This is a genomic window from Paenibacillus soyae, from assembly GCF_024623455.1.
GTDB lineage: Bacteria > Bacillota > Bacilli > Paenibacillales > Paenibacillaceae > Pristimantibacillus > Pristimantibacillus soyae.
This window is the reverse complement of sequence record NZ_JANIPJ010000002.1, coordinates 338,832-520,822: the sequence shown is the minus strand read 5'-3', so window position 1 is coordinate 520,822 and position 181,991 is coordinate 338,832. Positions and strand designations below refer to the sequence as shown.

Below are 181,991 nucleotides of genomic sequence, written 5' to 3'. Positions count from 1 at the left end.
TAGCGAGTTTGGAAAGCACGCGTGTAGTGGCCGTTACGGCTGTTACGCTCTTGAGGTTGTTCTACAGCCATGTAGTTTTTAAGTTCTTCACGGAGTAGCAGTTCCAGCTTTTCCTTCAACAGCTTCGTAACAGTATTTTCAAGTAGATCATTAAACAGATTTTCGGGTATAGTAGTCATTGAGTAGGGTCCTCCTCTTGGTGATCTCAGCAATCCCGAGGATACCCTACTTTTTTTTGTTTTGGAAAGGACCAAAACTTGGTACACAACTTACTGTACATCATCCTGATGGGTGCAGTCTGAAGTAAATAAGCGTGCCAGAAACGTCTAAATGTGCTGATGGGTGCAGTCTGAAGTAAATAAGCGTGCAAGAAACGTCTAAATGTGCTAATGGGGGCGGTCTGAAGTAAATAAGCGTGCTAGAAACGTCTAAATGTGCTGATGGGGGCTGTCGAAATAAATAGGCGTGCCAGAAACGTCTAAATGTGCTCGACGCTCCAATCCGAAGAGAAAAGGCGCCCATGGCGCCCCACTCACTTGCTAGCCCTGCTGAAGAAGTACAGCAGGAAGCCGATCGCCGCGGCAACGGCTACGCCGGTCGCGGCGTGGTAGAACATGACGCGTCCGAGCTGCTCGTAGACGAGGCCGCCGAACACGCCGCTGATCAGACCGGCGAGTCCGGTCCAGATGACGGTGTAAACCGCTTGGCCGGAGGAGCGGTATTCGTCCGGGATGAGATGCGAGATGTATCGCAGCGCGGTAGAGAAATAGATGCCGAAGGAGACGCTGTGCATGGCCTGCGTGGCGAGAAACCAACGGGGATCCTCGATTTCGCCCATGAGCCACAAGCGAAGGGCATACATCAGCGATGCGATAACGAGCAGCGGCAGCTCCTTGAACTTGTGGCCGTATTTGCCAAGCAGGAACAAAATCGGGATTTCGCTGGATGCCGACACAAGCAGCGACAGGCCAACCAGCGAATCGCTGGCTCCGAGCTGGCGCATCGTGACGGCAAGGAAGCTCTCGTACATGCGATGAGAGATGGATACCATGAGTATTAGCAGGAAGAACAGCAGCACTTGACGTTGGCGGAGCAGCTTGAAAAACCCGGAAAACTCGATTTTGCGAGATTGCCCCTGATAATCTTTAATAAAAATAGTAAGCAGCAGCGAAATACCCACCGTGCAGAGCGCCACAAAAATCGTCCACTCGGAGCCGATGCCCTTGAGCAGGAGGCCGAGTCCGTACGCGCTGAGCGCAAAACCAAGCGACCCGAATATGCGAATTAGCGCGTAAGGCGTGCCCGTGTATTGGCTGGACAACAGAATTAAGCTGTCGCTGAGCGGGATGATCGGCGTTTGGAACAAATAAAACGCGGTCATAACGATGCAGACCATAACGAAATTTTCGAGCGGGAACAACAGCGACAGCGTAGCTAATTGTCCCAAAAGAATGACAATCAATATTATGCGGATCGTTCTATATTTGTCGCTGGCGAGGCCGGCGATAATGTTCGCAAAGATGGATACGAACAACCCCGACGAATACAAGATGCCGATCTGGCTCTCCGTGAAGCCCCGCGTCATAAAATATAAAGGAATAAAGGACACGACAAGCGCCTGCGTGGCGAATGTCGAAAAGTTGAACGCCCGTAGCGCGAGCGTCTCCTGCTTGGCTGTTGATGATATCGAAATCGATCCCCGTACGGTTTCCGTCTCTCTCATGTTCTTCTTTCCACTCCGTCCTATTAACGGCTTGCAGACCATGAAGTCCGCAGCCAGGTTTCTGTCTCTATTACGAGTCGCCCATGTCCGATGTTATTCAGTATATCACGGCGCGTTGTCGATTTGTGGCTGGATTATTGCCCTGCGAAATGGTACATTTATGTGTGGAGGTTTACGATGGCGGATTATGGTTTTGTGTGGAATGAAAGACTCCTCATCCATTTGCCTTCGCTGGAGCGGGATTGGGAAGAGCACACCCGCGCGGAGCAAGCCGAGCTGATCGAGAGATGGGAGCTTATTCGCGGTCGCATTCCGGACCTTATACTGCATTTCGAGCAGGTTATCAATACGAAGCAAGCGGAGCTGTACGAAGAAGACAGCTTCGAGCGTTCGTGCGTCTTAAACTACGAAATAGCGGAATTCGCCAGCCGGATCAACGATTTGCAGATCTGGTATCGCATGAATCAGGACCTGGAATCGCGCCGGCATTCATGACAAGATTTACGCAAGAAGGAGGTGCGTTCGTGAGATTGACGACGTTATCCGGCGGACGCGCGCCGCAAGGCCCGATCAAGCTGATGCATCGTGTTTACAAATATGTATTGCCCGGGGTAGAAGCGGAATTAAACAAGCTCCGCCAGATCGCGGAGGCCATTCCCGATCCAGAATTGCGGACGCAGGCGCTAAGCAGCATGCACGACAAGAAGTTTCACTGCCAGGGCGGGGGCGTATACGCCGCGGCCAATCTGGGATATCGCGATACGTTGATCCCTCTAATCGTAGCTCTTCAGACGATCAGCGATTATTTGGATAATTTATGCGATCGAAGCACTTCGCTGGATCCGGACGATTTCCGGCTTCTTCATCAATCCATGTTGGACGCGGTGAATCCGGAGGCGGAGCTGCTCGATTATTACGCGCTTCGGAAGGAAAGGGATGACGGGGGGTATTTGCACCATCTCGTGCGAACCTGCCAGACGCAGGTGTCGAAGCTTCCTTCTTACGCGAGCGTGCAGGAGCATGTATCGGAGCTGGTCGGTCTTTACGGCGACCTGCAGGTGTACAAGCATATCCGGAAGGATCTTCGCGAGCCGGAGCTGCTCGCCTGGTGGGACCGCCATCAGCACAAATATCCGCATCTCCGCTGGAACGAGTTCGCGGCGGCGACGGGCTCTACGCTCGGCATGTTCATGCTGTTCCTTGCGGCGAGCGAGGATCGCTTATCCAAGCAGGATGCGGAGCACATACGCCGGTTGTATTTTCCCCATGTATGCGGTCTGCACATCATGCTCGATTATTTGATCGATCAAGAGGAAGACCGTCATGGCGGAGATTTGAATTTCTGCAATTACTACGAAGACAAAGCTCTTCTTGTCGAACGAATCGGGGTCATTGTAGGCAGGGCGAGAGAAGACATCAAGTCTCTGCCGGGCTGGCGCTTTCATCGGCTGATCATTGAGGGTCTGCTGGCGCTTTATTTATCCGACCCGAAGGTTCGGCATCAGAAGGAAGTGAAGGAAGTATCGAAGCAGCTGATGAAGAACAGTCCGCTTACGCGCATTTTCTTCCTTATCAACAGCAATTGGATTCGCAGTCAATATACTTAACATAACTTAAGGTGGAGGCGTTAATCATGTCTGCAGTAAAATCAATCGCAGTTTTGACAAGCGGAGGGGATTCCCAAGGGATGAACGCGGCCGTCAGGGCAGTCGTGCGCAGCGCGCTGTTTCATGGCCTGGAGGTATACGGCGTACAACGGGGCTACCAAGGCCTTCTTAACGACGACTTGCGTCCGATGGATCTTCGCAGCGTCGGCGATATTATTCAACGCGGAGGCACCATTCTTCAGACCGCGCGCTGCAAGGAGTTTCTGACGCCGGAAGGCCAGCAGCGCGGCGCGGACATTCTTCGCGCGCGCGGCATCGACGGCTTGGTCGTTATCGGCGGCGACGGTTCGTACCAAGGCGCGAACAAGCTGAGCAAGCTCGGCATCAAGACGATGGGGTTGCCGGGCACGATCGATAACGATATTCCGTTTACGGATTTCACGATCGGCTTCGACACCGCGGTCAGCATCGTCGTGGATGCCATCAACAAAATCCGCGACACGATGTCCTCGCACGAACGTTCTTCGATCGTTGAAGTCATGGGTCGTCATTGCGGCGATATCGCATTGTATGCGGGATTGGCAAGCGGCGCGGAGACGATTCTTGTTCCTGAGGTGCCTTTCGATCTGGCCGAGGTGGCTGAACGTATGAAAAACAACTTCGCCAAAGGCAAACGCCACAGTATTATCGTCGTTGCGGAAGGCGCGGCCAAAGGCGAAGACGTGCAGCAGAAGATTTCGGAGCTAAGCGGCATCGAAGCGCGGGTAACGGTGCTTGGCCATATCCAGCGCGGCGGCACGCCGACGGCGGTTGACCGCGTACTCGCGAGCCGATTGGGCGATTTCGCCGTCAGACAGCTGATGGCCGGCGATTCCGGCAAATCCTGCGGCGTCATCAAAGGCGAGCTCGTCACGACGGATATCGATACGGTTGTTCATTCGAAGAAGCCGTTCGACATGGAGATGTACGAGCTGGCAAGCCGTCTTTCGCAATAATAAACAAACTAAAAAACCTGGTGAGGCATTATGCCACACCAGGTTTTTTGATGGCTGTTATTTGTACGTCACGCCCGGCGAATACTTATTGCCGGCGTTCCAAAGCAAATATTCGGTAACCCCTTCGTCGTGGAGCGCCTTAATCTGCGCTTCGACCTCGGCCTTGCCGTATTTCAGATAGTTGCCCTTCCCAAGCCAGCTTGCCGTGAAATCTTGGATCCAAGGACGAATGATCGGTTTTAACGGTCCCGTATCGGCCAGCTTCTCGTGCGTATCCTCAATCGCGCCTTTGATGGTCTCGTAAGGACTTCGGTCCGGCGTTTTCTGATTAAACCACCCGGTGCTGTAATGGCTCGGATAGATCATCGGCGAGATCACGTGCACATCATTCGATATTTTGACAAAGTCCTGACCGATGCCTTCCGCAGCGGGGACGGACGCCGCATAACCGAATATATCGACGGAGACACGTACGCCTAGCGGCTCAAGCTGCTCGCGCGCGTATTTGACGAAGCCGGCGACCGCATCAACGCGCGAAACCTCCGTTTTGTTGAAGGTCAAGGTATCCGCCCTGTTCTCGAACCCTTCGGGAAACCGGACGTAGTCGAACTGGATCTCTTTGAAGCCAAGCTTGGCGGCTTCCTTGGCGAGCGCGATATTATAATCCCATACTTCTTGGCGGTATGGATTGACGAAGCTTTCGCCGCGCCCGTTCTTCCATATCGTGCCGTCGGACTGCCGGAAGCTCAGCTCCGGCTTTTTGACGGATAAGACGGTATCCTTAAACACGACGATGCGGGCGATAGGGTAGATGTCATGCTCCTTCAGCGTGGTCATCAATTTCTCGATATCGCCGATAAACTTCTTCGGCGTGCCGATCTCGAGCAGCTCCGGCGTCGTGGTGGGGTACGTAATATATCCGTTGTCATCCTTGATGTCGATGACCATGCTGTTCAAATCGGTTTCATCCACCAGCTTGAGCAGCGAATCCATCCGGGCGCCGCCCGCGCTGTGCGCGGTTACGTATATGCCTTTGATCGGAGGCGTATCGGGCTGGGGGTCCTTTTTGGCGGGGGCTGCTTGTTCTCCGCCGTCCGGCTGCTGCGGAGTGCCGGGGTCTCCCGGCGCAACGGGACCTACGATCGTTTCGCCTGAGGCGGCGTTCAGATAAGCGATGGCAATCTTCTTGGCGTTTTCACTGTCTTCTCCGGAGCCGGTAAGCAGGTTGTACAACAACATGAAGGTCGTAATAATGATGTCCATTATGCTCTCTCCTCGCAGGCTGAATCTTATGATGCTTCATCATGTTCTTCCAAAATTATAAGTCACGCCGGTTGTCCCGGTCATCTGTTTTTTTGAGGCGAAAAAAAACAAAAGGCCAGTCGATAGGTCGACTGGCACTTCCAATTAAACCGATACTCCCGACAAAAGCCTTGTCATTGCAATAAAGCTTGTTTCTGACCGTTGCAGATGCTGTGCTGTACGATCTCCATGGCGTCGGCCGGCTCGAGCACCTCTAAGCCGTCGCGAAGCACAATGTTCAGGTCCATCTCGCGCGAGGTGAGAAACGGACCGAGCTCTGGGGCAAGTCTTTCTACAATCAGCGACAATTTGACTGTTTCCATATCCATCTTAGCCTCACCCTTTCGTCCTAATTGTGAAAAACTAGAAAGCAGCAGGGGATACCTATGGCATGAAACGGTACAACTTTTTGAAACTGCGGGATACCGTCATTATAACAGGAACGTTTTCAAAAACATAGAGATTGCATGAAAATTCCATATTTGCGTATGCTCACGGATTCTCCTGCCTGCGGAAGTCGCCGACGACGCCAACCGTTTCCACAATATTAATGAAGGCTTTCGGGTCGATCGTCATGATGGTTTTGGTCAATTCCGCCAGTTCGAACTTGGTTCGGACGGTCATCAGCATATCCCTTTCCGCCGAGGAGAACGCTCCTCTTGTTTTGACGATCGTGATTCCGCGCGGATGGGTCAAGAGTTTGCTCAAAATTTCATCGGTTTTGGTCGTAATGATAAACGCTGTTACTTTCAAATGACGGATATGGACGATGTCGACAAGCTTGCCGGCAGCGAATATGGAAAAGAGCGAGTATAGGGCAAGGTCCCAATTTTTCGTGAAAAAGATAAGGATCGCGATGACGCCGCCGTTAAGCAGGAAGATGATCATGCCGACGGGAAGGTCGCGTTTTCTAGTGACGATGGAGGCGACGATGTCGAACCCTCCAGAGGATCCTCCGTACCTTAAGGTGAGTCCGCTCCCGAAGCCGACGATGATTCCTCCGAATACGGCGCCGAGCAGAATGTCATGGGCGATATTCCGCACGGGAATAAGCTGGAGGAACAACGTGGACATGAGAACGTTATAGGTGCTCCAAAGCACGAATCTCCTGCCTAGAGAGAACCAGCCCCAGATCAGCACGGGAATGTTCAGGATCAGAAACAGCCAACCGATATTGCCGCCCGTAATATAGCCGATCATCATCGATACGCCGGACAAGCCGCCGCTGAGCACCTGATGGGGGATGAGAAATAAATTAAAGCCGACGGCGACTAACAAAGATCCGATCGTCATCATGGGAAAGGTCAGCAGATAACGTCGTTTGTATGGGTTCATGTAATCGCTCCAAACCGTTGTTGTCGTCGGTTTAGTATGGATTTGCTCCTTAACTGGTATTCATTATCTCTTATGTGCTATAATGATTTGGATATTCTATAAGCAGGCTTTAGATAGAAGGAGTATGAGAAAAGTTTGAAAACATTTGCTGAATTTGGCTTGGAACCAAAAGTGTTGCAAGCAATAACCGAGCTTGGCTTCGAGGAATCCACCCCGATCCAAGACAAGTCCATTCCAGTGGCATTGACAGGCCGCGATTTAATCGGCCAAGCCCAGACAGGTACGGGCAAGACGGCGGCATTCGGAATCCCGCTGATTAACAAGATTCCAACAAGCGAGGATCGTATCGTTGCACTAATTATGACGCCAACCCGTGAACTCGCTATCCAGGTGGCGGATGAGATCGGGAAGCTTACTCGATACAAAGGCCTTCGTTCGCTGCCAATCTACGGCGGACAAGAGATCGGCCGTCAGATTCGCGCTCTTAAGAAGAAGCCGCAAATTATTATCGGAACGCCGGGCAGGCTGCTCGACCACATCAACCGGAAGACGATCCGCCTCGAAGACGTGCAGACCGTCGTGCTGGACGAAGCGGACGAGATGCTGGACATGGGCTTCATGGAGGACATCCAGTCGATCCTGAAGATGGTTCCGGAAGAACGCCAAACGATGCTGTTCTCGGCGACGATGCCGGCCAACATCCAGAAGCTGGCGCAGCAGTTCCTGAAGGATCCGGAGCATGTTTCGGTCATTCCGAAGCAAGTAACGGCGCCGTCCATCGAGCAATCATACATTGAGGTGCATGAACGTCAAAAGTTCGAAGCGCTGAGCCGGTTGCTTGATATGGAATCGCCAGAGCTTGCCATTATTTTCGGACGCACGAAACGTCGTGTAGACGAGCTGAGCGAAGCGCTCCAGAAGCGCGGTTATTCCGCCGACGGACTGCATGGCGATTTGTCCCAGAATCAGCGCGACAACGTAATGCGCAAGTTCCGCGACGGCAGCATCGACGTGCTTGTCGCAACGGACGTCGCCGCGCGCGGCTTGGACGTATCCGGGGTAACGCACGTTATTAACTTCGACTTGCCGCAGGATCCGGAGAGCTATGTACATCGTATCGGCCGTACGGGCCGCGCGGGCAAAGAAGGAACGGCGTGGAGCTTCGTAACTCCGCGCGAAATCGACCATTTGCACTTTATCGAGCGCATTACGCGCCAGCGCATGAACCGCAAGCCTTTGCCGAGCATCGCGGAAGCGATCGAGGGCAAGCAACGCGTTACGGCAGAGCGTCTGCTCGAAATCGTGCAGAACGAAGAGTTCTCCGAATTCAAAGCAATCGCGATCCAACTGTTGGAGCAGTACGATTCCGTTCATCTACTTGCGGCAGCCATGAAGCTGATCACGGGCGAGAAGAAGAACGTAGACATCGAATTGACGCCGGAAGAACCGCTTCGCGCGAAAAAACGCAGACCGGATATTCGTTCGAACGGGCGTCCGTTCAATCGCAGCGGCAGCGGCTCGTCCTATGGCGGAAACCGCGGCGGCAGCGGCGGCGGCGGATACCGCGGTCGCGACGACAGACGCGGCAGCTACAGCGGCGGCGGCAGCTCCCGCGGCGGTTACGAGAACCGTGGAAGCGGCAGCTATGAGAACCGCGGCGGCAGCGGCGGCGGCTACAAACGCAGCAGCGAAGGCCGCAGCGACACTCGCCGTCCGAAGAGCCCTTCCGAGGACTTCGCGAACAACTAACACACACAGCAAAAAACCGGGGAAGTCCGTGATGCCTTGCGGGCATCCGGACCACTCCGGTTTCTTTTTTGGTCGCACATCGCGAGAGACCTTAAGGATTGCTTTTATCTACTAGTAAGAGCAAATTGTTTTCGCAATGATGACCAGAAGGATAAACAGTACGAGGATAGCACCAACCGAGTTATAACCGTAACCAACGTTGCCCATAGTAGCAACCTCCTTTTAATCATCTTAGTGGGTGTTCACAATACATCCTATGCAGAAAGGCGATTGACGCTTAGACTCAGGCCTACTCTGCGATAATTGGGCGGTCTGTTATCCCTGTGGCGGACTAGCCGGTTCATGGAAAATACTTATTTTTGGAGGCTTAAGCGTATGGAACCTAGAGGACTTATGGGGGGATTCTATCGAATCTCCGAGTGGATCATGAGGTTTTCGGTTATTAATTTGTTGTGGATTATTTGTTCGCTCCCGGTCGTTTTGGTCGTCATCATGGGACTGGCCAGTCTGACGACTGCCAATGTCGAGCAATACGGCGCGCTTCAAATGCTGATGCTGCCGCTTATTATTCTGGTCGTTCTGATGCCGTTTACGTTTTTCCCGGCGACGGCGGCCATGTTTACGATCGCGCGCAAGTGGGTAACGGGGGAAACGGATGCGGCATTATTCAAAACCTTCTTCCGGGGCTACAAGGAAAACTACAAACAAAGCATGATCGGCGGCATTCTGTATACGGTGCTGTTCGCCGTGCTGGTCGTGAACTTCTTCTTCTACAGAGAACAGTTCAGCGTCGTATCGTACATTTTCTTGGCCTTCCTGGCGTTGCTCGGAGCCTCCTTGTTCAACTATTTCTCGATGCTCGTGCATTACCATATGAAAACGTTTCAATTGCTTAAGAATGCCTTGTTGATCACGATCGGCAAGCCGTTCCGTTCCTTATCGACGGTCATCATGTGCGGCTTGGTCATTTACATCAGCTTCTTCCAATTCACGTTCCTGATTCCGTTTTTCATGGGCAGCATATGCGCGTTCCTGGCGTTCTGGAACTTCAATATCATCTATATCAAGCTGCAAGAACAGGCGGAGAAGATGAGGCAGGCCGAAGAAGAAGCGGCAGAAGAAGCGGCGGAGATGGATCGCGAGGACCTGCTCAAGGACGATTACAAGGAATCCAACAAATAACACGGCGCCGAAGTTTACTTTTGCCGTCATTCAGTCTATAATAGCAATACATCCTGCGATGTTCGTAACGGCTCTTCGTTGTTTTGAACCAATGGCTGTTTCACGGGAGACCTACATTGCCATGCGGCTGACACGCCCTCGAAAAGGGATCTCAAAAGCATCGCTGCGGACACCCACCTGCGAGAGCGGGTTCAGAAACATGTGAGTCGGACGGCATAGGCGGGTTTTCTTTTGAACATGAAAGAGCTTTTGCCGGTATCAACCCGGTGAAAGCTCTTTTTTCGTATATGAAAACATGGTATGATAAGAAGTAATGCAGATAGCGATAGAGGGGGAGATTGTTGTTGTTGAAGCGGACCTTGATCGGGCTGCTGCGCAGTCATGAACAGACAGGCGACAGAGCCAAAGATCCAGTGTTGAAATCGCACTTCTACAAACTTTCGAAGGAGAAGGCTTGGGAAGAAGTGGTATCCACTCTGAAGAAGATGCAAGGCTACAAAGTATTGCATGAAGTTCAATCCGTTGGAGAGATCGTCCTCGAGAAACGCACGATGACGGGGAGGACGATGGATATTACGGTATCCGTCATCAGCGTGAATCCCGTAACGGCGGCGGTCGACATCTATTCCGCTTCGCGAGGCTCCCTGGGGGATCTCGGCTCTAATTATCGCGTTATTATCGATATTTACCGTACTTTGGATAAGAAGCTGGCAGCAGTCAAAGTCAATAGCTAATACATAACAAAGCGAGTGAAGGCTGGCCTTCACTCGCTTTGTTTGCAGTCGATACCCTTGAACGGTTAGACCAGCGCTTTTGCTGCTTCGATAGCCTGTTCGTAATTCGGGTGCTCGGTCATCTCCGGCAGGTACTCGACGTATGTAATCTTGTTGTTGCCGTCTACGACGAAGATCGAGCGCATATCGAGCGCTAGTTCCTTGATCAGCACGCCATAGGCTTCGCCGAAGCTGTTGTTTTTATAGTCGGACAGCATGACGACCTTATCGACGCCGGCTGCGCCGCACCAGCGAGCTTGCGCGAACGGCGTGTCCACGCTGACGGTCAACACAACGACATTGTCGCCGAGACCTGCTGCCGCTTCGTTGAAACGGCGAGTCTGCGCGTCGCATACGCCTGTGTCAATGGATGGGACGACGCTGATCAGCTTCACCTTGCCGGCGAAATCTTGAAGCGTGACGGCTTCGGTCAATGATTTGTTCAACGTGAAGTCAGGGGCTTGATCTCCCGCCTTCAGTTCCGGTCCGATCAGCGTGATCGGATTTCCTTTAAGCGTTGCAACGCCTGTACGTTCTTGAGCCATAATTTACGGTTCCTCCTCGGAATAAATAGTTAAGGTACGAGAACATTATAATCGTTACAAAAGACCGTTGTCCAATAGATGGTACACGATTTGCAATAATAAAAAGAATGGGTTACGGGAGAGAGACCGGTACGTATGGAACTTCGACAGCTTTATTATTTCGTAAAAGTCGCAAGGAAAGAGCATGTCACGCAAGCTGCGGAAGAGCTCCACGTCGCGCAATCTGCCGTCAGCCGGCAAATTCATCAATTAGAAGAAGAGCTGGGCGTGAAGCTGTTCGTCCAGAAAGGGCGGAATTTGCAATTAACGCCAGTAGGCGCGCTGTTCCTGAAACGGGCGGAAGTGATATTGGCCGACCTGGAACGCGCCGTCATCGAGATTCACGAGTTCCTGGATCCCGAGAAAGGCGAAATTCGACTAGGCTTCCCGCATAGTCTGGGTATTTCGTTAATCCCACAGGTTGTGGCTTCCTTCCGCAAGCTGCATCCTAACGTCAAGTTCCGGTTTAAGCAGGGGATGTATCCATCCCTCATCAGGGACTTAATCAAAGGGGATATCGATCTCGCCTTCATCTCTCCGTTCCCCAAAGAGCACGAGCAGGTTTGCGGGAAGATCCTGCTGACCGAGGAGCTGTACGCGATTCTGCCGCCCGGCCATCCGCTCTCGGAAGAGAAAGCCATCGAGCTCCATCAGCTGCAAGAAGAGACGTTCGTGTTGTTCAGCGAGGGATATTCGCTGCGGCCAATCGTATGGGAGGCCTGTTTGCAGGCGGGATTTGAACCGAAAATCGGCTTCGAAGGAGAAGAGACGGACACGATTAGAGGATTGGTTGCGGCGGGAATGGGCGTAAGTCTGCTTCCCGAGCTTGCGCTGCACCATACGGGTCCGCTTCAGCCGGCCAAGGTTCGGATCAGCGAGCCGTCCGTTACGCGCACGATCGGCCTTATCCATCGCAGCAACGAGAAGCTGCCGCTGGTCGCGAAAGTGTTCCACAGCTTCCTTCTCCGTTATTTCCACCACGAAGACAAGGAAGTATAAAGAAGAACCCCATGAATGATTTGATCATTCATGGGGTTCTTCTTTATACGGCTATATTATTCTTCCCGGCTTTGCGTAAATATCAAAATGTAGCGGATAAGCTCCAGTAAGGAGAGGAGCGCTGCTGCTACATACGTCAATGCTGCGGCGTTCAATACCTTGGCTACTCCGCGTTCTTCGTCCGGCGTAATCATTCCGCCGGAGACCATGAGGGCACGAGCGCGGTTGCTCGCGTTGAACTCGACCGGCAGCGTGATCAGCTGGAACAAGACTGCCACCGAAAAGAAAATAATGCCGATGCCGATCAAATTGAACTGATTCATCAAGAAACCGGCGAGCAGCAGAAACGGCGCAATCCCGGAAGCGATGTTGACGAGCGGGAAGATGCGATGGCGGGCGACGAGAAACGGGTACGATACCGAATGCTGAATCGCGTGTCCGACCTCGTGACAGGCGACGGAGACGGCCGATATCGAGCGCTCGTAATAGACCGGCTCGGACAGCCTGACGACGCGATGAATCGGGTCATAATGGTCTGTAAGCGATCCTCGTACCGCTTCGATCGGCACATCGTGCAAGCCGTTGCTGTCGAGCATCCTTCTGGCGGCTTGATATCCGGTAAGCCCGCTGCTTGCCGCGACATGCGTCCATTTCTTGAAGGTTCCTTTCACGCGGAATTGAGCCCAAATCGTAAGCAGGAAAGCTGCGATAATCAAGATGTACATCTGTCATTCCTCCAACTGGTTGTGTAAGGACGCTAGTTACATGAGAGAGCTCTTGTTCATTAATAGCATGAGAGCTTCAATGCACGCCGCTGTCTGAGGTGTCAGGCTTGTATACAATCGGTTGGCTTGGCGGGGCTTCAACTGCTTGATTACAGGCTCCAGCTCTTTCACTTCCCGTTCGAGCTGGGTCAGGTGCTGCTGAATTTCCGTCAGCTTCAGGGAGATTTGTTCCTCCGGCGTGATCTTGCTCCATGTATCCAAGCTTGCTTTTATCTCATCTAACGTATATTTGTCCTTTTTCATTTCCTCAATACGCTGCAGGCGCAGCAAAGTTTCATGGGAATAAAGTCTATAATTTTTGTCGGAGCGCTTGGCAGGCTCGACCAGTCCCAGAGAAGTATAATAGTCGATGGTTCTCGCACTGATCTTGGCCAGCTTCGACAATTCGCCGATTCGATATAATGGGGCTGCCTCCATCCGATCACCGCCTTATAATAGTAGGATTCAATCTTCTATATTCATGATAATAGGTAGAAACCGTACAGTCAAACGTGTGACATCGCTGTTCTGTATAGGTCGAAAGGATATCTTCTATTACTAAACCTAGCCGAAATGATAGGTTCCCCTACGCAAATGCGAAAGTTCGCCCCTGCTTGACGCTGGAAATTGGGCTTATATAGCAAAAATCTTAACGTTCGTGTCAGATTTAATGCCGAACGTTAGATTTTTTTTCTAAAATGTGAAAATGTATATTGTCAAAATAAGCACTTCTGACTATAATGACATTAAGTCTTTCGCCATGTGTTAGGAAACATAACATTAAAGGAGTGGTCGTATTGATTAAGAAGACTTTTCTCGCGTTAGGATTAATGACAATCCTATTCCCGGTAGTGGCATTCGCCGAAGACCCGTCCGGCGCAACGCTGAACATGGGGTTAAACTCCCTTTGGGTCATGCTGGCATTCATTCTAGTTCTTCTGATGCAGGGCGGGTTCATCCTTCTTGAAGCGGGCTCGACACGTATGAAAAACGCGGGTCACGTAGCCGGCAAAACCATCTTTACGGTTGGTCTGGCTGCACTTATTTATTGGGCATTCGGTTATGGCATCGCGTTCGGCGGCGAAAGCAGCATCGCGAGTTTCATCGGTTGGGGCGATTTCTTCTTTGATCCGCAGCTAGCTGGCGACGCGGCAGCCGGCGATAATTATCCTAACGGCGTATTCTTCCTGTTCCAGCTCGCTTTCGCGGCGATCTCCCTCTCGATCGCGTGGGGCGGCTTCGCGGAACGCGCGAAATTGTCATCATACATCGTATTTACCTTGTTCTTCGTAGGTCTGATCTATCCGATCGTCGCTCATTGGATTTGGGGCGGCGGCTGGCTGGCCGAGGACGGCGCGCAAGACTTCGCGGGCTCCACGGTTGTTCACTTGACCGGCGCTCTCGCGGCATTCGCGGCAACCGTATTGCTCAAGCCGCGTATCGGCAAGTTCAACAAAGACGGCTCCGCCAACGAAATTCTGGGACATAACCAAGTGTTCACGGCTCTGTCCGTATTGCTTCTGTGGGTTGGCTGGTTCGGCTTCAACGCAGGTTCGACGGTTGCGATCGGCGACGGCTTCTTCACTTACGTCGCGTTCACGACGATGCTCGGCGCCGGCGGCGGCGGCGTGGCGGCGCTCTTGATCTCTTGGGCGGTTACAGGCAAAGCCGATATTACGACAATGCTGAACGGCACGCTTGCCGGTCTGGTTGCCATTACGGCTTCCTGCGCATTCGTTGAGCCATGGGCAGCGGTAGTCATCGGTCTGGTTGCTGGCGTTCTCGTATTCTACAGCGTGAAGATGTTCGAGAAATTCAAAGTGGACGATCCGATCTATGCGTTGTCCGTTCACGGTATGGCCGGTATCTGGGGTACGCTTGCGAACGGTATCTTCGCGACGCAAGAGCTTGCGGATAAAGTAGGCATCGGTACTGGCGGCTTGATCGACACGGGCAGCTGGAAGCAATTGTGGGTGCAATTCGAATCGGTTGTCGTTGTCGGCGCGTTCGTGCTAGCCGCTTCCTTCCTCGTGCTTGGCGTTATGAAGATGATTATGGGCTTCCGCGTTACGGAAGAGCAAGAAATCATTGGTCTCGACCTTAGCGAGCACGGCGCTTATGGCTATCCGGAGCAGCTGAAGAAGCCTGGCCAAGGCTTCCAAGGTTAATCATTATTCATTAGCGGACGGACCGAAGGGAGAGGGCGGGGCATGAACGATCCGATGCGCTCGCAGATGGCCAAGAAGATCGGCTCGGCTGATCATATTGACGGACTGCGCTGCTTACGCGATCACATACACGAGCAGATGGAAGCTCTCCTCCCCACGCGGCCGGTTGAACAATTGAATGAACAATTAAACGAGACGCATGACGCCATTATCATTAGGGCGATCCAGCTCTCGGAAGCGGAAATGGCACGGATGGGGAAAGGGTCTCCCCCCGTGCCTTACGCGTATCTATTGTTCGGCAGCGGCGGACGGAAGGAGCAGACATTGTCCAGCGATCAGGATAGCGGATTGGTTTATTCGGATCCGGAGAGCGGCAATGAGGAAGAGACGAAGCAATATTTTCACGAATTATGCAGCCTGATTGTCAAAAACTTGATCACGACCGGTTATCCGCCATGCGAAGGGAACGTCATGAGCGACAATCCAGCTTGGTGCCATTCGGTCGACGAGTGGGGCGGTATCTTAAACGAGTGGTTTCGGGAGCCGGCTTGGGAAACGGTTCGCACGCTCCTCATTATCGCGGATGGGCGTTGCGTCTACGGCGATAGGGGCTTGGTCGATCGGCTCAAGGATATGTTCTATTCGGACACGCTGAATCATCCGCTCATTATCCGGCGAATGATCGAAAATACGATGAGACATAAGGTGCTGGTCGGCATATTCGGTCAGCTGCTGAAGGAACGGTACGGCGAGGACGCAGGCAGTCTGGATATTAAATACGGCGCTTATATCCCAATGGTGAATTCCATCCGTATGCTTGCGATTCAAGCTAGCGTTCGCGAAACTTCTACATTAGATAGAATCGAGAGATTAGTAGAAGCGGGAAAGCTGACCAAGGAAGACGGCGCCGTGTACGCGCAAGCGTTCCGGTTCATCTTAAGGCTCAGGCTTATGACGACCGAGCAGATAGAGAACGGCGTCTACGCCAATAACGGCAAGCTGCACAGCAGCAAGCTGACCAAAGAGATGACGGATGAGCTCAAGAGCAGCTTAAAGCAAGGCAAGCGGCTGCAGAGGTTTGTGTACCGGCAAACCGTAGGCAGGCTGATGTAAGAGTAAGGCGGTGGAGCGAAAATGAAAGAGCAAAAAGGCGTTGGCCGAATGTGGAGTCTGTACAAAATGGGAGGAGTAACGCCTGCCATCGCGTCCATGCTTGGCTCGCAGAACGCCCAGCAGATGGCTTTTATCCGCAACGCGAACAGGGAGCAGCGCAAGCAATCTCTTATGGATTCCCCTCTTATGGATCTAGAGATGGTCGTTTTCGATTTGGAGACGACGGGCTTTAACCCGAACAACGGCGACGAAATTATTTCTTTCGGCGCTGTTGTCGTTCGCGGGGGAGAGCGGGTGGAAGGCGAATCCTTCTACAGCCTTGTGAATCCGAAGCGCGTCATCCCGAGGTCGATCGAGGAGCTGACGGGTATTACGAACGAGATGGTGCAGGATGCTCCGGACCTCATGACCGTCCTGCACGATTTTATGAAATTCATCGGGAGACGGCTGCTGGTCGCGCACGCGGCCGGCCATGACAAGCAGTTTCTGAACGTAGCCTTATGGAGGACGTCGAAGGTTTATTTGAACCACCGCGTTCTCGACACGATGATGATCGCCAAATGGCTGGAGCCTGGGAGAGAAAGCTATGGCCTTGACGAGCTCTTGATCGGCTCGGGCATTCCGATAACGGTAAGACATCACGCGCTGGAGGATTCGATCATGACCGCCGAGCTGCTCGGCAAATATTTAAAGCGAATCCAGGAGCGCAATATTACGACGTTAGGGGACTTATACGCCTATTTAAGCAAGCACTAATGGGAGAGGGGCGAATGGACGACCTTCAGACCTCAAGTAAGGCTGGACGATCGGATGGTTCCAATCGAGGAGCGATACGATCCAATAGGAGAGCTCCGACTGCGGAAGGAAGCCATCGGTGTCGCGTAGCGACGGATGGGGCTCCGAAGCGGGGTGCGAATGAAAGAAGCCGACAAGCTGATGTCGGTTTTTTTGCATGGAAAAAAAGGCGGCCGTCCACTGCTCGGGATCGAACGAAAACGAGCGAATAGGATTGGCGTGCCCATTGGCGATCGGGATGACGATATCAATAGCTTGCGAGCCTTCGCTTCTCGCCAGGACGCCGCAGGCTTCTTGTGGATATCGTTGTCTGCAAATGTCGATCAGATTCGTATATGCCATTTGGTTAATGGTCGAAAAAACGTTTCCGGATGTCATGTTCCTTTGCCTCCCGTTATCCAGTATAGCAGATCTATGACGACGAGGTATGAACGGGCCAGTCCTTACCGAAAATAAGAACAAGGTCGTGAAAGTTGACGGTTTTATGGCTAAACCGCCCGTTGTATTGAGCTTCCATACCACGCGTGTTACGATGAGTCTGACGATAACGGATATTCGATTCAGGAAAGAGGATGTGACGAGCACCTATCATGAGAAAAGTAGCCGCATTACTGATCATCGCCTTGTTCTTCGCCGGCCTCGCCGTCTATCAATATAACCAAGAGGATGCGGATCCTGCGGAAACGGCCTCCGCGAGCGCGTTCAAGCCCAAAGCCGGCTTCGAAGCGGCCGCCTTCGAGCTGCCGGACCTCAAGGATGAAGCGCATAAGATCGGCGGCAAAGGCGAGAAGCTGATCTTCGTGAACTTCTGGGCGTCTTGGTGCGGACCTTGCGAGCTGGAAGCCCCGGATCTGCAGAAGCTGCATGAAAATTACGGCGATCAAATAAGCATGTACGGAGTCAATTCCACGAAATTCGATAAAGAGAGGGCGGCAAGGGAGTTTGTGGAGGACCATGGCTTCACATTCCCGATTCTGATGGACCGCCCGGGAGAAGTGACGAGTCTGTACAAAGTGAATACGTTCCCGACGAGCTTCTTGATCGATAGCGAGGGCGTCATACGGGAGCGCGTCAACGGCGTCATTACGTATGAAGAGTGGGAGCGTCTGATCGAAAAGTGGTTATAGCACCCGGTATAAAAAAAGCTGCGAGTCGCAAAGCGGTAAATCCGCCTGCGGTTCGCAGCTTTTTTACTTAATGGTTGATGAGGCCGAGACGCTCTTGCGTGTCGATTACGCCGCTTTCGACCTTATCCATGCTGAGCAGAGCATAACGGATGCTGCCGAGCAGCGCTTCCCAGCTCGCCTCGATCACGTTGCTGGATACGCCGACCGTGCTCCACGTGTTGTCCAGTCCGGTCGATTCCACGAGCACGCGCACCTTGGCGGCCGTCGCGTCCTTCTCGTCGATGACCCGGACTTTGTAGTCGGAGAGGTGGAATTGCTCGATCTTCGGATAGAATTGAACGAGCGCCTTGCGGAGCGCGTTATCGAGCGCGTTGACGGGTCCGTTGCCTTCGGCTGCCGTATACACCTGCTGGCCGTCCACGTTGATCTTCACGATGGCTTCGGAAATCATGCCCGCGTTCGTCTTCTCCACATGCATCTTGAACGATTCGACGGTGAAAATTTCCTTCATGTCGGTGAAAGCTTCGCGAAGGAGCAGCTCCAGAGAAGCGTCGGCGCCTTCGAATTGGTAGCCTTGATGCTCCAGCTCTTTGATCTGGTCGATGATCTGCTTCGTCTTCTCGTTATTCGCGTTCACGTCCAGACCCAGCTCGACCGCTTTGGAAATAATGTTGCTCTGCCCCGCCAGCTCCGATACGAGAATCCGCTGCTTGTTGCCGACGAGCTCGGGCTGGATATGCTCGTACGTTTTGGAATCCTTCATGATGGCCGACACGTGGATGCCGCCTTTGTGCGCGAACGCCGCGTTGCCGACGTATGCTTGGCCGACCGGCATGTGCACGTTCGCGATCTCGCTAATATAACGGGCCGTATTCGTAAGCGTGCGGAGCCGCTCTTCCGGCAGGCAATCATAGCCCAACTTAAGCTGCAGGTTCGGGATGATGGAGCACAGATTGGCGTTGCCGCAGCGTTCGCCGTAGCCGTTGATCGTGCCCTGGACTTGTCTTGCCCCGGCTTGCACGGCGGCCAGCGTGTTGGCGACGGCCAGCTCGCAATCGTTGTGCGTATGGATGCCGATCTCCGCCGTCAGCTCCGAGCGGACGCGCGAGACGATCTCGTGAATTTCGCCCGGCAGCGTGCCGCCGTTCGTATCGCAGAGCACGAGCCAATCGGCTCCTGCGTCCTGCGCCTTGCGGAGCGCGGCCAGCGCGTATTCCGGATTGTTCTTGTACCCGTCGAAGAAATGCTCCGCGTCGTACATCGCTTCCATGCCGCTTCTCTTGAGAAAGGCGAATGAATCATAGATCATGGCCAAGTTCTCCTCCAGCGTCGTCTGGAGCGCGGTGTGGACATGGAAATCCCATGCCTTGCCGACTAGAGTGGCTGCGGGCACGCCCGATTCGACGATGCGCAGAAGACTGGCGTCATGCTCGGCGGCCGAGTTTTTGCGTCTCGTGCTGCCGAAAGCGGTAATGCGGGCGCTGAGGTTCAGCGATTTCACGCGCTGGAAAAACTCGATGTCCTTGCTGTTGCTGCCGGGATTGCCGCCTTCAATATAATGAACGCCTAAAGCGTCGAGCTTCTGGGCAATTTTGAGTTTGTCGTCGGCCGACAAGCTGATTCCTTCGCCTTGCGTTCCGTCGCGCAGCGTCGTGTCAAAGATTGAGATGTTTGCGGACATTTCGGATGACGCCTCCTTCACTGATGGCCAATTCAAATCATAATTTACTATTATAACACTTTATTCGTTTAAAGTAGAGGGGGAATGCGGATTTTTTCGCGAATCATTCCAATTGACTTGGCCAGCCCATCAGGATATGCTGATAGAAATGGGAACGGATATACGCATTTCCGGGCGAAAGGAGACGAGACGTCGGCGCTATGAGCAACGTGAAGGATCATTATCCGGCGAAAGGAAGAGTCATCATCCATCTGGATATGAACGCTTTTTATTGTTCCGTGCATGAAGCCGAGCAGCCGGAATATTATAAGGATAAGCCTACCGCCGTGTCCGGAAGCGTAGAGCAGCGCAAAGGCATCATCGTCACATGCTCCTACGCGGCAAGGAGGCGGGGCGTGAAGACCGGGATGGCGGTGAACCAAGCGGTCAAGCGGTGTCCGGAGCTGCTGCTCATCAAGCCGGATTTCAATCTCTACCGGAAATATTCGCATGGATTCATGGCCATAGCCCGCCAGTTCACGCCGCTTGTCGAGCCCGTGTCCATCGACGAATGTTATATGGACATTACGGGCTCCAAGCTGCTTGGCACGCCCCTCGAGATCGCCGAGTCGCTGCAGCGGCGGATTCTGTCGGAGTGGCAGTTGCCGTGCTCGATCGGCCTCGCCCCGAATAAGCTGCTAGCGAAGATGGCTTCCGACATGAAGAAGCCGATGGGGCTGACCGTGCTTCGTCTGAGGGACGTGCCGCAGCTGCTATGGGATAAACCTTGCGGCACGCTGTTCGGAATCGGCGGCAAGACGGCGGAGAAGCTCGAGAAGCTGAACATTCATACGATAGGCCAGCTTGCGGCCGCGGATGAATCGATGCTGATCAAGCAATTCGGGGTGACCGGAGCCTGGATGAAGTCGGCCGCGCACGGCATCGACCATTCGCCCGTCAATCCGAATCGCGAACGCAGCAAGTCGATCGGTCATACGACGACGCTTCCGAGCGACGTGACGGAGCAGGAAGAGGTATTCCGCGTGCTGCTGAATTTGTCGGATCAGACGGGCAGAAGACTGAGACGCCAGAAGCTGGTGGCCAAGGCGGTACAGATTACGATCCGAAGACCGGATATGACAACGATTACACGCTCCCACACGCTTGGTACGGCGACGCAATCGACCGAGGAGATCAACAGGGAAGCGCGCAAGCTGTTTTTGAAGCATTGGAAGCTCGGAGACCCGATCCGGCTCCTTGGCGTGACGCTGCAGAACTTGGCGCCGCTCGAGGAATCGGCGCTCCAGCTCGATCTGTTCAGCTATGAACAGCAGCCTAAGAAAGAGGCGCTCACGAAGGCGATGGACCGGCTGCGCGACCGGTTCGGGGAAGACGCCGTATTAACGGCGGGGATGCTCGGAGACGATCCGTCGACGTTGATTCGCAACAAACGAATTCGGGGGACATCCTTGCAAAAAGACGACAGTTTGTTATATATTGATGAGTGAGGGATCAAGCTGTACCTCGTCTTTTAGATGAAGCGAACGGAATTATTCCGTCTATAATAAGGGAGGGAAATGAGCCATGGCTAAGTACACATGGGTAGAGAAAGATACTTGCATCGCTTGCGGCGCTTGCGGCGCGACGGCTCCGGATATTTACGATTACGACGACGAGGGTTTGGCCGAAGTGATTTATGAAGGCGACGGCAATAAAGGCAACACCGAAATTCCCGAAGACATGTACGACGACTTGCAGGATGCCTGCGACGGTTGTCCGACGGACTCCATCAAGATTGCCGACGAGCCGTTCAACGCTGCCGGCTAATTCATATCCGCATAGAAACTCTCTCCGCCGGTTAACGGCTGGAGAGAGTTTTTTTTGTTGCCGCGGCGCTGGAAGAAAAGATTGCCAATGCCGATATAAACGTTAGGAAGGAACGAGCAGAGGGGGGCTGGCGATGGATAAGCCGGAAGACATTAATTATTTGAAGCAATTCGTGACCAAGCATCCTGACAACAAGATGGGCTGGTATTTGCTTGGCAAACATTATTTGGAGAGCGGCAAGGAAGCCAAAGCGAATTATTGTTTTATTCAAGCGGGCGATATTTACGAGGCGTTCGAGCAGGAGGTCCATCCTCTGGCGGATAGCGGGCTGGAAGGACTGAAGGAGTGGGAGAAGCGGCAAATAAAGAGAAAGCTGCTCCGCAAGGTCGCGATTTTGGCGGTTCCGCTGCTGCTAGCCGCTCTCGCGCTGCCTCTTAACGGTTATTTGCAGAAGAAATATTCGGCGCCGACGGCCGCGACCGATACGAACCAAGGAGTAGGCGTCGTTATTGTGCCGGGTAAGGAAGCCGAGCCGATCGGATACGCGATGGGCAAAATCATGGCGGCCGGAGGCGAAGGCCCTGGCCGCGTTATGGCGGTGAAGCTCGAGGAAGAGAACGGCTGGCTCCAATGGAATTCCCAAGCCACCCTGTTGATGAACGCCCTGCTGAACGGAGAAGGAAGCGAGCTGAACGCAACGATGCTGGATGCCGCCGCATGTTTATGCGAGCCGGGGGATCCGGGCGATTCCCGCAGCCTGCTGGCGGAATGGCGGAATGAGCAGGAGATGCATTGGACGCTCGCCAGCGCCATTCAGCAGTATAAAGAAATAAACGGCAAATGGCCGCAGAGGCTCGATGATCTGGTTCGTCCGTATCCGGACAACCTATTGGCGGGCGAAGGGGCAGGTATGGCAGACGCCTTCCCGCTCGTGCTCCGCAAGCTTAAAGAAAAGGCGGTAAGCAAGACGGCGGAGACCGCAGCAGCCAAAGGCGGCAAGGATGAAGCCGGATCGAATCAATCGGCACCAGACGGGGACGCCGCTTTGATCGGATCAAACGGTTTGTTCGACGAGGATTGGAGCAAGCCGCTCGAGATCGCGGTGGACGTATCGAAGCATCAGCTGGCCGTCGTGCAGGGGAGCGCCATTGTTAGGAGCTATCCGGTAGGGCTTGGAGGGGATCGAACTCCGGAGGGCACATTCCGCATAAGCGAGAAGGTAAGGAATCCGAACGGCAGGGATGACGGCATCTTCGGAAGCCGGGGCATGACGCTCTCCGATACGCTGTACGCCATTCACGGCACGGACGAGCCGGACAGCATCGGGAAGGACGAGTCGCTTGGATGCATCCGGATGCGCAAATCCGATGTGGAGGAGCTGTATGACATGGTTCCCTTAGGGACGAAAGTCACGATAAAAAGCGGGATCCTGCCGTCCAACCTTGCGCCGTCCGCCGAACGATTCCGGCTTCAGCCCAAGGCGAACGAAACGAATCCCGCCAAAGAGTATCAATGGTTGACGTAAGCAAGCCATGGCTGCTCTTTAGGAAGTGAATATAAGAAGCGCCGCAATCGCGATGAAGATGACGCCAACGACGGAGCCGATCCATACAATCGCTTTTCTGTTGACCTCTTCCTTCGGTTTCACCTTCATTGTAGCTGGCTTTCTTTTGGGTGCGCCCATCGTTCCATCAACCTTTCCGTTTTTCGTTTTATAACGTATTCATCAGGCAAGCCTATGCTCATATTGTAATCGTTTTCTCATCTTGCCGCAATATATCGAGGCAAACCGGGGGCTTGCGCGGCACGCTGCGAGCTCTTTTCTTTTTGCTTCAAAAGGGATAAACTGTTCGATAGAGCATACATGTCGGAACGGAGTGAATTCATTGCTTTATACTTCCATATTAAAACCTTATTTTTTCAAAATGGATGCCGAAAAGGCTCATCATCTGGTCATCGACGGTCTTGCGGCCGGCAGCCGCGTCCCGGGGATGACCGGCATTATGAAAGCCATGTACGGCGTTCCCGAATCGCCGGAGCTTCGCACGGAGCTGCTGGGGCTTACCTTCCCTCATCCGGTCGGGCTGGCTGCGGGGCTCGATAAGAACGGTGTCGCGGCCGACGGTTTCTCCAGCGTCGGGTTCGGGTTCGCGGAGGTTGGAACCGTTACGCCGAAGGGACAAGCAGGCAACGAGCAGCCGAGGCTGTTCAGGCTTCCTCCGGATGAAGCGCTAATTAATCGGATGGGCTTCAACAACGAAGGGGCGGAGGCGATGGCGGCTTCGCTGTCCCGGCGCAAAATACATAGCATTCCGATCGCCGTCAATATCGGGAAGAATAAGGTAACGCCGAATGAGCTGGCGCATGAAGATTACCAAGCTTGCATTCGCATCCTCTACGATTACGGTGATTTCTTCGTCGTCAATATTAGTTCTCCGAACACGCAGGGACTGCGGGACTTGCAGCATGGAGACGAGCTGCGCAAGCTGCTGGGCGCCGTCATGGAAGAAGTGAAGAATCAAGCGGCGGCGCGGAAAGCCAAGCCGAAACACGTGCTCGTGAAAATCGCGCCCGATATGTCGGATGATCAGCTTCAGCATACGGTGGCTACCATTATGGACAGCGAGATATCCGGGATTATCGCGACGAACACGACCCTATCGAGGGAGGGACTCACCCATTCGAATGCCGGCGAATCGGGAGGCCTCAGCGGGAAGCCGCTGCGCGACCGTTCGACCGAGGTGATCCGGGCGGTTTATCGCCAGACGGGCGGACAGCTGCCTATTATCGGCTCGGGCGGCATTTTTACCGCGCAAGACGCATACGATAAAATTCGCGCGGGAGCATCGCTCGTCGAAATTTATACCGCGCTCATCTATAAAGGCCCTGAACTGCTTAGAGAGCTGACAAGCGGACTGAAAGAATGTATGCGCAAGGACGGCTACCGACATATCGCTGAAGCAGTGGGTGCAGATCATCGTTAGAAACAGGAGGCGGCCGGATGGACGGACGAGACTGGGGACTTTTTTTGCAGCCGTATGAACAAGCGGTTGAAGAACTGAAAGTAAAATTCAAAACGATGCGGGCGGAGCTGAAGCTGAGGGAATCTTATGCGCCCATCGAATTCGTGACGGGCCGGGTCAAAAGGATATCCAGCATTCTGGAGAAGGCGAAGCGGCTTGGCGTCGCGTCGGACCAGCTGGACGCGGGCATCGAGGATATAGCGGGCATCCGGATCATGTGCCAATTCGTCGACGATATCCATCGGGTAGCCTCGCTTATCCGGAACCGCAAGGATCTGACGCTGGTCTACGAAAAGGATTATATAACAAATTACAAGGAAAGCGGCTATCGTAGCTTCCATATGATCGTCAAGTACCCGGTGCAGACGGCGCTTGGCTATACGGAAGTGCTCGCGGAGATTCAAATCCGCACGCTCGCGATGAATTTCTGGGCGACGATCGAGCATTCGCTTCATTATAAATTCAAGGAAAGCCTGCCGGATGAAGTCAGACAACGGCTGAAGAAGGCGGCGGAAGCGGCCTTCCTGCTCGATAACGAGATGACGAGCATCCGGAAGGAAATTTTGGACGCGCAGACGGATTTCGAGGAGCAGTCGAATGTCGTCTCCCGCGTGCTGAACGGCATACAAGACTTGTATTTCTATCATCGGGTCCGGGAGGCCGCGCAGTTCCAGATGAAGTTCAACGAGCTGTTCGAGCTGGGGGATTACCCGGGCTTGCACGCCCTGGCTGGGGATATCAGTGCTGCGATCGGCAAAGCGAAGAAGGGCTCGCCTGGCGAGTAGAATACTTCGAACATAATAAACCTCCGGCTTCCGCGATTCCGCGGAAATACCGGAGGTTTTGTCGTCGGTGTATAAATTGGAAGACGCGTTCGTCAGCTGGCCGGCAAATTCGGCTTGTAGTTCTCGTTAATGTAAGCGAGGATCTCTTCCTGCGTCTTCCCTTGCTTGCTTAAGGCGATAACTTCCTCCATCTCTTTCTTGCAGATCCCGCAGCCCGTGCTATGGTCGGTCCACGTCACGCTGCCGTCATCCGCGGGGTGCTCCGCCCAATAGCAGCGCAGCAGGGAATCATGGGGCTCGTCGACTTCCGTTCCCTCCATGCAGCCGCAATAGCAAGGCATGCCGCTAAGCAGGTGCATATGGCTATGAACCTCCGAATACAAGTCGTTCGTCAGCTGGGTATGGTTCTTGAGGAAGGACGGCATGGTCGTAACCGATGCCGTCTCTTCCCATGTCTCCGAGCCATGGAGATGGCCGCCGGAATCGTCATTGTCCGCCATGCCGCATGCCGCCAAGAACGTGATGAAAGCGAAAGCGAGCAGGAAGGCGTACATGATCGTTTTGGCGCGCGAGGCGCTCGTCTTGTTGGTTGGTTCTCCGCTAGAGGCCGCGCTTGAAGGCTGGTTGCTTGTCACTCGGCATCAGCTCCCGCGTGTTTTTCGAAGAAGGTGCGGAAATCTTCAATCGTGTTGCCTTGGGTCGTACCTTGCTGAATGCCGCCGACGAGACGGTCTGTCTCGACGCCGTCCTGGAAATAAACGAGAGTAGGCGTAGAGTCGATGTTCATCTTCAAATTGTACTCCGGGAACTCGAGCAGGTTGAACATCGGCAGATCCACGTTCAGCTCGTTCGCGAGCGGTACTAGATGAGGAGTCGTATCTTTGCAGTATTGGCAGCTGGCGGAGAACATGTAAGCGAAGAAATCGTCTTTGTCCGCGATTCGCTTGTCCAATTCGTCCGGCAATATGATATTCTGGTAGTTAGGGTCGTCGAGCAGCACGCGCGTTGCGGGATTCAGCTCCGACGTAGGCACGCCGTACAATTCGTTTACGTTCATTTTGCCAAGGGCAAAGATGGCGCCGAATACGACGACGATGATCCCGATGTACACGTAAATCATGTAAGGCTTTTTCTTCTTCCGGACCGTGGTTTGTCTTTTGTTTTTCATGAATACCTAACCTCCGCATTGGAATGAATGAGATGATATGAGTTGCAAGTAGAGTCACTTACTTTTTATTATATACCAAAGAGGAGTAGGTTTGTACACGCGATGGTGACAAGACAAAGGCAATTTGCAGGAGGATCGCATGAATCAGTTACCGGTTAAATTTTTGGAAAAAATGGAGGCCATGCTGCAGTCGGAATACGACGCGTTCATGAAGTCGTACGAGGCGCCGCGAGTCTATGGACTTAGGGTTAATCCGCTTAAAATTAACGTGGAGGACTGGCTCCGCCTATCTCCTATGAGAGACAGGGTTAAACCGATTCCATGGGCCAAGGAAGGCTTATATTATAGCGAAGAGGACCGTCCGGGCAAACACCCGCATCACAATGCCGGCCTATATTACATACAGGAACCAAGCGCAATGCTCCCCGTGGAGCTGCTGGACGTGAGACCCGGACATCGCGTGCTCGATCTATGCGCTGCTCCGGGCGGCAAGTCGACGCAAATCGCGGGCAAGCTGCAGGGTAAAGGGATCTTGGTCAGCAACGACATCGCGTCAGAGAGGACGAAGGCGCTGGCCAAAAACATCGAGCTGCTGGGCGTGCGCAATGCGGTTATTCTGAACGAAGATCCCTCTTCGATCGCCAGATCGTTCCCCGGGTGGTTCGACCGGATCTTGGTGGATGCTCCATGCTCGGGCGAGGGGATGTTCCGAAAGGACGAAAGCATGGCCGCTAGCTGGGAAAGCTACTCCATCACGCGGTGCGTGAACATGCAGAGGGATATTTTGGCGCAGGTCGCGACCATGCTGAAGCCCGGCGGATTGATGGTCTATTCGACATGTACGTTCAGTCCCGAAGAGAACGAGACGCAAATGGCGGACTTCCTTGCGAAGCATCCCGACTTTTACATAGAAGCGGCTCCCAAGACAGGCGGCGTAAGCTCGGGCCGTCCGGACTTGGTTGATGAGGAGACGGCCGCGCGGGTCGGTCCGGAAGTGATGGAAAGCTTGGCGGGCACGGCGCGCTTATGGCCTCATCTGCTCGAGGGAGAAGGACATTTCGTCGCCGTGCTTAGGCGGAGCGGAGAGGCTCGCGCAGAGACGTTGGCCGCAAACGCTCGTCCTGCAGCGGAGCCCGCGAGAATGGCGAAGGGAAAGCAAGGGAAGGGCCGCGCCCCGGAGAAGCAGCCGCGCGGCGGAAAACAAGCGGCGGCGGCCGCGGCGGATCCGCGCGAGATTTGGTTGGGATTCAAGGAGAAGGAGCTGCTGTTCGTTCTGGATGATGACTTTGTTCCGGTAACCTTCGGGAACGCCGTTTATTTGCAGCATCGCGATTTGCCGCCGCTGGATGGACTAAAGGTCGTTCGGGCAGGCTGGCTGGCAGGAGAAGCCAAAAACGGCCGATTCCATCCCGCCCAGTCGCTCGCGATGGGGCTCACTCGGGATGAAGCTGTCAGAAGCATCAGCTGGAGTGCGGAGGCCGAGGAGACGGGACGCTATTTAAGAGGCGAGACGTTGTTCGTCCCGGAAGAGGACCTGCGCTGCGCGGACGGAGCGGGCAGCAAAGGCTACGTTCTCGTGTGCGTGGACGGGTATCCGGCGGGCTGGAGCAAATATTCGGACGGCATGCTCAAGAACGAGCTGACGCCCGGCTGGAGGCGGTTATAAGATGGCGAAGAAACTTAGAATCGACAAGCTGCTCGCCCATATGGGACTCGGCACGCGCAGCGAAATCAAAAAGGCCGTCAAGCAAGGCAAGGTAACGGTAGACGGGAAGGTGGCGAAGGACAGCGGCTTGATCGTCGACCCTGCCGTTCAAGCCGTTGCCTATGAAGGGGAGCCGGTTGTTTATCGCGATGTCGTCTACCTGATGCTGAACAAGCCGCAGGGCGTCATCTCGGCGACGGAGGATGGACGCGAGAGGACCGTCATCGATCTGCTTGAGCCGGATGACCGGCTCCTGCAGCCGTTCCCGGTAGGCCGTCTGGATAAAGACACGGTCGGCTTGCTGCTGCTGACGAATGACGGCCAGCTGGCTCATGAGCTGCTGTCGCCGCGCAAGCATGTCGACAAGACCTACGAGGCATGGGTGCTTGGCGACGTCGGCAGTGACGATGCGGACGCTTTCGCGAGCGGAGTCGAGCTCGACGACGGGTACGTCACTATGCCGGCCGAGCTGACGATTCTAGAGAAAGCGGAAGCGACGGACATGGACAGAGAGCAGGCGGGCGACGAGAAGTTCGCGAGTCCGATCCGGTCGCTCATTCGTCTGACGATCCGGGAAGGCAAGTTCCATCAGGTGAAGCGTATGTTCGAATCGGTAGGCAAGAAGGTGCTGACGCTCAAGCGGATCTCGATGGGGCCGCTCCTGCTCGACGAGGGGCTGGAGCAAGGACAATACCGGGAGCTGACGGAGGATGAGGTGGAACTGCTGAGAGCCCACCGGGGAATCGTTAAAACCAAATAAAGAGAGAACTCACGGGATAGGACGGTGTCAGAAATGAAGCTGAAATATGAATTGATCGCGCTTGATGTGGACGGAACGCTGCTGACGGACGAGCATAAGCTGCCGGCGTCGGTGAAGGAAGCTGTGCGGGAGGCGTCCGAAGCGGGCGCCCGTATCGTGCTCTGCACGGGACGCGGACCGATGGGGGCTTTCCCCGTCCTGGAGGAGCTAGAGCTTAGCGGGGTGCTCATTACGCATAACGGCGCCGCAACCGTTCGATCAGAGAACAGGGAGATTCTGTTCCAATATGATATTAATAAGGACGATCTTGGCGAATTTATTGCCTATTGCCGGGAGCACGGCATCCACTACGACGTGAATACCGCATACGAGATGATGGTCGAGCGGGTGACGGAAGAAGCGAAAGCGATGTACGCCCACCACAAGGTTGTCCCTCTGGAGGCGAATTTCGACACGGATTTGCCGGACGGGCTCGTGAAATTTACGTTGTTCGGCTCCAAGGAGCAGATGGATTTCGTTCAATCCCATTGGGAGAAGCGCCCCGCGCAGCTGCAGCTGATCCGAAGCGGCGATTTCTTCATCGACGTGCAGCATCCTGAAGCCAGCAAAGGCACGGCGCTCAGACAGCTCGCGGCCGAGCTTGGCGTAAGAAGAGAAGACATCCTGGCGATCGGCAACTATTACAACGACATCTCCATGCTGGAGTTCGCCGGTCTCGGCATCGCGATGAGCAACTCGCCCGATGCCGTCAAGCGCGCCGCCGATCTAGTCGCGGGCTCGAACAACGAAGGCGGCGTGGCGGACGCTCTGCGGAAGTTTGCTTGGACGGAATAGGATAAGGGCTGGTCATTCGGTCCATGCAAAATAGGACAGCTCGGGCTTAAAGCCCGAGCTGTCCTATTCGTCACGCTGTGACATAAGGGAGAACCGGCCGGAGCAAGAGAGCTTGCTGCGGCCTTCTCCTTAACGTTATAGGTGTAAGAAAGGTTTGTTTATTACAGGAAAGTCCTCAGAACGATGACCAAAAGAATAAACAGAACCAGGATTACACCTGTCGTCGTGTAGCCTCCATGTACACCGGACATGCCAATTCCTCCTAGACTGTATTTTGCCGAAGCGGGCCTGCAGGCTGTTAAGGGCTCCCCCGCAATCGGTATACATTATCATATGTCAGCTGCCCCAATCCGTATGGACACCTGCCTTCGGCAAGCCGGAATTAGGCGTAAAAAGACCCGGAAAGCCTTGATGCCGCTTCCCGGGCCGTGTTGTGAAGCGCAGCTTGCCGCGCGTTAGGATGAACTTAGCCATGCGAGAGGGCCCGCCAGGCTAACCGAATGCTATCTTCCGCGGCCTTTGGATCGGGTGGCCGAGCCGCCTCGCCCGCCGCCGCTTCCCGGCTTGCCGCCGGTTCTCGCTGCTGGGCCGCCATTCGGCCTGCCGGATTTCCTGGCGTCGCCCGAGCGTCCCCGCGCTCCTCCTTGGCTCGCCGTACGCGATTTCCCGGGGCTCGCGTCGTTCCGCTTGCCGCCGCGGTCCGATGGGCGCCCGCCGCCGCCCGTATATTTGCTGGCGAACATCAAATCTTCTTCGCTGATCTCCCACGGGTTCGCCGATTTCTTCTTCGGTGCCTGCTCGGATTTCTTGAAGCTCCCGGCTGAAGCGTCCTTAGCCGTCGCCCGCCCGCCGGCAGGCTTGCCGCCCTTGCCATCGGCTGCCCCTCGGCCGCCGCGGGAAGCTCCGCCTCTATTGCCTGCAGCGTCCCGGCCTTTGGCTTCGGAGGAGCCGCCTCGGCGGCCGCCGGAGGAAAGACCGCCCTCGCGGTCGATCGCGCGGTGCTCCAACCTGGCGTTAATGCTCCGTTCGATCGAAGCGAGCTTGGATGTATCGTACGGCGTGGCCAGCGTAACTGCCATCCCCGACTGTCCGGCGCGGCCCGTTCTGCCGATGCGGTGGATATAGCTCTCGCCGTCTAGCGGCATATCGTAGTTGTACACGTGCGTCACGCCTTCGACGTCGAGCCCGCGCGCCGCAACGTCCGTCGCCACCAGCACTTGAAGCTTCGCTTCGCGGAACCGCTTCATTACTTGCTCGCGCTTCGCTTGCGTCAGATCGCCGTGCAGCTCATCGGATTCGAAGCCGGCGTCCTGAAGCGCTTCGTTCAGCTTCTTCGCGCGCACCTTGGTCCGGCAGAAAACAACGGCAAGATACGGACTATGCTGCTCAAGCAGTTGAATGAGCGCGCGCTGCTTGCCGCGGTCCGTCGTGTCGATGACCAGCTGCGTAATGCTGTCGAGCGTCACGTTCGCGCTGCGGATCTGCACGTCCTCCGGTTCGTTCATATAGGCGGAAGCAAGTCTGCGAATGGCGTCCGGCATCGTCGCGGAGAACAGCATCGTCTGGCGAGCCTTCGGCGTCTGGGTAATGATGCTTTCCACCTCGGGCAGGAAGCCCATGTGCAGCATCTGATCCGCCTCGTCGAGGACGAGCATCGACAGCTTGCCGAGGCTGACCGTGCCGCGGCTCATATGATCGATGAGGCGCCCCGGCGTCGCCACCACGATATGAGGGGCGCGCTGCAGCTTCCGGATTTGCGCTTCGACGTCTTGGCCGCCGTACGCGGCAAGCACGTTCGCTTCGAACGCGGGAGCCAGCTTCTTGAGCTCCGTCGTTATTTGGATCGCAAGCTCGCGGGTCGGCGTCAGGATGAGCGCCTGCACCTGCTCTTTTTGCGGATTGATCCTCTCGAGAATAGGAAGGGCGAAAGCCAGCGTCTTGCCCGTGCCGGTCTGGGCTTGCGCGATGACGTCGTTCCCTTTCATTAATATAGGGATCGTCTGGCGCTGCACCGGCGTCGGTTCGCTGATGCCGTTCTGTTTCAATAAGTCGTTAAGCTGCTCGGAGATTCCGAGAGCGCGGAATGCGTTAGACATGCTCGAATTTCCTCTTTTCCTCTATACGTATGAGAGTAAGTATAACAGTTGTTGGCACTATGTGCATCTCCTAGATGCATATGCTATGCTTAAATCCAACATCTAGGAGAAGAGGGATCAGACATGAGCGGCAACGGAATGAACAGGGCCGATGTAGCGCCGGGAAAAGAGGTGCATATCGTGCTGAAAGCGGACCAAAAAACGGGCAAGCTGACGCGCGGCATCGTCAAAGATATATTGACCAATTCGCCAAGGCATCCGCATGGCATAAAAGTGCGGCTGCAGGACGGCCAGGTGGGGCGAGTCAAAGAAATTTTGACGTGACCAGCCAGGAGGCCCCTTTAAGTAACAACAATGGAGGCGGATAGAGTTGGCATTCGGCATTACCCGCAACGAGCTAAAAGAATGGAAGGCCGCTGTCGCTGGAGGGGAAATCGCTTTTTTGACGCACTATTGGCTGGATCCCCGGTTCCCGGGCATGCGTACGGTGACGAAGGTAGGCTGCTCGAACCTCGACAAGCTGGCGGATTGGTGCAGGGCAAACGGCTTGAACCCGAGGTACATTCACGCAAGGGACGAATATCCCCACTTCGACCTTCTGGGCCGTAAACAGGCCGAAATTTTAAAGCAAGAAAAGCTGTATCGCCACATGGAACGCTTCGGCATTCAATAACGCATGGGAGAGCGGGACGGGAGAAGAGAGCATATGGATTTAGCCAAAAGACTGGAAGAAATCAGCTTAAACGGATGGCCGGCGCTGCAAACCGTGTTGTACGACGGATGGCTGCTGCGGTTCTCGAACGGGTACACGAAAAGATCGAATTCGGTCAATCCGATTTACGGGCATACGCTCGGGCTGGATGAAAAAATCAAATATTGCGAAGCCTTGTACGCCTCGCAAGGACAAGCCTGCGTATTTAAAGTGACGCCGTTCGCCGAGCCTGCCGGCCTGGACGAGAAGCTGAACGAGCTGGGCTACGAGCTCGTGGATCATACGCTAGTCAAGACGGCATCGCTCGAAAATCTCCGGGCATCGGACTACGAGGACATGACGCTTGCGACCGAGGCGACGCCCGAGTGGCTGGATGCCCTCGCCGGCATGCAAGGATTAAACGACAGCCAGAAGGAAACGACCCGCCGCATGATGGAGGTTCTGCCGCTTCGGAAAGCTTTCGTCATGCTCCGGCAAGAAGGGATCCCCGTCGCTTGCGGAATAGTCGTTCTGGAGCAAGAGTACGCGGGACTGTACGATATCGTGACGGATGCCCGTTTCCGTGGCCGCGGATACGGCGAGGAACTGACTCGCCATCTGTTGTGGTGGGCTAGGGAGCAAGGCGCGAAGACGGGGTATTTGCTCGTCGTCAAAAGGAACGAAGCCGCAAACCGGCTTTACGATAAATTCGGCTTCGAGCACTTATATGATTACTGGTACAGAGTTAGAAAGAGCTGAAGGGTGGAACAAAAAAGAAAATGAACAGCTATAGTCAGTCATCGGACAAGCGCGGGCAGGCCGACTCGATGCCGATAGCCTCGGGCGCCAAAGGCGGCGCCACTCTGCTCGTGCTTGGCATTGTCCTGGTTTCTTTGATTCTGCGGGCGCCGATCACCGCGGTGGGGCCGATCATCGATCAAATCAAGCAAACGCTCGGACTAACCGCCGCGATGACAGGATTGCTCACGACGCTCCCGCTACTCGCGTTTGCGGCGGTGTCGCCGATCGCGCCGCGTCTGGCGCGCCGCATGGGCATGGAATTTTCTTTGCTTGGATCGTCGGTGCTTCTAGCGGCGGCGATTGTCGTACGATCTCTGCCCTCCACAGCGGCCTTGTTTATAGGCACCGCTTTGATGGGGGCGGCGATCGCGGTCGGGAACGTCCTGCTGCCGAGCCTCGTGAAGCGGGATTTCCCGAACAAAGTCGGTCTAATGACTGGCGTCTACACGGTCGCCATGAATTTGGGAGCCGCAATCGGATCCGGTATCAGCGTTCCGCTTACGGAAGGGATGGGCTTTAGCTGGCAAGCGACCCTCGCGGCTACGGCCGCGATCGCCTTCATCGCGGCGGTCGCATGGCTGCCGCTCGTACGTCAGGCAAGCTTCTCCGCGAATCGCGTTGAAGTCAGCGGAGCAAAAGGAAACGCGGCAGGCAAGCTTTGGCGTTCGCCGCTCGCATGGATCGTTTCCTTGTTTCTCGCGCTGCAGTCGTTCTGCTTCTATGTCAACGTGACCTGGATCCCTCTTATTCTGACGGATAAAGGACTGAGTCACGCCGACGCGGGCTGGATGCTGTCGTTAATGCAGCTGATCGGCATGCCCGCTACGTTCGTCATTCCGATCCTGGCCGGCAAACGAAGAAGTCAAAGGGGACTTGCCCTGCTGACCTCCTCATTGATCGCGGTAGGTTATCTGATTCTTCTCGTCGGCGGCAAGGAGCTTGCCGCGCTAAGCATGGTCGTACTCGGCCTTGGGGTGGGAGGCGGCTTCGGGCTGGCGCTCATGTTATTCGCGCTCCGAACGGAGGGCAGCGGACAAGCGGCCGAGTTATCGGGCATGGCCCAAGCGGTTGGTTACTTGGTGGCGGCCAGCGGGCCGCTTCTAGTCGGCTGGATCCATGATTGGACGGGCGGCTGGAGCTTGCCGCTTGGGGTGGTACTGGCGGTTTCGGCCGTTTACGGACTGCTCGGTTGGACGGCGGGGGCGGACCGGAAGGTTTGAGGGATTAGGGCGGACCTGCAACCAAACTTTTAAGGAATGCGTTTTTTATACGAAAAGAGTCGCTGCCTTCAAGCAAAGCGAATCGTGCTGCCGGATAATGAGTAACGTACACTCATGGCTTAAGGGGAGGTGCCTGGTATCCCAAACATCCGAATTGTCATTGCAAGCATAGGTATTCTTTCCGTCGCGGCGGGGATTGCATATTACTTGGACGTGATGTTCTCGTTTGGCTTCTTAGGTTCGGAAGTCGGGTCAGAGAGGGAGACGGTGAGATTCTGGGGCGGCTGCTCGATAGCGCTCGGCATCGCGCTGCTCGGGGCGCTGGCTGTCAGGAGCAGGAGCCGGGAAAGCGTAAACGACATGCTGCTGGTGTCGTTTCTTGCCTTGATTTTCTTGATTCAGATCCCTGCGTTCGGATTATGGATGCTCATGCTGCTGGTCACCGGGTCCGCCGGCACATGGGCTGGCGCCATCATTCATGGCGTCGTCATGGCCGGGGTTTGTCTGGCGTTTGTTGCCGCTAGAAAGGATTTGGCGAAGAGGCCGGCCTAATGCCGGCCGAAAGGGACGGAATACGGTCTCCGCTTGACATGCGCCTTCGTAAGCTACTATAATCGTTAGTAAATGTTTTTCCATATATTAAGCATGGAAGAGGAACAGTACTTGCGTTGCGAAGGCTTAGAGAGCCGGCGGTTGGTGGAAGCCGGACCTTGCGCGCGGGGAAGCTCGCCTTGGAGCTGTGCGTGCACCGAATGATTCGGGAAGCGCAACGTCTCGTCCGCGTTACGGACGTCAAGTGAGCGAAGGGCGAAGCATGCCCGCCGCTAACTAGGGTGGTACCACGGGAGAATAACCTCTCGTCCCTAGCGTTAATCCGCTGGGGGCGGGAGGTTTATTGTTTGTTCAGACGATTAGGAGGAGACCGACATGAGTCAGGAGCAGCAGCGCCACGGCTACAACCCGCTGGCGATCGAGCCGAAATGGCAGCAATATTGGGACGCGAACAAGACGTTCCAGACGAAAGAGGAAGCGAATAAACCGAAATTTTACGCGCTGGATATGTTCCCGTACCCTTCGGGAGCGGGCCTGCACGTAGGCCATCCGGAGGGCTACACGGCTACGGATATCGTATCCCGCTATAAGCGGATGAAAGGATTCAACGTGCTTCATCCGATGGGCTGGGACGCATTCGGCTTGCCGGCGGAGCAGCACGCGCTCGATACGGGGCAGCATCCGAGAGACATCACGTTCAAAAATATCGACAACTTCCGCCGCCAGATCAAGTCGCTCGGCTTCTCGTACGACTGGGATCGCGAGTTCAGCACGACGGATCCGGATTATTACAAATGGACGCAGTGGATCTTCATCCAGCTGTATAAGCGCGGTCTCGCCTACGTGGCGGAGGTACCGGTGAACTGGTGTCCGGCGCTCGGCACGGTTCTCGCGAACGAAGAAGTCATCGACGGCAAGAGCGAGCGGGGCGGCCATCCGGTCATCCGCAAGCCGATGCGCCAATGGATTCTGAAAATTACGGAATACGCGGACCGCTTGCTGGACGATCTGGAGGAGCTGGATTGGTCCGAGAGCATCAAGGATATGCAGCGCAATTGGATCGGCAAATCGACCGGCGCGGAAGTGACCTTCGACATCGACGGCCATAACGATTCGCTTGTCGTCTTCACGACGCGTCCCGACACGCTGTTCGGCGCGACGTATTGCGTGCTGGCGCCTGAGCATGAGCTCGTCGCGCGCATCACGACGGCCGATCAGAAGGCTGCCGTGGAAGCTTATCAAGACGCGGCCGCGCGCAAGAGCGACCTCGAGCGGACGGATCTCGCGAAAGAGAAAACGGGCGTGTTCACGGGCGCTTACGCGATCAATCCGGTAAACGGCGCGAAAACGCCGATCTGGATCGCCGATTACGTGCTTGCGGGCTACGGCACGGGCGCGATTATGGCCGTTCCGGGACATGATACGAGAGACTACGAGTTCGCGAAGCAGTTCGACCTGCCGATTATCGAAGTCGTCGAGGGCGGGGACTTGTCCAAAGAGGCTTACGCGGGCGACGGGCCTCACGTAAACTCCGATTTCCTGAACGGTTTGAATAACGAAGCCGCGATCAAAGCGATGATCGAGCGACTTGAGGAAACCGGGAAAGGCAAGGCCAAGGTGACCTACCGTCTGCGCGACTGGCTGTTCAGCCGTCAGCGGTATTGGGGCGAGCCGATTCCGATTCTGCACCTCGAGGACGGCACGATGAAGCCTGTTCCGGAGGATCAGCTGCCGCTGCTGCTGCCTGACGTGGACGCCATCAAGCCGTCCGGCACGGGAGAGTCGCCGCTGGCGAACGTAACGGATTGGGTGAATACGGTTGATCCCGAGACGGGCATGAAAGCTCGCCGCGAGACGAACACGATGCCGCAATGGGCGGGAAGCTGCTGGTATTACCTGCGCTTCATCGATCCGAAGAACGACAAGGAAATTTGTTCGCCGGAGAAGCAGAAGGAATGGCTGCCGGTCGACCTGTATATCGGCGGCGCGGAGCATGCGGTTCTTCACTTGCTGTACGCCCGCTTCTGGCATAAAGTGCTGTACGATATCGGCGTCGTGCATACGAAAGAGCCGTTCCATAAGCTGGTCAACCAAGGCATGATCCTTGGCACCAACAACGAGAAGATGTCCAAATCGCGCGGCAACGTCATCAATCCGGACGATATCGTGAACGAATTCGGCGCGGATACGCTCCGCATGTACGAGATGTTCATGGGGCCTCTGGAGGCGACGAAGCCATGGAACACGAACGGCGTGGAAGGCACGTACCGCTTCTTGTCCCGCGTATGGAGATTGTTCGTGAACGAGGACGGCACGCTCAGCGCCAAGATCGGCGACGGCGAGACGACGGACGCGTTCAAGCGAGTATGGCATCGTTCGATCAAAAAAATTACGGACGATTACGAAAATCTCCGCTTCAACACCGTTATCAGCCAGCTGATGATTTTCGTAAACGAAGCTTACAAGACGGAGTCGCTGCCGCGCGAAGCGATGGCGCAGTTCCTGCAAATGCTGTCGCCGATCGCGCCGCACATCACGGAAGAGCTGTGGGAGAAGCTGGGCAGGACGGAGACGATCACGTATTCGGAATGGCCGGCATACGAGGAAGCTTGGACAGTCGACCAAGAGGTCGAAATCGTCGTGCAAGTGAACGGCAAAATCGTGGAGCGGGCGTCCATCGCGGCAGACACGAACGAAGCCGATATGGAAGCCCTCGCTAAAGAGCTCGAGAAAGTGCAAGAGCTTATCGCGGGCAAAACGATTCGCAAGGTTGTCGCGGTCAAAGGCAAGCTCGTCAATATCGTTGCCAACTAAATCAAACGCATCCGAAGAGGTGGGCGGACATTAGCTGAAGAACAGCTATTGACCGTTCACCTCTTCGCCGTAAAACGCGGTCGTCACCTTGATAAGGTCTTCTCTGTACTTGTCGTGCGTCGTCCGAATCAGATCGTTGAAGACGCCTTCCGTTTCCCGGCTGAGCAGCTGCAGCGCTTTGGCCGTAATGCCCCCGGGCACCGCCACGCGGGCTTGGATCTCCTCGGGCGTCATCCGACCTTCCGTCAGCAAGAGGCCTGTGCCAAGCAGCATATTGCTTGCGACCTTTACCGCTTCGCTGCGCGGAATGCCGGTCTCTTCCACGGCGGCGTCAATGAACTTCTGAAGCAGGAACGCCATAAAGGCGGGACCGCAGCTGGACAGGTCGGAGACGACCCTCGTGTAGCTCTCCGCGATGCGAAGAGGCTCGCTGATGTGGGTAAACAACGATTCCAGCCGTTTTTTGTCCTTCTCCTCCATCGTATCGCCGTAGATGCAGAGAGAGGCGCCGCTCCACACTTTATTCGTGATGCTGGGAATGATCTTGGCGATTTTGCAATCCAGCTCGCCTTCCAGGTGGGAGACAAGAACGGGACTCGTAATCGATACGACGATTTGCTCCGGCCGGATGACAGGCTTAATGTCCTCGACGACGTGAATGAACTCATGCGGCTTCACGCACAGAAAGACGATATCGCTGCCGCAGGCCGTTTCCGCGTTTTTGAATTCGGCTCTCATGCCGGGATACCGGTCGGCTAACGCCTGCGCCTTGGCGTAAGTACGGTTGCTGACGGCAACCTCCGCGGGCGACAGTGCGCCGGATGCGATGAACGCTTCGATTAATAACGTCCCCATCGAGCCTGTGCCGATAAATCCTACATTCATGATAAGCCCTCCCATACCCGCTTGCTCGAATGTCATACTCTTTCATCCTATTCCGCGTGACTTGTTCCATATGTCACGAATTACCAATCTTTTTGTTGAAAAGGGGAAATCAGCTTGCGTGTTAAAAACGGCAGAATTGCGATCGGGAATCTACGTTTTGCGATGGTGACAGCGTGCTTGGCCGGGGCCGTGCTTCTGTTTGCGCTCGCAATCGCGGGGGAAAACAAAAAAAACGAAAGCGAAGGCGGCTGGATTCCGTTAAATGAGGCGGTGCAAGAGAAAATTACGGAGCTTCAAAAGGAAGCGGCGGACCCGGGGAAGGATGGGCCGAAGAAGGGCACGCCGTTAACGGCTCAGGCCCAAACGGGCGAGCGGCCGACTGAACCGGCGGGAACAGGAGCGGAGCCGGCGGATCAAGCGGTCGAAGAAACGGGAGGACCGGACGATACTAAGCCTTCCTTACCGGGAACCGGGGAATCCGCACCGGCTGGCGGCGTTGGGACGACGGGAGAAGCGGCAGGGGAGGATACGGGCAAGCTCGACATTAACCGGGCAACGGTCGAGCAGCTGGACGGCCTTAAGGGCATTGGTCCGTCGAAAGCTCAGGCAATCGTCGAAGACCGCGAACGCCTCGGTTATTTTGCCAGTGTTGACGATTTGCTGCGGGTAAAGGGCATTGGCGAGAAGCTGCTGGAGGGCTTAAAAGAAAGCGTTGTCGCCAATCCATAAATGTGAGAGAATGGCAGGGAGCATACATATATTGCTAGAGTAATAGGCGAGGCCGACACTTACGAAGCAGGTTTTGCTGAAGACCCGTATGCTTGCGAGAGAACATCAACCGTTCTGAGGAGGAAGGAAACATGTCCGAACAAAAAAGATTTTCGCTCGAAACGCTATCCGTCCACGGAGGCCAATCCATTGATCCTGCAACGATGTCCCGCGCCGTTCCGATCTATCAAACGACATCCTATGGGTTCCGGGATACCGACCATGCGGCTAACCTGTTTTCGCTGCAGGAATTCGGCAATATCTATACACGCATTATGAATCCGACGACGGACGTATTCGAGAAGCGGGTTGCCGAGCTTGAGGGCGCGCCCGCCGCGCTTGCCGTCGCGTCCGGACAAGCCGCCATCACGTATTCGATCTTGAATATCGCCGGCGCTGGCGACGAGATCGTCTCCGCCGCGAGCCTCTACGGCGGAACGTACAACTTGTTCTCGACGACGCTGCCCAAGCTGGGCATCACGGTGAAGTTCGTCGATCCGTCGAACCCGGACAACTTCCGGGCGGCGATCACGGACCGAACGAAAGCGGTCTTCGCCGAGACCATCGGCAATCCGAGAGGAGACGTCATCGATTTGGAGGCGGTCGCGGCGATCGCCCATGAGAACGGCATTCCGTTGATCGTCGACAATACGTTCCCAAGCCCCTATCTTTGCCGCCCGATCGAGCACGGCGCGGACATTGTCGTTCACTCCGCGACGAAATTCATCGGCGGGCACGGCACGTCGATCGGCGGCGTCATCGTGGACGGCGGCACGTTTAATTGGAAGGAAAGCGGCAAGTTCCCCGGATTGACGGAGCCGGACCCAAGCTATCACGGCGTCGTCTATACGGATGCGGTCGGTCCGATCGCTTACATTATCAAGGCGCGCGTTCAACTGCTCCGCGACATGGGCGCCGCGCTGTCTCCTTTCAATTCATTCCTGCTGCTGCAAGGTCTCGAGACGCTGCATCTGCGGATGGAGAGACACAGCTCGAACGCGCTGGCGGTGGCTGAATGGCTGGAGAAGCATGAGGCCGTCGAATGGGTCAACTACCCGGGACTGAAGAGCCATCCTTCTTATGAGCTGGCGCAGAAGTATTTGCCTGCGGGCAGCGGCGCGATCTTGACCTTTGGGATCAAAGGCGGGCTTGAGGCGGGCAAAAAAATCATTAACGCCGTCCAGCTGTTCTCCCATCTGGCGAACGTCGGCGATTCCAAGTCGCTGATCATCCATCCGGCCAGCACGACCCATCAGCAGCTGTCCGCGGATGAGCAGGCCGCAGCCGGAGTGACGCCGGGCATGATTCGGTTGTCGATCGGAACGGAAGGGATCGGCGATATTTTGGCGGACTTGGAGCAAGCCATCGAACAAAGCCAGGCCGTCGCTTACAGCCAGCAAGCTTAATCCGTATTCGCGCTGGCAATATGAATCTATTATCGTTACAATAGGAACTAATCATTTTTGATAGAATAAGGCTGACGCAGCAAGCCCGGGTTAACCCGAGACTGGAGGAGACGATGACTGCCGCGAACAACGACGCCATTCGCAAGGATTGGGACACTTATTTTATGGATATCGCCTATATGGTTTCGACTCGTTCGAGATGCCCGCGACGTCATGTCGGAGCCGTTCTCGTGCAGGGCAAGAAGCTTCTCGGCACGGCGTACAACGGAGCGCCCATGGGGGCTCACGATTGCCTGGAAGCCGGCTGCATGATCGCGGAGGAAGCGGAAGTGATGCAGGTGGACGGCCGGGAGCAAGTGATCCGCAAGCAGCGCTGCATCCGTACGATCCATGCGGAGCAGAACCTGCTGCTGTTCACGGACCGGACGGACCGGGAAGGCTCCGTCGTCTATGTGACCGACCAGCCGTGCTGGACATGCGCGAACATGCTGGCGAACAGCGGGGTGCAGGAAATCGTATTCCACCGGGCTTACCCGAAGGACAGCGAGAAAGTATTCGCGCTAATGGCGCAGCAGGGCATCGCGTTCCGGCAGGTCGAGCATTATTCGCCGCCCGCGCAAGCCCAGATGGAAGTGTCGCTGTAACGGAACGGCCGGCTGGCTCTGTCAGGGCAAGGTGAAAGAAAGCGACTTACTAACCATAGCAGGATACCGCGAGGGAGAACCTCCGGACGCAATCGCAGGATGCGCCGGAGGTTCTTCTTTTTTTTGCGCGGCTGCAGATTTATACGAAGGAGTGTGCGCAGATGCGTTTGATGGATAGGAGGCCGCTTGTTTGGTTCGCGACCTGCTTCGTGGCCGGGAGCGCCGCGGCGGCCGGGCTGGGCGCGCGCGGAGCGATGCTGTTGGCGGGAGCGGCGGCGCTGCTGGCCGCCGCCGCCGTGCTTGGCAAGCAGGCGAGCCGGGGCGTGGCGATCGCCTGCTTGATCGGGCTATGCCTGGCGGCGGGAACCCGGCTATGGGCGGATGCGCGGAACGTCACCGCGCTGCAGGAGCTGGCCGCCGCCGCCGAGGCGGACGGGCCGAGAGCGGCCTATGCCGCGGACGCTCTCGGCACGATCGTCAGCGCGGTCGAGATCGACGGCGACCGCGTGACGTTCCGCATGGAGGCGCATGCCATCCAGGCGGAGGGGGTAGAGCCGCTCGAGCGCGCCGAGCGGCTGCAGGTGCAGCTCCGGCTCAGCGAAGCGCCGGAGCTCGAGGTCGCCGCGGCGTGGCAGCGCGGCGACGAAGTGCGCGTCGCCGGCGAGCTGTCGCGGCCGGCGGAAGCCACCAACAGCGGCGGGTTCGACTACCGCCGCTATCTGCGCAGCCAGGGGATCCACTGGCTGCTCAAAGCCGAAGGCGCCGCCGCGCTCGACGTCGCGTCACCGGCGGCGAAGCAATGGTCCGCGGCCGCCATGCTCGGCCGCGTGGACGCCGCGCGCGCATGGCTGGGCACGCGGCTTGGCGCCCTGTATCCGGCCGAGCAGTCCGGCTACATGCAGGGCTTGATTCTCGGGATTCGCGAGGATCTCGATCCCGAGCAGTTTAACGCCTTCGCGAGGCTCGGCCTGACGCATATACTTGCTATATCCGGCCTTCATGTCGCCGTGTTCATGTACGCGTTCGGCGGACTCATGAAGCTCGCGAGGCAGCCCCGCGAACGAATTCTGACGGCGCTTATGTTCGCCGTTCCGCTCTACGTGCTGCTGGCGGGAGCTTCGCCTTCCGTGCTCCGCGCGGGCGTCATGGCGGTGCTCGGCCTGATCGCCGCCAGACTAGGCAAGCTGAAGGACGGCTTGCATCTGCTTGCGGCGGCTGCCGTCCTTCTCCTGCTATATAACCCGTATTATCTCGACAGCGTAAGCTTCCAGCTCTCGTTTCTGGTAACGCTCGGATTAATAGTAGGCGTTCCGCCCGTCAGGAGGGCTCTTCCGCGGCCGCGCCGCGGAGGGTGGCTGCTCGATCTGGCAGCCGTCACGCTGGTTGCGCAGCTGGTGTCGTTCCCCGTTACGCTCTACTATTTCAACCAATTCCACCTTCTCTCTCTGCTCGCCAATTTCATCCTCGTTCCCTTCATTAGCTTTATCGTCATGCCGGCCGGGACGGCGGCCATGCTGCTCGGATTCGTCTGGGAGGATGGCGCCGGATGGCTGGCGGGGTTGTCGGTCCGCGCCAACGAGTGGTCGTTCGCGTTAGTAGACGCTTTGTCCAAGCCGGACGGCTTGCGCATCATATGGGCGACTCCTCCTCTATGGTGGGTTATGGTCTGGCTGCTGCTCATGGCGGCGCTATTCCGTTTCGTAGATCGATGGAACGCCGTAAGACGATGGAGAGAAGAAGAAGCTGCAGCCTGCGAGGAAGCGACCGCTCCGCTAAGCGCCGGTTCGGATGGCGGTGACGATCAATATAGGAGGGACCGATCCTCTCATTCTCCATACGGCCGTCACATGCGTGCCGCGGTCGGCTATGCCGCCGCTTTGATAATCCTGCTGCTGTATGCGGCGAATCCTTATCGATTCGATCGTTCAGGCACGGTGAGCTTTCTGGACGTCGGCCAAGGAGACGCCGCCCTCATCCGAACGCCGGCAGGCAAGCATATTCTGATTGACGGCGGCGGGGCAATCTCTTTCGCGAAGCCCGGAGAAGAATGGCGGGCCCGGAAGGATCCGTTCGATGTCGGGGCGAAGGTCGTCGTTCCCTTGCTGATGCGAAGAGGCGTCAGCGAGCTGGATTTGCTCGTCGTCTCCCATCTGGACAGCGATCATATTAAAGGCTTGCATGCCGTGCTCGAGCAAATTCCGGTCAAGGCGATATGGTGGAACGGGTCGATGAAAGACTCCGAAGACGCGGTCCGGCTGATGGAGCTCGCGCTAGATTCGGGCATACCGCTCTACGCTCCGGCAGATGACGATGAAGTCGAGCTCGATTACGCAACAAGGCTTAAGGTGCTCTGGCCGGTTCGGCGGAATGGCGAGGAGGCTGTTCCTTCCGAAGAGGATCAGAACGAGCATAGCTTGGTCGTCTCGTTGTCGATGTACGGCTATACCATTCTGTTCCCTGGAGACATCTCGAGCGAGACGGAGAGGCTGATTGTGGAGAGAGAACAAAGCGCCGGAGGAGAAGCATCGCCCATAACGATCCTCAAGGTTGCCCACCACGGCAGCCGATATTCCACAAGCGAAGAATGGCTAGCCTACTTACGGCCGCTCAGCGCCGTGGCGTCAGTGTCCGCGACCAATACGTATGGTCATCCCCACCCGGATGTCATCTCGCGGCTCGGGCATGCGGGGGCGGCGCTGTGGCGGACGGATCTGGAGGGGGAGGCGCGATTCCGCCTCACAAGCTCGGGCGTGTTCGCTTGGAAAGAATGAGCGTCTATACGGATTTCTAAAATTTTGGTATTCTTGAGTTTGGAGTTCCTAGAGTCGCGGAGTTCGGTATAAAGCGATTTTTGATAGATTCTCAAGATACTTACAAAAAAAAAAAAGTTCAACCCCAAAAACTGCAACATTCAGAGCAACCGGTCCGTCAGTAAGGTTGCAAGAGAGGAGGATCCTTCGTGGTGGAGCCCGGTCTGATCAAAGCGGCCCAAGCGGGAGATCGCGATGCTTTAATCACTCTGTTGCGTGAGATTGAAACCCATGTATATCGGACAGCCTATTATATATTGAATAATGAGCAGGACGCGATGGACGCGGCACAGGAAGCGCTCATTCGGATTTATACAAAGATAGGCTCGTACGAGGAGAAAGCTCAATTCAAGACATGGATTCAACGCATCGTTACGAATATTTGCATAGACAAATTCAGAAGGAATAAACCGACGGTTTCGATAGACGAGCACGAGCTCGTATTCCGGGAGAAGCAGAACGTGGAGGAGGAAGTGCTGTCCGCGTACGCTCTCCAGGATATCCGGAGCGCGATCGACAAGCTGCCGGAGCATCACCGGACGGTCGTCGTTTTGCGTTACTTGCAGGATTTCTCCTATAACGAGATCGCGGATTCGCTGGATTTGCCGCTTAACACGGTCAAATCATATTTATTCAGGGCCAGGCAGCAGCTGCAAACTTTACTTCAAGATTATCAGAAAGGTGGTGTCCGGGGATGAATTGTCAAGAGGTGATGGAACTGATGCAGAGACAGCTGGACGACGACCTCGGCGACGAGGAATTCGTCGTCCTGAACGATCATATCAGACAATGTCCGGACTGCGCGGCGGCGTTCGAACGGCTAAAGCGTCTGTCGTCCGATCTCGCCAGCCTGCCTAAGGTGACGCCCCGGTACAGCTTGGTGGATGCCATCCTGCCCGAGCTCGAGCGGATTGACCTGGAGGCGCGGCAAGCGGAGCACGTCATCGCCACGGCGCCGGCATCCGATCCTGCTGAGGAGAAGCTAGGCGAATCGCGCAGGCTGAAACGCAGCCGAAAGTGGCCGTCTTGGAGCGCTGTCGGCAGCGTAGTGGCGGCAGGCGTCGTAGCCGGATTATTCCTGCTGAACGCCCCCGGGTTTGGCGGCGGAGCGAATGACAAAGCGGATTTTTCGGCGGACTTGGACCACGGCGGCGCGGCCAACTCGTCAGCTGCGGAGATGTATAATGTTGAGGGGGCTGCTAACGGAGACCAAGCCGGCGGCGATATCTCGACTGACGTACTTAGAAAATTCGCAACGGATAATCCCGATTCCCAAGGCGAAGAAGCTAGCGGAGCCTCCAGCGGCGGGTCGTCGGAACCCGCGGAGAGGGATACGCGGTTCGTCGCATCAGAGACAACGAATGAGGACCTTGGCGATGAGCCCGTCTCTCCTAATGTTGCAATTGAAGATGTGCCGGAAGCTCCTTCCATTACGGATGGAGCCGGCACGCAAGGTTTCGAAGGCACTCCCGCTGGCGGAGAGGGCGAAGCGTCGGGAGAGCCGGTCGAACCGATCGAACCATCCGAAGATCAGGCCGGAGACAACAAGGCCGGTCCTGATATGGGCATCGCGGCGGCGGTGTTCCTATCGCCAGACGGATTGTACAGCGCGGCAGTCGACGAGTACAGCGTTATTATCGCCTCAACCGAAAGCGGCGAGGTTGTGCATCAGACCGACAGGAAGAACGGCCATCATTCCGGGCTCGTCTGGTCCGAGGATGGGGCGCAGCTCACCTACGAGGTTCAGCTCGACCATGGAGCGGCCGAGAAATACGTGATCTCTACGTCCGATTGGACCGAGAAAAAAGCTTCGCATTAATTTGGCGGGTATTCGCACAAGTTGAACGCGAGCGGAGTATGATAAAGCATGAGAACAGTCTGCGACGTGCCTGGGACGTCGTAAGACCATCCGCCAAGGCGGCGCCATGGAGCCGCCGGCGGGTGTTAATATAAAGGCAAAGGGATGTGCCGTAAGCGGCCATCCCTTTGTTGACATTCATAAGCAAATGCAGAATCGGAGAGGGAATCGGATGGAGATCAAGGATGCGTTGAAGGAAATAAAAGCGGGAAAATTCAGGCCGGTTTATGTGCTGTTCGGCAAGGACCGGTACCGCATGGAGCAATTCATCGACACGCTGGCGAGCGCGATGTTCGGACCGGACGAGCGCGAGATGGGGGTCATGAAATTCGATACGGGCGAAACGCCGCTCGAGGAGGCGGTGATGGAGGCGGAATCTCCGCCGTTCTTCCTGGAACGGAAGCTTGTCCTTGTGCGGGATGCGACGGTGTTCGCCGCAGGCGGCAAAGAAAACGCAAAGCTTGAGCATCGTCCGGAGACGATGCTGAACTATCTGGAGCTCCCGCTCGAGACATCCGTTATCGTCTTTGCGGTTCAGGCCGACAAGCTCGACGAACGACGGAAGCTTGTGAAGACGCTCAAGGACCGGAATTCGCTGATCGCTTTCCCGGAGCTCGATACGCCGGAGCTGAAGCGATGGATGCTGCGGAGAGCGGAATCGCAGAACCGAACGATGACGGAGGCGGCCGCTGAGCTGCTCTTCTCCCGCGTCGGCGTTAATATGGGGCAGCTGGCTCAGGAAGTGGACAAGCTTTGTCTGCATGCCGGGGAGGGCGGCGTCATCGATGCGGAGCAGGCGGCCATGCTGACGGCCGCGACCGTGGAGGAGGACGTATTCGCTTTGGTGGACGCGATCGCGGAGCTCCGGGTCGACAAGGCGCTGGAGCTGTACCGCCAGCTGCTCGTCCGCAAGGAAGAGCCGATTAAGATCGCGGCGCTGATCGCCAGGCAGCTGCGTATTATGCTGCAGATCAAGGAGCTGGAACAGCAATATTCGCCGCAGCAGATGGCCGGCCAGCTTGGTCTGCATCCCTATGCGGTCAAGCTGGCCGCCGAGAAAAGCAGGAAATTCAAGACGGCGCGTCTTGGCAGGCTTCTGTCTTCCCTTGCGGATTTGGACTACGGCATGAAGACGGGCATCATCGACAAGACGTTTGGGCTTGAGATGTATCTGCTGTCGCTTGCACAAGATAAAGGCGCCTGACCAAAACAAAAGGCTTCGTTCTCCAAGTGGAGAACGAAGCCTTTTGCGTTTACCTGATCCTGAATCTTACGCTTGCGCAGACAATGCATTCAGACGTTTTGCAAGACGAGATTTTTTGCGGGCAGCCGCATTTTTATGAATCAGGCCTTTCGTAACTGCTTTGTCCAATTTTTTCGTTGCAGTGATCAAAGCGGCTTTAGCAGCAGCTACATCAGTGCCGGCGATCGCTTGGTCAGCAGTTTTAACGGCCGAACGAAGAGCGGATTTTTGGGAAGCGTTCAAAGCGCGGCGCTTCTCGCTAGTTTTAACGCGTTTGATGGCGGATTTAATGTTTGGCATGGAATTCACCTCCTACAAATAATCAGCAGACAACACAACTTAAAATATATTAGCATGCGCCCGCCCAAAAAGCAATAGTAACCAAAAGGCAAGCGGGTTATCCGCGGTATGAAAACGAAATTGCTGCGAACAATAACAGAAGATTAACAGATGAAGGGAGTTCGGACGTTCGATGAAGGATCTGGATTTGAAGAAATTCGACGTGAGGACAGATTTGGCGCTGGAAGCCAAGGAGCTGGCCGAGAAGCCGGGTACGGGCCCGATCCCGGGCATTCAGTCGAATACGGAAGAAGAGGACGGCATTACGGTTACGATGCTGCATGTACAGAATGAACAAGGCTCGCAGGCGATTGGTAGAATGGTCGGCCATTACGTCACGATCGAAGTGCCGGGCTTGCGGGATGGGGATACGAAGCTGCAGGACCGCGTGACGACGAAATTCGCCCAGCATTTCGAAGCTTTCCTGCAGAGGCTGCAAATTCCGAAGACGGCGCGCGTTCTCATCGTGGGTCTCGGCAACTGGAACGTGACGCCTGACGCGCTTGGACCGCTGGTCGTGGAAAACATTATGGTGACCCGTCATTTCTTCGAGCTGATGCCGGATCAGGTTGCGCCTGGATATCGCCCGGTCAGCGCGGTCGCCCCGGGGGTGCTCGGCATAACGGGAATCGAATCGAGCGAGATCGTGCAAGGCATCGTCGACCGTTCCAAGCCGGATCTCATCATCGCGATCGACGCCCTCGCGTCCAAAGCGCTCGAGCGGGTGAACACGACGATTCAAATCGCGGACACCGGCATCCATCCAGGCTCGGGTATCGGGAACAAACGCAAAGGACTGACGAAGGAAATACTCGGCGTGCCGGTTATCGCGATCGGAGTGCCGACCGTTGTATACGCGTCAACGATCGTGAACAACACCTTCGAGCTTATGCGCAATCATCTCGAGGCCCAGAAGGGCGATACGAACCAAATCTTCGGTCTGCTGAATCAGATGGAGGACAACGAACGGCTGCAGCTGGTCCGAGAGGTGCTCAGTCCGATCGGCCATGATCTTCTCGTCACTCCTAAGGAAGTGGACGAATTCATCGAGGATATCGCGAACATTATCGCGAGCGGGCTGAACGCTTCCTTGCATGAGGCCGTGGACTCGAGCAACGTGGCGGCCTATACACACTAATAGAAAAAGTCTAAGGGGCGAAGTCATGATGCTTAAAGGCATCTGTCTTCGCTTTTTTTGCGGTCTAAATTCCACAGCGCGGCTGTTCCCGGCGCAAATCTTCAAATCTCTTTCTCTCAATCGGTTCTATGAACCTCTCTGCTCTCATAGTTTGATAGTAGCTTAGGATGGATGAGCTTAACTATCGCTTTGCGGATTACGGGAGGGTACATAACGATGATGAAACGTAAGCCTTTGCGGTGGAATGAAGCAAGAGACGGACAACATCTTCGGCAGCTGCTGGTGACGGGTAAAGCCTTTTCTCTTCTGTCGTTCAGCTCCATGCTGTTTTTTATAATGCTCGGCTTAGCGGGGATGCTTCACCAACAGTCGTCGGAGTCGCCGATTCATTCGATGAAAGGATTCGCGGCTGCCGTTCCGGGCGGCTTCTTCGGGGACATGCTTGAGATGGAGATGCCGTCGTTCCAGAGCGGCATGCAATCGGACTCGTTCACCTCGCGGGAGATCAGCTCCTTCATGATGCGTACGCTGACCAGCATCAACCCGAGCACGCCGGGCGGGCTGCTGGCGGCCGAGCTGCCGGGGATGGCGAGCGACGCCTTCCTGATCCGCAAAGGGATCGGAACGGACGCGAACGTGGGGCCGAAGGATCACCTGCCGATCGAAGGTCCGCAGGAGGAAAAGGATAACGGCCAAGGAACGGAGGCACCGGAGGGCGATACAGGGGCCGTCGAGCAGCCCGGCGCGGACCCGGATGATTCGGGAAGCGGCGGCGAACAGCCGGCGACGCCAATCTCCCCGCCCGCGGAAGAGCCGTCTACGGGGGATTCCAAAATCGCGTTTATCTACCACTCGCATAACCGGGAGTCCTGGTATCCGGAGGTGGAGAACAAGGACGCGAATTCGACGACCAAAAACATTACGCTGGTGGGCAAGCGGCTGGCAGAGAAGCTCGAGGAGGAAGGCGTGGGGGCCATGCATTCCGACACCGACTATCCGACCGCCATCAAAGGCTACAGATGGGAGCTCAGCTACAAATATTCGAAAAAAACGGTGCAGGAAGCGCTCGCGAGCAGCGACGACCTGAAGTTCTTCTTCGATATTCACCGCGATTCGCAAAAAAGAAAATACACGACGGTCGATATTAACGGCGTCAGCTACGCCCAGGTTTATTTCATCATCGGCCATAAAAATCCGAACTGGAAAGAAAACGAAGAATTCGCCACCAAAATCCACGAAGAGCTCGAGAAGAAGTACCCCGGTATTTCTAGAGGAATATGGGGCAAAACTGCTGCTACGGGCAATGCCGAATATAATCAATCGTTAGCTTCCGAAAGCGTCCTGCTCGAAATCGGCGGGGTCGAAAATACGCTTGAAGAATCGTACCGCACGGCCGACGCGCTGGGCGAAATCATAGCGGAGATTTATTGGGAAGCGGAGAAGGTATCAGGAGAGGAGCAGTAAACGATGAAAGGAAACGCATGGAAGTGGCTCGCCATCGGCGGAGCGCTTGCGATAGTCGTCCTGTTCGGGATCGAGATGACCTCGTCCGGCATCGAACGCATTTACGGTCCTATCGAAGGCGAGGCTTCTTACGGGACAGGCACAGGGCTTGCGTCGCAAGAGGAGCGCGGCTCTTACGAATCCGAGACGGATAAGCGGATCGCGCAGCTCGAGAAGGAGCTCGAGGAAATCCGGCGGGCTTACGGCTACAACGGGGAACGTCTCCCCGGCATGCCGAACGAAGACGAGGCGCCGGCCGTCAACAAGCTGGCGGACTCCACATCGGGCATGCTGCAATCCGCGTCGAGCAAAGGCATCCGGTTCGTCGTCGACCTGTTCGACGGGCTGATACACTAATTGCTGTCATCCCTCCAAGCTGATATAATAGGAGGAATGATTGGAATTATTGGAATGTGTGGGGGCTTAGTGCATGACTGACGTTCGCGACCGACAGAAGAAGATAAGAAATTTTTCCATTATCGCTCATATCGACCATGGCAAGTCGACGCTTGCCGACCGTATCTTGGAATATACGGGAGCGCTCAGCTCCAGGGAAATGCAGGCGCAAGTGCTGGACCAGATGGATCTGGAGCGCGAGCGGGGGATTACGATCAAGCTGCAGGCGGTGAGACTTTCTTACCGCGCGGACGATGGCGAAGAGTATTTGCTGAACTTGATCGATACGCCAGGGCACGTCGACTTTACGTACGAGGTGTCCCGAAGCATGGCCGCCTGCGAGGGCGCTCTCCTCGTCGTGGACGCCGCCCAGGGCATCGAGGCGCAGACGCTGGCCAACGTGTACTTGGCGCTGGACAACAACCTCGAGGTGCTGCCGGTCATTAACAAAATCGATTTGCCGAGCGCGGAGCCGGAGCGGGTGAAGCAGGAGATCGAGGACGTGATCGGGCTGGACGCCAGCGAAGCGGTCCATGCTTCCGCCAAAGCCGGCATCGGCATCAAGGAAATTTTGGAGCAGGTCGTCACGAAGGTGCCGGCTCCGAGCGGCGATCCTGACCAGCCTTTGAAGGCGCTGATCTTCGACTCGCATTACGACGCCTACAAAGGCGTTATCGTGTACGTCCGGGTCATCGACGGCAATATCCGCGCCGGCAAGAAAATCCGGTTCATGGCGACGGGAGCCGAGTTCGAGGTCATCGAGGTCGGAGCGTTCAAACCGCGCATGTCGATCGTGGACGAGTTGTCCGTGGGCGACGTAGGCTTTGTCGTTGCGGGCATCAAGAACGTGAAGGATACGCGCGTCGGCGATACCGTTACCGACGCCAAGAAGCCCGCGCCCGAGCCGCTGCCGGGTTACCGCCGGATTAATCCGATGGTCTATTGCGGCCTGTATCCGATCGAGACGCAGGATTACAACGATCTTCGCGAAGCGCTCGAGAAGCTGGAGCTGAACGACGCGTCGCTGCGTTACGAGCCGGAGTCGTCCACGGCGCTTGGCTTCGGTTTCCGCTGCGGCTTCCTTGGACTGCTCCACATGGAGATCATTCAGGAGCGGATCGAGCGGGAATTCAACATTCCGCTCATCACGACCGCGCCGAGCGTTATCTACAAGGTAACCCTCACGAACGGCGAGCAGATGGATATCGACAATCCGTCCAATTACCCGGAGTCGGGACGTCTGGATTATGTCGAGGAGCCTTACGTGAAAGCGGGCATTATCGTGCCTAACGATTTTGTCGGCACGATCATGGAGCTGTGCCAAGGCAAACGCGGCGAATTCATCAACATGGAGTATTTGGATACGAACCGCGTTACGTTATCGTACGACATGCCTCTGTCCGAGATCGTCTACGATTTCTTCGATCAATTGAAATCGCGGACCAAAGGTTACGCTTCCTTCGATTACGAGTTATCGGGGTATCGCAAATCCAATCTCGTGAAGATGGACATCATGCTGAACGGCGAGCAGGTCGACGCGTTGTCCGTCATCGTCCACCGCGACAGAGCGTACAACCGCGGCCGCCTCATCTGCGAGAAGATGAAAGAGCTGATTCCGCGCCAGATGTTCGAGGTGCCGGTTCAGGCTTCCATCGGCACGAAGGTTATCGCGCGCGAGACGGTCAAGGCGATGCGGAAGAACGTTCTCGCCAAGTGCTACGGCGGCGACATCAGCCGGAAGCGGAAGCTTCTCGAGAAGCAGAAGGAAGGCAAGAAGCGGATGAAGCAGGTCGGCAGCGTCGAGGTGCCGCAGGAAGCGTTCATGGCCGTGCTGAAAATCGACGAAGATTAACCATTTGACATGGAGGAGAGCGACGCTCTCCTTCGTTTTTTGTATAGGGAAGGAGCAACGAAGATGAATCCATTAACAGCGTCTCCTAAGGCGCTTTATATACACATCCCGTTCTGCACGAACAAATGCCATTATTGCGACTTTACTTCGTACGTGTTGAAAGGGCAGCCGGTCGATCAATACTTGGACGCGTTGGAGGAGGAGATGAGAAGGACGGTTTCCGCGCTGGCGCCCGAGAGGATCGAGACGGTATTCGTCGGGGGAGGCACGCCGACCGTGCTGACGCCTCCGCAGATGGAACGGTTCTTGAAATCGGTGTTCGAGCATTTCCCGATCGCGGAAGGCGCGGAATTTACGATGGAAGCGAATCCGGGAACGACCGATCCCGAGAAGCTGGCGGCGATGAAGGAAGGCGGCGTGAACCGCATCAGCTTCGGCGTGCAGTCGTTCGATAACGGCCTGCTGGAGCGGATCGGCCGCATTCACAATGTCGACGACGTCTATCGCAGCTTGGAGAACGCGCGTAAAGCGGGCTTCGACAATTTGTCCATCGATCTGATGTTCGGGCTGCCTGGCCAGACGCTCGAGCTGCTATCCGACAGCGTCGAGCGCGCCATGGCGCTCGGACTGCCTCATTATTCACTGTATAGCTTGAAGGTAGAGGAGAACACGCTGTTCCACAAGCTGTATGAACGGAACGAGCTTCCGCTGCCTGCGGAAGAGGAGGAGCTGAGAATGTTCCTGCTCCTCATGGAGAAGCTGAAGGCCGGCGGTTACCGCCATTACGAAATCAGCAATTTCGCGAAGCCCGGCTTCGAGAGCCGCCACAATTCCACCTATTGGCGCAACGAGCCTTACTACGGGCTTGGCGCGGGGGCTCACGGCTATGCGAAGGGCGTGCGTCATGTCAACATCAAAGGCGTGCAGCCGTATATCGACGCGAACAAGGAAAGGCTGCCGCGGCTGGAATCCTACGATATTCCGGCGGACGAAGCGATGGAGGATTTTATGATGGTGGGACTCAGACTTCTGGAGGGCGTACAGTCTTCCAGATTCGCTGCGCAATTCCCGGGCCATCGCTTGGAGGAGCGTTACGGAGCCGTTATCGACAAGCAAATCCGGGACGGACTCCTAGAAAGAATCGAACAAAACGGCGACATCATTTATCGGCTGACCGACCGGGGTGTGCTGCTCGGAAACGAAGTTTTCGGAGCGTTTTTGGGCACTGGCGCATAAATAGATAAAGCGTAAAAATGTGCTTGAGTATTCATTCGTTTTGATGTATATTTATTCATATTCTTACAAACGAACGATACGGTACTCGCGGGGGTGGAGGCAGCGATGCAAGCAGTGGATGTGTTTTGCCGGACGGCAACGCCGGACGACGTGGAAACTTTGTTTCAATTAATAAAGGGTTACGCCGAGAAGGGGATTATGCTGCCGAGGTCCCGCGAAGCCCTTGCCCATATGATCGACACGTTCGTCGTGGCGGAGATTGGCGGCGTCGTCGTAGGGTGCGGCGCGTTAACGAAGCTTGGCGATAACCTGGTCGAGATCCGGTCGCTTGGCATGACCGAAGGCTATAAGAGCCTCGGCATCGGCAGCAAGCTCGTGACCAAATTGCTGGAGCAGGCGAAGGCGCAGGGGATTACCAAAGTCATGGCGCTTACGTACGCCGACAAGTTTTTTGAACGGAACGGCTTCACCGTCGTGGACAAAGACATTTTCCCCGAGAAGGTGTGGAAGGACTGCGTGAATTGTCCCAAGCAGCATGCCTGCGACGAAATCGCGGTGCTAAGGACGTTAGAGTAACGGACTCGTACGGATGGCGCGTGCGCTATGCGGCTGCAGCAACTTGTGGCCGCATGGCGTTTTTTTGTGTTTGCGAACGAAAAATTCCGAGCCGGCTGCCGAACTGACTTGACAATCGCAAAGGCGTTTTGGTATTTTTGTATTAGCGATTAGCACTCATATGAGTTGAGTGCTAACGAGCAGCCGAAGCGTTTAGTTTCTAACGAATATGGAGGGATCGAAATGCTGACAGATAGACAGCGAATGATTTTGAATGCCATCGTAGACGATTATATCCGTTCAGCTGAGCCGGTAGGCTCGCGCAGCATTTCGAAGCGGGGCGACGTCGCCTTCAGCCCGGCCACGATTCGGAACGAAATGGCGGATTTGGAGGAGCTCGGTTACCTGGAGCAGCCTCATACTTCTGCCGGTCGGGTACCCTCGACCAAAGGCTACCGGTATTATGTCGACCATCTTGTTCAGTTGAACCAGCTGAACGACGACGATGTTCACTTAGTCCGCTCGTTCGTAACCGACAAGATGAACCAAATGGAGCAAGTCATTCAGCATGCGGCGACGATATTGTCCAGCTTAACGAATTATACGTCGATTTTGCTTGGACCGGAGCTGTTCCATACCTCGCTGAAACACTTTGGTTTGGTTCCGCTTAACGCGGATTCCGCGGTTGCGATCATCGTGACCAACACGGGACATGTCGAGAATCGGACGATTACGGTTCCGCCTGACCTGAATATGGACGACATGCAGAAGGTCGTCAACATTCTCAACACGAAGCTTGTCGGCGTGCCGCTTATTCGCCTGAAGGCGAAGCTGTATTCCGAGGTCGCGCATGAGCTGGAGAGACATGTCGACCACTATGAAGGCCTGATCAGGGTGCTGGAGAACGCCCTCCAGAATGACGAAGAGCAGCGCATCTTCATGAGCGGAACGACGAACATGCTTACTCAGCCCGAGTTCAAGGATGTCGACAAAGTGAAAACGATTCTGGATCTGCTCGGCGAAGCGCCTGCGATAATGAAGATGTTGTCGACGCTTCCTTCGGGTATACAAGTCCGGATCGGAACAGAAAATGACCACAAGGCGATCAGCGATTGCAGTCTGATTACCGCCACTTATTCCATTGAAGGCGAGCCGCTCGGCACGATCGGAATACTCGGCCCGACCCGGATGGAATACGGCAAAGTGATCAGTCTCATCGATATGATATCCAAGGACATGGGCACATTGCTCAGCCGTTGGTATAAATAAGGATCGAAGCATTACGCTTAGGAGGTGAAGAGATGAGCGCGAAGGAACAACATAATGAAACAGTGGATACTGTAGAAGAAGAAACTGCGGCCGAGAACATGGACCATGTATCGGAAGGCGGCGAAGCCGCGGAACAACCTGCAGCAGACGCTCGTTACGACGAGCTGGCGAAGCAGGCGGACGAAGCCCAGCAGCGATACTTACGAGCGCAGGCGGATTTCGACAACTTTCGTCGCAGAACAATGAAGGAGAAGGAAGAGCTTGGACAATACGCTTCCATGAAGCTCCTCGGCCAGCTGCTTCCGGTCGTCGATAATTTCGAACGCGCGATAGCCGCGGCATCCAGCAACAGCGACTACGAGTCGCTTGCGAAGGGCGTGGACATGATCTTCCGCCAGCTCAGCCAGACGCTAGACGCGGAAGGACTGAAGCCGATCCAGTCTGTAGGCGAACCATTTAATCCCGAGTTCCATCAGGCGATCATGACGGTGGAATCCGATGAATATGAAGAAGGCATCGTGGTGGAGGAAGTTCAGAAAGGCTACATGCTGAAAGAGAAAGTGCTCCGCCCGGCAATGGTGAAGGTAAGCGGCTAATTGACGCTGTTATAGGAATGGATAACCATATATACTTTTAGGAGGATTAAGCCATGAGCAAAGTTATCGGTATTGACTTAGGTACTACAAACTCCTGCGTTGCCGTTATGGAAGGCGGCGAAGCCGTCGTTATTCCGAACCCGGAAGGCAACCGCACGACGCCGTCCGTCGTCGGCTTCAAGAAGGACGGAGAGCGTATCGTCGGCGAGACGGCGAAGCGCCAGGCGATTACGAACCCTGACCGCACGATTATTTCGATCAAGCGTCACATGGGTACGAACCATAAGGAAAAAATCGACGACAAAGAATATACGCCGCAAGAGATTTCGGCTATTATTCTGCAAAAGCTGAAGTCTGATGCCGAAGCTTACCTGGGTCAGCCGGTAACGCAAGCCGTTATCACGGTCCCTGCTTACTTCAACGACAGCCAGCGTCAAGCGACGAAGGACGCGGGTAAAATCGCGGGTCTCGAAGTGCTTCGCATCGTCAACGAGCCGACGGCTGCCGCTCTTGCATACGGCATGGAGAAAGCCGAAGACCAAACCATTCTCGTATATGACCTTGGCGGCGGCACATTCGACGTATCCATCCTTGAGCTGGGCGACGGCTTCTTCGAAGTAAAGGCGACGAGCGGCGACAACCAGCTCGGCGGCGACGACTTCGACCAAGTGATCATCGACTATCTCGTAGCCGAGTTCAAGAAGGAGCAAGGCGTCGACCTGTCCAAGGACAAAGCGGCCGTTCAGCGTCTGAAGGACGCTGCGGAGAAAGCGAAAAAAGAGCTTTCCGGCGTTATGACATCCACGATCTCCCTGCCGTTTATTACGATGGTAGACGGCGTGCCTCAGCACTTGGAGATGAATCTGACTCGCGCGAAATTCGAAGAGCTGTCCGCTTCTCTCGTTGAGCGCACGCTTGGACCGACTCGCCAAGCGCTTAGCGACGCGGGCATGACAGCAAATGATATCGACAAGATCGTACTGGTAGGCGGTTCGACTCGTATCCCTGCCGTTCAAGAAGCGGTTAAGAAATTGACGGGCAAGGAGCCTCACAAAGGCGTGAACCCGGACGAAGTCGTAGCCCTCGGCGCGGCGGTGCAAGCGGGCGTATTGACAGGCGACGTGAAAGACGTTGTTCTGCTTGACGTAACGCCATTGTCCCTCGGCATCGAGACGGCGGGCGGCGTGTTCACGAAGATGATCGACCGCAACACGACGATCCCGACAAGCAAGTCTCAAGTGTTCTCCACGTACGCGGATAATCAGCCGGGCGTTGAAATCCACGTTCTGCAAGGCGAGCGCTCCATGGCGGCTGGCAACAAAACGCTGGGACGCTTCACGCTGAGCGATATCCCTCCGGCTCCTCGCGGCGTTCCGCAAATCGAAGTAACCTTCGACATCGACGCGAACGGCATCGTAAACGTATCGGCGCTTGACAAAGGAACGGGCAAGAGCCAAAAAATTACGATCACGTCGTCCGGCGGCTTGAGCGAAGCGGAAATCGAGCAAATGATGAAGGACGCGGAATTGAACGCAGAGGAAGACCGCAAACGCAAAGAGCTTGTCGAAGCGAAAAACGCGGCGGACCAATTGGTTTACTCCACGGACAAAACGATTAAAGACCTTGGCGATAAAGTAGATGCATCCGAAATCGAGAAAGCGAACGCGGCAAAAGAAAAAGTAACGGCCGCAATCGCAACCGACGACGTCGCGCAAATCAATGCGGCCGTCGAAGAGCTGACGGAAATCGTGCAGCAGCTGTCCGTAAAGCTGTATGAGCAAGCTTCGCAAGCGGGAGCTGCCGGCGGCGCCGCCGAAGGCGACGCTGCGGGCGCAACGGGCAAAGATAATGTCGTGGACGCGGATTACGAGGTTGTCGACGACAAGAAGTAAGGCTTACCGGCGAGAGGTCAAAGAGGGGCTTGCCCTGTCTTTGACCTCCTTTCTTGCGTCAATACAGGGAGAGTAACGAACAGCGGGGGTGAAATCGGATGGCTAACAAACGAGATTATTATGAGGTATTGGGTGTAGGTAAGGACGCCTCCGCGGAAGATATCAAAAAATCGTACCGCAAGCTTGCCCGGCAATATCATCCGGATGTGAACAAAGCGGCGGACGCGGAAGCGAAGTTCAAAGAAGTGAAAGAAGCATACGACGTGCTCAGCGACGACGGCAAACGTTCTACTTACGACCGTTACGGCCATGTCGATCCGAACCAGGGCATGGGCGGAGCTGGCGGCCAGGATTTTGGCGGCTTCGGCGATATATTCGATATGTTCTTCGGCGGCGGCGGTTCGCGGCGGGATCCGAACGCTCCTCAGCGGGGCAACGATCTGCAATATACGATGACGGTGGAGTTCAAGGAAGCGGTCTTCGGCAAGGAAGCCGAAATTACGATTCCGCGTACGGAATCCTGCGATACCTGCCACGGCAACGGCGCAAAGCCGGGCACGAAGCCGGAAACCTGCTCGACGTGCAAAGGCTCGGGTCAGCAGGAAGTCGTGCAGAACACGCCGTTCGGCCGCATGGTCAACCGCCGCGCGTGTACGAACTGCTCGGGCACGGGACGCATTATCCGCGAGAAATGCGGAACCTGCCACGGCGCGGGCAAAGTGAAGAAGCAGCGCAGAATCAAGGTCAACATTCCGGCGGGCGTGGACGACGGCGCGCAAATCCGGATGTCGGGCGAAGGAGAAGGCGGCCTGCGCGGAGGTCCGGCTGGAGATCTGTACATTGTTCTTCGCGTGAAGCCGCATGAATTTTTCGACCGCGAAGGCGACGATATTTATTGCGAAGTGCCGCTTACGTTCGTGCAAGCCGCGCTTGGCGATGAGGTCGAAATTCCTACGTTGACCGAAAAGGTGAAGCTAAAGGTGCCTGCGGGAACTCAGACCGGCACGTACTTCCGACTGAAAGGCAAAGGCGTACCGAAGCTTCGCGGTTACGGCACGGGCGATCAGCACGTGAAAGTCACGATCGTGACGCCGACGAACTTGACCGACGAGCAGAAGGAGCTGCTGCGCCAATTCGGCGGAGTGTCCGGAGAATCGGCAAGCGAGCAGGAAGAACATCACGAGAATATCTTTAAAAAAATGAAAAAGGCGTTCCGCGGCGAATAGCGCGGGGCGTCTTTTTTTGCATAAAAACGGCGAATCCCGCGCAATCTATTCCAGTATGGAGACCACGCGAAGGAGGATTACGCTAATGGACAACAGCATGGAGAAAGTGAATTTCGGAGATCTGCCAGCGGACGATCAGGACGGCAAAGTGGAGGACGTGGAGTTCTCGGAGGAGCTGGCCGACGAAGCGGACCGCGTGGCCATGAAGCGCGCGGCCGAAGCGGACAGCCGCAACGAGCAGTCTTAAGTTAGGGCGGAGGATTGCACCTATGAGTTCGATCGAAATTCAAGCTTCGTTCAAGAGCGAGCAAGAAGCGCAGGAAGCGCTGCATAAGCTGCAGGCGCTGCGTGCTATCGAGGTTGGCGGTTATCGGGAAGGCGCCGGCATCCTGACCGCGACCGTGGACGAAGCGATTGCGGAGCGGGCGATGCATCTCATTCAACAAGTAGGCGGAAGCGTCGATACGACGCTAAGCTGAGCAGTCATAGGTAAGACATAAGGATGACGCAAGAGACGAAAGTCTTTTTTGCGTCATTTTTTTGTGCTGGGCCATGAGTCTGTTGTACAATAGAGGATAGGCATTTTTGATCTTGGGAGGCATTACATATGAAATGGTATGAGATTACGATATCAACGACGGAGGAAGCGCAGGAAATGATCTCCAACTTCCTTCACGAGATGGGAGCGGGAGGCGTTTCGATCGAAGAATCGGGATCGCTCAATAAGCCCCGCGATACTTCGCTTGGACAGTGGTACGAATTCCCGCTTAACGATATCCCGGAAGGGCAAGCCGTGATCAAAGGTTATTTTCCGGAAGGCACGGACACGGACGAGTTAATCGAAGCGTTGAAGCCTCGGATTGAAGAGCTGAAGGATTTCGATATCGATATCGGCGATGTCGCTTATTCCGCGAAAGAAGTGGACGACGAGGATTGGGCGACCGCCTGGAAGCAATATTTTAAGCCGATTCGGGTCTCCGACACGCTGACGATTAAACCGACCTGGGAGGATTACGAAGCGCGCGAAGGCGAACGAATCATCGAGCTGGATCCCGGCATGGCGTTCGGCACGGGGACGCATCCGACGACGGCTCTATGCCTGCAGACGCTGGAGTCGGTCGTGAAGGGCGGCGAAGAGATGATCGACGTCGGCACGGGCTCCGGTATTCTTGCGATTGGCGCATGCCGGCTAGGCGCAAAGAGCGTGCTCGCGCTTGACCTCGATCCCGTTGCCGTATCGAGCGCGACGGAGAATGTAAGGCTGAATGGCTTGTCCGAGCAGGTGGAAGTCAAGCTGAGCGATCTGCTGGGCGTGCTTCGGGAGGAGCAGGCAGAAGGTCAGGAAAGCCGCGCTCTCCGCGTAACGGTGCCGGTCGATTTGGTTGTGGCGAATATTTTGGCCGAGATTATCTTGCTGTTCATCGACGACGTCTACGAAGCGCTGAAGCCGGGAGGCATCTATATCGCATCGGGCGTGTACAAGAACAAGGAAGACGACGTGGAGCAAGGTCTGAAGGCGTCCGGCTTCGAAATCGTGGAGAAGCGGCGCGACCAGGATTGGATCGCGTTCGTGGCGAGAAAACCTTAGGAGGCGTAAATGGAGAATTTACTTTGGTATCCTCTTGAGCATCTACCGTTTGTTGTGATTGTTATCATGATCGTGTTTACGGTACATGAATTCGCCCATGCTTACAGCGCGTACAAATTCGGAGACGACACGGCTTATAGGGAAGGCCGCGTAAGTCTTAATCCGATGGTCCATCTGGACCTGATGGGGTCGATCCTGCTGTTGATAGCCGGCTTCGGTTGGGCGAAGCCGGTCCCCGTCAACGCGAGCCGGTTCAAACACCGGCGCGTCATGAGCATCGTCGTGTCGGCGGTAGGGCCGCTGAGTAACCTTCTGATGGCGTTTGTCGGCATGCTGCTCGTATATGTATTATTTGCTACCGGACTCATGCAGGCCGGATCGGTCGGCGTACAGGATGCCCTTTCCGTGTTCTTTTTTTATTTCATAACGATAAACCTGCTTCTGTTCGTCTTCAACTTGATACCGTTGCCGCCCCTCGACGGGTACCGGATCGTATCGGAGTTTCTGCCTTTGCGCATACGGTACAAAGTCGAACAAAATATCCAGTGGGGCATGTTGATTTTCTTGTTGTTTGTGTTCATTCCTCCGCTAAGAGCCGTAACGTTGGACCCGATTTTGGCATTGAGGGCGCCTCTGCATGCGGGAATCGATACGTTTCTTAGTTCGATATTCGGCTTCCAGGTGATCTGGAACTAGATTCAAATAGATTTTCTCAAATAAATCATGCTAAGATGAAGGATGGAAAACACGGTTATGCAGCGATATTTTGTGGCGCCGGACCAAATTCGGGACGGCGTCGTCACCATAACGGGCGAAGATGCCCATCATGCTGCCCGCGTCATGCGGATGAAGCCGGAAGACCGGCTGATCGCTTGCGACGGGCAAGGCCGAACGGTGCTCGCCTACGTGCTGGATGCGACGCCCCAGGAGGTCAGGGCCGAAGTGCTGGAGCCGCTGGAGCAGCATAGCGAACCTGCTTGGTCGGTTACGATCGCGCAGAGCTTGCCGAAGGGCGACAAGATGGAGCTCGTCATTCAGAAGGGGACGGAGATCGGCGCCGCCTCTTTCTTGCCGTTCGAATCGGAGCGCATGGTCGTTCAATATGACGGCAAGAAGGAAGCGAAGCGCCTTGAACGCTGGGGCAAAATCGCCAAGGAAGCGGCCGAGCAGGCGCATCGCCACCGCATTCCCGCGATCGAGTCTTTGCTAAGCTGGAAAGGCTTGCTTACGCGAATCGGAGAATACGATTTGGCTTTGTTCTGCTACGAGAGGGAAGGCAAAGACGCTCACGGGAGAGGCATTGCCGACGCCGTGCGGGAATGGAGGCGCAGCCCGGAAGGACAGGCTGCCGAGAGTCCGCGCGTGCTGCTGATCGTCGGCTCCGAAGGCGGCTTCACGGAACGAGAAGCGCAGGAAGCGCAGGAAGCCGGCGCCGCGCTCGTGGCATTAGGCAAACGAATTTTAAGAACCGAGACGGCAGGTTTGGTTGGTCTGACCTGTCTACTATATGAATCCGGAGAAATGGGAGGAGCGTGACCATCATGCCATCAGTCGCGTTTTACACACTAGGCTGCAAGGTGAACTTCTACGATACGGAAGCGATCTGGCAGCTATTCAAAAATGAGGGTTACGAGCAAGTCGATTTCGAAGAATCGACGGCGGACGTTTATTTGATCAACACTTGTACAGTAACCAATACAGGGGATAAGAAAAGCCGTCAAATTATTCGCCGCGCCGTCCGGCGCAATCCCGACGCGATCATTGCGGTAACGGGCTGCTACGCGCAAACGTCGCCGGCGGAGATCATGGCGATCGAAGGCGTCGATCTCGTCATCGGGACGCAGGACCGCGAGAAAATCATGTCCTTCGTCAAACAAATCCAAGATGACCGCAAGCCGGTCAACGCGGTGCGCAATATCATGAAGACGCGCAGCTTCGAGGAGCTGGATGTGCCGGATTTCGCCGAGCGCACTCGCGCGTTCCTGAAAATTCAGGAAGGCTGCAATAACTTCTGCACCTTCTGCATCATTCCTTGGTCGCGCGGACTGTCCCGCAGCCGCGATCCGCAAAGCGTGCTTGAGCAAGCCAAAGCTCTGGTTGCCGCGGGCTACAAGGAAATCGTCCTCACCGGCATTCACACCGGCGGATACGGCGACGATATGGAGAACTACAACCTGACCAGCCTTCTCTGGGATCTCGACAAAGTCGAGGGGCTGGAACGCATCCGGATCAGCTCGATCGAAGCCAGCCAAATCGACGACGCGATGATCGAGGTGCTGAATAAGTCCAGCAAAATGTGCCGTCACCTGCACATTCCGCTGCAAGCGGGCGAAAACAGCGTCTTGAAACGCATGCGCAGGAAATATACGACGGAGGAATTCGCCGCAAAAATTAAACGTCTGCATGAAGCGATGCCGGGAGTGGCAATTACGACGGACGTCATCGTCGGATTCCCCGGCGAGACGGAAGAGATGTTCGAGAGCGGCTACCGGTTCATGGAGGAGCTCGGCTTCGCAGAGATGCACGTATTCCCATATTCGAAGCGGACGGGTACGCCTGCCGCGCGCATGGAAGATCAAGTCGACGAGGAAATCAAGAACGAACGCGTTCATAAGCTGATCGACTTGTCGGAAAAAATGCAGCTGCAGTATGCCAAGAAATATGTTGGCGCCGTGCTGGACGTCATTCCGGAGCGCGACTACAAGGGAGCACCGGGACAAGGTCTGGTCATGGGCTACACCGACAATTATTTGCAGGTTGTTTTCGACGGCACGGAAGACATGATCGGCAAGCTATGCCGCGTGAAAATTACGGAAGCGGGCGTGAACGAATGCCGCGGCCAATTTATCCGCGTGCTGGAATCCCAAGTCGAGGCCGCGAAGCCTGATGCGCGGACAATCAAAGCCGTGCGTCCGGAGGCCATGCAAGCTTAAACGGGAGTACAAAGCGGGATTCCTTTTTCTTTTCGCCTCGGATGAAAAGATGAAGGAATCCTTTGCTGCATATACTAATGCGTAAATGTTGCAGGGGGGAAGGCACATGGTGGAGATTTCCGCAGGCGGTGTCGTATACCGCCACAATGAGCAAGGAGAGCTGCAAATACAGCTTATACAGGACCGCTACGGCAAAGTGTCGCTCCCGAAAGGGAAGATGGAGGCGGGCGAGACGGTGGAGCAGACTGCCCTACGCGAAATCGCGGAGGAAACCGGGCTTCAAGGCGTCATTGTCGCTCCGATCGACCAGATTAAATATCAATACGAGCACAGCGAGCACGGTACGGTGAACAAGGAAGTGCATTATTACCTCGTAGAGGCTGTAGGCGGCAAGCATCAGGCCCAGGTCGAGGAAATCCGCGGCGTAGACTGGTTCGAGCCGCTCGAAGCTTGGCGGAAACAGAGGCAATCCGGCTACGACAACAACCATCGGATCGTCTCCGGAGCGCTTCAGCTGCTCGGCATCTCGGTCAATTCGTAATGCCTGGCATCAGCTGAGCTCCACCGTATCGAGGCGGCGGAAGAAGCTCAAATAACAAATGGGCAGCGCGAGCACCGAGCAAGCGATATTGAATATCGTCTGGGCATGCGCGATCTGCGAAGCCGGGGAATGGGAAAGCCATCCCGATACGGCCGTCAGCTCGCCGATCAGCGGGACGAACAGGAGCGCTCCGATCAGATTGAGCAGCGTATGCGAATAGGCGACGTATCGGCCTGCGCGTGAGCCGCCGATAGACGCCAGCAGCGCGGTTACGCACGTTCCGATGTTAGATCCGAGAACGAGCGCGACGCCAAGCTCCGGAGTCATCGCGCCGATGCTGACGAAGCCCATGACAAGGCCGATAACCGCGGCGCTGCTATGGATGGCGGCCGTTAGAATGGCGCCGGCGGCGAGCCCCCACCAGATGCCCGTACCGGCTTTGTCGATGAACCATGTGAACATTTCGCTCTGCTGAACCGCAGGACCGATGGACTGCATCATCGTAAGGCCGAATAACAGCAGACCGAAGCCGCAAACGGCAACGGATACGGAGCGGACGATCTCCATCCAAGGCGGGAGCGTTAGCCGGGGGATAAGGCGCGCTTCCCCAAGAAGCGCGGTTATGAGCCATACGCCAATCGACGCGATGAGAAGGGGCTTCGCCAAGCCATGAATGTTAAGACCGATTAATTCGGTCGTGACCGTCGTGCCGACATTGGTTCCGAGGATGATGCCGAGCGTGCGCGGAAACGTAAGCAAGCCGGCATTGACCATGCCGATCGAAATAATCGTAACCGCGGTGCTGCTCTGAAGAAACGCGGTCGTTACCGTGCCGACAGCCAGGCCGTGAAGCGGCGTCTTGGTCGAGCGCTGAAGCACCTGAGAAAGGTAGGGACCAGCTAGACGGTGCAGGGCAAGCTCCATCAGCTTCATGCCGCACATGAACACCGCGAAGCCGAGCAGCATAGGGACCATAAGATCGTGAATCATTCGCATAATCTCCTTCTCGTTTCAAGCGATTATCTATATTTATGCGTGCGGCAAAACAAGCATGACAAGCCCGTACATAGAGAGGAAGAATCATAAGTTGAGAGAGCAAGCCCGAATCGTGTTGAACAAAGCGCGCAAAAAAAGAACCGAGCAAGGCCATCCCTGGATTTTCGCGAGCGATATCGACCGGATGGAGGGGAGCGCGGAGCCGGGCGGCCTGGTCGACGTTGTCAACCATCAAGGCCGTTATTTGGCTACGGGATATTGGAATCCCAAATCTCAAATTACCGTCCGCGTCGTATCCTATGAGAGTATACAAGAGATGGGACAAGCCTTTTTGGCGGAGCGGCTGACACGCTGCAAGGAGCATCGGAAGCGCTTCGTCGCCGACCGGGACTGCCGGCTCGTGTACGGGGAAGCGGATTTTCTGCCGGGGCTGATCGTGGATCGGTTCGGCGACGTGCTCGTCGTGCAAATTCTTACGCTCGGCATGGAAGCCGTCAAGGAACAGCTGGTGAATGCCCTCGTGGAAGTTTTCGAACCGGCCGGCATCTATGAACGCAGCGACGTAAGCGTACGCGGATTGGAAGGATTGGAAGAGAGAAAAGGTATTTTGTACGGGACATGCGAGCCGATCGTCCAAATCGAAGAGAACGGTCTCTCGATGGAAGTCGATATCGTGGAAGGTCAGAAGACAGGCTACTTCTTCGATCAGCGCGAGAACCGCGCGTCGATCGCGCCTCTTATGAAGGGCTGGGGAGCCAAAAGCGGCATTCAGCTCGCTCCGCACCCCGAAGACCCCGAGGCGGGAGAGGTGCCCGTCAACGCGAACGGCAAGGTCGTCACGTTTCCCTATTGGGACGGCGCGACGGTTCTGGAATGTTTTGCCCATACGGGAAGCTTCACGCTGCACGCCTGCCGTTACGGCGCGAAGAAAGTAACCTGCCTTGACGTCTCCCAGCATGCCATCGACACGGCGAAACGAAACGTCGATCGCAACGGTTTCTCGGATCGGGTGGAATTCGTCGTCGCGGATGCGTTCCAGTATTTGAGAGACCAAGTGAAGGGGCTGGAAGAGAGGAAAAGCAGGGCGGCGGGAAGCGCGGACACCTCGAAGAAGCTCGGTGCGGCGGGACGGACTTGGGACGTCGTCATTCTCGATCCTCCGGCTTTCGCCAAGACGCGAAACGCGGTGCAAGGAGCATGCAGAGGCTATAAAGATATTAATCTGCAGGGGCTTAAGCTGGTGAACGAAGGCGGATATCTGGTGACGGCGAGCTGCTCTTACCATATGCGTCCCGACTTGTTCCTGGAGACGATCCACGAAGCCGCGAACGACGCGGGGAAGCTGCTCCGATTGGTCGAATGGCGCGCCGCGGGCAAGGATCATCCGCAGCTGCTCGGCGTGAACGAAGGCCATTATTTGAAGTTCGCCATCTTCGAGGTTCGAAGCAAGGTTTGATTTGATATTTGTAGTTGGATAAATAGAATGTTCAAAAGGCGGTTTTCAGCACCGAGAAGTTTGGATGAAGCTGGGAATTGAGGAGCGGAGCGTAGCAGCGCTACGTGAGCACCGGAAATTCTGGCTGAATTCAAAATACGATGTCGAATATGCATGAGTGGAATACTTCGTGATCAAAAGCAGTCTTTTTGAACCTCATTATCAGCAGCATGACATCTCGGGGGAGGAGAGCCAATTATGCCGCTACGATTTATTATTGGACGGGCAGGCTCCGGGAAAACGAGCTACTGCCTGGAGGAAATTCGCGGGCTGATGCGGAGAGAGCCGGACGGCGCTCCGCTTATTATGCTTGTTCCGGAGCAGGCCACGTTCCAGACGGAATATACGCTTCTGCGCGGCGGGGACGTCCGAGGCTCGCTTCGCGCCCAGGCGCTGAGCTTCCGAAGATTGGCGTTCCGCGTCATGCAGGAGACAGGCGGCACGGCTCTCGTGCCGATCGGCGATACGGGCAAGTCCATGCTTTTATACAAAATCGTGCATAAGCTTTCAACCGAGCTGGAGCTGTTCCGGGGCGGCGCCGAGCAGGCCGGCTTTATCGAGCGGCTGTCCGAGCTGCTAACCGAATGGAAAAGGTACGGTATCGGCGCGGACGGCATGAAGCGGTTCTCGGACGAGACGAACGCCGCGGACGGTCTCCTGAAGCGCAAGCTTCATGACCTCGTTCTGATCTACGAGTCGATGGAGCGCGAGCTGGCCGGGAAATACGTGGACGCCGAGGACTATTTGGAGCGGCTGTGCGTCGGCTACGCTCATGCCGCGTCCATGAAGGACGCAAAGTATTGGGTGGACGGCTTCCATGGCTTCACGCCGACGGAATTCGAAGCACTTGGAGCGCTGCTGGCGAATGGCGCCGAGGTTAACGTCGCCTTGACGTTAAACCGGGCATATGCACCGGGCGAACGCCCCCATGAGCTCGAGCTGTTCCATCCGACCGCGGAGACGTTCGCGAAGCTGATGGAGCTCGCGGAGAAGGTCGGAGCGCAGGTAGCGGACCCTGTCGATTTGAACCAAGGACCGCTGCCGAGATTCAAGGGAAGTCCGATGCTGGCCCATCTCGAGAAGCATTACGACAAACGGGTTCCGTATCTCATTAGGGCGGCGCAAGCCGAGGAGGAAATGCCTGGAGACATCAGGCTTATCGCGGCGCCGAACCGAAGGGCGGAAGTCGAGGCCGTGGCCCGGGATATTCGGACAAAAGCTCGAGATGGCGTTCGTTTTCGCGAAATGGCCGTACTCGTTCGGAATGCTGAGGATTATGCCGATTATTTTTCGGTCATATTCAGCGACTATCAAATTCCCTATTTCGTCGATCAGAAGTCCAAGGCGCTGCATCATCCGCTCGTGGAATTTATCCGCTCCGCGCTGGAGACGGTGCTTCACGGCTGGCGATACGACGCCGTATTCCGCTGCATCAAGACGGAGATGCTGTTCCCAGCCGACGGCAGCCTCCCTCGCGAATGGTTCGACCGGCTGGAGAACTATTCGCTTGCCGCGGGGATCGACGGCTGGAAGTGGCAGGACGCCAAATGCTGGAGGCCTCTCGCCAAGGTTTCGCTTGAGGATGACGAGGAGATGGAGACTAGCGTCTCCGCAAGCGCTCAAAGAGAGTTCGATATTGTAATGGCGGCAAGAGAGGCCGTCGTCCCGCCGCTCAAGAGGTTTGGCGATTCCTTGCGCAAGGCGGGAAGCGTAAGGCAGATGTGCGAGGCGCTGTACCGGCTGCTCGAGCAGACGGACGCGGCTGACCGTTTGGAGCGTTGGAGCACGGAGGATATGGAACGCGGCGAGCCGCTGCGGAGCCGCACCCACCGTCAGCTCTGGGATAACGTGATGGCGCTGCTGGACCAGCTGGTGGAGCTCGCCGGCGATCAGGAGATTGCTCCGGAGCTGTTCGCCGGCATGGTGGAGGCCGGCCTCGACAGCTTGAATCTGGCATCCGTCCCGCCGTCGATTGACGAAGTGCTCATCGGCAGCATGGAACGGACCCGTTCGGGCAGCGTCCGCGTCTGTTATGTGCTCGGTGCGAATGACGGCGTCATGCCGATGAGGGTGAAGGAAGACGGGATATTGACCGAAGCCGAACGCGAAACGCTGGTCGACGGGGGACTCGAGATGGCGCCAAGCGTGCGAAGAAGGCTTCTCGACGAGCGATTCATGATCTATAACGCGCTTACGACGCCTGGCGAATCGCTGTGGATCAGCTGGTCCTCCGCGGACGAAGAAGGCAAGACGCTGCTTCCATCCGAGATCATTCGCGGCATTCGGGGGCTGTTCCCGGGTCTGGCCGTGCGGGAGACCTCCGCCGAGCCGGCGACGGATATGGGCGCCGAAGACCTGGCCGTATTCCTTCAGCATCCCGAACGCGCGCTGTCGCATCTGATCAAAGCTCTCCGCTCGTGGCAGCATGGCGAAGCGATCGCGCCCTTGTGGTGGGGGCTATACAATTGGTATGCGGTTCGTCCGGAATGGCAGCCTAAGCTGCAGCGGCTCGTGCGCTCCTTGACGTACCATAACCGGGAGGATGCGCTCCCTCGTCCTCTCGCGAGAGAGCTGTACGGGGACCGGTTATCCGTAAGCGTGTCCCGGATGGAAAGGTTCGTCTCCTGTCCGTTCCAGCATTTCGCCATACACGGTCTGAAGCTTCGCGAACGGAAGCTCTACCGGCTGGAGGCTCCGGATGTCGGGCAGCTGTTCCATGCGGCCCTCAGCAAGCTGGCGGGAACGCTGGATAACCGATGGGGCAGGCTCTCGCGCCAAGAAATCAAGAACGAAGCGGCGAAAACGGTGGACGAACTCGCGCCGAAGCTGCAATCCCAAATTTTGCTCAGCAGCGGAAGATTCCAATTCATCGCCCGGAAGCTGAAGGAGATCGTCGCGCAGGCCGCCGTTATTCTGGGCGAGCACGCGAGGCGCGCGCAGTTCAAGCCCGTCGCGACGGAGGTCGATTTCGGACCGGGCGGGACGATCCCCGCTTTGATTCTGCCGCTTGAGGATGGCGCGGAGCTGGAGCTCGTGGGACGCATCGACCGAGTTGACGCGGCGGAAACGGAGCAAGGCTTGCTGCTTCGGGTACTCGACTACAAGTCGAGCTCGACCTCGCTGAAGCTGGAGGAAGTCGTTCACGGCTTGTCTCTTCAAATGCTCACGTATCTGGACGTTCTGATCACGCATTCGGAAGAGTGGCTCGGCAAGCCCGCGTCACCCGCGGGAGTGCTTTATTTCCACGTCCACAATCCTTTGCTCCAGCTTCCGAACGGAATCGAGCCGCGCGAAGTATCATCGAAGCTGCTCAAGCGGTTCAAAACAAAAGGCCTGCTGACCGCCGACGCGGAAGTAGCAAGGCTCATGGACGGGGAGCTCGAAACGGGTTATTCCGATATCCTGCCGCTGGCGATCAAGAAAGACGACAGCTTCTACAGCAGCTCGTCGGTCGTGACGGAGGAGCAATGGACGAGCCTGCGGCGTTCGGTAAGAAGCATGATCGGCCGGATCGGCACCACCATTCTGGAGGGGGACGTCTCGATCGAGCCTTACCGTTTAGGCGCCAAATCGCCTTGCCAGTTTTGCGATTACAAGGCCGTATGCCAATTCGATCCACTGTTCGAGGGCAACGACTACCGGAAGCTAGGAAGAACGACCAAAGAAGACGTATGGCGGCAGCTGGAGGGGGAGTGACGACATGACGAACATCATGCCGGCGAAGCCGGAGAACAGCACCTGGACGGATGATCAGTGGGAGGCCATCGTAACCGGAGGCGAGAACGTGCTCGTAGCCGCCGCCGCGGGCTCGGGCAAGACGGCGGTGCTGGTAGAGCGCATCATTCGCAAAATCTCGTCTCATACCGATGTGGACCGTCTGCTGGTCGCCACCTTCACGAAAGCGGCCGCGGCCGAAATGAAGGACAGAATCCGACTCGCGCTCGAGAAGGAGCTGGAGCGCCACCCGGATTCCGAGCATTTGCGGAAGCAGCTGGCGCTTATGGGCAAAGCGTCGATCACGACGCTTCATTCCTTCTGTCTGGACGTTATTCGGCGTTATTATCCGCTTATCGGCCTCGACCCGGGCTTCCGGATCGCCAACGAAACGGAGAGCGAGCTGATGCGGCTTGACGTGCTTGACGAGCTGTTCGAGGAGAAATACGGCGGCGAATCCGAACCGGACGGCGCATTCCTGCTGCTGGCCGACCGATACGGCGGAGAGCGCGGGGACGAGCCTCTGTACCAATTGGTGCAGAGCTTGTACGACTTCGCCCAAAGCCATCCGTGGCCGGAGCATTGGCTGAGGGAGACGGCGGCGGCCTTCGAAGCGGCAACCGTCGACGAGCTGGAGGGCAGCACATGGGTGGCTTCTCTTCGCGCGGACATTTTGCTCGCGCTCGATGGCGCCGCGGCAAGGCTGCGCCAAGCCCTGGAGCTGACCCGCCAGCCCGCGGGTCCCGCGCCTTACGCGGAGGCGTTGTCCGCCGATCTGGCGCTCGTGGAACAGCTTCTGGAGAGCGTATGGACGACCACCTGGAGACATTGGGGCGAGGCGTTCAGGCAAGCGGCTTTCGGAAAATTGAAGGCGATGCGGGGAGACGAATACGATAAATCGCTTCAGGAGCAGGCCAAGGAGCTTCGGGAAAGCGCGAAGAAGCTGGTTTCCGGGCTGGCGGAGGAATTGTTCGGGCGGGACGCGGAGGAGTTCGCCGAGGAACTCGAGGAGCTTGCGCCCTTGATGAAGACGCTGGCCGAGCTGGTCATCGCCTTCGGCGAGCGGTACGAGGCGGCCAAAAGATCGAAGGGCTTGCTGGATTTCGGCGATTTGGAGCATTATTGCCTGCGCATTCTGCGGGCGCCCGAATCTTCGCCCGAGCGGATGCTGCCTTCGATCGCCGCGCTGGATTACCAGCAAACGTTCGACGAAATCCTGCTGGACGAATATCAGGATACGAATATGGTGCAGGAAGCCATCGTATCGCTGATCGAGCGGCCCGGCGCAGGCAACCGGTTCATGGTAGGCGATGTCAAACAAAGCATTTACCGGTTTCGCTTGGCGGAGCCAAACCTGTTCTTGGCCAAATATAAAGCGTACCGGAGCAAGACGGATGGTCAGATCGGCTCGGCAGAAACCGAGTCCACCGGCAAGCGGATCGACCTCGCGCGCAATTTCCGAAGCCGCCGGGAGGTCGTGGACGGCGTTAACGGCGTATTCCGGGGCATCATGCGGGAGAAAGTAGCCGAGATGGACTACGACAGCCGCGCGGAATTGGTATGCGGGGCGTCTTACCCGGATCCTCTGTACCCGGGAAGCTGCAACGTGCAATTCGCGGTGCTCGACCGCGGCACCGGCAAAGAAGAGGAAGAAGCAGATCCGTCTCTGGATGCGGAGCAGACAGGCGATGAAGGGGCGGAAGGCGGTTCCTCCTCCGGGGAGGAGCTTGCCGACCTGAAGGTCGCTCAGCTGGAGGCCCGGTGGATCGGGGCGCAGCTGAGAGAGCTCATCGACAGCGGGTTCCAAGTGTATGACGGCAAGAAAAAAGCTTACCGTCCCCTGCAGTGGCGTGACGTCGTGATTCTGCTTCGCGCGACCCAAAGCTGGTCGCCGGTTATAATCGAAGAGCTGCAGCAGCTGGGCGTTCCGGCATACGCGGAGCTTAGCAGCGGCTATTTCGAAGCGACGGAAGTCGAGACGATGCTGTCGCTGCTGAGGGTTATCGATAATCCGTATCAGGACATACCGCTCGCAGCCGCGCTTCGCTCTCCGATGTTCGGCATGACGGCGGAAGAGCTCGCGCGCGTCCGCATTGAAGCGCATCACGCCTCTTATTACGAAGCCGTGCTGCGCGCCGCCGGCTCCGAACGGCTAGGCGAGGAGGCGAGATTGAAGCTCGCCGGCTTCCTGGACCGGCTGGACCGCTGGCGGAACGAGGCGCGTCAAGGCTCCTTGGCGGAGCTGTTATGGCGAATTTACCGCGAGACGGGGTATTACGACTTCGTCGGCGGCTTGCCGGGAGGAGCGCAGCGCCAAGCCAATCTGCGAGCCCTTCACGACCGGGCAAGGCAGTACGAAGCGACTTCCTTCCGGGGCTTGTTCCGTTTCCTGCGATTCATTGAGCGGATGAGGGACAGCGGCGGGGATCTCGGCACGGCGGGCGCTCTGGGCGAGGGCGAGGACGTCGTCCGGATCATGTCCATTCATAAGAGCAAGGGGCTCGAGTTTCCCTTCGTATTCGTTGCCGGGCTAGGCAAGCGATTCAACGAGCAGGATACGAGAAGCGCTTTTCTGAAGCATAAAACGCTGGGCTTCGGGCCCCGCCGCGTAGACACCGAGCAGCGGATCAGCTATCCATCGCTTCCGTTTCTCGCGATACGCCGGAAGCTCCGGATGGAGATGCTCGCGGAAGAAATGCGCATCCTGTACGTGGCGCTGACGAGGCCGAAGGAGAAGATGTATCTGGTAGGCACGGTTTCCGACGCGGACAAAGCGCTGACCCGCTGGTCGCAAGCGCGGGACGGACAAGGCGGCGTCTCCGACTACAGTATCGCGACGGCGCGTTCGTTCATCGATTGGCTGGGACCTCTCGCCTCGGATCGGCTGGTGCTTGAGCAGTCTTCGCTTGCATGGGAAGCGGCGATCGCGCCCGCCGAGCTGTTCGTGAACGAAGCGGCCGCCTCGATGGAGGCTGAGCCGGACGAGAATGCGGAGATGGCACGCGAACGTCTGCAGGCGGTCGTTTCCCTGGCGCTGATCGACGATGCGGAAGCGGATCCTGAGCTGCAAGGCAGGCTGGAGTGGCAGTATCCGCACCAGGCCGCGATCGGCATGCCGGCCAAAACGTCCGTTACGGAGATGAAGCGCCTGCATGCGGAGCCGCCGGCGGACGCTGCCGAATGGGAACCGGAGCGCGCGACTTCCAGCCAGGATCCGCCAAAAGCAGGCATTCGTGGCTCCGCTCCGGTCGAGCAAAGCTTCACGCTTCGCCTGCGCAGACCTTCCTTCATGGAGGAGAAGTCGCTGACGGCGGCGGAGAGAGGCTCGGTTCACCATCTGCTTATGCAGCATGTTCCGCTCGACGGCCCGATCAGAGGCGATGGAGTCCGCGAATTAATGGACCGGATGATCGAGAAGCAGCTTCTAACGCCCGCGCAAGCGGACGCGATCGATCCATTGTCCATTACGGAGTTCTACGGCAGCGAGCTCGGCAGACGGCTGATGGGCGCCGATTGGGTGAAGCGCGAGGTGCCGTTCAGCTGCATGTTTCCTGCGGGCCGCGTCTATGCGCGGCCGGACGACCAGCTAGCCGGCGAGCCGATTTTGATCCAGGGCGTCATCGACTGTTTGTTCCAGGACGAGCGGGGACTCACGCTTCTTGATTACAAAACGGACCGAATCGTGAATGAAGGCTGGGACAAGGCGGCGGAACGCCACCGATTCCAGCTGGAGCTTTACGCGGAAGCCATCGGGATGACGTTTGGCAGGAAGGTAGACGAGTTGTATTTGTACTTCTTCGACGGCGGCCGTTTCGTCAAGCTGTAGGAGGATACGACCCATAGGAAAGGAGGAGAACCATGGAGCAGCAACCAAAAGGGAAGCGATCGATAGCGCTGCCCGTTACTTTGGTCTTGCTCGTCATGAGCTTGATGGGCAATGTTCTCTTGTATACGAAGCATATCGAGCATACCCGGGGCAATGCTTATGATACGGGAGAAGCGATCTTCACGGGCTTCAAGGACGGCCAAAGCGAGCTTGCTTATTGGGCTGAGATCGCAGAACAGGCAAGCTTGCTCGCCGATACGGACGCCGAATCGGCGAGATTGACGGCCGAGCATCTAGGCGGTGCGATGCTGCAGGCGGAGCATAGCGGCATTGCCGCCATTATGGACCACGCGGCCGTTATTGGCGGCGAGCGATTCGGAGAAGCTCCGGCCGCATACGATGCATTCGTGAACAATTGGCATGACCGCTTGCTGGCGATCGGCGAAGGAGAAGGCGCGCTGAATCCGGACGAACGGAAAGCGGTAATGGCGCTGATGGATCATCTCGCCGGCCTAACGGAACTGATTACGGCGTTCCCGTACGAGATTGAAGGAAGCCGCAACGCGATGTACCGCTTGTCCGGCGGGCACGATTGGCTGGATTTGGCCGATGAAATCCAGTCGTCTTTGAGAGCGGCGGGGACCTAACATTTTGGTCGCGACGCAGTAGCCAACTGCCTACTTCCGCATATGATGAGGTGACAGGAGGCTGATGACTATGGAAAATGTGACGAATGGAATGCAACACTTGCAATCCCTGCAACCTATGCAACCCGTGCAACCGATGCAACCCGTGAATGCGATGAATGCGATGCAAGCCGCGAATGTGACAGATACGGCGGACCTTTCGCAAGTTCCGCATAAGAAGGGCCATTGCGAGAAGCATATGCATCGCTACGTCATGGTACAGACCAGCGACGGGACGCTTCAAGACGGATTCATCGAGCACGTGGACGACGATATGGTGTACTTAGCGATTCCGTATTGCGCGGGAGAAGTCGATGATCGCGCGTTTTTCCCTTACGGCGGGTTTGGTTATCCGTTTTTCCCTCGCCGCCGTTTTTACCGCAGGGCCTTCCCTCTCGGAGCGCTGTTGGCTTTATCCTTGCTGCCTTTTTATTATTAATAGCGGAACGCACCCGAAGCCGAACCGGAGCTATATCTCCGGTTCGGCTTTCCGTATTGGACGAGCGCTCAAATTTTCGTTATGATAGGTAAAAGGACATGTGAGGAGGTAGAAGAAAAATGGACTGCATTTTCTGCAAAATCGTCGAAGGCTCCATCCCGTCCAAAAAAGTGTTCGAAAACGAACGCGTTTTGGCGTTTCAGGACATACAGCCGGCTGCGCCCGTACATATATTGATCATCCCGAAGAAGCATATTCCAACGATGAACGATGTCGCGGACGAGGATAACGGGCTGATCGGCGAGTTGTTTGCCGCCGCGCGGCAGATCGCCAAAGAGCAAGGAATCGCGGAAGCGGGATACCGTCTGATCAACAACGTGAACAGCGACGGAGGGCAGGTCGTCTACCACCTGCACATCCATTTGTTAGGCGGCCAGAAGCTGGGCGGATTATTGCCAGCCATCGGAAGTTGACACTGGGTTTCTGTTTACTCTATAATGAAATTTGATAAACCGTGTTATAGCTCTGGACGGTCTGTTTCGGAGGGAGGGAAAACTGGTGTCTGAAACTAAAGTTCGCAAAAACGAAACTATTGATGCTGCGCTTCGCCGCTTTAAACGTTCCATCGCTAAAGACGGTGTTTTGGCTGAGGTGAAAAAACGCAAGCATTACGAAAAGCCAAGTGTAAAGCGCAAGAAAAAGTCCGAGGCTGCGCGTAAGAGAAAGTTTTAGGAGGAGCCTTGCATAATGAACCTGAGCGAACGATTGAACGACGATATGAAGCAAGCCATGAAGAGTCAGGACAAGTTCAAGCTGACCACCATCCGCATGATGCGTGCGTCCGTTAAGAATATGGAGATTGAACTTAAGCGTCCCCTGGAAGATAATGAAGTGCTTGATATATTAAGTCGCGAGATCAAAATACGTAAAGATTCCCTCCAAGAGTTTCAAAAAGCCGGCCGCGATGACCTGGTAACGGGTCTTGCAGCAGAAATTGAAATTATTAGTCAATACCTTCCCGAGCAGCTGACTGAAGAAGAGATTCAAGAGATAGTAAGGCAGACCATCCAAGAACTCGGTGCTTCTTCCAAAGCCGAAATGGGGAAAGTGATGGGCGCTCTAATGCCCAAAACAAAAGGGCGCGCAGACGGTAAACTAGTAAACAAAGCTGTACAGCAATTTCTGCAATAGCATAATATCCGGACACAAAACACCCCTGTACAGGGGTGTTTTTTTTGTTATTTTTCCGTCGGATTACATAAGGGACAGGAGCTTAGCATATTTTGGTATAGCACACTTAAATATAGGTTCAAAAAGTTCGATCGGCTTTTTGAACTACCCTTTTATCGCCAAGGAGGTCAAAGCCCGTCTATGCGCCATTTGAAACGCAAATTCCACAAGCTTACGGCAGAGCTTCTCGACATGCCGCAAGATGTCGTTTATGACTTGCCTAGGCTAACCATGATTGGCGATCGCCAGCTGTATATCGAAAACCACCGGGGCGTCGTTCAGTTTTCGAGCGAACGTCTTCGTCTGGCGCTCAGCAAGGGCCAGCTGGAAGTGACGGGCAGCTCGCTGGTCATACGCACGATATGGACGGAAGAGGTTTTTATCGAAGGGATTATTACGAATATACAGCTGTTGCCATAAAAGGATTGAGGGGGAGAATAGGGTGAGGGGACAAGGGTTATTATGGTTTAAGGGCGTTGTGATCGTCGAGGCGCGGGGCGGATCGCCCGAGCAGTTCGTCAATCGGGCCTTGTCAGGAGGCCTTGCTCTGTCCGGCATTCGTTGGACAAGCAAGGGGCTTCTCCAATTCGAGGTTTCCGTCAGCGATTTTTTCCGGCTTCGCCCGTATTTGAAAGAGACAGGCTGCCGGATTCACGTAACGGATCGCAGGGGGCTGCCGTTCTGGCTGGTCAAGGCGGAGCGGAGGATTTGGTTTACGGGCGGGATCGCCCTGTTCTTCGCGATTATATTCATGTTGTCGTCGCTGGTATGGACCATTGAAGTGGATGGAAACGTGAAGCTGTCCGAGGAGCAGATCCTTCAGGCCGCGAAGCAAGAAGGATTGTATCCCATGCAATGGTCGTTCCGCCTGCAAAGCCCCGACGTGATCTCGAAGCGGCTGGTGACTGCTCTGCCGGGCACGACATGGGTCGGCGTGGAGAAGAAAGGAACCAAGGTTAGCATCCGAGTCGTGGAGATGACGATCCCGGATCTGCCGGACCTGCAAAATCCGAGGCATTTGGTCGCGTCGGCGGACGGCGTTGTCACGCAGATCATCGCGGAAACGGGCAAAGCCGTCGTGAAAAAAAATACGCGCGTCAAAAAAGGACAAACCTTGATTTCCGGCATTATCGGCTCCGAAACGAATTCCCGCGCGGTTGTCGCCAAAGGATTGGTCCGAGGGCTGGTGTGGTACGAATTTCTCGTCGAAACGCCTCTTATCCAGACAACGAAGGTTTATACGGGCGAGAAGAAAACGAAATGGTACGCCGTCATCGGCTCGCGCGCCCTTCAAATCAGCGGCTACGGCAAGGACGGCTTCGAAGCCTCCGAGACGATCGATCATCAGGAACGGTTCTCCTGGCGCAATATTACGCTGCCTTTCGGACGAATGAAGGAAACGGTGATGGAGACGGAGCTTCAGGAACGAACGCTGTCGGAGGAAGAAGCAAAAGCCGTCGGGATCATGCAGGCGAGAGCGGATGTCCTCGAAAAAGCGGGAAGCGACGCTGTCGTCAGAAGCGAATTTGTTTTGCATGAAAAGGCTGAGAATGGTAAAGTTTATATGAAAGTTCTTTTTGAAGTGGAACAATCGATTGTTCAGGAAGTGCCAATAGTCCAGATGCAGGGAGACTGAGAATTGTTGCCAATCGAAACGAAAACGATAAAAATCCCGCTAGAAAACGCAGCAGAAGGATTGGCTGTATTCGGGCCTCAGGATCGGTTTTTAAGATTAGTAGAAGAAGGCGTCGAGTCCAAAATCGCGTCCCGGGAAGCGGAAATCGTCATTACCGGACCCGAGAACGAAGCGGAGTCGCTAGAGCAGTTATACCGGGTGTTGCTGCAGCTTGTCCGGGGAGGCTACAATCCGTCGGAACGGGACGTCGCTTACGCGCTTGAGCTCGCACGCACGATGCAGGCGGAGGAGCTTCTCGACCTGTTCAAGAAGGAAGTCGCTACGACATACCGCGGCAAGAAGATTATGGTCAAGACGATCGGCCAGCGCCACTACGTCAAGACGATTCGCAAGAAGGATATCGTATTCGGCATCGGTCCCGCGGGAACGGGCAAAACCTATTTGGCGGTCGTGCTGGCGGTAACGGCTCTCAAGGAAGGCTCCGTGAAACGAATCGTATTAACCAGACCCGCGGTTGAGGCCGGCGAGAACTTGGGGTTCCTGCCAGGAGACCTGCAGGAGAAGGTGGATCCTTACCTGCGTCCTCTGTACGACGCGCTGCATGACGTGCTCGGGCCCGATCAGACGGTGAAGGCGATGGAGAGAGGCTTGATCGAGATCGCGCCGCTCGCCTACATGCGCGGCCGTACGCTGGACGATTCTTTTATTATTTTGGACGAGGCCCAGAATACGACGCCGGAGCAGATGAAGATGTTTTTAACCCGGCTCGGGTTCGGCTCCAAGATGGTCGTGACCGGAGACGTGACGCAAATCGACTTGCCAAGAGGCAAGACATCGGGGCTCATTGAAGCGCAGCGGATCCTGCGGAACATCGATGAAATCGGCTTGATCTACTTCACCGAAGGAGACGTCGTCCGCCATTCCTTGGTCCAAAAAATCATTATGGCTTATGATTGGGATACCGAAAATAAAGCCTAGAGAGGAACGAGTGCCGCATGAATCGGAACGGGACAAGCAAGCAGGGGAACGCGGGCACGGCGGTCGCGCCGGGCTGGAGGCAGAGTCCCGCCGTAAGATGGATGCTTATGGCCTTGTTCGTGCTGCTGTTCTACTTCAGCCTGGCGCCGCATGTCATTCCCGAAACCTATGATATAACGGAAGGCGCCGTCAGCGAGAAGGATATAAAGGCGCCGTTCCAAATTCGCGACGAGAAAGCGACAAGACTGGCCGAGGAAGAGGCGGCGGGTCGCATCGTAGATATGTACAGCAACGTTTCGCTGGGGAACGAGTCGCTGGTTGAACAGATTTTGTTCCGGATCGAACAGCTGAACATGGACGATCAGGTAACGAAAGAAAATAAAATTCAAATCTACCGCGATGAAATACCGGGCCGTTACGTCCAGCATATCGATAGCTTTATCCAGTCGAACAGAAAGACCGGAACGTACAGCGAGTCGCTGCTCGAAGAAATGGCAAGGGTGGCGAAGGCGCAGCAGTACACGATTCCGGAAGAAACCTTCTACAAGATGCCTCAGCTGACGCCGGAGCAGCTTCAAGAGATGCGGAGCGTGGCCCGGGACATCGTCCGCAAGCTGACGAGCGAGCAGCTCAGGGAAGCGGAAACGGCCCGCATGCAGGTGGCCGAGCTGGTGAACGCCAGCACGCTGTCCAGCCGGACCGAAAGGGAAATCGTGCAGGAGCTGGCGCGATTCTCCATCATGCCGAATAGGTTCCTCGATGAGGAAGCGACGGAAGAAGCCAAGGTTCAAGCCAAGCAGAATACGCCGCCGGTCGTGTATAACGAAGGGGATGTGATCGTGAAGCGGGGCGAGACGATTACGGCTGATATGTACAAGCTGTTGTCGGATTCCAACCTGCTGCAGGACAAGAGGCATTATTGGCCGCAGGCAGGTCTGCTTATCCTCTCCCTGATGTCTATTATCGTGATTTACGCGTATTTGCATCATTCGGGGGGACTCGGCGGCGCCAAGCCGAAATACGGCAACTCTCAGCTCCTGATGCTGTGGCTCATCTTCTTCATCAATATCATAACGATGCAGATCATCGCGTTCACGCAGACGGACACCGCGCCGTATGCCGGTTATTTGGCGCCGGCGGCGCTCGGAACGATGCTGATTACACTGCTGCTGGATCTGCATTTGGCTATCATCAGCTCATTCTTGTTCTCGATCATGGGCAGCGTCATTCTGAACACCCAGCCGAATCAGCTGTTCGATTTTAAATTCGGATTTTTTGTCATCGTCGTATCGCTGGCGGCCGTATTTTCGATCCACAGGGCGAGCCAGCGCTCGACCATTCTGAAAGCGGGCATCATGGTCAGCTTGTTCGGATCCGCATCGGTAATGGCGGTGCTCCTGCTGACGGAGCAGCTCGAACGGATGCCGTTCATTTATTCCGTGGCGTTCGCGTTCGCGAGCGGTCTTCTTACCGCCGTGCTCGTCATCGGACTCATGCCGTTCTTCGAGGTCACGTTCGGCATCTTGTCCGCGCTGAAGCTGGTGGAGCTGTCCAACCCGAATCACCCGCTGCTGCGCAAGCTTCTGACCGAGACGCCCGGCACTTATCATCACAGCGTCATGGTCGGGAATTTGTCCGAAGCCGCGGCGGAATCGATCGGGGCGGACGGGCTGCTGTGCCGCGTAGGCTCGTTCTACCATGATATCGGGAAGACGAAGCGCCCGAACTATTTTATCGAGAATCAGACGAATATCGAAAATCCGCACGACACGATCGATCCGAAGCTGAGCAAGTCGATCATCGTTGCCCATGCGCGGGACGGAGTCGAGATGCTGAAGGCGCATAACATACCGAAGCCGATCCGCGACATCGCGGAGCAGCATCACGGGACAACGTCGCTCAAGTACTTCTACCATAAAGCGCTTAAGCAGGCGGAGGAGCAGGGTATCGAGCCCGCCTTCACCGAGGACGACTTCCGTTATCCCGGGCCGAAGGCGCAGTCCAAGGAAGCAGCGGTCGTTGGGATCGCCGATTGCGTGGAGGCGGCTGTCCGCAGCTTGCGGAATCCGACCGTGGAGCAGGTTGAGGCGATGATCCAAAAAATTATCAAAAGCCGCTTGGACGACAATCAATACAACGAATGCGACCTGACCTTGAAGGAGCTGGACAAAGTCGCGCAATCGCTGAAGGAAAGCGTAATCGGCATTTTCCACTCCCGCATCGAATATCCGGACGACGCCAAAACGAAGGAGCGTACGAATTAGTATGAGCTTGCAATTGGATTACAGCAACGAACAAGACAAAGTAAACATACCCGAAGCATGGATCGAGAAGCTGAAGGAGCTGCTACAGTTCGCCGGAGAGGCCGAAGGCATGACGGAAGGCGAAGTGACCCTCACCTTCGTCGACGACGAAAGCATTCATGCTTTGAACCGCGATTACCGGGGCATCGACCGTCCTACGGACGTATTGTCCTTCGCTATGCAAGATGACGGGACGGAGGAGCTCGACATCATCTTCGAGGTCGAAAGCGAGGACGAGCTCGATCCGATATCCGGCATGCTCGGCGACATTATCATTTCCGTCGAACGGGCCGTCGCCCAAAGCGAAGAGTACGGGCATTCCTTAGAGCGCGAGATCGGGTTTCTGTTCGTTCACGGCTTTCTGCACCTGATCGGCTACGACCATCAGGACGAGCAGTCGGAAGCGGTCATGACCGGCAAGCAAGAAGCCGTGCTGCAGCAGGCGGGTCTGACCCGTTAATGAGGGCTTATTTGCGAAGCTTCACATACGCGCTTTCGGGTATCCGCTTTGCATTGAAGTCAGAACGGAACATGAGGTTTCATTGCGGGGCGGCGGTGGTTGTCATTGCGTTAGGGCTATGGCTTTCCATCACCGTTACGGAATGGTGCCTGATCTTGCTGTCAATCGCTCTGGTCATGAGTTTGGAGCTCGTGAATACGGCAATCGAACAGACGGTTAATCTGGCCAGCCCGAATCAGCATCCCGTGGCGAAAGCGGCCAAAGACGTAGCGGCCGGGGCGGTGACGTTAGCGGCGTTCTTCGCGTCGATAATCGGATTAATCGTGTTCGGACCTCCGTTATGGAGATTCGTAACGGGCTCATAGGAAGGAGTAACGTGAGTGGAATACAAAGGATTAGCTGAACCATACGTTGATTTGATGCGCGCCGCAACTGTTGCTATGCGGCGCGCATACGTGCCTTATTCGAAGTTTCAAGTAGGAGCGGCGCTGCTTGATAAGGACGGCGCCGTTCACTACGGCTGCAACATCGAGAACGCGGCGTACAGCCCAACGAACTGCGCGGAGAGAACCGCGTTGTTCCGGGCGATCGCCGACGGCCATCCGGCCGGACAATTTCAAGCGATTGCCGTTATCGGCGATACGGACGGTCCGATCGCGCCATGCGGAGTATGCAGGCAAGTGCTTGTCGAGCTATGCGCGCCGGAAATGATGGTCATAATGGGAAATCTAAAGGGCGATTGGTCGATCCGGTCAGTGGCTGAGCTGCTGCCGGGAGCCTTTACGCCGCTGTCGCTGCACAAGGAGGAGCAAGGTTAAGCATGAATCAAACGAATGAACAAGGCGGCAACAAGTTTCGCTCGGGCTTCGTCGCGATCATCGGAAGGCCGAATGTAGGGAAATCTACGCTAATGAATCATCTGATCGGCCAGAAGATCGCGATCATGTCCGACAAGCCACAAACGACGCGCAACAAAATTCACGGCGTCTATACGACGAACGATACGCAAATCGTATTCCTCGATACGCCGGGCATTCATAAGCCGCAATCGAAGCTTGGCAATTACATGATGCAGACGGCCGAGAGCGCGCTCAAAGAAGTCGAGGCCGCTCTATTCCTAGTCGATGTTTCGGAGGGGATCGGAGGCGGCGACCGTTTTATTATCGAGCAGTTGAAGAAGGTGAAGACCCCGGTTTTCCTGGTCATGAACAAGATCGATAAGATCGAGCCGGAGCAGCTTCTGCCGATGATCGCGCAATACAACGAATTGTATTCGTTCGCGGAAATCGTGCCGATCTCCGCGCTTAACGGCAATAACGTGACGACGCTGCTGGAGCAGCTTACGCGCTATTTGCCGGAAGGGCCGCAGTATTACCCGGCGGATCAAATTACGGATCATCCGGAGCAATTCGTGTGCGCGGAGCTGATCCGGGAAAAAATATTGCACATGACGCGCGAAGAAGTGCCGCATTCGATCGCCGTCGCGATCGAGGATATGCGCGTCCAGGAAAACGGCGTCGTCTACATCGGGGCCGTAATCTTCGTGGAGCGCGATTCCCAGAAGGGAATCATCATCGGCAAACGAGGAGATTTCCTGAAGGAAGTCGGCAAGCAGGCCCGGAAGGATATCGAGGCGCTGCTCGGCTCGCGGACGTTCCTCGAGCTGTGGGTGAAGGTGAAGAAGGATTGGCGCAATCAGGAAAGAGTGCTGAAGGATCTCGGTTTTCGGCATGACTGATAGGAATCCGGGCGGCGTGCGATAACAGTTTTTCTCACGGATACGCGTCCCGCAAATTTCACATCCTAATACCGTCTGGAGCAGCATTTCCGAGGCGGAAAGGGATGAATACGAATGCGAGATTTTTCGTGGAAGTATTTTACGTTGACCGGGGATGTCGAATCTTTCATGCTGTATAAGGAAATGGATCAGTACGGATCATCGGAGCATCCTGAAACCATTCCGGAATTTGACGAAGATATTGCGACGATGGACGACAGGCAGTAAGGATTGGCAAGTTTCATGGGGGAGACGCCGATATGCTTTATCGCGTGGAAGGAATCGTAATCCGAAGCATGGATTACGGCGAGAGCAATAAAATTGTGACGCTGCTCACAAAAACGAACGGCAAAGCGGGCGTATTGATCCGCGGGGCAAAAAAAGTGAAAAGCAGGCATTCATCGCTGGCCCAGCCATTTACGTACGGGGAATACCAATACTTCCGGGGAACCGGCCTCGGAACGCTCAATCATGGTGAGATTATCGAATCTCACCATGATTTGCGTATGCATCTGGATCTATCCGCCTACGCCTCTTACGCGGCGGAGCTGACCGATCGAACGCTGCAGGAGGAGGAGCCCAGCGTCTTCTATTTCGAGCAGTTGAAAGCTTGTCTCACCGCATTCAGCGAAGGCAAGGATCCGCAAATCGTGATGCATGTGTACGAAATGAGAGTGCTGGATCTGTCCGGTTACGCTCCGGAGCTGGAAGAGTGCGTTTCCTGCGGCAATCGGGTCGGACCGTTTAAGCTGTCGGCCCATGCGGGCGGCGTCTTATGCGGAAGATGCGGGGGGCGAGATCCATCCGCGGCCGCCATAAGCGAAAGCGCTCATAAGCTATTGCGCCTGTTTCGAAGATTGGACATGAGAAGACTAGGCGCGATCACGGTAAAGCCCGAAACGAAAACGGAGCTGAAACGCCATATGCGCGCGTTAATGGACGCGCAGCTTGGGCTCCATTTGAAATCCCGCAACTTTCTCGATCAGCTTGACAAATTCGTTTGACTTTTGGCATTTAGATGAATACAATATAAAATTATGAATAGTGGACGATGATGGAGAAAGTAATCGTGAAACGTCGACAAATTGCAGCGAATCGGGGGAAGTGAGAGCCCGATGGGACGAACACGACGAAGGGCGCTCCGGAGTCTATTTTGAACAAAGAGGGTTATCCGTGAAAGGATAACCAAGTAGGGTGGAACCGCGGGATACAACTCTCGTCCCTACGTCTGATGAGCAGACGTAGAGGCGGGAGTTTTTTGTTTTGCAATCGCCGATACATAGGATGCTCGTGTTTAAGCTTTACGATAACAAGGAAGAAGGAGTCGAAACGGAATGAATTTTCAAGGCATGATCTTAACGCTTCAACAGTTCTGGGCGGAACAGAACTGCATTCTGGTACAGCCCTACGACGTAGAGAAGGGCGCGGGCACGATGAATCCCATGACGTTCCTTCGCTCGATCGGCCCGGAGCCATGGAACGTGGCTTACGTTGAGCCTTCCCGCCGCCCGGCGGACGGCCGTTACGGGGAGAACCCGAACCGCTTGTACCAGCATCATCAATTTCAAGTGATTCTGAAGCCGTCGCCGGATAACATCCAAGAGCTGTATCTGGAGAGCTTGAAACGTCTTGGCATCGACGCCAAAGACCATGATATCCGCTTCGTCGAGGATAACTGGGAGTCTCCTACTCTCGGTGCCTGGGGACTTGGCTGGGAAGTATGGCTGGACGGCATGGAAATCACCCAGTTCACGTATTTCCAACAGGTAGGCGGCATCGACGCGAATCCGGTAGCGGTTGAAATTACGTACGGCATGGAGCGACTGGCTTCCTATATTCAAGAGAAAGAGAACGTATTCGACCTGGAATGGGTGGACGGCGTGACGTACGGCGATGTATTCCTGCAGCCTGAATTCGAGCATTCCAAATATACGTTCGAGACGTCGGACACGGCGATGCTGTTCTCCTTGTTCAACATGTACGAGGAAGAAGCGAAAAAAACGATGGAGCATCATCTGGTGTTCCCGGCTTACGATTACGTGCTGAAGTGCTCCCATACGTTCAACCTTCTGGACGCGCGCGGAGCGATCAGCGTGACGGAGCGTACGGGTTATATAACGAGAGTCCGGAACTTGGCGCGCCAGTGCGCGGCTACCTATCTGGAAGAACGCGAACGTCTGGGATTCCCGTTGCTGAAGAAAGGAGTGGAGTAGAATGGCTAAAGACCTATTACTGGAGATCGGCCTAGAAGAGGTGCCTGCGCGTTTCGTGCGCGGCGCGATCAATCAATTGAAAGAGAAGGCCGAGAAGTGGCTGTCCGAATCCAGGGTCGAACACGGTGTGGTTGAAGCTTTCGCAACGCCTAGAAGGCTGGCTATCCTCGTCCGCGACGTCGCGGAGAAACAAGCGGACAGCAACGAAGAAGCGAAGGGCCCGTCCCGCAAGATCGCGATGGACGAAGCGGGCAACTGGAGCAAAGCGGCGCTCGGCTTCGCGCGCAGCCAAGGCGTCGAGCCGGAGCAGCTCTACTTCCAAGAGCTGGCTGGAGTAGAATACGTCTACGCGAAGAAAAGCAGCATCGGCCTTGAAACGGCTTCTATTCTCGCCGATGGGCTTAGCAGCCTGATCACTTCGATGTCCTTTCCAAAAAATATGCGCTGGGGCAGCTACGAGCTTCGTTTCGTCCGCCCAATCCGATGGATGGTAGCGATGTTCGGACAGGAGATTATTCCTTTCGAAATCGCGGGCGTCGCGACGGGCAATGTGTCCCGCGGACACCGCTTCCTGGGCGAAGACGCCGTTATAAGCGAACCTGCCCGCTATGCGGAGGCTCTTCGCGAGCAGCACGTGATCGTGGATATCACCGAGCGCGAGGCTCTTATTCTGAAGCAGCTGGACGATCTGAAGACGGAGAAAAACTGGACGATCGCGATCAAAGAGGACTTGCTGGAGGAAGTGCTGTTCCTGGTTGAGTACCCGAACGCCCTCTATGGCACCTTCGATCCTTCGTTCTTGAACATCCCGCAGGAAGTACTGATCACGTCGATGAGAGAGCATCAGCGTTACTTCCCTGTGCTGGACGGCAACGGCAAGCTGCTGCCGTATTTCGTAACGGTGCGCAACGGCGACCGCCGCTCCATCGATCTGGTATCGAAGGGTAACGAAAAAGTATTGCGCGCTAGACTGTCCGACGCGAAGTTCTTCTACGAGGAAGATCATAAGCTGACCATCGAGCACGCGCTTTCGAAGCTGGAATCCATCGTATACCATGAAGAGCTTGGAACGGTGGCCGACAAGGTTCGCCGCATCGTGTCCGTAGCGAACGCGATTGCAGGCGCCCTGAAGGCGTCGCCGGAAGCGGCCGCCCACGTGTCCCGCGCCGCAGCGATATGCAAGTTCGATCTCGTATCGCAGATGGTATACGAATTCCCGGAGCTGCAAGGCATCATGGGCGAAGATTACGCCCGCAAGCTTGGCGAGAGCGAGCAAGTCGCCAAAGCCATCAACGAGCATTATCAGCCTAGATTCTCGGGCGACGCCGTTCCTTCCGAGCTGACGGGCGCCATTGTGAGCCTGGCCGACAAAATCGATACGATCGTCGGATGTTTTTCGATCGGCATCATTCCGACAGGCTCGCAGGATCCGTACGCGCTTCGAAGACAAGCGGCGGGTATCGTTCAAATTTTGCTTGCGTTCGACATTAAGCTCGGCTTGAACGAGCTTTATGATATTGCGCTGAGCGTACACGAAGAGAGAGGACTGAAACGTTCCGCCGACGATATTCGTAAAGAATTGGGCGAGTTCTTCTCGCTTCGGGTCAAAAATTGGCTGTCCGAGCAAGGCCATCGTTACGACGTCGTGGACGCCGCAATGGCGCCAGGCATTAACGATCTGCTTCTTACGGCTAATCGCGCTTCCGCCGTCGGCGCGCTCGCTTCGGGCGAGAGCAGGCTGGAATTCAAGCTTGTCGTGGAGCAGCTGAACCGGATATGCAATCTGGCGGGGAAAGCTACAAGCGATACCGTCGATCCGGCGTTGTTCGCGGAAGCGGCGGAAGGCCAGCTGTATCAAGCTTGGCAAAACGGGCAGGCGGCATTCCAAGCCGCGATGTCGAATCGAAGCGCTTCGGCCGCGATCGAATCGCTTGCCGCGCTTAAACCGTCGATTCAAGCTTATTTCGACAGCGTTATGGTTATGGCCGAAGACGAGAAGGTCCGGGCTAACCGTCTGGCCATGCTGAAAGTCATAGCCGCGGACATCGCCAAAATCGCGGATTTCTCGAAGCTCGTTTGGTAAAGCTGTACCTGTGTGTAAATATGAGAGCGCGCGGAAAGGATGAAGTGCATGACGCAATCCTTGGGTAAACCCGAAGTTATCGTATATGTCGTATCCGACGCGGCAGGCGATACGGGCGAGCTGGTCGTTCGCGCCGCCATTGCGCAGTTTCACCCGATCAGCGCGGAAATTCGGAGGGCGCCGTTCGTCTCGGACGAATCGGCGCTGATCCGGATTACGGAGCTCGCCAAGGTTTCGCAGGCGATCGTTCTGTACACCTTGGTTCTGCCCCAGCTGCGGGAAGCGATGAAGAGACTGGCGGAGGAGCATCAAATCGCCGCCATCGACCTGCTGGGACCGTTCATCGAAACGCTCGAGCATCAGACGGGCCGGAAATCCCGCCAAGAGCCGGGACTGAACCATGTGCTCGACGCCGATTATTTCCGCAAGGTCGAGGCGGTCGAATTCGCCGTCAAATACGACGACGCGAGAGATACATCAGGAGTGCTCAAAGCGGATATCGTCCTCGTCGGGGTGTCCCGCACATCCAAGACGCCGCTCTCCATGTACTTGGCCCATCAGAAGTTTAAGGTCGCGAACGTTCCGCTGGTGCCGGAGCTTAAGCCGCCGGACGAATTGTTCAAGCTGCCCAAAAACAAAATTATCGGGCTCACGATCAATACGGCGTATCTGAACGTCATTCGCAAAGAACGGTTAAAGGCATTAGGTCTGCCCAATACGGCATCGTACGCAACGACGGATCGGATCGAGCAGGAGCTGCGGTATGCGGACGAAGTGATGAAGAAGCTGGATTGCGTCGTCATCGACGTGTCGCACCGAGCGGTGGAAGAAACGGCAAGCCTGATCATGGAGTACGTCCGAGGACAGTAAATGCAGGATTTTTTTGACCGTTCACCGTATATAATAGTAGGGCAATCCAACATTTCGAGGGCGAGCGGTGAAACTTATTCCAATTCCAGATGCGTTGACTATCGTCGTTGACGCGGACGCGTGTCCGGTCAAATCCGAAATCGAAGAAACGGCAAAAGCGTTCGGAGCTTCCGTCTGCATGGTTGCCTCCTACGACCATCGAATGGAAGCGAGAGAAGGCGTTCGCGTCGTCCAGGTCGACCGCAGCAGCCAATCGGTCGATCTGTATATTATGAATCATATTAGGCCTAAGAATATTCTCGTGACTCAGGATTTCGGTCTCGCCTGCATGGCGCTCGGCAAAGGAGCGGTCGTGCTTTCGCCGAGAGGCGAGCAGTATACGGACGAGAACATCGATTATTTGATGGAACGCAGACATCAAGGGGCGAGATTGAGGCGCGCGGGAGGCAGAACGAAAGGGCCAAAAGCGATGACCGAGGACGACCGTAAAGCTTTTCAACAAAAGTTGACAAAAGTTTTGCAAATCGAGCAGGAGAAACCGGACGTTTAGCGAATATTATTAAAAATCTGAACTAGAATCAATTTGCTGAGATGTTGGTGATGAACGATGACAAACGGTAAGATACCGGATGAGGTCATTGACGCGGTACGCAAACGTCATGACATCGTGGAAACGGTCGGAAAGTACGTTCACCTCACGAAGCAGGGCAAATATATGAAGGGGTTATGTCCGTTTCATTCAGAGAAAACGCCTTCGTTCACCGTCACTCCGGAGCTGCAGATCTTCCATTGCTACGGCTGCGGGAAAAGCGGAAACGTCATTCGATTCATGGAGTTTAAGGAAGGGTACACGTTCCCGGAAGCTGTCCGATACCTCGCCGAAGAAGCCGGCATGCCGATTACTTGGGCGGGAGAAAGCGGCAAGGAGACGACCCAGGATCCTAACCGCCTGAAGCTGATCGAAGCGCATGAGCTGGCCATCAAATTTTATCATCACTTGCTTAATAATACGAAGCAAGGAAGCCGGGCCAAAAACTATTTGCGCGAGAGAGGGCTGTCGGATCGTTTGATCGATCATTTCATGATCGGATTTGCGCCGGACGAGTGGGACGTATTGACCCGCTTTCTGACGGGAAGAGGCTTCGATCCCGTTCTGATGGAGAAGGGCGGTCTGCTGTCCGCGAAGAGCGACGGCAGCGGTTATGTGGATCGGTTCAGAGGCAGGATCATGTTTCCTCTGTGGGATGCAAGCGGGAAAGCGTCCGCTTTCGGGGGGCGCATCATCGGCGAAGGCGGGCCGAAATATTTAAACTCGCCGGAAACGATGCTCTTCACGAAAAGCAGAACGCTGTACAACCTGCATTATGCCAAGCCCGCCATTAGGAAAAGCAAGCAAGTCGTATTGTTCGAAGGCTACATGGACGTCATTAAATCTTGGAGCGCCGGCGTTCAGAATGGCGTTGCTACGATGGGGACCGCGCTTACCGAAGAACATTGCTCCTTGCTGCGCCGGCTTGCCGAGGAAGTATTGCTCTGCTACGACGGGGATGACGCGGGGCAAGCGGCGGCTTACAAATCGATCCCGATGCTTGAAGCGGCAGGCCTTAGGGTATCGGTCGCTATGCTGCCGAAGGGTAAAGACCCGGATGAATATATAAACGAATACGGACCGGAAAATTATATGCGGGAAATTATGGACGAGCCGGTCTCCGTTACAAAATTTAAGCTTATATATTCAAGAAAAAACCATATACTGCTAAAAGAAGAAGGTCGTAAAAACTACCTGATGGAGGCCATCGATATTGTGGCCGGCCTCGATTCATCCACGGAACGCGAGGTTTATTTGAAAGAGCTGTCCAGGGAATTCGACATCTCGCTTGACGCGCTCAAGCAAGATTGTCATAACATCCGGATGGAGCTCCAAAAAAAGAAGCCTTCGGGGGATAATAACGACAATTCGTGGAATAATGGTAGGAATGAAAAGCGCCGTACGTCCAAAGCGCCGGGCATTATGCCGGCATACACGTACGCGGAGCGGAGATTGCTGCACGTTATGATGCGGGATCGCGAGATTGCCGAAGCCGTGCATCAGAGAATCGGCGATTCGTTTAACGTAGAGGATCACGCAGCGCTTGCTGCTTATTTATACGCCTATTATGCGGGCGGATATGAACCGGACGCCGCCAAGTTCATCGAAACCCTGCATGATGACCGTCTTGAAGAGATCGCGTCTTCCATCCTTCTTATGGATGGCGACTTCCCGTTCGACGAGACGATCCTCGAGGCTTATATCGGAACGATCCTGAAGGTGCCGCAGCTTCGGGAAATCGAAAGAAAAAAAGAAGAAATGGTGCGCGCCGAGCGCGCCGGCGACGCTCTAGAAGCAGCGCGCTTAGGTCTTGAGATTATTACCCTAGAGAGACAGCTGAAAGGTTAACTTCATGATGAATTCTAGGGAGGAGGGAGTCGGAAATGGCGAACGATCAACATACTGAATTAGATACCGAACAGAAGCTGGACCAGGTCAAGGATCAGCTTATCGAGCTTGGCAAGAAAAGATCCTCCTTAACGTATAAAGAAATCATGGAGAAACTTTCTCCCTTTGATCAAGATCCGGAGCAGATCGACGAGTTTTTCGAGCAGCTGGACGATCATGGAATCGAGGTACTGAACGAGAGCGACGAAGATCATCCGATGCGCGCGTCGAACGACGACGCCGAACGGGATGGAGACGATTTCAACTTTGACGACGACCTTGCTCTTCCGCCAGGCATCAAAATCAACGACCCTGTTCGGATGTACTTAAAAGAAATCGGCCGCGTGCCGCTCCTGTCGGCGGACGACGAGATCGAGCTGGCGATCCGCATCGAGAACGGGGACGAAGAAGCGAAACGGAGATTGGCAGAGGCTAACTTGCGTCTCGTTGTCAGCATCGCCAAGCGTTACGTCGGCCGCGGGATGTTGTTCTTGGACTTGATTCAAGAAGGCAACATGGGCCTGATCAAGGCGGTTGAAAAATTCGATCACCAGAAAGGCTTTAAGTTCAGCACGTACGCGACGTGGTGGATCCGGCAGGCGATTACGCGCGCGATCGCGGACCAAGCAAGAACGATCCGAATTCCGGTTCATATGGTGGAGACGATTAACAAGCTGATTCGCGTATCCCGTCAGCTCCTGCAGGAGCTTGGACGCGAACCCACGCCGGAGGAAATCGCCGTTGAGATGGAGCTTAGCACGGAGAAGGTGCGGGAGATTATGAAAATCGCACAGGAGCCGGTATCGCTGGAAACGCCAATTGGCGAGGAAGACGATTCGCATCTCGGCGATTTCATCGAGGATCAGGAAGCTTTGGCTCCTGCCGATGCCGCAGCCTATGAGCTTCTGAAGGAGCAGCTGGAAGACGTGCTCGATACGCTCACCGAGCGCGAAGAGAATGTGCTTCGTCTTCGTTTCGGCCTGGATGACGGGCGGACAAGAACGCTGGAGGAAGTAGGCAAAGTGTTCGGCGTTACGCGCGAGAGGATTAGACAGATCGAAGCGAAAGCGCTGCGGAAGCTTCGTCATCCGAGCCGCAGCAAGCGACTTAAAGATTTCCTCGAATAATGGCGATACCCATGACCTTTCTGCTTAGGCAGCGAGGTCTTTTTTCCAATGTGCGAGCGTAGACGGATGGAAAGGATGCTTGACACCATGAATCAGGAACGCAGGCAAACGATCGTAAAAGAAATCGATTATTGGCGCAGGAGCAAGCTGCTTCCGGATCAGTACTGCGACTTTTTGCTTAATTTATATGCCGATCCCGAAAGCCAAGATGCTGATCGCGCCGAGTCGCCGACGCATGCGGTCGGCAAAGCGATTGCCGCCGTGCAGAAGGCCACGGGCAAACAATGGCTGCTTACATTTGGAACTTTTACCTTAATTTCCTTCGTTGTGCTTTATTTTAGCCGTTTTCATCCCGTATTGCAAATTGGCGTCGTACTTGGCGCGGTCCTCTCTTTTATGTGGATTGGCCATAGAATGCGCCATCGGAACGAATCGCTAGGTTTATCCCTTATCAGCATGGGGATGCTGATATTGCTGGGCGGAGGCATGCATATCCTTCAGCTTCATGAGCTGACCGATTGGGGCTGGAAGACCGGGATGCTTGCGTTCTGCGCGCTTTTCTGGATCGTCTACGGCATTCTCGCGCGAATACATATTCTACATCAATGCGGCTGGTTAAGCGCGCTGCTTGTCTATGGGTGGCTTCTTTCCCGTTATGCTCCCGAACCGACATGGTACGAGGTTCAGCTCTTCTGGCTGCCGCTCGCAATCTTGTTCGGGTGGAGCAGCTGGTTCTTCCATCGTTGGAGCAAGCCGACCGCGGCGATTCTTTTTCTGACCTGCGCGATGGCTTGGCTGATACCGGAATTATACACGCTGGTCATCGTGAAAGACACGGCATGGCTGCATCTGCAGCTAATTACAAAAATCGCAATAGGCGGAGGACTTCTCTTCGCGTTGCGGAAGCAATGGATGGTGTGGGTGGCTTAATGATCAAATTATCGAAACGTCTGCAGCGAATTGCGGATTACGTATCGACGGGAGGCCGCGTGGCGGATATTGGTTCCGATCACGCTCTGCTGCCTGTTTATTTGCTGCAAAGCGGAAAATCGCGCTCTGCCATAGCTGGCGAGCTCAACGCCGGCCCGTATATGGCGGCGAAGAAACAAGCGGCGGACGCCAATTTGACCGCGCTGCTGGAGGTGCGGCAGGGCGACGGACTGGCCGTGCTGAAACCGGGAGAGACGGATACCGTTACGATTGCGGGTATGGGCGGTCTGCTCATGCGCGAAATATTGGAGACCGGGCGTCAGGCCGGCAAGCTGGAGGGCGTTACGGAGCTAGTGCTGCAACCGAATGTAGGGGAAGATGCCGTACGGCTTTGGCTTCTGGAGCAAGGCTGGTATCTTGCGAATGAGTCGATTCTCGAGGAGGACGGCAAAATTTACGAGGTGCTGCATGCCAAACGCCAGCCGGATGCGGAAGCTTTAAACGCGAAGCTATACGACGGGTCGTTTCTTCCTCTGGATTGGGATCGCTCCGCGCTCAAAGGGCTGTTAATTCGAATGGGGCCGCACTTGATCCGCGAAGGCAGCGAGACGCTCGAAGAGAAGTGGCGTCTTGAGATCGAGAAGCTGGAGAAGATAAGGAAGCAAATGAGCGCTTCGGATTTGCCCGAAGCCGCAAGCAAGAGGGAGCAATTCCAAGCGGATATCGAACGAATCGAGGAGGTGCTGAAGTGCTTACGAATGGCGCGGCATTGATTCAACTGATGGAGCGGTTGGCTCCAAAGCACTACGCGGTGGAGAACGATAAGATCGGACTGCAGCTCGGCACGCTGAACAAACCGATATCGAAAGCGCTCGTGGCGCTCGACGTAACGGATGAAGTGGTGGACGAAGCCATCGAAGCGGGCGCGAATCTGATTATCGCGCATCACGCGATCATTTTCCGTCCGATCGCCAAGCTGGATACCTCGACGCCCGCGGGGAAGCTGTACGAAAAGCTGATCAAAAACGATATCGCCGTCTATATCTCCCACACGAATCTGGATGTGACGGACGGCGGGATTAACGATTGGCTCGCGGATCAAATCGGCATCGAAGAGGAAGGACGCCAATCCCTCGAGGAGGTTCATACCGATAAGCTGTACAAGCTCGTCGTATTCGTTCCCGAGAGCCATCACAAGAGCGTCCTCGAGGCAATCTGGCGGACTGGTGCCGGAGAAATAGGCGATTATAGCTGCTGCAGCTTCAATATTCGCGGTCAAGGCACGTTTAGGCCTGGCGAAGGCACGAACCCGTTCATCGGCAAACAAGGCGAGCTGGAATATGCGGATGAAGTTCGCATCGAGACGATCGTGCCCTACAGCATTCACCGCAAAACGGTATCAGCCATGCTGAAGGCTCATCCGTACGAGGAGGTTGCATACGACCTGTATCCTGTAGATTTGACGGGCAGATCGTATGGTCTTGGAAGAGCGGGCAAGCTGAAAGCCCCATTTACTTTAGGGGAGCTGGCTCATAGGCTGAAGGGCGCGTTCGACGTCCCGATGCTGCGGGTCGTCGGACCGCTTGACAAACCGATCCGCAAAGCGGCCGTTCTCGGCGGCGCGGGGGCCAAGTATGTAAGACATGCCATGTTTGCGGGCGCCGATGTGCTCGTGACGGGAGATATCGATTATCATACGGCGCATGACGCGCTTGCGGCGGGCATGACGATTATCGACGCCGGCCATAACATCGAGAAGGTCATGAAAACGAAAGTGGCGGAATGGCTGAATGATCGTCTGGCGGAAAGCAAATCGGAGACTATCGCCGTGCCTTCCAAGCTGAATACCGAACCGTTCGTCTTCGTATAGGGCGTTAGCTGGCAGCCGCTGTCACAGCAGACAGGACTTACAGGGTTGAGCTTTCGGAGCAAACCTTGTATACTTAAGCGTGCAAACGGAAAGTTTGACAGACAATCGCTGGCAGCGCGAGCTGCGAGAGGAAAGTCCGGGCTCCATAGGGCAGGATGCTGGATAACGTCCAGTCAGCGCGAGCTGAAGGATAGTGCCACAGAAATGGACCGCCGATGGCTGCTAGCGGCCGCTAGCAGATCAGGCAAGGGTGGAACCGTGGTGTAAGAGACCACGAGGAGCGTGGGTGACTACGTTCCTGGTAAACCCCATCTGGAGCAAGACCGAGAGGACGCCGCAGCTTTCGAGGCTGCAGCCTTTGCCCGAGGCGCGTCCGGGTTGGTTGCTGGAGCCGTGCAGCAATGTACGGCCTAGATAGATGATTGTCGCTCCACAGTGGGAGGGTCGTTCCCGTTCGAACCACCAGGAGTACAGAACCCGGCTTACGGCAAGCTTTCCGAACGGTAAGATGAATTGAATACGAACGATAAGAGGGCGTCCGGCATGTACACACATGACAGGACGCCCTCTTTGCGTTCGTTTACTTCAGTCTTTCGAGCTTGCGCTTCACTTGCTGTGGATACGTCTGCAGCGCGCCGCTGTAGTTCGAAGCGGTGGACAGCGCCTGAATGACGTCGATTTCCCCGTAGCCAAAATATTTGTCTTTACCTTCGGTACCCAAATCGCGAGCGGACGAACGCATAATCTCCATCACTTCTTCATTGTTCAAATCCGGGTTCACGGACCGGATCAAGCCGGCCAGCGCCGCGACGTGCGGGCTGGCCATCGACGTGCCGGACAATGCCGCATACTGGCTTCCCGGATACGTGCTCGCGATGCTGTCGCCCGGAGCGGCGACATCAATATAGTCTCCGTAGTTCGAGAAGGACGCTTTTTCTTTGTTGTTGTTGGTTGCGGCAACGGCGAATACTTCGGGATACGCCGCCGGATAGCCGGGACGCTCGGTATTGTCGTTCCCGCTTGCGGCAATCAAGACGACGTCGCGCTCGTACGCGTATTTGATCGCGTCGTGAAGGAAGTCGGCTTCCGCATAGTTGCCAAGGCTCATATTGATAACCTTCGCTCCGTGGTCGACGGCCCAGATGATGCCCTGCGCCACCGCATAGGTGGAGCCGGCACCGCTGCTGTCAAGCACCTTGACGGGCATGATCTTATTAAACCAAGAGACGCCGGCCACGCCTTCCCCGTTGTTGACCGAAGCGCCGATAATGCCGGACACATGCGTCCCGTGGCCGACATCGTCGTTCGGCTTGGCCGCTTCGTCCACGATGTTCGTCCCCTCGACGAGCTTGCCTTGCAGATCGGGATGGTTAAGCTGGACCCCGGTGTCGAGCACGGCGATAATGACGCCCTCGTCTCCCTTGGACACCGCCCAGCCTTTCTCGGCTTCGATGGAAGGGAGATTCCATTGGTACTCGGAATATAGCGCGTCGTTCGGCACGATCGCGCTTGCGCCCGTCGCTTCGTCATTCGTCAAGTACAAATAGTTCGGCTCGGCGAAACGCGGCTTCCAGTTTTTCTTGAAATAGTCCATCAACTGCTTGGTTTCCAGCGTTTTCGAACGGAAAATGTAGTTGTCGCCGAGCTGCTGGACGGATTCCATATTAATGTCGGACTTGATTTTGTTCATTTCGTTATCCGTCAGGACGTGATCGATATGAACGACAACGTCGCGAATGTGATAATGGCTGGCGTTGCCGTTGTCTTCCCCGGTGCGGACGGTTGTGTCGACCGTCGAGTTCGGCTTCACCGATTCGATCCGGTAGTTGCCCTCCGCAGGATAGGGGATGAGACGCAGGTTTTGCTTTTGATGCTGCTCGACTCTTTTGACGATATCCTGCTTAACAAACCCGACTACGCCTGTTCCTTTGTCCGTTTGGCTGGGAACGCCAAGCACGACATAACGGCTGCCGTTGCTTGCTTCGAAGGCCGGAGATTCATAAGCTTGACCGTTTGCGATATGAGCGGATGCTTCCCTGGCATAAGATTGAGCCGCGTTATCCGGCGATTCTGGCATTTCGCCGCGGTGGCGCTGTATGCCCTCCGATTGCCAGCCGATATACCCGATATGCGAATGCTCGCCCATAAGCGCGTCGATCTCGGCCAGCGCTTTCGAATCGGAACGTCCGCTGCGCGCGAGAACGTTTCGGAAATCCTTTTTGGTTTCCGAGTTCATAAGCAGGGCCGTCGCGGTCATGTCGTTCTGCAGCGCCGTAAATTTTTGCTTCTGCTCGGACTCGGCCGAGAACGGAGCGGTTCTCGGGTATTCATCTTCGTTCCGCGCTTCACGATCCGGCGCAAGCAATCGGGTTCCGGGAATAAGAAGAGCCGCCAATGTCAACACGGTAAACGCGGTGATCCATGATTTTCGCATGCTGCAGAAACCTCCAGTTCCAATTAAACGATGATCGGCATCATGCTTAGAATTAGGTGGATCGACACAATTTATGCGGACAATTGATGAATCGCCAGTACCGTTTCGGAGCAATATGTGGTACGATGTTGATGTTTATAGTTTTTTTGTTTGCAATTAGGAAAGGGGATCTACCTTATGCCATCGACGAATGTTAAAGCGCTAGCGGAATCCACTCGTGACAAGCTAAAGGGAGCGGTAGCCCAGCTGGAGCCGTTCCTTAACCAGTATGCTGTACCCCAGCTGACCGAAGAAAACGGCGGAGAAGACGCGGTGTTGTTCTACAAAGGCTTGCTGTCTGATTTGAGACATCTTCTCGTTTACTCGGAAGTATCGGTTGAAAAACTGGGCGTTCTGCTGAGAAGGCCCAATTTCGATATGGAGTTCGGAGAGCGCGCCCTGTACGAAGCCTATCATCATTGCGTGAATGCCTTCTTCTATCCGAAGAATGAATGTTATTCCGAGGACGGAAGGTATGCCTACACCGGACAAGACGCCATCCGCTTCCGCTTTAAGCCGGTTCGCGAAGCGCGCAACGTAGTGCTTGGCGTTTCGAAGGTATTCGAGGAGCTGCGCGACGATCTGGCCTATTACGAAAGCGATTATATGACGCAGCGCCGTATGCAAGGACAAAAATAAGGCAGAATGAATCACTTCCGCTCGAGAAACAATGAGTAGCGGAGGTGATTTTTTTATGCCAAAGGGCGTATCCTGCAGCGTATCGAATTGCTCGTTCTGGAAGGAAGGCAACAATTGCGGCGCAAAAGAAATTATGATTGATATCGATCAGCACTCCCAGGTATCGTTCATGGAGGAGTTCGCCGGCGACGAATTAGGCTTGTTCCATCAGGATCAGGCGACGGAATCGGGCGCAACCTGCTGCCACACCTTTAAGCCAAAGGAGTGAACGGAATGATCGAGAACAAGGACAATGAAATCGAATACAAACGTTCCACGGAGAAGGAAACGGAGCCGAGCTACGCTCCGACGAACAGCGGTTACCCGAACCATATCCCTAACGTCAACGAGGAGATGGGCGCGGATTTTGCTTACGGCATGCCTCCGGCGCACATTGAACGCACGGCGGAACGGAATGAGCATCGGGCCTACGACGATGATCGTGAGGATACGCGTTCCAGCGGGCACGCGCTCGGTTGGGTTTCTTTGATCTTCGCTATAGCTTCGTGGTTTATTTGGCCCGTATTGCTCGGCGCTTCGGCGGCGGTCATGGGCTATATTGCTTTCCGTCAGGGAGCGAGGGGCTTGGGCGGCTGGGCAATGGCCATCGGTCTGGTTGCAGTTGCACTTAATTTGGTTATTGTACCTTTCTATTATGCCTTAACGTGATGAATTCCGATCGGCGATCGGCTCTCCTGCGGGGAGCCGATCTTTTACATGGGCGCTAATCGGATGTATGATAGAATAGATTGCCATTTGCGTGCGTGGGAGGAGAAAGCATGGTCATCGATATTTCCCATGTGTCTTGGGAACGGGAGAACGACTCGATTCTGAATGATGTAAGCTGGCGCGTCGAGAACGGCGAACACTGGTGTCTCCTCGGGCTGAACGGCTCGGGAAAAACGACGCTGCTTAATATGATTAACGGATACATATGGCCAACGAAAGGCAAAATCAGCGTGCTTGGCCACGCATTCGGGGAATATGACCTCCGGGAGCTTCGAAAGAGCATCGGGTGGGTCAGCACTTCGCTGCAGCAGCGGCTGTACGGCAGCGAGACGGCATTCCAGATCGTATTGTCGGGCAAATATTCGACAATTGGCGTGTATGACCGGATGGAGGACGCGGACCGGGAGCGGGCCCGGCAGCTGCTCTGCTCGCTCGGCTGCGAATCGCTTGCGGACAGGGCGTACCATACCTTATCGCAGGGGGAACGGCAAAGAGTGCTGATCGGCAGAGCGCTTATGAGTTCGCCAAAGCTGCTTATTCTGGACGAGCCGTGCACGGGATTGGACGTCTTCGCCAGAGAAAGTCTTCTGTCCATGGTGGAGGCCCTTGCAAACGAAGAACAAGCGCCGACGATGGTCTACGTAACGCATCACATCGAAGAAATCATGCCTTGCTTCAAGCATACGCTGCTGCTTAAGGACGGCGCGGTTTTTGCCGCCGATGCGACGGAGAAGCTAATGGATGCCGAGCGGCTAAGCGCTTTTTTTGACGTGCCGGTCCATATTGAATCGCGCGGCGGAAGGCATTGGTTGTCCGTCAAGGGGGAGACATGGAGGAGAATCTAGAAGCGAACGGAGGGCTGCCTGCGGCAAGCGAATCCCCGCCTCCGGTTAAGCGGCAAAGGCTTCGGAAGCTGGGCCGTTGGTTCCTTGTCCGGTATAGAGCTCGCCTGCAGCGGGAGAGCCGTCTTACCGCATTCGCGGCGGGGGGACTCGCGCTATTCGGCGCGGCTGCCATGGCGCTCGCGGCTCTTGGCATGCCGACGGGCCTCGGCGTGTGGCTGGATATGCTTCTGTTCCAAAGCGCGAACGGAGCATTGATGCTGATGGTTGGTTTTGTCCTTTCCTGCTTGTTTTCTTTCCTATATATACCGCTGCCGCGGAGGCTCTCCGCTTCGTTCATCTATACGGGGGTACAAGGCGTCGTCATTCTGCATTATACCGAGGTCGGCTTCGTCTATGCCATCATTCTTGGCCTGCTTTATGCCCTTATCGGCCTGATCTTCAGCCTTCTGCTGGGCGTCATTGCGACATCGGGGATTCGTCCCGTACGGAAAGTGTACATCAGCGCAGCGCTTGCCGCCACGGCGGGAATAACGGCGATCGGCATCGGCTGGCCGGCTCCCCTGGAGCCGCCTGCGCGCCAGGAGGCTGCGTCGGACAACAACGGCGTCAACGAGTCTGTTGCTGTCGTTGAACCGCTCGAGGCCGTTAACCCGGCGAGTGCCGGAGACTATTCCGTTCTCTCGTTCAGCTATGGAAGCGGCAAAGATAAATACCGCGGCCGGTTCGGAGAAGAAGTCGATCTCATAACCGAACCCGTAGACGCTTCGGATTATATTACCTATTGGCCTAAGCTTAAATCAGCGTTTTGGGGCTTTGATCAGCATGAGCTCCCTCTTAACGGCACGGTATGGATGCCCGAGGGGGATGGTCCTTTTCCCCTCGTGCTGATCGTGCACGGGAATCATCTCATGGAATATTTTTCGGACGGCGGCTACGCGTATTTGGGGGAATTGTTGGCCAGCCGAGGAATGATCGCGGTGTCGGTCGACGCTAATTTCTTGAACTATTCGGTATGGTCGAGCTTGCCGAACGACGATATGAAGATGAGAGGCTGGCTGCTGCTTAAGCACCTGCAGCAGCTTCAAACGTTGTCCGAGTCTAACGGTTCGGCTAATCCGTTCGAGGGACGCATTGATTGGGAGAAGGTTGCGCTCATTGGGCATTCAAGAGGGGGACAAGCCGTCTCCATCGCGGCGGACCGGGGAAGGTGGTTCGCGGAGGATGAGACGTTCCAGAGTCTGGAGGAGATTAATATCCGCTCCGTCATTGCGATTGCTCCGACGGACAAACGCGTAGACGATCTGTCCGCCAAATTGACGGACGTGAACTACTTAACCCTTCAAGGGGCGATGGACGGGGACGTGAACAACTTTTACGGCGAGCGCCAGTATCACCGGACGACGTTCGGGGCGCAGTCCGACTTATTCAAAGCGGCGGTCTATCTCTCGAGAGCGAATCACAGCCAATTCAACACATCCTGGGGGCATATGGACGAAAGACTGCCGGGAGGCCTTCTGCTGAACCGCAAAGGGATGATGCCGGCCGAGGATCAGCGGCTAGCCGCTAAGGTGTTCATCTCGGCCTTTCTCGAGGCGACGCTTCACGGCCGCCAAGAGTACAAAGCGTTATTCCAGGATTACCGATCGGGGGCCGATTGGCTGCCGACCGATACGACGGATTATATCGTTCGTTACGATGACGCCAACATGGCGCGTCTTGCCAGCTTCGATTCTTCGAGGCAATCGGGTATTGAACGGACGGACGCCGAAGGGATGAAAAGCGCTGCGAAACAGCAGGCTAAGGACCGCGACGGCAATCATAAAGGCACTTCCGGCATGGCGCTTCACTGGGAGAAGCCTGGCGCTTTGTTCACCTTGTCCCTTTCGAAGGATGCGCTGAGCAAGAGCGAGTCCGAAGCGGACAGGCTCGTATTCTCCCTGTCGAATTTGGAATGGGAGCTGTCGAACGGAACGTACGAGGAGCCGCTTCCGCCGCTGCCCGACCTCGAGATTGCGATTGCTACGCGAGACGGAGCTTCGTATATTCTGCCGCTTCGCTCATTCATGATGCCGGGAGAGCCGGCTTACACTTCTTTTTTGACGCTTGGTAAGCTGGAGCGCGAAGTGAAAAACAGCAAATACAAAAATCCAACGGAGGCCGTGGCCCAAACCTATATCATTCCGCTCGCCTTGTTCGAGCATAATAAAGCAAGCGCGGAAGACAAGGCCGGCAACGGGGCACAGACCGCGATAACGGCCGGCGACATCAGCAGCGTTGCGTTCCGCTTCCAGAGCGAGCGAGGTAAAGTGCTGCTGGACGATATCGGGTTCATGCCGGGAGGAGGAGCTTATGTCCATTATCGACAAGGAACGTGAACAAGAGCAAGCGCGCGTGGATCGGTTGACGTCCATGATTAAGCAAAGAATCGGCTACTTGCGGGAGAGAACAGGCGGCATCCACGGCGAAATTGTCGATATCCGCCGCGACTTCTGGGAGGACGTCACCGTCAACTTCGAGGATTCCGCCGAAACGGCCGAGACGTACGCCAGCATGAAGCAGCAGGCGGAACTGCTGTCGGAGCGGGAGCGAAGTCACCGTCACATGAAGGAGCAGCTGGCGACGCTTGAAAGACTGCAGGCATCCCCTTACTTCGGCAGAATCGATCTGGTCGAAGAAGGCGCGCCTGCCGGCTCAGAGCCGGATCAAATTTATTTGGGCGTCGGGTCGCTGCTGGATGAAAGCGGAGAGCAGTATTTGATCTACGATTGGAGAGCGCCTGTTTCCAGTCTTTATTACGATTATGGTCCCGGTCCGGTCGTCTACAAGACGCCGGAAGGCGAGGTTCGCGGAGAAATGACGTTGAAACGCCAATTCATGATCCGCGGCGGCGTCATCAAAAGCATGTTCGATACGGGTGTTACGATCGGAGACGAGCTGCTGCAGGAGGTGCTAGGCAAAGGCTCGGACGCGGCAATGAAAAGCATCGTCGCCACGATCCAGCAGGAGCAGAATCGGATCATCCGTAACGATCGGGCGAAGCTTCTAATCGTGCAGGGAGCGGCGGGAAGCGGGAAAACGTCAGCCGCGCTTCAGCGCGTCGCCTATTTGCTCTACAGATTCCGCGGCACCTTGAGCGCCGACCAAATCGTGTTGTTTTCGCCGAATCCGATGTTCAACAGCTATATTTCGACAGTGCTGCCGGAGCTTGGCGAAAAAAATATGAATCAAACGACCTATCTGCAATATTTGGAGCATCGCGTCGGACGGGACTTCGAGGTTGAGGATCCTTTCGTCCAAATGGAGTATACCCTGACGGCTACGGGTGAAGCGGGGTATGAGACAAGAATGCTGGGAATTCAGGCCAAGTCGAGCGCGGCCTATATGGATCTGATCGACGCCTATGCGTCTCGGCTTGGACACCGGGGACTTCTCTTCAAATCGATTATGTTCCGCGGCCGCCCGCTCATCACGGCGAGCGCGATAGCCGAGCAGTTCTACCAGCTGGACAGAGGCGTAACGATACCGAACCGGCTGCGGATGCTGCGTACGTGGCTGCTGAAGGAGCTGACCCGACTAAGCAAGCTGGAACGCAAAAAGAAGTGGGTCATGGACGCGATCGAGCTGCTGGACAACGAAGCCTATACCATCGCCTATCAAGAGCTTCGGCGAAAAAACAAGTTCACGGAGCAGTCGCACGACGACTACGAATCGGAGCGGGAGTTTCTGGCGGCGGGCGTCGTTCAGGAGCGGTTCAAAAAATTGCGAAGCCGCGTCAAGCGGGGCTTGTTCCTGGATATGCCCGGGATCTACAAGGCGTTATACGAGCCTGGACATGTAGAAGGAAATCCGGTCGGCGGTCCGGCCGGTTTCACGGCGGGGGAATGGGAAGCGGTGCAGGCGGACACGCTCGGCAGGCTGGAGCAAGGCTTGATGCCTTACGAGGACGCGACGCCGTATTGTTATTTGAAAGAAAAGCTGGAGGGCTTCCATACGCACACGACGGTCAAATACGTGTTCGTAGACGAGGCCCAGGATTACTCCGAGTTCCAATATCGTTATTTGCGCCGGATATTCCCGAACAGCCGGATGACGCTGCTGGGAGATTTCAATCAATCCATCTTCGCTCATTCCGGAACGGGAGAAATATTCCATACGCTGAACGAGCTGTTCGAGCCGGAGGAGACGGAGCGGATTACGCTGCTTAGGAGCTACCGCTCGACGAAACAAATCGTGGAGTTCGCCGCGCGGATTATCGATGGAGGCGAGCGGATCGAGCCGTTCAACCGAAACGGAGAGGAGCCGACGATCAATAGAGCCGAACGGCCGGGGGCGCTTCCGACTCTCATCGCGGATAAGCTCCGGGAACTAAGCGCCTCGGGCTTCGAATCCGTCGCGGTTATCTGCAAGACGGCGGAGGAGAGCAAGATTCTGTATGCGAAGCTCGCGGACCAAACGCAGGGTATTCGGCTCATCGAGAAAGAGACCGTCACGTTCGAGAAGGGCAAGGTCGTTATTCCCGCCTATTTGGCGAAGGGTGTCGAATTCGACGCGGTCGTCATAGCCGACGCGTCAGCCAGGGTTTACTCTCGAGAAAGCGAAAGGAAATTGTTTTATACGGCCTGCACAAGAGCGATGCATGAGCTTCACTTGTTCCACGAAGGAGAGCTAACTCCTTTTCTAGATACGCGTTCCGGCGATTTTTCTTAGCATTTACTTGCGCGTCGCCGGCCATATAGCAGAGGTTTCTATGCCAAGCTCCGAGGCGATCAGCTCTGCTGTAAGCCTCTGGGGCTTGTTGATTTTTCCGTTGCGAAGCTTCGAAATCGTCTGAAGGGAAATACCCGTCGCTTCGGAGAGCTGGCCGGCCGTCATATCGCGCTTGGCCATCCAAATCTTGAGCTTCATCGATGGATCGATCTCGTCTTCGCCGACCGGTCTGAAATCCCAGATGACGAACGCCATGACGTTGCATTTGCCGACGCCGTTGCGAATCGGGGAGAACGTGAGCTCCAGCTCCAGCTCAACGCCGCTAAGCTTGCTGGTGTGGATGGTAAGACTTCTCTCCTCGTAATGCTCGCAGGCTTCGTTCATGAGCTGCAGCAGGCGTTCGCGGTCATTCTCCGCTATGAACTGCAACAGGGTCTCGTCCTCCAAGGTTTGATCCGGCTCGAACATGAGCGGCGCCAAGCTGTCTCGAAGGAAACGAATATGCAGATGTTTGTCGACGACGCCGCTCATGAGCACTTTGCCGCGCTCGAGCTGCTGCTCGATCCAGCTGTACGCGGTTAAATCCTCCGCGATAATTAAAGCGCGGCGGCAGTCGTCCCCGGGCGATTCCGGTAACGGCAGCTGCTCGATGCGAAGCCGGAGCTGGACTCTCGCCTTCGTTTTGAGACGGATTTCGCTCTTCAGGATGCGTTTGGACAGATCTATGTGGAACCGTTCGGCCAGTTCTTTCCCTTCTTTGGCTTTCAGACGGGGAAGCGTGTAGCCGATCAAATCTAGGAAAGCAAAGTTGGCGTCCTCAACCGAAATCTCGCCGTTCTTTTCTTGCAGCACGACCATCGGCTGGTCGAGCATCTGGAATATTTGTTGATGAACCTTCAAATCCGTACCTCCTTCATTGCCAATCTTATTGATTATAATAGACTCGCTGTTGAAATTCCTAGGGTAAAAGTCGGATTATTCATCTATTCTTCATTTTGGTTTAATTATTTAAACTTCGTAGCAGAAAGGGGGGAGATGATTAGCTTGCCATGCCTTTTAGTCGTGTGCAATCGTTATTATGAGCGCACAGCCAACTTTATTGTGCGCCTATTTCCCGTTAATATTAAGTCTGTTATGGGAATAGGCGTGAAACGGTTTATATCGCTTTAAGAACAGGGAGGAACTTCTAATGGAACAATGCAGCATGGACAACTGTTTGAAGCCGGTTAAAGCAAAAGGCCTGTGCGCAATGCATCATCAGCGTTTGCTGCGTCATGGAGATCCCAACACGGTAAGACCCAGACGCGTCAAAAAGGTTGTGAATTGCAGCTGGATCAATTGCGACAATAACGCCGTTTCGAAGGGCTATTGCTCGAAGCATTATTATATTAACCGCGTGACGCATGGCGGATGGAGTAAACTTTCATAGGGTTTACGTCGAAATGTGAAGAATATTGACGTTTACATTTCATATACATTTCATACATGGCCATGTTCTATGAAAACTGGGTTGTTTCTTTTTCACAGAACCATGTATAATGGGCGTAAATACTCTTCCGATGAGGTGAAGCTGCGCATGCTGGCAACGACGACGCTCTTCGGTTTGTCCGAAGAGGATATTTACTTGTTCAATCAAGGTTCCTCGTATCATAGCTACCGCTTCATGGGGGCGCATCCCGTCAAATTCGAGGGCAGGCTAGGCGTGCGCTTCGCGGTATGGGCGCCGAACGCAAAGGAAGTACGCGTCATCGGCGGGTTTAACGGCTGGAACGGGATCGATCACCGTATGGTGCCGATCGGGACCACCGGCGTGCACGCGTTGTTTATCCCTAAGGTGAAGGAAGGCGAGCTGTACAAATACGAGATAGTCGCGAAGGACGGAACGGTTATCCGCAAGGCGGATCCGTACGCCTTCTACTCCGAAAGACGGCCTGGCACGGCTTCGATCGTCGCGAGGCTGACCGGCCACAGATGGCAAGACGGCAAATGGATGCGTTGGAAGAAAAAAAACGCGCCGTATCATCGTCCCCTGCTCATTTACGAGGTGCATGCCGGTTCCTGGAAAATAAAAGGGAAAGAAGATTTCTACACCTACGATGAGCTGGCGGACGACTTGATTCCGTACGCTGCCGAGATGGGCTATACCCATATCGAGCTGATGCCTCTCGCGGAGCACCCCCTTGATCAGTCTTGGGGCTATCAGATTACCGGGTTCTACAGCCCGACCAGTCGCTACGGCAAGCCTGCGGCGCTCAAACGGTTCGTGGACCGCTGCCATCAGAACGGTCTAGGCGTCATTCTGGACTGGGTGCCCGGCCATTTCTGCAAAGACGATCACGGTCTCCGCCGATTCGACGGGACGCCGCTTTACGAAGGGGCCGATCCGAATCGAGCCGAGCTGCCTTTGTGGGGCACGCTGGCCTTCGATTTCTCGCGACGGGAAATCGTCAGCTTCCTGATCTCGAACGCGATCTACTGGATGGACGTCTTCCACATCGACGGCTTCAGGGTCGACGCCGTCGCGAATATGTTGAATCTCCACATGGATAAACCCGCGCATATGCGCACGTATAACGAGCTTGGCGGCAGAGAGAATTTGGACGCTCTGCGATTCCTCAAACTACTGAACGAGACCTTATTTCGTTACTACCCCGACATCTTGATTATCGCAGAAGATTCCTCAGCCTGGCCCGCCGTAACCTCGCCTACATACCAGGGTGGCCTTGGCTTCAACTTCAAATGGAATATGGGCTGGATGAACGATATGCTTCGCTATATGAAACTTCATCCGAACGACAGACAACATCACCATCACCTGCTGACTTTCTCGCTTTGCTACGCTTTCTCTGAAAATTACGTGCTTCCTTTGTCCCATGACGAAGTCGTGCACGGCAAACGTTCCCTGCTGAACAAAATGCCGGGCAGCTACGAAGAAAAGTTCGACCAGCTGCGGCTTCTCTACGGCTACTGGATGACTCATCCCGGCAAGAAGCTGTTGTTCATGGGCGGCGAATGGGGCCAGTTCGACGAGTGGAAGGACGGCGACATGCTCGATTGGATGGTTCTCGAATACGATTCCCATAAGAGCATGCATCGCTATGTGCGCGAGCTTAATCAGGTTTATCGCGAGACGCCTTCGCTTTGGGAGAAGGACCGGGATCCCGATTGCTTTCAATGGATCGACGTACATAATGCGCAGCAATCCGTCATATCTTTTATCCGTCGCGGACGATCAAGCTTCTCCGTCATCATCGCTAACTTCTCCTGCCACGATTACCGCGACTACCGAATTGGCGTTCCCGAGCCTGGCATGTACCAACCGCTTATTCATAGCGGCGACACCCGGTTCGGTGGCTATATAGAGAATGCGACTACTGCCTGCTACACCAGTGACAACATGAAGTGGCATGGCCTAAATCAAAGCATCTCGATTCAACTCCCCCCCTACACCTTTCTGCTGCTGACCTATCTGGGGAACACACAATAACAAGGAGTGGTGTCCATGGGCCGAAAAGAAATGATCGCTATGCTGCTCGCAGGCGGCGAAGGTAAACGATTGGGCGTTTTGACGAGGGATCTGGCGAAGCCCGCCGTCTATTTCGGGGGGAAGTATCGCATTATCGACTTCACTCTCAGCAATTGCGCTCATTCCGGCATCGATACGGTCGGGGTTCTGACGCAATACCAGCCGCTCGAGCTCAACCGCTATCTCGGAATCGGAAGTCCGTGGGGACTAGACCGGAGGGACGGCGGCATGACGATTCTGCCTCCATACGTGAAACAGAAAGGCGGCGTCTGGTACAAAGGTACGGCAAATGCCATTTACCAGAACATGGCGTTTATCGAGCGATACGATCCGGAGTATGTGCTCGTTATCTCCGGCGATCACATCTACAAAATGGATTACGAGCTGATGCTGGAGCATCACAAGAAATGCGGCGCCGATCTTACGATCGCGGGCATCGAAGTGGAGTGGAAGGAAGCGAGCCGCTTCGGCGTCATGCATATCGACGACGAAGACCGGATAACCGCGTTCGAGGAGAAGCCGAAAAACCCGAAAAGCAATATCGCCTCTATGGGTGTATACATATTCACGTGGAAAGCGTTGCAGAAGTATTTGATAATCGATGAAGCCAACCGTAATTCCAGCCATGACTTCGGCAAAGACGTCATCCCGGCCATGATGCGCGATGGCTTGCGCATGCACTGCTATCCGTTCAAGGGCTATTGGAAGGATGTCGGGACGATCGAATCGCTGTGGGAGGCGAACATGGATCTTATCGCCGACGAGCCGGCGTTGTCGCTCTACGATCCGGAGTGGCGGATCTACTCCGTCAGTCCGAACAAACCGGCTCAGCTGACGACAGATACGGCGGAAGTGACGGCGTCGCTCGTGACCGAAGGCTGCATCCTGGAAGGCATCGTCGACCGGTCCGTGCTGTTCTCGGGGGTACATACGGAAATCGGAAGCCTGATTACCGAATCGGTGATTATGCCGAACGTAACGATCGGAGCGGGAGCACAAGTCCATCGCGCGATTATCGGCGAAGGGGCGGTCATTCAAGCGGGCGCCACGATCGGCGACCCGAATTCGGATGAAATTACCGTCGTCGCCGTCGATCAATTCGTCGCCGTCGATCATCAATTGCTGGAGGTGGAGCCGACATGAAGCATAACGTCCTTGGCGTCATTAATTTGATTCACGAAACCGACGAGCTGGAGAGATTGACCCAGAGCCGCTGCCTGGCGACCGTCCCGTTCGCCGCGAGGTATCGCCTGATCGATTTCGTGCTGTCGAGCCTGGTTAACTCCGGCATGGACAAAATCGCGGTGTTCGCGCATACGAAATACCGCTCGCTGATGGATCATCTGGGCTCCGGCAAGCATTGGGATCTCCAGCACCGGCAAGGAGGGCTGTTCATACTGCCTCCTGCTACGGACGATATCCAGGAGATCAGCCGCGGCGACTTGTACCATTTCTATCAGCATCGCGATTACTTCCAGCGTTCCTCGCTTGATTATGTCGTTATTACGCGAAGTCATATGGTTTGCAACGTCGATTTCGACGACGTGATCCGTTCTCATCAAGAGCAAGGGGCGGATATTACGGTCGTATGCAAGCGGGAGCCGAATCATACGTTCGGCAAAGCCCGCAAAGTGAAGATGGACGCAGACGGCCGAATTACGGCCATTCAGGATCATTATGGACGCATGATCAGCGACATTATCTCGATGGAGATGTACGTCATGCGCAAAGAGCTCCTTATGGAGCTGGTGGAGACATCGCTGGCGCAAGGACAGGATCATCTCGTCCGGCATGCCATCTTCTCGAGGCTTGGCAAGCTGAACGTGCGCGCTTATATGTACGATGGGTATCTAGGCGTCGTGAATACGATATCCAGCTATTACGAGCACAGCATGAAGCTGCTGCAGCCAGCCGTATGGAAGGAGCTGTTCTACCGGCCGGGTCCGATTTACACGAAGGTGAAGGATGAGCCGCCGGCCCGGTACTCGGCCTCGTCCAAGGTGACGAACTCGCTGATCGCGAACGGCTGCCGTATCGAAGGCACCGTCATCAACAGCGTTTTGTTCCGGGGCGTCCATGTCGAGAAAGGCGCAATCGTGAAGGACAGCATCATTATGCAGAACGGGCAGATCAGCGAGAACAGCTTTGTCTATAACAGCATCCTGGACAAAGACGTTGTGGTGGAGAGCGACCGCGATATTCGCGGAGCGGGCGGGACGCCGTTCCTGGCCGGCAAGAAGAAGATCATTTAATAGAGAGACGGCATATCGGCCGTACGAATGGATGGGAGGCTTGTAAGAGATGAATATTCTGTTTGCGACCTCGGAAGCGGTGCCTCTAGCGAAGACAGGCGGTCTCGCCGATGTGGCCGGAGCGCTGCCCAAAGCCTTGAACGCGCGGGGGGCCGACGTCAGAATCGTACTACCCAAATATGAAGAAATTCCGGATTCATACCTCCAGGAATTCCGCTTATTAGCGGAATTCCAGGTTAGCTTCGGCTGGCGCAATCAATATTGCGGCCTGCTGGCTGCGCGAATTGACGGCGTCACCTATTATCTGATCGACAACGAATATTATTTCCGTCGAAGCGGGCTGTATGGCTACGACGATGACGCGGAACGGTTCGTCTTCTTCTGCTTCGCGGTCATGGAAGCGGTCCGATATATGGGGTTCCATCCGAACATCGTGCATTGCCATGATTGGCAAACAGGACTTATCCCTTTCTTGCTGAGAACAAGGTACGCGTTCGACCCGGCGTGGGCTTATACGAAATCCGTATTTACGATTCACAATTTGAAGTACCAGGGCTTGTTCGGCATGGACTTGATGAAGGAGCTGACGGGAGCCGGGGACGACATGTTCGTCCCGGACAAGCTCGAATATCACGGCGCCGCGAGCTGCATGAAGGGCGGCTTGGTATTCGCGGACAAGCTGACGACGGTAAGCGGAACGTACGCCATGGAGATTCAATCGCCTTATTATGGCGAAGGGCTAGACGATCTGCTAAGGTACCGTTCCGGCGACCTTGTCGGCATCGTGAACGGCATCGACACCGAGTCGTTCGACCCGATGAACGATCCCGAGCTGCATACGCCTTACCGGAATTCCTTGTCCCGCAAGCGCAAAAACAAAACGGAGCTGCAGAAGGAAATGGGACTTCGGGAGTCCGCCGACACCCCATTGATCGGGATCGTATCCCGGCTCGTCGAGCAGAAGGGCTTCGATCTGATTGCCGCCACCCTCGACGAGCTGCTTCAGGAGGACGTCCAGCTTGTCGTGCTCGGCGCGGGGGAATGGCGCTACGAAGAGCTGTTCCGGAGCGCCGCGGCCAGGTATCCCGAGAAGGCGGCCTTGTGGCTGGGCTATAGCGATCGCATGGCCAGACGGATATACGCGGGCAGCGATATGTTCGCGATGCCTTCGAAGTTCGAGCCATGCGGACTAAGCCAATTGATCTCTTTGCGTTACCGTACCGTTCCGATCGTTAGAGAAACGGGAGGGCTCCGGGATACCGTCCAAGCCTATAATGAATATACGGGTGAAGGGAACGGCTTCAGCTTCTCTAACTACAACGCGCATGAATATTTGGATACGGTAAGAAAAGCGCTGGCCGCATACGGGCGGGAGGAGGTATGGAAGCGGATCGTCGAGAACGGAGCGCGGGCGGACTATAGCTGGAGCAGCTCCGCCAAAGCTTATATGGACGTATACTCGCAATTGTCGGCTGATCGAAAGGAGAGCGAACCATGGCCCGTCATCTCGTAATCGGCAACGGCAAGATGCTGCTCAATCTGGATCAGCATTGCTTCATCCGCGATATTTATTATCCGTTCGTAGGCCAGCTCAATCACGTCGGAGGCCATTATTGCCGCTTCGGCATTTGGGTGGATGGCGTGTTCTCTTGGCTGGATGAGCCGGGATGGCGGTTTGAGCTCGACTATATCGAGGATTCCCTCGTCACGAACATCACGGCCCGGCATGAGGGACTGGGCGTCGAGCTATACATGAACGACGGCATTCATCAGCGCGAATGCATTTATATTAAACGAGTCGTTGTCCGCAACAGGCGCCACGACGCCAAGGAAGTCAGGCTGTTCTTCCACCAGGATCTGATGATCGAGGGCTCCGAGGTCGGAGACACGGCGGTTTATTATCCGGACAATCATACGCTTTATCATTATAAGCGGTCGAATTATTTCATGTTCAACGGCTTCTCCGATGAAGGCGGCATGATGCAGTATTCGACCGGCATCAAGCGGTTCCAATCGGCCGAAGGGACGTGGCGAGACGCGGAAGACGGGGTGCTCATGGGCAACACGATTGCCCAGGGCTCCGTCGACAGCACGATCAGCTTCCGCTCGAAGGTCGACGGGTATTCCGAGAAAACCTTTTATTATTGGATGTCGATCGGCAAAAATCTGGAGGAAGTCAAGGAGCTCGACCAGTACGTTCAGGAAAGCCATCCAGAGAAGCTTCTCAGCCGCATGGTGGTGTACTGGAATCATTGGCTGCGCAGAGCGGAAACCGATCTCGGGGATCTGCCGCCGGGCGTCGTCAAGCTGTTCCGGCAAAGCTTGCTGCTCGTCCGGACGCAAGTCGACGAGAGAGGGGCGATTCTAGCCGCTAACGATACGGATATCCTGCAGTATAACCGGGACCATTACAGCTATATGTGGCCGAGAGACGGCGCCTTGATCGCGGAGGCGATGTCCATGGCCGGCTATCAGAGCGTCATTGCGCCGTTCTTCCACTTCTGCGCCGCGGCTCTTGCTCCGGGAGGCTATCTCTATCACAAATACAATCCGGATGGAACGGTCGGCTCCAGCTGGCATCCGTATATCGTGCAGGGCAGCAAGCGGCTGCCTATTCAAGAGGATGAGACGGCGCTCGTATTGTTCGCTCTTTGGCGGGATTACAGCCGCAATGGCGTGATTGAGCTCCCTCAGTCGTTATATAGCAATCTCATCCGCAAATCGGCTACCTTCCTAAGCGAATACGTCGAGACCGCGCTGTCGCTGCCGAAGCCGAGCTATGATCTATGGGAGGAGCGGTACGGCATCTGGACGTACACGGCGGCTTCGGTCTACGGAGGACTTATGGCTGCCGCGTTCTTCACGGACCTCTTCGGAGATTATGAGCGAAGCGATCATTACAAGGAAGTCGCAGGATCGGTCAAGCGAGGCATGCTGACTCATCTCTGGGATGAGGAAAACGGAAGATTCGCGCGCGGTCTCATCCAGAAGGATAACCGTTGGGTGAAGGATATGACGCTCGAGAGCAGCCTGTTCGGCGTGCTTGAATTCGGCGTCCTGCCGGTGGACGACTTCCGCGTCGTGAGCACGATGAACGCGATCAAGGAAGGATTAGGGGTGAAGACGGAAGTCGGGGGCGTCGCAAGGTACACGAACGATTATTATTTCCAGCAATCCGGAGATATCGACAAAGTGCCTGGAAACCCTTGGATTATATGTACCCTATGGGTCGCGAACTTCGAGATCGACTCCGCGCAATCGCTCGAGGATCTCGAGGGTCCGCGGCGAACGCTTGAATGGGTCGCGGGTCACGCGCTCCAAAGCGGCATGCTGCCGGAGCAGCTGAACCCGTACGACGGGTCGCCGTTATCCGTAGCCCCTCTGACATGGTCGCACGCGACCATGGTGCAAAGCGTTAGCAAATACGCGGCGAAGTACAGGGAGCTTTGCGGCGGCAAAGCAAGATAAGAATAAACGAAGGCTGCTTGCCTCCGCGGATGAACCGTGGAAGCAGGCAGCCTTTTTTCGTGTTATCGGCTTGCGCTACGTCTCCTTATCCTGCCCATCGGGCGACTGCCCGTCCGGCTGCTGCTTCGGATATTGCCGGATATGCTTGATTCTCGAATCGCCGCTGACCAGCTTGCCGTTGCCGATCTGCACGCTGGACGCGTTGCCCGCGGCGATGATGCGGATGCATCCGACGCGAATGCAAGGCTCCGCGTTCTCGAATCGGGTTTCAATAAGCGCTCCGGACTCGGCAACCGGATCGCGCAGAACGGGATAGGGTCTTCTGAAAAGCGGATACGATTCGAAATAAACGTTTCCGGATTCGGTGTGGTCTTCTTGGCGCTGCACGGCGAGCGCGCGCAGCTTCGCCCGAGTCTCCCCCCGGTCTCCAAGCTGCACGGCTGCCGCCGACGCCGCGCTGATGATGCATAACACGCCAACCTGGGAGGTGCGCGGCGGAAACGAGGCGCTAGTCATCTTGGACATTCGACTCGCCTATTGCGGTATCGGCGCCTTCCGGCGACGGGAACGGCGCGAGCGGACCTACGATGACCGACTCCGGGGGGGTGTCGAACATCGAATACAGCATGACGTTGTCGGTATCGCCGACTTGCAGCATGGAGGCGCTCGATACGCCAAGCACTTCGATTTGACCGACGGCGAGCGAGTGGTTCGTCACATGAAATCGGATCATGCGTTTATCCTCCGTTACTCGGATTTCCCGACTTCAGCCTTTGGAGATAGGCGCAAATGGCCGTTTCCGCGTCTCTCCTCGTTTTGGCATAGACGCGTTCGGTCATCAGATCGGGATATAGCAACGACGGGTCTTGCCCGCCTTGCTGATTCGCCTGCATGTAGAATTGAATGCGCGGCGGCAATTGCTTGCGGATATCTTCAATAATAATCCGCCGATGATGCGGATCCAGCGGCAGCTCCAATGTTTGCTCTTGGTTCAGAATAAGCTGGTTCGCTTCCGATTCCAGGAAGCGTTCAAGTCTGCCCATTACATCTTGGTATGCGGCGTCCGGCTGCGCATCGATGGGATCGGCCGCCGGGAAGACGTTGCCCTCGCCGACGGACAGCTGATCGACATTTTGCGTGGATTCCCCGTTCTCGTTTTCCCCGTTATTCGCCGCTTCGAGTTCGGGAGCGGACATCCCGATGTTGAGCGTGCCCTCCAATTTCTCGACCTTCAGCTGATCGAAGTGATACTGAATGTTCTCGATCGTATACTTCGGTTTCTCCTCCAGCTTCTTCAGACGGGCGGTCAGCTCCCGAAGCGCAGCTTCAAGCGCCGCGATCCGTTCGTCTTGCGATTTGAGCTTTTGCTGCACTTGATAGGACCAAACCTCCCAGGGCGAGAGCTGGTTATCGTCTTTCATCTTGGCACGCTCCTCTCATTCGCCGGCGGCATTGGCGGATCTACGCGGGGTTCGGCAGCGGCACGAAGGACAACGGATTGTCTCCCCCAAGCTGGGGAGCGGGCTCCGTGAATCCGCCGGTGTTGTATAGCTGGGATAACGAACGGATCGAACCGGAGCTGCCTACCTGCAGAACCGAGCTGTTCGATACGCTGTCCACGCGCAATTGCTTGATCGTAATGGTCTGATAGATCGTCAGGCTCATACGATGTTCGCTCCGTTCGGCACGTTCACGTTGTCCTGAAGATCCGGGTCGAGCGAGTTGGTGGCGCTGACGGCATTATTGGAATTCGTCAGGCTGCCGGTCAAGAAGGAGCCGGAGCCCGCATAGGTTTTGGAGTTGCTGGAAGGCGACGCTTGAAGCGTATCGCCGAATTGCACGATGGAGCCGGAACCTACACTTACGACTTTGACAAAACCGACGACGGCCGGCATAGCGTATCACTCCCAAATCATAATCGTTTCTCCTATAGTCTATGCGGCATTCGCCCAGTGGTGACTTGGCGGAATGTATCCTATTGCTAGGCATTCGCATATGCTGATTGGGGACGCTGTAGAAGGTGGTGAACGCGATATGTCTTCGAATTGGGATGATCTGGAGCGATGGATGGAGGGGCAGCAGCTGCCGAGAGGCTTCGAGGTGCTGCGGGAGCCGGATTGGGTGGAGAAGTTCGTCAGGCGAATGATGACCAAGTCGCTGCCCGAAATCGCCGGACGCATAACGGGAACCGGCGCCGCCCGCGCGACGGAATCGAAACAATATATCGGAGTCACGCTGAAGCTTCCGCCCGGAACGGATTATGGCGCCTTGCGCTTATTCGTGAGGGAGGACGCCGTTCGCGTCGAAGGGCTGCCCGGCGGCAAGCATGAGCTGATCAAGCTGCCGAAGCTGGTCAAGCCGAAGGTTTGCCGGGCGAGCGTTAAGGAAGGCACCTTGCATGTGAAGCTTCGCAAACGGGCGGGGAGCCGCGCGTTTCATGAGCATACGATACATTGGTAATGACGGCGGCTCGGCAGGGTGCAGCGATTGTTTCCTGCCCGATCGGCGTTTTGTCACGAAATCGACCGTATTTATTACGCCCTACGGCTGGATAATGGACAAGGCTTCCCTTATAATGGCTAGTGAAGTGTACCTATCGTGTCCATAAGGGGTGTCGTTTTGTGTCGTTGGTAGATGTAAGCAGCGTATCTGCTTCGTTATTTATACTCGGCGTCGTTTTTCTTTTGCTCATTTTCGGCTTGCTCAGCCTGGGCATTCTCCGGATGTTCCAGCAAAAATTTAAGTTCGGCTGGTTTTGCTTCGCGGGAGCGATCGTAAGCTTCAGCGTGTTTATGTTCATCTTGAACAAATGGTACGTATAGCGGAGGTATGGATTTGTTCTGGACAGCGGTTTGGTTTGTTGTGAATATGTTGTTTGTTGCGGCGCTTATCGTCTGCCTGTTCATGCAGAGGGCGGTTACGATCGGGAAGCTCCAGGAGGTATCCGCGGAGCGAATGGCCGTATTGACGCGCCGAAGGAACGTGCTGGCGGCGGTCTCCGTCCTTCTGTTCGCGGGGATGTGCGCGGCCTTCGTCGTGAATATGAAGTTGAACGGTTAGGGGCTCTCATTGACGAGAGCTCCTTTTTTCGGCATTATGAGAAGAGAATCTTATTTTTTTCGGAGGATCGGCCATGCATACAGTAGAAGAAATCGTCGGGCGAATGTCGAATCGGGGCCTGCGCGTGACGGATCAACGAAAGACGCTTGCCAAGCTGTTCGCCGACACGCCGGGTTACCTGTCGCCGAAGGATGTCTATGAATATATGGGAAAAACGTATTCCGGCCTCAGCTTCGATACCGTATATCGGAACCTGCGGGTCATGGAGGAGCTAGGCGTGCTAGAGCAGGTTATGTTCGAAGAGGGAGTGAAGTTTAAGCTTCACTGCCGGGAAGAGCATCACCATCATCATATGATTTGCCTGCAATGCGGGCATACGTATCCGATCACTTTCTGCCCGATGGAGCAGACGGCGGTGCCCCAGGACTTCCGCGTCGTGAAGCATAAATTCGAGGTGTTCGGCTATTGCAAGGATTGCGCCCAGGAAGAATCGGCCGCGAGCCCGTCGTGACGGAGCGATCAAGCAGCACCGTGCTGAAGAGAGTCGCGAAAGCGCCGATTCATATGTACCGGAAGGTCATTTCTCCTTTGAAGCCGCCGACCTGCCGCTTCTATCCCACCTGCTCGGCCTACGCGCTGGAGGCGATTGAACGCCATGGGGCGGGGAAGGGAGCTTGGCTAGCCGCGAGGCGGATTGCCAAATGCCATCCGTTCCATCCCGGGGGCTATGATCCCGTACCGGAGAAGCTGCCTTGACATCGGGGGAACGAATTCGTTATATTTTAGGAAATAGCAACAGCCAATGAATGGATGAGTACAGCGGAGCACCCTTCGCAGAGAGCCGGGCAGGGCGGTGAAAGCCGGCAAGGGACGAAGCTGGAAGATGGTCCGGGAGGCACCGTGTTCGAGCCGGCCGAGAGGCGGCGGTAAGGGCATGGCGTAACGTCCGCGTTAAGGACGGCTGCCGTCCTTTGGACGGCGAATGAAGCGGCTCCCGCGCGTGCGCGGACGGCCGGAAGTTGGGTGGCACCACGTGAGTTCATGCTCTCGTCCCATGTTGGACGGGAGTTTTTTGCGTTTTTTAGACAATTAAGGAGGTTATGGGAATGGCGAAGGACAAATCGTTTTATATTACGACCCCGATTTATTATCCGAGCGACAAGCTGCATATCGGCCACGCTTACACGACGGTAGCCGGCGACGCGATGGCTCGCTACAAGAGGCTCCGCGGTTATAACGTCTGGTATTTGACGGGCACGGACGAGCACGGCCAGAAGATCGAGCGCAAGGCGAAGGAGAAGGACAAGACGCCGCAGCAGTTCGTCGACGATATCGTCGTTGGCATCAAGGAGCTGTGGAGCAAGCTGGAAATTTCGAACGACGATTTCATCCGGACCACGGAGGAACGCCATAAAACCGTCGTAGAAAAAATTTTCCGGCAGCTGCTTGAGCAGGACGACATCTACAAAGGCGAATATGAAGGCTGGTACTGCACGCCTTGCGAATCGTTTTTCCTGGAGCGGCAGCTGACGGACGGCAAATGCCCGGATTGCGGGCGTCCGGTCGAGCTTGTGAAGGAGGAGAGCTATTTCTTCCGCATGAGCAAATACGCGGACCGCTTGCTTCAGCATTATGAAGAAAATCCGGAGTTTATTCAGCCCGAATCCCGCAAAAACGAAATGATCAACAATTTCATCAAGCCGGGACTCGAGGATTTGGCCGTATCGCGGACGACCTTCGATTGGGGCATCAAGGTGCCGGGAGATCCGAAGCACGTCATCTATGTCTGGATTGACGCGCTCTCGAACTATATTACGGCGCTTGGCTACGGCCAAGAAGGCGGGGACGGCAAATATAAGCAGTTCTGGCCGGCGGACGTTCATCTGGTCGGCAAGGAAATCGTGCGCTTCCATACGATTTATTGGCCGATCATGCTGATGGCGCTTGGACTGCCGCTGCCGAAGAAGGTATTCGCCCACGGTTGGCTGCTGACGAAGGAAGGGAAAATGTCCAAATCCAAAGGAACGGTCATTGACCCTGTCGTGCTGATCGACCGTTTCGGCCTGGACGCCCTTCGGTATTACCTGCTTCGCGAGGTGCCCTTCGGAGCGGACGGCGCGTTCACGCCGGAAAACTTCGTGGAGCGGATCAACTTCGATCTAGCCAACGATTTGGGCAACCTGCTTAACCGGACGATCGCGATGATCGACAAATATTTTGACGGAGCGGTGCCGGAGTATCCTGGTGCTGTGACGCCATATTGCGCACAGGTTGCGTCTCATGCTGTTGGAACTGTTACAGCGGTTGAAGACGCGCTTGAACGTATGGAATTTTCCGTTGCGCTGTCATCCTTGTGGCAGTTCGTCAGCAGAACGAATAAGTACATCGACGAGACGCAGCCTTGGGCGCTGGCGAAGGATGAGGCGAAGAAGAAGGAGCTTGCTTCCGTCATGCATCATCTGGCGGAATCGCTGCGGATGATCTCCATCATGCTGCAGCCTTTCCTGACCCATGCCCCGATCGAGATATGGAGACAGCTCGGCGTTGAGCAAGGGAAGCTGACCTCGTGGGAAAGCATGGAGACGTTCGGGCGGATCCCTGGCGGCACGAAAGTGGCCAAAGGCGATCCGATCTTCCCGAGACTCGAAATGGAAGCGGAGGCGGCCTTTATCGCTGCCTCGATGAGCGGAGGCGTGAAGCCGCAAGCCGAAGCGGCGCCAGCGGCCGAGCAAGGCGCCGAGGCGGCTCCCGCGCCTTCGGACAAAGAAGAAATCGGCATCGACGATTTCGCCAAGGTCGAGCTTCGGGTCGCGCAGGTGCTGGCCGCGGAGCCGGTGCCGAAAGCGGATAAGCTGCTTAAGCTGCAGCTCGATCTGGGCTACGAGAAACGTCAAGTCGTATCCGGCATCGCCAAGTTCTACAAGCCGGAGGAGCTTGTTGGGCGCAAGGTCATCTGCGTCACGAACCTGAAGCCCGTGAAGCTGAGAGGCGAGATGTCGCAAGGGATGATTCTTGCCGCATCCCATGGCGACCAGCTGACGCTCGCGACCGTGCCAGACGGCATGCCGAACGGCGCGATCGTGAAATAAACAATAACCTGAATAAGCCGTTCCTGTTCTGTATACAGCAGATCAGGAACGGCTTTTTTGGCGACATAAGAATGAATAGGTTTGACTATACTGAACGTATCATTCGGCTGCAGGCGAATAAAAGTTGGTTGACAGGGTAATAGAGGCGTCTTATAATACTAAACGTAATAGTAACGATTACTAAAAAGAGAGACGGAGTGTACTTAGATGAAATCTTCTGGCATGAAAAAAAGCGCGGCCGCGGCGATTACGGCCGTGATGGCGCTGGCGCTTGCAGGCTGCGGCGGAAATAACGGGAATGACGCGAATGCGGTAACCGTAACAAATACAGTGCAGGAATCAACGAATGCGCCCGACAACGAAGACGTGCAAGCTGCGGATCCGTCTTTGAAAGTGGTAACGAGCTTCTATCCGCTTTATTTTTTGGCCAAGGAAATCGGCGGAGAGCACGCAGAAGTGGTCAATTTGGTCGCCGCGGGCGTAGAGCCGCATGACTGGACGCCGAAGAGCCGCGATTTAAGCGAAGCTTCAAGCGCGCAGCTGCTTCTATACCATGGAGCGGGGCTCGAGCAATGGATCGAAACCTTCCAGAAAGGCTTGTCGGACGACAGCGGCGTCGCGGTCCAAGAAATGAGCGTCGGCATTCCGCTTCTGGACGGAGACGAAGAGGGCGAGGCACATGAGGAGCATGCGCACGAGGAGGAAGAGCACTCCCACGAGGAGGAGGGGCATTCGCATGCCATCGATCCTCATACATGGGTAAGCCCGAAATCGGCGATCATCCTGGCCGAGAACGTGAAGAACAGCCTGGTCGAAGCGGATGCCGCGCATAAGGATGATTACGAAGCGAACTTCGAGGCTTTGCTCGGCAAGCTCAAGAAGCTGGATGCCGACTACGAAGCCGCGCTGTCTGCCGTCACGCAGAAAAACTTGGTTGTCTCCCATCAGGCGTTCGGTTACTTGGCGAGGGACTACGGCTTAAATCAGGTGTCCATCATGGGACTCAGCCCTGAAGCGGAGCCGAAGGCGCAGGACCTGCTCAAGATTGCGAAATTCGTCGAGGAGAACGGCGTTCGATATATTTTCTTCGAGGAGCTCGTATCGGATCAGCTCGCAAGAACGCTGGCGAACGAAGCGGATGTGGAGACGATGGTGCTGAATCCGCTCGAGGGGCTCACGAAGGAGCAGGAGAAAGCCGGGGAGACGTATTTGTCGCTGATGGAACGAAACTTGCAAAATTTGATCCAAGCCTTACAATAATATAGACCGTTTGTTTACGGAGCTGACCTCAGCTCCATTTTTATTGCTGTGAGGAGAGAGGCAATTGTCGGTTATCAAACCAAACAACAGAGCAGCCGAAAGCTGCCATAACGAGGTCATCAGCGTTGACCGGGTCTCGTTCTCTTATCAACAGAAGCTGGTTATGCAAGATGTCAGCTTCGGGGTCAAAGAACGGGATTTTATCGGTCTGATCGGAGCGAACGGAGCAGGCAAAACGACGCTGCTGCGCATGATCGTAGGACTTCTAAAGCCGAGCGCGGGAGAAATCCGTTTGTTCGGGCAGCCTGTGCAGTCATTCAAGGATTGGGATCGTATTGGTTACGTCCCGCAGAAGAACGCCCTGAATCCGCAATTCCCGGCTACCGTGCGCGAGGTCGTCCTGTCCGGGCTGTATGGCCGAAAAAATATGTTTCGGAGGCTGTCCAAAGCGGTTCAATCGAAGGCGGACGACGCTCTAGACGCGATGGGTATTATCGATCTAAGCGACAAGAAGATCGGTCAGCTGTCCGGAGGCCAGCAGCAAAGAGTATTCCTGGCGCGGGCGCTAATTAACAATCCTTCCCTGCTCATCTTGGACGAACCGACCGTCGGGATTGACTCCGAGACGCAGGAAAACTTTTTCCACATGATCAAGCATATGCATCAGCATCATAATATGACGTTCCTAATGGTCTCCCATGACATGGAGATGATTCGCGGGTACCTGGGGCAAGAGCCTGCGGCTTCGGCCGGCAAGCTGAAATTTTATATCCGCCATTCGCACGATACCCAGGATTGCGTCGAGAGCAATCTGGCGCATAGTCTCAAAGGCTTAAGGGCGCGGATGGAGAGCGGGAGAGAGGTCGTTACGGTTGGAGATCGTTACTAGCGAATTTTTTCAAAGAGCTTTAATCGGCGGACTGCTGATCGGCATCACGGCGCCGCTTATGGGTTTTTTTCTCGTGCTGCGCCGGCTGTCCATGATCGGAGACACGCTGTCGCATGTGGCCATCGCCGGCGTGGCGCTCGGATTTATCGTCGGCGTCTATCCGATCGCGATGGGACTGCTGTTCGCGATTGCGGCTTCGTTCGCGATCGAGAAGCTTCGGAAAGCTTATAAAGCGTACGCCGAGCTGTCGCTCGCCATTATTATGGCCGGCGGAATCGGTCTTGCTTCGATTCTATTCACGGCCGGCGACAGCATGATGGATGTGAACAGCTATCTATTCGGCAGCATCTATACGCTGGACAATGTGGATCTGTATACGATCGGCGGCGTCACGGCTGTCGTATTGATCGTCATTATTTCGCAGTCGAAAGAACTGTTTCTTATCACCTTTGACGAAGAAGCGGCATCGGTGAGCGGCTTGCCCGTCCGATTCTATAATGTTATGATTAGCGTGCTTACGGCCTTAGTGATCAGCGTTGCGATCAAGATCGTCGGCGCGCTGCTCGTATCGGCTCTTCTGACGATTCCGGCTGCCTGCAGCCTGATTATCGCGCGAAGCTTCAAGCAAAGTCTCATGACGGTTATCGCAATCGGCGAATTCGCCGTCATCGCGGGCCTCCTGATCGCCGGCGTCTGGAATTTGGCTCCGGGCGGCACCATCGTCTTGCTGCTTATCGCTCTGCTGCTGATTTTGCTTCTCGTCAGAAGGGGCTTTCGGCTTGGAGGGTAGGAACTAGTAACGATCTAAAGGGGTGTAATAGGGGAATGACCGACATTAACATATGGCTGGCGTTCGGAGCAGGCTTTGCTTCCTTTGTATCGCCCTGCTGCTTGCCGCTTTATCCCTCGTATTTATCGTACATAACCGGCATTTCCGTCTCGGAGCTGAAAGATACGCAGCAGATGACAGCCAAAAAACGCATGCTCATGTTGACGCACACGTTGTTTTTCGTTCTCGGCTTTTGTACGGTTTACTATACGCTCGGCTACGGGACGAACGTATTCAGCGAGTTCTTCAGCGAATACAATCAGCTAATCCGGCAATTATCGGCGATTCTTATTATATTGATGGGATTATTCCTCATGGGCATCTTCCAGCCGAGCCTTCTGATGAAGGAACGGAGAATGGATTATGTCCCGAAAAAGGCCAGCTATGCCGGATCGTTTATATTCGGAATCGGATTTTCGGCGGGCTGGACGCCATGCATCGGCCCTGCGCTTACGGCCATTCTCGGCCTTGCGGCCTCCGAGCCTGGTACGTGGTTCAGTTTGACATCCGCCTATGCGCTTGGATTCGCGATACCGTTTTTCGTGCTCGCTTTTTTCCTCGGAACCGCAAGATGGATCCTCAAATATTCCGCGGTCGTCATGAAAATCGGAGGAGCCGTCATGATTTTGATGGGTATCCTTCTCTTCTCGGACCAAATGACGAAAATCACCATATGGCTGAACATGATGACGCCGGAATGGATGAAGTTTTAGCATTTACCACGCTAGGTAAAATATTCGATTTTCCCCTCCGGGAAATGATGGAAGACGCGCTCCGATATGAATAAGCGGAGCGCGTCTGCTTGTTCATCGGGGTATACGTATTTGCCTTGTCCCCAGCGGCCCCATTTGTATTTTCTTTTTTCGATGTCCATCTCGAGCTTCGTTTTCGGGTACCGCTTCTCGATGACGTTTTTGGCGGTACTCGTGAATCGATGCTGGATCAGCTCGAAGGTGAGATTCTCCCTGGCGTCCTTCGGCAGCGCTTTGTCGAGCTCGGCAATCAGCTCGGCATAGCCTTCCTCCCAGCCGTCGTGCCAAATAATCGGAGCGATAATAAACCCGATGGGGTACCCGGCGGCGGCGCATTTCGCTGCGGCCTCGATCCGCTGCTCGAATCTAGAGGTGGAAGGCTCAAAATGCTTGATTACGTATTTGCTGTTCACGCTGAATCGAATGCGCGTATGGCCGTTATGGTTCGCGTCCAGCAGCGAATCGACGTGATGAAACTTCGTCACGAACCGCAGACGGGCCAGAGGCTGCTTTCCCATGTATTCGATAAGCTCCCGTAGGCTGCCCGTAATGGGCTCGAGACCGACGGGATCCGAAGTGCACGCCGCTTCGAATCTCGTGATTTCGGGAGCGCGCTCGTCAATGTAGCCTTGCGCGGCGTCCAAGATATCGTCGATGTTGACGTATACGCGTATATACGGCTTGGCGCCCAGCGTCGTCTGCAAATAGCAATAATGGCAATGCGCCATGCAGCCGGTCGCGATCGGAATCGCGTATTCCGCGGAAGGCTTCGAGGTGTCGAACTTGAGCGTCTTGCGCAGCCCGACAACCAGCGTACGCTTGGCGATTTTATATTGCTCCAGCTCCGTGTCCCCAGGCAGGTTGGTGATGCGGTTGTGGGAGGTCGTCATCCGGTAAGGTATGCCTTCCTTGTTCACCCAATCATAAATTCGACGTCCTTTCGGATAATCGAGCGCCGCGGGCTCGAAATAGACGAGCTCCGGCACAAAGGATAGCGCGGACCGGTCGACGCGCGGACGTTCTACTAATTGCTGGGTCATGAAAGTACCCCCTATAATGGAATCCAGCTCGGAAAACGGTTATAAAAAATCACGTTTTAGTGTGCGTGATGCCGGCAACTCGTAGTCTGGAAAGTGGGCTTAGACCATCCGCATTCTGCCAATGAATAGCGGCGGCGGGTTGCAGTCGGGAGGAGGAACAGTGTATGATACTTAGAGTAACGCCGAGGCAACTGGGTGAAGAAGCAAGGTTAGGGGGTTCTAAGGTGCCGACTCCAAGCATGGAAGACTACTTGGAACGAATCTATAAATTAATCGACGAGAAAGGATATGCTCGCGTATCCGATATAGCGGAAGGGCTTGAGGTTCATCCGTCCTCCGTCACGAAGATGATTCAGAAGCTGGATAAGGATAACTACCTTATTTACGAGAAATACAGGGGACTTGTTCTCACCAATAAAGGAAAAAAGATGGGGAAGAGGCTTGTCGACCGCCATCATCTGCTCGAATCGTTTTTGGAAACGATCGGCGTCCAGGAAGAGAATATATACAAGGACGTGGAAGGCATCGAGCATCATCTGAGCTGGGATTCGATAACCTGCATCGAGACGCTGGTCGAATACTTCCGGAGGGACAGCTCCAGATTGGACGAGCTGAAAGCTCTTCGCTCCGTGATGGAAACGGAATAATACATAGCGTGCATGCGGCACACGGACAAAAGAAGAAGGTCAGCGGAGCGAATGGCTCCTCTGACCTTCTTCTTTTTAATGATATTTGGGGAGATCATCGTCGTCCTTGCCGCCTTCAATGACCCGGAACGGGACATTCTTGGAGCGGGGACGGCTGGATTTGGGTTTGGTTGCTGAAGGGCGGGATTGCGTGACGTGCGCATGCTTCCGGCCGCCTCGAGCGCCTCCGAGAAAGGAAGGAGGATATTTGTATAGGAGGAAGATTCCTCCAAGGATGACGATCGGCAGGAGCAACTGGAGAAGATTATCTCGCAGTCCCACAATGAGGCCGATCACGAATAGGACAAGGACGATTACTGCCGCTGCATTCCACTTGCCCGCACGCTTTCCGCGATTGAACATGTTCATCACGCCTTTCCGATCCTATCAGGAAGTTTGGGATATTTGGCGGTCGAGCTCTCGCATTCTGTTGAAGGAAGCGATGGATACGGCTACTTGGTCGTCCTTCGGTTCTTTGGTCGTGAGCAGCTGCAGCCACAGCCCCGGATAGCCGAGGTAACGCAGAACGGGCAAATCCCTCATCGCGTTCGTGATCCGCAATACTTCATAGGAGACCCCGAGCACAAGAGGCAGCAGCGCCAGACGAATGACGACCCGCTCCCATATCGTTTCCCATGTGAATACGGGAAGCGAATAAATGACGACGCCCACAATGACCGTAAATATAATGAAGCTGGAGCCGCAGCGGTAATGAAGCCGACTGTATTTCTGCACGTTGTTCACCGTCAGCTCTTCACCCGCTTCGTATGCGCTGATTACTTTATGCTCGGCTCCATGGTACTGGAACAGACGCTTAATAAGAGGCGTTAACGAGATAAAATAAAGATAAGCCAGCAGCATGATGATTTTGATGAGTCCTTCTAATAAATTATGACCGACCTTATTCTCGAATAACCCCTCGAACAGCAAAGATTCCAATATGGCCGGCACGCCGGTGAAGATCACTTTACCCGCTATAAAGGAAAGCACTCCCGCAACGGCTACGCTGACGATCATCCCTGCGCTGAAGCCGCTCTTCTTGGTTATGTCGGGCGGCGGCGGAGCGGCTGCGGTCTGGGCTTGCTCTTCTTCCGCTTCATCCTCCGCGTACTTCTCCATGGAGAAATTAAGGTGCTGGGAGCCCTTGGCGCTGGAATCGAGTATGCCGGCGACACCGCGTACGAACGGGATTTTCTTGAGCGGCTGCATCCAGCGGTAAGTTTTGCGAGGGACCTCGTAAAAGACGATTTCATCGTTCTTGCGCCTGACAGCCGTAACGTTCACGTGTTTCCCCGCGAACATGACGCCTTCGATGACGGCTTGTCCGCCATAAATATTCCGTGGATCTTGAGACAAGTTAGTGCCACCTTCCTTGATAGTTCTTCTATTCGGTTATATTGCTATTGTACTTGATCTGACCATCAAATGCACGTCACGGCCGAACGGTTAAAATCCGGCTGAATCGTCACATACTAGCGGTAGATTGCTGTTAGTGGATAGTTACAATGTAATCGCAAATCGGAAGTACAAAAGGAGAGAACGGAATGAATATCCAAGCAAGGTCCAAATTGAATGACACGGAGAAGAAGCATCGAACCAACCCATGGTTATATCCGATGGAGATCGGTTTTTTTGCGGGCTTGTTCTTCTGCGTGCTGCGCTGGATTTGTTACGAGATGAACTTTACGAAGGTGCTTCCGGGTTTTTTGGCGGATAATTTCTTCGAACAGAGCTTTCTGCGCGCGGGCTGGGGCATCGTAATCGGCATCGCAAGCTTTATCGTATTCTCGATCATAGCGGCTTTATTGTATAAGGTCGCGCTGGGCAAGCTGAGAGGTCCTTGGGCGGGGATTTTCTACGGCTTGATCTGGTGGGCTGTTATCTTTGCGGGTATTGGACCGCTGCTCGGCATTACCGGATGGCTGAACGAAATCGGCTGGAATACGATCTTTACCGAGGCTTGCATCTTCACGGTCTGGGGAGTATTTATTGGTTATTCCATTGCTTTCGAATTCAACGACGAAGCGTCCAGGGAGCCGATGACGGCGAAGAGTTGAGTTGTTACTTCTCAAGCGGAGGACATTTGTGGTAAAATGTCTAATGATCTTGGACGATAGCGCAAATGAGAGTTGCTTGGGAGGTGCTGGCATGCTCAGAATCGCAGTACTTAACGGTCCTAACCTGAACATGTTAGGCATTAGAGAGCCCGGCGTTTACGGCAGCGAAACGCTGGCCGCCATCGAGAACATGGTAATGGAGCGGGCGGACGAGCTTGGCGTCCAAGTGTCGTTCTTCCAGACGAATCACGAGGGCGAAATGATCGACCGCATACATAGCGCCTACGGCCAGGAAGACGGAATCGTCATTAATCCCGGCGCATGGACGCATTACAGCTATGCTATACGCGACGCGCTCGGTGCGGTCTCGCTGCCGGTTATCGAGGTGCATTTGTCGAACATCCACAAGAGGGAAGCGTTCAGGCATCACTCGGTGGTCGCGCCGATCGCCGTCGGGCAGATCGCGGGCTTTGGCTCGAACGGCTATCTGATGGCTTTAAGCGAGCTGGCGCGATTGCTCGGACAGAAGAGCAGCTAGGAATGAAGGAGTGAGCAGGGATGACAATCGATCGAGTGAAGAAGCTGCGTGGGCTGCTGGACGAGAAAGGATTAGAGGCTCTGTTAATCGCCAGCCCGTACAATAGGAGGTATATTACCGGATTTACGGGTTCCGCGGGATATGCGCTGATCACGTCGGCGGAGAGCTACTTTTTGACCGACTTCCGCTACCGTGTGCAGGCGGCGGAACAGTTAACCGGATTTCAAGTCATCGAGCACGGCACCAGCCCGCTCGAAGAAATTCGCGCGCTTCTGGAGAAGTCGGGCATTCGCAAGCTTGGTTTCGAGCAGGAGCATGTCAGCTACGGCGAATTCATCCAGTGGGGCGGCTTGCTTGGCGGAATCGAATTGGTACCGGCCGCGGGGCTTGTCGAGAAGCTGAGAATGATCAAGGACGAGGCGGAGCTGCAGATCATGCAGGAAGCCGCTGACTTAGCCGACCGCACATTCAAGCACATTACCGGCGTTCTCGCGACGGGCATGAGGGAAACGGATATCGCACTGGAGATGGAAGTGTTCATGCGAAGCCACGGGGCTACGAGCTCCTCCTTCGATACGATCGTCGCTTCGGGCGAACGTTCGGCGCTGCCTCACGGCGTGGCGAGCGGCCGCTTGATCGGGGTCGACGAGTTCGTGAAGCTGGACTTCGGCGCCTATTACAACGGATATTGCTCGGATTTGACGCGCACCGTCGTCATCGGCAAGCCGAGCGAGAAGCACAAGGAGATTTACAACATCGTGCTGGAAGCGCAACTTCACGCCCTGGAGCATATCCGTCCGGGTATGTCCGGTCTGGAAGCGGACGTGCTTTGCCGCGATATCATTGCCAAATACGGCTATGGCGACAACTTCGGACATGGCACGGGACATGGTCTCGGAATGGAAATTCACGAAGCGCCGCGTCTGTCCAGGCTTAGCGACACGATTTTAACCCCCGGCATGACCGTTACGGTTGAACCTGGCATCTACGTCCCCGGCTTCGGCGGCGTACGCATCGAGGATGACATCGTGATCACGGAATCCGGTATTAAAATATTGACCTCATCCCCGAAAGACCTGATCTGCCTGGGATAGGCACACCACATTCAGGAGGGAATCAGCAATGATTTCAGTAAACGATTTTAAAACAGGCTTAACCGTCCAAGTGGACAATGACATCTTCACCGTTCTGGACTTCCAGCACGTGAAGCCGGGCAAAGGCGCCGCATTCGTGCGCTCCAAGCTGAAAAACCTCCGCAACGGCAACGTCGTAGAGAAAACATTCCGCGCAGGCGAGACGATCGGCCGCGCGCAAATCGAGAACAGAGCGGTTCAATACTTGTATAACTCGGGTTCCGAATATACGTTCATGGACAACGAAACGTTTGACCAGTTCAACCTGGACAAGAGCCAGCTGGAGTGGGAGCTGAACTTCCTGAAGGAAAACATGAACGTGAACATCTCGAGCTACCAAGGCGAAATTCTCGGTATCCAAATGCCGAACAGCGTCGACTTGAAAGTTATCGAGACCGAGCCGGGCGTTAAAGGCAACACGGCTCAAGGCGCCACGAAAAGCGCGAAGGTCGAGACGGGCCTGAACGTTCAAGTGCCGCTGTTCATCAACGAAGGCGACGTGCTTCTCATCGATACGCGCGAAGGCAAATATATTTCCAGAGCGTAAGGCGAAGTTAGTCATAGAGCTGCCATGCATGTCCGTTTACGGCATGCTGGCAGCTTTATTAGTTTTCGGGCCATTTCCTCTTCATTGCGGTAACGCGGCGCGGCATCTATGTTTTTTTGGTCATATCTATACCCGATTTCGGGCGCCTGTGCTATAATATTAACTTGTATGTAGATGTCAAGGTTGGGAGTGAGGCAGCTTTGTCTTTGATCGTGATGAAGTTCGGCGGCAGCTCTGTCGGTACGCCGGAGAGAATGCAGCGCGTGGCAAGACGTATACTGGATCGGCAGCAAGAGGGCAATGACATTGTGGTCGTCGTCTCGGCGATGGGTGATACAACGGACGATTTGATTGACCAATCGAAGGGACTGAGCCTGAACCCGCCTAGCCGGGAGATGGATATGCTCCTTACCGTCGGAGAGCAGATTTCGATCGCATTGCTCTCTATGACGATTCATCATTTGGGCGGCAAAGCGATGTCGTTCACAGGGTGGCAGGCCGGCATGCAAACGGATAACGTGTTCGGCAAAGCGAAAATTACGGACATTCAGCCGCAGCGGATAACGGAAGCGCTTGGCGCGGGCAACATCGCGGTCGTAGCCGGATTCCAGGGCATGAGCCCGGACGGGGAAATCACGACGCTCGGCCGCGGCGGCTCGGATACGACGGCGGTTGCTCTGGCCGCGGCGCTTCAAGCGGATGTCTGCGAAATATACACGGATGTGGACGGCGTTTATTCCACGGATCCGCGCGTCGTCAAGAACGCGCGCAAGCTGAACGAGATTTCGTACGACGAGATGCTCGAGCTGGCGAATTTGGGTGCGGCAGTCCTGCATCCGCGCGCCGTGGAATATGCCAAGCATTATAACGTGAAGCTCGTCGTACGCTCGAGCTTTACTCAAAACGAAGGTACGAGTGTGAAGGAGGATGCGGTCATGGAACAAGGCGTGGTCGTTCGCGGTATCGCTTTTGACAAAAACGTAGCAAGAATCAGCATTATGGGCGTCGAGGATGTGCCTGGCGTTCTGGCCAACGTATTCGGCGCGCTCGCCCGGAACGGAATCGATGTCGACATGATCGTTCAGAGCGGCGTACAAGACGGCAAAGCCGACTTCTCGTTCACCGTATCGGGAGACGATCGCGACAAAGCGATCGGCGTCATCGAAGGAATCCGCGCGGTTGTGCCTTATCGCGAGACGACCTCCGAAGCGGGACTCGTGAAGGTTTCGATCGTTGGCGCGGGCATGGTCAGCAATCCTGGCGTAGCGGCAACGATGTTCTCCGCGATCTCGGATCTGGGCGTCAGCATCAAGATGGTCAGCACCTCGGAGATCAAAGTATCTTGCGTCATCACGGCGGAGCCGCTGAACGACGTCGTGCGCGCGCTGCATACGGCTTACGGCCTGGATACGGCGGAGCAGGTGTTCGTAGGCGGTCCTTCCGAACGCAGATAACGATGAAGCAATACTAGCGTTCGCGTGAACGCAAGAAGAAAGGGTGTCCCTCGGGACACCCTTTTGTGCTATTAGGCGGTCAAAGCGAGCCGCCTATCATTTTGAACAGCTTGTACAGGATAACCGTGATGCCGGCCGCCATGAGCGGACCGACGGGGATGCCCCTGAGGAATACGATGCCGATAATCGACCCGAGGACGAGACCCACCACGATTTGGGGATCGTTTTTGAGCAAATCCAGACCTTTGCTGTTGATGAAGGTTGCCAGCGCGCCTCCCGTTAAAGCCAGAATGCCAGGCCAGGATGTAAGCATCGCTGTAAAATCCTTGAGTTGGATTCTGCCGGCTGCGAAAGGAACGAGAACGCTAAGCGTCAGGAAAAGAAGGCCGAGTTCCAAGCCCCGTCGTTCGATCGCCGGCAAATAGCGTTCAAGATGAACGAGCTTTACGGCGAGCAGCAGGCAGGCTGCGGTTGCCAGAATCGGAGATCGGCCTATCACGCCAACTAATATAAGGATTACGAGAATAAGTTCACCAATCATAGCGCTGTGCTCCCGTCTTTGAGTGGAACGGCACGTCCTCTGAAGGGCGGCCTACGCTCATTATATGGACGGGCACTCCGCAATATGACTGGCTGCACTTCATCGCAGAATGATTTGCTCCCCGCTCAGGAAGGGAACGACCCCTTTCGAATTGACCAGCGCGCAGTCCTCAATGTCCTCTCTCGAGCCTAGCTTCTGAAGCCGTTTGCCGGACGCGCTGCCCAGCAGCGTCTCCAAAATGCGGGAGGATCGGTCCCGGTACATCGCATGCATGGCGTTGCCGAAATCATCGCATTCGATAGGGATCGGGCTTATCTCCTTCAAATGGTCGACGAGAAGGCCGGCGCATAATCCGTCCTCAATCGCGAAATCGTCATGGCTGCCCGCGCACAGAATGACGATGTCGCGCTTTAGGTCGAGAGCGGCGCGCGCGCAAGCCTCCGCGTTTAGCAGAGACGCCGCAAGCACGTAGTCCGCCCGCATCGATTTGTGAATGGCTCTCGTGCCGTTGGTGGTCGTCAGGATGATTCGACGGTTGCTCACCGTTCTCTCCTCATATTCTTTCGGCGAATTGCCGAGGTCGAAGCCTGCGATCTTGCGGCAGAACCGCTCGCCCCCCATCACGTCCCCCGGCCGCTGAATCGCCTTGGCATCCATGACCGTCTCCGCAGGCACGACGCTGGACGCACCTGATGCAAGAGCGGTTACAATCGTGCTCGTCGCCCGGAGTACATCGATGGCAATCGCCGTTTTTTGCGTAAATTTGGCCGAGCATGCTTCTTTTACGCTGGATATGACTTGGACCTGCATGACACGCTACCTTCCTTCTAAATCATGTAATCGGTATACTCCGCTCTTTGTCCGAATTGGAACGTATCGGACCGAAGTCCTCTCCGCATCGCTTCGAGCCCAAGCGCGTCGGCCGGCGCGATGTTGCCGAGATGAACGGAAGGGCCGAACTGCAGCAGCAAATCGGCCTGCTGGCTCTTCATCGGAGCTTCCCACATCAGCATATCGAATTTGCCGAATTTGCCTATCACCTCGTCTAGCACATCTTCCCGGCATTGCCCCTTCTCATCGAATAGTCCCACGTTAACGCCCGATTCCCTCGCTTCGATCGTCACGAGCTCGGCCCCGGCTTCCCAGTCGCATTGAGCGGTGAATGCGAGCTCCTCCGGATCGATAAGCGAGCCGGCCGCCTTCTTCCCATATTCCGTCGTCACCGTTAAGCCGCGACGCACGCAATCTTTTATCAGCTTGGTTCTCTTCATGCGATCCATCTCGATCGTACCGTCCGAAACCTCAATCCCCGTAAAGCCGAGCGCGCTTATCGTTTCCAGGAACGAATGGACGGTTCCTTGCTGAACCGCGGCTTCTAGGAGCGTTCCGCCCGGCATGGTGATAATGCCGCTGGAGGCGGCGAGCTCCAGCTTCTTGCGAAGCACCTCAGGCCTGTAGAGGACGGCCGTGCCGAAGCCTATCTTGATGATATCGACATACGGTCCGGCAACTTGAACGAAATCGGTGAACGAGTGTATGCCCATACCCTTGTCGATGACCATGGTTTTGCCCAGGCCTTGACTCCGGTCGGAGCCGCGCTTGCAGCTAGGGTCCTTCAATAGCTGATGCCAGTTGTCTAGTTCAGCAATTCTCATCTTCCCAATCTCCCCGCTTGCTTGATAAACGTACTCTCCACTATATGCAGGCACCACTGGGCAGGTGTGCGGCATGAAATGCAGACAAGCACGCATATAGTGAAAGAGACGAAGAACCGAAGGGAGGGAAAAGGGTTGCTGAACAAAATTGTCCTGAGCATGGCCATGCTTCGGCTGCTGTCGGGCAGCCTCGAAATTTGCGCGGCACTAATCATGCTCCGTTTGAACCAAATCGACAAGGCGCTCGTCGTTAATTCTTCGCTTGCGCTCGTTGGACCGCTCGTACTCATCGCGACGACGACGATCGGATTGGTAGGACTGTCCGATAAGCTTTCCGCCTCCAAATTCATATGGGTAGCCGTCGGCGTCACATGTCTGATGGTTGGCATTTTGAAAAAATAGCAGACTCCGAATCTAGCAGTTTTATTCATAAATCCATGAGACAAGCATACATATGTAACGACATCAGACAAACATCGGGGGTGAGGAAGGATGCTGTCCCATGTTTCCCATTTGCTGCCGCTGGAGCTGAAGCGATTGCTGGAAGGACTGCCGGCGGAGGTTAAGGGGTCATTGGAAGAGATACGCATACGCGAGAACCGTCCATTGGAAATCGCTTATCGAGGAGGATTTCGTTTCGTTACTCCGGACGGGACCATGAAGCTGGATGCAATTGGTGCGGTCAAGCCTTCTCCCGAGCAATGCCGCAAGCTGCTGGAACGCATCACGAATTATTCGTTATACGCAATGGAAGAAGAGCTGCGAAGAGGGTACATCACCGTGTCGGGGGGCCATCGGATCGGACTAGCCGGGCGAACGATCCTGGACGGCGGAGTGGTTCGCGGCATACGAGACATCGGGGGGTTCAACATTCGGATCGCCCGCGAAGTCATCGGCGCCGCTTCCCATCTGCTGCCGAAGCTAATGGACGCAGGCAGAGGGACGATCGGCTCTACGCTTATTCTCGCTCCGCCCCAGCAAGGGAAGACGACGCTCGTTCGCGATATCGCCAGAATGCTCAGCTATGGCAATTCCGGACCGCTAGAGCATCTGTCCTTCCCCGGCAAAAAAGTTGGAATTGTAGACGAAAGATCCGAGATCGCAGCTTGCGTCCGCGGCATCCCGACCTTCGATATCGGGCCGAGAACGGACGTGATGGACGCTTGTCCGAAGGCGGAGGGGATGATGATGCTTCTGCGATCGATGTCTCCGGAGGTGCTCGTCGTGGACGAGATCGGGCGGCCCGAAGACGCGGACGCCATACGCGAAGCAAGCCATGCGGGCGTAAGCGTCGTGGCAACGGCTCACGCCTACGACGTGCAGGACGCGAAGGGCCGGCCTGAACTCGCCAGGCTGATCGCCGAAGGCACATTCGCCCATCTTGTCGAGCTTAGACGATCGCCTGACGGCATTCTCCACCGGATCACGAATACGGGCAGCGCCGCTCAGCAGCCGAGTGCAAGAGGAAAGGATCAGACTTCGGTTTTCGGCGCGTTAGGTCTCGCAGGTGCGGGCCGGGGCCGGGCGGGCGACACATGAAGCTGCTGGGCGCGCTGCTCATTCTCATCGCGGGGACGCTGATCGGCTTCCAGCAAGCGGCACGATTCGCCGACAGGCCCAAGCAGATCAGACAGCTGTCGCATTCGCTTCAGCGGCTCGAGACGGAAATCGGGTACGGCCATACGCCTTTGCCCGAAGCGCTTCTCCGAACGGCCGAGGCTTCAAGCGAGCCGGTCGCTTCGCTCTTCGGCGGAACGGCGGAGCGATTGAGCATGGCGGACGGCCTGACCTTCCAGCAATGCTGGGAGCAGTCTATCAAGCGCGGCTGGAACGAGACGTCGATGAAGGCAAGCGAGCAAGGCGTACTTCTAAGATTGGGCTCAACGCTGGGCATAAGCGACAAGGAGGATCAGATGAAGCATCTGCGAATGGCCTTATTGCAATTACAGGCAGAAGAGGACGCGGCAAAAGACGATCAAAGGCGATATGAGAAGATGTGGAAAAGTCTCGGAGCTTTGCTCGCTGTGCTGATCATCATTTTGATGTTGTAAGAGGGTGCGCTACTTATGGATATGGATGTCAGCGCCATCTTTCAAATCGCTGGAATCGGCATCATTATCGCAATGATTCATTCCGTTCTGAAGCAGATGGGGAAGGAAGACATGGCGCATTGGGTTACACTCATCGGATTTGTGGTGGTATTGTTTATGGTCGTTCGGCTGCTAAATGATCTGTTCCAGGAAATTAAAACGATCTTTCTCTTCCAGTAGGTGAACGCGGTGGAAATTATACAAATCGTCGGTCTCGGCCTTATGGCAACCGTGCTCATACTCGTTGTCAAAGAGCAGAAGCCGATGTTCGCATTCCTTCTGGCGGCGTTTACGGGCTTATTCATATTCCTGTACGTGATCGGAAAAATCGAGGCCGTCATCACGGTGCTGGAAAACCTGGCGAACCGCGCAGGTATTCCTTCCATCTATTTGCAGACGGTGCTTAAAATTATCGGCATCGCCTATATCGCGGAATTCGGCGCCCAGATCGTAAGAGACGCCGGGCAGGAAAGCATCGCCTCGAAAATCGAGTTCGCCGGCAAAGTTTTTATTCTGGTCATGGCCATCCCGATCATTAACGTCATCGTGGAAACGGTAATCGGCATGCTGCCTTCCGGAGGAGGCGGGACATGAGATCGCTGCAGAATAGGGCGGACCGCGGTTCGAAGGCCAGGCTGTATCTGGTCCTCTGGATTTGCTTCGCGATCTACTCGCTTGCGCCGGTTCACGCTTCGGAGGCGGAGTCTCCATCCTCCGGCGCGCAGGTTGAGCGGTTAATGGAGGAGCAGGCGGAGCTGATCGAGAACGAAACCGAACCCGTCGAGGATTACTGGAACAAGCTTCGCGACGAATACGGCGGATATTTCCCCGATCAACGGATGCCTGGCTTCAAGGAGATGCTGATGCCGGGCGGCGGCTTCAAAATGTCGGATGTGCTGTCGGGGCTGCTTCGTTACTTGCTTCACGAAGTGCTCTACAACGGCAAGCTGCTGGTAACGATCGTGATGCTGACGGTGTTCAGCATGGTGCTCGAGACGCTGCAGAACGCCTTCGAGCGCAATTCCATCAGCAAGGTCGCCCACTCGATCACGTTTATGGTGCTTATCATAATCGCCGTCAACAGCTTCCATGTGGCGATCGGCTACGCGAGGGAAGCGATCGAGAATATGATGACGTTCATGCTGGCCATGGTGCCGCTCCTGCTGACGCTGCTTGCTTCGATGGGCAACCTTGTGACGGTATCGGTGCTTCACCCGCTCATCATCTTCATGATCAACGCGGTCGGAACCGCGATCTATACCGTCGTCTTCCCGCTGCTCTTCTTCTCGGCCGTGCTGCATATCGCCAGCTCGCTGACGGATAAATTCAAGGTGACGCAGCTAGCGAATTTGCTTCGGACGATTGCGGTCGGAACGCTGGGCGTGCTGCTCACGATATTCCTGGGAGTCATATCGGTCCAGGGTGCGACGGGAGCCGTGACCGATGGCGTGACGCTGAGGACGGCCAAATTCGTGACCGGCAACTTCGTTCCGGTCGTCGGGCGCATGTTCTCGGATGCGGCGGATACGGTCATATCGGCTTCGATGCTGGCGAAAAACGCGATCGGACTAGCGGGAGTCATCATTCTTCTCTTCTTATGCGCGTTCCCGGCGCTGAAAATATTGACCCTTGCGCTCATCTACAACTTGTCGGCCGCGGTCATGCAGCCGCTGGGGGATTCTCCGATCGTCGCCTGCCTGCAGACGATCGGGAAGACGATGATCTACGTGTTCGCCGCATTGGCCGCCGTCAGCCTCATGTTCTTCTTGGCGGTGACGATTATTTTGACGGCGGGCAACGCGGCGCTCATGGTTCGGTAGGGGGCTTACGAAGTGAGTTTTCCTACAGAAAACTCTTTAGGAGGTGAGCTGAATGTGATCGGTTGGTTAAGCGATTGGCTGAGGGACATCATTGCGGTGATCCTGCTCGCGGTGCTCGTGGAGCTGCTGCTTCCGAACAAAGCGATGCAGCGTTATGCGAGGCTCGTGGTCGGTCTCTTCATCCTCCTGACGATTCTCTCGCCGGTGCTTAGGCTAATACAGTCGGATTTCGGCGATAGACTGCATGCTGGAATGGAGCTATGGGACGAACGAACGATGCAAAACGAGGTCAAGATGCCAAGCTTGGAGGAAATTCAGAAGCGGGCCGAAGCGATCCAGACGCAGCGGATGGAGGAAGCGGGCAGAATGACGGCGGCCGCGCTGGAGGAATCGATGAAGCAGGCGATCGAGGAGGAGACTGGCGCGGTCATCGAATCGGTCGACGTCGGGCTTCATTGGGACGAGCGCGGCAACGGGGAGAAGCTTCCGGAGATTGATAACGTCATCGTCACGCTCGCCGCGCCGAAGACCGGTGCTGACGATGGCAAGGCGAGTCAACCGCCCGATATCGAAGCGGTCGCTCCGGTGGACATTAGGGTAGACGTCGAGGAAGACGGCAAGACAGAACCGGCCGGCGAGCGGGCGGCGGAGTCTAATGAAGGCTACGCAATGCCCAGCGAACAAGCGGCGAACGCGATCCAAGGCGTTTTGGCGCGGGGCTGGGGCGTAAAGCCGGGCCAGACGACGGTTCGCGCCATACCGGGTGGCGCAGCTGCAGGATGACTTTTGCGAGAGGGGGCGATGACGCATGGCGAAATGGCTTGACGGGCTGGAGTCGGCGGTAGGAGGCGGACCAAGCGGTCCGAAGCGGATCCGGACGCTTCGCATCTTGTTAATCGTGGGCGGCATAGGGGCGGCGCTCATGCTGATTAATTCCTTCCTGCCTTACAGGGACGTCGAGTCTCCCGCGCAGGATCCGAATCCGCCGCCGAGTGCCGAGGAAGCGTGGAGTCAGAACGCGTCAGCGGGCTCCCCTTTCGAAACGATCGAAGGCAAGCTGGAATCCAGGCTCAAGGATATATTGGAGAAGATCGTGGGGGTAGACGGCGTCAACGTGCTGGTTACCGTGGAATCGACGGAAGAAATCGTGGTCGCGCAGGAAAAAAACGAGTCGCAGTCCATTACCGACGAGAATGATCGGAACGGGGGGGTGAGGCACATCACCTCGATTAACAAGGAAGGCAAAGTCGTCTTGTACGAAGTGTCGGGCGACCAGAAGCCGATCATCACGAAGACGCTCAATCCCCGCATCCGGGGCGTCATCATCGTAGCCAAAGGAGCGGAGAACGCCACGGTCAGACAGCTCATCATTCATGCGGTGGAAAGAGGACTAAGCGTTTCGACAAACCGGATTTCGGTTATTCCGAGCAAGCAATAATGAAATGCGATTATAAACCAATTATTGGGAGGAAATAATAATGAATACAAAAAGACAAACGATTTGGCTCGTATCGATGCTCAGTCTGATGGTTGTGCTCTCCGCTTATTACTTGTTCACGCAGGATTTGGACGACGCCGACAAGCTGTCGGGCAGCAACCAGCCGAACCCGGGCGTAACGGAAGTCGTGGGCGGCAGCGGCGAGGTCGTGCCCGACGAAATCGTACAAGCGGGCGACCAAAGCGCGGAGGGACCGACGGAACAAGACATTCTCGACCAGGTTGAGGAGCAGGGCTATGTGGACAACAGCTTGTTCAGCCAGCTGATCGCGAAGCGCGATCAACAGAACGAGGAAGAGTTGAACCGCTTGTATGCGGAAGTGACGAACATGAGCAACAATCCCGAAAAATCGGCGGAGGCCATGGCGCAGGTCGATATGCTGGAAGAGAAGCATACAAAGATCATGGAGCTCGAAACGGCGCTCAAGGAGCAGTACAGCATGGCTCTCATCTCGGAAGAGAACGACCGCTACAAAGTGATCGTCACAAGCGAGAATCTGGAGAAGAAAGAGGCCGCAAGCATTATCGACCAAATCATGACCTCCATGGAAGTGGACGCCGACCAAGTTTCCGTGCAATACGTGCCTGAACCGCAATAATCGAAAGAGCATGCAGGAATAGGAAGCTCCGTCTGTCTCTGGCAACTGCCGGAGGGGCGGAGTTTTTTCTACAACGCAAGGCAGAAGCCAAGGTTCCGGACTTGTACAAAAAATGGTTCGTGTTCACGCCGCTTTATGGTATAATACAAAACGTTATGTGACGAAGAGGAGTGATTACGTTCATGTTCAAGTTGAGCGAGATTAAAGAATTGGTCAAGCTGATCGACCAAACATCCGTTCAGGAGCTCGAAATCGAAAACGAAGGCGCGCGCCTGCATATCCGTAAACCCGTTAAAACCGAAGTGGTGAATGTGCAAGCGGCTCCAACTACGCATACATATTCGCAACCCCCTGTAGCCGCTGTAGCGCAGCCGGCGGCAGCGCCGGCCGTCCAAGCCGCTGCGCCGGAAGCGGTTCCGGCGAAAGCGCCGGCAGCCGATCTTCATCAGATCGTATCGCCGATGGTCGGCACGTTCTACAGCGCGCCGTCTCCGGAAGCATCGTCGTTCGTCAAGGTAGGAGACCGCGTGCAGGAGAAGTCGGTCGTCTGTATCCTCGAAGCTATGAAACTAATGAACGAGCTGGAAGCCGAAGTGAACGGCGAAATCGTCGAAATATTGGTTTCCAACGGTCAACTGGTTGAATACGGACAGCCGCTCTTCCTCGTGAAAGCGGACTAACGCGTCAGCCCGTGCTCGGGCAATTGTCTTCGAAAGGGGTTCCTACGTGAAATTCCAAAAAATATTAATCGCCAATCGCGGAGAAATCGCGGTTCGGATCATTCGGGCATGCCGCGAGCTCGGCATCAGCACGGTCGCGGTATATTCCGAAGCGGACCGCGACTCTCTGCATGTCCGGCTGGCGGACGAGGCTTATTGCATCGGACCGACATTGTCCAAGGACAGCTATTTGAATTTGACGAATATTATGAGCGTCGCGACGATAACGGAATGCGACGCGATTCATCCCGGCTACGGCTTTCTCGCCGAGAACGCCGATTTCGCGGAAATTTGCGAATCATGCAACATTACCTTCATCGGACCGTCTCCTGAGGCGATCAGCAAAATGGGCGACAAAGCGGTTGCCAAGCTGACGATGAAATCGGCGAACGTGCCGATCATTCCAGGCTCGGACGGACTTATCGAGAGCATGGACGAAGCGGTCATGATCGCCCGGGATATCGGTTATCCGGTTATCATCAAGGCAACGGCGGGCGGCGGCGGCAAAGGCATCCGCATCGCGGAAGACGAAGAGTCGCTGATTAGCCAGATTACGACCGCCCAGCAGGAAGCTCAGAAGGCGTTCGGCAACGCCGGCGTCTATCTGGAGAAATATTTGACGGGCATGAAGCACGTCGAAATTCAAATCATGGCCGACAAGCACGGCAACGCGGTCCATCTGTTCGAACGCGACTGCTCCGTGCAGCGCCGGCGCCAGAAGCTTGTCGAGGAAGCGCCTTGCCCGGTATTGTCGCCGGAGCTTCGCGAGCAGATGGGGCAAGCGGCCGTTCGCGCGGCGCTCGCCGTCGATTACGCGGGAGCAGGCACGCTGGAATTCCTGCTGGGGCCGGACGGCAAGTTCTATTTCATGGAGATGAACACGCGCATTCAGGTCGAGCATCCGGTTACGGAGATGATCACGAGCGTCGATCTGATCAAAGAGATGATCAGCGTGGCCGAAGGCAATCCGTTGTCGTTCCGTCAGGAGGATCTGCAAATTAAGGGCTGGGCGATCGAGTGTCGGGTCAACGCGGAAGATTCCGAGCGCAATTTCATGCCGTCGGCCGGCAACATTCCGTTCTACCTGCCGCCGGGCGGCGCGGGCGTCAGAGTGGACAGCGCGGTGTATCCGGGCTACACGATCTCGCCGCACTACGATTCCATGATCGCGAAGCTTATCGTCTGGGGAGCTACCCGCGAGGAAGCGATTGCCCGGATGAAACGCGCGCTGTCGGAGTTCGCGATCGAAGGGATCCGGACGACGATTCCGTTCCATCTGAAGCTGCTGAACCATCCTAAGTTCGTGAATGGCGATTTCGACATTAAATTTCTTGAGGAGTATGACATTAACGATCCGGAAGCGGTCCGCAAAGCGGAATAAAACAAGCTTGCCAAGTTTGTCATATTTCAGGCTGAATGTTATAGTATAGAGATAAGATGCGGAACATGGCTTGGCAAGGGCCGAGCTCGCGCGAATTTAGGGAGGTGTACTGCGAACATGAGTACGATAGCTGCGGAGTACGAGAAAACAGAAATCGGTACGATTCAGATTGCACCTGAAGTCATCGAAGTGATAGCTGGTCTCGCGACCGTCGAGGTTAAAGGCGTTGCCGGGATGAGCGGCGGTTTTGCCGGCGGAATCGCAGAGCTGCTGGGCCGCAAAAACTTATCCAAAGGCGTGAAGGTCGAAGTCGGCCAACGGGAAGCGGCGGTCGATGTATCCGTTATCGTCGAATACGGCAACAAGATTCCCCAAATCGCGTCGGAGGTTCAACAGAACGTGAAGCGCTCCATAGAGATCATGACGGGGCTTCACGTTGTGGAAGTAAATGTTCATATCCATGACGTTTATTTCAAGCCAGCCGAACGAATCGATGATGAAGATGCCCAGCTGCGGGTGAAATAATAGAATAAGCAGATATGGTTTTTGTACAACCCCCTCGTGATTGGGCATGCCGCTCGGCGCAAGGGGGTTTTATTCGGCCCAACGGGAGGTTGGCATGCGTTGATGAAGGTTTTGGACAAGCTTCTGCTATTCCTGTACAGCATTGCGATAGGCGTAGTCTCCGTCATTTTGATAGGCGTAGGCTTTAATTGGTTGAAAAACGATTTGGCCGAAGACATCCTTTACGAAGTCTACCGATCAGATGCTATTTCCATCGCGGTTGGCGTGACCGGCATCGTTTTATTTTTGATCAGCCTGCGCTTTTTCTTCGTGTCTCTCTTGAGAGGCGGGGCGAATACCCATTCTATCGATCAGCGCACGGAATTCGGCGATATCCGCATTTCGATGGAGACGATCGAGAACTTGGCCCTGAAGGCAGCCTCCAAACAAAAAGGCGTGAAGGACCTGCGCGCGCGCGTTCGCGCATCGAACGACGGACTCGAGATTATTCTTCGCGCCGTTATTGACGGCGAGCATGCGATTCCTTCCTTGACGGAGGACATCCAACGCGCGGTCAAATCCCATATCGAAGACATTACCGGTATACCGGTCGTGAACGTAGCCGTATTTATCGCAAACGTAATCCAGACGAATACGATCAAGAGCCGCGTGGAATAGAGGTGGTGGGCTAGATGTGGAGGGAGATCTGGAACACGTATTGGAAACGGTTGGTCGGCGTTGCCGCGGGACTGCTGGCCGGGATCGTTTATTTGGCCTTTGGATTCTGGGATATGCTATTCGTGGCACTGCTCGTTTTCATCGGCTATTGGATTGGCAAGCAGAAAGAGCATTCGGATGGACCGGTGTTTCCTTGGCAGCGGATTTGGTACGAGCTGCTGGAGCGATTCAGGCCATTTCGATAACGCTGTGGTCTCCTCCGTACTCCGGATTTCGGACAGCCGCTTATTCGGGGCAGGGAGGAGATCATAGTTTTTTTCAAATATAAGAAAGCAAGAGAACGGATGTGGAGGACGCATGAAACGGAGATTGGCAAGGGAAATAGCGGTATCGAGTCTATACCAAATGGAAATGAACGAGGTCACGGCAGCCGAAGCGGTGGACATGCTGATGGACGAGCTTCGCCAGGATAACGAAATCGGCGCGGATCCCAAGGAAATCGGAAGCACGGATGAATTCGCGCGCGAGCTGGTATTCGGCGTGCTGGAGAGAAAACAAGCAATCGACGGCATGCTGCAGCAGTTTCTGACGGGGTGGCAGGTCGATCGCCTGTCGCGGGTAGACCGGCAAGTGCTAAGACTCGCTTGTTACGAGATTGTATTCCGCGACGACGTGCCGCCGAAAGCCGCAATCAATGAAGCTATCGAGCTGGCCAAGCACTTCGGCACCGAAGAGTCCGGTAAATTCGTTAACGGCGTGCTGGGAAAGCTGCTGCAGGAAGTGGACGAGCTGAAATCTTAACGTGCCGCTCAGGCATGGACAAGCCATAAACAGAGGAGACGAGAAACGGATGAGCGCTTACATAATCGAAGGGAAAAAGATATCGGATCAAATTCGCGTGGAAATGAAGGAGGAAGTTGCCGGTCTTCAAGGACGGGGCGTCGTTCCGGGATTGGCGGTTGTTCTTGTGGGGGACGATCCGGCTTCCAAGGTGTACGTAGGGTCGAAGGAGAAAGCCTGCCAGCAGCTGGGCATTTATTCAGAGGTGCATCGTTTGCCGGGGGATGCTTCCGAGGAGTCGCTCCTCGCCCTTATACAGAAACTGAACGAACAATCGAGCATCAACGGAATTTTGGTCCAGCTTCCGCTGCCCAAGCATATTAACGAAAAAGCGGTTATCGACGCGATCAGCGTGGAGAAGGACGTTGACGGATTCCATCCCGAAAGCGTCGGCAACTTAACGATCGGCGACGACAGTCTTCTGCCTTGTACTCCGGCGGGCGTCATTGAATTGATCAAACGAAGCGGCGTCGACATTGCCGGCAAGCACGCCGTCGTGATCGGCAGAAGCAACATTGTCGGCAAGCCTGTCGCGATGCTGCTCCTGCGCGAGAACGCCACGGTCACGATTTGCCATTCCCGTACGGCGAATATGGAGGAGCTTGCCAAACAGGCGGACATTCTGGTCGTGGCGATCGGCAAGCCCGAGGCCATCGACAGCAAATACGTGAAGCCGGGCGCGGTCGTTATCGACGTAGGCATTAACCGCTTGCCGAGCGGCAAGCTTGTAGGCGACGTGCATTACGAGGATTGCCTGGAGACGGCCGGCTACATTACGCCCGTACCTGGCGGGGTTGGACCGATGACGATTACGATGCTGATGAAAAACACGATTACCGCTGCGAAGAGGGCTAACGGAATCGAGGTGTAGGTTCGGCATGGGGAATCAGCCCAAAATCTTTTCCATAAAAGAACTTAACAAATATATCAGGATGAAGCTGGAAAACGACGTTGTTCTTGGAGACGTATGGCTGCGCGGCGAAATTTCGAACTTTACGCACCATTCGAGCGGGCATATGTATTTTACGCTGAAGGACAGTGATTCCCGGTTGAAATGCGTGATGTTCGCCTCCCATAACGCCCGCCTGCCCTTCATTCCGAAGGAAGGCGCCAAGGTGATCGCCCGCGGCAACATTTCCGTGTTCGAGCGCGACGGCAACTATCAGTTCTACGTCATGGCCATGCAGCCCGACGGGATAGGCAGCCTCTATCTGGCGTTCGAGCAGCTCAAGAAGAAGCTGGACGAGGAAGGCCTGTTCGCGTCTTCCCGGAAACGAGCGCTCCCGGCGTTCCCGAAAGGGATCGGGGTTATCACTTCTCCGACGGGCGCTGCCGTTCGGGATATTATGACGACGCTGCAGCGGAGGTATCCGCTTATACCGGTATATGTCTATCCGGTGCTCGTCCAAGGCAAAGGAGCCGCGTCGTCAATCGTCGCCGCGATCGAAGCCATGAACCGCTTCGGGGAGTGCGACGTCTTGATCGTCGGCCGGGGCGGCGGTTCGCTGGAGGAGCTATGGGCGTTCAACGAAGAAGCGGTCGCTCGAGCGATCGTTTCCTCGCAAGTTCCAATCATCAGCGCTGTCGGCCATGAGACGGACTTCACGATCGCTGATTTCGCGGCTGATCTTCGAGCAGCGACTCCGACGGCGGCGGCCGAGCTCGCCGTTCCCCATATTGCGGAATTGAAGCAGCAAACGGAACGATTGAAGCAGAGGCTTCTCGCCGCGGCGAGAATGAAGGTGAATCACGAAAGCGAACGGCTTAACCGCCTGAAGAGGTCCCCGTTCTTCCTGCACCCGAAGCGCTACATGCTGGATCAGGCGCAGCGCTTGGACCGGTTGACGGAGCAGCTAGCGGCCCGGCTCGGAATAACGACGGCCCGCGAGGGCGCCCGGTTGTCAAATTTGCAAACGAAGCTGTCCGCCCATCATCCGGGAGAAGCGCTGCAGTATGCGGCCAAGCGCCTGGGAGGCGCAACCCGCGGACTCGAGATTGCAGCGGGCGCGCTCGTGAAGGAGCATAAGCTGCAGCTGCGCGGCGTAATCGGCCGCCTTGACGCGTTAAGTCCGCTTAAGGTAATGGCCAGGGGTTACGGCCTCGTGTACGATCAATCGGAAGGGCACTTGATCAAATCCGTCCGTTCGGCGGCCGTCGGTCAAGAAGTGAAGGTGAAGCTGGCCGATGGCGGAATAAATTGTATCGTTCATTCAATTGAAGGAGGGAATAACGATGAAGACGGAACAGCTCGATGAGCTTAGCTTCGAAGAAGCGATGTTAAGGCTTGAGAATATCGTGGCCAAGCTGGAGAGCGGAGACGTGCCGCTGGAAACCGCTATCGATCTTTTCCAGGAAGGGATGAAGCTATCCCGGCTGTGCGGGGGCAAGCTGGAGCAGGTCGAAAGTAAAATCGAGCTGCTAATGGTATCCGAGAACGGCTTTCAGAAAAAACCGTTTGTTGCAGCAAACGAGGATAAAGGGGAATAAGCTTGAACGCAGGCGTTGACATTCGTGAATATTTGAAAGCATGCGCCGAGACAACCGAAGCGGCGCTCAGATTTTCTTTGCCAGCGGAATGGGATATTCCGGCCCCGCTTCGAGAAGCGATGCATTATTCGCTCGAAGCGGGCGGCAAACGTATTCGTCCCGCTTTCGTGCTGAGCGCGGCCAAAGCCGTACGCGGATCGGAAAGCGCCTGGGAAGCGTCGCTGCCCGTCGCATGCGCGGTAGAATTTATCCATACTTACTCGTTGATTCACGACGACTTGCCTGCTATGGACGATGACGATTATCGCCGGGGGAAGCTTACGAATCACAAGGTTTTCGGAGAAGCGATGGCGATACTTGCAGGCGACGCGCTGCTCACGCACGCGTTTCGGCTCATTCCGCAGGCGGCGCGCCGCAATGGCGTACCGGTCGAAACCGCGCTTGCGATCGTCGAAGACTTGGCGACGTATGCCGGCGCCTCCGGCATGGTCGGAGGACAAGCGGCGGATATGCTCGGCGAGCAGGGCATAACGACGGCGGAGCAGCTTGAATACATCCATCTGCACAAAACAAGCGATTTAATCGTTTTCTCCGTCAAGGCGGGAGCGAGAATCGGCGGAGCAACGGAGAAACAGCTCGAGCTGCTCTCGAAATACGCGCGAAACATCGGGCTGGCGTTCCAAATTCAAGACGATATCCTCGATTTGATCGGGGATGAAGGCAAGCTTGGAAAGAGGATCAACAGCGATGTGGCTCAGCAGAAGGTGACTTACCCGTACTTGGTCGGCCTGGACGAAAGCAAAGCAACGGTAAACCGTCTGACGGACGAGGCTAAAGCCGCCATTCTGGAAGCCGAGCTTGCGGAGCCGGAAAGATTGCTGCAGATTGCCGATTATTTAGTGCAACGCGATCATTGACACCGGCGTATTAAGAGAGGCGGTTATTTGGGTTTTGCCCCCGCCCTTATGCTATAATAGGTAAAATGTAGACGTTTCAAGGACGACTTCATCGGTTGTTCTCGACAGCGGAAAGCGAGGATTGCAACGTGCTGCTGAATCAAATTAACGGACCTCTCGACTTAAAAGGGTTGACGGTAGCCCAACTGGAGCAGCTAGCCGAGGAGATTAGGCAATTCCTAATCGAGAAGCTGTCCGTAACGGGCGGTCATCTGGCGCCGAATCTCGGCGTCGTTGAATTGACCTTGGCCATGCATTATTTATTCAATAGTCCCGATGACAAGTTTATATTCGACGTCGGCCATCAATCTTATGTGCACAAGATTTTAACGGGCCGCAAGGATCAATTCGACACGCTGCGCAAATATAAAGGCTTATGCGGCTTCGTCAAACGCTCGGAGAGCGAGCATGACGTATGGGAAGCGGGGCACAGCTCCACATCCCTGTCGGCGGCCATGGGCATGGCATTGTCCAGAGACTTGAAGGGAGGCAGCAACCGGGTTGTCGCCGTTATTGGCGACGGCGCTTTGACCGGCGGCATGGCTCTCGAAGCGCTCAACCATATCGGCCACGAGAAACGGAACATGATGGTCATCCTGAACGATAACGAGATGTCCATCGCTCCGAACGTCGGCGCCTTGCATCATTACCTGGGAAAGATTAGGACGGACCGGCACTATCAGAAGGCGAAGGACGAACTTCAGCATCTGCTGAACAAAATACCGGCGATAGGCGGCAAGCTTGCGAAGACAGCCGAGCGATTCAAGGACAGCTTGAAGTATTTGCTCGTCAGCGGCATTTTGTTCGAGCAGTTCGGACTTACGTATCTAGGACCTGTAGACGGGCACGACATGGAAGGCCTGCTGGAAATTCTAAAGCAAGCGGACTCCGTTCCCGGACCGGTCCTCGTCCATGTGCTTACGATCAAAGGAAAAGGCTATCAGCCCGCGGAAGCCGATTCGCATAAGTGGCACGGCGCTTCTCCATATAAGATCGAATCCGGCCAAATGGTCAAGGCCGTCGGACCTCCCATGTACACTAAAATTTTCGGCGATATGCTGATTGAGCTTGCGGAGAAGGACGAACGTATCGTCGCCATCACTCCGGCAATGCCCGGGGGATCGGGCTTAATGGAGTTCGCAGAAAAATTCCCTAATCGCATGATCGACGTAGGAATCGCGGAGCAGCATGCGGCGACGCTATCCGCCGCTATGGCCATGGAAGGGCTGAAGCCCGTTTACGCGGTTTACTCCACTTTCCTGCAGCGGGCCTACGATCAGGTCGTCCATGACATTTGCAGGCAGAACGCCAACGTTGTATTCGCCATCGACAGGGCCGGCTTCGTCGGACCGGACGGGGAGACGCATCAAGGCGTTTACGATATCGCGTTCCTTCGCCATGTGCCGAATCTCGTGCTCATGATGCCGAAGGACGAAAACGAGCTTAGACGTATGATGAAGACTTCGATTCTCTACGACGAGGGGCCAATCGCCATTCGTTACCCGCGCATTAACGGCGTCGGCGTTGAGCTTGAAGCCGATCCGCAGCCGATTCCGATCGGAACCTGGGAGACGATTCGACCGGGCGACACGTACGCGATTCTAGCGCTTGGACCGATGGTCGAGGTCGCGGAGCAGGCGGCGGAGCAATTGAAGCGGGAAGGCTTGAGCGCGGAAGTCATTAACGCGCGCTTCATTAAGCCCCTTGACGAGGCGATGCTTCTAAGACTCGCCGACGAAGGCAAAAAAATTCTTGTGCTGGAAGAAAGCTCCGAGCTGGGCGGTTTCGGCAGCGCGGTGCTCGAATTTTATTCGCAGCGCAACATCTTCGACGTTCAAGTGAAGATCGTTGGCGTTCCGGATTTGTTCGTGGAGCATGGATCGATCGCGCAGCAGCGCGAGGAAGTGGGCTTAACGGCCGAACGGGCGGCGAACGAGCTTCGCGGCATGCTTCCCCGCATCATGAAACGCGCGACAGGTCAGTCATAGGACGCAAGGAGAATGATGACAACGACTGGAAAAGAACGAATTGACGTTCTGCTTGTGGAACGTGGATATTTTGACAGCAGGGAAAAAGCAAAAAAAGCGTTGATGGCCGGTCTTGTTCTTGTGGATAACGAGCCGATCGACAAGAGCGGGATGAAAGTTCCCCGGCAAGCAGATATCAAAGTGAAAGGAGCCCTCCATCCGTATGTCAGCCGCGGCGGACTAAAGCTGGAGAAGGCGATTCGGACGTTCGGAATCGATATGCAAGGTCAAGTCATGCTGGATATCGGCGCTTCGACGGGCGGTTTCACCGATTGCGCCCTGCAGCACGGGGCGTCCTTCGTCTACGCGATCGACGTCGGCACCAATCAGCTGGATTGGTCTCTCCGGCAGCATGAGCAAGTGAAGGTTATGGAGAAAACGAATTTTCGTTATCTGGAGCCTCATCAATTGGAGGGACCGAAGCCGACCTTTGCGAGCATCGACGTTTCGTTTATTTCTTTGAAGCTTATTTTGCCCGCGCTGTCGGCCCTTCTTACGCCGGGAGCTGGAGTCGTTGCGCTTATTAAACCGCAATTCGAGGCAGGCCGCGAGAAGGTCGGCAAATCCGGGGTCGTGCGCGAGCCCGCCGTTCACCACGAGGTGCTGAACGCCGTGCTGGGATTTGCCGCGGCTACCGGCTACCGGCTCAATGAGGTGACGTTCTCCCCTATTACGGGCGGAGAAGGCAATATCGAGTTTTTGGCTTACTTAACGCTCGCGGGTGAGACCGCCGAGCGCCCGGACGAATCCCGTCTCGCCGCACTGGTTAAGGAAGCGAATGCGGTTTTTAAACCTTAATTTTATACATGCAGCCAGGAAGGATGCCGATCAGTTTCGACTGTTGGCATCTTTTTTCTTTACAGGCCAGCACGTAATTTGTTACACTGGAAGCAAACAGACGTTCGCTTCTATGTCGATTGAGAATCCACGGGATGGAGGAGACATGGCATGGACAAGTATGGCGACTGGTTGATTATGGGAATCGTCGGAGTGTTGCTGGCGATTTGGCTGTATGGGGCATTCTATCGATGGCTGCATGCGCCGGCGAACATGAACCGGGTCAAGCTCGGGAAGGGCGGCAAGATCGCGGACGGCGACGCCAACGTCGCATTGCTGGAGAAGAACGGCTACCGCGTCGTTTCCGGCAAGCATGTCATTCCGATTCCGATCGATGTGGACGAGACTCCGCTCGGCAACGGAACGCGCATGTATATCGATTACATAGCAGAGAGCAGCGACGAGCTAACCTATATCGTGAAGACGGCAAGAGAGAGAATGCCGATGGATTGGACGGCCAGCGGCGTGAGAGACCGATTACTTGTTTATTCGCTGCTGCTTCCCGATTGCGCCGGCGTCTTGTATGTGGACGGACAGGAAGGGCGAATACGGAAAATTACATTTCACATAGCCGATTAAGATGACGGAGGTCACAATATCCAATGAAGAGCATTCGGCAATTTAAGATAAGGGAAATCATAACGAACGGCGAGATCGAGACGCAAGAGGAGCTTGTGGAAGCTCTTCGGGGCTCCGGGATGCAGGTAACGCAGGCAACCGTGTCGAGGGATATTAAGGAGCTGATGCTGATAAAGGTTCCTGTAGCCGACGGACGGTATATCTATTCGATGCCGATCGAGCAGAGACAGAACCCTGTTCACAAGCTGAAGCGGGCGATGCTGGATCATTTCGCTCATATCGACTTTACCGACAATCTGGTCGTACTGAAGTGTTTGCCCGGCACCGCGAACGCGATTGGTGCGCTCATCGATAATATGGAATGGTCGGAAGTGATGGGCACGATTTGCGGTGACGATACCATATTGATTATTTGCAGGACCAAGGAGCAGAGCGCACAGATCGTCGAACGGCTTCTGGGCGTAATGAATTAACGAATAATTGAGGAGGACATGCCATGCTGCGCGAGTTATCGATCAAAAATTTAGCCGTAATTGAAGAAGTTCACGTGACGTTTCATCATGGATTCCATGTGTTGACGGGCGAGACCGGCGCGGGGAAATCCATTCTTATCGACGCGTTAAGTTTAATAGTGGGAGGACGCGGCTCCGCAGACATGGTGCGTTACGGATGCGACAAAGCGGAAATGGAAGCGATGTTCGATCTGCCGGGTCAACATCCCGTATGGGGCCAGCTTAACCGTATCGGCGTTCAGTACGATGCGGACGAGATGCTGGTTATCCGGAGAGAGCTGTCTTCCACGGGGAAGAGCAGCAGCCGGGTAAACGGTCAGCTAGTCACCATTACCATGCTGCGTGAGATTGGCGAATATCTTGTGAATATTCACGGGCAGCATGAGCATCAGTCCTTACTCAAGACAGATCAGCATTTGGAGTGGCTCGATCTATTCGGAGGCGATTTGCTCCTCGAGAGAAAGGCCCAATACAAATCCGTATATGACGAGCTCGTTCGAGTGCGTCAGGCGATGCGCAACGTGGAGGATACGACGAGGCAAAACGTTCAGATGCTGGACTTGTACAAATTCCAGATCGAAGAAATATCCAGCGCCAAGCTAAAGCCTGCGGAAGACGAGGAGCTGCAGGAGCAGAAAAGAAAGCTCCTGTATGCGGGGAAACGAATGGACGCGGCGTCAGAGGCCTACAACCTTCTTTACGGCGGCAAAGGATTGGACGCGTTCAGCCGGGCTATCACGAAGCTAAGCGACATTCAAAGCTATGATCCAGGCGTCCTTAATCCGCTCATTGAGCAGCTGCAATCGGCCTTCTATCAAGCGGAGGATGCCGTATTCCAGCTGAGGGATTACCGAGACGGCATTGAATCGGATCCGGAGACGCTTGCTTACGTCGAGGACCGATTGGATTTAATTAACGGACTAAAAAGGAAATACGGAGAAACCATACCTGATATACTCGCCTATCTGGAGCAAATTATGGTCGAGCGCGACAAGATCGAAAACAGAGACGAGATGCTGGACGAGCTCAGGCAGCAGGAGGAAAGATTGTACGCGCAAGCCTCGCAACTGGCTCAGGATTTGTCCAAGCTGCGCCGTCATGCGGCGGAACGTCTGTCGAACTCGGTAGAGAGCGAGCTGCGCCATCTGCAGATGCCTTCCGCTAAGTTTGAAGCCCGGTTGGAGCCCATATCTGAAGGAGAGAATTCATCTACTCGCGTGAAGCTGGTGTCTACCGGCATGGATGAAGCCGTATTTATGCTCTCCACGAACCCGGGGGAGCCGCTCAAACCATTGAATAAGGTCGCTTCAGGAGGCGAGATGTCGCGTATAATGCTGGCACTTAAGAGCATCTTCGCCGAAATCGATCAAATCCCGACCCTCATATTTGACGAAGTGGATACGGGCGTAAGCGGAAGAGCGGCCCAAGCGATTGCGGAGAAATTGTCCAGCCTCGCGGCGAAATGTCAGGTGTTCTCCATTACGCATCTGCCTCAGGTAGCTTGCATGTCCGACCATCATTATGAAATTAAGAAGCAGGTAACAAACGGGCGGACATCCACTTCGGTAACCGAGCTCATGCCGGAAGCGCGGATTGATGAGCTTGCCCGCATGCTGGGCGGGGTGGAAGTAACGGAAAAAACAAAACATCACGCACAAGAAATGCTTGATTTGGCCCATGGTTTGAAGGGGGCGTAATGGAAGGTATTCAGGGAATGTTTTTGCGGACATAAAAGATGGGGTGCGGGGTAACTTAAAGGTACGCCAATGGCGAGATAACCTTTATCGTCATGCGATGGAATGACAGGGAGCGTGAAATCATTGAACTCCAATCCACGGAAACGATGGTTTGGGTTGATCCTCGTGTTCTTCGTCTGCATTGTCGGTTTCTCCACCCCGTTTCAACAATTCGCCGCATTCCCGAATGAACTACGTTTATTCTCCGGCCAAATGAAACGATTGCAATACGGAGTGCCCGTGCATGCGGAAGTCACGGTCGATCCCCAAATGTTACAAGTGAACGGCACGTCTAAACCTTCTTTGTCCGTCAACTTGAACGAACCGCTGTCACTGCAACCGAATCAAAGCGGACAGACCAACATGAAAGTGAAATTATTTGGTAAAATTCCTTTTCGGACCGTTAAAGTGAATGTAGTGCCGGATCTTAGGGTTATCCCAGGCGGCCAAACAATCGGAGTCAAGGTGAAGTCGGCCGGCATTCTGGTTGTGGGACATCATCAGGTCGTCGATCGCGAGGGAGCCAAAAAGTCGCCGGGCGAAGCTGCAGGGTTGAAGCTTGGCGATCTCATTACCAGTATTAACGGAACTCCCATTAATGAGGTCCACAAAGTAGGAGAGCTCTGCGCGCAATACGGCATTGATAAAAAACCGTTGGAGCTAACCTTCAAACGCGGCGGACAGGTAAACCATACGAAAATAAGCCCAGTATACGATGCGGACGACAGAGCGTGGCGATTAGGCCTCTATATCCGCGACTCGGCTGCAGGCGTTGGAACGCTTACGTTCTATGCGCCAGACCAAGGCGTATATGGAGCATTGGGACATGTAATTACCGATATGGATACCCAAACTCCAATCGAAGTCGGCGATGGGCAAATCCTGCAGTCCAGTGTGACATCCATTAATAAAAGCCAGACGGGAGAGCCAGGAGAGAAAAGAGCTCATTTCGTGAAGGAAGGCAAAATATTAGGTAACATCGAACGCAATACGCCCTTTGGCATCTTCGGCAAGATGAATGAAGCTCCGACGCATAGCTTCAGCGGTAAGTCGCTGCCCGTGTCGTTTGCGGAAGATGTCAAGGAAGGACCAGCCCAAATTTTGACCGTGGTAGGCGGTCAGAAGGTGGAACGATTCAATATCGAAATCGTCCATGTCTCGAAGCAAACCTCTCCAGCGACGAAGGGAATGGTCATCAAGATCACGGATAAACGCCTTCTGAGCAAGACGGGCGGCATTGTGCAAGGCATGTCGGGGAGTCCCATCATTCAAGACGGGAAGCTGGTTGGAGCCGTAACGCATGTATTCGTAAACGACCCATCTTCGGGTTACGGATGCTTTATCGAATGGATGCTGCAGGACGCCGGCGTGCTTCTGAAGTCGTCAACACCTGCACGTCAAGGAGATGCTGCTGCATAATGAATAATTAAACGTCTTCTGCATCGTTTTATTGCGGGGGCGTTTCTTTTTTCTTTTCGACATTCGCGTGTCGAAAGAATGCGAAATTATTCACATCATGTAACAAATTATTTATTATATCGAACTCTAATAAAAAAATAAAGAAAAAAGATTTTCGACAGAAGGAATTCCATATTGAATGTCGAAAATCTAAGAAGACAGCAACTGTACGATTGACATCAATATCATTTAAGGGAGGATACTACTTTGCATAAGATCGAAGTATTATTGGCAGATGACAACAGAGAATTTACTAACCTGTTATCGGAATACATATCCGAACAAAGTGATATGAACGTAAGCGGTGTCGCTTACAATGGAGAAGAAGTCATTCGTCACCTGGAACAATCCAGGAGCGTGCCGGATATACTCATTCTGGATATTATCATGCCGCATTTGGACGGGCTAGGCGTCCTAGAGCGTCTGAAAGAAATGAACCTGTCGCCGATGCCGAAAATTATCATGCTTACGGCGTTCGGACAAGAAAACATTACGCAAAAGGCCGTTCAGCTTGGAGCTTCTTACTACATATTAAAGCCATTCGATATGGATATCCTGGCGAATCGGATTCGTCAGCTCGTCGGTAACGCGACATTCACAACCTCATCGAATTACAGCGCTAGCACAACTACGGTGAAATCGAACGTTGTTCCGCTTGCCAAAGGCAAAAATCTCGATGCCAATATTACAAGCATCATCCATGAGATCGGCGTTCCCGCGCACATTAAAGGCTATCAATATTTGCGTGAAGCGATCACGATGGTTTACAACAACATCGAAATTTTAGGCGCCATCACCAAGACGCTATATCCGGCAATTGCCGAAAAGTTCAAGACAACGCCATCTCGCGTCGAACGGGCTATCCGCCACGCGATTGAAGTCGCCTGGACGCGCGGCAACATCGACAGCATCAGCCATCTGTTCGGCTATACGATCAACATCAGCAAATCCAAGCCGACAAACAGCGAGTTTATTGCCATGGTTGCCGATAAGCTGCGGATCGAGCATAAGGTAAGCTAATACAAGAAATACCACACCGTCATGGGCTTCACCAAGGCTGCTGTGGTATTTTTTTATGCCGAAAAGCGAAGCGCCGGATTCGCTATATATAACTATGTCGACGAATGTTTCATCGGGAATGTGTTATAATAGGTGGACAAAACGTGGCATACTGCGAAGGGCGCGAACATCTTTGAAAATTTTTGATACGATTCAGGATTTGGTCGCGAATTTCGCGATCGTGACAGCCTATTTATTTCTACTAAATCAAGTTATTTTTCGCAATCATACGCTGGATTCTCCGGCAACCACCTCAATGAAAGTTCGTATGGGTCTCGTGGCGGGGCTTCTGGGTATCGTCCTTATGATTTTTACCGTGCGTATGAATGGAACCTTGGTTGATTTTAGGCAGCTCGCCATTATAATCGCGGCGATGTACGGAGGAATTCTGCCGTCGGTTATTGCGGGGACGATCATTTTTCTGATGAGGCTGCTGGCGTTTGGGGCCGTCACCGCTCCAACGATTATTGCAGCCGGCAATACGGTGCTTGTTGCGATTCTGGTCGGCGTAATTTGCATGAGCCGTTTATCCTTCTGGAGGAAATGGATTATTTCGCTGATCATTTGCAATCTGACTACCACTATCGTCTTTTTACTGAATATAGGGCGGGACAGCTTACTTCCCATTCTTACATACGTTACGATGATGACGGCTGGAGGTTTGTTCACGGCGTATTTAAACGAATTTCTGAATAAGGCCAAGGCGCAGTTAAAGAAAATCGAGCGGGAAGCTACCATCGATTATTTGACTGGTCTTAATAACCATCGGACATTCGACGAGATATATAATTCTTATCTTCAAACGGCCTCCGACAAGGACGAATGCTTGTCTATTGCGCTCGTTGATATCGATTTTTTCAAGAAAGTGAATGATAATTACGGTCATGGCAATGGCGATTTGGTGTTAAAGCAGCTGGGGGAAGTGCTGATGAAAACAACAAGATCCTTCGATACGGTTTCAAGGAACGGAGGAGAGGAGTTTTCGGTCATCATGTACGATACGCCGCATAAGCATGCGCTGCAGATTGCGGAACGGCTGCGCCACGCTGTAAGCAAAAATCATTTTCTGTTGAACAATGGCCGTTCGATTCCGTTAACGGTATCGATTGGAGTGGCGACCTACCCGGATACGAATCGGGAGGAGCTGCTCGACCAAGCTGACAGTGCCTTGTACCAAGCCAAAACAAGCGGGCGGAACGTTGTTTGCTCCAATCAAGCGAATTAACGGTACAGATTTGAATCAGTATTCAAATCTGCGGTTGACGTAAACATTGCTTCCATATTTTCGGATCAATCGGGCAGCCTCTTCTTTCATAAACGCTCGGATGTCTTGCAGCTTCTGCTTGTTCGGTCTCAGCGTTTCTTGTTTTTTGCCATCGACTACTACATCAAATACGATATTCATCATTTTCGTCCCTTTCATTCGTGATGTCTTCATTGTAAGGAGACAATGTTTGCGCGCGATGAATAAAGATCGTAGGCTGTGTAAAGATTGCGCCTGAACGTCAACCCCATGTAAAATGAAGAAGCGCCTTCGACGCTAAGCCTGGGGCTTGGGCGGACGAGGGCGCTTCTCTTTGAATCTTGGCGCTACATAGTTGCGTTTGCGGTCCCGGAAGAAGATCCATCCGGCGATAAAGCCGGCTCCGGCGCCGAACATCAGAAGTCCGAGCAAAAACGTGAGCCACTGGAAATCGGGAGTTACCGCTTCATTGCCGAATTCCGAGAAATAGAGGAATAACGAATCCTTGATTTTCAGAAATCCGAAACAGGCAATCACGCCGGGAACAACGAGAAATAAAATGGCGATAAAACGAGAAATCAACAACTTCATGGGACGGGTATCTCCTTGCTGTATTCCATAACGGAAATGCTCTTATCTTTTACTATCATACCTTTTTCTGCGAGAGGTGTCTATTTTGCAAGTTGACGGTGAAATAGCGGACAAAAAGGGTTACAATGGTACTGCGGAGAAGGACGAAGAACGCTATCCCGCTCTTTCTGACGGAATAAGCATGAACGATAATGACAAGCATATATCTTTCTTATACAGGAGGCGACAAAATTGGCAATTACGGTAGATGTTGCCGTGCTTGGCGGAGGGCCGGGCGGATACACCGCGGCGATAAGAGCCGCGCAGGCTGGGAAAAAGGTTGCGATCGTCGAGATGGACAAGCTTGGCGGCACCTGCTTACATAAAGGCTGCATACCGAGCAAGTCGCTTCTAAGGAGCGCGGAAGTGTACCGCACCTTGCTGCATTCTTCGTCGTACGGCATCGATGTGGAGCCCGGAGCCGTCTCGCTCGATTTCGGCAAAGTGCAGCTTCGCAAATCGTCAACCGTTGGGCAGCTGCATCGCGGGCTTCAAGGATTAATGAAAAAACACGGTATTGAAATTATTCATGGCAGAGGCAGAGTAATCGGGCCTTCGATTTTCTCCCCGAAGAGCGGGTCCCTCGCGGTGGAGCTTCCGGACGGAGAGATGGAATCGGTTGTTTCGACGAATCTCATCATTGCTACGGGCTCCAAACCCCGTCTGCTCCCTGGGCTTGAGGCGGATGGAAGGTTCGTATTGACCAGCGACGATGCTCTTACGCTAGATTCGCTCCCTCAGACGATACTAATTGTTGGCGGCGGAGTCATCGGTGTCGAATGGGCTTCGATGCTTCAGGATTTCGGAGTCGACGTCACGCTGGCCGAAGCAGGAGCAAGGCTGCTGCCAGGAGAAGACGCCGAAGTGTCGGCTGCGCTGACGAAGGCGCTTCGCGTCCGCGGCGTCCGCGTTCTGACAAGCGTGCAGCTGGATACGGGCAGTTTTGGAACAGGCCCGGACGGCATCAGCATCAAAGCGACGACGCCGGACGGGGACGTGACGCTGACCGCCGAGAAGCTGCTGGTTTCCGTTGGCCGGACGGCGAATGTCGAAGGCATCGGACTGGAGAACACGGACATCCGGACCAAAGACGGATTCATCGACGTGAACGAATATGGCCAGACGACGGAGCCTCATATTTACGCGATCGGCGATGTCGTGGGAGGCGTCCAGCTTGCGCATGCCGCTTCGCATGAAGGGCTCGTAGCCGTCGACCACCTATGCGGAGGAAAACCTGCTTCGACGCCTCACCATATGATTCCACGCTGCATCTATTCGAGTCCGGAGATCGCCTCGTACGGATGGACCGAAGACGGCGCCAGAACGAGAGGGCATGACGTGAAGGTCGGGAAGATCCCATTCCAAGCCATCGGCAAAGCGTTAGTGCTGGGCGAGTCGGAGGGCTTCGTGAAGGTGATCGCGGATCGCAAAACAAACGATATTCTTGGCGTGCATATGATCGGTCCCCATGTAACGGATCTGATCTCGGAAGCTTCGCTCGCGGGCTGGCTTAACGCGACGCCTTGGGAGGTCGGCCAGGCGGTGCATCCTCATCCGACGCTTGCCGAAGCGATCGGGGAAGCGATGCTGGCGGTAGACGGGAAAGCGATCGCGTTTTAACAACGGTCGGTTTTCTTTTGGCCATGATGAGGTTATAATGAATGTGACATGGTCTTAGTACCAGGTTATAATAGCGGGCATAATAAGGAGGAATACCTTGATGACGGGGACGTCTTCTGCAAGTCAAAAGGTTCGCCACTTGGAATTAGGGCTTAGCGACGAGCAAGCTATCGATATGTACACCATGATGGTCAAAGCAAGAAAGTTCGACGAACGAATGCTGCTGCTGCAGCGCGCAGGCAAAATCAACTTTCACGTGTCCGGCATCGGTCAGGAAGTGGCGCAAGTGGCCGCGGCGTTCGCCCTGGATCGCGAGCAGGACTACTTCCTTCCCTATTATAGGGATTACGGCTTCGTGCTGTCGGTTGGCATGACGTTCAAAGAGCTCCTGCTCTCCGTATTCGCCAAAGCCGAGGACCCGAACAGCGGCGGCCGGCAGATGCCCGGCCACTTCGGCCACAAGAAGCTTCGTATCGTGACGGGCTCCAGCCCGGTTACGACGCAAGTGCCGCATGCGGTCGGCATCGCGCTCGCGGCCAAGATGAAGAAGAAGCCGTTCGTCAGCTTCGTGACGTTCGGCGAAGGCTCGAGCAATCAAGGCGATTTCCACGAGGGCTGCAATTTCGCGGGCGTACATAAATTACCGGTTATCCTCATGTGCGAAAATAATCAATACGCCATTTCCGTACCCGTCCACAAACAGCTGGCAGGGAAAGTCGCCGACCGCGCAATCGGTTATGGCTTCCCAGGCGTGCAAGTAGACGGCAACGACGCTCTGGAGGTATTCCGTATCGTGAAGGAAGCGCGCGATCGGGCGGTAGCGGGAGAAGGGCCAACGCTCATCGAAGCGATGATGTATCGATTGTCCCCACACTCCACGTCCGATAACGACCTTGCTTACCGCACGAAGGAAGAAGTGGACGAGCATCGGGCCAAGGACGGCATACCGCGGTTCAAGCAATATTTGATCGACTGCGGTATTTGGAGCGAGGAGCTAGAAGCGAACCTGCATGCAAGCATCAAGAAGGAGCTGGACGAAGCGACGGAATACGGCGACAAAGCGCCGTTCCCGACTCCGGAGTCGACGATGTGGCATGTATACGAAAACGATGCAGCAGGGCAAGGGGGGAACCGCTAATGCCGGTCATGGATTATATCGACGCCATTCGGCTCGCGATGAAGGAAGAGATGGAGCGGGACGAGGATGTGTTCGTGCTCGGGGAGGACGTCGGCGTCAAAGGCGGCGTCTTCACGACGACCAAAGGCTTGCACGAGCAATTCGGCGAGTACCGGGCGATGGACACGCCGCTTGCGGAGTCCGCGATCGCGGGCGTCGCGATCGGAGCCGCGATGTACGGGATGAAGCCCATTGCCGAGATGCAATATTCGGATTTCATGTTCCCGGCCACGAACCAAATCATAAGCGAAGCCGCCAAGATCCGCTACCGGTCCAATAATGACTGGACTTGCCCGATCGTGATCCGCGCTCCGATCGGCGGGGGCATTTTCGGCGGCCTGTATCACTCGCAGTGTCCGGAATCCGTGTTTTTCGGCACGCCGGGACTGAAGATCGTCGCGCCTTACCGTCCTTACGACGCCAAGGGTCTGCTGAAGGCGGCGGTTCGCGACGCCGATCCGGTCATCTATTTCGAGAACAAAAAATGCTATAAGCTCATAAACGGCGAAGTGCCGGAGGACGATTACATCGTGCCGATTGGCAAAGCGAACGTTCTGCGCGAGGGCGATGACATCACCGTCATCGGCTACAGCATGCCGCTCCGATTCGTCGAGCAAGCGGCGGAGGAGCTCCAGCAGGAGGGGATCAGCGCGCACATTCTAGACTTGCGCACGCTGCAGCCGCTGGATAAGGAAGCGATCCTCGAAGCGGTACGGAAGACGGGCAAGGTACTCATCATACACGAGGATAACAAAACGGGCGGAGTAGGCGCGGAAGTATCCGCGATCATCGCGGAAGAGCTGCTCTACGAGCTTGACGCGCCGATTATGCGTCTATGCGGCCCGGATGTTCCGGCAATGCCGATCAATCCGCCGGGAGAGAAGTTCTTCCTGCTGAACAAAGACAAAGTGAAAGAAGCCATGCGCCAATTAGCTCTGTATTAAATAATAGAACGGAAGCTCTATAGCGAAGGCTTAGACAGACGGGAGTTGATCAATTGAAAACGATAACGGAAATCGTTGTGCCGCAGCTGGCGGAATCGCTAGTGTCCGCAACGATCGATAAATGGCTGAAGCAGCCCGGGGATTGGGTCGACATGTACGAACCCGTCTGCGAGATCCTGACCGACAAGGTGAATGCGGAGCTGCCTTCCACCGTAGCCGGCAGACTTGTCCAAATATTGACGCCGAGCGGCGAAACGGTACCGGTCGGCACGCCGGTTTGTTTAATCGAAACCGAGGCTTCGGAATCGGATGCAGGCGCGCAGTCAAACGCCCAGGCAGTCTCGGCACAGCCTGCCGCCTCGTCGGCGAACACCGCCGACGCAAATGACGAAGCCCCAATGCGCAATCGTTATTCGCCTGCGGTGCAGCAGCTTGCCGCGGAGCATGGCGTACGTCTGGGCGATGTGGAAGGCACGGGACTAGGAGGGCGTATAACGCGCAAGGACATCCTCGCTTACGTAGCATCCGGCGCTCACAAGAGAAGCGCCTCGAACGGCGCGCCTGCCGCTGCCGTCGACCCGAGGGCGCAGGTGCGTTCCTCCGGCATCCATCTGTCCGAGACGCCGCGCATACCGAAAATCGAAATCGAGAGCTCGCTCCCGGGACGGGGAGAGACGTTCATCGACGTGACGCCGATCCGCAATACGATCGCCCGCAATATGCGCCAGAGCGTCAGCGAAATCCCGCATGCGTGGACGATGATCGAGGTGGACGTGACGAATCTGGTCGTGCTGCGCAATAAGCTGAAGGACGAATTCATGAAACGGGAAGGCATTAATCTTACATACCTGGCGTTTCTTCTGAAGGCGGTCGTCAACGCGATCAAGGATTACCCGATCATGAATTCCACTTGGGCCGTCGACAAGATCATCGTGAAGCGGGATATCAATATTTCCCTTGCCGTCGGCACGGAGGATTCGGTGCTCACCCCCGTCATCAAGAACGCCGATCATAAGAACGTCGCGGGCCTTGCCAAAGAAATCGACGAGCTTGCCCGGAAAACGAGAGAAGGCAAGCTGACGCTGTCCGACATGCAGGGGGGCACGTTCACCGTCAACAATACGGGCTCCTTTGGTTCAATTTTGTCTTACCCGATCATCAACTATCCGCAGGCGGCCATCCTGACCTTCGAGTCGATCGTGAAACGCCCCGTCGTTATCAACGATATGATCGCGGTTCGTTCCATGGCGAATTTGTGCTTGTCCTTGGATCATCGCATCCTGGACGGAGTCATTTGCGGACGATTCCTCCAGCGGGTCAAAGACAATCTCGAAAGCTTCACGCTGGACAGCAAATTGTATTAGAGAAGGAGCAACGAGTCATGAAGGATGCCGCAACTGACACAGATAACAGGCTGCTGGCCGCACGGTATGTAGGCATGCTTCCCTACGCGGAAGCATGGGATATGCAGAAAACCTTCGTGAAGGAAATCGATAAGGAGGAGCGTCCGGAGACGCTTCTCCTTCTTCAGCATCCGCCTACCTATACGATGGGGTCCGACCGCCATCCGGAGCATTTGCTTATGGACGAGGAAGCATTGAAAGAGAACGGAATCGCGTTGTTCGAAATTGACAGGGGCGGAGATATTACTTATCACGGTCCGGGACAGCTTGTCGGCTATCCCCTTCTTTATCTGGATGCGGTCGGCCTCGACCTGCATGCCTACTTGCGAAGCCTGGAACAGGTTATTATCGACTGGCTCGCGCAATATGGTATAGAAGCGGGGAGAAAGCCGGAATATACAGGGGTATGGGTCGGGGACGAGAAGATCGCGGCGATCGGGGTCAAATTCAACAAAGCCCGCCATCGCAGAGGGTTCATTACGAGTCACGGCTTCGCGCTGAATATTAAATCCGGCATCGCGTCGGAAGGCTTCGCCGGCATCGTGCCTTGCGGCATTCAGCAATACGGCGTGACCTCCTTCGGCGACTTGACGGGACGCGATTTATCGGTAGAAGCGGCGGCCGAAGAACTCCTCCCTTACTTCGTGAAGCAGTTCGGCTGCAAGCGGGTTGCACCCTTTAACCCATGAAGAGCGAGCCGATGCCGGCAAACACCGTTGTGATCAGCAGCGCGGAAGCGATGACGATCGCGACGATGCGAATTACCTTTTGCTGGCGCATAAAGCGATTCTCCTTTCCAAATCACGATTAGTGATCAACATTGCTATTTCTTATTGTAAACGAAAGAGACGGACGGAGGAAACCTAAGTGGTACAAAAAGAACGACTTATTCAAGAATTTATGGAGCTAGTTCAAATAGACAGCGAGACGAAGCACGAGGGCGAGATCAGCAAAGTGCTGAAGGAGAAGTTTGGGGCGCTGGGCCTGGCGATCAGCGAGGACGACGCGGCTGCCAAAACGGGGCACGGAGCGAATAACTTGTTTGCCATGCTGGAAGCTTCGGGAGAGGCGGAAGGCGTTCCGACACTGCTCTTCACGAGCCACATGGACACGGTAACGCCGGGCAAAGGCATTAAACCGAGGCTCGAAGCGGACGGCTATATTCGCAGCGACGGCACGACGATCTTGGGAGCGGATGACAAAGCGGGGCTTGCGGCTATGTTCGAAGCGATACGCGTGCTGAAGGAGCAAGGCATTCCGCACGGCCGGATCCAATTCGTCATCACGGTCGGCGAGGAATCCGGCTTGCTCGGCTCCAGATCGATGGACGCCTCGAAGCTGGAGGCGGAGTTCGGGTATGCGCTGGACTCGAACGGATCGATTGGCGATATCGCGGTCGCGGCGCCGACCCAAGCCAAAGTGACCATTAAGCTGTTCGGTAAATCCGCGCATGCGGGCGTTAATCCGGAAGACGGAATCAGCGCTATTCAGGTTGCGTCGAAAGCGATCTCCCGCATGCCGCTTGGCCGGATCGATTTCGAAACGACGGCGAACATCGGGAAGTTCGAAGGCGGCGGAGCGACGAACATCGTATGCGAATACGTGAAATTGGATGCCGAAGCGCGTAGTCTGGTGCAAGAGAAGCTGGATAAGCAGCTGGAGGCGATGAAGAGCGCGGTCGAAAGCGCGGCGGACGAATTCGGAGCCCGTTCGGAGTTCGAAAGCGTCGTTATTTATCCCGCATACAAATATGATGACGGCGACCCGGTCGTAGAGCTCGCGAAAAAAGCGATTACGAAAATCGGCGCGACTCCGAAAACGTTCCATTCCGGCGGGGGCAGCGACGCGAACGTATTTAACGGTTTAGGCGTGCCCACCGTCAACCTAGCCGTGGGCTATGAACACATCCACACGACCAAGGAGCAGATTAAAGCGGACGATCTCGTCAAGACGACTGAGCTCGTCGTCGAAATTATTCGGCAGGCTGCCGAACGAGGCTGACGGGACCGAATTCGGACCTTGAACGAGGCGCGCCGCCGAGCTTGACCGTAAGGGGCGGATGCTCGCCGGTAAATCGGGCCAAGGGCAGATGCCCCGACTCGGCCGCGAGCTTCCGCAATTGATGCCGGATCTCCCATGCCTTACCAACGATTCTCAATTGATTCGGCGCTACATATTGCTTCATGCGATCAGCTCCTGTCGGCTATTTATATGAAATAGCTATGATGGGAGAGGACAAGTTATGCCATGCGGCTTTAATTTAAACGATTAGAGGAGGCCATTGTGGTGAACCAACCGGCCAAGCCTGCCATGTGGCGGGAAGAGACGATTCAAAGCGAGCCGATCTTTCAAGGCAAAATCATCTCGCTGCAGGTGGATACGGTATCGCTTGCGGACGGACGCACCGCGACGCGGGAGATCGTCCGCCATCCCGGAGCGGCGGCCGTCATGGCGCTGCTGGACGGCAAGCTGCTCGTGGTGGATCAATTCCGCAAGCCGCTCGAGAAGTTCCAGATTGAAATTCCGGCCGGCAAGCTGGACGGAGATGAAGATCCGATGGTCGCGGCAGCTCGCGAGCTTGAGGAAGAGACGGGTTACCGAGCTAAGGACTTAAAGCTCCTAAGCGCTTTCTTCACATCCCCGGGCTTCGCGGACGAGAAGCTTTATCTTTATTTCGCCAGCGAGCTGGAGCCCGGACGGCAGCAGCTTGACGAAGACGAGGATATCCAGGTCGAGGCCATTACGCTGGAGCAAGCCGAAGCGTATATCGCCGAGGGCCGCATCAGCGACGCCAAAACGATATTGGCCGTCTACGCTTGGAAGCTGTACGCGCTCACCGGCACAATCTAGCAATCTATCGTCATACGAGCCCTCCTGCCCGCATAGAATGGAAGAGACAACCTTAGGCAGGTTGTCCGACACCATTGAACGGGTAGGGGGGCTTTGCGACGTGAGGGTTCATTTTAATCTCTATCTTTTTGTAGCCGTGCTGTTCGTTGTGGGCGCCGTATTCGGCGTGCTTCTACTACAAGCGCTTACGCTCGAGCAGCAGCAGGATTTGGCCGATGAGGTAGGCGGCTACGTTCACTATATGAATATCGGAGTCGACGCAAGCGAAGAGGAAGTGTTTTGGGAACGGTTTTTTTTTCATTTGAAGTGGCTGATCCTGGTCTGGATATTGGGAGTGACGGTCGTCGGCATCCCGGGCATCCTAGCGCTTAACTTTCTCAAAGGCACATTGATCGGCTTTGCGCTCGGCGTGCTCGTCCAGCAGTATGGTTGGAAGGGGATTGTCTTCTCCATCCTGACGTTGGCCCCGCAGAATATTATCGCGATTCCCGCGCTTATCATCGCGAGCGCCGCCGCCATATCGTTCGGCATCTTCCTCGTGAAGAATCGGCTGCTCCAGCAGAACGGCGAGCTTCTGCCGCAGCTCGGCTCGCTTACCTCCACGACCGTTATCATGCTGCTCTTGTTCGCCGGGGCCGCGTTTGTTGAGGCTTATCTTTCTCCTTCGGTTATCAGCTGGGCGGTTCCCTATCTTTCGCCTCCCGATGGCACGATTTGACATCTTGGGGTTTGACTTTCCTTGCGATAAGCGCCTATAATGAAAGGAAACGATTCTAGGCTTAAGGCGCGGACATGCGGCAAGGGGGAGAACATGGAAGCCCGAATTGAGAAGATCAAGCAGCAGCTGCAGTCGCAAGGCTACAAGCTGACCCCGCAGCGTGAAGCAACCGTGCGAGTGTTGCTCGAGAACGAAGACGACCATCTCAGCGCGGAAGACGTGTTCATGCTCGTGAAGGACATAGCGCCCGAGATTGGACTCGCGACCGTTTACCGGACGCTCGAGCTGCTCAGCGAGATGCATGTGGTCGAGAAGCTGAACTTCGGGGACGGCGTTGCGAGATACGACCTGAGAACCGACAGCAATAAGCATCATCACCATCATCTGATTTGCGTGCAGTGCGGCACAATGGACGAGATCAAGGAAGATTGGCTGCTCCCGCTCGAAGAACGGCTGGAGGCGGAATACGGCTTTTTTGTTGTCGATCACAGGCTGGACTTTCAAGGCGTCTGCAGAAGATGCAGAGAGAAGAACGATCAGGCGAATCCTTCATAACGGCTCTGTTCTCCACGCGGTGGAGTGCAGGGCCGTTATGACGTTCTGCGCGTCAGGGTCACCTATCGAATACGCCTGACATACACATAATTTATGCCTGTGCTGGAGATGGTACGCATAAGCGACAATCCACCTAGGAGGCGTAGCAGATGATTATTGGTGTGCCGAAAGAGATCAAGCAGAGCGAATATCGGGTTGCGCTGACGCCCGCCGGAGTGACGATGCTGACGGCGGCCGGGCATCGAGTACTTGTGGAATCAGGCGCGGGCGAGGGCAGCGGCTTCGAAGACGGCGATTACGAGCGGGAAGGCGCGACGATCGTGCCGGACGCGGCGTCCGCGTGGGGCGAAGCGGACATGATCATGAAGGTGAAGGAGCCGCTGGCGGAGGAGTTCGGTTATTTCCGCAAAGGCTTACTTTTGTTCACGTATTTGCATCTGGCCGCAGCTCCCGAGCTTACGAGGGCGCTCGTCGAGAAAGAAGTGACGGCCATCGCTTACGAAACGATCCAGCTCGATAACGGGAGCTTGCCGCTTCTTACTCCGATGAGCGAGGTGGCGGGAAGGATGGCGGTACAAGTCGGCGCGCAGTTTCTCGAAGCGTTTAACGGAGGCCGCGGCGTGCTGCTTGGAGGCGTGCCTGGCGTTCCGCCCGCGGAGGTGGTCGTCATCGGCGGGGGGATCGTGGGCACCAATTCGGCTCGAATGGCGCTTGGACTCGGAGCGAACGTCGTCATCATCGAGAAGAGCGCGGATCGGATGCGATATCTGGACGAGGTGTTCGGCGGCCGTATCCGAACGCTAATGTCGAGTCCGCTTCATATCGCGGAGGCGGTCAGCAAGGCGGATCTTGTCATCGGCGCCGTTCTTATTCCGGGCGCGAAGGCCCCTCATCTCGTCACGGAGGCCATGGTGGAACGAATGAAGAAAGGGGCCGTCATCGTCGATGTCGCCGTCGATCAAGGCGGGTCCATCGCCACGGTCGATCGTCCTACGACGCATAAGGATCCGATCTATATGAAGCACGGCGTCGTTCATTATGCCGTCGCGAATATACCGGGCGCCGTGCCGCGGACATCAACCTTCGCGCTAACGAACGTAACGATACCCTATGCGGTCGAGCTGGCGAGAGACGGGCTTGCCGCCGTCCGGAGAAGCGTTCCTCTTCAGAAGGGGGTTAACACGCACGCCGGCAAGCTGACGAACGAACCGGTAGCGGCGGCGACGGGGCTGCCCTATACGCCGATTCTAGAGGCGCTCGGCAACTGACTGCCTGCTGATCATAATACGGACAGCCTTCTCATATGGTGATAGGGACATACCATACCCTTGACCAAAGCGAGGAGGCTGTTCAATGGTGTTTTCCATCCGCGGCTGGGCCAGCCGATTGTTGTTTTTGGCCGTGTTCGCGATCCTGCTCTTTGTCGCTGCCGGAGGCTACCGCTGGCTTATTGCGGTTGTATCTCCCGTACAGCCATACTCGGAGCCCAAGGGAGAAGCGATGAAAGTCATCGCCGGCGAACCGTCCATGCCGGACAGCGCGATCGGAGCGGAACGACTTCGATGGTTTTACTGGTACGGCGAATAAGCGATCCGGGTGCGCGGTTCGATATAATCGGCGAGCAAGAAGGATATTGCTCGCCGCATGTTGAATCTTGTTCAAGATTACACGAATATGCGGCCGTATCCCCGAAAGGAAGTTGCGTTTGAAAGCTCAATTGGATCAATACATTTCTTATTTGGAGCTGGAGAGACGGCTGTCTCCCAATTCGCTCTCGTCCTACGAACGAGACCTGAATCAATTTAACAGCTACATAGAGGAGCAAGGAATATCGGACTGGGCGGAGGTCAAGCGCACCCATCTGGCGAAATACATCCTAACTCTGAAGGAACAGGGACGAAAGGCTGCGACCATATCCCGGCATATCGTGTCCGTTCGCGCGTTTTTCCACCATTTATCCGTTCGCGGCCTTATCGTTTCCGACCCGACGATCCACATGGAGGCGCCGAAGCAGGAACGGAGGGCGCCAACCGTGCTGACCGTCGCCGACACGAATGCGCTTCTGGATTGCCCGAGGACGGCGAGCGCCGCCGGCAAACGGGACAAGGCTATGCTGGAGCTGCTGTACGCCACGGGCATCCGGGTTTCGGAGCTTGTATCGCTTAACGTCGAGCACTTGCATCTGAACATGGGATATATCGAATGCGTCAGCACAGGATTGAAGGAGAGGGTCGTCCCGTTCGGCAGCCACGCCAAGGCCGCTCTAGCCGAATATTTGGAGGAAGGAAGACCGGGCCTTCTCACGGGCCGCGAGCCGGCGTCGGCCTTGTTCCTCAACCATCTTGGCACGCGAATGACGAGGCAGGGCTTCTGGAAAATGATTAAAAAATACGCGAAGGAAGCCGGCGTGATGGAAGTGATCACGCCTCATACGCTTAGACATTCCGTTGCCTCCCATATGCTGGACAACGGCGCCGACGTGCGCGCCGTGCAGGAGCTGCTCGGTCATTCGGATATCGCGACCACGCTGAGGTATACGCAAGCTGCCAAGAGCAGGCTGAAGGACGCTTACGTCAGCGCCCACCCGAGAGCATAGAAATTATAGCGAGATAGAGAGAGGGATTCACGCATGAAATTTGAACGTATCGCAGTCATCGTTCTCGACAGCGTCGGGATCGGGGAGCTGCCGGACGCCGCTTCGTACGGTGATGTCGGCTCCCACACGCTGGGACATATCGCCGAGAAAGTAACAGGACTCGACCTTCCCCATATGAGAAGATGGGGGCTTGACCGGATCGCTAAAATCGCGGACTGGGAGCCTGGAACGGATGCTGCCGGCGCCTATTACACGAAGATGGCGGAGGTGTCGGTCGGCAAAGATACGATGACCGGCCATTGGGAGCTCATGGGCCTCAAGCTCACCGTGCCGTTCCAGACGTTCCCTGACGGCTTCCCGCCCGAATTGATCCAGGCGTTCGAAGAGAAAACGGGGCGCAAAGTGATCGGCAACAAATCGGCCAGCGGCACCGAAATATTGGACGAGCTTGGCGAAGAGCAGATGAAGACAGGCGCGTGGATCGTCTATACGTCCGCGGACAGCGTCTTCCAGATCGCCGCTCATGAAGAGATTATTCCGCTCGAGGAGCTGTATCGAGGCTGCGAAATCGCGCGGGAATTAACGATGGACGAGAAATATGCGGTCGGGCGCGTCATTGCGAGGCCTTATATCGGGGAGCCTGGATCGTTCAAGCGCACGCCGAACCGGCACGATTACGCGGTCAAGCCGCCGCAGCCAACCGTATTGAACGCGCTTCGGAATGCAGGGTTCGACACGATCGCGATCGGCAAAATCAACGATATTTTCGACGGAGAGGGCATTGGCGAAGCGGCGCCGACCAAAAGCAATGCGGACGGCATCGAGCGTACGATCGAACGCCTGAAGCAGCCGTTCAAAGGGCTGTTGTTCACGAATTTGGTCGATTTCGATTCGTTGTATGGCCACCGGAGAGATCCGGAAGGCTATGCGCGCGCGCTTGAAGAGTTCGACCGCGCCATACCGGAGCTGGAGAAGACGATCGGAGAGAAGGATCTGTTTGTCGTAACGGCCGATCACGGGAACGACCCGACCCATCCGGGGACGGATCATACCCGCGAATACGTGCCTATCCTGCTTTACAGTCCTGCCTTCAAAGCGTGTGAAGCGCTGCCGGTTCGCGGCACATTCTCCGATCTGGGCGCGACGATCGCCGACAATTTCGGAGCGGAAGCGCCTCCGAACGGAGAAAGCTTCCTGGGACTGCTCCATACGGATCGGTAAAACGAAATTCGGAAATGAAGGACAAGCTTCATAATCAAACTTAGGGGGAAGCAGCATGCATACATTAACGGCGGCTCATATTAAGGAAGCCGCGGAATACATACAAGGTAAAATTACGATTCGGCCGGAAATCGGTCTTATTATGGGTTCGGGGCTTGGCGTCCTTGGAGATCATATCGAGAACGCCGTCGTCATCGATTATCATGACATCCCGCATTTCCCGGTTTCGACGGTGGAAGGTCATGCGGGCGAGCTGCTGATCGGCACCTTGTCCGGAAGGCCGGTCGTGCTGATGCGAGGCCGCTTCCATATGTACGAGGGGTACGGCCCCGAGCTGACGGCGTTCCCGGTCCGCGTTATGAAGGCGCTCGGCGTTCATTCCCTGCTCGTGACAAACGCGGCAGGAGGCATTAATCTAAGCTTTGCGTCAGGGAACTTAATGCTCATTTCGGACCATTTGAACTTGACGGGCAAAAACCCGTTGATCGGTCCTAACGATAACGAGCTGGGCGTCAGATTCCCGGATATGTCGGAAGCCTACAGCAAACGACTGCGCGCCATTACGCTCGATGTTGCCGGGCAGCAGGGCATAGACGTTCAGGAGGGGGTATACGCGGGTCTTCTCGGACCTTCGTACGAGACGCCGGCGGAAATCCGCATGCTCCGCACGCTTGGCGCGGATGCTGTCGGAATGTCTACCGTCGCGGAGGTCATTGCGGCCAGGCATTCGGGAATCGAGGTAGTCGGAATTTCCTGTATTAGCAACATGGCGTCCGGCATTCTGGATCAGCCGCTTTCACACGAAGAGGTCATGGAAACGACGGAGCGTGTCAAGTCCCAGTTTCTGGGACTTGTGACGTCATTAATCGCCAGAATGTAACGGTAATTGTAACAGAATTGTAATAATTGACTCGACTCAATCTGACAGTGTTTGTTACGGCAATCGTCGTATAATGTCCATGATCAAAGAACGATGGAGTGGAAGAAATCATGGACAAGCAATTATTAATGCAGCTGGAGCAGCTGCGCAACGAAATGGTGGAGACGGCGATATCCGAGCAAAATTTGTTGCATCGCGACGTATTAGAGCTAAGCCAGTCGCTTGATGAAATAATCGTGCGGGTGCAATCCGAACGCCGTATGCTTGCTCGGACGACATAACTTGCGCAGCCTCCGAAGGGAGACATTCATGCGAGCGGTAGATCTCATACAGAAAAAAAGAGACGGCGAAGAGCTGACGGCGGAAGAAATCAGCTTTCTTATCAAAGGATACAGCAGCGGAGATATACCGGATTATCAGATGTCCGCTTGGGCGATGGCCGTCTTGTTCAGGGGCATGTCGGCATCGGAAACGGCGACGTTGACGCTTGCGATGGCCGGTTCGGGCGATCAGGTCGACTTGTCCCCGATACGCGGCACGAAGGTGGACAAGCACAGCACGGGAGGCGTCGGCGACAAAACGACCTTGATCATCGGGCCGCTCGTAGCGTCCGCAGGCGTTCCTGTCGCCAAGATGTCGGGGCGCGGGCTCGGCCATACCGGCGGCACGATCGACAAGCTGGAATCGATCGCCGGCTTCCATACGGAGCTGACAAGGGAAGCGTTCTTGAAGCAGGTGAACGACATCGGACTTTCGGTCATCGGACAGAGCGGCGACCTGGCGCCGGCGGACAAGAAGCTCTACGCGCTCCGCGACGTGACGGCGACCGTTGAATCGATACCGCTAATCGCAAGCTCGGTCATGAGCAAAAAAATCGCGGCCGGCGCCGATGCGATCGTGCTCGACGTCAAAACAGGCAGCGGCGCTTTCATGAAAACGGTGGAGGATGCGGAGAAGCTGGCGCAGGCGATGGTCGCGATCGGCACCGAGGTCGGAAGGCAAACCGCCGCGGTTATCAGCGACATGGACCAGCCGCTCGGCTTCGCGATCGGGAACGCGCTCGAGGTGGCGGAGGCGGTCGATACGCTGAAAGGCCAAGGGCCAAAGGATCTGACGGAGCTCTGTCTGACGTTAGGCGCGCATATGGTCGTGCTCGGCGGCAAGGCGAACTCGTTCGACGAGGCGAAGGAGCTGCTTAAGCGGCAGCTTGAGAACGGCGAAGCGCTTCGGAAGTTCCAGGCGTTCATTGAGGCGCAAGGCGGCGACGGCAGCATTGCGGTTGCGCCGGAGAAGCTGCCGCAGGCTCCTTTGACGATCGACGTGAAAGCGGATCAGGATGGATTCGTCAGCGCGATCGAAGCCGAGCAGCTAGGTCTGGCGGCCATGCTGCTCGGCGCGGGCAGAGCCACGAAGGACGCCGCGATCGATTATGCCGTCGGCCTGACGCTGAAGAAGAAGGTGGGAGAAGCGGTGCGTAACGGCGACACCATTGCCGTTCTGCATGTTCGGGAGGATAACGCCGCGGTCCGGCAGGTGGCCGACAGAGTTCGCGGCGCGTATGACATTCGCGCGGAGCAGCCTGCGGAGCGGCCGCTTTTGCTGTCAGTCGTGACGGCTGACGGTATTACGCGTTACATTTGAATCGTTTGCGGTACGGGAACGGCGCCTTTATGGCGCCGTTTTTTTGTTTGGTCTGAAACGAGCGTTCGGGTTCGGCAGCGCGGCCTTTCCTTTATTTCAACGAATCAGCTGGCAAAGGGTGGAATAAATTACTTCCCGCTGGTCAACACTGGAATAGAAAATAGAACCGTTTCGCCTAACACATTCCTCAGGAGGGACCATACGTTGAAGATTTCCGTAACATCATTCGTTGCTTTCGCTTTAACCTGTTCGCTTGCGCTTCCTATGGGCGCGTTCGCGGAAGAGAGTCCAGCCCCGCAGAACGGCGCGGCAGTCGTTGATTTGGCGCCGTCGGCTCGTTCCGCGATCTTGATGGATGCCGAAAGCGGCACCGTCATCTTCGAGAAGAACAGTCACGACAAGCTCCCGCCGGCGAGCATTACGAAAATTATGACGCTTCTGCTCATCATGGAGGCGCTCGACGAAGGCAAGATCAAGCTGACCGACAACGTCCAGACAAGCGAAAACGCGGCATCTATGGGAGGCTCGCAAATTTTCCTGGAGCCGGGCGAGGAAATGACGGTCGAGGACATGATTAAGGGCATCGCGCTTGCTTCGGGCAACGACGCTTCCGTCGCGATGGCGGAGAAGCTGGGAGGGACGGAGCAGCAATTCGTCGCGATGATGAACGAGAAGGCCAAGGAGCTTGGCATGAACGATACGCATTTCGTCAATCCGAACGGTCTCCCGGTCGAAGGCCATTTCTCTTCCGCGCATGATATTGCCGTTATGTCGAGAGAGCTTCTGAAGCATAAGGAAGTCACCCAATATACGGGACTGTATCAGGATTATTTGAGAAAAACGTCGGATAAACCGTTCTGGCTGGTCAATACGAACAAGCTGGTCCGCTTCTACAGCGGCGCGGACGGCTTGAAAACCGGTTTCACGAGCGAAGCCAAATACTGTCTGTCCGCAACGGCGAAACGGGACAATCTTCGCATCGTCGCGGTCGTGATGGGCGAGCCGACGACGAAGCAGCGGAACAGCGAAGTGTCGCAAATGTTCGATTACGCGTTCGCTCAATACATGAATTATCCGATCGTCGGCGAAGGGGAATCCATCGGCATGGCGCGAATCGAGAAGGGAATGGAGTCCCAAATCGAGCTGGTCGCCGATCAGTCTTACAGCATTTTGTTGAAGAAGGGCAGCTCGACCAAAGATATCCGTTATGAGCTGAAGCTCGAAGAGAAGCTGAAGGCCCCAATCGAGCAAGGCCAGCCGATCGGCAAGCTGATCGTCTACCAAGGCGATCAAATGGTGAAGGAATTTGACGTGGCGGCGCCGCAGTCAATCGACAAGGCCAGCTGGTGGAAGCTGCTGAAGCGTTCCGCGAGCGGTCTGTTTCACTAGCCGATATTGATTTTTCGCGCGGTCCCCTCGGCTTTTGTCAGCTTGTAGCGGTATGCTTCTAGTTTTGTCGGCATGCAGGAATCGATCCAAGGATTGGAGAATTGCTTGTTCTATCCCGGCGAGTGTAACCATTACCCTGAAGGAGATGAACAGCGAACATGAGTCTGCAAATCGAGTTGGAGCATTACCGCAACATGCTGATCGTTCGCCTGCACGGCGAGCTGGACCATCATACGGCGGGCGTTGTCCGTTACAAGATGGAGGAGGCGCTTCTGAGGGAGAGCGTGAACCACGTCGTCCTGAGCCTGAAGCAGCTGGAGTTTATGGACAGCTCGGGTCTAGGCGTCATTCTTGGGCGCTATAAACAAGTGAAAGCCAAAAGCGGGAAAATGGTTGTCTGCGACGTCAATCCCGGCGTTCGCCGATTGTTCGAGCTGTCCGGGTTGTTCAAGATCATAGCGGTGCATGACAGTGAACGAAGCGCGATAACGAGTTTGGAGGTGGTATCATGACAGGCCACAACGAGATGAAACTTACGTTTAGCGCGCGGTCGGAGAACGAGGCATTCGCCCGGATCGCGGTCGCGGCGTTCGTGTCCCAGCTCGATCCTACGCTGGAGGAGCTGAACGACCTTAAGACCGCGGTTTCCGAAGCGGTCACGAACGCGATCATTCACGGCTATGACAGCGACGACATGAAGCAAGTGACGATCGAAGCGTCGATCGACCGGGACACGGTCCGAATCTCGATTCAGGACGAAGGCAACGGAATCGAGGACGTGGAATTAGCGAGACAGCCGCTTTATACGTCCAAGCCCGAGCTGGAGCGCTCCGGCATGGGCTTCACGATTATGGAAAACTTCATGGACCGCTTTGAGGTTACCAGCACGGTAGGCGGCGGTACCCGAGTGGATATGCAGAAGAGAATCGAGTCAAAAAAAGCGCTCTATAATTAGGGCATAGGGGTTGAGCCTCATGGATGTCGATTTGAAGCAAACAGCCCAGCCGTATTTGGACGACGCGGAAGTGAAGCGTCTAATTGCCCTAAGCCAGTCCGGGGACAGCGTGGCGCGGGATACGTTAGTCAACTGCAATATCCGACTTGTATGGTCCGTCGTGCAGCGGTTTATCAATCGCGGATACGAACCGGAGGATCTGTTCCAGATCGGATGCATCGGCTTGTTGAAATCGGTGGATAAATTCGATTTATCCTATGACGTCAAGTTTTCGACATACGCGGTGCCGATGATTATCGGAGAGATCCAGCGGTTCCTCCGGGACGACGGAACGCTGAAGGTGAGCCGTTCGCTCAAGGAAACCGCGAATAAGGTCCGCAAGATGAAGGATGAGCTGTCGAAGACGCTTGGCCGGCTGCCGACGATCACGGAGGTGGCGGACCGGCTCGGGATTACGCCCGAGGATGTCGTCTTCGCGCAGGAGGCGAACAAGCCGCCTACGTCGATTCACGAGACCGTATTCGAGAACGACGGGGATCCGATCACGCTGATGGACCAGATTGCCGACGACTCGCAAGAGCGGTGGTTCGACAAGCTGGCGCTCGTCGAAGCGATAGAGGGCCTCAGCGAGCGGGAAAGACTTATCGTATATCTCCGGTATTACAGGGACAAGACGCAGTCCGAGGTCGCCAGCAGGCTGGGTATTTCGCAGGTGCAGGTGTCGCGTTTGGAGAAAAAAATATTGCAATCGATCAGGGACCAAATCGCTCAGTAGCGGTTTGGTTCTTTTTTGTGTTTTGGCGGGGACGAAAGCGCCCTGTTTGAATTTGGCTGAGTATCCTTATCCTCCTTGTCCCATAATAAGAAGGAAAGTTTAAGGCCAAGATCAGGCAGAAGGAATGATTGCATATGGGCGCAGCCAACCATTCGGTTCTCTATCTGCGGCTCAAAAAAAGAATCTATATCCGGTCAAGCCATACGGTGACGCTGGGGCAAGTGTCAAGATTGATGACGGATGACGACGAGCTGGAGCGGGAGCTGACGGAATTGCCGCTGTACCGCCACCAGGAGTCCGATGGCAACCGCGTCGTCATCGATTTGCTTCAGATCGTGAAGACGATCCGAAGGAGCTACCCATCCGTCAACGTAGAGGCTTACGGCGACCCGCAGGTTTTGCTCATGATTGCGGACAAGCCTATGAAGCCCAGGTACGTCGTGCTCGCGTTCGCCTGGCTGCTTCTCTTTTTCGGGGCGGGACTCGCGATCATGAATTTCCATACCGACGTCAGCATGAAGGAAGTGCATATTCGAATCGTCGAGCTGATCACGGGAGAGAGAACCGATCATCCGCTATGGTTTCAAATTCCGTATTCGTTCGGCGTAGGGCTCGGCATGGTGCTGTTCTTCAATCATCTGTTCAGGAAACGGTTCAACGAGGAGCCCAATCCGTTGGAGGTGGAGCTGTTCATGTACCAGGAGAATATTAACGATTACGTCATAGCCGACGAGATGCGCAAGCAAGCGGATTACGACCAGATACACGGCGACGGCGAAAGCAAATCATGATCTTAGCGAACCTGTTCGTGGCCGTGCTCGGCGTAGCCGGCGGACTTGCGGTCGGAAGCGGCCTCGTCGCGCTTCTTATCGTGTTCGATATGATTCCGCGGCTTGCCCAGCTGGCGTATGCGTACAAGCTCTCCATCTGGTTTGAGACGGCCATTATAGGCGGATCCCTGTATTGGACGTTCGCGGACTTCATGGATTGGCGATTATCGCTGCCCGCCGCTTGGTTCACGTCGGTTGCTGGCCTGTTCGACGGCTTGTTCGTCGGCATGCTGGCTGCCGCCTTGACGGAAGTGATGAACGTTCTCCCGATACTGGCGAAGCGGATGCAGCTCTCCCGCTACATGGTCGGACTGGTGATGGCGATGGTGATCGGCAAGACGGTCGGTTCTTTGTTTGATTGGTTGTTCTTTCAATGGTGAGGTTCAATACTAGCGTGGAGGTATGAGAGACGATGAGTGATTGGCAGAGAGAAAACGGAGTGAATGGAAAAGGGGAAGACATCCCGCCGTCCTTCCTGCTCGAGGAACAGCTTCAGGAAGAATCGCGCGCTGAACAGTCCTCCAGTGAGCATGATCCGGGCTTTGGAGGACACGGAACGGTTGCCGCGGTCGTTCAGGCGGAAGGGGAGAAGCACGAGATTCCCGTGCGCCTGGACGATGTGCTGGGGAAGCTCGAGACCGTCGGCTACAAAACCAGCTTCGACATTGTCGTCAGGGAGATGACGTTCGGCGAGAGGCGAACGGCGCTGTTCTGCATGAACGGCCTCGTGAAGGATGACTTGCTTACCGAAATATTGAAACGGCTCACTTACCTGCAGCCGGATAACGTGGACGGCGACGCTCTCCATTCCTTCCTGGACTTGTACGTTCCTGCGGCCCAAGTGAGCGAAGAGAGAGACTGGATGAAGCTGATGGACGCCGTTCTGGCGGGGGCGACCGCGATGTTCATCGACGGAGAAGGCAAGGCGCTGAAGATCGACGCCAAGAGCTTTCCTGGCAGAGGACTCGAGGAGCCTTCGCTCGAGAAGGTTGTCCGGGGGTCGCGGGACGGCTTCGTCGAGACGCTGATGATTAATATTTCGCTCGTGCGCAGGCGGCTGAGAGATCCCAAGCTCCGCTATGAGCTCGTGCAGGTCGGCGAACGGACGAAGACGGACGTCTGCATCGCGTATATCGACGATATCGTGGACAAAGAGCTGCTGAAATCGATTAAAGACAAGATTGCGATGATTAAAGTCGACGGCCTGCCGCTTGCGGACAAGCAGCTCGAGGAAGCCACGATCAAACGCGGCTGGAGCCCGTTCCCGCTTGTCCGTTATTCGGAGCGGCCGGACACGGTATCCTCCCATCTGCTCGAGGGATCCATCGCCATCTTCGTGGATACGTCGCCTAGCGTAATGACGCTGCCGACGACGTATACCGATCTAATGCAGCATGCGGAAGAGAACAGGCAGGCGCCGGTCATTGGCACGTATTTGCGCTGGATCCGCTTCTTGGGCATATTCGCCTCCTTGTTTATGCTGCCTCTGTGGCTGCTCTTCGTCATGCATCCGGAGTTCAAGCCGCCTGCGCTGGAATTCCTCGGTCCCGAGAAGACGGGGAAAATTCCTCTTGTCGTCCAATTTATTCTCGTCGAGATCGGTATCGACATGCTCCGAATGGCGTCCATCCACACGCCGACCTCGCTCGCGACGGCCATCTCTCTCGTCGCCGCGATCTTAATCGGCGACATCGCCGTGCAGACGGGCCTGTTCATTAACGAGGTTATTCTGTATATGGCGATCGCCGCGATCGGGATGTTCGCGACGCCAAGCTACGAGCTGGGGCTGGCCAACCGGATCGTCCGGCTCGTCTTGCTCATAGCGGTCGCCGCGTTCAACGTGCCGGGCTTCATGATCGCTTCGACGATTATCGTCGTATACTTGGCTTGCGAACGTTCCTTGAACCGTCCATATCTGTGGCCGTTTATCCCGTTCGACGCGAAAGCGCTGCTAGGTCTAATCGTGCGGAATCCGCTGCTGCATAACCGGACAAGACCTAATATTCTGAAGCCGCAGCAGAGGGACAAGATGCCGACAACGAAATAAGAGTCGTAAAAAATACAAATGAAATGCGAATTTATCCATTTCGGCGGCACCCCTCTTGCGTTATACTGATGCTATAAGAAGCTATCATATTTCAGGCCTGCTCTAATTGACGGAGCGGGAGAAGGGCGAGGGGAACCAATGTATCTGCATGGAACGAGCAAAATAAACGAAAAAGGCCACCTGGAAATCGGAGGCTGCGACGTAGCCGATCTCGCGAAGGAATTCGGCACGCCGCTGTATATCGTAGACGAAGCGCTGGTTCGTCAGCGCGCAAGCGAATATGTGGAAGCGTTCAAGGCGTCGGGACTTAAATTCCAAGTCGCCTACGCAAGCAAAGCGTTCAGCATAATGGCGATGTGCGCGATCGCGGAGCAGGAAGGCCTGTCTCTGGACGTCGTATCCGACGGCGAGCTGTACACGGCGCTTCAAGCCGGATTTCCGGTAGAGCGCATCCACTTCCACGGCAACAACAAGACGCCGGACGAGATCAATATGGCTCTCGACGCGGGCATCGGCTGCTTTGTCGTCGATAACTTTAACGAGCTTGCCCTGCTTAACGCGCTTGCGGGCGACAAGGGCAAGAAGGTAAACATTCTGCTTCGCATTACGCCGGGCGTCGAGGCGCATACGCATGATTATATTTCGACGGGCCAGCAGGATTCCAAGTTCGGCTTCGACCTGGGCAACGGCGCGGCGAAGCAAGCGATCGCGGAAGCGATGAAGCTCACGAATCTGAACGTTCTGGGCGTTCATTCCCATATCGGCTCCCAAATCTTCGAGGTGGAAGGCTTCCGCATGGCGGTTGACAAAGTCGCGGGCTTCGCCGTGTCCATCCGCGAAGAGCTGGGTCTGACGTTCAAGGTCATCAACCTGGGCGGAGGCTTCGGCATCCGTTACGTGGACGGCGACACGCCGCTTCCGATCGGCGAGTACGTTGGAGCGATTACGGACGCGATCAAGACGAACTTCTCGAAAGCCGAGTACCCACTGCCTGAGATTTGGGTCGAGCCGGGCCGCAGCATGGTCGGCGACGCGGGCACGACGCTGTACACGGTTGGGACAAGCAAGCATATCCCTGGCGTTCGCAAATATATCGCGGTCGACGGCGGCATGACGGACAATCCGCGTCCGGCGCTGTACCAATCCCGTTACGAAGCGATCCTGGCTAACCGCGCGAACGATGCGGCCGAAGAGACGGTATCCATCGCGGGCAAATGCTGCGAGAGCGGCGATATGCTGATCTGGGACCTGGAGCTGCCGAAGGCTCAAAGCGGCGATCTGCTTGCTGTATTCTGCACAGGCGCTTACAACTACGCGATGGCGAGCAATTACAACCGGATTCGCCGCCCGGCGGTCGTATTCGTCAAAGACGGCCAAGCGGATCTCGCGGTGAAGCGCGAATCGCTCGACAATATCGTATGCAACGACGTTATTCCGGCAAGACTGCAGAAATCCCCTCTTGCGAAATAAGGGGAGAATTGGTAACGTAGTCTTATTCGAATAATGAAAGGTAGATGCGACACTATGGCAAAACAAGCAAAAATCAAATTGGCTAGCGGCGGCGAGGTACAATTGGAGCTTTTCGACCAAGACGCGCCTAATACCGTGGCGAACTTCGAGAAGCTCGCGAACGACGGTTTCTATAACGGATTGACCTTCCACCGAGTTATTCCCGGCTTCGTTGCGCAGGGCGGCTGCCCGACTGGCAACGGCACGGGTGGTCCCGGCTACCAAATCAACTGCGAGATCAACCCGAACAAACACGAGCGGGGTACGCTCGCGATGGCTCATGCAGGCCGTAATACAGGCGGCAGCCAGTTCTACATCTGCTATCAGCCGCAGCCGCATCTTGACGGCGGACATACCGTTTTCGGCAAGGTGACGAAGGGCATGGAATTCGTCGACGCTCTGAAGAACGGCGACAAGATGGAGACGGTTGAAGTTTCCGAAGTTTAATGATAAGATAGTCACTATACAAATGTAAGTCAGCTTTCCTTCGGGGCAGGGTGAGATTCCCAACCGGCGGTGATCGGGGCGCAGAATTATGCGGACATCCGCATAATACCTGCGCTTCCGTCAGTCCGTGACCCGGGCCAACGCGTCGACGCTGTCGTTCAGACTTGCGTTCGCGATGGAACGGTGGACCTGGTGCAAATCCGGGACCGACAGTATAGTCTGGATGGGAGAAGGAGAAGCTTCGGTTCATGGCGCAGTCTCTTGCGGCTTGTTCGTTTGTGCATTATTTCACAATGGATAGGGCGCTGCAAGCTCAAGATAAATGCGACAATGGAAATTAGACCGTCTTTTCGCGGTCTCTTTGTGTGCGAATGTTAACGGATGAGGCGATTCCAAGCCGTAACTCTCACGGTTGTAAGATTGCCTGCATTCCGACTCTGTTCGCGCGCGAAGAGTTTCTTCTTCCATGCCGTTGTTCTCGATTTCACTCACCCCCCCTGTCGGCAAGCAAGCCGGGATGGGGGTTTTTTGCGTGCTTTTGGACGTATTGAATGATGAATATTATATGTCGCTCGCGCTTGATATGGCGGCCAAAGCGGCCGGGCAGACAGGCATTAATCCGGTCGTAGGCTGCG

190 protein-coding genes, 2 other RNA genes, 2 pseudogenes, 1 riboswitch and 1 other annotated feature (1 of these 196 only partly in view) are annotated in these 181,991 nt (G+C 55.3%); of the genes and pseudogenes, 159 read left to right on the top strand and 35 right to left on the bottom strand.

What is annotated here, in order from left to right; translation table 11 throughout:
* Together NQZ67_RS30765 and NQZ67_RS05105 are read right to left on the bottom strand one after the other, a co-directional pair.
* Positions 1 to 179: pseudogene (locus tag NQZ67_RS30765) on the bottom strand (IS256 family transposase); the annotation flags it as partial.
* Positions 180 to 532: 353 nt separating this feature from the next.
* Positions 533 to 1,723: an MFS transporter gene (locus NQZ67_RS05105; RefSeq protein ID WP_257443336.1), complete on the bottom strand. Its 1,191-nt coding sequence runs from the start codon at positions 1,721 to 1,723 to the stop codon at positions 533 to 535.
* Positions 1,724 to 1,900: 177 nt separating this feature from the next.
* Here NQZ67_RS05105 and NQZ67_RS05100 point away from each other — a divergent pair, with 177 nt between their 5' ends.
* The 3 genes from NQZ67_RS05100 (at position 1,901) to pfkA (ending at position 4,325) form a co-directional block, all read left to right on the top strand.
* Positions 1,901 to 2,218: a hypothetical protein gene (locus tag NQZ67_RS05100; protein WP_257443335.1), complete on the top strand. Its 318-nt coding sequence runs from the start codon at positions 1,901 to 1,903 to the stop codon at positions 2,216 to 2,218.
* Positions 2,219 to 2,301: 83 nt separating this feature from the next.
* On the top strand, positions 2,302 to 3,330 hold the full coding sequence (locus tag NQZ67_RS05095) for a tetraprenyl-beta-curcumene synthase family protein (protein ID WP_257443400.1): 1,029 nt from the start codon (positions 2,302 to 2,304) through the stop codon (positions 3,328 to 3,330).
* Positions 3,331 to 3,356: 26 nt separating this feature from the next.
* A complete protein-coding gene (pfkA, locus tag NQZ67_RS05090) occupies positions 3,357 to 4,325 on the top strand; it encodes a 6-phosphofructokinase (protein WP_257443333.1) in 969 nt (322 codons plus the stop codon).
* Between the two features lie 57 nt (positions 4,326 to 4,382).
* Here the strand turns inward: pfkA and NQZ67_RS05085 are convergent, their stop codons facing one another.
* From NQZ67_RS05085 to NQZ67_RS05075, 3 genes are all read right to left on the bottom strand, one after another.
* On the bottom strand, positions 4,383 to 5,588 hold the full coding sequence (locus NQZ67_RS05085) for a putative glycoside hydrolase (RefSeq protein WP_257443331.1): 1,206 nt from the start codon (positions 5,586 to 5,588) through the stop codon (positions 4,383 to 4,385).
* Between the two features lie 173 nt (positions 5,589 to 5,761).
* Entirely contained in the window at positions 5,762 to 5,956 is a 195-nt protein-coding gene (locus NQZ67_RS05080) for a hypothetical protein (protein WP_257443329.1), read from the bottom strand.
* 163 nt (positions 5,957 to 6,119) lie between these two features.
* A complete protein-coding gene (locus tag NQZ67_RS05075; RefSeq protein WP_257443328.1) occupies positions 6,120 to 6,962 on the bottom strand; it encodes a YitT family protein in 843 nt (280 codons plus the stop codon).
* Between the two features lie 135 nt (positions 6,963 to 7,097).
* Between NQZ67_RS05075 and cshA the strand changes: the two genes are divergently transcribed.
* The 4 genes from cshA (at position 7,098) to NQZ67_RS05055 (ending at position 10,627) form a co-directional block, all read left to right on the top strand.
* Entirely contained in the window at positions 7,098 to 8,711 is a 1,614-nt protein-coding gene (gene cshA, locus NQZ67_RS05070) for a degradosome RNA helicase CshA (RefSeq protein ID WP_257443326.1), read from the top strand.
* A gap of 375 nt (positions 8,712 to 9,086) precedes the next feature.
* Positions 9,087 to 9,893, top strand: coding sequence for a YesL family protein (locus NQZ67_RS05065; RefSeq protein WP_257443325.1), 807 nt, complete (start codon positions 9,087 to 9,089; stop codon positions 9,891 to 9,893).
* 47 nt (positions 9,894 to 9,940) lie between these two features.
* A non-coding RNA gene (gene ssrS / locus NQZ67_RS05060) (6S RNA) lies at positions 9,941 to 10,123 on the top strand.
* Positions 10,124 to 10,237: 114 nt separating this feature from the next.
* Entirely contained in the window at positions 10,238 to 10,627 is a 390-nt protein-coding gene (locus NQZ67_RS05055; RefSeq protein WP_257443324.1) for a DUF1499 domain-containing protein, read from the top strand.
* A 65-nt stretch (positions 10,628 to 10,692) separates the two neighbouring features.
* Here NQZ67_RS05055 and tpx read toward each other — a convergent pair whose 3' ends face one another.
* Entirely contained in the window at positions 10,693 to 11,211 is a 519-nt protein-coding gene (gene tpx, locus NQZ67_RS05050) for a thiol peroxidase (RefSeq protein WP_257443321.1), read from the bottom strand.
* 135 nt (positions 11,212 to 11,346) lie between these two features.
* Here tpx and gltC point away from each other — a divergent pair, with 135 nt between their 5' ends.
* A complete protein-coding gene (gene gltC, locus NQZ67_RS05045; RefSeq protein ID WP_257443319.1) occupies positions 11,347 to 12,249 on the top strand; it encodes a glutamate biosynthesis transcriptional regulator GltC in 903 nt (300 codons plus the stop codon).
* Between the two features lie 56 nt (positions 12,250 to 12,305).
* On the opposite strand, the gene NQZ67_RS05040 is transcribed toward gltC, so the two are convergent.
* The gene (locus NQZ67_RS05040) at positions 12,306 to 12,974 is read right to left on the bottom strand and encodes a zinc metallopeptidase (protein WP_257443317.1); all 669 of its coding nucleotides are present in this window, start codon (positions 12,972 to 12,974) and stop codon (positions 12,306 to 12,308) included.
* A gap of 36 nt (positions 12,975 to 13,010) precedes the next feature.
* Positions 13,011 to 13,451, bottom strand: coding sequence for a MerR family transcriptional regulator (locus tag NQZ67_RS05035; RefSeq protein ID WP_257443315.1), 441 nt, complete (start codon positions 13,449 to 13,451; stop codon positions 13,011 to 13,013).
* A 359-nt stretch (positions 13,452 to 13,810) separates the two neighbouring features.
* On the opposite strand from NQZ67_RS05035, the gene NQZ67_RS05030 reads away from it, so the two are divergent.
* Genes NQZ67_RS05030 through NQZ67_RS05020 form a run of 3 tightly spaced genes read left to right on the top strand, consistent with a single transcriptional unit; the run spans position 13,811 to position 17,050 of the window.
* Positions 13,811 to 15,181: an ammonium transporter gene (locus NQZ67_RS05030; protein WP_257443313.1), complete on the top strand. Its 1,371-nt coding sequence runs from the start codon at positions 13,811 to 13,813 to the stop codon at positions 15,179 to 15,181.
* Positions 15,182 to 15,223: 42 nt separating this feature from the next.
* Positions 15,224 to 16,294 (top strand): DUF294 nucleotidyltransferase-like domain-containing protein, encoded by a 1,071-nt coding sequence (locus tag NQZ67_RS05025; RefSeq protein WP_257443312.1) that lies wholly within the window; start codon positions 15,224 to 15,226, stop codon positions 16,292 to 16,294.
* A 21-nt stretch (positions 16,295 to 16,315) separates the two neighbouring features.
* Positions 16,316 to 17,050, top strand: a complete 735-nt coding sequence (locus NQZ67_RS05020; RefSeq protein ID WP_257443311.1) for a 3'-5' exonuclease — start codon at positions 16,316 to 16,318, stop codon at positions 17,048 to 17,050.
* Here the strand turns inward: NQZ67_RS05020 and NQZ67_RS05015 are convergent.
* Positions 17,036 to 17,467: a M67 family metallopeptidase gene (locus tag NQZ67_RS05015; RefSeq protein ID WP_257443309.1), complete on the bottom strand. Its 432-nt coding sequence runs from the start codon at positions 17,465 to 17,467 to the stop codon at positions 17,036 to 17,038. The genes NQZ67_RS05020 and NQZ67_RS05015 overlap by 15 nt on opposite strands.
* A gap of 212 nt (positions 17,468 to 17,679) precedes the next feature.
* On the opposite strand from NQZ67_RS05015, the gene NQZ67_RS05010 reads away from it, so the two are divergent.
* A complete protein-coding gene (locus NQZ67_RS05010; RefSeq protein WP_257443308.1) occupies positions 17,680 to 18,216 on the top strand; it encodes a TlpA family protein disulfide reductase in 537 nt (178 codons plus the stop codon).
* Positions 18,217 to 18,283: 67 nt separating this feature from the next.
* On the opposite strand, the gene cimA is transcribed toward NQZ67_RS05010, so the two are convergent.
* Entirely contained in the window at positions 18,284 to 19,897 is a 1,614-nt protein-coding gene (cimA, locus tag NQZ67_RS05005; RefSeq protein WP_257443307.1) for a citramalate synthase, read from the bottom strand.
* Positions 19,898 to 20,097: 200 nt separating this feature from the next.
* Between cimA and NQZ67_RS05000 the strand changes: the two genes are divergently transcribed.
* From NQZ67_RS05000 to yjbM, 5 genes are all read left to right on the top strand, one after another.
* Entirely contained in the window at positions 20,098 to 21,384 is a 1,287-nt protein-coding gene (locus NQZ67_RS05000; RefSeq protein ID WP_257443305.1) for a DNA polymerase IV, read from the top strand.
* A gap of 76 nt (positions 21,385 to 21,460) precedes the next feature.
* Entirely contained in the window at positions 21,461 to 21,703 is a 243-nt protein-coding gene (locus NQZ67_RS04995) for a ferredoxin (RefSeq protein WP_257443304.1), read from the top strand.
* 133 nt (positions 21,704 to 21,836) lie between these two features.
* A complete protein-coding gene (locus NQZ67_RS04990) occupies positions 21,837 to 23,228 on the top strand; it encodes a L,D-transpeptidase (RefSeq protein WP_257443297.1) in 1,392 nt (463 codons plus the stop codon).
* Between the two features lie 361 nt (positions 23,229 to 23,589).
* On the top strand, positions 23,590 to 24,687 hold the full coding sequence (locus NQZ67_RS04985; protein WP_257443296.1) for a quinone-dependent dihydroorotate dehydrogenase: 1,098 nt from the start codon (positions 23,590 to 23,592) through the stop codon (positions 24,685 to 24,687).
* A gap of 17 nt (positions 24,688 to 24,704) precedes the next feature.
* Entirely contained in the window at positions 24,705 to 25,511 is an 807-nt protein-coding gene (gene yjbM / locus NQZ67_RS04980) for a GTP diphosphokinase (protein ID WP_257443294.1), read from the top strand.
* A 92-nt stretch (positions 25,512 to 25,603) separates the two neighbouring features.
* On the opposite strand, the gene NQZ67_RS04975 is transcribed toward yjbM, so the two are convergent.
* Entirely contained in the window at positions 25,604 to 26,146 is a 543-nt protein-coding gene (locus NQZ67_RS04975) for a PCYCGC motif-containing (lipo)protein (RefSeq protein ID WP_257443293.1), read from the bottom strand.
* On the bottom strand, positions 26,143 to 26,679 hold the full coding sequence (locus NQZ67_RS04970) for a thioredoxin family protein (RefSeq protein ID WP_257443291.1): 537 nt from the start codon (positions 26,677 to 26,679) through the stop codon (positions 26,143 to 26,145). The genes NQZ67_RS04975 and NQZ67_RS04970 overlap by 4 nt, the downstream gene beginning before the upstream one ends.
* Positions 26,680 to 26,818: 139 nt before the next feature.
* Between NQZ67_RS04970 and NQZ67_RS04965 the strand changes: the two genes are divergently transcribed.
* The 3 genes from NQZ67_RS04965 to NQZ67_RS04955 are packed head-to-tail and all read left to right on the top strand — an operon-like array spanning position 26,819 to position 29,978.
* Entirely contained in the window at positions 26,819 to 28,345 is a 1,527-nt protein-coding gene (locus tag NQZ67_RS04965; RefSeq protein ID WP_257443290.1) for an RsmB/NOP family class I SAM-dependent RNA methyltransferase, read from the top strand.
* Between the two features lies 1 nt (position 28,346).
* Complete coding sequence (locus NQZ67_RS04960) at positions 28,347 to 29,144, top strand: pseudouridine synthase (RefSeq protein ID WP_257443289.1); 798 nt, start codon at positions 28,347 to 28,349, stop codon at positions 29,142 to 29,144.
* A 33-nt stretch (positions 29,145 to 29,177) separates the two neighbouring features.
* Complete coding sequence (locus NQZ67_RS04955) at positions 29,178 to 29,978, top strand: Cof-type HAD-IIB family hydrolase (RefSeq protein WP_257443288.1); 801 nt, start codon at positions 29,178 to 29,180, stop codon at positions 29,976 to 29,978.
* Positions 29,979 to 30,139: 161 nt separating this feature from the next.
* Here NQZ67_RS04955 and yjcZ read toward each other — a convergent pair whose 3' ends face one another.
* The 3 genes from yjcZ to NQZ67_RS04940 all read right to left on the bottom strand — a co-directional run bounded on the left by yjcZ (position 30,140) and on the right by NQZ67_RS04940 (position 32,074).
* On the bottom strand, positions 30,140 to 30,229 hold the full coding sequence (gene yjcZ / locus NQZ67_RS04950) for a sporulation protein YjcZ (RefSeq protein WP_257443286.1): 90 nt from the start codon (positions 30,227 to 30,229) through the stop codon (positions 30,140 to 30,142).
* Between the two features lie 85 nt (positions 30,230 to 30,314).
* Positions 30,315 to 30,452 carry a hypothetical protein gene (locus NQZ67_RS04945; RefSeq protein WP_257443285.1) on the bottom strand — a complete coding sequence of 46 codons (138 nt, stop codon included), beginning with the start codon at positions 30,450 to 30,452 and terminating at the stop codon, positions 30,315 to 30,317.
* A gap of 29 nt (positions 30,453 to 30,481) precedes the next feature.
* Positions 30,482 to 32,074: a DEAD/DEAH box helicase gene (locus tag NQZ67_RS04940; RefSeq protein WP_257443284.1), complete on the bottom strand. Its 1,593-nt coding sequence runs from the start codon at positions 32,072 to 32,074 to the stop codon at positions 30,482 to 30,484.
* Between the two features lie 123 nt (positions 32,075 to 32,197).
* Between NQZ67_RS04940 and NQZ67_RS04935 the strand changes: the two genes are divergently transcribed.
* The 6 genes from NQZ67_RS04935 (at position 32,198) to leuS (ending at position 38,152) form a co-directional block, all read left to right on the top strand.
* Complete coding sequence (locus NQZ67_RS04935) at positions 32,198 to 32,398, top strand: YwbE family protein (RefSeq protein WP_371825263.1); 201 nt, start codon at positions 32,198 to 32,200, stop codon at positions 32,396 to 32,398.
* Positions 32,399 to 32,444: 46 nt separating this feature from the next.
* Positions 32,445 to 32,747 (top strand): hypothetical protein, encoded by a 303-nt coding sequence (locus tag NQZ67_RS04930; RefSeq protein ID WP_257443283.1) that lies wholly within the window; start codon positions 32,445 to 32,447, stop codon positions 32,745 to 32,747.
* 33 nt (positions 32,748 to 32,780) lie between these two features.
* A complete protein-coding gene (locus NQZ67_RS04925) occupies positions 32,781 to 33,524 on the top strand; it encodes a GNAT family N-acetyltransferase (RefSeq protein ID WP_257443281.1) in 744 nt (247 codons plus the stop codon).
* A 20-nt stretch (positions 33,525 to 33,544) separates the two neighbouring features.
* Positions 33,545 to 34,786 (top strand): CynX/NimT family MFS transporter, encoded by a 1,242-nt coding sequence (locus tag NQZ67_RS04920; RefSeq protein ID WP_257443279.1) that lies wholly within the window; start codon positions 33,545 to 33,547, stop codon positions 34,784 to 34,786.
* 207 nt (positions 34,787 to 34,993) lie between these two features.
* A complete protein-coding gene (locus NQZ67_RS04915) occupies positions 34,994 to 35,338 on the top strand; it encodes a hypothetical protein (RefSeq protein WP_257443277.1) in 345 nt (114 codons plus the stop codon).
* An 85-nt stretch (positions 35,339 to 35,423) separates the two neighbouring features.
* Positions 35,424 to 35,654, top strand: a binding site (T-box leader).
* Positions 35,655 to 35,713: 59 nt separating this feature from the next.
* On the top strand, positions 35,714 to 38,152 hold the full coding sequence (gene leuS / locus NQZ67_RS04910; protein WP_257443273.1) for a leucine--tRNA ligase: 2,439 nt from the start codon (positions 35,714 to 35,716) through the stop codon (positions 38,150 to 38,152).
* A 45-nt stretch (positions 38,153 to 38,197) separates the two neighbouring features.
* Here the strand turns inward: leuS and comER are convergent, their stop codons facing one another.
* On the bottom strand, positions 38,198 to 39,037 hold the full coding sequence (gene comER, locus NQZ67_RS04905; protein ID WP_257443272.1) for a late competence protein ComER: 840 nt from the start codon (positions 39,035 to 39,037) through the stop codon (positions 38,198 to 38,200).
* Between the two features lie 114 nt (positions 39,038 to 39,151).
* On the opposite strand from comER, the gene NQZ67_RS04900 reads away from it, so the two are divergent.
* From NQZ67_RS04900 to holA, 7 genes are all read left to right on the top strand, one after another.
* The gene (locus tag NQZ67_RS04900) at positions 39,152 to 39,766 is read left to right on the top strand and encodes a ComEA family DNA-binding protein (protein ID WP_257443270.1); all 615 of its coding nucleotides are present in this window, start codon (positions 39,152 to 39,154) and stop codon (positions 39,764 to 39,766) included.
* Between the two features lie 131 nt (positions 39,767 to 39,897).
* The gene (locus NQZ67_RS04895; RefSeq protein ID WP_257443268.1) at positions 39,898 to 41,211 is read left to right on the top strand and encodes a homocysteine synthase; all 1,314 of its coding nucleotides are present in this window, start codon (positions 39,898 to 39,900) and stop codon (positions 41,209 to 41,211) included.
* Positions 41,212 to 41,324: 113 nt separating this feature from the next.
* Positions 41,325 to 41,855, top strand: a complete 531-nt coding sequence (locus NQZ67_RS04890) for a deoxycytidylate deaminase (RefSeq protein WP_257443267.1) — start codon at positions 41,325 to 41,327, stop codon at positions 41,853 to 41,855.
* 161 nt (positions 41,856 to 42,016) lie between these two features.
* Entirely contained in the window at positions 42,017 to 44,626 is a 2,610-nt protein-coding gene (locus NQZ67_RS04885) for a ComEC/Rec2 family competence protein (RefSeq protein ID WP_257443266.1), read from the top strand.
* 188 nt (positions 44,627 to 44,814) lie between these two features.
* Positions 44,815 to 45,363 carry an RNA polymerase sigma factor gene (locus NQZ67_RS04880; protein WP_257443265.1) on the top strand — a complete coding sequence of 183 codons (549 nt, stop codon included), beginning with the start codon at positions 44,815 to 44,817 and terminating at the stop codon, positions 45,361 to 45,363.
* Positions 45,360 to 46,484 carry an anti-sigma factor family protein gene (locus tag NQZ67_RS04875; RefSeq protein ID WP_257443264.1) on the top strand — a complete coding sequence of 375 codons (1,125 nt, stop codon included), beginning with the start codon at positions 45,360 to 45,362 and terminating at the stop codon, positions 46,482 to 46,484. Before NQZ67_RS04880 ends, NQZ67_RS04875 begins: the two co-directional genes overlap by 4 nt.
* A gap of 211 nt (positions 46,485 to 46,695) precedes the next feature.
* A complete protein-coding gene (gene holA / locus NQZ67_RS04870; RefSeq protein ID WP_257443263.1) occupies positions 46,696 to 47,727 on the top strand; it encodes a DNA polymerase III subunit delta in 1,032 nt (343 codons plus the stop codon).
* Between the two features lie 66 nt (positions 47,728 to 47,793).
* Here holA and rpsT read toward each other — a convergent pair whose 3' ends face one another.
* Positions 47,794 to 48,066, bottom strand: coding sequence for a 30S ribosomal protein S20 (gene rpsT / locus NQZ67_RS04865; RefSeq protein ID WP_257443261.1), 273 nt, complete (start codon positions 48,064 to 48,066; stop codon positions 47,794 to 47,796).
* 172 nt (positions 48,067 to 48,238) lie between these two features.
* Here rpsT and gpr point away from each other — a divergent pair, with 172 nt between their 5' ends.
* The 17 genes from gpr to NQZ67_RS04780 all read left to right on the top strand — a co-directional run bounded on the left by gpr (position 48,239) and on the right by NQZ67_RS04780 (position 64,830).
* Complete coding sequence (gene gpr, locus NQZ67_RS04860; RefSeq protein ID WP_257443260.1) at positions 48,239 to 49,243, top strand: GPR endopeptidase; 1,005 nt, start codon at positions 48,239 to 48,241, stop codon at positions 49,241 to 49,243.
* A gap of 216 nt (positions 49,244 to 49,459) precedes the next feature.
* Positions 49,460 to 50,707, top strand: a complete 1,248-nt coding sequence (gene spoIIP, locus NQZ67_RS04855) for a stage II sporulation protein P (protein ID WP_306812691.1) — start codon at positions 49,460 to 49,462, stop codon at positions 50,705 to 50,707.
* Positions 50,708 to 50,710: 3 nt separating this feature from the next.
* Positions 50,711 to 51,103 carry a hypothetical protein gene (locus NQZ67_RS04850; RefSeq protein ID WP_257443259.1) on the top strand — a complete coding sequence of 131 codons (393 nt, stop codon included), beginning with the start codon at positions 50,711 to 50,713 and terminating at the stop codon, positions 51,101 to 51,103.
* Between the two features lie 73 nt (positions 51,104 to 51,176).
* Positions 51,177 to 52,994, top strand: coding sequence for a translation elongation factor 4 (gene lepA / locus NQZ67_RS04845; RefSeq protein ID WP_257443257.1), 1,818 nt, complete (start codon positions 51,177 to 51,179; stop codon positions 52,992 to 52,994).
* A 63-nt stretch (positions 52,995 to 53,057) separates the two neighbouring features.
* Complete coding sequence (gene hemW, locus NQZ67_RS04840; protein ID WP_257443255.1) at positions 53,058 to 54,230, top strand: radical SAM family heme chaperone HemW; 1,173 nt, start codon at positions 53,058 to 53,060, stop codon at positions 54,228 to 54,230.
* Between the two features lie 105 nt (positions 54,231 to 54,335).
* Complete coding sequence (locus NQZ67_RS04835) at positions 54,336 to 54,806, top strand: N-acetyltransferase (protein WP_257443254.1); 471 nt, start codon at positions 54,336 to 54,338, stop codon at positions 54,804 to 54,806.
* Between the two features lie 222 nt (positions 54,807 to 55,028).
* Positions 55,029 to 56,054, top strand: a complete 1,026-nt coding sequence (hrcA, locus tag NQZ67_RS04830) for a heat-inducible transcriptional repressor HrcA (RefSeq protein ID WP_257443253.1) — start codon at positions 55,029 to 55,031, stop codon at positions 56,052 to 56,054.
* Positions 56,055 to 56,086: 32 nt separating this feature from the next.
* Positions 56,087 to 56,650, top strand: a complete 564-nt coding sequence (gene grpE / locus NQZ67_RS04825) for a nucleotide exchange factor GrpE (RefSeq protein ID WP_257443252.1) — start codon at positions 56,087 to 56,089, stop codon at positions 56,648 to 56,650.
* Positions 56,651 to 56,703: 53 nt separating this feature from the next.
* Entirely contained in the window at positions 56,704 to 58,542 is a 1,839-nt protein-coding gene (gene dnaK, locus NQZ67_RS04820; RefSeq protein ID WP_257443251.1) for a molecular chaperone DnaK, read from the top strand.
* A 98-nt stretch (positions 58,543 to 58,640) separates the two neighbouring features.
* Positions 58,641 to 59,768 (top strand): molecular chaperone DnaJ, encoded by a 1,128-nt coding sequence (dnaJ, locus tag NQZ67_RS04815; RefSeq protein WP_257443249.1) that lies wholly within the window; start codon positions 58,641 to 58,643, stop codon positions 59,766 to 59,768.
* An 85-nt stretch (positions 59,769 to 59,853) separates the two neighbouring features.
* The gene (locus tag NQZ67_RS04810; RefSeq protein ID WP_257443246.1) at positions 59,854 to 60,015 is read left to right on the top strand and encodes a YfhD family protein; all 162 of its coding nucleotides are present in this window, start codon (positions 59,854 to 59,856) and stop codon (positions 60,013 to 60,015) included.
* Positions 60,016 to 60,037: 22 nt separating this feature from the next.
* On the top strand, positions 60,038 to 60,247 hold the full coding sequence (locus NQZ67_RS04805; RefSeq protein ID WP_257443244.1) for a hypothetical protein: 210 nt from the start codon (positions 60,038 to 60,040) through the stop codon (positions 60,245 to 60,247).
* A 128-nt stretch (positions 60,248 to 60,375) separates the two neighbouring features.
* The gene (gene prmA / locus NQZ67_RS04800; RefSeq protein ID WP_257443242.1) at positions 60,376 to 61,356 is read left to right on the top strand and encodes a 50S ribosomal protein L11 methyltransferase; all 981 of its coding nucleotides are present in this window, start codon (positions 60,376 to 60,378) and stop codon (positions 61,354 to 61,356) included.
* Between the two features lie 9 nt (positions 61,357 to 61,365).
* Positions 61,366 to 62,052 (top strand): site-2 protease family protein, encoded by a 687-nt coding sequence (locus NQZ67_RS04795; protein WP_257443241.1) that lies wholly within the window; start codon positions 61,366 to 61,368, stop codon positions 62,050 to 62,052.
* 57 nt (positions 62,053 to 62,109) lie between these two features.
* A complete protein-coding gene (locus NQZ67_RS04790) occupies positions 62,110 to 62,892 on the top strand; it encodes an RsmE family RNA methyltransferase (protein ID WP_257443239.1) in 783 nt (260 codons plus the stop codon).
* A 5-nt stretch (positions 62,893 to 62,897) separates the two neighbouring features.
* A complete protein-coding gene (gene mtaB / locus NQZ67_RS04785; protein ID WP_257443237.1) occupies positions 62,898 to 64,289 on the top strand; it encodes a tRNA (N(6)-L-threonylcarbamoyladenosine(37)-C(2))-methylthiotransferase MtaB in 1,392 nt (463 codons plus the stop codon).
* A gap of 106 nt (positions 64,290 to 64,395) precedes the next feature.
* Positions 64,396 to 64,830, top strand: a complete 435-nt coding sequence (locus NQZ67_RS04780; protein ID WP_257443235.1) for an NUDIX hydrolase — start codon at positions 64,396 to 64,398, stop codon at positions 64,828 to 64,830.
* Between the two features lie 9 nt (positions 64,831 to 64,839).
* Here NQZ67_RS04780 and NQZ67_RS04775 read toward each other — a convergent pair whose 3' ends face one another.
* The gene (locus NQZ67_RS04775) at positions 64,840 to 65,820 is read right to left on the bottom strand and encodes a Na/Pi cotransporter family protein (RefSeq protein WP_257443233.1); all 981 of its coding nucleotides are present in this window, start codon (positions 65,818 to 65,820) and stop codon (positions 64,840 to 64,842) included.
* Between the two features lie 97 nt (positions 65,821 to 65,917).
* Here NQZ67_RS04775 and NQZ67_RS04770 point away from each other — a divergent pair, with 97 nt between their 5' ends.
* From NQZ67_RS04770 to rnpB, 28 genes are all read left to right on the top strand, one after another.
* The gene (locus tag NQZ67_RS04770) at positions 65,918 to 67,282 is read left to right on the top strand and encodes a class I SAM-dependent rRNA methyltransferase (RefSeq protein ID WP_257443232.1); all 1,365 of its coding nucleotides are present in this window, start codon (positions 65,918 to 65,920) and stop codon (positions 67,280 to 67,282) included.
* 237 nt (positions 67,283 to 67,519) lie between these two features.
* The gene (gene addB / locus NQZ67_RS04765) at positions 67,520 to 71,017 is read left to right on the top strand and encodes a helicase-exonuclease AddAB subunit AddB (RefSeq protein ID WP_257443230.1); all 3,498 of its coding nucleotides are present in this window, start codon (positions 67,520 to 67,522) and stop codon (positions 71,015 to 71,017) included.
* A gap of 4 nt (positions 71,018 to 71,021) precedes the next feature.
* On the top strand, positions 71,022 to 74,861 hold the full coding sequence (gene addA / locus NQZ67_RS04760; RefSeq protein WP_257443229.1) for a helicase-exonuclease AddAB subunit AddA: 3,840 nt from the start codon (positions 71,022 to 71,024) through the stop codon (positions 74,859 to 74,861).
* A gap of 32 nt (positions 74,862 to 74,893) precedes the next feature.
* The gene (locus tag NQZ67_RS04755; protein WP_257443228.1) at positions 74,894 to 75,508 is read left to right on the top strand and encodes a hypothetical protein; all 615 of its coding nucleotides are present in this window, start codon (positions 74,894 to 74,896) and stop codon (positions 75,506 to 75,508) included.
* Between the two features lie 70 nt (positions 75,509 to 75,578).
* Entirely contained in the window at positions 75,579 to 75,986 is a 408-nt protein-coding gene (locus NQZ67_RS30290; protein WP_306812689.1) for a hypothetical protein, read from the top strand.
* A 119-nt stretch (positions 75,987 to 76,105) separates the two neighbouring features.
* A complete protein-coding gene (locus NQZ67_RS04745) occupies positions 76,106 to 76,459 on the top strand; it encodes a histidine triad nucleotide-binding protein (protein ID WP_257443226.1) in 354 nt (117 codons plus the stop codon).
* 85 nt (positions 76,460 to 76,544) lie between these two features.
* Positions 76,545 to 76,718 carry a 30S ribosomal protein S21 gene (gene rpsU / locus NQZ67_RS04740; protein WP_005547957.1) on the top strand — a complete coding sequence of 58 codons (174 nt, stop codon included), beginning with the start codon at positions 76,545 to 76,547 and terminating at the stop codon, positions 76,716 to 76,718.
* Positions 76,719 to 76,733: 15 nt separating this feature from the next.
* Positions 76,734 to 77,177, top strand: coding sequence for a GatB/YqeY domain-containing protein (locus NQZ67_RS04735; protein WP_257443204.1), 444 nt, complete (start codon positions 76,734 to 76,736; stop codon positions 77,175 to 77,177).
* A gap of 180 nt (positions 77,178 to 77,357) precedes the next feature.
* Positions 77,358 to 77,636 carry a sporulation protein YqfC gene (yqfC, locus tag NQZ67_RS04730; RefSeq protein WP_257443202.1) on the top strand — a complete coding sequence of 93 codons (279 nt, stop codon included), beginning with the start codon at positions 77,358 to 77,360 and terminating at the stop codon, positions 77,634 to 77,636.
* Between the two features lie 22 nt (positions 77,637 to 77,658).
* The gene (yqfD, locus tag NQZ67_RS04725) at positions 77,659 to 78,852 is read left to right on the top strand and encodes a sporulation protein YqfD (protein WP_257443200.1); all 1,194 of its coding nucleotides are present in this window, start codon (positions 77,659 to 77,661) and stop codon (positions 78,850 to 78,852) included.
* Between the two features lie 6 nt (positions 78,853 to 78,858).
* Positions 78,859 to 79,830: a PhoH family protein gene (locus NQZ67_RS04720; RefSeq protein ID WP_257443393.1), complete on the top strand. Its 972-nt coding sequence runs from the start codon at positions 78,859 to 78,861 to the stop codon at positions 79,828 to 79,830.
* Positions 79,831 to 79,847: 17 nt separating this feature from the next.
* Entirely contained in the window at positions 79,848 to 82,094 is a 2,247-nt protein-coding gene (locus tag NQZ67_RS04715; RefSeq protein WP_257443198.1) for an HD family phosphohydrolase, read from the top strand.
* Between the two features lies 1 nt (position 82,095).
* Positions 82,096 to 82,593: an rRNA maturation RNase YbeY gene (gene ybeY, locus NQZ67_RS04710; RefSeq protein WP_257443196.1), complete on the top strand. Its 498-nt coding sequence runs from the start codon at positions 82,096 to 82,098 to the stop codon at positions 82,591 to 82,593.
* Positions 82,593 to 82,958, top strand: coding sequence for a diacylglycerol kinase family protein (locus NQZ67_RS04705; RefSeq protein WP_257443194.1), 366 nt, complete (start codon positions 82,593 to 82,595; stop codon positions 82,956 to 82,958). Before ybeY ends, NQZ67_RS04705 begins: the two co-directional genes overlap by 1 nt.
* A gap of 54 nt (positions 82,959 to 83,012) precedes the next feature.
* A complete protein-coding gene (locus NQZ67_RS04700; RefSeq protein ID WP_257443391.1) occupies positions 83,013 to 83,411 on the top strand; it encodes a cytidine deaminase in 399 nt (132 codons plus the stop codon).
* 2 nt (positions 83,412 to 83,413) lie between these two features.
* Positions 83,414 to 84,331: a GTPase Era gene (era, locus tag NQZ67_RS04695; protein ID WP_257443193.1), complete on the top strand. Its 918-nt coding sequence runs from the start codon at positions 83,414 to 83,416 to the stop codon at positions 84,329 to 84,331.
* Between the two features lie 114 nt (positions 84,332 to 84,445).
* Positions 84,446 to 84,598 (top strand): YqzL family protein, encoded by a 153-nt coding sequence (locus tag NQZ67_RS04690; protein ID WP_257443192.1) that lies wholly within the window; start codon positions 84,446 to 84,448, stop codon positions 84,596 to 84,598.
* A 32-nt stretch (positions 84,599 to 84,630) separates the two neighbouring features.
* Complete coding sequence (gene recO / locus NQZ67_RS04685; protein ID WP_257443190.1) at positions 84,631 to 85,374, top strand: DNA repair protein RecO; 744 nt, start codon at positions 84,631 to 84,633, stop codon at positions 85,372 to 85,374.
* 330 nt (positions 85,375 to 85,704) lie between these two features.
* The gene (glyQ, locus tag NQZ67_RS04680; protein WP_257443184.1) at positions 85,705 to 86,583 is read left to right on the top strand and encodes a glycine--tRNA ligase subunit alpha; all 879 of its coding nucleotides are present in this window, start codon (positions 85,705 to 85,707) and stop codon (positions 86,581 to 86,583) included.
* A gap of 1 nt (position 86,584) precedes the next feature.
* Positions 86,585 to 88,666 (top strand): glycine--tRNA ligase subunit beta, encoded by a 2,082-nt coding sequence (glyS, locus tag NQZ67_RS04675; protein WP_257443183.1) that lies wholly within the window; start codon positions 86,585 to 86,587, stop codon positions 88,664 to 88,666.
* 48 nt (positions 88,667 to 88,714) lie between these two features.
* Complete coding sequence (locus tag NQZ67_RS04670; RefSeq protein WP_257443182.1) at positions 88,715 to 89,536, top strand: pyruvate, water dikinase regulatory protein; 822 nt, start codon at positions 88,715 to 88,717, stop codon at positions 89,534 to 89,536.
* 67 nt (positions 89,537 to 89,603) lie between these two features.
* A complete protein-coding gene (locus NQZ67_RS04665) occupies positions 89,604 to 90,086 on the top strand; it encodes a YaiI/YqxD family protein (protein ID WP_257443181.1) in 483 nt (160 codons plus the stop codon).
* 57 nt (positions 90,087 to 90,143) lie between these two features.
* Positions 90,144 to 91,973, top strand: coding sequence for a DNA primase (gene dnaG / locus NQZ67_RS04660; RefSeq protein WP_257443180.1), 1,830 nt, complete (start codon positions 90,144 to 90,146; stop codon positions 91,971 to 91,973).
* 35 nt (positions 91,974 to 92,008) lie between these two features.
* Complete coding sequence (gene rpoD, locus NQZ67_RS04655; protein ID WP_257443178.1) at positions 92,009 to 93,139, top strand: RNA polymerase sigma factor RpoD; 1,131 nt, start codon at positions 92,009 to 92,011, stop codon at positions 93,137 to 93,139.
* Positions 93,140 to 93,226: 87 nt separating this feature from the next.
* Positions 93,227 to 94,069, top strand: a complete 843-nt coding sequence (locus NQZ67_RS04650) for a hypothetical protein (protein WP_257443177.1) — start codon at positions 93,227 to 93,229, stop codon at positions 94,067 to 94,069.
* Positions 94,069 to 94,842 carry a tRNA (adenine(22)-N(1))-methyltransferase gene (locus tag NQZ67_RS04645; protein WP_257443176.1) on the top strand — a complete coding sequence of 258 codons (774 nt, stop codon included), beginning with the start codon at positions 94,069 to 94,071 and terminating at the stop codon, positions 94,840 to 94,842. The genes NQZ67_RS04650 and NQZ67_RS04645 overlap by 1 nt, the downstream gene beginning before the upstream one ends.
* Complete coding sequence (locus NQZ67_RS04640) at positions 94,818 to 95,939, top strand: Nif3-like dinuclear metal center hexameric protein (RefSeq protein ID WP_257443173.1); 1,122 nt, start codon at positions 94,818 to 94,820, stop codon at positions 95,937 to 95,939. The genes NQZ67_RS04645 and NQZ67_RS04640 overlap by 25 nt, the downstream gene beginning before the upstream one ends.
* An 89-nt stretch (positions 95,940 to 96,028) precedes the next feature.
* Positions 96,029 to 96,439: RNase P RNA component class A (gene rnpB, locus NQZ67_RS04635), an RNA gene on the top strand.
* A gap of 80 nt (positions 96,440 to 96,519) precedes the next feature.
* On the opposite strand, the gene NQZ67_RS04630 is transcribed toward rnpB, so the two are convergent.
* A complete protein-coding gene (locus NQZ67_RS04630) occupies positions 96,520 to 98,373 on the bottom strand; it encodes a S8 family peptidase (protein ID WP_257443171.1) in 1,854 nt (617 codons plus the stop codon).
* Positions 98,374 to 98,550: 177 nt separating this feature from the next.
* On the opposite strand from NQZ67_RS04630, the gene NQZ67_RS04625 reads away from it, so the two are divergent.
* The 6 genes from NQZ67_RS04625 (at position 98,551) to helD (ending at position 105,371) form a co-directional block, all read left to right on the top strand.
* Positions 98,551 to 99,051, top strand: coding sequence for a YpuI family protein (locus NQZ67_RS04625; protein ID WP_257443169.1), 501 nt, complete (start codon positions 98,551 to 98,553; stop codon positions 99,049 to 99,051).
* A 55-nt stretch (positions 99,052 to 99,106) separates the two neighbouring features.
* On the top strand, positions 99,107 to 99,319 hold the full coding sequence (locus tag NQZ67_RS04620; protein WP_257443168.1) for a DUF1540 domain-containing protein: 213 nt from the start codon (positions 99,107 to 99,109) through the stop codon (positions 99,317 to 99,319).
* Between the two features lie 5 nt (positions 99,320 to 99,324).
* Positions 99,325 to 99,759, top strand: a complete 435-nt coding sequence (locus NQZ67_RS04615; protein ID WP_257443167.1) for a hypothetical protein — start codon at positions 99,325 to 99,327, stop codon at positions 99,757 to 99,759.
* Between the two features lie 110 nt (positions 99,760 to 99,869).
* Positions 99,870 to 100,664 (top strand): ABC transporter ATP-binding protein, encoded by a 795-nt coding sequence (locus NQZ67_RS04610; RefSeq protein WP_257443165.1) that lies wholly within the window; start codon positions 99,870 to 99,872, stop codon positions 100,662 to 100,664.
* Positions 100,649 to 103,039 (top strand): alpha/beta hydrolase, encoded by a 2,391-nt coding sequence (locus NQZ67_RS04605; RefSeq protein ID WP_257443163.1) that lies wholly within the window; start codon positions 100,649 to 100,651, stop codon positions 103,037 to 103,039. Before NQZ67_RS04610 ends, NQZ67_RS04605 begins: the two co-directional genes overlap by 16 nt.
* Positions 103,014 to 105,371, top strand: coding sequence for an RNA polymerase recycling motor HelD (helD, locus tag NQZ67_RS04600; protein WP_257443162.1), 2,358 nt, complete (start codon positions 103,014 to 103,016; stop codon positions 105,369 to 105,371). The genes NQZ67_RS04605 and helD overlap by 26 nt, the downstream gene beginning before the upstream one ends.
* A gap of 3 nt (positions 105,372 to 105,374) precedes the next feature.
* On the opposite strand, the gene NQZ67_RS04595 is transcribed toward helD, so the two are convergent.
* A complete protein-coding gene (locus NQZ67_RS04595) occupies positions 105,375 to 106,271 on the bottom strand; it encodes a helix-turn-helix domain-containing protein (RefSeq protein ID WP_257443160.1) in 897 nt (298 codons plus the stop codon).
* 289 nt (positions 106,272 to 106,560) lie between these two features.
* Here NQZ67_RS04595 and NQZ67_RS04590 point away from each other — a divergent pair, with 289 nt between their 5' ends.
* From NQZ67_RS04590 to NQZ67_RS04565, 6 genes are all read left to right on the top strand, one after another.
* A complete protein-coding gene (locus NQZ67_RS04590) occupies positions 106,561 to 106,800 on the top strand; it encodes a hypothetical protein (protein ID WP_257443158.1) in 240 nt (79 codons plus the stop codon).
* 147 nt (positions 106,801 to 106,947) lie between these two features.
* Positions 106,948 to 108,858, top strand: coding sequence for a 1,4-alpha-glucan branching protein GlgB (glgB, locus tag NQZ67_RS04585; protein ID WP_257443157.1), 1,911 nt, complete (start codon positions 106,948 to 106,950; stop codon positions 108,856 to 108,858).
* A 15-nt stretch (positions 108,859 to 108,873) separates the two neighbouring features.
* Positions 108,874 to 110,040, top strand: coding sequence for a glucose-1-phosphate adenylyltransferase (locus NQZ67_RS04580; RefSeq protein ID WP_257443155.1), 1,167 nt, complete (start codon positions 108,874 to 108,876; stop codon positions 110,038 to 110,040).
* On the top strand, positions 110,037 to 111,149 hold the full coding sequence (gene glgD, locus NQZ67_RS04575) for a glucose-1-phosphate adenylyltransferase subunit GlgD (protein ID WP_257443153.1): 1,113 nt from the start codon (positions 110,037 to 110,039) through the stop codon (positions 111,147 to 111,149). The genes NQZ67_RS04580 and glgD overlap by 4 nt, the downstream gene beginning before the upstream one ends.
* 49 nt (positions 111,150 to 111,198) lie before the next feature.
* Positions 111,199 to 112,662 carry a glycogen synthase GlgA gene (gene glgA, locus NQZ67_RS04570; protein WP_257443152.1) on the top strand — a complete coding sequence of 488 codons (1,464 nt, stop codon included), beginning with the start codon at positions 111,199 to 111,201 and terminating at the stop codon, positions 112,660 to 112,662.
* Positions 112,644 to 114,617 (top strand): glycoside hydrolase family 15 protein, encoded by a 1,974-nt coding sequence (locus NQZ67_RS04565; RefSeq protein ID WP_257443150.1) that lies wholly within the window; start codon positions 112,644 to 112,646, stop codon positions 114,615 to 114,617. Before glgA ends, NQZ67_RS04565 begins: the two co-directional genes overlap by 19 nt.
* Before the next feature lie 75 nt (positions 114,618 to 114,692).
* Here NQZ67_RS04565 and NQZ67_RS04560 read toward each other — a convergent pair whose 3' ends face one another.
* The 5 genes from NQZ67_RS04560 to NQZ67_RS04540 are packed head-to-tail and all read right to left on the bottom strand — an operon-like array spanning position 114,693 to position 116,512.
* Positions 114,693 to 115,142: a spore germination protein GerPE gene (locus NQZ67_RS04560; protein ID WP_257443149.1), complete on the bottom strand. Its 450-nt coding sequence runs from the start codon at positions 115,140 to 115,142 to the stop codon at positions 114,693 to 114,695.
* Positions 115,126 to 115,350, bottom strand: coding sequence for a spore germination protein GerPD (locus NQZ67_RS04555; RefSeq protein WP_306812687.1), 225 nt, complete (start codon positions 115,348 to 115,350; stop codon positions 115,126 to 115,128). The genes NQZ67_RS04560 and NQZ67_RS04555 overlap by 17 nt, the downstream gene beginning before the upstream one ends.
* Positions 115,351 to 115,354: 4 nt before the next feature.
* Complete coding sequence (gene gerPC, locus NQZ67_RS04550) at positions 115,355 to 116,038, bottom strand: spore germination protein GerPC (RefSeq protein ID WP_257443148.1); 684 nt, start codon at positions 116,036 to 116,038, stop codon at positions 115,355 to 115,357.
* A gap of 40 nt (positions 116,039 to 116,078) precedes the next feature.
* On the bottom strand, positions 116,079 to 116,282 hold the full coding sequence (locus NQZ67_RS04545; RefSeq protein WP_257443147.1) for a spore germination protein GerPB: 204 nt from the start codon (positions 116,280 to 116,282) through the stop codon (positions 116,079 to 116,081).
* Positions 116,279 to 116,512: a spore germination protein gene (locus NQZ67_RS04540; RefSeq protein ID WP_257443146.1), complete on the bottom strand. Its 234-nt coding sequence runs from the start codon at positions 116,510 to 116,512 to the stop codon at positions 116,279 to 116,281. The genes NQZ67_RS04545 and NQZ67_RS04540 overlap by 4 nt, the downstream gene beginning before the upstream one ends.
* Before the next feature lie 139 nt (positions 116,513 to 116,651).
* Between NQZ67_RS04540 and NQZ67_RS04535 the strand changes: the two genes are divergently transcribed.
* From NQZ67_RS04535 to NQZ67_RS04490, 10 genes are all read left to right on the top strand, one after another.
* Positions 116,652 to 117,077 (top strand): alpha-crystallin domain-containing protein, encoded by a 426-nt coding sequence (locus tag NQZ67_RS04535; RefSeq protein WP_257443144.1) that lies wholly within the window; start codon positions 116,652 to 116,654, stop codon positions 117,075 to 117,077.
* Between the two features lie 161 nt (positions 117,078 to 117,238).
* A complete protein-coding gene (locus NQZ67_RS04530; RefSeq protein WP_257443143.1) occupies positions 117,239 to 117,439 on the top strand; it encodes a hypothetical protein in 201 nt (66 codons plus the stop codon).
* A gap of 13 nt (positions 117,440 to 117,452) precedes the next feature.
* Entirely contained in the window at positions 117,453 to 117,677 is a 225-nt protein-coding gene (locus NQZ67_RS04525; RefSeq protein WP_257443142.1) for a hypothetical protein, read from the top strand.
* A 73-nt stretch (positions 117,678 to 117,750) separates the two neighbouring features.
* The gene (locus NQZ67_RS04520) at positions 117,751 to 118,188 is read left to right on the top strand and encodes a Fur family transcriptional regulator (RefSeq protein WP_257443140.1); all 438 of its coding nucleotides are present in this window, start codon (positions 117,751 to 117,753) and stop codon (positions 118,186 to 118,188) included.
* Between the two features lie 23 nt (positions 118,189 to 118,211).
* On the top strand, positions 118,212 to 118,433 hold the full coding sequence (yidD, locus tag NQZ67_RS04515) for a membrane protein insertion efficiency factor YidD (protein WP_257443387.1): 222 nt from the start codon (positions 118,212 to 118,214) through the stop codon (positions 118,431 to 118,433).
* Between the two features lie 350 nt (positions 118,434 to 118,783).
* Complete coding sequence (gene metG / locus NQZ67_RS04510; protein ID WP_257443139.1) at positions 118,784 to 120,766, top strand: methionine--tRNA ligase; 1,983 nt, start codon at positions 118,784 to 118,786, stop codon at positions 120,764 to 120,766.
* 207 nt (positions 120,767 to 120,973) lie between these two features.
* Entirely contained in the window at positions 120,974 to 122,026 is a 1,053-nt protein-coding gene (locus NQZ67_RS04505) for a metal ABC transporter solute-binding protein, Zn/Mn family (protein ID WP_257443137.1), read from the top strand.
* A gap of 64 nt (positions 122,027 to 122,090) precedes the next feature.
* Positions 122,091 to 122,915 (top strand): metal ABC transporter ATP-binding protein, encoded by an 825-nt coding sequence (locus NQZ67_RS04500; RefSeq protein WP_257443135.1) that lies wholly within the window; start codon positions 122,091 to 122,093, stop codon positions 122,913 to 122,915.
* Positions 122,899 to 123,705 carry a metal ABC transporter permease gene (locus tag NQZ67_RS04495; protein WP_257443134.1) on the top strand — a complete coding sequence of 269 codons (807 nt, stop codon included), beginning with the start codon at positions 122,899 to 122,901 and terminating at the stop codon, positions 123,703 to 123,705. Before NQZ67_RS04500 ends, NQZ67_RS04495 begins: the two co-directional genes overlap by 17 nt.
* A gap of 35 nt (positions 123,706 to 123,740) precedes the next feature.
* The gene (locus tag NQZ67_RS04490) at positions 123,741 to 124,457 is read left to right on the top strand and encodes a cytochrome c biogenesis CcdA family protein (protein WP_257443133.1); all 717 of its coding nucleotides are present in this window, start codon (positions 123,741 to 123,743) and stop codon (positions 124,455 to 124,457) included.
* Between the two features lie 11 nt (positions 124,458 to 124,468).
* On the opposite strand, the gene splB is transcribed toward NQZ67_RS04490, so the two are convergent.
* Positions 124,469 to 125,536 (bottom strand): spore photoproduct lyase, encoded by a 1,068-nt coding sequence (splB, locus tag NQZ67_RS04485; RefSeq protein WP_257443131.1) that lies wholly within the window; start codon positions 125,534 to 125,536, stop codon positions 124,469 to 124,471.
* A gap of 224 nt (positions 125,537 to 125,760) precedes the next feature.
* On the opposite strand from splB, the gene mntR reads away from it, so the two are divergent.
* Complete coding sequence (mntR, locus tag NQZ67_RS04480) at positions 125,761 to 126,183, top strand: transcriptional regulator MntR (RefSeq protein ID WP_257443385.1); 423 nt, start codon at positions 125,761 to 125,763, stop codon at positions 126,181 to 126,183.
* A 75-nt stretch (positions 126,184 to 126,258) separates the two neighbouring features.
* Here the strand turns inward: mntR and NQZ67_RS04475 are convergent, their stop codons facing one another.
* Positions 126,259 to 126,585: a hypothetical protein gene (locus NQZ67_RS04475; protein WP_257443130.1), complete on the bottom strand. Its 327-nt coding sequence runs from the start codon at positions 126,583 to 126,585 to the stop codon at positions 126,259 to 126,261.
* A gap of 24 nt (positions 126,586 to 126,609) precedes the next feature.
* Positions 126,610 to 127,524 (bottom strand): DUF1385 domain-containing protein, encoded by a 915-nt coding sequence (locus NQZ67_RS04470; protein WP_371825268.1) that lies wholly within the window; start codon positions 127,522 to 127,524, stop codon positions 126,610 to 126,612.
* A gap of 242 nt (positions 127,525 to 127,766) precedes the next feature.
* Between NQZ67_RS04470 and NQZ67_RS04465 the strand changes: the two genes are divergently transcribed.
* The 5 genes from NQZ67_RS04465 (at position 127,767) to NQZ67_RS04445 (ending at position 131,951) form a co-directional block, all read left to right on the top strand.
* Entirely contained in the window at positions 127,767 to 128,279 is a 513-nt protein-coding gene (locus tag NQZ67_RS04465) for a YqhR family membrane protein (protein WP_257443128.1), read from the top strand.
* Between the two features lie 91 nt (positions 128,280 to 128,370).
* Positions 128,371 to 128,817 (top strand): type II 3-dehydroquinate dehydratase, encoded by a 447-nt coding sequence (gene aroQ / locus NQZ67_RS04460; RefSeq protein ID WP_257443127.1) that lies wholly within the window; start codon positions 128,371 to 128,373, stop codon positions 128,815 to 128,817.
* A 20-nt stretch (positions 128,818 to 128,837) separates the two neighbouring features.
* Positions 128,838 to 129,911, top strand: coding sequence for a M24 family metallopeptidase (locus NQZ67_RS04455; protein ID WP_257443126.1), 1,074 nt, complete (start codon positions 128,838 to 128,840; stop codon positions 129,909 to 129,911).
* 28 nt (positions 129,912 to 129,939) lie between these two features.
* Entirely contained in the window at positions 129,940 to 130,497 is a 558-nt protein-coding gene (efp, locus tag NQZ67_RS04450) for an elongation factor P (RefSeq protein ID WP_257443125.1), read from the top strand.
* Between the two features lie 200 nt (positions 130,498 to 130,697).
* Positions 130,698 to 131,951, top strand: coding sequence for an aspartate kinase (locus NQZ67_RS04445; RefSeq protein ID WP_257443124.1), 1,254 nt, complete (start codon positions 130,698 to 130,700; stop codon positions 131,949 to 131,951).
* A gap of 79 nt (positions 131,952 to 132,030) precedes the next feature.
* Here the strand turns inward: NQZ67_RS04445 and NQZ67_RS04440 are convergent, their stop codons facing one another.
* The 3 genes from NQZ67_RS04440 to comA form a co-directional block, all read right to left on the bottom strand.
* Positions 132,031 to 132,492 (bottom strand): DUF441 domain-containing protein, encoded by a 462-nt coding sequence (locus NQZ67_RS04440; RefSeq protein WP_257443123.1) that lies wholly within the window; start codon positions 132,490 to 132,492, stop codon positions 132,031 to 132,033.
* A gap of 99 nt (positions 132,493 to 132,591) precedes the next feature.
* Positions 132,592 to 133,302, bottom strand: a complete 711-nt coding sequence (locus tag NQZ67_RS04435; RefSeq protein ID WP_257443122.1) for a 2-phosphosulfolactate phosphatase — start codon at positions 133,300 to 133,302, stop codon at positions 132,592 to 132,594.
* A 17-nt stretch (positions 133,303 to 133,319) separates the two neighbouring features.
* The gene (comA, locus tag NQZ67_RS04430) at positions 133,320 to 134,147 is read right to left on the bottom strand and encodes a phosphosulfolactate synthase (protein WP_257443115.1); all 828 of its coding nucleotides are present in this window, start codon (positions 134,145 to 134,147) and stop codon (positions 133,320 to 133,322) included.
* A gap of 135 nt (positions 134,148 to 134,282) precedes the next feature.
* Between comA and NQZ67_RS04425 the strand changes: the two genes are divergently transcribed.
* From NQZ67_RS04425 to NQZ67_RS04295, 27 genes are all read left to right on the top strand, one after another.
* Positions 134,283 to 134,549, top strand: a complete 267-nt coding sequence (locus NQZ67_RS04425; RefSeq protein WP_257443113.1) for a YqhV family protein — start codon at positions 134,283 to 134,285, stop codon at positions 134,547 to 134,549.
* Between the two features lie 90 nt (positions 134,550 to 134,639).
* On the top strand, positions 134,640 to 135,686 hold the full coding sequence (gene spoIIIAA, locus NQZ67_RS04420) for a stage III sporulation protein AA (RefSeq protein WP_257443111.1): 1,047 nt from the start codon (positions 134,640 to 134,642) through the stop codon (positions 135,684 to 135,686).
* On the top strand, positions 135,683 to 136,198 hold the full coding sequence (gene spoIIIAB, locus NQZ67_RS04415; protein ID WP_257443108.1) for a stage III sporulation protein SpoIIIAB: 516 nt from the start codon (positions 135,683 to 135,685) through the stop codon (positions 136,196 to 136,198). Before spoIIIAA ends, spoIIIAB begins: the two co-directional genes overlap by 4 nt.
* 15 nt (positions 136,199 to 136,213) lie before the next feature.
* The gene (gene spoIIIAC, locus NQZ67_RS04410) at positions 136,214 to 136,417 is read left to right on the top strand and encodes a stage III sporulation protein AC (protein ID WP_257443106.1); all 204 of its coding nucleotides are present in this window, start codon (positions 136,214 to 136,216) and stop codon (positions 136,415 to 136,417) included.
* A gap of 9 nt (positions 136,418 to 136,426) precedes the next feature.
* A complete protein-coding gene (spoIIIAD, locus tag NQZ67_RS04405) occupies positions 136,427 to 136,831 on the top strand; it encodes a stage III sporulation protein AD (protein ID WP_257443104.1) in 405 nt (134 codons plus the stop codon).
* Complete coding sequence (gene spoIIIAE, locus NQZ67_RS04400) at positions 136,828 to 138,057, top strand: stage III sporulation protein AE (protein ID WP_257443103.1); 1,230 nt, start codon at positions 136,828 to 136,830, stop codon at positions 138,055 to 138,057. The genes spoIIIAD and spoIIIAE overlap by 4 nt, the downstream gene beginning before the upstream one ends.
* A 54-nt stretch (positions 138,058 to 138,111) precedes the next feature.
* Positions 138,112 to 138,840 (top strand): stage III sporulation protein AF, encoded by a 729-nt coding sequence (spoIIIAF, locus tag NQZ67_RS04395; protein WP_257443094.1) that lies wholly within the window; start codon positions 138,112 to 138,114, stop codon positions 138,838 to 138,840.
* A 25-nt stretch (positions 138,841 to 138,865) separates the two neighbouring features.
* Positions 138,866 to 139,495, top strand: a complete 630-nt coding sequence (gene spoIIIAG, locus NQZ67_RS04390; protein ID WP_257443093.1) for a stage III sporulation protein AG — start codon at positions 138,866 to 138,868, stop codon at positions 139,493 to 139,495.
* A gap of 40 nt (positions 139,496 to 139,535) precedes the next feature.
* Positions 139,536 to 140,153: a SpoIIIAH-like family protein gene (locus tag NQZ67_RS04385; protein ID WP_257443091.1), complete on the top strand. Its 618-nt coding sequence runs from the start codon at positions 139,536 to 139,538 to the stop codon at positions 140,151 to 140,153.
* A 182-nt stretch (positions 140,154 to 140,335) separates the two neighbouring features.
* The gene (gene accB / locus NQZ67_RS04380; protein ID WP_257443090.1) at positions 140,336 to 140,833 is read left to right on the top strand and encodes an acetyl-CoA carboxylase biotin carboxyl carrier protein; all 498 of its coding nucleotides are present in this window, start codon (positions 140,336 to 140,338) and stop codon (positions 140,831 to 140,833) included.
* A gap of 46 nt (positions 140,834 to 140,879) precedes the next feature.
* Positions 140,880 to 142,253: an acetyl-CoA carboxylase biotin carboxylase subunit gene (gene accC, locus NQZ67_RS04375; RefSeq protein WP_257443088.1), complete on the top strand. Its 1,374-nt coding sequence runs from the start codon at positions 140,880 to 140,882 to the stop codon at positions 142,251 to 142,253.
* Positions 142,254 to 142,370: 117 nt separating this feature from the next.
* Positions 142,371 to 142,778: an Asp23/Gls24 family envelope stress response protein gene (locus NQZ67_RS04370; RefSeq protein ID WP_257443086.1), complete on the top strand. Its 408-nt coding sequence runs from the start codon at positions 142,371 to 142,373 to the stop codon at positions 142,776 to 142,778.
* Positions 142,779 to 142,877: 99 nt separating this feature from the next.
* A complete protein-coding gene (amaP, locus tag NQZ67_RS04365) occupies positions 142,878 to 143,435 on the top strand; it encodes an alkaline shock response membrane anchor protein AmaP (RefSeq protein WP_257443085.1) in 558 nt (185 codons plus the stop codon).
* A gap of 14 nt (positions 143,436 to 143,449) precedes the next feature.
* A complete protein-coding gene (locus tag NQZ67_RS04360; RefSeq protein ID WP_257443084.1) occupies positions 143,450 to 143,680 on the top strand; it encodes a DUF2273 domain-containing protein in 231 nt (76 codons plus the stop codon).
* Positions 143,681 to 143,792: 112 nt separating this feature from the next.
* Positions 143,793 to 144,236: a transcription antitermination factor NusB gene (gene nusB, locus NQZ67_RS04355; protein ID WP_257443082.1), complete on the top strand. Its 444-nt coding sequence runs from the start codon at positions 143,793 to 143,795 to the stop codon at positions 144,234 to 144,236.
* A 49-nt stretch (positions 144,237 to 144,285) separates the two neighbouring features.
* On the top strand, positions 144,286 to 145,146 hold the full coding sequence (gene folD, locus NQZ67_RS04350; protein ID WP_257443081.1) for a bifunctional methylenetetrahydrofolate dehydrogenase/methenyltetrahydrofolate cyclohydrolase FolD: 861 nt from the start codon (positions 144,286 to 144,288) through the stop codon (positions 145,144 to 145,146).
* Between the two features lie 7 nt (positions 145,147 to 145,153).
* Positions 145,154 to 146,530, top strand: a complete 1,377-nt coding sequence (gene xseA, locus NQZ67_RS04345; protein ID WP_257443079.1) for an exodeoxyribonuclease VII large subunit — start codon at positions 145,154 to 145,156, stop codon at positions 146,528 to 146,530.
* Entirely contained in the window at positions 146,508 to 146,762 is a 255-nt protein-coding gene (xseB, locus tag NQZ67_RS04340; RefSeq protein WP_257443078.1) for an exodeoxyribonuclease VII small subunit, read from the top strand. The genes xseA and xseB overlap by 23 nt, the downstream gene beginning before the upstream one ends.
* Before the next feature lie 2 nt (positions 146,763 to 146,764).
* Positions 146,765 to 147,679, top strand: a complete 915-nt coding sequence (locus tag NQZ67_RS04335; protein ID WP_371825262.1) for a polyprenyl synthetase family protein — start codon at positions 146,765 to 146,767, stop codon at positions 147,677 to 147,679.
* A gap of 128 nt (positions 147,680 to 147,807) precedes the next feature.
* Complete coding sequence (gene dxs / locus NQZ67_RS04330; RefSeq protein WP_257443383.1) at positions 147,808 to 149,706, top strand: 1-deoxy-D-xylulose-5-phosphate synthase; 1,899 nt, start codon at positions 147,808 to 147,810, stop codon at positions 149,704 to 149,706.
* Positions 149,707 to 149,721: 15 nt separating this feature from the next.
* Positions 149,722 to 150,543, top strand: a complete 822-nt coding sequence (locus NQZ67_RS04325) for a TlyA family RNA methyltransferase (protein ID WP_257443382.1) — start codon at positions 149,722 to 149,724, stop codon at positions 150,541 to 150,543.
* 150 nt (positions 150,544 to 150,693) lie between these two features.
* Entirely contained in the window at positions 150,694 to 151,161 is a 468-nt protein-coding gene (locus NQZ67_RS04320; RefSeq protein ID WP_257443076.1) for a hypothetical protein, read from the top strand.
* A gap of 23 nt (positions 151,162 to 151,184) precedes the next feature.
* Positions 151,185 to 151,634, top strand: coding sequence for a transcriptional regulator AhrC/ArgR (gene ahrC, locus NQZ67_RS04315; RefSeq protein WP_257443074.1), 450 nt, complete (start codon positions 151,185 to 151,187; stop codon positions 151,632 to 151,634).
* 23 nt (positions 151,635 to 151,657) lie between these two features.
* The gene (gene recN, locus NQZ67_RS04310) at positions 151,658 to 153,370 is read left to right on the top strand and encodes a DNA repair protein RecN (protein ID WP_257443072.1); all 1,713 of its coding nucleotides are present in this window, start codon (positions 151,658 to 151,660) and stop codon (positions 153,368 to 153,370) included.
* A gap of 123 nt (positions 153,371 to 153,493) precedes the next feature.
* On the top strand, positions 153,494 to 154,828 hold the full coding sequence (gene spoIVB, locus NQZ67_RS04305; RefSeq protein WP_257443070.1) for a SpoIVB peptidase: 1,335 nt from the start codon (positions 153,494 to 153,496) through the stop codon (positions 154,826 to 154,828).
* Positions 154,829 to 155,074: 246 nt separating this feature from the next.
* The gene (gene spo0A / locus NQZ67_RS04300; RefSeq protein WP_257443068.1) at positions 155,075 to 155,887 is read left to right on the top strand and encodes a sporulation transcription factor Spo0A; all 813 of its coding nucleotides are present in this window, start codon (positions 155,075 to 155,077) and stop codon (positions 155,885 to 155,887) included.
* 172 nt (positions 155,888 to 156,059) lie between these two features.
* A complete protein-coding gene (locus tag NQZ67_RS04295; protein WP_257443065.1) occupies positions 156,060 to 157,151 on the top strand; it encodes a GGDEF domain-containing protein in 1,092 nt (363 codons plus the stop codon).
* A gap of 15 nt (positions 157,152 to 157,166) precedes the next feature.
* Here the strand turns inward: NQZ67_RS04295 and NQZ67_RS04290 are convergent, their stop codons facing one another.
* Together NQZ67_RS04290 and NQZ67_RS04285 are read right to left on the bottom strand one after the other, a co-directional pair.
* Complete coding sequence (locus NQZ67_RS04290; RefSeq protein WP_257443063.1) at positions 157,167 to 157,349, bottom strand: mechanosensitive ion channel protein MscL; 183 nt, start codon at positions 157,347 to 157,349, stop codon at positions 157,167 to 157,169.
* Positions 157,350 to 157,466: 117 nt separating this feature from the next.
* Positions 157,467 to 157,760, bottom strand: a complete 294-nt coding sequence (locus NQZ67_RS04285; protein WP_257443062.1) for a DUF2627 domain-containing protein — start codon at positions 157,758 to 157,760, stop codon at positions 157,467 to 157,469.
* Between the two features lie 231 nt (positions 157,761 to 157,991).
* Between NQZ67_RS04285 and lpdA the strand changes: the two genes are divergently transcribed.
* The 5 genes from lpdA to lipB all read left to right on the top strand — a co-directional run bounded on the left by lpdA (position 157,992) and on the right by lipB (position 163,632).
* Positions 157,992 to 159,419: a dihydrolipoyl dehydrogenase gene (gene lpdA / locus NQZ67_RS04280; protein ID WP_257443061.1), complete on the top strand. Its 1,428-nt coding sequence runs from the start codon at positions 157,992 to 157,994 to the stop codon at positions 159,417 to 159,419.
* A 100-nt stretch (positions 159,420 to 159,519) separates the two neighbouring features.
* Positions 159,520 to 160,557, top strand: a complete 1,038-nt coding sequence (locus NQZ67_RS04275) for a thiamine pyrophosphate-dependent dehydrogenase E1 component subunit alpha (protein ID WP_257443059.1) — start codon at positions 159,520 to 159,522, stop codon at positions 160,555 to 160,557.
* On the top strand, positions 160,557 to 161,540 hold the full coding sequence (locus tag NQZ67_RS04270) for an alpha-ketoacid dehydrogenase subunit beta (RefSeq protein ID WP_257443057.1): 984 nt from the start codon (positions 160,557 to 160,559) through the stop codon (positions 161,538 to 161,540). The genes NQZ67_RS04275 and NQZ67_RS04270 overlap by 1 nt, the downstream gene beginning before the upstream one ends.
* Before the next feature lie 53 nt (positions 161,541 to 161,593).
* Positions 161,594 to 162,904 carry a dihydrolipoamide acetyltransferase family protein gene (locus NQZ67_RS04265; protein ID WP_257443056.1) on the top strand — a complete coding sequence of 437 codons (1,311 nt, stop codon included), beginning with the start codon at positions 161,594 to 161,596 and terminating at the stop codon, positions 162,902 to 162,904.
* A gap of 17 nt (positions 162,905 to 162,921) precedes the next feature.
* Positions 162,922 to 163,632 carry a lipoyl(octanoyl) transferase LipB gene (gene lipB / locus NQZ67_RS04260; RefSeq protein WP_257443054.1) on the top strand — a complete coding sequence of 237 codons (711 nt, stop codon included), beginning with the start codon at positions 162,922 to 162,924 and terminating at the stop codon, positions 163,630 to 163,632.
* On the opposite strand, the gene prli42 is transcribed toward lipB, so the two are convergent.
* Positions 163,622 to 163,723: a stressosome-associated protein Prli42 gene (gene prli42, locus NQZ67_RS04255; RefSeq protein WP_257443053.1), complete on the bottom strand. Its 102-nt coding sequence runs from the start codon at positions 163,721 to 163,723 to the stop codon at positions 163,622 to 163,624. The genes lipB and prli42 overlap by 11 nt on opposite strands.
* 87 nt (positions 163,724 to 163,810) lie before the next feature.
* On the opposite strand from prli42, the gene NQZ67_RS04250 reads away from it, so the two are divergent.
* Entirely contained in the window at positions 163,811 to 164,944 is a 1,134-nt protein-coding gene (locus tag NQZ67_RS04250) for a M20/M25/M40 family metallo-hydrolase (RefSeq protein ID WP_257443052.1), read from the top strand.
* Positions 164,945 to 165,041: 97 nt separating this feature from the next.
* Here the strand turns inward: NQZ67_RS04250 and mciZ are convergent.
* Positions 165,042 to 165,128, bottom strand: a pseudogene (gene mciZ, locus NQZ67_RS04245) (Z-ring formation inhibitor MciZ); the annotation flags it as partial.
* Between the two features lie 125 nt (positions 165,129 to 165,253).
* Between mciZ and NQZ67_RS04240 the strand changes: the two are divergent.
* The 20 genes from NQZ67_RS04240 to ribD form a co-directional block, all read left to right on the top strand.
* The gene (locus NQZ67_RS04240) at positions 165,254 to 165,793 is read left to right on the top strand and encodes an NUDIX hydrolase (protein WP_257443381.1); all 540 of its coding nucleotides are present in this window, start codon (positions 165,254 to 165,256) and stop codon (positions 165,791 to 165,793) included.
* Between the two features lie 100 nt (positions 165,794 to 165,893).
* Positions 165,894 to 166,511, top strand: a complete 618-nt coding sequence (gene spoIIM, locus NQZ67_RS04235) for a stage II sporulation protein M (RefSeq protein ID WP_257443051.1) — start codon at positions 165,894 to 165,896, stop codon at positions 166,509 to 166,511.
* Positions 166,512 to 166,604: 93 nt separating this feature from the next.
* Positions 166,605 to 167,066 carry a ferric iron uptake transcriptional regulator gene (gene fur, locus NQZ67_RS04230; RefSeq protein WP_257443050.1) on the top strand — a complete coding sequence of 154 codons (462 nt, stop codon included), beginning with the start codon at positions 166,605 to 166,607 and terminating at the stop codon, positions 167,064 to 167,066.
* A gap of 149 nt (positions 167,067 to 167,215) precedes the next feature.
* Positions 167,216 to 168,334, top strand: coding sequence for an alanine dehydrogenase (gene ald / locus NQZ67_RS04225; protein WP_257443049.1), 1,119 nt, complete (start codon positions 167,216 to 167,218; stop codon positions 168,332 to 168,334).
* 85 nt (positions 168,335 to 168,419) lie between these two features.
* Entirely contained in the window at positions 168,420 to 168,653 is a 234-nt protein-coding gene (locus NQZ67_RS04220; RefSeq protein ID WP_257443048.1) for a DUF4227 family protein, read from the top strand.
* A 118-nt stretch (positions 168,654 to 168,771) separates the two neighbouring features.
* Positions 168,772 to 169,662: a site-specific tyrosine recombinase XerD gene (xerD, locus tag NQZ67_RS04215; RefSeq protein ID WP_257443047.1), complete on the top strand. Its 891-nt coding sequence runs from the start codon at positions 168,772 to 168,774 to the stop codon at positions 169,660 to 169,662.
* A 33-nt stretch (positions 169,663 to 169,695) separates the two neighbouring features.
* Positions 169,696 to 170,883 (top strand): phosphopentomutase, encoded by a 1,188-nt coding sequence (gene deoB, locus NQZ67_RS04210; protein ID WP_257443046.1) that lies wholly within the window; start codon positions 169,696 to 169,698, stop codon positions 170,881 to 170,883.
* 55 nt (positions 170,884 to 170,938) lie between these two features.
* On the top strand, positions 170,939 to 171,763 hold the full coding sequence (locus tag NQZ67_RS04205) for a purine-nucleoside phosphorylase (protein ID WP_257443044.1): 825 nt from the start codon (positions 170,939 to 170,941) through the stop codon (positions 171,761 to 171,763).
* 110 nt (positions 171,764 to 171,873) lie between these two features.
* Positions 171,874 to 172,044: an aspartyl-phosphate phosphatase Spo0E family protein gene (locus NQZ67_RS04200; RefSeq protein WP_257443042.1), complete on the top strand. Its 171-nt coding sequence runs from the start codon at positions 171,874 to 171,876 to the stop codon at positions 172,042 to 172,044.
* 28 nt (positions 172,045 to 172,072) lie between these two features.
* Entirely contained in the window at positions 172,073 to 173,404 is a 1,332-nt protein-coding gene (locus NQZ67_RS04195) for a pyrimidine-nucleoside phosphorylase (RefSeq protein WP_257443041.1), read from the top strand.
* 204 nt (positions 173,405 to 173,608) lie between these two features.
* Positions 173,609 to 174,793, top strand: coding sequence for a D-alanyl-D-alanine carboxypeptidase family protein (locus NQZ67_RS04190; RefSeq protein ID WP_371825261.1), 1,185 nt, complete (start codon positions 173,609 to 173,611; stop codon positions 174,791 to 174,793).
* 158 nt (positions 174,794 to 174,951) lie between these two features.
* Complete coding sequence (gene spoIIAA / locus NQZ67_RS04185) at positions 174,952 to 175,305, top strand: anti-sigma F factor antagonist (protein WP_257443038.1); 354 nt, start codon at positions 174,952 to 174,954, stop codon at positions 175,303 to 175,305.
* Positions 175,302 to 175,748 carry an anti-sigma F factor gene (gene spoIIAB / locus NQZ67_RS04180; protein WP_257443036.1) on the top strand — a complete coding sequence of 149 codons (447 nt, stop codon included), beginning with the start codon at positions 175,302 to 175,304 and terminating at the stop codon, positions 175,746 to 175,748. Before spoIIAA ends, spoIIAB begins: the two co-directional genes overlap by 4 nt.
* A 19-nt stretch (positions 175,749 to 175,767) precedes the next feature.
* Positions 175,768 to 176,523: an RNA polymerase sporulation sigma factor SigF gene (sigF, locus tag NQZ67_RS04175; RefSeq protein WP_257443034.1), complete on the top strand. Its 756-nt coding sequence runs from the start codon at positions 175,768 to 175,770 to the stop codon at positions 176,521 to 176,523.
* Positions 176,524 to 176,657: 134 nt separating this feature from the next.
* Positions 176,658 to 177,314, top strand: a complete 657-nt coding sequence (locus NQZ67_RS04170) for a stage V sporulation protein AA (RefSeq protein WP_257443033.1) — start codon at positions 176,658 to 176,660, stop codon at positions 177,312 to 177,314.
* Positions 177,311 to 177,733 carry a stage V sporulation protein AB gene (locus NQZ67_RS04165; protein WP_257443032.1) on the top strand — a complete coding sequence of 141 codons (423 nt, stop codon included), beginning with the start codon at positions 177,311 to 177,313 and terminating at the stop codon, positions 177,731 to 177,733. Before NQZ67_RS04170 ends, NQZ67_RS04165 begins: the two co-directional genes overlap by 4 nt.
* Positions 177,734 to 177,765: 32 nt before the next feature.
* A complete protein-coding gene (locus NQZ67_RS04160; RefSeq protein ID WP_257443029.1) occupies positions 177,766 to 179,400 on the top strand; it encodes a spore germination protein in 1,635 nt (544 codons plus the stop codon).
* 138 nt (positions 179,401 to 179,538) lie between these two features.
* Entirely contained in the window at positions 179,539 to 180,870 is a 1,332-nt protein-coding gene (lysA, locus tag NQZ67_RS04155) for a diaminopimelate decarboxylase (RefSeq protein ID WP_257443028.1), read from the top strand.
* A gap of 54 nt (positions 180,871 to 180,924) precedes the next feature.
* Positions 180,925 to 181,356, top strand: coding sequence for a peptidylprolyl isomerase (locus tag NQZ67_RS04150; protein ID WP_257443027.1), 432 nt, complete (start codon positions 180,925 to 180,927; stop codon positions 181,354 to 181,356).
* A 32-nt stretch (positions 181,357 to 181,388) separates the two neighbouring features.
* A riboswitch (FMN riboswitch) is annotated at positions 181,389 to 181,595 on the top strand.
* 299 nt (positions 181,596 to 181,894) lie between these two features.
* Positions 181,895 to 181,991: the 5' end (the start) of a bifunctional diaminohydroxyphosphoribosylaminopyrimidine deaminase/5-amino-6-(5-phosphoribosylamino)uracil reductase RibD gene (ribD, locus tag NQZ67_RS04145; protein ID WP_371825267.1), read on the top strand. Its footprint extends 1,031 nt past the window's final position; 97 of the gene's 1,128 nt are visible here — the first part of the coding sequence; the start codon lies at positions 181,895 to 181,897; its stop codon lies off the right edge, out of view.

Bases quoted from the DNA above. Each gene is read 5' to 3' on its own strand.
- NQZ67_RS05105 (WP_257443336.1), bottom strand. From the start codon at position 1,723: ATGAGAGAGACGGAAACCGTACGGGGATCGATTTCGATATCATCAACA.
- NQZ67_RS05100 (WP_257443335.1), top strand. From the start codon at position 1,901: ATGGCGGATTATGGTTTTGTGTGGAATGAAAGACTCCTCATCCATTTG.
- NQZ67_RS05095 (WP_257443400.1), top strand. From the start codon at position 2,302: ATGCATCGTGTTTACAAATATGTATTGCCCGGGGTAGAAGCGGAATTA.
- pfkA (WP_257443333.1), top strand. From the start codon at position 3,357: ATGTCTGCAGTAAAATCAATCGCAGTTTTGACAAGCGGAGGGGATTCC.
- NQZ67_RS05085 (WP_257443331.1), bottom strand. From the start codon at position 5,588: ATGGACATCATTATTACGACCTTCATGTTGTTGTACAACCTGCTTACC.
- NQZ67_RS05080 (WP_257443329.1), bottom strand. From the start codon at position 5,956: ATGGATATGGAAACAGTCAAATTGTCGCTGATTGTAGAAAGACTTGCC.
- NQZ67_RS05075 (WP_257443328.1), bottom strand. From the start codon at position 6,962: ATGAACCCATACAAACGACGTTATCTGCTGACCTTTCCCATGATGACG.
- NQZ67_RS05065 (WP_257443325.1), top strand. From the start codon at position 9,087: ATGGAACCTAGAGGACTTATGGGGGGATTCTATCGAATCTCCGAGTGG.
- tpx (WP_257443321.1), bottom strand. From the start codon at position 11,211: ATGGCTCAAGAACGTACAGGCGTTGCAACGCTTAAAGGAAATCCGATC.
- gltC (WP_257443319.1), top strand. From the start codon at position 11,347: ATGGAACTTCGACAGCTTTATTATTTCGTAAAAGTCGCAAGGAAAGAG.
- NQZ67_RS05040 (WP_257443317.1), bottom strand. From the start codon at position 12,974: ATGTACATCTTGATTATCGCAGCTTTCCTGCTTACGATTTGGGCTCAA.
- NQZ67_RS05035 (WP_257443315.1), bottom strand. From the start codon at position 13,451: ATGGAGGCAGCCCCATTATATCGAATCGGCGAATTGTCGAAGCTGGCC.
- NQZ67_RS05025 (WP_257443312.1), top strand. From the start codon at position 15,224: ATGAACGATCCGATGCGCTCGCAGATGGCCAAGAAGATCGGCTCGGCT.
- NQZ67_RS05020 (WP_257443311.1), top strand. From the start codon at position 16,316: ATGAAAGAGCAAAAAGGCGTTGGCCGAATGTGGAGTCTGTACAAAATG.
- NQZ67_RS05015 (WP_257443309.1), bottom strand. From the start codon at position 17,467: ATGACATCCGGAAACGTTTTTTCGACCATTAACCAAATGGCATATACG.
- NQZ67_RS05010 (WP_257443308.1), top strand. From the start codon at position 17,680: ATGAGAAAAGTAGCCGCATTACTGATCATCGCCTTGTTCTTCGCCGGC.
- cimA (WP_257443307.1), bottom strand. From the start codon at position 19,897: ATGTCCGCAAACATCTCAATCTTTGACACGACGCTGCGCGACGGAACG.
- NQZ67_RS05000 (WP_257443305.1), top strand. From the start codon at position 20,098: ATGAGCAACGTGAAGGATCATTATCCGGCGAAAGGAAGAGTCATCATC.
- NQZ67_RS04995 (WP_257443304.1), top strand. From the start codon at position 21,461: ATGGCTAAGTACACATGGGTAGAGAAAGATACTTGCATCGCTTGCGGC.
- NQZ67_RS04990 (WP_257443297.1), top strand. From the start codon at position 21,837: ATGGATAAGCCGGAAGACATTAATTATTTGAAGCAATTCGTGACCAAG.
- yjbM (WP_257443294.1), top strand. From the start codon at position 24,705: ATGGACGGACGAGACTGGGGACTTTTTTTGCAGCCGTATGAACAAGCG.
- NQZ67_RS04970 (WP_257443291.1), bottom strand. From the start codon at position 26,679: ATGAAAAACAAAAGACAAACCACGGTCCGGAAGAAGAAAAAGCCTTAC.
- NQZ67_RS04965 (WP_257443290.1), top strand. From the start codon at position 26,819: ATGAATCAGTTACCGGTTAAATTTTTGGAAAAAATGGAGGCCATGCTG.
- NQZ67_RS04960 (WP_257443289.1), top strand. From the start codon at position 28,347: ATGGCGAAGAAACTTAGAATCGACAAGCTGCTCGCCCATATGGGACTC.
- NQZ67_RS04955 (WP_257443288.1), top strand. From the start codon at position 29,178: ATGAAGCTGAAATATGAATTGATCGCGCTTGATGTGGACGGAACGCTG.
- yjcZ (WP_257443286.1), bottom strand. From the start codon at position 30,229: ATGTCCGGTGTACATGGAGGCTACACGACGACAGGTGTAATCCTGGTT.
- NQZ67_RS04945 (WP_257443285.1), bottom strand. From the start codon at position 30,452: ATGGCTAAGTTCATCCTAACGCGCGGCAAGCTGCGCTTCACAACACGG.
- NQZ67_RS04940 (WP_257443284.1), bottom strand. From the start codon at position 32,074: ATGTCTAACGCATTCCGCGCTCTCGGAATCTCCGAGCAGCTTAACGAC.
- NQZ67_RS04935 (WP_371825263.1), top strand. From the start codon at position 32,198: ATGAGCGGCAACGGAATGAACAGGGCCGATGTAGCGCCGGGAAAAGAG.
- NQZ67_RS04925 (WP_257443281.1), top strand. From the start codon at position 32,781: ATGGATTTAGCCAAAAGACTGGAAGAAATCAGCTTAAACGGATGGCCG.
- NQZ67_RS04920 (WP_257443279.1), top strand. From the start codon at position 33,545: ATGAACAGCTATAGTCAGTCATCGGACAAGCGCGGGCAGGCCGACTCG.
- leuS (WP_257443273.1), top strand. From the start codon at position 35,714: ATGAGTCAGGAGCAGCAGCGCCACGGCTACAACCCGCTGGCGATCGAG.
- comER (WP_257443272.1), bottom strand. From the start codon at position 39,037: ATGAATGTAGGATTTATCGGCACAGGCTCGATGGGGACGTTATTAATC.
- NQZ67_RS04895 (WP_257443268.1), top strand. From the start codon at position 39,898: ATGTCCGAACAAAAAAGATTTTCGCTCGAAACGCTATCCGTCCACGGA.
- NQZ67_RS04890 (WP_257443267.1), top strand. From the start codon at position 41,325: ATGACTGCCGCGAACAACGACGCCATTCGCAAGGATTGGGACACTTAT.
- NQZ67_RS04885 (WP_257443266.1), top strand. From the start codon at position 42,017: ATGCGTTTGATGGATAGGAGGCCGCTTGTTTGGTTCGCGACCTGCTTC.
- NQZ67_RS04875 (WP_257443264.1), top strand. From the start codon at position 45,360: ATGAATTGTCAAGAGGTGATGGAACTGATGCAGAGACAGCTGGACGAC.
- holA (WP_257443263.1), top strand. From the start codon at position 46,696: ATGGAGATCAAGGATGCGTTGAAGGAAATAAAAGCGGGAAAATTCAGG.
- rpsT (WP_257443261.1), bottom strand. From the start codon at position 48,066: ATGCCAAACATTAAATCCGCCATCAAACGCGTTAAAACTAGCGAGAAG.
- gpr (WP_257443260.1), top strand. From the start codon at position 48,239: ATGAAGGATCTGGATTTGAAGAAATTCGACGTGAGGACAGATTTGGCG.
- spoIIP (WP_306812691.1), top strand. From the start codon at position 49,460: ATGATGAAACGTAAGCCTTTGCGGTGGAATGAAGCAAGAGACGGACAA.
- NQZ67_RS04850 (WP_257443259.1), top strand. From the start codon at position 50,711: ATGAAAGGAAACGCATGGAAGTGGCTCGCCATCGGCGGAGCGCTTGCG.
- lepA (WP_257443257.1), top strand. From the start codon at position 51,177: ATGACTGACGTTCGCGACCGACAGAAGAAGATAAGAAATTTTTCCATT.
- hemW (WP_257443255.1), top strand. From the start codon at position 53,058: ATGAATCCATTAACAGCGTCTCCTAAGGCGCTTTATATACACATCCCG.
- NQZ67_RS04835 (WP_257443254.1), top strand. From the start codon at position 54,336: ATGCAAGCAGTGGATGTGTTTTGCCGGACGGCAACGCCGGACGACGTG.
- hrcA (WP_257443253.1), top strand. From the start codon at position 55,029: ATGCTGACAGATAGACAGCGAATGATTTTGAATGCCATCGTAGACGAT.
- grpE (WP_257443252.1), top strand. From the start codon at position 56,087: ATGAGCGCGAAGGAACAACATAATGAAACAGTGGATACTGTAGAAGAA.
- dnaK (WP_257443251.1), top strand. From the start codon at position 56,704: ATGAGCAAAGTTATCGGTATTGACTTAGGTACTACAAACTCCTGCGTT.
- dnaJ (WP_257443249.1), top strand. From the start codon at position 58,641: ATGGCTAACAAACGAGATTATTATGAGGTATTGGGTGTAGGTAAGGAC.
- NQZ67_RS04810 (WP_257443246.1), top strand. From the start codon at position 59,854: ATGGACAACAGCATGGAGAAAGTGAATTTCGGAGATCTGCCAGCGGAC.
- NQZ67_RS04805 (WP_257443244.1), top strand. From the start codon at position 60,038: ATGAGTTCGATCGAAATTCAAGCTTCGTTCAAGAGCGAGCAAGAAGCG.
- prmA (WP_257443242.1), top strand. From the start codon at position 60,376: ATGAAATGGTATGAGATTACGATATCAACGACGGAGGAAGCGCAGGAA.
- NQZ67_RS04795 (WP_257443241.1), top strand. From the start codon at position 61,366: ATGGAGAATTTACTTTGGTATCCTCTTGAGCATCTACCGTTTGTTGTG.
- NQZ67_RS04790 (WP_257443239.1), top strand. From the start codon at position 62,110: ATGCAGCGATATTTTGTGGCGCCGGACCAAATTCGGGACGGCGTCGTC.
- mtaB (WP_257443237.1), top strand. From the start codon at position 62,898: ATGCCATCAGTCGCGTTTTACACACTAGGCTGCAAGGTGAACTTCTAC.
- NQZ67_RS04780 (WP_257443235.1), top strand. From the start codon at position 64,396: ATGGTGGAGATTTCCGCAGGCGGTGTCGTATACCGCCACAATGAGCAA.
- NQZ67_RS04775 (WP_257443233.1), bottom strand. From the start codon at position 65,820: ATGATTCACGATCTTATGGTCCCTATGCTGCTCGGCTTCGCGGTGTTC.
- addB (WP_257443230.1), top strand. From the start codon at position 67,520: ATGCCGCTACGATTTATTATTGGACGGGCAGGCTCCGGGAAAACGAGC.
- addA (WP_257443229.1), top strand. From the start codon at position 71,022: ATGACGAACATCATGCCGGCGAAGCCGGAGAACAGCACCTGGACGGAT.
- NQZ67_RS04755 (WP_257443228.1), top strand. From the start codon at position 74,894: ATGGAGCAGCAACCAAAAGGGAAGCGATCGATAGCGCTGCCCGTTACT.
- NQZ67_RS30290 (WP_306812689.1), top strand. From the start codon at position 75,579: ATGGAAAATGTGACGAATGGAATGCAACACTTGCAATCCCTGCAACCT.
- NQZ67_RS04745 (WP_257443226.1), top strand. From the start codon at position 76,106: ATGGACTGCATTTTCTGCAAAATCGTCGAAGGCTCCATCCCGTCCAAA.
- NQZ67_RS04735 (WP_257443204.1), top strand. From the start codon at position 76,734: ATGAACCTGAGCGAACGATTGAACGACGATATGAAGCAAGCCATGAAG.
- yqfC (WP_257443202.1), top strand. From the start codon at position 77,358: ATGCGCCATTTGAAACGCAAATTCCACAAGCTTACGGCAGAGCTTCTC.
- NQZ67_RS04715 (WP_257443198.1), top strand. From the start codon at position 79,848: ATGAATCGGAACGGGACAAGCAAGCAGGGGAACGCGGGCACGGCGGTC.
- ybeY (WP_257443196.1), top strand. From the start codon at position 82,096: ATGAGCTTGCAATTGGATTACAGCAACGAACAAGACAAAGTAAACATA.
- NQZ67_RS04705 (WP_257443194.1), top strand. From the start codon at position 82,593: ATGAGGGCTTATTTGCGAAGCTTCACATACGCGCTTTCGGGTATCCGC.
- NQZ67_RS04700 (WP_257443391.1), top strand. From the start codon at position 83,013: ATGCGCGCCGCAACTGTTGCTATGCGGCGCGCATACGTGCCTTATTCG.
- era (WP_257443193.1), top strand. From the start codon at position 83,414: ATGAATCAAACGAATGAACAAGGCGGCAACAAGTTTCGCTCGGGCTTC.
- NQZ67_RS04690 (WP_257443192.1), top strand. From the start codon at position 84,446: ATGCGAGATTTTTCGTGGAAGTATTTTACGTTGACCGGGGATGTCGAA.
- recO (WP_257443190.1), top strand. From the start codon at position 84,631: ATGCTTTATCGCGTGGAAGGAATCGTAATCCGAAGCATGGATTACGGC.
- glyQ (WP_257443184.1), top strand. From the start codon at position 85,705: ATGAATTTTCAAGGCATGATCTTAACGCTTCAACAGTTCTGGGCGGAA.
- glyS (WP_257443183.1), top strand. From the start codon at position 86,585: ATGGCTAAAGACCTATTACTGGAGATCGGCCTAGAAGAGGTGCCTGCG.
- NQZ67_RS04670 (WP_257443182.1), top strand. From the start codon at position 88,715: ATGACGCAATCCTTGGGTAAACCCGAAGTTATCGTATATGTCGTATCC.
- dnaG (WP_257443180.1), top strand. From the start codon at position 90,144: ATGACAAACGGTAAGATACCGGATGAGGTCATTGACGCGGTACGCAAA.
- rpoD (WP_257443178.1), top strand. From the start codon at position 92,009: ATGGCGAACGATCAACATACTGAATTAGATACCGAACAGAAGCTGGAC.
- NQZ67_RS04650 (WP_257443177.1), top strand. From the start codon at position 93,227: ATGAATCAGGAACGCAGGCAAACGATCGTAAAAGAAATCGATTATTGG.
- NQZ67_RS04645 (WP_257443176.1), top strand. From the start codon at position 94,069: ATGATCAAATTATCGAAACGTCTGCAGCGAATTGCGGATTACGTATCG.
- NQZ67_RS04630 (WP_257443171.1), bottom strand. From the start codon at position 98,373: ATGCGAAAATCATGGATCACCGCGTTTACCGTGTTGACATTGGCGGCT.
- NQZ67_RS04625 (WP_257443169.1), top strand. From the start codon at position 98,551: ATGCCATCGACGAATGTTAAAGCGCTAGCGGAATCCACTCGTGACAAG.
- NQZ67_RS04620 (WP_257443168.1), top strand. From the start codon at position 99,107: ATGCCAAAGGGCGTATCCTGCAGCGTATCGAATTGCTCGTTCTGGAAG.
- NQZ67_RS04615 (WP_257443167.1), top strand. From the start codon at position 99,325: ATGATCGAGAACAAGGACAATGAAATCGAATACAAACGTTCCACGGAG.
- NQZ67_RS04610 (WP_257443165.1), top strand. From the start codon at position 99,870: ATGGTCATCGATATTTCCCATGTGTCTTGGGAACGGGAGAACGACTCG.
- NQZ67_RS04605 (WP_257443163.1), top strand. From the start codon at position 100,649: ATGGAGGAGAATCTAGAAGCGAACGGAGGGCTGCCTGCGGCAAGCGAA.
- helD (WP_257443162.1), top strand. From the start codon at position 103,014: ATGTCCATTATCGACAAGGAACGTGAACAAGAGCAAGCGCGCGTGGAT.
- NQZ67_RS04590 (WP_257443158.1), top strand. From the start codon at position 106,561: ATGGAACAATGCAGCATGGACAACTGTTTGAAGCCGGTTAAAGCAAAA.
- glgB (WP_257443157.1), top strand. From the start codon at position 106,948: ATGCTGGCAACGACGACGCTCTTCGGTTTGTCCGAAGAGGATATTTAC.
- NQZ67_RS04580 (WP_257443155.1), top strand. From the start codon at position 108,874: ATGGGCCGAAAAGAAATGATCGCTATGCTGCTCGCAGGCGGCGAAGGT.
- glgD (WP_257443153.1), top strand. From the start codon at position 110,037: ATGAAGCATAACGTCCTTGGCGTCATTAATTTGATTCACGAAACCGAC.
- glgA (WP_257443152.1), top strand. From the start codon at position 111,199: ATGAATATTCTGTTTGCGACCTCGGAAGCGGTGCCTCTAGCGAAGACA.
- NQZ67_RS04565 (WP_257443150.1), top strand. From the start codon at position 112,644: ATGGCCCGTCATCTCGTAATCGGCAACGGCAAGATGCTGCTCAATCTG.
- NQZ67_RS04560 (WP_257443149.1), bottom strand. From the start codon at position 115,142: ATGTCCAAGATGACTAGCGCCTCGTTTCCGCCGCGCACCTCCCAGGTT.
- NQZ67_RS04555 (WP_306812687.1), bottom strand. From the start codon at position 115,350: ATGATCCGATTTCATGTGACGAACCACTCGCTCGCCGTCGGTCAAATC.
- gerPC (WP_257443148.1), bottom strand. From the start codon at position 116,038: ATGAAAGACGATAACCAGCTCTCGCCCTGGGAGGTTTGGTCCTATCAA.
- NQZ67_RS04545 (WP_257443147.1), bottom strand. From the start codon at position 116,282: ATGAGCCTGACGATCTATCAGACCATTACGATCAAGCAATTGCGCGTG.
- NQZ67_RS04540 (WP_257443146.1), bottom strand. From the start codon at position 116,512: ATGCCGGCCGTCGTCGGTTTTGTCAAAGTCGTAAGTGTAGGTTCCGGC.
- NQZ67_RS04535 (WP_257443144.1), top strand. From the start codon at position 116,652: ATGTCTTCGAATTGGGATGATCTGGAGCGATGGATGGAGGGGCAGCAG.
- NQZ67_RS04520 (WP_257443140.1), top strand. From the start codon at position 117,751: ATGCATACAGTAGAAGAAATCGTCGGGCGAATGTCGAATCGGGGCCTG.
- metG (WP_257443139.1), top strand. From the start codon at position 118,784: ATGGCGAAGGACAAATCGTTTTATATTACGACCCCGATTTATTATCCG.
- NQZ67_RS04505 (WP_257443137.1), top strand. From the start codon at position 120,974: ATGAAATCTTCTGGCATGAAAAAAAGCGCGGCCGCGGCGATTACGGCC.
- NQZ67_RS04490 (WP_257443133.1), top strand. From the start codon at position 123,741: ATGACCGACATTAACATATGGCTGGCGTTCGGAGCAGGCTTTGCTTCC.
- splB (WP_257443131.1), bottom strand. From the start codon at position 125,536: ATGACCCAGCAATTAGTAGAACGTCCGCGCGTCGACCGGTCCGCGCTA.
- NQZ67_RS04475 (WP_257443130.1), bottom strand. From the start codon at position 126,585: ATGTTCAATCGCGGAAAGCGTGCGGGCAAGTGGAATGCAGCGGCAGTA.
- NQZ67_RS04470 (WP_371825268.1), bottom strand. From the start codon at position 127,524: ATGTTCGCGGGGAAACACGTGAACGTTACGGCTGTCAGGCGCAAGAAC.
- NQZ67_RS04465 (WP_257443128.1), top strand. From the start codon at position 127,767: ATGAATATCCAAGCAAGGTCCAAATTGAATGACACGGAGAAGAAGCAT.
- aroQ (WP_257443127.1), top strand. From the start codon at position 128,371: ATGCTCAGAATCGCAGTACTTAACGGTCCTAACCTGAACATGTTAGGC.
- NQZ67_RS04455 (WP_257443126.1), top strand. From the start codon at position 128,838: ATGACAATCGATCGAGTGAAGAAGCTGCGTGGGCTGCTGGACGAGAAA.
- efp (WP_257443125.1), top strand. From the start codon at position 129,940: ATGATTTCAGTAAACGATTTTAAAACAGGCTTAACCGTCCAAGTGGAC.
- NQZ67_RS04440 (WP_257443123.1), bottom strand. From the start codon at position 132,492: ATGATTGGTGAACTTATTCTCGTAATCCTTATATTAGTTGGCGTGATA.
- NQZ67_RS04435 (WP_257443122.1), bottom strand. From the start codon at position 133,302: ATGCAGGTCCAAGTCATATCCAGCGTAAAAGAAGCATGCTCGGCCAAA.
- comA (WP_257443115.1), bottom strand. From the start codon at position 134,147: ATGAGAATTGCTGAACTAGACAACTGGCATCAGCTATTGAAGGACCCT.
- spoIIIAA (WP_257443111.1), top strand. From the start codon at position 134,640: ATGCTGTCCCATGTTTCCCATTTGCTGCCGCTGGAGCTGAAGCGATTG.
- spoIIIAB (WP_257443108.1), top strand. From the start codon at position 135,683: ATGAAGCTGCTGGGCGCGCTGCTCATTCTCATCGCGGGGACGCTGATC.
- spoIIIAC (WP_257443106.1), top strand. From the start codon at position 136,214: ATGGATATGGATGTCAGCGCCATCTTTCAAATCGCTGGAATCGGCATC.
- spoIIIAE (WP_257443103.1), top strand. From the start codon at position 136,828: ATGAGATCGCTGCAGAATAGGGCGGACCGCGGTTCGAAGGCCAGGCTG.
- spoIIIAG (WP_257443093.1), top strand. From the start codon at position 138,866: ATGGCGAAATGGCTTGACGGGCTGGAGTCGGCGGTAGGAGGCGGACCA.
- NQZ67_RS04385 (WP_257443091.1), top strand. From the start codon at position 139,536: ATGAATACAAAAAGACAAACGATTTGGCTCGTATCGATGCTCAGTCTG.
- accB (WP_257443090.1), top strand. From the start codon at position 140,336: ATGTTCAAGTTGAGCGAGATTAAAGAATTGGTCAAGCTGATCGACCAA.
- NQZ67_RS04370 (WP_257443086.1), top strand. From the start codon at position 142,371: ATGAGTACGATAGCTGCGGAGTACGAGAAAACAGAAATCGGTACGATT.
- NQZ67_RS04360 (WP_257443084.1), top strand. From the start codon at position 143,450: ATGTGGAGGGAGATCTGGAACACGTATTGGAAACGGTTGGTCGGCGTT.
- nusB (WP_257443082.1), top strand. From the start codon at position 143,793: ATGAAACGGAGATTGGCAAGGGAAATAGCGGTATCGAGTCTATACCAA.
- folD (WP_257443081.1), top strand. From the start codon at position 144,286: ATGAGCGCTTACATAATCGAAGGGAAAAAGATATCGGATCAAATTCGC.
- xseA (WP_257443079.1), top strand. From the start codon at position 145,154: ATGGGGAATCAGCCCAAAATCTTTTCCATAAAAGAACTTAACAAATAT.
- xseB (WP_257443078.1), top strand. From the start codon at position 146,508: ATGAAGACGGAACAGCTCGATGAGCTTAGCTTCGAAGAAGCGATGTTA.
- NQZ67_RS04325 (WP_257443382.1), top strand. From the start codon at position 149,722: ATGACAACGACTGGAAAAGAACGAATTGACGTTCTGCTTGTGGAACGT.
- NQZ67_RS04320 (WP_257443076.1), top strand. From the start codon at position 150,694: ATGGACAAGTATGGCGACTGGTTGATTATGGGAATCGTCGGAGTGTTG.
- ahrC (WP_257443074.1), top strand. From the start codon at position 151,185: ATGAAGAGCATTCGGCAATTTAAGATAAGGGAAATCATAACGAACGGC.
- recN (WP_257443072.1), top strand. From the start codon at position 151,658: ATGCTGCGCGAGTTATCGATCAAAAATTTAGCCGTAATTGAAGAAGTT.
- NQZ67_RS04290 (WP_257443063.1), bottom strand. From the start codon at position 157,349: ATGAAAGGGACGAAAATGATGAATATCGTATTTGATGTAGTAGTCGAT.
- NQZ67_RS04285 (WP_257443062.1), bottom strand. From the start codon at position 157,760: ATGAAGTTGTTGATTTCTCGTTTTATCGCCATTTTATTTCTCGTTGTT.
- NQZ67_RS04275 (WP_257443059.1), top strand. From the start codon at position 159,520: ATGACGGGGACGTCTTCTGCAAGTCAAAAGGTTCGCCACTTGGAATTA.
- NQZ67_RS04270 (WP_257443057.1), top strand. From the start codon at position 160,557: ATGCCGGTCATGGATTATATCGACGCCATTCGGCTCGCGATGAAGGAA.
- lipB (WP_257443054.1), top strand. From the start codon at position 162,922: ATGAAGGATGCCGCAACTGACACAGATAACAGGCTGCTGGCCGCACGG.
- prli42 (WP_257443053.1), bottom strand. From the start codon at position 163,723: ATGCGCCAGCAAAAGGTAATTCGCATCGTCGCGATCGTCATCGCTTCC.
- NQZ67_RS04240 (WP_257443381.1), top strand. From the start codon at position 165,254: ATGTGGCGGGAAGAGACGATTCAAAGCGAGCCGATCTTTCAAGGCAAA.
- fur (WP_257443050.1), top strand. From the start codon at position 166,605: ATGGAAGCCCGAATTGAGAAGATCAAGCAGCAGCTGCAGTCGCAAGGC.
- ald (WP_257443049.1), top strand. From the start codon at position 167,216: ATGATTATTGGTGTGCCGAAAGAGATCAAGCAGAGCGAATATCGGGTT.
- NQZ67_RS04220 (WP_257443048.1), top strand. From the start codon at position 168,420: ATGGTGTTTTCCATCCGCGGCTGGGCCAGCCGATTGTTGTTTTTGGCC.
- deoB (WP_257443046.1), top strand. From the start codon at position 169,696: ATGAAATTTGAACGTATCGCAGTCATCGTTCTCGACAGCGTCGGGATC.
- NQZ67_RS04205 (WP_257443044.1), top strand. From the start codon at position 170,939: ATGCATACATTAACGGCGGCTCATATTAAGGAAGCCGCGGAATACATA.
- NQZ67_RS04200 (WP_257443042.1), top strand. From the start codon at position 171,874: ATGGACAAGCAATTATTAATGCAGCTGGAGCAGCTGCGCAACGAAATG.
- NQZ67_RS04195 (WP_257443041.1), top strand. From the start codon at position 172,073: ATGCGAGCGGTAGATCTCATACAGAAAAAAAGAGACGGCGAAGAGCTG.
- spoIIAA (WP_257443038.1), top strand. From the start codon at position 174,952: ATGAGTCTGCAAATCGAGTTGGAGCATTACCGCAACATGCTGATCGTT.
- spoIIAB (WP_257443036.1), top strand. From the start codon at position 175,302: ATGACAGGCCACAACGAGATGAAACTTACGTTTAGCGCGCGGTCGGAG.
- sigF (WP_257443034.1), top strand. From the start codon at position 175,768: ATGGATGTCGATTTGAAGCAAACAGCCCAGCCGTATTTGGACGACGCG.
- NQZ67_RS04170 (WP_257443033.1), top strand. From the start codon at position 176,658: ATGGGCGCAGCCAACCATTCGGTTCTCTATCTGCGGCTCAAAAAAAGA.
- NQZ67_RS04165 (WP_257443032.1), top strand. From the start codon at position 177,311: ATGATCTTAGCGAACCTGTTCGTGGCCGTGCTCGGCGTAGCCGGCGGA.
- NQZ67_RS04160 (WP_257443029.1), top strand. From the start codon at position 177,766: ATGAGTGATTGGCAGAGAGAAAACGGAGTGAATGGAAAAGGGGAAGAC.
- lysA (WP_257443028.1), top strand. From the start codon at position 179,539: ATGTATCTGCATGGAACGAGCAAAATAAACGAAAAAGGCCACCTGGAA.
- NQZ67_RS04150 (WP_257443027.1), top strand. From the start codon at position 180,925: ATGGCAAAACAAGCAAAAATCAAATTGGCTAGCGGCGGCGAGGTACAA.